Below are 229,647 nucleotides of genomic sequence, written 5' to 3' on the forward strand. Positions count from 1 at the left end.
CACGTCCACGACCAGCGGCACGGCGCCATCCGCCGCCGACGTGTCCACGACCGGTGCGTCCACGACCGACGCGTCCACGGCCAGCACGTCCACGACCGACACGTCCACGACCAGCGGCGCGGCGCCATCCGCCGCCGACGTGTCCACGACCGACGCGTCCACTGCCAGCACGTCCACGACCAGCGGCGCGGCGCCATCCGCCGCCGACGTGTCCACGACCGACGCGTCCACTGCCAGCAAGTCCGCGACCAGCGGCGCGGCGCCGTCCGCCGCTGGTGCGTCCGCGGCCGGTGCGTCCGCGGCCGGCGCGTCCGCGGCTGGTGGTGTGGCGCTTGCCCGGGCGGTGTGTTCCAGCAGGCGGGTCAGGGCGCTCGTGCGGAGACGCGGGTCGTCGATCAGGCGGCCGAGGGTCTCCGCGGATCGCAGGTCGCCGGCGGCGAGGACCGCGTCGACGAGCTCCAGCATGAGCTCGGCCCGCTCGACCGGTCCGTCGATCGTCCTGGCGGCGGCCGCTGCCTCGGCGGCGAGGGCGCCGGGGCCGCCGGGCGCCGGCGCGCCCCACTGCAGCAGGCCGGCCAGCGTGCGGGACCGGGCGGCCGGGTCGGTGATGGACCGGGCCAGCGACAGCGCCTCGGTGAAGAGTCGCTCCGCTCGCAGGCTCCGGCCGGCCGCGCGGACCGCGGCGGACAGCCGGGCCAGCGCCACCGACCGGCCGCTGCGGTCGCGGGCGGCGTGCGCCGCGGCCTCCGCCTCCGTCATGAGCCGCTCGACCTGGTCGGCGTCGCCCGCGCCGCCGAAGGCCCGCAGCAGCTGGCTCATCGCCAGCGCCCGGTGGTCCGGGTCGATGATCGACCGGGCCAGCGACATCGCGAGCGGCAGGTCGCCGTCGTCGAGGACGGCGCCGACCAGACCCAGCATGCTGCGCGTCCACCGGTCCTGGTCGATGGCGCTGCGGGCGAAGCGCGCCGCGCGGCGGTGGTCGCCGATGCTGACCGCCGTCTCGACCAGGTCGGCGAGCGACCGTTCGTGCCGCTTGGCGTCGACGATGCTCCACGCGACCGTCTGGGCGAACCGCTCGTCGACGGTCCCGGCGACCGCGGCCGCCAGCTGGGCGAGGGCCATGTTCTGCGCCACGGGATCGGCCATGCCCTGCGCGAGCGCGTCGCCCCGCGCGGGCTCCCCCAGGACGACCCATAGCGCCGGCAGGCCGGCCGGGATGTTGGCGTTGCGGGCGGTGAGCTCGTCCAGGCGCAGCGCGAGACGGACCATGGCGCGCAGGTCCGGCTCGGGCCGGCCGATGATCAGGTCCTGGGCGGCCCGGACCTCGGCCATGCCCGCACCGTCGCCGCCGGTGACGGCGAGCAGCCGGTCGTGCCGGTCGTGGTCCACGGCGAGCGCGATCAGCCGCCCCGGATCGGGCAGCGACCGCAGCATGCGCGGGTAGCCGTGCAGCAGGTACTGCGGCGTGCCCACCGGCCAGCGCTTCGCCCGGTAGCCGTCCGCCCAGGCGTGGATCCGCTCCCGGTGCCGGCCGATCGCGGCGCCGAGCCCGCCCACCGCCTGCTCGCGCAGCTCGTCGTGGGTGAACAGCAGCACCGGCTCCGGCGCGGACGCGTGCACCGGCCGGACGGCGACCGACCGGCCGAAGACCCCACCGATGAGCCGCTCCAGGCGGAACCGGTCGAGCCCGGTCAGCTCCTCCAGCTCGGCCACCGTCAACCCGTCCGCGCACGCCGTCAGCAGGCCGATGACGTCCACGTGCGTCGAGTCGCCGAGCAGCAGCGCCCGCAGCTCCTGCCGCGCCTGGGCGGCGATGCTGCTGGCGTGCGGAAACGCCGTCAGCCAGCGGACCCGGCAGTGCCGCAGCGGATGGTCGCCGGGCACGTCGTCCGGCAGCGGCGGGTCGGGGCGGCTCGACACCACGATCCGCAGGTTCGGGACGGCGTGCCGCGGCAGCAGCGACGCCACGCTCGCCAGCCCCGACCCGGTCTCCGCGCCCTTGTCCTCGTCGAGGCCGTCGACGACGAGGAGCAGCCGGCGGCCGGCCAGCTCCGCGTGCCGGGCCGCGGTGCGTAACAGCGGAAGCCACCGCGACACCTGCGCCGCGGGCGCCGACGCGTCCAGCCGCAGCTCCAGCAGGCCCGTCAGCTGTTCCACCAGCGCCCCGGCGAACGCGTTGCTGTCCGACTGGGTCGCGAGGCGGGCCGTGACGAAGAACGCCAGGACGTCGACGCCGGGCTGCGGATGGCGCACGAACGTCGCCAGCAGCGCCGACTTGCCGGCCCAGGGCTCCGCCTGGATCCAGAGGTACGGCTCGTCGCCGGCACAGAACGCGGCGAGCTCCGCCAGCTCGGCCTCGCGGTCCCTGAGCCCACCGACGGGCACCAGGTCGTCGACGTGCGCCGCGTAATCCGGCCGCCACCACGGCAGTACAGGACCGGCCACACCCGCCTCGTCCGGCTCGCCGGCACCGTCCTGGTCGCCGGACACGGTCTCGCCGGCACCGTCCGGCTCGCCCGCGCCGGTCACGGCGGCAGCGCCGGTCACGGCTCCGTGGCGGGCGACCTGCGCGGCCGCGTCGGCGTAGATCCTGGCCCTGACCTGGTCGTCGGCGGAGCCGCCGAGCGCCCGGGCCAGCGCCACCGCCAGGTCACCGCTGGGTGTCTTCCGCCCGCGGAAGATCTCGCTGAGATGCCCGATGGACGGCCTGCCGCCGTCGCGGGCCGAGGTCAGCCGGGCAGCGATCTGCCGCAGGGTCGGCCGGCCGGCGTGGACCTTCAACCTGGCCAGCAGGTCGACGAGGGCACGACGACCGGCGCTCACCGGATCGGCCCGCCCGTCCACGCACCCAGATTATCGATCCTCGATACCGGCACCGCGCCGACGCCCCGGTGCGGATGTCGTGTCGCCCGCCTTGGTCACCGCCGGGGAGGCGTTCTGTTCGCGGGATCGCGGCGCAAGGCAGAATCGACCGGGTGCTGAGCGCGACAACGATCATGGACCAGGACGACGAGCGGATCGGTGACTACCGGGCGCTGACCGACGTCGAGCTGCGCACCCGGTGGGAGCCGCCCAACGGGCTGTTCATCGCCGAGGGCGAGCTGGTGCTGCGCCGGGCGCTACGGGCCGGCTACCGGCTGCGGTCCGTGCTGATCGACAGCAAGCGCGTCGGCCAGCTCGACGACCTCCCGCTCGGCGACGTCCCCGTGTACGCCGGCGACCAGGCGACGCTCGAGGCGATCACCGGGTTTCACGTGCACCGGGGGGTGCTGGCGAGCTTCCACCGCAAACCGGACCTTGCCGCGGCCGACATCCTCACGACCGCGCGGCGGGTCGCGGTCCTGGAGGACGTCAACAACCACACGAACGTCGGGGCGATCTTCAGGGGTGCCGCGGCGCTCGGGATGGACGCGGTGCTGCTGTCGCCGTCGTGCGCGGATCCGCTGTACCGGCGGAGCGTGCGGGTCAGCATGGGCGAGGTGTTCGCGATCCCGTACGCCAGGATCGAACCGTGGCCGGACGGGCTCCACGCGGTCCGGGAGGCGGGGCTGACGCTCCTTGCGATGACGCCGGCCGCCGATGCGGTGCCGATCCAGACGCTGAGCGCGGCGCAGCGGGAGCGGACGGCGCTGCTGCTCGGCGCGGAGGGCCCCGGACTGTCGGCCAAGGCCCTCGACGCCAGCGACGTACGCGTCGTAATCCCCATGCGGAACGGGGTCGACTCGCTCAACGTGGCGGCCGCGGCGGCGGTCGCCTTCTGGGAGCTCTGCCGTTAACGCTCGAGCTCGTGGGACGGCTGCTGGAACTCGGCGGTGAGCTCGGCGGCGGTCACCTGCGTGCCGGACACCTGGGCGGCGGCCGCGGCGGCCTCGGCGTTGGCGGCGGCGGCCGCGTCCTCGGCGGAGCGGCGGGCCTCGATGACGTCCTCGGACTCCTCCTCCTCGGCGACGTTGCGCTTGACCAGGTCGGTGCGGGCGGCGTCGGACAGCTGCGCCATGCCGCCCAGCGCGCCGCCGATGCCCTCCAGGGCCTTCGTCAGCTCGACCGGCAGGATCCACAGCTTGTTGGACTGGCCGGCGGCGATCTGCGGCAGCGACTGGAGGTACTGGTACGCCATGACCTTCGAGTCCGGGTTGGCCACGTGGATCGAGTCGACCACCGTCCGGATCGCCTTCGCCTGACCCTCGGCGGTGAGGATGCGGGACTGGCGCTCACCCTCGGCACGCAGGACCGCGGCTTGCTTCTCGCCCTCGGCGGTGAGGATCTGGGACTGCTTGAGACCCTCGGCGTGCAGGATCGCGGCGCGGCGGTCACGCTCGGCGCGCATCTGCTTCTCCATCGAGTCGCGGATGCTCGGCGGCGGCTCGATCGCCTTCAGCTCCACGCGGGTGACCTTGATGCCCCAGCGGCCGGTGGTCTCGTCGAGGACGCCGGACAGGTGGCGGTTGATCTCGTCGCGGCTGGTGAGCGCCTTCTCCAGGTCGAGGGAGCCGATCACGTTGCGCAGGGTCGTCACGGTGAGCTGCTCTATGCCCTGCAGGTAGCTGAAGATCTCGTACGTGGCGCGGACCGAGTCGACGACCTTGAAGTACAGGACGGTGTCGATCGACACGACCAGGTTGTCGGAGGTGATGACGGGCTGCGGCGGGAAGCTGACGACCACCTCGCGCTTGTCGACCTTGTTGCGCACCGAGTCGATGAACGGCACCAGGATGTTGAGGCCGGGCGTCAGCGTGCGGCTGTACTTGCCGAGCCGCTCCACCACGTACTCGACCTGCTGCGGCACGACCTTGACCATCTTGGTGACCGTGACGATCGCCAGGAGGGCGGCGGCGATGACGACGACCGCCAGGAACACACTCGGATCCACGTAACTCAGTCCTTCCACACCATCGCGGTAGCACCCTTGATCTCGATCACCCGGACCCGCTCCCCGATCGCGAACGTCTGCGTCGCGTCGTAGGGCCGGGCCCGCCACAACTCACCGTCGATCTTGATCTGGCCGCTGTCGTGGTCGACCGCCTCGATGACGAGCGCCGTCGAGCCTTCCAGGGCCTCGACGCCCATCTGCATGTCGCGCACGTCGCGGCGCATGTATCGCTTGAGCGTCGGCCGCACCGCCAGGAACGACAGGGCCGACCCGGCCGCGAACACCGCCGCCTGCACCGGCACCCCGGCACCGAGGGCGGCGGCGCCCGCCGCGGCGAACGCGCCGATCGCGAACATCAGCAGAATGAACGTGGTCGTGAAGATCTCCGCCGCGAGGAGCGCGGCGCCGACGACGATCCAGACGATCAGCCACAGGTCCACGCTTCGATCGTGTCACGCCGATGCACGCGGCGCTCGCGTCTGATCACTCGTCTTGCCGAATCCTTGTCGATACGCGGTGCGGCCCGGCCCGGTGCACAGTTGGGGAATCAGTCGCCCGCTTCGTCCCCGCTTCGCCTTTTGGAGGCCTTCCGTGCCGTTGCTGCCCGAGACCGTCTCGTGCGTCGACGACCTCGTCGCCCGCGCCCACGCCGGTGGGCGGGTGCCCGTCCTCGTCGCGGGCGTCGTCCGCGACGGCGCCCTGCAGCACGTCGCGACGGCCGGGCTCGACCAGCCGGTCGCCGGGCTGCAGTTCCGGATCGGGTCGATCACGAAGACGATGACGGCGGCGCTGGTCATGGCCCTGCGCGACGAGGGGAAGCTGGCCCTCGACGACCTGCTCTACCGCCACCTTCCCGGCACGCCCGTCGGCACCGTCACCCTGCGGCAGCTGCTCGGCCACGCGGGCGGCGTGCAGCGCGAGCCGGACGGCGACTGGTGGGAGCGCGCCGCCGGGGTGGACGTCGACACGTTCCTGTCCACGCTCACCGCCGACAAGGTCGCCTACCCGCCGCTGCGCGGATACCACTACTCGAACCTCGCCTACGGGCTGCTCGGCGCGATGGTCGCCCGCCTCGGCGGCGAGGACTGGCAGTCGATGCTCGCGAAGCGGTTCCTCGGCCCGCTCCATCTCGACCGTACGACCTACGCCGAGGCCGAACCGTTCGCCCGCGGCTACGTCGTGCACCCGTGGCTGGACGAACTGCGCGAGGAGCCGCGGCACGACGCGGCCGCGATGGCACCCGCCGGCCAGCTGTGGTCGACGGTGGAGGACCTCGGGCGCTGGGCGGCGTTCCTGGCCGAGCCCGACCCGGCGGTGCTCGCGCCGGCGACCCTCGACGAGATGTGCGCGCCGGTCGTGCTCAGCGACCTCGACGGCTGGACCGCGGGGCACGGCCTCGGCCTGCAGCTGTGGCGGCGCGGGGAGCGGGTGTTCGTCGGCCACACCGGCTCGATGCCCGGCTACCTGGCGGTACTGGCCGTACACCGGCCGTCACGCACCGGAGTGGTCGCGTTCGCCAACGCGTACACCATGCGCTATCGCGACTCGGGCGGCCTCAGCGGCTTCGCTCTGGACCTTCTCGGCGCGGTGCTGGACCGTGAGCCCGTGCGGGTGGCGTCGTGGCGGCCGCGCGAGGAGCCGCCGGCGGAGATCGTGCCGCTGACCGGCCGGTGGTGGTGGATGGGCCGCGAGCATGAGGTCGGCTGGGCAGGCGGCGAGCTGGTCGTCACGCCGCTGACCGCCGGGGGCACGCCGTGGCGTTTCGTGCCGGACGGGCCCGCGCCGGACGTGTGGCGCGGGCTGTCCGGGGACTGCGACGGGGAGCTGCTGCGGGTGGTGCGTGACGGGGACGGCGCGGTGGTCGCGCTCGACGTCGCGACGTTCCTCTTCAGCCGGGATCCGTGGCCTGTGCTCTAGGCGTCCCCGTTTTTCTGGCCTCCGCCTCAGGCGTCCTCGTCGTCGTCCAGGTCTTCGTCGGGTTCGGTCACGAAGTCGATGAGGCGCTCCATGGCGTTGATCAGCGGGGTCTCGACATCCTTGTAGCTGGACACCGACGCGAGGATGCGGCGCCACATGTCGGCCGGCTCGCTCACGCCGAGCTGGTCGCAGACGCCTTCCTTCCAGTTCTGCCCCGGCGGGACGACCGGCCACTCGCGGATGCCGACGGCCTGGGGTTTGACCGCCTGCCACACGTCGATGTACGGATGGCCTGTGACGAGGACGTAAGGCGACCGGATATTTCCGACAATTCGGCTTTCTTTGGAGTTTGGTACGAGATGGTCGACGAGGACGCCGAGCCTGGCGACGGGCCCGGGGTGGAACTCGGCGACGGCCGCGGCCAGCTCGTCGATGCCGTCCAGAGGCTCGACGACGACACCCTCGACACGCAGGTCGTGCCCCCAGATCCGCTCGACGAGCGCGGCGTCGTGGATGCCCTCGACCCAGATCCGGCTCCGCCTCGCCACGCGCGCCGTGAGCCCGGCCACCGCGATCGACCCCGAGCTGGTGATGGTGCTCTTCTGCCGCTGTACCGCCAGCTTCGGCTTGACGAGCGTCACCGGCTCGCCGTCCAGCAGGAACGCGGCCGGCTCCAGCGGGAAGTTGCGCCGCTTGCCGTGCCGGTCCTCCAGCACCACCGCGCCGAACTGGTAGCCGACCACGGCACCGCAGAACCCCGAGTCCACATCCTCCACGACGAGGTCCAGCTCGGCGTCCACCGTCGGGACCGTGCGCCGGCGCCGCCAGTCGTTGTTCGCCAGGACGTCCATGGACGGCAAGCGTATCGGCTGACGCCCCCAGCGCCTGCGAGACATACCGGCACGTCAGCACGTACCCTTGCTCCCATGTCCCCCGCAGCACGCGCGGCGACCCTGCAGGCGCGCCGCTCGGCGCGTTTCGTGGCATGGGTCCGGGCGTGGCGCGCCGGCCTCGTGCCGTGCGACGACGCCGCCGCCGAGATCTCCGGCGACGAGGAGCACATGGTCTCCGACGTCCCCGGCACGTGGACCGACGTATCCCTCGTGGATGCGATCACCGCGCTGTCCAAGCTCCACCCGGACGAGGTCCGCCTGGTGCTCCCCGCACCCGGCGACCCCCGCGGCCTGCCGGGCCCCGGCCCCTTCAGCAGCGCCGCCCTCCTCGCCGGCGAGGGCGTCATCGCGGGCGGCCTCGGCTTCGTGCCGGAGGTCCGCCTGCACACCTCGGGCTCGGGGGACGAGTTCGAGACCGTCCGCTGGCAGGTTTTCGTCTTACCCGCGGCCGTCCCGGCGCCGCTGGACGGCCCCTCGACCGCCGAGGCCGAGGCCGAGCTGTCCGCCGAGCTGGCGACCGCCACCCGCACCCTCGCGAAGCTCGACATCGCCCAGTGGCGCCCCGAGCTCGCCGGCGCGATCGAGGCCCTCCGCAAACCCGACGGCGCCACCGACCTGCCACCCGGCTACGACCCGCGCGCCCGCCGCCTGTACGCCCGCGCGGCCATCCTGGACCGCGTGCTCGCCCTCGCCGAACACGCCGCACCCGGCGGCGCCATCAACGGCTACGAGGTCCAGCAACGCGACGCCGCCCTCCGCCCCCTCACCACCGCCTGCCGCCGCGCCCTGGTAGCCGCCTGCAACGCCCCCCTGATCTGAGGCTGTAATTCCCCCCGCTGCAATTCCCCCCACCGCTGCCGCGGCGGGGCCCGGCGGGGATTCTCACCCGCACCCCAATGCACCGCTGCGCGGCGCACAGCCCGCGCTTGCGCGTGGCTGGGATTGCGCGTGCGCGCCGCATCCGGTGGTCGCCCCCTGCGCCACATCCGACGGCCACCGTTCGGCCCGTCATGATCCGGTAAACCTTGAGCACCCGCCACCCGGCACCACCCGGATGAGCCACCTCAGGAACGCCCAGCACGTCCCGGCTCACCGAGCACACGGCCGACACACCCTCCGCGTCATGATCCGGTAGACCTTGGGTAGCCAGGGCTACACGAAGTCTTCCCGATCACCGAAACCCCGCGCCCAGCCACACCAGCGACGCACCCAGAAACCCCCGCCCACGACCACCGCCCCGCCCGGGACCAGTGACGCGCCCGGAACCAGTGACGCACCCGGGACCAGTGACGCGCCCGGAATCAGCACCCCGCCCAGAACCACCGCGTGGCCCAGAACCAGCGACGCGCCCAGGACCAGCACCCGTCCGGGACCAGCGACGCGCCTACGGCAGGCCACTCACGACCCAAGCAAGCCCAGAACACGCTTAGAACACGCCCCACCCGCGACCACAAGCCCAGAACAACAGGCTCCACCCACGACCAGCAGCGCACCCAAGGCCCAACGCGCCAGAACCAGCGACGCGTCCGGGACACGCCCCGCCCGCGGTGCGCCCGGGTCGCGCCGGCGCCGCGACGGCCGGTTCGTGCCCGTGGGCCTCACCGCCTCGGCGCGGCGCGCCAATGGCGGCTCTCCCGCTCCGTCGCGATCTGGGGACTCTGAGCACTCAGAAGTGCACAGAGTTCTCAGGTTCAGCGAGGACGCCGACGACGAGCCCCGTGATCATGGGTCGCAGGTCCATGATCACGACAGCACGCCAGCCCAGGCCCGATGCGTCGCGCGGCACGTCGCGCGGGGGCGTCGGGTCGGATGGCGGGCCGGGTTCTGGGCACCGCTCGCCTAGACGGTCTATTCCAAGGGTTCAGTGGTCGTAAGCGATCAGGGATCGCATGACGGGTTGGCCGGTGTGCCAGTTGTGCCAGATCGCGGCGGTCATGGCCAGGAGGCGTTGCAGGATGCGGACGGCTGCGCCTGTGGGGGTGCGGCCGCCGTGCCGTTCGAGATCGAGTTGGCTTTTGAGGGTCTGGTTGACGGACTCGATGTTCTGGCGGACGGCGCGCAGCATGGGCCGGCCGGGGCGTGGTGTCTCGTTGCGGTATGCGGGTCGTATGACGTCGATATCCGTTTCGTTGAGCCAGGTCTCGGTGAGGCGGTCGCGGTAGCCCTTGTCGACGATCAGGATCAGTCCGTCCGGGTGATGGAACATGGCCGGCTGCAATGAGACCAGGTCGATCAGTACGTCGCGCTCGTCGGTCTTCGGGTTGGTCAGGGCGAACGCGACGGGTAGCCCGTGGATGGTGGTGACCAGGTGCAGGCGCAGGCCCCAGAACCGGCGGGAGTGCGAGGCGCAGTAGCCGTAGCCGGCCCAGCCGGCCAGGTCGGAGCGTTTGACGGTCTCTCGGGAGGTGCCGCACTGCACGGGGGTCGAGTCGGCGATGCGGACCGGGTGCCGCCACAGGTCGGTGTCCGCGGCGAGGACGGCGATGAGGTGCGCGATCTGGGTGATCAGGGCACGGAGGCGTTTGTTGTAGCCGGGCTGTTTGGGTAGGTACGGGAACAGATGTCCGATGGCCTTGCGGGCGCCGCGCAGCCACCGGATCTCGTCGTGGTGGCCGAGCAGCGCCTGCAGGACCGCGACGGTGATCAGTTCCGCGTCGGTGATCTTCGGGGCGATGCCGACCTTCGGCCGGTACGGGTTGAGCTGCGGTGAGGCCTTCAGTTCGTCGTCGATCTTCACGTAGAGTGCAGTGGCGAGGGTGTCCAGATCGACGTGCACGTGGCCTCCATGGTCTCGTTGCTCAGCAACGTCGATCATGGAGACCCTCGTCTACTTTCACCGCCCCGGTATCCCTTGGAATAGACCGTCTAGGCGTGGCAGCGGTCACGGAGGGGTCCCGGTGGGGTCCCGGTGGCGCGCCGGCCGTTTCACTAGCACCGTACCAAGGCTTACCTAATCGATCTTCAGGGTCGCAACTACGCCGTCGCAGCGCGTAGTTTCCGCAGTGAAGGGGTGGGTCAGACCTCGTCGATCAGGTGGGCCACGGAGGGGATGATGCGGGACGGGCGGTACGGGTAGCGTTCCACGTCCGAGACCGTCGAGATGCCGCTCAGGACCAGGATCGTCTCCAGGCCCGCCTCGAGGCCGCACAGGACGTCGGTGTCCATGCGGTCGCCGATCATGGCGGTGGTCTCGGAGTGGGCGTCGATGCTGTTGAGGGCCGAGCGCATCATCATCGGGTTGGGTTTGCCGATGAAGTACGGCTCGATGCCCGTCGCCTTCGAGATGAGGGCGGCCACCGCACCGCAGGCGGGGAGGGCGCCCTCGTTGGAGGGGCCGGTGGCGTCGGGGTTGGTGCAGATGAAGCGGGCGCCGTCGTTGATGAGGCGGATCGCCTGCGTTATGGCCTCGAAGCTGTACGTGCGGGTCTCCCCCAGCACGACGTAGTCGGGCTCGGTGTCGGTGAGGATGTAGCCGACCTCGTGCATCGCGGTGGTCAGGCCGGCCTCGCCGATGACGTAGGCGGTGCCGCCGGGGCGCTGCGTGTCGAGGAACTGGGCGGTGGCCAGGGCCGAGGTCCAGATCGCCGACTCGGGCACGTCGAAGCCGATGCGCCGCAGGCGGGCCTGGAGGTCGCGGGCGGTGTAGATGGAGTTGTTGGTCAGGATCAGGAACGGCTTGCCGGACGAGCGCAGCCGGTTGACGAACTCCGGTGCGCCGGGCACGGGCTCGCCCTCGTGCACGAGGACCCCGTCCATGTCGGTGAGCCAGGACTCGATGGGCTTGCGTTCTCTCACGCGTACATGCTCCCTCAGAAACGTTTCGTGCCTATACGCGTTTCGGTGACACGCAGCAGTCGGCCGGGCAGAAATCCCAGGTGGGGACGGTTCCGAGCGCGTGACGAACGTTACTGTGAGCAAGCACGCGCTCATCGACGAGCTGTCGGATCATCGTCACGAAGCGGGGGTCGACGCCGGGGGTGGCGGCGCGGGCGAAGGCGATACCGAGTCGCGCGGCGGTGGCCCGCGCCTCGTTGTCGAGGTCCCAGATCACTTCCAGGTGGTCGGAGATGAAGCCGATCGGGCTGACCACGACCTCCCGTACACCTGCCGCCGCCAGCGACTCGAGATGGTCGTTGACGTCGGGCTCCAGCCACGGCACCTGCGGCGGGCCGGAGCGGCTCTGCCAGACCAGGTCCCAGGGCAGCTCGGGGGCGGCCGCGGCGGCGACCAGGGCCGCCGTTTCCAGCAGTTGCGCCTGGTACCGGCCGACGCCGCCGGGCCCGGAGGCGGCGTTCATCGCGGTCGGGATGGAGTGCGCGGTGAAGACGAGTCGCGCGGCGAGCCGGGACGGCAGCTCGGCGAGGGCCGCCCTTACGGCCGCGGCGTGCGACTCGATGTAGAGCGGGTGGTCGTGGAAGTGCCGGATCTTGTCGATCGCCGGGGCGTCCTCGCCCACCGTGGATCGGGCTGCCGCGATGTCGTCCAGGTACTGGCGGCACGAGGAGTTGGAGCCGAACGGGCTGGTGACGAACGCGAGCGCGTGCCGGATGCCGTCGTCGCGCATCTGCGCGACCGCGTCGGGCAGGAACGGGTGCCAGTTGCGGTTGCCCCAGTAGATCGGCAGGTCGAGCTCGGATCGCAGCGCGTCGATCAGCGCGCGGTTCTGCGCGTTGATGGGCGACACGCCGCCGAAGTGCCGGTAGTGCTCCGCGACCGCCGAGAGGCGCGACGCGGGGATGCCGCGCCCCCGGGTCACGTTCTCCAGGAAGGGCAGGACGTCGTCCTGCCCTTCCGGACCGCCGAACGAGACGAGCAGGAACGCGTCATAAGCCACGCCCCATTGTTACAAGAGGGTCAGGACGAGCCGACCGCGTGGTACCCGCCGTCGACGTGCACGATCTCACCGGTCGTGGCGGGGAACCAGTCCGACAGCAGCGCGCAGCAGGCCTTCGCCGCCGCGACCTGGTCGTTGAGGTCCCACCCGAGCGGCGCGGTCTTCGCCCACGAGTCCTCGAACACCGCGAAGCCGGGGATGGATTTTGCCGCCATGGTACGGAGCGGGCCTGCCGCGACCAGGTTTACCCGGATCCCGCGCGGGCCGAGATCCCGGGCCAGGTAACGGTTCGCGGATTCGAGGCCGGCCTTGGCGACGCCCATCCAGTCGTACACGGGCCACGCCTTCGTGGCGTCGAAGTCCAGGCCGACGATCGAGCCGCCGGACTCCATCAGCGGCAGGCAGGCCACCGCGAGCGACTTGTACGAGAACGTCGACACGTGCAGCGCGGTCGCGACGTCCTCCCACGGCGCGTCCAGGAACCCGCCGCCGAGGCAGCTGGCCGGGGCGAAGCCGATCGAGTGCAGCACGCCGTCGAGCCCGTCGACGTGCTCCCGGACCTTGTCGGCGAGGCCGGCGAGGTGCTCGGGGTTGGTCACGTCGAGCTCGATGACCGGCGCCTCCCGCGGCAGCCGCTTCGCGATCCGCTCGACGAGCGACAGCCGGCCGAACCCGGTCAGCACGACGGTCGCGCCCTGCTCCTGGGCGAGCTTTGCTACGGAGAAGGCGATCGACTGGTCGGTGATGATCCCGGTGATCAGCAGCCGCTTGCCTTCGAGCAGTCCGCTCATGGTTCTCCTCTGTGTCCGGAAAGTCAGTGACCCATGCCGAGGCCGCCGTCGACGGGGATGACGGCGCCGGTGATGTACCCGGCGGCGTCGCTCGCGAGCCAGGTCACCGCGCCGGCGACCTCCTCGGGCTTCGCCATCCGGCCGAGCGGGATGGCCTTCTTGTACTCGGCCTGCGTCGCCTCGGGCAGCACGGCGGTCATGTCCGTCTCGATGAACCCGGGCGCCACCACGTTGGCGGTGATGTTGCGGCTGCCGAGCTCGCGGGTGATCGACCGGGCCATGCCGACCAGGCCGGCCTTGCTGGCGGCGTAGTTGACCTGGCCGGGTCCGCCGTACAGGCCGACGACGGAGGAGATGAAGATGATCCGGCCCCACTTCGCCCGCAGCATCTTGCTGGTGGCCCGCTTGGCGCAGCGGAACGAGCCGGTGAGGTTCGTGTCGAGCACGCGGGTGAACTGGTCCTCGCTCATCCGCAGCAGCAGTGTGTCGTCGGTGATGCCGGCGTTGGCGACGAGCACCTCGACGGGGCCGAGCTCGGCCTCCACCGTCGTGAACGCGGCGTCGACGGCGGCGCTGTCGGTGATGTCACACTGCACGCCGAACAGCCCGTCGGGGGCGCCGGAGCCCCGGTGGGTCACCGCGACCTTGTCACCCTGCGCCGCGAACGCCTGCGCGATTGCCAGCCCGATCCCACGGTTACCGCCGGTGACCAGCACGGTCCTCGCCACGTTGCCGCCTTTCTGCTTCTGTGATGCGCTGCGATCAGCTGTACGGAGATTAGGTGTTACTGACGGGTACCCGGCAACTCGCCGGTCGGCTGATGTGAGCCATGAGGCGTGGCGGTACCATGGCGGCGTCTGCTCGTGCTTTTCGCTGACCGCCCGGTGCGGCTGCTGCTCCCTGGAGGTGATCGCTGTGCGAAGTAGCGATCCTTCCAGTCGTGACCGGGTGTAGTCCTTCCCCTGTCACGGCTCCGCGTGTCTGTTCTCCGTTCCTGTTGAGACACACCGTTGGGAGCACGTCATGAGCCGCTTCATCGCGCCCATTGGATTCTTCCTGGCCGCAGTCTGGGTTGCCGCCCTTTTCTACCTCGTCGGCGCGCACTAACACTGTTTCCCGCCTTTGGCCTTCGGCCATGGGCTCGCCGCCCCACCGCTGGCGCGGCGGGTCCCGCCGGGGGATTCTCACCCCGGACCCCCAATGCGCCGCTGCGCGGCGCACTGCCAGCGCTGGCGCGCGGCAGCCTCACCCGCATGCGCGGCGCTTCCCGGTGGCTGGCCGCGGGTGGCACACAAGCCTTCCCGGATATGTCCGCTGGCGCGAACATATCCGAAATTTCGGTTATGTCGGGGAGCGAAGCGAGTCGACATAACCGACGATGACGCGCTGGCCGGATCCGCCGTGATCGGATCGCGGATCCGGTCGTCATGGCAGCCGGATCTGCTACTTGATCATCACGGCCGACGGGCACCGAAGCGGTTACGGGAGGCGGCTGCCCCACAGGAGGCTCAGGCCGCCGGCGAGCAGGGCGAGCAGGAAGCCGCCGCCGAGGTACCACTGGGTGATCTCGCGGGGCTTGGTCTTGAAGCCGATCGAGCTGCCCATGTCGGTGTACACCCGCTTGAGCTCGTCCTTGCTGGCGGCCTCGTAGAAGTAGCCCTTGGTGGTCTCGGCGACCTTCTGCAGCGACGCCCGGTCGACCGGGACCCGCTGCGGGGTGTTGCCGATGCGGACCACGCCCTCGTCGGTGCCGAACGCGATGGTGGAGACGGGCACGTTGGCGGCGGAGGCGGCGGCGGAGGCGTCTTCGAGGGAGCGTCCGGCGGTGCGGAAGCCGTCGGAGAGCAGGACGATACGGGCCGGTGGCGGGCCTGAGGCGCCGTCGGCGGGGACGGTGCGGATGGCGTCGAGGCTGGTGAAGACGGCCTCGCCGGTGGCGGTCGACTCCTGCAGGGTGAGGCCGTCGATCGCCTGGAGCACCGAGCCGCGTTCCTTCGTCGGGGAGACCAGGACGCTCGCGGTCTTCGCGAACGAGACCAGGCCGACGTTGAACGACGCCGGGAGCTGCTTGACGAAGTCGGTGGCGGCGGACTTGGCCGCCTCGATGCGGGTCGGCTGCACGTCGGTCGCCTGCATCGACAGGGAGACGTCGATGGCGAGCATGATGGTGGCCCGTTCGAGGGGTTCCTTGGTGTCGACCGACGGCCGGGCCATGCCGAAGCTGAGCACGAGCAGGCTCAGCAGGAACGCGGCGGCGCTGACGTGCCGGCGCACGCCGATGCCCTTGGGCACCAGGCTGCTGAGCAGGTCGACGTTGGTGAACTTCACGGCGAAGGCACGCCGGTGCAGCTGACGCCAGATGTACACGCCGATGACGGCGAAGACGGGCAGCAGCGACAGCAGCCACCACGGTGACAGCAAACGAATCATCGGGTCGTCCCCCTCGTCCGGGCGTGCCGCTGTGCCGCGACGAACCGGACGATGTCAAGCAGCCAGTCGGAGTCGGTGCGCAGTCTCAGATGCGCGGCGTTGGCGCCGCGCAGTGCCGAGGCTATCTCGGCGCGCTGGGCGGCCGCCGCGTGTGCGTAGCGGTGGCGCAGTTTCGGGTCGGCGGTCTGCACCTCGTGGGTGCGGCCGGTCTCGGGGTCGACGAGCGCGATCACGCCCACGTTGGGCAGCTCCAGCTCGCGCGGGTCGACGATCTCCACGGCGAGGAGGTCGTGGCGGACGCCGACCTTGCGCAGCGGCCGGGACCACTGACTGACCGGTGTCATGAAGTCGGAGATGACGACCGCCATGCCGCGCCGCCGGGGCGGCCGGTTGAGCATGTCGATGAGCGCGCCGAGGTCGGCGCGGCCCGTCTGCGCCCGCGTCATGGCGATCGCCCGGAGCAGGCCCTGCGCGTCCTTGCGGCCGGGGCGGGCCGGCATCCGGTGCATGTCGCCGGCGGTGCCGACGACGGCGCCGATGCGGTTGCCGCCGCGGACCGTCAGGTGGGAGACCGCGGCGGCCGCGGCGATGGCGAGGTCGCGCTTGAGGTACCGCGCGGTGCCGAAGTCGAGGCTCGCGGACAGGTCGACGGCGAGCCAGGTCTCCAGCTCCCGGTCGGCGACGGTCTGCCGGACGTGCGGCAGGGTCGTGCGGGCCGTGACGGGCCAGTCCATGCGCCGCACGTCGTCGCCCGGCCGGTACTCCCGCGACTCGCCGGCCTCGGTGCCTGGGCCGGGCAGCAGGCCCAGGTAGTCACCCTGGAGGAGGCCGTCGAGCTTGCGGGTGACGAGCAGTTGCATGCGGTTGAGCACAACCTCGGCGCGGGCGTCGTCGGTCGGCATGGATCACCGGCCTTTCAACGGCCGGGCCAGGTGGTGATCGTGGTGGGGACGGGTCCGCCGGGTCCGCCGGGTCCGCCGTGGCCTCCAGGGGCGCCCGGGCCGGCCTGCTGGCGCGGCGCGACGGTCGGCGGCGGCACGGCGGCGAGGACCCGCTTGACGATGTCGTCGGCGGGGATGTCGTCGGCGAGCGCGTCGTAGGACAGCACGAGCCGGTGGCGCAGGATGTCGGGCGCGATGTCCTGCACGTCCTGCGGCAGCGCGTAGTCGCGGCCGCGCAGCAGCGCGAGGGCCCGGGACGCGCGGACGATGCCGAGCGAGGCGCGGGGGCTCGCACCGTACTGGATGAACTGCGCGATATCGGCCAGCCCGTGCTCCGCCGGGGAGCGGGTCGCCACGACCAGCCGCACGGCGTAGTCGACGAGCGCGTTGTGCACGAACACGTCGTCGGCCTTGTCCTGCAGCGCCATGAGCTCGGTCGGGGTGAGCACGGCGACGGGCTCCGGGGTCTTCACGCTGACCCGGTAGACGATCTCGCGCTCTTCGCTGTCGGTGGGGTACCCCACCTGGATCTTCATCAGGAAGCGGTCGCGCTGCGCCTCGGGCAGCGGGTAGACGCCTTCCTGCTCGATCGGGTTCTGCGTGGCCATGACGAGGAACGGCCGCGGCACCTCGTACGTCTCGCCGCCGACCGACACCTGCTGCTCGGCCATGACCTCCAGCAGCGCGGACTGCACCTTCGCGGGCGCGCGGTTGATCTCGTCGGCGAGCAGGAAGTTGACGAACACCGGGCCGAGCTCGACGTCGAACTTCTCGCTGGACTGCCGGTAGATGCGCGTGCCGACGATGTCGGCCGGCACGAGGTCGGGCGTGAACTGGATGCGGGAGAACGTGCCGCCCACGACCCGCGCGAGGGTCTCCACGGCCAGGGTCTTCGCGACGCCGGGAACGCCTTCGAGCAGCACGTGACCGCGGGCGAGGAGCGAGACGAACATCCGCTCGATCATCCGGTCCTGGCCGACGATGACCCGTTTGACCTCGAACAGGGCGCGTTCCAGCACGGTCGCGTCCTGCGCGGGCGTCGAGACCTGCCCACCTGGCGGCGAGACGGGGTTGCTCGGCTGGGTCACCGGTCCTCCACTGCTTGCTGGCGTACAGACGACTCCAAGCCTCGCACGCCGCACCAACCGAACGCGATCCGACGTCACTGGGAAGCTTCTGGGAGTCCTACCCGCGACCGATTTTTACGTATTAATCGTAAAAGTGACCAGTGATTGGGCGGGATTTTCGGATCGGACACCTCGGGTGACTGGACATCACCCGTACCCGAGTGGGTACGATTCACCCCGTCGCCGGGCGGCTTCCCCCGTGGCCGCCCGGCGCTCATCCTCTGCTCCACCGCTGGCAGACTGGTCGCGTGGATCCCCTCATCTGCTCCGCCAAAGGCTGTCGCGCCGAGGCGAAGTGGCAGCTGCGCTGGAACAACCCGAAGCTGCACACGCCCGACCGCCGCAAGATCTGGCTCGCGTGTGACACCCACCGCACGACGCTGAGTGACTTCCTGACCGCACGCGGTTTCCTCCGCGACGTCATCCCCGTGGCAGCGGATACGCTCGACACGTGACCGCGCCGCCTCTGGAAGTTACCTGGCGATCAATCTCCCCTCGCTATTTCTGGCTGCGCCTCGCCGTCCTGAGCGCCTGGACCCTGGCCTTCGCGGTGGCGGGCGTGGTCGCGGCGCTGCTCGTCAGCCCCTGGTTCTTCCTGTTGTCGTTCGCGGCGTTGGTACTGGGTGGGCTCCGGGCGGTGTTCGTGCGCCGGTCGGTGCGCGCCTGGGGTTACGCGGAGCGGGCCGAGGACCTGCTCGTCAGGCACGGGCTGCTCGTGCGGCGGCTGTCGATCGTCCCGTACGCGAGGATGCAGTTCGTCGACGTCACCGCCGGCCCCTTGGAGCGCGCCGCCGGCCTGGCCACCGTCACCCTGCACACCGCCGCCGCGGCCAGCGACGCGACCGTCCCGGGCCTCGAGGCCGCGGAGGCGACCCGGCTGCGGGACCGGCTCGCCGCGCTCGGCGAGATCCGCGAAGAGGGCCTGTGAGACAGCGCCTCCACCCGCTGACGCCGCTGCTGAAGGGGGCGAAGCTGGTGGCGTTCGCCGCCGCCGCCGTCTCCTGGCGCGGCCTGTCGGACCTGGGCCTGGTGCACTGGCTGGCCGCGATGGGCGCGATCCTCGTCGCGGCGGTCGTCGTCTCCGCCGTCGTCTGGCTCGTCACCGGCTACGAGATCGTGGGCCGGGAGCTGCGGGTGCACGAGGGGCTGATCTCACGCCGTACCAGGACGATCCCCCTGGAGCGGGTGCAGGCGATCGACGTCGTCCGGCCCCTGCTCGCCCGCGTCTTCGGCCTGGCCGAGCTGCGCCTGGAGGTGATCGGCGCGAGCAAGACCGAGGCGCCCCTGGCCTACCTGACCGTCGCCGGCGCCGCCGGCCTGCGCGCGCGCCTCATCGGACTGTCCACCGGCGTCCCTCACACCCACGTCGCCACCACCGACACCGGCGCCGGCGAGTCGCGCGTCTTCGCCGTCGCCAACCGCCGGCTCCTGCTCGCGCAGCTGCTCACCCCGCAGGCCCTGGCCGTCCCCGCCGGCCTGGCGTTCGTCGCCTGGCAGGCGACCCTCGACCCGACCTGGACCCTGATCGGCGCGGCGAGCACGATCACCGCGTTCCTCGGCGTCTTCCAGGTCCCCGTCCGCCGCGTCCTCGACGAGTGGGATTTCACCATCGGCACCGACGCCGCGGCGCTCCGCCTGCGCCAGGGCCTGCTCAACAAGCGCAGCCAGACCGTCCCGCCGCACCGCGTCCAGGGGCTGAAGGTCACCTGGCCGCTCCTGTGGCGTCGCGCCGGCTGGGCCCGCGCCCGCCTCGACGTCGCCGGCTACGCGGGCCACGGCGAGGCACAGCTGCGCACCGGCACCCTCGTCCCGGTCGCGTCCACCGCCGACACGCTCGCGGTCGTCACCACCGTGCTCACCGCCGCCGTCCACGCCCGCCCCGCCAAGCCCCCGCCCATGCCGCCGCCGGCCGGCGCCGGCCACTGGCCGCCCGTCGACGCGGCCGCGGTCGCCGTCACCGGCCCACCCCGCCGGGCCCGGTGGCTCGCACCCCTGGCGTGGTCCCGGATCGGCATCGGCGTCACCGACACGGTCGTCGTCGTGCGGGAGGGCGTCCTGACCCGCGAGCTCGTGGTGGTCCCGCTGGCCCGGGTGCAGAGCGTCAGGGTGGTCCAGGGCCCGCTGCAACGCGCACTGGACCTCGCGACGGTCCACGTCGACACCGCGGGCGGCCTGCACGCCGTCGGCCGCCACCGGGCCACCGCCGACGCCTACGCCCTCGCCGACCTCCTCGCGGCCACCTCCCGCACCGCCCGCCGCGCCGCCGTCGCCGTCTCCCTCCAGAAGCCGCCCGCCCCACTACCGGACCAGGTCGCCGCACCGCCGCCGGACCCGCACGCCGCAACGCCCGGCCCGATCGCCGCTCCACCGAACCCGGTCGCTGCTCCGCCGCCGGACCCGGTCGCTGCACCGCCGGACCTGATTGCCACGCCGCCTCAAGGCCCGGCCGCCGCACCGCCCGGTCCAGTGGCCGCTGCTCCGCCACCGAACCCGGTCGCTGCACCGCCGGACTCGATTGCCACGCCGCCTCAAGGCCCGGCCGCCGCACCGCCCGGCCCAGTGGGCGCTCCACCGAACCTGGTCACCGCGCCACCGCCGGACTCAGCCGCCGCATTACCCAGTCCGGTGGCCGCTCCACCACACCTGGTCACCGCACCGTCGCCGAACCCGGTCACCGCACCGTCGCAGGACCCGATTGCCGCACCTCCTCAGGGCCCTGCCGCCGCACCGACCGGTCCGGTAGCCGATCCGCCGAACCCTTTCGCCACGCCGCCGGGCACTGTAGCCGCGCCCCATCCGCCGGTGTAACGGCGACGGTCCCGCGGCGGGTGCAGCAGCAGACCACCGCGTCGGCCAGTGGGCAACCAGGCGCGGCAGCACCTCGCCGACCGGTCACGGACGAGCACGTGCGAGCCCGACCACCGAACCGCCGCCGAACCCGATCGCCACGCCGCCGCCGAATCCGATCGCCACACCGCCGCCGAAGCCAACCGCCGCGCCGCCGCCGAAGCCAACCGCCGCGCCGCCGAACCCGGTCGCCGCACGGCCGGACCTTCCCGCCGCGCGGCCGGACCCGGCGACCGCTCCCCCGCTGGCTGCGCAGCCGCGGTCTGCCGCGGGTACGGCAGCCAACTGCCGCGCGGGGCAGTGGCGACGGGCGGGCAGCACCTCGCCGAACGCATCACGGACGAGTCGGCCGGGCGGCCGGCGGGCGAGTGAGGCAGCGCCTCGCCGGTCGGACCGCGAAGAAGGTCAGCCGGCGGCCAGGCGGGGCAGGACCTCGCCGATCGGGTCGCGGACGAGCAGGTGGGCGATGGGGTCGTACGGGGTTTCGGCCGCGTTGATGATGACGACCATGGAGCCGGACTTGTGGGCGACGTCGACGAGGCCGGCGGCCGGGTGGACGGTCAGTGACGTGCCGATGGCCAGGAGCACGTCGCAGCCCATGGCGGCCTCGGCGGCGGCCTCGAGGGTCGGCAGGTGCATCGACTGGCCGAACGAGATGGTCGCCGACTTCAGCAGGCCGCCGCAGCTGAGGCAGGCGGGGTCGGGGTCGCCGGCGGTGACGCGGGCCAGGGTGTCGGGCATCGGGCGGCGTTCGGCGCAGGTGAGGCACTCGGTCTGGGAGAGCGTGCCGTGCAGTTCGATGACGTTCGAGGCGCCGGCGCGCTGGTGCAGGCCGTCGATGTTCTGCGTGATGACGGCGGTGACCTTCCCCGCGCGTTCCAGGTCGGCGAGGGCGTGGTGGGCGGCGTTGGGCTCGGCGGTCCACGCGGGGTTGTGCAGCCGCTCCTGCCACGCCCGGCGGCGCACCTGCGGGTCGGCCACGTAGTGGTCGATCGAGGAGAGCTTCATCGCCTCGGGGTCGCGGGTCCAGACGCCGTCGGGGCCGCGGAAGTCGGGGATGCCGGAGTCGGTGGAGATGCCGGCGCCGGTGAGGGCGACGACGGAGCCCGCATCGATCCAGGCCGCCAGGTTGCGCATCGGCCCGACTGTAGCCGCGACTCACTAGGCTGAGCACATGGGTTTCTCAGTGGACGCGGCACCCTGGGTCGGCGCGGTCGCCCGGGTCGAGCTCATCGTCAGCGACGCCGACACGGCGCAGGCGCTGGGGTCGGGTGACGTGCCGGTGCTCGGCACGCCGAAGGTGCTGGCGCTCGCGGAGGCGGCGAGCGTCGGTGCTCTGGTCAGGCGACTACCGCCGGGCTGGACGACGGTCGGCACGCGGGTCGAGCTGGAGCACCGCGCGGCCACCCCGATCGGCGGCAAGGTCGTCGTGGAGGCCCGCCTCGCCAAGACCGACGGCCGGAAGCTGGTGTTCGAGGTCGTCGCCCGCGACGGCAGCCAGGTCGTGGCGGAGGGCCGGGTCGAGCGCATGCTCGTCGACCGCCACAGGTTCGTGGAAAAGGCCCTGGGCCAGTAGGGAGAAGGCCCTGGGCCAGTAGCGAAGGCCCTGGGCCAGTAGACCTGGGCCAGTGGACAGGGCCAGTGGACGAGGCGCGGCGGCGCTAGGCGGGGATCGAGGTCACGTCCCGGTCGTGGTTGCGGTGCATGGCCAGCGCCGCCAGCAGGCGGGACGCCGGTTCGTCGGCGACGATGAGCGACACGTCGGCGATGTCCGCGACGCTCGTGGAGGACTGGGCGGCGGAAGAGGCGCCCGCGGCCGCAGGAGCGGCGGAGCGGGGGCCGCGGGTGGCGCCGGCGGAAGGGCCCGTCGAACGGGCGGCGAAGACGGTGCCCGCAGGCTCGGCGGCGGCGGAAGGACCCGCGGAGCGAGGGCCGTTGAACGCGCCGGCGGACGGACCCGCGGAGCGGGCGGCGAAGGCGGCGCCCGCGGCGTCAGCGCCCGGGGAGCCAGCCGCGGGGATCTGGATGTGGGCGCGGAGCAGCACGTCCACGCCGGTGCCCGAGGCGGCGATCGGCTTGCCGTGCTTGTACGCCTCGGCGACGAAGTGGACCGCCGGGCCGTCCACGGGCAGCGCGAGCACCCCGTCGGGGACGGCGACCGCGTCGTACACCACGGAGGCCACGGTGCTCAGTGCGCGGGTGACCTCCATGGGCAGGCCGTCGTCGGTCATCACGGTGCCGTCGACCGGGCCGAGCAGGTCGACGACGACGCCCTCGGCGGTGAGGTCGTCGCGCAGGCGGGCGACCCAGCGGGCGGAGACGCCGTCGCCCATGAGGACCGCGACCTTCCGGGTGGCCACCGGTGCCGGTGCGGCGGCGGCCTGGCTGAGGGACGTGGACGAGCGGCCGTGGTTTGCGACGGACCTGACCGGCTCCTCGACGCCGATCCCGGATGCGACCGCCGCCGCCAGGTCGTGGTCGATGCGGTTGAGGTGCTCGACCATCCGGACCCGGATCGCCATCGAGGTGACCCGGCCGAGCTCGAAGCGGTACGCCTCGACGATGTGCGCGCGCTCCCACGGCGCCATGCTGTTCCAGAACAGGGTCGCCTGGCTGTAGTGGTCGGCGAAGGTCACGCTCCGCTTGCGTTCCTTCGGCCCGTCGACGGTCTCCGGGTACGAGACGAAACCGGCGGGCGCCTCGGCGGCGAGGGAGCTGGGCGAGTACGTGACCCGGCTGGTCGGCACCCGCTGCTGGTGGGAGCCGTCCTGCTGGTGGTTGTGCACGGGCACGTGCGGCCGGTTGACGGGCAGCTGCGCGAAGTTGGGGCCGCCGAGCCGGTTGAGCTGCGAGTCCAGGTAGGAGAACAGCCGCGCCTGCAGCAGCGGGTCGTCGGTGAAGTCGATGCCGGGCACGATGTTGCCGACGTTGAACGCGACCTGCTCGGTCTCGGCGAAGAAGTTGTCGGGGTTGCGGTTGAGCGTGAGCCGCCCGACCGGCGTGACGGGCACGATCTCCTCGGGGACGAGCTTGGTGGCGTCGAGCAGGTCGACGTCGTCGAGGGCGAACTCGGAGAACAGCTGCACGCCGAGCTCCCAGGACGGGAAGTTCCCGGACGCGATCGCGTCCCAGAGGTCGCGGCGGTTGAAGTCGGGGTCCTGGCCGGAGATGCGCTGCGCCTCGTCGAAGACCAGCGAGTGGGTGCCGAGCGACGGCCTCCAGTGGAACTTGACGAACGTGCCGCGCCCCTGGCTGTTCACGAGGCGGAAGGTGTGCACGCCGAAGCCCTGCATCATGCGGTACGAGCGAGGCAGCGCCCGATCGGACATGCGCCAGATCACGTGGTGCATCGTCTCGGGCTGCAGCGACACGAAGTCCCAGAACGTGTCGTGCGCCGACGACGCCTGCGGCATCTCGTGGTGCGGCTCCGGCTTGAGCGCGTGCACCAGGTCGGGGAACTTGATGCCGTCCTGGATGAAGAAGACCGGCATGTTGCTGCCGACGAGGTCGAAGTTGCCCTGCCGGGTGTAGAACTTCGTGGCGAAGCCGCGCGCGTCGCGGGGCGTGTCGGTGGAGCCGCGGGAGCCCTGCAGGGTGGAGAACCGGACGAAGACGGGGGTCTCGGCGTCCGGGTCGGTGAGGAAGTCCGCCGTCGTGTAGTCGTCCAGCGGCGTGTGCAGCTTGAACACGCCGTGCGCTCCGGCACCGCGGGCGTAGACGACCCGCTCCGGGATCCGTTCGTGGTCGAAGCGCATCAGCTTCTCCCGCAGGTGGAAGTCCTCCAGCAGGCTCGGCCCGCGGGCACCGGCGCGCAGCGAGTTGTCGGTGTCGGCGACCGGGATGCCCTGGTCTGTGGTCAGCGCAGCGGTCATACCTACGGGCTACCGCGGTTCGCGCCGTTTACACGCGTTCGGCGGCATCTTCACCGCCGCGGAGGTGCGCCGCCACCTCCAGCACCGCCGCCGCCAGCTGCGCGCCGTCCACCCCGCGGCCCGGCGCGACGAGGTGCTGCACGACCACGCCGGTGAGCAGCGCCTGATAGAACGCACCGGTGCCGGGGCTGCCGCCGAAGAGCGCGGCGAGCCCCTCCTGCGCGGCGGCGAGCGAGTGCTGCCAGCGCTCGTGCAGCTCCGGCAGGACGGCGAGCTGCGCGACCACCTCGAACTGGAGCTTCCACAGCGCCGGCTGCGCCTCGACGGAGGCGATGATCCGCGCCCAGACGGCCTCGAACCTGGCGGCGGGGTCGTCGTCGGGCCCGTCGGCGGCGCCGCGCAGGGCTTCCTCCAGGGTGGCGCCCCAGGCTTCGAGGGCCTGGTCGAGCGCGGCGTTGAGCAGCGCGTCGGTGGTGCCGAAGTGGTATCCGATCGCGGCGAGGCTGACCCCGGCCGCCGACGCGACGTCGCGTGCGGTGGTGCGTGCGTAGCCCTTGTCGAGCAGGCACGCCAGCGCGCCCTCGAGGAGCTTCTCCTTGTTGCCCATGCCCCGAAGCATAGCGCCGTCTGACACAAGCGTCTTGCACATCTCTCTTGCACGTTTGTGTGAGACGTGCGTACAGTTCTCGGCATGACGCTGATGCTGATCGCCCCCGCCGCCCTCACCGCCGCTGCCGCCCTCGCCACCGCCCCCCTCGCCGTCCGGGCGGTCCTCAAGCACCGCCGCGCCGCCGAGGCGCGCATCACCAGCCCCGCCGGCATCGTCGAGGGTCGCTACGTCACCATCGGCGGCGTCGAGCAGTGGCTGCAGATCCGCGGCGAGGACCGGGCCAACCCGGTGCTGCTCGTCGTGCACGGCGGCCCCGGCTCGCCCTACTCGGTGTTCACCGCCGCGCTCCGCGAGTGGGAGAAGCACTTCACGGTCGTGCACTGGGACCGCCGCGGTTGCGGCCGGACGCTGCGCCGCAGCGGCCCGGAGAGCGGTACCTTCGAGCAGCTGGTCGCCGACGGCATCGAGGTCGCCGAGCACGTCCGCGCCCACCTGGGCAAGGACAAGGTGATCCTGATGGCCGGCTCGATGGGCACCATCGTCGGCCTGCCGATGGCCCGGCAGCGGCCCGACCTGTTCAGCGCGTACGTCGGCACCGACTTCTACGTGAACATGCTGGACAACGAGCGCCAGGGCCGCGCCGACACCCTCCAGCGCCTCCGCGAGGCCGGCAACCAGCGCGGGGTGGCGGCACTCGAGCACTTGGACGCCGACCCGCGCACCTGGGACGTCAAGGCCTGGGGCCGGCGCATGCAGTGGTCGATGGGCACCGACCCGTCCAACCCCAACGGTGGCCTGAAGAAGCTCTTCTCGCTGCTGCTGACCAAGCCCGACTACTCACTGCTGGACGTCGTCGCCTGGCTGAAGGGCTTCGCGGCGGTCCGGGACGGCATGTTCGAGCAGTTCATGCGCTGGGACGCCCGGGCTGACGGCACCCGCCTGGAGATCCCGTTCCACCTGTTCCAGGGCGCGCAGGACGTGGTCACCCTGACCGGTCCCGCCGTGGACTACTTCGCCGAGGTCGACGCCCCGGCGAAGTCCCTGGTCCTCATCGACGGCGCGTCCCACTTCGCCGCGTTCACGCACCCGAAGGAGTTCCTGGCGGCACTTCGTACCGTCGACGCCAACGCCTAAGCGTCCGACATGGGTCCCACGGCCGTGACCCTGATCGCCGCGAACCCCGTGGCGTCGGACTCGGCGAGATCCACCTCGGCGGTGATGCCCCAGTCGCGGTCGCCGGCCGGGTCGTCGAAGATCTGGCGCACGAACCACCGGTCCGGCTTCTGCTCGATGACGAGCAGGGCCGGACCTCTGGCGTCCGGGCCGACGCCGAGCGAGTCGTACTCGTCGAAGTAGTCCTCGATCGCGTCCTGCCAGTCGTCGGCGGTGAACCCGTGCTCGCCGTCGAGCTCCCCCAGCTCGTCGAAGCGGCGCAGCGCGGCCAGCTCGACCCGCCGGAAGAGCGCGTTGCGGACCAGGACGCGAAACGCGCGCAGGTTGCGGGTGACGGCCGGCGGGCGGTCGTCGAGCACCAGCTTCTCGTCCTCGGCCCCCGGGTTGCGCAGCCGCTCCCACTCGTCGATGAGGCTGGAGTCGACCTGCCGGACGAGCTCGCCGAGCCACTCGATGATGTCGGTGAGCTCCTCGGTCCGGGCGTCCTCGGGGACCGTCTGGCGCAGCGCCTTGAACGCGTCCGCCAGGTACCGCAGCACGAGACCCTCGGAGCGGGACAGGCTGTAGAAGTTGACGTACTCGACGAACGTCATGGCCCGCTCGTACATGTCGCGGACCACCGACTTCGGGCTGACCTGGTAGTCGGCGACCCACGGGTGGCCCTGCTTGTACAGGTTGTACGCGCTGTCGAGCAGCTCGTCGAGGGGCTTCGGGTGGGTGACGGTGTCGAGCAGCTCCAGGCGCTGCTCGTACTCGATGCCCTCGGCCTTCATCGCGGCGACGGCCTCGCCGCGGGCCTTGAACTGCTGCGCGGACAGGATCTGCCGCGGGTCGTCGAGCGTCGACTCGATCACCGACAGCACGTCCAGCGCGTACGCGGGCGCGTCCCGGTCGAGCAGCTCGATCGCGGCGAGGGCGAACGGCGACAGCGGCTGGTTGAGCGCGAAGTCCATCTGCAGGTCGACGGTGAGCCGGACCCGCCGACCCTCCTCGTCGGGCTCGGCGAGCTGCTCGACCACGCCGCCGGCGAGCAGCGCCCGGTAGATCGCGATCGCCCGGCGGATCAGGCGGCGCTGCGAGTGGACGTCCTCGTGGTTCTGCGTCAGCAGGTGCCGCATCGCGGCGAACGCGTCGCCGGGGCGGCTGATCACGTTGAGCAGCATCGCGTGCGACACGTGGAAGCTGGAGCGCAGCGGCTCGGGTTCGGCGTCGACGAGCCGGTCGAACGTGGGCTTGCCCCAGCCGATCGAGCCCTCCGGCGGCTTCTTCCGTACGACCTTGCGCCGCTTCTTCGGGTCGTCGCCGGCCTTCGCCAGGGCCCGCTCGTTGTCGATGACGTGGTCGGGCGCCTGCACGACGACCGTGCCGATCGTGTCGAACCCGGCGCGGCCGGCCCGGCCGGCGATCTGGTGGAACTCCCGCGCGTACAGCAGCCGCGTCTTCTGCCCGTCGTACTTGGACAGCGCGGTGAACAGCACCGTGCGGATCGGCACGTTGATGCCGACGCCCAGGGTGTCGGTGCCGCAGATGACCTTCAGCAGCCCGGCCTGGGCGAGGGTCTCGACGAGGCGGCGGTACTTGGGGAGCATCCCGGCGTGATGGACACCGATCCCGTGCCGGACGAGCCGCGACAGGGTCTTGCCGAAGCCCGCCGTGAACCGGAACCGGCCGATCGCCTCGGCGATCATGTCCTTCTCCGCGCGGGTCGACACGTTGATGCTCATCAGCGCCTGCGCCCGCTCCAGGGCGGCGGCCTGGGTGAAGTGCACGATGTAGACCGGTGCCTGCTTCGTGCTGAGCAGCTCCTCGATCGTCTCGTGCAGCGGGTCCATCGAGTAGCTGAACATGAGCGGCACGGGCCGTTCGGCGTTCTTCACCACGGCGGTCGGCCGGCTGGTGCGCGCCGTCAGGTCGTCGACGAACCTGGTGACGTCGCCGAGCGTCGCCGACATCAGCACGAACTGCGCCTGCGGCAGCTCGATCAGCGGCACCTGCCACGCCCAGCCGCGGTCGGGCTCGGCGTAGAAGTGGAACTCGTCCATGACGACGACACCGACGTCGGCGGTCGCGCCGTCGCGCAGCGCGATGTTGGCGAGGATCTCCGCCGTGCAGCAGATGATGGGCGCGTCGGCGTTGACGGACGCGTCGCCGGTGAGCATGCCGACGTTCTCCGCGCCGAACATCGCGACGAGGGCGAAGAACTTCTCCGACACCAGCGCCTTGATCGGCGCGGTGTAGAAGGTGGTCCGGTCGGTGGCGAGGGCGGCGAAGTGCGCCCCGGCGGCGACGAGGCTCTTGCCGGAGCCGGTGGGCGTGGACAGGATCAGGTTCGCCCCGGAGACGATCTCCATCAGGGACTCTTCCTGGTGCGGGTACAGCTCCAGGCCCTGCTCCATGGCCCACTCCGCGAACGCGTCGAAGACCGTGTCCGGGTCGCCGCCCCTGGGGACCCTGGCGGCCAGTCCGGCGCTCATGACTTCACGAAGATCAGGTCGGCGGGCGCGCGGCCGGCGTCCAGGGCGCGCTGCTCGAACTTCGTGACCGGCCGGTGGGACGGCCGCGGCGCGTAGCCGTCGTGGCGGTTGGTCAGGTTCGCGGCGTTCGTCAAGGTCTCCAGCATCCACTCCGCGTAGCCGGCGTCGTCGGTGGCGCAGTGCAGCAGCCCGCCGGTGCGCAGCTTCGCGGCCAGGAGCCCGACGTTGGCGGGCTGGATCAGGCGGCGCTTGTGGTGCCTGGCCTTCGGCCACGGGTCGGGGAAGAACACGTGCACCGCGTCCAGGGACCCGTCGGCGATGTGCTCCCGGCACAGGTCGAGGGCGTCGACGCTGACCACGCTCAGGTTCGCCAGGCCGCGCTGCTCGATGTTGGCGAGGAGGTTCGCCACGCCCGGCGTGTGGATCTCGACCGCCAGGTAGCGCCGGCCGGGGTCCGCGGCGGCCATCTCGAGGGTCGCCTCGCCCATCCCGGACCCGATCTCCAGGACGTCGACCCGGTCCCCGGGGGTGAACCCGTACGCGGTGGTGAGGCGCTCGAGGGCGTCGAAGTGCCGACCACTGAGCCGCCCCCGGCGCGGGTGATATGTCCGGATGGGCTTGCGGACGCGCTCGATGGTCTTCACGGGGTCAACAGCCTACCTGGATTCGTCGAGGTCGCGCCGGGTGCGCCGTATTGTGATCGTATGTCCTATCCACCGCCGTACTACCTCGGGCCAACCGGCGAGCTGTCGGCCACCTACCGCCCAGCGGCGACGCCGCCCGAGTTCACCTACGCGAACGGCAACACGGTGCACTACCTGGCCACCGGCCAGACGACGCACGGGCAGTTCGGCCTGTACCGGTGGGAGATGGGCCCGCAGCCGAGCGGCCCGGACCCGCACTACCACCGCTCGATCTCCGAGTCCTTCTACATCCTGTCGGGCTCGGTCCGCATCTATGACGGCAAGGAGTGGATCACCACGCAGCCCGGCGACTGGGTGCACGTGCCGGAGGGCGGCATCCACGCGTTCCGCAACGAGTCCGGCGAACCCGCCTCGATGCTGCTGCACTTCTCCCCCGGCGCGCCGCGGGAGGCCTACTTCGAGGGCCTCCCGCACCTGTCGTCGCTGAGCGCGCTGGAGCGCGACGAGTTCATGCTCGCCCACGACACGTTCTGGCTGGACTAACCCGGCAGGCGGGGTCCTGCCTCGCGCTGGGCGGCGAGCCACGACTCGACGGCGTCCGGGGAGCGGGGCAGGGCCTCCGACATGACGACGGCGCCGGTCGGGGTGACCAGGACGTCGTCCTCGATGCGGACGCCGATGCCGTGCAGCTCGGCGGGGACGAGCTCGTCGTCGGGCTGGAAGTACAGGCCCGGCTCGACGGTCAGGACGTACCCCGCGTCGAGGACACCCTCGCGGTAGCGCTCCTTGCGGGCCTCGCCGCAGTCGTGGACGTCCAGGCCGAGCATGTGCCCGAAGCCGTGCAGCGTCCAGCGCCGGTAGAAGATGCACGCCGGGTCCATCGCCTCGTCGACGCTGACCGGCAGGATGCCCAGGTCGGCGAGGCCCTCGGCGAGGACCCGCATGCAGGCCTGGTGCACGTCGTCGAACCTGGTGCCGGCCCGGATCACGTCGATGCCGGCCTGCTGGGAGCGGAAGACCAGGTCGTAGATCTGGCGCTGCAACGGGGTGAACGTACCGTTCACCGGGACGGTGCGGGTGACGTCGGCGGTGTACAGGTTGCGGTTCTCCACGCCCATGTCCATGAGCAGCAGGTCGCCCGGGCGGGTCCGGCCGTCGTTGCGGGTCCAGTGCAGGATCGCGGCGTGGGCGCCGTTGCCGACGATGGAGCCGTAGCCGACGGCGTTGCCGTCGTGGCGGGCGCGCAGGTTGAAGACGCCGTCGATGAGCCGCTCGCTGACCGGGCGGTCGGCGGGCAGGATGCGCGCGACGTCCTCGAAGCCGCGGGTCGTCGCGTCGATCGCGTCCTGCAGCTGCTCGATCTCCCAGGCGTCCTTCACGAGGCGGAGCTCCGCCAGCACCGTGGCCAGCTCGGCGTCACGGGCCGGATTCGCCGACCGGACGGCCCCGTCGACCGTGGGGTCGAACCCCCGCAGCACCCGGGTGCGCCCGGGCGCGGCGTCGTCGAGCGCGGCGGCGAGCCTGTCCAGGTGCGCGGTCTGCAGCTGCAGCTCGGTCGCCTTCTCCGCGAGGGTGTGCCGGCGGCCGATCCACAGCTCGCCGTGGTTGCGGTCGCGGAAGAACTCGTCGGTGTCGCGGGGCGAGCGGGGGCGCACGTAGAGGATCGCGTCGTGCCCGCCGCCGGTGGGGTGCAGCACGAGGACCGCGTCGGGGTCGTGCTCGCCGGTCAGCCACGCGTGGTCGGTGCCGGGACGGAACGGGTGGTACGTGTCGTTGGAGCGCACCTTGTCGACGCCGGTCGGGATGACGATCGTCTCACCGGGGAAGGCCGCGGACAGCTCGGCGCGGCGCTTGGCGTGGTCCGGCGCCTCCGGCCGGGGCGACACGTCGAGGGTCGAGTCGCGCCAGCCGGTGCGCATGAACTCGATGAACCGGTCCGGGAAATCCGGATCGTGCGACTGGCCACCCGCGTTCTCGTCCATCTCCGCCTGTCCTATCGCTGCGAATTCGTGCTCCTCCTGCGACGGTACCGCGTGCGAGACTTTCTCCTGAACGAGCGGAGGGACGGGATGGCTGGGCTGCTCACCTTCGTCAGTGCCCGTGGGCGGGCGGCGGCGCACCGGGACGCGGTCGTCGACGCGCTGGAGCTGCTGCGCCACCGCGGACCTGACGACACCAACGTGGTCGTGACCGACGACGTGGTGTTCGGGGCCGACCGGCTCGCCGTGCGGGACCTCACCGGCGGGCGGCAGCCGATGTCGTTCCCGCCGATGGGCGTGACCCGCGGGCGGTACCTCATCGTCTTCGACGGCGCGGTCCACAACGCCGACGAGCTGCGCGCGGAGCTGGTCGAGGACCGGGGCGCCGACTTCGCCACCGAGTCGGAGGCCGAGGTCATCCTCGCCGCGTACCACCACTGGGGGCCGAGCGCGGTCAGCCGGCTGCGCGGCATGTTCGCGTTCGTCATCTGGGACGGTTCGGCGAGGCGCGCCTTCGGCGCGCGCGACCCGTATGGCATCCGCCCGCTGTACCAGCTGACGACCGACGACGGCGTCTACCTCGCGTCCGAACGCAAGGCCCTGCTGCCCTTCGTCGCCGAGGAGCGCCGGCGCCTGGTCGACCCGGCCAACCTGCAGCACTACCTGACGATGCAGTACGTGCCGGAGCCGTCCACCCTGCATCCCGACATCCGGCGGCTGGGTGCGGGCGAGTCGTTCGTCTACACGCCCGGCGGCCCCCTCGCGAACCGCCGCTACGGCCAGCTGGACCTGCGCCCCACCCCGACCGGCGACGAGGACGGCCTGGTCCGGCGGATCACCTCGGCGCTGCGCGACAGCGTCCAGGCGCACCTGCGGGCCGACGTGCCGGTGGGCGCCTTCCTGTCCAGCGGCATCGACTCGACGGCCCTGGTGGCGCTCGCCGCCGAGGTCGATCCGGCGATCCGGACATATACCGTCGGGTACGACATAGCGCAGTTCTCCGAGTTGGAGGTGGCGGCGCAGTCCGCCCGCGCGCTCGGGGTGCCCAACGTGCCGCTGGAGGTCGGCCCGGCGGACCTGATGCGGGCGCTGCCGCGGATCGTCTGGCACCTCGACGACCCGGTCGCCGACCCGGCGCTCGTCCCGCTGTTCCTGCTCGCGGAGCGCGCCGCCCGGGACGTCACCGTGGTCCTCGGCGGCGACGGCGCCGACGAGCTCTTCGGCGGCTACCCGATCTACCGGGAGCCGTTGTCCCTCGCCGGCGTCAGCCACCTGCCCGACACCATGCAGCGCGGGCTGCGGGCGGTGTCGCGGGTGATCCCGCAGGGCGTGAAGGGCAAGAGCTTCCTGGAGCGCGGCACCACACCGATCGAGGAGCGCTACTACGGCAACGCGCGGGTCTTCACCGAGGAGGAGAAGGCGGCGCTGCTGCGGCACTACACGGCGGACATCAGGCACACCGACGTCACCGCGCCGGTCTTCAAGGAGGCCAGCGCGCTCGACGACGTCACCACGATGCAGTACATCGACCTGTACACGTGGCTGCGCGGCGACATCCTGGTCAAGGCCGACCGCATGACGATGGCGCACGGGCTGCAGCTGCGCACGCCCTTCCTGGACCGGGCCGTGTTCGAGGTCGCCTCGACGCTGCCGAGCGACCTGAAGGTGCCACCACGCTCGCGCACCCAGTCGCCGGTGACGAAGGCGGCGCTGCGCCGGGCCCTGGCCGGGGTCGTGCCGGACCCGATCGTCAACCGCGCGAAGCTCGGCTTCCCGGTGCCGATCCGGCCGTGGCTGCGCACCGAGATGCACGACTGGGCGCACGGTTTGCTCGACTCGTCGGGCGCCGGCGACCTCATCGACCTCGACGTGGTGCGCGGCCTGCTGAAGGCGCACCGCAAGAAGGAGGCCGACCACTCCCGCAAGATCTGGACGGTGCTGGTCTTCTGCATGTGGCACGCCGTGTTCGTCACGGAGACCGTCAAGCCCGTGATCCCCACGGCGGTGTCGCACTCCGTCGCCGACGGCCTGGGGTTAGATCCCTGGTGATCTTTACGCGGCACACTGTTCGCCGTGCTGGCAGGCGCTTAGCGTCGGTACTTGATGCTGCTCAAGTTCAGGCTCCAGAACTCCCGCTCGGTCCGTGACATCCAAGAGCTGACACTGCTCTCGGGCCCCGACGGCGGCTTCGGCGTGCCGCTGCGCTCCGGCTGTTCTGGTGCTCCTGGCCCTTCGCACGCGTCCGTCGCTCAGGGTTCCGCCGGCTCCTCACGTACCGCCGGATCCTCGTCCTCGGACAACACCGCCGGGGCGCTCCGCGTGTCGCCGCTGTGCGGGGTGTTCGGCCCGACCGCCGCCGGCAAGTCGACCATTCTGCGCGCCCTGTCCACGATGCGGTCCCTCGCCGTGTCCGGCAGCGACGTCCACGACGCCACGCAACGCTTCGAGCCCTTCCAGCTCGACCCGGCCGCCCGGCTGCTGCCGACCCGGTTCGAGATCGAGTTCCTGCTCGACGGCGTCCGGTACGTCTACGGCTGCGCCTACAAGCGCGACGAGATCGCCGGCGAATGGCTGCACGCCACGGACCGCGACCGGCGGCGGGTCTGGTTCGAGCGGGACCGCACCGGCATCCGCTGCCTGCCCGAGGCCCGCCTCGACCACCTCGCCGCCGCCTGCCCGTCCGCCGTCACGCTGCTGTCACTCGGCGCCGACGTGGAGCATCCGTGGCTCGCCCCGATCGCCGCGTGGCTGTTCGGCATCCGGACCGTCCGCCTCGCCCCCGGCACCCGGCTCGCCGGCGGCCTGGCCCACCTCTCCGACCGGTGGAGCGAGCAGCTGACGCTCCTGGTCAGCCACGCGGACCTCGGCGTCGTCGGCGTCGAGCGCGACCTGCTCCGCCTCGTCCACGCCGGCCGCTCCGGCTCGGTCCCCCTCGGCGGCTGGGCCGAGTCCGACGGCACCATCGCCTGGCTCGACCTGCTCGCCGCCCTGTTGCCGATGCTGGAACGCGGCGGCGTCCTGCTCGTCGACGACCTGGACGCCGCCGTGCACCCCGACCTCGCCGCCGAGGCGCTCCGACTGCTCCGCGACCGCGACCTCAACCCGGCCAGGGCGCAGCTGGTCTTCACCGCACGCACCCCGTTCGGCCCCGGCAGCGACGGCCTGCCCGTCCTGGATCCGGAGCAGATCTGGTACGTCGCCAAGGACTCCGACGGCGCCACCGTCCTCAGCCGCGCCCCCTCCGCCACCCAGCTCGGCCCCGGTGACCTCGCCCGCGAACTCTGGCTGGCACGTCAGCCGAAATGATGTACTGGCGCGATGACGGGACATGCGGTGGTCATCGGTGAAGCCCTGGTCGACCTGCTGGAGTCCACCACCGACGACGGCCAGATCGTCTACCACCCCGCCATCGGCGGGGCCCCCCTCAACGTCGCCGTCGGCATCGCCCGCCTGGGCGCCGCCAGCGAGTTCGCGGGCTCCGTCGGCGACGACCCCTGGGCCACCCGAATCGTCGACTTCCTCACCGCCACCGGCGTCGGCACCCGCGGCGTGGCCACCGTCCCCGGCGTCGCCACCACCTTCGCCGTGACCACCTTCCGCGGCATCGAACCGACCTTCCGCTTCTACGGCGACCCGCCCTCCTACGCCCTCCTGTCCCCCGCCGACCTGTCGACCGCCCTCGTCGGCTCCGCCGGGCTGCTGTACTGCGGCTCGATGTGCCTGCTCAGCCCGCCCGTCCTGGCCGCCGCCCGATCGGCCTGGGCCACCCCCGGCCCGATCCGCGTCTTCGACCCCAACGTCCGCCCGGTCGTCGGCGTCGACCCCGACGTGGTGGCCGAGTTCGCCGCGACGGCCGACCTGGTCAAGCTCAGCTCCGCCGACGCCGCCGCCCTGTGGGGCGAGTCCCCCGAGCACGCCGCCGGCCGCCTGCTCGACCTGGGCGCCGGCGCGGTCGTGGTGACCAGCGGCGCGGAGGGCGCCCTCGTCGCCCACGCCGCCGCCACCGTCCGCGTCCCCGCCCCCACCGTCACCGCCGTCGACGCCACCGGCGCGGGCGACGCCACCATGGCAGCCCTGTCCTGGGGCATCCTCACCAAGGGCCTCCCCACCACCCTCGACGGCTGGGCGGACCTCACCCGGGTCGCGGTCCACGTCGCCGCCCTGGTCTGCGAATCCCGCGGCGGCGCGGTCTCGATGCCCACCGTGGCCGCCCTGCAGGCCCGCTTCCCCACCCTGCCCCTGTAACCCACCCGTTCAGCGTTCCCGCGAACTCGTGCCGCAGGCCGTCGCCCCATGGCCTTGTCGTTCCGCGCGGCCATCGCCGTTCCGCGGTCTTTGTGGCCCGCAGCACGGCGCTCCCCGGGCTTGCGGACCGCAGGACGGCGCTCCCCGGGCTTGCGGACCGCAGGACGGCGCTCCCCGGGCTTGCGGACCGCAGGACGGCGATGGAAGGTCCTGTCCGTGATGACGGCGCGGGGATGGCCGGCACCACGGGTTTCGCCGCCCACGGCAGCGGGCGCTGGACACGACCGTCGCCCCCTCGACAGCCCACGCCAAGGCCGCCCGCATCGCACGCAGGCGGCTTCCCGGACCCGCCACCCGCCCGACTTCGCGCCCGCCACGCCTGACTTCGCGCCCGCCACACGCGCCTGACTTCGCGCCCGCCGCCCGCCCAACTTCGCGCCCGCCACCCGCCCGATCCAGCCCGACCCGCGCCCGGCGCCCGCTCAGCCCACGCTCACCGTCGGCCCAACCCGACCCGCGCTCACCGCCGGCCCGATCCGCGCTCGCCACCCATCTGGCCCACACCCCCTGCCGCTGCGAGCCGCGTGACCCGCAAGCACGGCAGGATCGCCAGGCCCGACGCGGGCACGGGCGGGCGCCGTCAAGGGGCGGGCGCCGTCAAGGAGAGCGTGGTCGGAGATCTCGACGTGGCCGGGATGCTGCCCGCAGGGCTGGCTCACCTGCCGCAAGAGCGGCGACCAGGTGAGCCCGAGCACGTCGCGCCGGCGCAGGGTACGGGCCGTCAGGCCAGAGCGACGCGCGTGGCGCCGCCGCCTGGGTGACGCGCGCGGGTGGGTGCGGGCGTCTGCGCTGGGTCGGGGTGACGGCGGGGCGGCTGGGGCGAGGCGGTTGGTCGATGGGAACGGGTGAGTGGCGCCGGGCATTCCGCTGTACAGCACGCTACTTCATGCCACCAAATCGTGGTTTCGCAGCGCGATGACCGCGTCGCCCAATGTTACTCATGTCGGCCGATGCGGTTGTTCGTACACTGGCCGGTGTGACGTCGGAGCAGCTCGGCCGCTATGTGCGTGGGAGCAGGATCGCGGCTGGGGTAGTCGCGTTGGCGCTGGTGGGGCTGCGGGTCGGGTACGAGTTCGGGGTGACCGAGTCGCGCACGCCGACGTGGCTGGCGGTGACGTTGCTGCTGGCGCCGGTCGTGCTGCTCAGCGGGGCGTTCGTGGGGTTCGGGATCATGCTGCGGCCGGTGATGCAGCCGCCGCCCGCGGCGTTGCGGGTGCGTGGGGACGCGTTCGTCGTGCCGGGGTCTCCGGTCTGGTCCGGGCGGGCGGCGATGGCGTGGGCGTTGCTCGGCACGTTGTTCCTGGAGAGCGACCCGAGCGCACCGGTCGAGCTGCGGGTCACGTTGAACACGGTCGCCGTGCTGCTCATCGGGCTGGCCGCGGTGCCGTTGCTGCGGGGGCCGCGGATCGTCTTCAGCCCCGACGGCCTCACGATCCGCGCGGGTGGCAGCCGGCGGGTCCGCTGGGACGACCTCGTACAGGTGCCGCAGCGACCACTGCCGCTCACCGTGCGCAGCCCGAAGCTGGCGCTCAGCATCCGGCGGCCGGGGCGGCATGAGCCGGGCTGGTTGCTGGTGCCGCTGGAGCTGCTGGCGGTCGAGCCGGTGTTCCTCGGATCGGTGGTCGAGCATTACGTGGAGCATCCGGACCGGCGGGCGGCGATCGGGACCGAGGCTGAGTACGCGAGGCTGACCGGCGTCACTTGAGCCCGCTGGTCGTTGGGTAAGAGGATCTGGTTAGGAGCCATCCCAGCACTAGGAGAGTGCGCATGACCGACCGACCCCGTCCCCCGTCGCCGTACGACTTCCTGCCCGCGGTGCCGGCGTTCGCGTTGACCAGCGAGGACCTCACCGACGGCGGCACGCTGCCCGACGCGCAGGTCTACGAGCGTGGCAACACCTCGCCCCACCTGAGCTGGTCGGGGTTCCCGGCCGGGACGAAGAGCTTCGCGCTGACCTGCTACGACCCGGACGCGCCGACAGGCGGCGGGTTCTGGCACTGGATCGTGTACAACCTGCCGGCGGACGCGACCGAGCTGCCGACGGGTGCCGGCACGGGTGACAAGGACGGCCTGCCGGACGAGGCGATCCACGCCCGCAACGACTACGGCACCCGGGACTTCGGCGGTGCGGCGCCGCCGCCGAAGGACGCGCCGCACCGGTACTTCTTCGCGGTGCACGCCCTGGACGTGGACGCCCTGGAGATCGGCGCCGACGCGGCGGCGAACGTCGTCGGGTTCAACGTGGTCGCGCACACGATCGCCCGGGCCGTGCTGGTGTCCGAGTTCGGGTTCTGACGCAAGGTGACACCGCCCGCGTGCCCACAAGCACGCGGGCGGTACACGAGGACGCCCACGCCACGTGGCAAAGCGAAGGCAAGGGTCCTGCAAGACCGATCCCACACAGTGGTCGGGTGGATCCCCTACTCCTTGTCCGGCGTGTGCCGGCGCACCGCCTCGCCGTGACCCGGCGCATCACCGCCCACTGGGGCACGCCGGCCACGTCCGGGGTGCAGTGGTGGGAGCTGGTCGATCCGATCTGCGACGACGAGCAGCCCGCCGCCGCGCTCGCCGCCGTCCGCCCCGACGGGGCCACGGTCAAGCTGATCCGTCTCGCCGCGCCGCCGGGGCGGCGCGACCTCGCGGTGCAGGTCCTGCAGGGGCTCGTCGACGCACTGCGCGCGGGTGAGGCGGAGCGGCTCGCCGCCGAGTTCCCCCCGAACGGGCACGACCTGCTGCGCCAGGCCGGCTTCCGGCAGCACGCCGGCGCATGGACCGTCGACCTCTGAAACAGAGATCTCTGAACGAGAAGGTCGAAGAAACGATCTACAAGGCGACAACCGGCTGCAAGAACTCCAACCGGTTGCCGTGCGGGTCGAAGGTGTGGAACCGCCGGTACCCGGGCAGCTCGTCGCTCCACGTCACCTGGTGGCCGGCCGCGGACAGCCGCGCGGCGAGCGCCGGCAGGTCGGGCCAGAGCAGCCCGGGGTGGGCCTTGCGCGCCGGCGTGAACGGCGTCTCCACCCCCAGGTGCAGCTCGATGCCGTGCCCGCGGAACCAGCAGCCACCCCTTCCGGCGAGCGCCGCCGGTTTCGGCACCACGGCGAGGCCGAGCAGGTCACCGTAGAAGGCGATCGACACCGCCTCGGAGCCCGCCGGGCAGGCGAGTTGGGCGTGGTGAATCATGTTTCACAGCTTGGTACACGCTTGCGGGTTTAACAAGACGGACGTACGGTTTTCTTGCTGGACGACGGTTGACGACGACTGGGCGTCCCACTTGCGGAAGACTTGCCGTGAGACACCCGCCTGATGACTTAAGGGAGCAACGCCGTGGCGAGCCTCGACACGTTCGGAGCCAAGAGCCAGCTGAGCGTCGGTGACGCCAGCTACGAGATCTTCAAGGTCGACAAGGTCGAGGGCGCCGAGCGCCTGCCCTACAGCCTGAAGATCCTCCTTGAGAACCTGCTGCGCACCGAGGACGGCGCCAACATCACCGCCGAGCACATCCGTGCGCTCGGTGGCTGGGACGCCACCGCCGAGCCCAGTGTGGAGATCCAGTTCACCCCCGCCCGGGTACTGATGCAGGACTTCACCGGCGTCCCGTGCGTCGTCGACCTGGCCACCATGCGCGAGGCCGTCGTCGAGCTCGGCGGCGACCCGACCCGCGTGAACCCGCTCGCCCCCGCCGAGCTGGTCATCGACCACTCGGTCATCGCCGACCTGTTCGGCCGGCCGGACGCCTTCGAGCGCAACGTCGAGCTGGAGTACGGGCGCAACAAGGAGCGCTACCAGTTCCTGCGCTGGGGCCAGACCGCGTTCAACGAGTTCAAGGTCGTGCCCCCGGGCACCGGCATCGTGCACCAGGTCAACATCGAGTACCTGGCGCCGGTCGTCATGCCCCGCAAGGGCCAGGCCTACCCGGACACGGTCGTCGGCACCGACTCGCACACCACGATGGTCAACGGCCTGGGCGTCGTCGGCTGGGGCGTCGGCGGCATCGAGGCGGAGGCCGCGATGCTCGGCCAGCCCGTGTCGATGCTGATCCCGCGGGTCGTGGGCTTCAAGCTCAGCGGCGAGCTCCCCGAGGGCTGCACCGCCACCGACCTGGTGCTCGTCATCACCGAGAAGCTGCGCAAGCACGGCGTCGTCGGCAAGTTCGTCGAGTTCTACGGCCCCGGCGTCAGCGCCGTCCCGCTCGCCAACCGCGCCACGATCGGCAACATGAGCCCGGAGTACGGCTCGACCGTCGCGATCTTCCCGATCGACGACGAGACGATCAAGTACCTCCGCCTCACCGGCCGCGACGAGGCCCAGGTCGCGCTCGTCGAGGCGTACGCCAAGGAGCAGGGCCTCTGGCACGACCCGGCCGCCGAGCCGGACTACTCCGAGCGTCTCGAGCTGGACCTGTCCACCATCGAGCCCTCCCTCGCGGGCCCGAAGCGGCCCCAGGACCGGGTGCCGCTGAAGAGCGCCAAGCCGTTGTTCCGAGGTGTACTGGGTGACTACGTCGCCGACGGTGGCATCGAGGGCCCGGCCGACGAGGCGAGCGCCGAGTCCTTCCCGGCCAGCGACCCGCCCGCCAACCACCTGCAGGCCAACGGCGACAAGCCGCACGACCTCGTCTCGGCCGCCCGCGGCGCCAACGGGCGCCAGTCGAAGCCGGTGAAGGTCGGCGACTTCGAGCTCGACCACGGCGCCGTCGTCATCGCCGCGATCACCTCCTGCACCAACACGTCCAACCCGCAGGTCATGATCGGCGCCGGCCTCCTGGCCCGCAACGCCGTCGAGCGGGGCCTCACCGTCAAGCCGTGGGTGAAGACCACCCTGGCGCCCGGCTCGAAGGTCGTCACCGACTACTACGAGCGGGCGGGGCTCACCGCGTACCTCGACAAGCTCGGCTTCAACCTCGTCGGGTACGGCTGCACGACCTGCATCGGCAACTCCGGCCCGCTGCCCGAGGCGGTGAGCGCCGCCGTCAACGAGCACGACCTCAGCGTCGTGTCGGTGCTGTCCGGCAACCGCAACTTCGAGGGCCGCATCAACCCCGACGTGAAGATGAACTACCTCGCGTCGCCGCCGCTCGTCGTCGCGTACGCCCTCGCCGGCACCATGGACCTGGACCTCACCAGCGAGCCGCTCGGCACCGGCTCCGACGGCCAGCCGGTGTACCTCCGCGACATCTGGCCCACGCCGAAGGAGGTCGAGGACACCATCGCCGCGGCGATCGGCAGCGACCTGTACAACTCCCGCTACGCCGACGTGTTCGCCGGCGACGAGCAGTGGCAGTCGCTGCCCACGCCGACCGGCTCCACGTTCGAGTGGGACGCCGAGTCGACGTACGTGCGGAAGCCCCCGTACTTCGAGGGCATGGCCACCTCGCCGGCCCCGGTCTCCGACATCAGCGGCGCCCGGGTCCTGGCGAAGCTCGGCGACTCGGTCACCACCGACCACATCTCCCCCGCCGGCTCGATCAAGGCCGACTCCCCCGCCGGCAAGTATCTCGCCGCGCACGATGTGGACCGCAAGGACTTCAACTCGTACGGCTCCCGGCGCGGCAACCACGAGGTGATGATCCGCGGCACGTTCGCGAACATCCGCCTGCGCAACCAGCTCGCCCCCGGCACCGAGGGCGGCGTCACCGTCAACCACCTCACCGGTGAGCAGACGACCATCTACGACGCCTCCGTCGCGTACGCCTCGTCGGGCACGCCGCTGGTGATCCTCGCCGGCAAGGAGTACGGCTCCGGCTCGTCCCGCGACTGGGCCGCGAAGGGCACCGCCCTGCTGGGCGTCCGCACCGTCATCGCCGAGAGCTACGAGCGCATCCACCGCTCCAACCTCATCGGCATGGGCGTCCTGCCGCTGCAGTACCCGCAGGGCCAGAACGCCGAGTCCCTGGGCCTCACCGGCACCGAGACCTTCACGGTCACCGGCGTCGAACAGCTCAACGACGGCACCACCCCCCGCACCGTCAAGGTCACCACCGACACCGGCACCGAGTTCGACGCCGTCGTCCGCATCGACACCCCCGGCGAGGCGGACTACTACCGCCACGGCGGCATCCTCCAGTACGTCCTCCGCAAGATGATCGAGGCGTAACCAGAGGCTCCAACGCGACGGGCCGGCCACCACCACGGTGACCGGCCCGTCCTCTTGCCCTCGCTGCGATCGCACCCGGGGCGTCGCCTCGATCGTCAGTACACGTGGCGGCAGTTCGCGTCCCGCCCGTTGAACCACAGCATCCGATACGACGTATCGATCCCGAACACGCCGTCGACGGCGGCGCCTTCGAGCTTCTGGATTCGGCGCAGCGCGTCCTCCGTGATCGGCCCGAAGTCCCCGTCGGATTTGACCTCCTGAGGGAATCCGATCGACCTGAGCCACGCGCCGTAGCAGACGCGGATCGCCTCCTGCAGGATAATGACTCCGTCGGTCCGGTGACCACGCTGCATCCAGCACCGGTAGTCACCCGTCGAGGAGGAGGGCCGGTAGATCGAGGTCCGGACGTAGCTCGTGCACACCGGCACCGCCGCAGCCGCCGGCTCCGCGAGCAGCACCACGCTCCCGGCGGCCCCGATGACCAGCGCCGCGGCCAGCGACGCAACTCGTTGGCGAACGTTGATATTCACATCCGGCATTGTCGCTGCCTGGATCGGCCACTACCGCCCGCGCAGACAAACCGGCCGATTCCGGCTGTCACCACGCTTCGGCCGAGGACAGGCCCGGTGCCCGAGTGCCCGCGAAGCCACTGGTTCCGCCGGTGTCCGCCGTGCCCGCTCCCGGCTTCCCCGCGAGCGGGCACGCACTGCGAACGCCTCGGGGTCAGCTGGGGATGGTGTAGCGCTGGACGACGCGGGTGTCGGGGTTGAGGGCGACGACCGTGTTGTCCGACATCGAGACCTCCTGGAGGATGTCGTCCTTGGCGAGGTCGGCGGTGCCGACGATCTTGTTGTCGGCGACGTTGACGATCGCGACCTGGACGGCGGAGGCCGCGTTGCGGAAGCTGACGATGGCGACCCGGCCGGCGGCGCAGGCGGCGACGTCATGGGCGTCGAGGCTCTGGCCGAGGTAGAACTGGTTGTTGCCGTTGGCCGGGTCGATGACCGCGCCCTCGCCGATCTCGCCGGACGAGCCGAAGCCGCCGATCAGCTTGCCGCCGACCACGGCCCACTCGCCGTCGCTGGTGATGAGGCTCTTGCCGTCGGCGGGCGGGGTCTTGGTCCACTTGGCCGTGCCGGTGGCGGTGTCGACGGCGACGATGGCGTCCTTCGACGACGACAGCTCGGCCTGCACGCAGACGAGCTTCTCGCCGCAGGGGCGGATGTCGCCGATCTTGGTGCCGGCGGTGCCCCGGTACTGCCACTTCTGCTTCATGTCGGACAGGCCATAGGCGATGATCGAATCGTCGTCGGGCTTGACGATCGCCAGGTCGTTGTAGACGGTCCAGGCCTCGTCGCCCTTGGAGATAGCGCCGGTCGCCTTCACCTTGCCCGAGTTGAGGTCGATCGTGCTCGCCTTGCCATCCGCCTGCAGCTGCACGGCCACGGCGGTGTCGGCCGTGAGGGACTGCTTGTAGGGCACCCGCTTGGCGAAGGTCAGCGAATAGGTGGGAACGATCACGTCGGCGGGCGATTCGGCGGTGGCCCATCGGGCCGACGCGCGCACTGCCCGATGGCCGAGCGAGTAGACGGCCTTGGCACCAGGGTGCGACCAGCGGGCCTTGCCGTCGAGCAGGTTGATGCGCTCGATCGCGGTGTTGTTGAAGCCGCGAAACTCGGTGATCGCGTCGGTGCCGATGTAGAGGGCGTCGATGCGGTCGATGAACGGGGCGGTCCACTTCACGGTGCCGGTCGCGATGTCGACCACGCTCCGGCTGTTCTCCTTCTCGGCCTGCTTCAGGTCCTCCTCGCCGTCGACGATCAGCAGGTTGCCCACGACGGTGAGGTGCACCTCCTTCGGCTCCATCGGGAGCTGGACCCGGAACTTCTGGCCGCCGGTGGCCTCATAGCCGACGACGTCGGTCGAGCCGACGCTGACCGCCGCCGTGAACACCATGCCGTTGCCGGCCACCGCGGCGACGGCGCCCTCGCTCGGCAGGGTGATCGGCGTCCCCGACCTGAGCCCCTGGATCTTCGGGTCCTTGACGGTGCCGTTGTCGTTGGCGGTGGTGTTGTCCGGCAGGCCGTCCTTCACGGACTCGAACTGGTCGCCGATCCAGGTGAAGACCTTGGAGCCGCCCCAGAGGCAGCCGCCGATGAGGGACAGGACGATGACGAGGGCGATCCAGGGGGCGGCGCTGCGGCGGGGGCGGACGATGACCGGCGGGGGTGGGGTGAACGCGGGCTGGCCGCCCGGCGGGAACGTCGTGGCGCCGAAGCCGCCCTGGCCGGGCGGGCCACCCGGAGCGCCGAAGCCGGGACCGCCGGGGCCGCCCGGAGCGCTGAAACCGGGACCGCCCTGGCCGGGTGGGCCGCCGGGAGTGCTGAAGCCGCCGGGGGCGCCGATGCCGGCGGGGACGTCGGGGCGGGCCAGGCCGGGAGCGCCCGCGGGGACGCCGGGGGCGGGCCGGACGCCGGGCGGAGCGGTCGCGCCGAACGCCGCCGGGCCGCCGAAACCGGGCCCGCCGGGACGGCCGCTCTGGTTGGGGACGAAGGCGGCCGGGGACGACGGAGAGGCGGCGTTGAAGGTCTGCGACAAGTTCGCCGGGGAGCCATAGGCACCCGGAGAGGTCGGGGACGACGAACCGCCGATCCCCGCGATCGGGACCGAGAGCGGGTGGGAGGAGGTGCCGCTCGGGGAGACCGGGGTGCCGGAGACCGGGCGGGGGGCCGGGGACTGGCCGCCGTCGAAGAGCTGCTGGGGTGAGGTGGCGATGGCGAGCATGCCGCCATAGGCGACGGGCAGCTCGGGCTGCTCGGGCACGACCGGGGCGACGCCGAAGCGGGCGTGCAGGCGGCTCGCGACGAGCGGGATGCGGGAGGAGCCGCCGACGAGGAAGATGCCGGCGAGCTGGCGGACGTCGACGCCGGCGCGCTCCAGGACGCGGCGGGTCTCGTCGACGGCGCGGTCGATGAGAGGGCCGGCGACGCGCTCCAGCTCCTCGCGGGTGATGTGCAGGGCCTCTTCGGTGCCGGGGACGTGGATCGGGGCGGAGGCGGCGCGGGACAGCATCTCCTTCGCGGCGCGGACCTCGGTCCACAGGGCGCGGCGGTCGCGGTGCGCGGCGATGCTGTCAGGGTTGGCGAGGCGCTGCCAGATGTCGGGGTTGCGCAGGCTGATGAGCTGGCCGAGGTGGCCGACGAGGGCCGCGTCGATGTCGACGCCGCCGAGGTCGTCGAGGCCACCGACGCCGAGGACGCGCAGACCGCCCGGGCCGCCCGCGGCGGCGGGCTCGCGGCGCACCACGGAGACGTCGAGCGTGCCGCCGCCGAAGTCGAACACGGCGAGCGACTGCAGCGGCGCGACCTGCTGGCCGAGGACGCGCAGGCAGTAGGTGGCGGCGGCGATCGGCTCGTCGACGAGGACGACCGGGCCGAGGTTGGCGGCGCGGGCCGCCTCCAGCAACACGTTGCGCCGCTGGCCGCCCCAGTCGGCGGGGCAGGTGAGGACGGTGGAGCCGACCGGGTTGACCCCGGCCTGCAGGGACTCGTCGGCGACCCGCTTGAGCAGCGCGGAGAGCATCTCGACGACGGTGACCTCGGTGTCGCCGAGCAGGACCGCGCCCTCGTCGACGCTGCGCTTCGGGTAGGGCTCGAAGCGGGACGGGGCCAGCTGGGAGAGCCGCTCCGCGTCGCGGCCGACGGAGAGCTTGCCGCTCTCGTCGGCGTAGATGCCGGACGCCATGACCGGCGAGCCGTCGAAGAGCAGCGCGCGCGGGGCGTCGTCACCACGGCGGACGACCGCCACGGTGTGGCAGGTGCCCAGATCGATCGCGAGACGATGGGTCGGCCCCACGCCCTCACCTCCAAAGACCCCGGGATCGTACGGCAGCGGTACGACATTTCCGATCGGCGGTTTGGGGTAGACAGGAAGCCGACACAGAAACGGGAGGGTCGATGCGCGCAGTCGTGTTCGAGCAGTACGGCGACCGGGAGGTCCTGCGGGCGAAGGACGCCCCGGACCCGCAGCCGGGGCCGGGCGAGGTCCTGGTGCTCGTGGAAGCCAGCGGGGTGAATTTCATCGACGTGTACCAGCGCAGCGGCACCTACCAGGTGCCGCTGCCGTTCGTGCTGGGCAGCGAGGGCGGCGGCACGGTGCTCAGCTTCGGTGACGGGGTGGAGGGCCTTGCCCCCGGCGACCGGGTGGCGTGGACGGGCGTCCCCGGCAGCCACGCGGAGCAGGCCGTCGTCCCGGCGGACCGGCTGGTGCCCGTGCCGGACGGGATCAGCACCGAGCAGGCGGCCGCGGCGATGCTGCAGGGCCTCACCGCGCACTACCTGACCCACGACTCCTACCCGGTGCGCGCCGGGGACACCGTCCTGGTGCACGCCGCCGCGGGTGGGGTCGGGCGCCTGCTGACGCGGATCATCACGCACCTCGGCGGCCGGGTGGTGGCGACCGCCGGCACGCCCGCGAAGCGGGAGATCGCCCTCGCCGACGGTGCGGTGCGGGCCGTCCCGTACGACGAGGCCCTGCAAGCCGTCCGCGAGGTCAGCGACGGCGCGGCGGCCGTGTACGACGGCGTGGGCAAGGACACGTTCGACACCAGTCTCGAAGCGCTCCGCCCACGCGGCACCCTCGTGCTGTTCGGCGCGGCGAGCGGGAAGGTGCCGCCGGTCGACCCGCTGCGCCTCATGGCGGGGTCCTACATGCTGACCCGCCCCACCCTGGGGCACTTCATCGCGAAGCGGCACGAACTGCTCGAACGCGCCGAAACGCTGTTCGGCTGGATCGCGGACGGCGTCGTCGAGGTGGCCGTCACCGGGAAGTACCCGCTGGACGCCGTACAGGACGCGTATGCCGCACTGGAGGGCCGGCACTCGACCGGGAAGCTGCTCATTATTCCGTGATCGTGATCTCAGGCGACGGACCTGCGCGAAGCCGGGAAAAGTCCCCCGACTAGACCATTCAATGGTCCAGAGGAGGGGAGCGCGATGAGCCACGTGGCAACGACCCAGCACGGCAGGCACGAGCTGCACACGCACCCGAGCCGCTGGTTCGCGCTGGTGATCATCGCGGTGGCGCAGCTGATGGTGGTGCTGGACGCCACGGTCGTCAACGTCGCGCTCCCGCACGCCAAGGCCGACCTCGGCATCAGCGACGCCAACCAGCAGTGGGTGGTGACGGCGTACACGCTGACCTTCGGCGGGCTGCTGCTGCTCGGCGGCAGGATCGCGGACTACTGGGGGCGGCCGGCATGATCCTGCTGACCCGGATCGGGGTCGACACCGCGTACGCCACCCACGTCATGCCGTCCATGCTGATCCTCGGCTTCGGGCTGGGCTGCACGTTCGTGCCGCTGGGCAACATCGCCCTGGTCGGCGTCGACGAGCACGACGCCGGCGCCGCGAGCGCGGTGGTCAACGCCAGCCAGCAGGTCGGCGGGTCACTCGGCACGGCACTGCTCAACACGGTCGCCATCACGGCCGCCACGTCGTACTTCACGGACCACGCGACGGCCGGCGACCCGCAGGGCACGCAGCTGGAGGCGATGGTGCACGGCTACGTGACGGCGTTCTGGTGGGGCTCGGCCCTGCTGGTCGCCGCGGCCGTGATCGTCGTCGTCTTCATCAAGGCGAGCAAGGACGACGTGCCCGAAGAAGGTGCCGTCCACATGGGCTGAGCGAGGTTCGACACCTCGCGCAGACGGAAGCGGCGGACATACCCTCCCCGCCGCTTTCACCCGCGGCCCGCCCGGCCACAAGACCGGGCGGGCCGCGCTTTTGAACCAGACGCTCAGACCCGCATGCCGGCGTCGTGCAGCAGCTCCACGATCAGCGGCTCCGGGTCGACGGGGAAGCCCTTGCCCGTGAACCACCTCGCCATGTTGGCGACGTCGCGGGCCAGGAAGTCCGCCCCCTTCGGGTTGATCACCACGTCGACGATCTGCGGCAGGTCGATGATGACCAGCCGCCCGTCGTGGACGAGGGTGTTGTACGGCGACAGGTCGCCGTGGGCGACGCCGGCGCGGGCGAGGACCCGCAGCGCGTCGACCAGCTGCCACCACAGGTCCGCCAGCAGGTCCAGGTCCGGGCGGGTCTGCGCGAGCCGCGGCGCGGCCGTGCCGTCGTCGTCCCCGATGAACTGCAGCATGAGCTCCGTGCCGAGCAGCTGCACCGGGTACGGGACGCAGACCCCCAGCTCCCACAGCTGCGCGAGCGCGGCGAACTCGGCGTTCGCCCACTGGCCGGCGATCGCCTCCCGGCCGAACGCCGTCCGACCCGCCATCGCCCGGGTGACCCGGGACTCGCGGACCCGGCGGCCCTCCAGGTAACCGGAGTCGCGGTGGAAGAGGCGGTGCTCGGCGGCCCGGTACCGCTTCGCGGCGAGCAGGACCCGCCGGTCGGTGCCGGGGACGCCGCGCTCCACCAGATGGACGTCGGCTTCCTTACCGGTCTTGAGCACGCCCCGGTCGGTGTCCTTGGCGGCGTGCTCGGTGATCACCCAGTCGGGGAACGGTGCCGGGCCGTGCTGCACGCCGGGCGCGCTCCACGAGGACCAGCCGGTCTCCTCCTCCACGACGTCCCAGGCGGCCTCGCTGGACGGGGAGGAGCGTTTTACGAAGGTCGGATCGTCGTCGTCGAACTTGCGGCGGCGGCGAGCGGACGTGCCAAAAGAGTCGTTGTCGCGCAACGCGAGGTCTCCAGAGTCAAGAGGAAAGCGGAAGTCGGCATGCAAAAACGCGCCGTGACGGCAGCCATGCGAACCAGCCCCCTCTCAACTCGAGACACGAAAACACGAAGACCCTGAGGTCAGGTGCACCATCCCGTACACCCGCGGAAAACGCAACCGAATTACCGCGACGCCATGACCTCGGCGATCGCGGCGATCACCCCGTCGGCCGTGCGGGTCGGCGCATAGCGGGGCTCCACCCAGCGGCGGCCCCGGTGCAGCCAGACGCTGCGCATCCCGACGTCCGCGGCACCGCCGATGTCGGCCTCGGGGCTGTCGCCGATGATCCAGGCGCCGCCGAGCCGCATCCGCGCCCGCTCCGCCGCGATCGCGAAGATCCGCGGGTTGGGCTTGCGGACGCCGACGTCCTCGGAGATGACCCAGTCCGCCAGGTACCGGTCGAGCCCGGTCTTGCGCAGCTTCTCCTCCTGCTGCCGGGTCTCGCCGTTGGTGACGACGACCGGCACCCAGCCGGCGTCCTCGGCGATCGCGAGGGCGCAGGCGGTCAGCGGGTTGAGCCGGACCCGGGCCATCAGCTCGCCGCGGATCTCCTCGACGATGTCGATCGCGGCCTCACGGAGCCCGTACCGCTCCCGGATCCCCTCGGCGACGTCCCACGTCGAACCCATCCCGTCGGCGTCCACGGACAGCAGCCAGTCCAGGTCGTATTCGGGCGCGCCGATGCCACGCAGGAAGTCGCCGGCCCATGCGCGGAACGCCCCGGCCCTGTCCAGCAGGGTGTCGTCCAGGGAGAGCAACAACAGGGGCACGCGGGCAGGGTACGTGACCAGAATGACATAAAACAGTGCTCACATTTTCGATGGCCGAGGATCCCCACAGAACGGGGTGAAACGCACCGTTTTCCCTGGGCAGTGTGCCAAACCGTATGTACGGCTTGCATAATCGTCCCGTGCCCAGGGTGAGCCAGGACCAGCTCGACGCACGCCGGAAGGAGATCCTCACCGGCGCGCGGACCTGTTTCGCCCGGCACGGCTACGAAGGGGCGACGGTCCGGCGGCTGGAAGAGGAGATCGGCCTGTCCCGCGGCGCGATCTTCCACCACTTCCGGGACAAGGACTCGCTCTTCCTCGCCGTCGCCGAGGACGACGCCGCGACCATGGTAGCCACGGTCGCCGAGCACGGCCTCGTCCAGGTCATGCGGGACCTCCTCGCCCGGGCGGCCACCGAGGACGTCGCCGGGTGGCTCGGCAGCCAGCTGGAGGTGTCTCGGCGGCTGCGCACCGACCCGGAGTTCGCGAAGCGGTGGGCGGCCCGCTCGGAGGCGGTCGCCGAGGCGACCCGCGAGCGGTTGCAGCGCCAGCGGGAGGCCGGCGTGCTGCGCGCCGACGTCCCGATCGCGATCCTCGCCCAGTTCCTCGAGCTGGCCTACGACGGCCTGGTCCTCCACCTCGCGACCGGCCGCCCCGTGCAGGACCTGGAGGCCGTCCTCAACCTGGTCGAGGCCGCCGTCCGAAAGTCGTGACGACGCCGGCCGGCGGCCGCGAGGCCGCCGGCCGAAGATCGGGATGACATCGGTCACAAGGTTTCCTCAAGTGTCCTTCCGGTGACAGGCGCTTCTCGACGTCCGCACCCACACTGACCCCATGAGGACATCGATCGTCGCTGGCCCGGGTGACACCTGGGGCATCGCGGGCCCGGACTTCCTGTGGCTGTACGCCGGGCTCGCCGCACTCGCGATCATCACCGCGTTCATCTGGCGCCGTGCCGCCATGCGCGGTCCTTCGCTGCGCCGCGCCCGGGACCTGACCCCGACCCAGGCCGCGCTCCTCAACGGCGACCGGAAGCTGGCCGTCTACAGCTCCCTCGCCGCCCTGCGCGCCGCCGGCGCCATCGACACCAGCACCCGGGGCATCCTCCGGCAGACCGGCCCCCTGCCGGCCGGCGCCGGCGAGCTCGACCAGGCCGTGCACGAGACCGCGCGCCGTGGGCTCGCCGCCCGCAACGTGCAGACCGACTCCGGCGTCGTCGCCGTGCTCAAGCGCACCGAGGAGCAGCTGACCCTGGCCGGCTGGCTGCTCGACCCCGACCGCCGCCGCAACGTGCGGCGGGCGTGGCTGATCGTCCTCGCCGTCGTCGCGCTCGGCGTCGCCCGGATCGGCGCCGGCATCTTCAACGACCGGCCCATCGGCTTCCTGGTGATGCTGGTGGTCCCGGTCTTCCTCATCGCGCTGCTGTTCCGGTCCGTCCCGCGGGTCACCACGAACGGCAGGGCCCTGCTGCTTCGGATGCGGATGCGGGCCCAGCACCTGTCGCCGCGCCAGTCGCCGTCGTGGTCCACCTACGGCCCGGAGGCCGCGGCGCTCAGCATCGGGCTCTTCGGCGCCGGCGCGTTCTTCCTCGCCGACCCCGCGTTCGCCGAGGCCGCCGAGCTGCAGCGGCACGTCGCCGCCAGCGGTGGCGGCGGCTCCTTCGACAGCGGTTCGAGCGGCAGCTCCGACTCCGGCTCGTCCAGCTCCTGCGGCGGGTCGAGCTCGAGCTGCGGCGGCGGGTCGAGCTGCGGTGGCGGCGGCGGAGGGTGCGGGGGATGACCACGGTCGGCATCGGCTGGCGGCCCGAGATCGCCGGCTACGTCGCCGGTCTCCCGGGGCTGCGGTTCACGGAGGTCGTCGCGGAGTCCGTACACCTGACGCACCCGCCGGCGATGCTCATGGACCTGGTCGACCGGGGCGTGCGGGTCGTGCCGCACGGGGTGCGGCTGTCGCTCGGCGGCGCCGAACCCGTCGACGACACCCGCGCGGCGCACCTGGCGCGCTGCGCCGAGCTGCTGCGGTCGCCGCTGGTCAGCGAGCACATCGCGTTCGTGCGGGCCGGCGGCGTCGAGGCGGGGCACCTGCTGCCGGTGCCCCGCACCCGGGAGGCGGTCGACGCGGTCGTCGCCAACGTCCGGCGCACCCAGGCGGCGCTCGGCGGCGTCACCCTCGCCCTGGAGCCGATCGCCGCGCTGTTCGACTGGCCCGACCCGGAGCTGACCGAGGCGCAGTTCCTCACCGAGATCCTCGACCGGACCGGCTGCGCGCTCCTGCTCGACGTCGCCAACGTCCACGCCAACGCCCGCAACCGCGGCACCCCCGGTGACCTGCTCGACGGGCTGCCGCTGGAGCGGATCGCGTACGTGCACGTCGCCGGCGGGGCCGAGCACGACGGCTTCTACCACGACACCCACACCGACCCGACCCCGCCGGAGGTCCTCGACCTGGTCAAGGAGCTGTGCGCGCGGACCAGCCCGCCGGCGCTGATGCTCGAACGCGACGGCCACTACCCGCCCGCCGCCGAGCTGACCCGCGAGCTCGACGCCCTCTGCGCCGCCGCGGGCCTCCCCCGGATCACGGCATGACCCTGGCCGACCGGCAGCGGGCCCTCGTCGACGCGCTCGTCGCCGGCGGTGCCGTCCCCCCTGGTTTCGATGCGGCAGGTGTACGGGCAGCGGCCGTCGCCCTCCGCAGGAAACGCGCCGGCGAGGTGGCCCGCACATGGCCCTTCCTGGCCGCGTCGTACGGCGACCGCTGGCATCGCGCGTTCGCCGAGTGGGCGTCCGGGCGCCCGCCGCAGGGTTCGCTGCGCGACGGCTGGGACTTCGCCCGCTGCGCCGACCCCGCCACGCTGACGCCGCTCGCCCGGGACGAGCTCGCCGGGCGCGAGGCCGCCTTCCGCTACGACGGCGCCACCGCCCCGGTCCCCCGCGGGCGGCTCGCCGCCCGGCTGCGGCTGCTGCTGTCACGGCACGGATCCCGGTCCACGTGACCGGCGCGCTCTGAAATTTCTTGTATCAGGTGCCACGCGTGTGTCCTCTAGTCAGGTGAGACGGCGCCGACTTCGGATTCGAGGCGCCCTGCGGGGACGGAGAGCCACATGCAGTTACGCTGCCGGCGGATGACGGGGGACGCGCTGGCCGACCTCGGTGACGACAACGGCGCGCCACCGTCGACGCCCTGGCTGCCGTCGGCCGCCGTCCTGCGCCGCCACGGTGCCCGCGTGCTGGAGCCCGGCGACGGCGTGTCCGCGCCGACGGTGTACCGGGCGGGCGTCCTGCTGTCGACCGCGCCGGCCAGCGAGCCGCCGGACACCCTCGAGCGCTGCAACCAGACCCTCGCCGGGTCCGGCATGCGCCTCGCCGAGAGCCACGCCGTGCCCAGCGGGCCCGGCGGGCACGGTGCCGCGGCGCACGGCCCCGACGGGCCCGCCAGGGAGCGGGCCGTGCGGCGGCGCGTGCGGGCCGTCCAGCTCGTCGCGGCGCACGGCGCCGACCCCGAGTCCGTCGACGCGTGGGCCGCGCTGAAGGCGTTGCGCGCCGGCGGCCACGGGGCGCACCTGTCGCTCGACCACCTGCTCTTCGGCGCCTCCATCGGCGGGGTGCCGATGACCGAGGGCTCCCCCATGACGGAAGGCTCTCCGATGACGGAGGGCTCGCCGATGACCGAAGGCTCCCCCATGACGGAGGGGTCCCCGATGACGGAGGGCAGCGCCTGGCGGTTCGCCGGCGGTGCCGGCCGCCGGCCGGTCGACCTGGTCCTCCCGCCGCCCCGCCGGCGCACCGCCGCGGAGCTCGGCGACCGGCGGCCCGTCGTCGCGATCCTCGACACGGGCATCTCCCCGCACGAGTGGCTCGACGTCCCCACCCCCGCCGGCTCGGCGCTGCCCGCGGACGGGTTCACCACCGTCGACACCGAGCTGCAGGCCATGATCCTCGCCGCGCAGGACCAGCTCATCGCCGCCGGTCACTCCCTGCAACGCCTCCGCGACGCCTGGGAGCGGCAGATCAGCACCGGCTCCGTCGCCGGCGAGCTCGGCACCCACACGGGGCACGGCACGTTCATCGGCGGGCTCGTCCGGCAGGTCGCCCCCGACGCCACTGTCCTGCAGATCCGGGTCATGCACAGCGACGGCGTCGTCTACGAGAGCGACCTGCTCATCGCCCTCGACCGCCTCGCCGACGAGGTCGAAGCGGCCCAGGCGGGCACCGGCGGACGGATGGTCGACGTCGTCTGCCTGTCGCTGGGCTACTACCTCGAGAGCGCGGCCGACGGTTCGTACACCATCCGCCTCCAGGAACACGTCGACCGCCTGCTCGCGGCCGGGGTCGTCGTGGTCGCCGCCGCCGGGAACCACGCCACGTCCCGCGAGTTCTACCCCGCGGCGCTGCCGTGCGACGGGGAGCTGCCGGTGATGAGCGTCGGCGCCTTCCAGCCCAACGACGCCAAGGCCATGTTCAGCAACGACGGCCCCTGGGTCCGCTACTGGGCGCCCGGGTCGGCGCTGATCAGCACGTTCCCGAAGGTCCAGGGCAGCCGGGGCGCCGCCTTCGCCACCCCCGCCGGCAACGCCGGGGGCCGCCCCACCCGCCGCGAGACCCTCGACGACGACGACTACACGCGCGGCTTCGCCTCGTGGAGCGGCAGCTCGTTCGCCGCGGGTCTCGGCGCCGCCGAGGTCGCCGCGCTCCTGCTGGAGAACGCCGCCGCCGACCCGCAGCTGCGCCTCGACCAGGTGGACGCGAAGTCCACCACGCAACGGGCGCTGCGAGCCCTCGACGGGTTCCCGGGGTAGATCATGGCCGACTTCCAGCACTTCTCGGACGACGGGCTGCTCGCCGACCTGCGGCGCGTCGCCGGCCTGGTCGACCCCGTCCCCGCCGACCTGCTCTTCTCCCTCAGCGTCGCCGGGCTCGACATCGAGGTCTGTCGCCTCGTCCCGGCGCTGGACGGCGCGATGGCCGGGGTCCGCGGCGACGAGGAGACCACCCGCGCCACCTTCGAGTCGGCGAGCCTCACCATCATGGTCGAATGGACCGCCGGCGCCGCCGGCACCGTCCGCCTCGATGGCTGGCTCGCCCCACCCTCCCCCTGCCGCATCGAGCTGCGCACGGTCGACGGCCCGCAGACCATGGACACCGACGAGGGCGGCCGCTTCGCCGCCCAGCGGGTCACCCGCGGCGAGGTCCAGATCCGCGTCCACCCGACGAACGACCAAGAAGCCGATGGCGCCCGGACGGTGGTGACGCCATCGTTCGTGGTGTAGCCGCAACCTCACCGTCCCCGGCCGACCCGCGTGCCTCCACCGCCACGCGGGCTACACCCATGCCTATCCGCACCGCCCCTGCCCCCGCCGGCGGCCCGACGCGCGCCGCCCCCACCGCTGGCAGTCCGGCGGGCGCCGCGCGACCCGCCACCGCCGCGCGTCCCCCCGCCGACAGTCCGGTGAAGGCCGCTCGATCCACCACCGCACCTTCCCCCGCCGGCAGGTCGAAGGGCGCCGCGCGACCCACAACCACCGCACCTTTCCCCGCCGACAGTCCGGCAGGCGCCGTGCGAGCCGCCGCCACCGCGCCCGCCGCCGGCAGTCCGCCGGGCGCCACGCGACCCACCATCACCGTCCCTTCCCCCGCGGATGGCCCGGCGGGTGTTGCGGGACCTGGCACCTTCGCGGGAGCCGGGCCGTCCGTGGCTGCCGGTTCCTCGAGCGGCGCTTCCCCGGTCGCCAGTGCGGTGGCGGGTGTAGCGGCGCCTGCGGGGCGGACGGTGGCGGACGGTGGGGCGGATGCGGGCGAGCGGCGGGAAGTGGCGCGGGTGGTGCGGCTGCACCGGTCGGCGGTGCGGGCCGGGGCGGCCGGGAAGCCTGCCGCGGCGGCGAAGCGGGCGACCGAGGCGCTGCGGCTGCTGGGGTGGCCGGGGGCGGAGCCGTCCAGGCCGGCGCTGGCGGCGCGGCTGCTGCTGACGCTCGCGCACGCGGAGGCCGAGCAGGGGCGCACCGAGCTGGGGCTGGAGCTGCTCGACCGCGCCGAGACGCTCGCCGACCTGGCCGACGTCGGCACCGTGCTGCAGCAGCGGGGGCTGCTCCTGCTGCGGGTCGGGGAGATCGACGCGGCGTTGAAGCTGCTGGACGCGGCCGTGCCGGTGCTCCAGGAGCACGGGGAGCCGGCGGTCCTCGCGCGGACGCTGCTCAACCGGGGCGTCGTGCACCTCACCGCCGGGCGGGTCCGGCTGGCCCGGGCCGACCTGCGCCTGTGCCGCGAGCTCGCCGGTGCGCACGGGCTCGACCTGCTCGCGGCGAAGGTCGAGCACAACCTCGGCTACTGCGCGCTCGCGGGCGGGGACGTGCCGGCGGCGTTGCAGACGTTCGACACGGCGGCGGACTCGCTGCGGCGGCTGCGTGCGGACGGGTTCCTCGCCATCTCGATGCTCGACCGGGCGCGGGCCCTGCTCGGCGCGGGCCTCGACACCGCCGCCGCGGAGGACCTCGACCGGTCGATCGAACTGCTCAAACGCCACCGTCTCAGCCAGGACCTCGGCGAGGCCGAGCTCGCCCGCGCCCAGGCCGCCCTCGGCAGCGGCGACCTGGCCGCCGCCGCCGTGTGGAGCGCCAGGGCCCGCGCCCGTTTCACCCGCCGCCGCAACCGCGCCTGGGCCGCCCTCGCCGCGTCGCTCCAGGTCCGCGTCGACCTCGCCAGCGCCGCCCGCACCCAGGCCGCCAACCCCGTCCAGCCACTACCGGCCACTGGTCCCGTCCAGGCGCCACCGTCCACCGCCCCTGTCCAGGCCGCGGGACTCGTCCAGCCACGACCTGCCGCCGCCCGCACCCAGCCGCCAACGGTCTTCGGTCCCGTCCAGCCACCACCGGCCACCGGACCCGCCCGGCCGCGGCCTGCTTCCGGCGAACTCGCACCGCCCACCAACCCGGACCAGCCACCTGCCACCCGCCCCGCCATGCCGCAGCTTGCGCCCGGCAACCCGGACCAGCCCACTGCCACCGGTCCCACCCGGGCGCTGCTTGCCCCTGGCGAACCCGCGCCTGTCGCCAACCTGGACCAGCCACCGGCCATCCGTCCCGCCCAGCCACAGCATGGCCCCGGCGAACCCGCCGCCGACCCGGACCGGCCACCTGCCACCGGGCCCGGCCGGCGGTCGGTGGCAGCGGCTGCTTCCGTCCCGCCCGCCACGATCAGCAGCGACGTCCAGCCGGAAAGCAACGGCAGTCGTGTCGGGGTGGTTTCAGGGGTACATCAGCCGAAAAACCCAAATCGTCGGAAGTTGCTGGCCGTGGCCAGGCGGGCGACACGGCTGGCGGCGACGCTGCGGGGACTCGGGCTGCGGCACGACGCCGGCAGTGCGGAGCTGCTGGCGCTGCGGGCCAGGGTGGCGGCCGGTGACACCCCGTCGGCGGAGCAGCGGGCCCCGGCGCGCCGGGCTCTCGTCGCCGACGTGCCGCTCGACGTGCGGCTGCTGCACCGGCTCACCCGGGCCGAGCTGCACCGCGCCGACGGGCGGCCGCGGGCGGCGCTCGACGAGCTGCGCAAGGGGCTCGTGACGCTGCAGGAGCACCGGCGCCGGTTCGGCAGCCTCGAGTTGCAGAGCAGCGTCGCGGCGCTGGGGGCGGACCTCGGCGCGTACGGGCTGGACATCTCCTGGTCGCTCGGCCCGCCGAGCCTCGTCTTCAACTGGTCGGAGCGGTCCCGGGCACAGTCGTTCCGCATCCGGTCCGTCCTGCCGCCGCAGGACCCGCAGATCGCCGAGGCCCTCGCCGAGCTGCGGCAGCTGCGCCGGGCCGTGCGCCTCGGCGAGCTCGAAGGCCGGCCCGAGCCGCTGCTGCGCGCCCGCTGCGCCGACCTCGAGCAGAGCATCCGCCGGCACGGCTGGTGGGCCGGCGACACCGAGGAGAGCCACGGCGCCGCCACCCACACCGAGGTGGCCGCCGAGCTCGCCCGCGCCGGCCGCTGCATGGTCAGCTACCTCGTCCGCCGCGACCGCCTGCACGCGCTCGTCCTCGCCGGCGGGGCGATCACGTCGGTGGAGCTCGGCCCGTACGCTCCCGTGGCCGAGTCCGTCCGCCGCCTCCTCAGCGACCTCGACACCGCGGCCGACCGGCGCCTCCCGGCGAAGCTCGCCGCGGTGGTGCGGGCCAGCGCCGACCGGCAGGCCGCCACCCTCGATCAGGCGTTGATCGCTCCTGTACTGGCGGCGCTCGGCCCCCACGACGTGGTGGTCGTGCCGACCCGCCAGCTCGCGGTGCTGCCCTGGGGGCTCCTGCCCAGCCTGCGGGGGCGGCCCGTGGCGGTGGCGCCGTCCGCGTCGGTGTGGCTCGCCGCGCGTACCGCCGCCAACGCCGTCACAACAGGAGCGCCCCTGCTCGTCGCGGGCCCTGACCTCGTCCACGCCGACGCCGAGATCGACGCGATCGCGCGGCTGTACCCGCGGGGCCGGGTCCTGCGGGGCGCCGACGCGACCGCGACCAGCGTCCTGGCCGGCATGGACGCCGCGCCCGTCGTGCACGTCGCCGCGCACGGCCACCACGACACGCAGAACGTGCTCTTCTCGCGCCTGGAGCTCGGCGACGGCCCGCTGCTCGCGTATGAGCTGCAGCGCCTCGGCACCGCCCCCGGCCAGGTCGTCCTCTCCGCCTGCGACGTCGGCCGGGCGGTCGTGCGGGCCGGCGACGAGCTGGTCGGCTTCACCGCCGCCCTCCTGCACGCCGGCACCGCCAACGTCGTCGCCAGCGTCGCGCGCATCCCCGACGAGCTGGGCCCCGCCGTCATGGCCCACTACCATCGCGCCGTCGCGCTCGGCGTGTCACCGGCCCGTGCCCTGGCCGACCTGCCGGAGGCGACGCCGTTCGTCTGCTTCGGCGCGGGCTGACGGAGTTCGTGCAACCTCGGTGACGCGCTGTGGCGCCTTCACTGCAGAAGGTTCCACTGGTTTACGGGGGTACACCATGAAACTCGCGCTCTGCGTCGGCATCAACGACTACCCGGGCGTCTCCAACGACCTCTACGGCTGCCGCAACGACGCCGCCGACTGGACGGCGGCGCTGACCGCGCGCGGCTTCGACGTCCGCACCCTGCTCGACAGCGCCGCCTCGGGCCTCGCCATCCGCACCGGCATCGCCGACCTGCTCTCCCGCACCTCCGACGGCGACGCGGTCGTCATCACGTACTCCGGCCACGGCACCTGGGTCCCCGACCTCGACGGCGACGAACCCGACCAGCGCGACGAGGCGATCTGCCCGCACGACGTCGCCGCCAACGGCCCGCTGCTCGACGACGAGCTCTCCACGCTGTTCGCCACCGCCGCCCCCGGCGTCCGCGTCGTGCTGATCTCCGACTCCTGCCACTCGGGCACGCTGACACGGCTCAGCCGCCCGCTCGGCGACGGCCGCTGCCCGACCCGCTTCCTGGCCCCGTCGACGTTCCTGCCCCTCGGCACCCCTACCCACGAGGCTGTCGCTCCGCGTGGCGCCCGCCCCCGCTCGGCCGCGCTGCTGCTGTCGGCGTGCCGCGACACCGAGTACTCCTACGACGCCACCTTCTCGGGCCGCCCGAACGGCGCGTTCACGTACGTTGCCCTGACCACCCTCGCCGCCCTGCCACCGGACGCGACGTACCGCGACTGGCTCAGGGCGATCAGGGCCCAGCTGCCGAGCCAGAACTATCCGCAGACCCCCGCCCTGCAGGCCACCCCCACCCAACACACCTGGCCCGTCCTCGCCTGACCCCTCTCCCACCCCGGCCCGGGCCGTGACCTACACCACATTCCTCGCCATTCCCTCCCACCATTTCCACCCCCTCTTGCATTGACGACCATCAACCACCCACCACGCGGCGGCACGCTTTGCCGGACAACACGCGAATCGCCCGGACACGCCGCAACACTCCCCCCACGCACTCACATGATCCACTGAGGTCGATGACCCCCAGCCCCCCTTCTCCACCGCCGCTACTTTCCCAGCAGCAACAATGCGCCCCGCACCAGGACGCCCACCCCCATCCCCGGCGAAACAGCACACCTCAAGCCGGCCATCCAGACGAAGCGCTCAGCATCGACCGACACCGCAGCCCCGATCGCGCCACTCCCGGCAACCGAGGTCCTGCGGACCCCGTGGAAGCGCCCTGCCTCACCACCGACGCGGCGCACCCGTCCGGCAACCAGCGACGCTCACGCTCGACCCGCCAACCGCAGCCCGGGTCGGCCCGCTCGGCGCCCAGCCCCCAAGCCGGACACACAGCCGAACCAACACGGCCATGATTACGCCGGATGCGGGCCCGGGCAGTCTCAGCCGAACACGGAAGCCAGACCGACTCCCAAGGTCGAGCTCACTTAGGCACCCGGACGGACACACCCACGCGACACGCGGTCCGACAGTCCCAGGTGGACGCAGAACCAGACACACAGATCGGGTTCGTGCCGGGCTCACGCGCCCACGTCGTCGAGAGTGACGATGGCGGCGTAGGAGCCGGTCACACACACGACAGGCAGCTGGACGGACAACGGCCCGGACCGACGCAGCCTCCCACGAAGCCAGGCCGAAGGGCAGCGTCGAACTCACACGCCGACGTCGAGGGTCGCGATGGCGAAGGCCGGCCACACGCAACCGGCAGCCACCCGGACGAACACGGCCGCGCGGACACGCCCGGACGTGCGGGACAAGCAGTCACAACTGAACACGGGGCCAGACACACGGATCAGCGTCACGGGACGGATCTACTCGGCCAGGAGACGGAGGCGGGCAGAACGTTCGGACGGACACCTGGTCGCCAGGGGCATCCAGACACGGTCAGGCAGGTACGCCCGGCAGGCACAGCTGGACGGACCTAGCCGCGCAGACGCAGCCGGACTGACGCAGCCGACCCGACACTGCCAGATAGACAGCCCAGCTCACACAGCCCGCCGCCGCCACCACCCGCACCGGGCACCAGAACCGGCGGGAACCAGACCCGCGACGTGTCGGCTCACACAGCAACGCAGATCCCGCCGGACACGCAGTCGTGGCGCACGCCGCCGGGCAGGCACTCACGCACGGCAGGCCATGGGCGTTGTTGGGGGTGGGTGCGGCGAGTGCGGAGCGCCGGGTCGGGTTCGGCTACGGAGTGGGGGTGGGAACGGGGCTGGAAGGGGCGGTTTGGTGGGGAGGGTCGGGTTCATCGGAGGAGTGGATGTCTTCGGAGTGGGCTGAGGAGTGAACGCCAGCGTGGGGACTTCCCGCGGAAGCAAGGCCCTCGGGAACAGCACCACCGGAAGCAACGTCCGCAGAGGCAGCGGCCCCGGGAACAGCGCCCTCCGAAGCGACGCCCGTAGGAGCAACGCCCCCGGAAGCAGGGGTCGCGGAAGCGACGCCCGCAGGAGCAACGCCCCCGGAAGTCGAGGCAGCAGGAGAAGCGCTCGCGGGAGCAACGGTCGCGGTGGCAGTGCTTGCGGGGGCACGGTCTGCGGAGGCGGCGCCAGCTAACGCGGTGGCTGCGGGTGCAGGGTCTGTAGAGGGAGTGGCTGGCGAGGGGGTGCTGGAGGGGGTGTCGGAAGACGGCACGAGCAGCGGTACGGGTGGGGAGTCGACCAGGGCGAACTGGGTCTTGTAGAGCTCCGCATACAGGCCGCCCGCTGTGACGAGGGTGTCGTGGGTGCCGTGCTCGACGATGCGGCCGTTGTCGACGACGAGGATCTGGTCGGCGGCGCGGATGGTGGAGAGGCGGTGGGCGATGACGAGGGCGGTGCGGCCGGTGAGGGCCTCGGCGAGGGCGCGCTGGACGGCGGCCTCGGACTCGGAGTCGAGGTGGGCGGTGGCTTCGTCGAGGATGACGATGGAGGGGGCGCGGAGCAGGAGGCGGGCGATGGCGATGCGTTGCTTCTCGCCGCCGGAGAAGCGGTAGCCGCGCTCGCCGACGACGGTGGCGAGGCCGTCGGGGAGGGACTCGACGAGGTCGCCGACCTGGGCGCGGCGCAGGGCGGTCCAGAGCTCGTCGTCGGTGGCACCGGGCTTCGCGTAGCGCAGGTTCTCGGCGATGGTCTCGTGGAAGAGGTGCGAGTCCTGGGTGACGACGCCGATGGTGTCGCGCAGCGACTGCAGGGTCGCGTCGCGGACGTCGACGTCGCCGACGAGGACGGCGCCGGCGGTGACGTCGTAGACGCGCGGGACGAGCATGGCGGTGGTGGACTTGCCGGCGCCCGAGGGGCCGACGAGCGCGACCATCTGGCCCGGCTCGACGGTGAAGGAGACGCCCTTGAGCACCTCGTCGGTGACGGTGCGGTCCAGCGACGCGACGTCTTCCAGGGACGCGAGGGAGACCTCGGCGGCGCTCGGGTAGCGGAAGCGGACATCGCGGAGCTCGACCTTCGCCGCGCCGGGCGGCAGCGGGCGGGCGTCGGGGCGCTCGGCGATGCCGGGGGCGAGGTCGAGGACCTCGAAGACCCGCTCGAACGACACGAGCGCGCTCATCACGTCGACCCGGACGTTGGACAGCGCGGTCAGCGGGCCGTAGAGCCGGGTGAGCAGCAGCGCCAGGGTGACGACGGTGCCGGCGGTGATCTGGCCGTGCACGGCGAACCAGCCGCCGAGACCGTAGGTGAGCGCCTGGGCGAGGGAGGCGACGAGCAGCATGCTGACGAAGAACACGCGGCTGTACATCGCGGTCTGGATACCGATGTCGCGGACCCGGCCGGCCCGGTCGGCGAAGCGCTCCGCCTCGGTCTCCGGCCGGCCGAAGAGCTTGACCAGCAGGGCGCCGGCGACGCCGAAGCGCTCGGTCATCGTCGCGTTCATCGTGGCGTCGAGCTGGTAGGCCTCGCGGGTGATCGCGGCGAGCCGCTTGCCGACCCGGCGGGCCGGGAGGATGAAGACCGGCAGCATGACCAGCGACAGCAGCGTCACCTGCCACGACAGGGTGACCATGACCGCGGCGGTGAGGACGAGCTGGATGACGTTGCTGACCACGCCGGACAGGGTCGAGGTGAACGCGCGCTGCGCGCCCTGCACGTCGTTGTTGAGCCGGCTGACCAGCGCGCCGGTCTGCGTGCGGGTGAAGAACTGCAGCGGCATGAGCTGCACGTGCCCATAGACCTGGGTGCGCAGCGACAGGATGATGCCTTCGCCGATGCGGGCGGAATACCACCGCTGGACGAGGGAGAGCAGGGCGTCGGCGACGGCGAGGGCGCCGATGAGCAGCGCGACCCGGACGACCGCGGTGCCGGCGTGGGGGCCACCGGCATTGATCTTGTTGATGACGTCGCCGGCGAGGTAGGGCGTGGCGACGCCGATGCCCGCGCCGAACACGACGGTGACGAGGAAGACGCTGATGTCGCCGCGATAGGGCCGGGCGAAGGCGAGGATGCGCTTCGCCGTGCCGCGGGCCAGGCGCTTGCCGGCCAGCTCGTCGGCCTTGCGCAGGGAGCGCAGGGTCTCCCACCCGGCCATGCTGCTCGGCGACGTCATTCGAAACCCCCCGGTCGGAGAACTTGAAGCCCAAGCATGCCCGGGGGGTACGACAAATTATTCGCCGAGGCCCGCCAGATCCTGGATCCGGCGCACCTGCGCGGCCCGCTCGACGGCCTCCTGCTGGGCGAACGTGTGCCCGCCCGCGGCCGCGATCAGCGCCTTGATCTCCACGACCGCGTCGCGGGAACCCGCCAGGACGGCCGCGGTGAGATCACCGACGGCGTCCCCCAGATCAGCCGGGGGAACCACCACGTTGGCCAGGCCGATCTGCGACGCCTCGCCGGCGTGCACGCGCCGGCCGGTGACGCACAGCTCCAGAGCCCGCGCATAACCGACCAGCTCGACGAGCCGCTTGGTGCCACCGAGGTCCGGGACGAGCCCGAGGGACACCTCGGCCATGCAGAACTTCACGTCCTCGGCCACGACCCGGAAGTCACAGGCGAGGGCGAGCTGGAATCCGGCGCCGATGGCGTGGCCGTGGACCGCCGCGATCGAGATCAGCGACGGCTGCCGGAGCCAGGCGAACGCCTCCTGATACTGCGCGATCTGCGCGTCGGAGACGCCGCCGAGGATGGACGCGGCGACCGAGGTGTCGAGCCCGGCCGAGAAGGCCCGACCGGAGCCGCGCACGACGACCACCCGAACGTCGCCCGGCAGTGACCGGCCGAACGCCCGGAGGTCGGCCCACAACGCGGGGGTCTGCGCGTTGAGAACCTCGGGCCGGTCCAACGTCACCGTTGCGACCGGCCCTTCGACGTCGAAACGCGCCTCTCCCGACGTGGGAGCGGCGTTCACGCCTTCTTGCGGCGCCGGGCACCGCCACGCTGACGAAGCTGAACGCCAGATTCGGTCAGCACCCGGTGCACGAATCCATAGGATCGACCGGTGGAAGCGGCGAGCGCGCGGATACTCTCACCGTTGGTGTACCGCTTCACGAGGTCCTTCGCCAGCGTCTGCCTTTCGGCGCCGACGATCCGGCGACCCTTCTCGGTGCTGGTGGTGGCGGTGGCTGCCATGCTGATCCCTCACGTCCCAGACTGAGCGGTTGGTGCGGTCCCACCTATTAGACCGCCTCGAACGATCATGCGCTAGATATCGACGGCACGCCAACCGACACGCACAGCATTGTCGCCTACCCGATACCGTGATGCGCCGTGATGAGCGAACCCTCCACCGACCAACCATGGACAGCGCATCGTGAGCGTCGCGATGCGCTCCGTTGGGTTGCCTTCGGCCTGCTCGGGCTCGCTGTCGCCGCGCTCGCGGTGCAGCTCGACGCCCGTCTGGGCACCGCAAGCGCGCCCTTCCTCGGCAGGTACAAGATCAGGGTCGGGCCGGGCAGCGTACTGGCGCCGCTGGTGGCCGCGGCGGTACTGTGGTCTGCGTCACAGGGTGCCCTCGAGCGACGATCCTGGCGAAAAATTCAGCTTTTCGGGTACTGCGCCGGCCTGACGTGGGCAATCGCTTTGGCGCTTGTCGATGGCTGGTCGGGCCTTACGAAAGCCCTCGGTTCGCCGGAGGAATATCTGGGTGACGTTAGGCGGGTCGGCGACGATCCCCTCGCATACCTCAGACATTTCACCTCCGACGCGCCGGCCCACTCGGTCGCCTCCCGGGGCCATCCGCCGGGTCCCGTTCTGTTTTTGTGGCTGGCCGACCGAATCGGCGTCGACAACCACGTCGTCCTCGGATTCCTGATCACCGCATTGTCGGCGCTGACGATTCCGCTGGTGTTGTCGGCGGTGCGTGACTCCGTCGGCGAGGCGGCCGCGCGGCGGTACCTGCCGGTGCTCGTCCTCGCCCCGTACGCCATCTGGGTCGCCGTCAGCCTCGACGGCCTGGTGGCGACCCTGGGCGCGGCCGCGATCGTGTGCGGCCTCCGGGCAAGTCGCACAAAAGTCCGAAAAAAGGCGGTCTGGGCGCTGGCGGCCGGGCTGCTCGTGGGCGTCGCCGCGCTGTTCTCGTACTCGGCCCCCTGGCTCGGCCTGTCGATCGTCTGCGTCTACTTCGCGCGGCGGCGGGCGTTCCTCAACATCGTGACGGGCATCGGCGCCCTCGTGCCCGTCCTGGGGGCGCAACTGCTCGGCTTCGGCTGGGCGGACGGCCTGGTGGCCGCGGAGACCGACTACGCCAGCCGGGTCGCGCCGTACCGGTCGGTGCTGTGGTGGAGCGCGATCAGCGTCGTCGTCCTGCTGCTCGCCACGGGCCCGGCGATCGTCGCCAGCGCGCGGAAGCTGCGCAACACGGCCGCCTGGCCGTTCCTGGTGGGCGCGGGGGCGGCCGTGGTGTTCTCGATCGCGGCGGGCCTCGCCAGGGGCGGTGTGGAGCACGCCTGGCTGCCGTTCTTCCCGTGGCTCACGGTCGCCGTGGTGGCGCCGGAGAAGCCGGCCGGCGAGCTGCCCCCGACCCCGCTGCTGCTCACAGCGGTCGGGGCAGCCCTCGCGGTCGTCGTCGAAGCCGTGCTGATCACGCCCTGGTGAAACCTCAGGCGAGTTCCACGAGCTCCAGCAGGTCGTCGCTCCACGCGTCCTCCACGCCGTCGGGCAGGAGGATCGCGCGGTCCGGCTTCAGGGCCGTGACCGCGCCGGGGTCGTGCGTGACGAGGACGATCGCCCCCGGGTAGCGGGCGATCGCGTCGAGGACCTGCTCGCGGCTGATCGGGTCGAGGTTGTTGGTCGGCTCGTCGAGCAGCAGCACGTTGGCGCCGGAGCAGACCAGCGTGGCGAGCGCGAGCCGGGTCTTCTCGCCGCCGGACAGGACCCCGGCGGGCTTGTCGACGTCGTCGCCGGTGAACAGGAACGCGCCGAGGATCTTGCGCAGCTCGGTGTCGTTCTGGTCCGGGGCGGCGGAGCGCATCAGCTCCAGGATCGTGCGGTCGACGTCGAGCTGCTCGTGCTCCTGGGCGTAGTACCCGCGCTGCAGGCCGTGCCCGGCGTGGACCTCGCCGGTATCGGGCTCCAGCTCCCCGGCGAGCATCCGCAGCAGGGTGGTCTTGCCGGCGCCGTTGAGGCCGAGGATCGCTACCCGGGAGCCGCGGTCGACGGCGACGTCGACGTCCACGAAGATCTCCAGGGACCCGTACGTCTTCGACAGCCCGGACGCCGTCAGCGGGGTCTTGCCGCACGGCTTCGGGTTGGGGAAGCGGACCTTCGCGACCTTGTCGGAGACCCGGACCTCTTCCAGGTCACCCAGCATCCGCTCGGCGCGGCGGGCCATGTTCTGCGCGGCGACGGTCTTGGTGGCCTTGGCCCGCATCTTGTCGGCCTGCGCCATGAGGGCGCCGGCCTTCTTCTCGGCGTTGGCCCGCTCGCGCTTGCGGCGCTTCTCGTCGGTCTCGCGCTGCTGCTGGTACAGCTTCCAGTTGAGGTTGTAGAAGTCGATCGTCGCGCGGTTGGCGTCGAGGTACCACACCTTGTTGACGATCGCGTCGAGCATCTCCACGTCGTGGGAGATCACCACGAGGCCGCCCTTGTGGCTGGACAGGAAGTTGCGCAGCCAGGCGATGGAGTCGGAGTCGAGGTGGTTGGTCGGCTCGTCGAGCAGCAGGATGCCGCCGCCGGTCGCCGCCGCGTCGCGGAACAGGATGCGGGCCAGCTCGATCCGGCGGCGCTGACCGCCGGAGAGCGTGCCGATGGTCTGGGCGAGCACCCGGTCGGGCAGGCCGAGGTTGGCGCAGATGCGGGCGGCCTCGGCCTCGGCCGCGTAGCCGCCGAGCCCGGCGAACTGGTCCTCCAGCTGCCCATACCGCCGGATGAGCCGCTCGTCGTCGCCGAGCGTGGCCTCCAGGGCCTTCATCTCGGCGTAGATGGTGTCCAGGCCGCGGGCGGACAGCACCCGGTCGCGGGCGGTCACGTCGAGGTCGCCGGTGCGGGGGTCCTGCGGCAGGTAGCCGACGGGGCCGCGGCGCTCGACGGAGCCGGCGTGCGGGGTGCCCTCACCGGCGAGGACCTTGAGGGTGGTGGTCTTGCCGGCACCGTTGCGGCCGACGAGACCGATGCGGTCGCCGGGCTGGATGCGCAGGTTGATGTCGCTGAGGAGGATGCGCGCGCCCGCGCGCAGCTCAAGACCCGTGGTCGTGATCACAGGAAGGACTCGCTCTCGCAATATTCAGGGGGAAGACGGACAGACTCCTGGTGCAGGACCGGGGTCACTCCCTCTGCGTACGAAGCGTGCGAGTCACCGGCATATCCTACCGTGCGCACGGCACCGCACCGCCACACGATTACGTCACAAGATCATCGGGTACCGACGCAGCAGACGCCGATCGATCCCCCCGTCTGAAGAGGTGTGCCATGGAGTTCAACGACGATGCTGATCTCGACAGCAGCCAGGTCAACGACCTGCGCGGGTCGACCAGTGGCGGCGGTGGTGGCGGTGGCGGCCTCGGCGGCATCCCGATCCCCCTCCCGGGTGGCGGCGGCGGGAAGATGGGCCTCATCATCACCCTGGTCGTCCTGGCGCTGGTGATCTGCGGCGGCGGTGGCCTCTTCGGCAGCGGCATGCTCGGCGGCGGGGGCGGCGGCAACCAGCAGGCCGACAACTCCGACATCGAGAAGCGCTGCGACAAGTCCAACAAGGACCGGTTCAACGACGCCGACTGCCGCAACCTGCTGTACGTCAACTCCGTCCAGGCGTACTGGAAGGCGGAGATGCCGCAGGCGTTCGGCAAGCAGTACCAGCAGGCGAAGACGAACTACTTCAACGGCGCCGTGAACACCGGCTGCGGCCAGGCCGACTCCGGCGTCGGGCCCTTCTACTGCCCGGCCGACAGCCAGGTCTACATCGACCTCACCTTCTACAAGGAGCTGTCGAGCCGCTTCGGCGCCAAGGGCGAGTTCGCCGCCCCGTACGTCATCGCCCACGAGTACGGCCACCACATCCAGAACCTGCTCGGCACCAACGCCAAGGTCCAGCAGGGTGACACCGGCCCCACCTCGGGCTCGGTGCGCCTGGAGCTGCAGGCCGACTGCTACGCCGGCACCTGGGCCTTCCACGCCACGGAGACCAAGGACAAGGAGGGCGACGCCGTGCTGTTCACCTCCATCACGCAGGCGGACATCAACGAGGCGATCGAGGCGGCCGAGGCGATCGGCGACGACACGATCCAGAAGAAGTCCGGCGGCGGCGTCAACCCGGACGGCTTCACCCACGGCACGTCCGCGCAGCGCAAGAAGTGGTTCACGCAGGGCTTCAACACCGGCGACCCGCGCCAGTGCGACACCTTCTCCACCAGCAACCTGTGACTCTGGTCGAGCTGCGGCAGGTGTACCGGGGGCACGCCGCCCCCGGCACCGCCGCCGGGATGCGCGCCTACATGCGCGACCAGTTCGACTTCCTCGGCATCCCGTCGCCGGTACGACGGAAGCTGGACAAGCCGTTCCTGCGGACGGACGAGCCCCTGCGGCTGGCGCAGGAATGCTGGGCGCAGCCGGAGCGGGAGTTCCAGTACTTCGCCTGCGACCTGCTGACCAGGCACGCGAAGCACCTCACCGCGGCCGACCTGCCCGCCCTGCGCGCCCTCATCACGACCAGGCCCTGGTGGGACACGGTCGACCTGCTCGCCGCCAACGTCGTCGGGCCGGTCGTCCGCCACGACCAGACCCCGATGGACGCCTGGATCGAGGACGACGACCTGTGGGTGGTGCGGACCGCGATCCTGCACCAGTTGAAGTACCGCGAGGCGACCGACCCGCGACGGCTCTTCTCGTACAGCGGCCGATGGAAACACGAGCAGGACTTCTTCATCCGCAAGGCCATCGGCTGGGCACTGCGCGAGTATGCGAAGACCGACCCGGACGCGGTGCGCGCCTTCGTCGCGGCGAACCCGGACCTGTCCGGCCTGTCCAAGCGGGAAGCGCTGAAGAATATCGGTGGCGGCACCCCGGCACCGGCGCCATGATGCACGCCATGAGCCGACGCCTCCTGATCGCAGCCCCCGCCACCTCCGGCGAACGGGCGAAGCGACAGACCGGCGCCCTGACGGAGGCGAGCCGCAAGCAGCAATCGTGACCGCGGGCCTCGGGGAGGTCGTCCTCTCCGGGATGCTCGCCGGCTACGGGGTCGCGGTGCCGGTCGGCGCGATCGGCGCCCTGATCGCCGGGCTCGCCGCCCGCACCGGCTGGCGGACCGGCGCCGGCGCCGCGATGGGGGTGGCCACCGCCGACGGGATCTACGCGGTGATCGCCGTCCTCGGCGGCGCGGCCCTCGCGGGGCTCATCGCGCCGATCTCCGCTCCCCTGCGTTGGGTCGCCGCTGTGGTACTGGTGGCGCTCGCCGTCAAGACCGCCGCCGACGCCCTGCGGCACCGCCACGAGGCCGCGCGCGCCGGGGATAACGGCAGGGACACGGACGGCAGGATGACCCGGCCGACCGGCGCGTACTTCGCGCTGCTCGGCCTGACCATGCTCAACCCGGCGACGATCGTCTACTTCGGCGCGCTCGTCCTCGGCCGCCGCGCCGACGACGGCCTGTCCGCGGCCGGCGAGACCGTCTGGGTCCTGTCGGCGTTCGTGGCGTCGGCGAGCTGGCAGCTGCTCATCGCCGGCGGCGGCACCCTGCTCGGCAAGGTCCTCACCGGCCCGCGCGGCAGGCTGTGGACCGCGCTGACGTCCAGCGCCGTGATCGCCGTCCTCGCCGTCGTTCTGGTCGTGTGACCTTTTGCCGCGCCCGCGCGTGATGTCGGCATGAGGGATGCCGAAGGGTTCGCCGAGTGCTACGCGCTGCAGTTCCGGCAGATCGCCGCCCAGCTGAGCGTGTACCTCGGCGACCTCGACGAGGCGCGGGACCTGACCCAGGAGGCGTTCGTGCGCGCCTGGCAGCGCTGGGACCGCATCAGCCGCTACGAGGAGCCCGCGACGTGGATCCGCCGCGTCGCGTGGAACCTCGCCACGTCGCGCCTGCGCCGCCTGCGGGTCGCGCTGCGACATCAACGCGGCGCCAGGCTCGAGCTGGTGCCCGGCCCGGACGAGCACGGCGGGCACGGTGTGGCGATCCGCGACGCGCTCGCGGCGCTGCCCGACGGCCAGCGCCGCGCCGTGGTCCTGCACTACCTGGTGGGGCTGCCGGTCGCGGAGATCGCCGAGCTGTGCCGGGTCCGTGAGGGCACGGTGCGCACCTGGCTGTACCGGGCCCGGCAGTCCCTCGCGGCCATGTTGGACGACTTCCGAGAGGCACGCCGATGAACCAGCAGCTGCACGACGCGCTCCGCGCCGAGTACGAGCTCGCCCACGACACGATCCGCCCCGACGGCGTCGCAGCCGTGCACGCGGGCGCCGCCCGCAGGAGGCGCCGGCACATGGCCACCGGCGCCGCGATCCTGGCCCTGGCCGTCGCCGGAGCCGGGGCGGTCACGTGGCGCCTGCTGCCCGGCGACGGACCGGCGCAGATGGCCGCCGGGCCGGGCTGCGACCGGCCCGGCCACAACGTGGCGGTCTTCCTCAAGAGCGACGTCACCGAGGAGCAGACGCAGCAACTGGACCTGGCGCTGCGCAGCTCCCCCGAGGTCTACTGCCTGAGCTTCGAGACCAAGGAGCAGGCCTGGGAGCAGTTCAAGATCCATTTCAGCGACGCGCCGGACCTCGTCGCGGCGACCCGGGTCGACATGCTCCCCCAGGCGTTCCGCTTCCGGGTCGCCAAGGTGCGCGAGGCCGACGCGGTGGAGCAGCGGATCCACGGCCTCCAGGGCTACATGGACTACGTCTGCTCCTGCAGGACGGCCACGCCGACCAAGCCCCGCTGAACGCCCTTCGCTGAAACGGCTTCCCGCTGAACGGCTTCTCGCTGAACGCCTCGTCAGACGTTGAAGCCCAAAGCGCGCAGCTGGTCGCGGCCCTCGTCGCTGATCTTGTCCGGCCCCCACGGCGGCAGCCACACCCAGTTGATCCGGATGTCGCTGACCAGGCCGCCGCCCGGGCCGCTGCACAGCGCCTGGCGGGTCTGGTCCTCGATGACGTCGGTCAGCGGGCACGCCGCGGACGTCAGCGTCATGTCGAGGGTCGCGACGTTGTCCTCGTCGACGTGGATGCCGTACACCAGGCCGAGGTCAACGACGTTGATCCCGAGCTCCGGGTCGACGACGTCCTTCATCGCCTCTTCGATGTCGGCGAGCACCGCGGTCATGCCTTCTCCTCACTCGGGACGGCTCGGCTGAGCGCGTCCTTGTACGCCATCCACGCCAGCAGGGCACACTTCACCCGGGCCGGGTACTTCGCCACGCCGGCGAACGCCACCGCGTCCTCCAGCACCGCCTCGTCGGGCTCGACCTGACCGCGGCCGCCCATCAGCTCCGTGAACGCCTCGTGCCGCCGCAGCGACTCCTGCACGGTGCCGCCCTTGAGCAGCTCGTGCAGGATGCTCGCGGACGCCTGGCTGATCGAGCAGCCGACGCCCTCGTACGACACGTCCGCGACGGTGTCACCCTTGATCGACACGCGCAGGGTCACCTCGTCGCCGCAGGTCGGGTTGACGTGGTGGGCCTCGGCGTCGAACGGCTCGCGCAGGCCACGGCCGTGCGGCCGCTTGTAGTGATCCAGGATGATCTCCTGGTAGAGCTGGTCCAGCTTCATGCGAAGACCTTCCGCACCCGCTCCAGGCCGCGGACCAGCGCATCGATCTCGTTGGTCGTGGTGTACAGGTAGAACGACGCCCTCGTGGTCGCCGGCACCCCGAAGCGCACGCAGGTCGGGCGGGCGCAGTGATGCCCGACCCGGACCTGCACGCCCTCGTCGTCCAGGATCTGCCCGACGTCGTGCGGGTGGACGCCGTCGACGGTGAAGGAGATCGTCGCGCCGCGCCCTTCCGTAGTGGTCGGGCCGATGATCCGCACGTCCGGCGTCGCGGTCAGGGCGTCGAGGGCATACGCGGTGAGCTGCTTCTCGTACGCCTGGATCGCGTCCATGCCGACGGCGCTGAGATAGTCGACGGCCGCGCCCAGACCCACGGCCTCCGCGATCGGCGGCGTGCCGGCCTCGAAGCGGGCGGGTGGCGGCATGAACGTCGAGCCGGTCATCGCGACCGTCTCGATCATCGAACCGCCGCCCAGGAACGGCGGCATGGCGTCGAGCAGCTCGAACCGGCCCCACAGCCCGCCGATGCCGGTCGGCCCGAGCATCTTGTGGCCGGTGAACGCGACGAAGTCGGCGCCGAGCGCGGTCACGTCGACGGGGATGTGCGGCACCGACTGGGAGCCGTCGAGCAGCACCAGCGCGCCAACCTGCCGGGCCCGGGCGACGAGGACGTCGACGGGGTTGATCGTGCCGAGGATGTTGGAGTAGTGCACCACCGAGACGAGCTTCGTGCGCTCGTTGACGATCTCGTCGATCGCCGACAGGTCGAGCCTGCCGTCGTCGGTGAGCCCGAACCAGCGCAGCGTCGCGCCGGTGCGCTGCGCGAGCAGCTGCCACGGCACGATGTTGGAGTGGTGCTCCATCTCGGTGATGACGATCTCGTCGCCGGGCCCGATCCGCAGCCGCGGGTCGTCGGCGACCGCCGTGAAGGCGTGCGCGACGAGGTTGATCGCCTCGGTCGAGTTCTTCGTGAAGACGATCTCGGCGGCGGTGCCGGCGCCGACGAACGCGGCGACCTTCTCGCGGGCGCCCTCGAACGCCTCGGTGGCCTCGGTGCCGAGCGTGTGCACGGACCGGGCGACGTTGGCGTTGTGCAGCTCATAGTGCTCCCGGACCGCGTCGATCACCTGGCGAGGCTTCTGCGACGTGTTCCCGGAGTCGAGGTAGACGAGAGGCTTGCCGTTGACCTCCCGATCGAGGATCGGGAAGTCCTTCCGTACGGCGTCGACATCCAGCGCGTTCATGATTCCCCTAAGCGTGGTGCGTCGCCGGTCCCGCACCGGCCAGGTAGCGCTCGTAGCCTTCGGCCTCGAGCTGCTCGGCGAGCTCCGGCCCGCCCTCTTCGACGATCCGCCCGCCGACGAACACATGCACGAAGTCGGGCTTGATGTAGCGCAGGATCCGCGTGTAGTGCGTGATGAGCAGCAGCCCGGTGTCGCCGCTCTCGCGGACCCGGTTGACGCCCTCGCTGACGATGCGCAGGGCGTCGATGTCGAGGCCGGAGTCGGTCTCGTCGAGCACCGCGATCTTCGGCTTGAGCAGCTCCAGCTGCATGATCTCGTGCCGCTTCTTCTCACCGCCGGAGAAGCCCTCGTTGACGTTGCGCTGCGCGAACGCCGGGTCCATCTGCAGCTTCTCCATGGCGCCGCGCAGCTCGCCGGCCCAGGTGCGCAGCTTCGGAGCCTCACCGTCGATCGCGGTCTTCGCGGTCCGCAGGAAGTTGGCGACCGACACGCCGGGGACCTCGACCGGGTACTGCATCGCCAGGAACAGGCCGGCGCGGGCCCGCTCGTCGACGGTCATCGCCAGCACGTCCTGGCCGTCGAGGGTCACCGAACCGCCGGTGACCTGGTAGCGCGGGTGACCGGCGATCGAGTACGCCAGGGTCGACTTGCCCGAGCCGTTGGGGCCCATGATGGCGTGGGTCTCCCCCGCCCCGACGGTCAGATCGACCCCGGCGAGGATCGGCTTCAGCTCGCCGTCAGGCAGCTTCACCGACACCTGCAGGTTGCTGATCTCCAGCGTGCTCACTTCGTCACTCCGTTACTGGGATTCAAGTCGATGTAGACGTCGCCGTCGCGGATCTCGACGGGGTAGACCGGGACCGGCTCGGTCGCCGGAAGGCCGGTCGGCTCGCCGGTGCGCAGGTCGAAGCGCGAGCCGTGCAGCCAGCACTCGAGGGTGCAGCCCTCGACCTCGCCCTCCGACAGCGCGACCGCGGCGTGCGAGCACTCGTCGTAGACGGCGTAGAAGTTGTCGTCGTCGGCGTGGACGAGCGCGATCTCGGTCCCTTCGACCTCGACCTGCCGCACCGTCCCCTTGCCCACCTCGGCCGCCGCGCACACTCGGATCACGTGCCGGCCGCCTCGAGTCGTGCGTCGATGGCCTCGCCCAGCCGGTCGCGCAGCGACTCGACCGGGATCTTGTGCAGCAGCTCCGCGAAGAAGCCGCGGACCACGAGCTTGCGCGCCTGCTCGTCCGGGATGCCCCGGGACATCAGGTAGAACAGCTGCTCGTCGTCGAACCGGCCGGTGGCGCTGGCGTGGCCCGCGCCGGCGACCTCGCCGGTCTCGATCTCCAGGTTGGGCACCGAGTCGGCGCGCGCCCCGTCGGTCAGCACCAGGTTGCGGTTGATCTCGTACGTGTCGGTGCCGGTCGCCTCGGCCCGGATCAGCACGTCGCCGACCCACACCGTGTGTGCCTCCTGACCCTGCAGCGCGCCGCGGTACGCGACGTAGCTGCGGCAGTCAGGGACCGAGTGGTCGACGAGCAGCCGGTGCTCCATGTGCTGCCCGGCGTCGGCGAAGTAGAGACCGAACGCGTCGATCTCGCCGCCGCGACCGGTGTAGTCGACGCTGGTGTACTGCCGGACCAGGTCGCCGCCGAGCGTGACCTGGACGTGCGTGACCTTCGCGTCCCGGCCGAGCCGGAAACGGATGTGCTGCGCCTGGACGGCGTCGGCGTCCCAGTCGGTGACCGTGACCAGCGTGAGCCGGGCCGCGTCGCCGACGAGCACCTCGACGTTGTCGGCGAGCGTGACCGAGCCGACCTGCTCCAGCACGACGGTCGCCTCGGCGAGCCGGCCGACCTCGACGACGGTGTGGCCGAACGCGACCTCGGTGCTCGAGCCGACGAGCCGCACCACGGCTGCGGTCTCCGGCACGGCGTTCGCCGCCACCGACACCAGCAGCGCCTCGGTGGCGCCGCCGGCCGCGAGCGCGCTGATCCGGTCGAACGGGGTCAGCGCCGCTCCGACCCGCGGGTCGGAGCGGTCGACGGTCGCGACGGTCACGCCCTCGGGCAGGTCACCGATCTCGACCTTCGGCGCCGGTGCCTGTGTGGGCTCGCCGCCTTCGGCGGTCGCCAGGCCACGCAGGCGCTTGAGCGGGGTGAACCGCCACTCCTCCTCCCGCCCCGTGAGGGCGGGGAAGTCGGCGACGTCGAACGAGCGGACCTGCTGCGCGCGGGTCTTCGGCGGTACCAGTACGGGTGCGCTCATTCCGCCGCCTCCGCTGCGCTCCGGCGTCGGCCTGAGCCAAAACTGACACACGATGAGCGGCCCGAGCCGCTTCGCTGGCCGCTCATCCGACCGCGCCCTCCATCTGCAGCTCGATGAGCCGGTTGAGCTCCAACGCATACTCCATGGGCAGTTCCTTGGCGATCGGCTCGATGAAGCCACGCACGATCATCGCCATCGCCTCGTCCTCGGTGAGGCCGCGCGACATCAGGTAGAACAGCTGGTCGTCGCTGATCTTCGAGACCGTCGCCTCGTGCCCCATCGACACGTCGTCCTCGCGGATGTCGACGTACGGGTACGTGTCCGAACGGGAGACCGTGTCGACGAGCAGCGCGTCACACTTCACCGTCGACCGGGAGTGGTGCGAGCCCTCCAGGACCTGCACGAGACCGCGGTAGCTCGTCCGGCCGCCGCCACGGGCGATCGACTTCGACACGATGGTGCTCGACGTGTGCGGCGCGGCGTGCACCATCTTGGCGCCCGCGTCCTGGTGCTGCCCCTCGCCGGCCATCGCGACCGACAGGACCTCACCCTTGGCGTGCTCGCCCAGCATGTACACCGCCGGGTACTTCATCGTGACCTTCGAGCCGAGGTTGCCGTCGATCCACTCCATCGTCGCGCCCTCGTGGCACACGGCCCGCTTGGTGACCAGGTTGTAGACGTTGGTCGACCAGTTCTGGATCGTGGTGTACCGGCAGCGGGCGCCCTTCTTCACGACGATCTCCACCACCGCGGAGTGCAGCGAGTCCGACGAGTAGATCGGCGCGGTGCAGCCCTCGACGTAGTGGACGTACGCGTCCTCGTCGACGATGATCAGCGTCCGCTCGAACTGGCCCATGTTCTCGGTGTTGATCCGGAAGTACGCCTGCAGCGGGATCTCCACCTTCACGCCCTTGGGCACGTAGATGAAGCTGCCGCCGGACCATACCGACGTGTTGAGCGAGGCGAACTTGTTGTCGCCGACCGGGATCACGGTGCCGAAGTACTCCTTGAACACGTCCTCGTGCTCACGCAGCGCGGTGTCCGTGTCGAGGAAGATGACGCCCTGCTCCTCGAGATCCTCGCGGATCTTGTGGTAGACGACCTCCGACTCGTACTGCGCTGCGACACCGGCGACGAGGCGCTGCTTCTCCGCCTCGGGGATGCCGAGCTTGTCGTAGGTGCTCTTGATGTCGTCGGGAAGGTCTTCCCAGCTCGCCGCCTGCTTCTCGGTCGAGCGGACGAAATACTTGATGTTGTCGAAGTCGATGTGCGACAGGTCCGCGCCCCAGGCCGGCATCGGCTTGCGGTCGAACAGGCGCAGGCCCTTCAGGCGCAGGTCGAGCATCCACTGCGGCTCGCTCTTCTTCGCCGAGATGTCGCGCACGACGTCCTCGTTGAGGCCGCGGCGTGCCGCGGCACCGGCGCTGTCCGAGTCGGCCCAGCCGTACTCGTACCGGCCGAGACCGGCAAGCTGATCGGCGGTGGTCATCTCACGTTCCTTTGCCTATTTTGCCGAATTTGACGGGCATTATCGGATCTGGCACCGGGGACCGGCGCCGGGATGTGCGTGGTGCAGACACCATCACCGTTGGCGATGGTCGCGAGCCGCTGGACATGGGTCCCCACCAGGCGGGAGATGACCTGGGTCTCGGCCTCGCACAGCTGCGAGAACTCGGCGGCGACGTGCGCCACCGGGCAGTGATGCTGGCACAGCTGGCCACCCGTGGCGATGGTGGTCGCGCCGGCGGCGTAGCCCTCCGCGGTCAGCGCCTTGGCGAGCGCCTCGGCGCGGGCGAGCGGGTCGTCGCCGGCCTCGGCCATGGCGGCCTTGCAGCGCTCCTCGAGCCCTGCGACCTGCGCCATGGCGAACGCGGCGACCGCGGCCTCGCCGTGGTGCTCGGCAATCCATCGCAGCGCGGACGCGGCGAGGTCGTCATAGGTGTGCGGCAGCGCCTCACGCGCCGCCGCGGTCAGCGTGAACACCCGCGCCGGCCGCCCGCGCCCGCGACGCCCGCGGTCCGGCCGCTCCCGGCTCTCCACCAGGCCTTCGGCCAGCATCGCGTCGAGGTGCCGACGGATCCCGGCCGCGCTCAACCCGAGGGCGAGCCCCAGCTCGGTCGCCGTCGCCGACCCCTGCTGCAGCAGCAACTCCGTGACCCGGTCACGGGTGCGCACGTCGAGCGGCGGGCACGCGTCAGCGACGGCAGACCTCTGCTGCGCCACCTCCGCGTTTTTCACAACACCAACGTTACGTAATTCGCCTGACGCAGGCAAACCGCCCTACGGGTGATCCAACGCACGGAAGGTAAGGCTCCCCTTAGCTGAACTTCCGGCTATCGAGCAGGCCTTATAACGGTTCGTAGCGGAGCGACCATACTTATCGCTGTCCGATTAGGAGGGCGGGAGTACGGTTGCTTTGAAAGCGGAGCGGCCACCGACACCGGCCCGTGACGCCTTTCGTGAAGCGCGACCCCGACCCGGCGCCGCCACCACCAACTTCCTCGCCGTCGCCACCACCCGCACACCCGCGCGCGGTAGCAAGATCGCGCTCGGACACGGCACCGCTGGGCTGGGAAACCCTCCGACCCGGACCCGTTGAGCAGCCCGACCAGCGGGGACGGGCGGCAGCGGCGGACCGGGACTGGGAGTGGCGGCACGCGGGACGGCGGGACCAGCACGTGAACGGGGACGAGCACGCCAACGGCCCAGACCAGCACTCAGGCGACCGGACGAGCACGCGGGCGGAACCAGCACGTGTCCGGCGAGACGGCAGCATGAACGGGACCAGCACTTGGGCGGCGGGACGAGCGTGGACGGCCAGACAAGCACGCCGACAGCTGGGCCGGCTGCGGAGGGTCGCAGGCGGTGGCGGCAGGCTCGGTGGCGTCGGGACGGACGGCGACGGGGCGTCGGTGTCGGTGGTGGCGAGACGGTGACGGGGCGTCCTCGGTGGCGTCGGGACGGACGGTGACGGGCGTCGGCGGTGGCGGGACGGCGACCGGGGCGTCGGTGGTGGGGCGCCGCTGGCGGGGCGGAAGTGGCGGGCAGAGGTGTGGGCGGACCGCGGCGGGGGTGATATGTAGCCGCGCGTAGTATCGGCCGAGTGTTGGGGATGGTGTTGTCGCTGCTCGATCGGCCGGTGGTGCTGCGACGGGCGGCGCTCGCGTCGCTGGTGGCGAATATCGGGATCGTGTGCACGGGCGGGCTGGTCCGGCTGACCGGGTCGGGGCTCGGCTGCCCGACGTGGCCGCGGTGCACCGAGGAGTCGTACGTGACGACCCAGGCGATGGGGCATCACGGGATCATCGAGTTCGGCAACCGGACGCTGACGTTCGCGCTCGGGCTCATCGCCGTCGTCGCGCTCGCGGCGGCGTGGCGGCAGCGGCAGCGGGTGCCGGGGCTGCTCGCCGCGGGGGTGTGGATGATGGCGGGGATCGCGTTCCAGGGGGTGCTGGGCGGGATCACCGTGCGGATGGCGCTCAACCCGTGGACGGTGATGGCGCACTTCCTGGCGTCGATGCTGTTGATCGCGCTGGCGTACGTGTTCTGGCACCGCACGCGTGACGTGCCGCCGCGGTGGACCGCGCCGCGGGCGATCAGGAGCGCCGGGATCGTGATCACGGCGGTTTCGGCGGTGGTGCTGGTGCTCGGGACGGTCGTGACGGGCAGCGGGCCGCACTCCGGCGACACGAAGGCGGCGCGGACCGGGTTCGACCCCGCGACGGTGTCGCAATTGCACGGGGATGCGGTTTTTGTCCTGGTCGGGCTCACGATCGCGCTGTGGTTTGGCCTGCGCGCGCTGGGGGCGCCGCTGCGGGTCACCCGGGCCGCCGCCCTGCTGCTCGCCGTCGAGCTGGGGCAGGGAATTGTTGGGTTTGTCCAATATTTTACGGGATTGCCCTGGCCGGTCGTTTTGCTCCACATGCTGGGCGCCTGCCTGGTCTGGACGGCGACGCTGGGGTTGCTGCTGGCGGTGTCGCCCGGTCGCGCGCCGGCCGGCGGCGCGGCCACCGAGGATCAGCTGGTCCTCGACGCACAGCCCGACGCGAGCACCGCATAAACGCCTACGCCGCCCACCCGGCGGCCAGCACCGCGTAAGCGGCAGCACCGCCCACCCGGCGGCCAGCACCGTGTAAGCGGCAGCACCGCCCACCCGGCGGCCAGCACCGCGTAAGCGGCAGCACCATGTGAAGGGCGGCACCGCGTAAAGGGCAGCACCGTGTGAAGGGCTACGCCTGCCACTCGGCGGCGAGGACGGCGTACAGCAGGTCGTCGGTCCACTCGCCCTTCCAGTAGCTGGCCCGCACGAGCAGCCCCTCCCGGCGGAAACCGAGCCGCTCCAGCAACCGGGCCGACCGCTCGTTGCGGGCGTCCAGCACCGCATGCACGCGGTGCAGGCCCTCCTCGACGAGGAGGTGCCGGACGACCCGCCCGACCGCCTCGGTGGCGTAGCCCTGGCCCTGGAACGCGGGCGCGAACGTGAAGCCGATCTCCGCCTGCCGGCCGCCGTCGCCGCGGTTGACGCCCACGTCGCCGAGGAGCAGGCCGTTGTCGCGGCCCTCGACGGCGTACTGGAACCAGCCTTCCCGCTCGGGGTCCAGGCGTGCGGTCTCCGCGACGAAGGCGAGGGCGTCGCCGAGCGGATAGGGCGCGTCCCAGGACTGGTACCGGGCCACGTCCGGGTCCGAACGGTAGGCGGCGAGGGCGGCGGCGTCACCGCTGTGGAAGCGCCGCAGCAGCAACCGGTCTGTCTCCAGGAGCACGCACGAAGTGTAGTGCCAGACAGGCTGTGAGCAGAGCGATCACCGCCGATACGATCAGCCGGACGACGAAGACGTGCGGGCCGCCGTAGTGCAGGTTGCCGACGACGAACGCGCAGGCCGCGAACGTTTCGACGGCGCACGACCAGAACAGCCACGGCCGCCGCGCCACGACCGGTGCGGCCCCGTGCCATTCCCTGACCAGATGGCGGCGTTGGACGTACCAGATGAACAACGGCAGCAGGAGCAGCGCGGCGTAGTCGCTGACGTCGCGCACCAGGCGCCACGACGCGATGACCTCGGGCTGCGGGTGGGTGACCAGGTCCCACAGCAGGTGGCTGGCGTCGCCGAGCAGCGCCGAGGTCGCGGTGACCCACCACCGGTGCCTGACCCGCCCCAGCACGCCGAGCTCCGGCAGCGACCCGGGAAGGTGCGCCGCGACGACGGGGGCGCCGAGGCGGATCAGCCACGCGGTGAACACGGTGACGGGCAGCCCCCACCAGAAGGCGGCCGCGACCGTGTGGCTGCGGATGGTGACGGCGTCGCCGAGCGCGTACGCGATGTCGGGTGTGGTGGCGCCGACGGCGAGCGCGACGCCGTCGAACCAGCGCGGCCGCCACAGCTTCAGGGGCAGGACTGCCAAGGGGTGGGTCGGCAGGGTCGATGGCACACCGCCGACCCTGCCGCACCGGCGCCCGGATCCGGTGGGCCTGCACCGCAGTTCCACACGATCTTCACGACTGTGGACGGGTCATGCAGAACTCGTTGCCCGCCGGGTCCTGCAGGACCGCCCAGCCTGTGCCGTCGGGTTCGCGGCGGTCGTCGGCGAGGGTCGCGCCGAGCGCGAGCAGCCGGTCGATCTCGGCGTCGCGGTCCCGGTCGCCGGGCCGGAGGCACACGTGCACGCGGTTCTTCAGCGTTTTCGGCTCTGGTACCGCCTGGAAGTACCACCTCGGTCCGTCCTCCGGCTCGATGACGACCTCGGCGTCGCCCGGCGAACAGCCGGGGTGGACGGGGTGGCCGATGACGTCAGCCCAGAAGGTCGCGAGCGCGTACGGGTCGGCGCAGTCGAAAGCAACGTTGCGGAGAAATGACACCATCCGCAAGACCTTAGCCCCATCTATTGCCGGGCTGTAAATTCATCTGCACTTTCTTTGTACAGGGATCTCCCTGTGTAACGATTCTGCAATGGGGCAACCAGAACCGCTCATCATGCAGATCTACTGCCGCCTGGAAGTCGCGGTCAACGACCCCGACGTGATCGCCAAACTGGCCGGTCAGCAGCTTCGCGAGGCCGATATCGACTGGTCACGCAAGGAAGAGGACCTCGAAGAGGCGGTCCACCAACTCGAGTCGGACTTGCAAGAGGCATTGGCATGCGTCGTTGAGCAGCAGCGCATGACAGAGCATCTGCCCGGGGTGGAGCCGCGCGGCGGGCTGGTGTTCACGACGTTCGGCAAGCCCGACGACCGCTTCCGTCCAGGGTTCACCGACTTCCTTTAGAGCGTCCGCCCCCGGTCCGCGATCCGGGGGCCGGATGCGGGTGTGGCCGGCACGGAGGCCGGCGAAGCGTGCCGCGGCCCGGGTGGTGCGCCGGCGAGATCATGCCCGCCGCCACGACCCGGGCCCCGCACGGGCGCACCGGCCGCGTTGCGAAAGCTCACGATGTAGGTCTGCGCCCCCGGCCTGCTCGATAGAGTCCACCAAGGTGAGCATGAAACCGTCCTCCTCCGCCCTGTTCGACGGCGTCCTGGCCCGCGGCGAGGTCGCGACCGCCGTCGGCGACGACGCGTGGCTGACCGCGATGCTGCAGGTGGAGGCGACGCTCGCCCAGGTGCAGGCGTTCAGCGGGCTCATCCCCCAGGCCGACGCCGACGCGATCGCCGGCTGCGCCCGGCCCGAGCACTTCGACGCCGCCGACCTCGGTGCCCGCGCCGCCGCCAGCGGCAACCCCGTCGTGCCGCTGGTCGAGCGGTTGCGGGCGCTCGCCGGTCCCGCCGGGCCGTCCGTGCACCTCGGCGCCACCAGCCAGGACATCCTCGACACCGCCGGCATGCTCGTCGCCGCGCAGGCGCTGCGGCCGCTGCTCGCCGACCTCGCCGCCTGCGCCGACCAGGCCGCCCGCCTCGCCCGCGAGCACCGCGACACCCGCATGGTCGGCCGTACGCTGCTGCGCCAGGCCGTGCCGACCACGTTCGGCCTGAAGGCCGCCGGCTGGCTCACCGGCCTCGACGCCGCCCGCCGCCGGCTCGAACAGGTGCGGCGGGAGCGCCTCGCGGTGCAGTTCGGCGGCGCGGCCGGGACCCTCGCCCCGTTCGGCGACGACGGGCCGGACGTCGTCGAGTCCCTCGCCACGCTCCTCGGCCTCGCCGAGCCCGTCGTGCCCTGGCACACCGAACGCACCCGCGTCGCCGAGCTGGCCGGTGCTCTCGGCGGTGCCGCCGGGACCGTCGCGAAGATCGCCCGCGACCTGACGCTGATGGCGCAGGACGAGGTCGACGAGGCCTCCGTCGCCGCCGGCCCGTCGGCGGCGCCGCATGATCGCAAGCCGGTCGCCGCCGTCTGCGCCCTCGGCAGCGCCGCGTCCGCGCCGGGCCTCGTCGCCGACCTCCTCGCCGCGATGGCCCACGAGCACGAACGCGCCGCCGGCGCCTGGCACGCCGAGTGGCGCCCCCTGCGCGAGCTGCTCGTCTGCACCGGCTCGGCCGCGTCGTGGCTGCGCGTGGCCCTGGAGCGGCTCCTCGTGCACCCCGACGTCATGCGCGCCAACCTGGCCCGCGCCGCCACCGCGTCCGGGACGGCCGACGATGCCGCCGATGCCGCCGGTGTACTGGTGGACCGCGCCCTCCAGGCACACACGAAGTCCCCTTAGCGGCTTCCCGCCCGCCGCCCACACGACCCGCCACACCGCGCCGCGCCCCTCGGATAGACGGTGCGCGATCCACCCCCAATTCAGAGATCATCTTGTAGGTTGATCGCGCACCGTCGATGACGCAAAAGCCACATTCAGGGGCATTGACCAACGTCTGTCGCGGGAGCCGGAAGGCGCCCGGCGCACGGCTACGGAATGCGACGCGCAACTACGGGATGCAGCGCAGCTACGGACGCGGCCCGGCTACGGACGCGGCGCAGCTACGGACGCGGCGCAGCTACGGACGCGGCGCAGCTACGGACGCGGCGCAGCTACGGACACGGCGCAGCTACGGACGCGGCGCAGCTACGGACACGGCGCGCAGCCGCGATCATCCCAGCCGGCTCTGTCGCGGAGGGTCGGAAGGCGTCCGACGCGCGGCTACGGGACGCGGCGCGCAGCTACCCGGGATTCGACGCGTGGCTGCCGGGATGCAGCACGCGGCTACGGGATGCGGCTACGGGATGCAGCGCGGCTACCGGGATGCGGCGCGCAGGCGCGATCCCCGTCGGCGCGGTATGCGCGGCCGTGCGCCGCGGCGCGGTGGGGTGGGGTGGGGTGCAGCGGGGTGCGGGTGAGAAGGGCGCCGCCGCGAAGCGGTGCAGGGAACTACAGCGTGCCGAAGACGCGGGTGGCGGACTCGGCGGCGGTGATGGTGGAGAGGTGGGACGGGCCGGGGCAGAGGATGATCGAGGCGCCGATCGACAGCGGGGCGAGGAGCCACTTCACCGGGTGCTCGTGCTCGCTGGTGTCGACGACGACGCGGTCGCCGGGGCGGAGGTCCTGCCGGTCGGCGAGCTCGCGGGCGATGCTGCCCCACTGGCCGTACGTGGTGCCGTCGCCGCTCGCCGCGGCGCCCGGGCGGATCAGGGCCGGGGCCGGGGTGGACGCCGGGTACGCGGCGACGGCAGCGTCGAAGTCGCGGTAGCCGAGCACGTCGCGTGGGTCCCCACTGGCCGAGCCACCGACCGAGCCGGCCGCTGGGGTGCCGAAGACGAAGCGGTGCGGGGCGTCGGGGACGGACTCCAGCCAGGAGCCGAGCCGGTCGCGGGCGGCGAACACCACGTCGAACGGCACGCCCGCGTCGGGGCCCACGTCGGGCAGGCCGGCGGTCGCGGCCAGGTGGAAGGAGACCGTGACGCCGAGGGACCAGGCGCCCAGCAGGGCGGCCGCGGTGCGCCAGTGCGGCGGGAGCAGGGCGGCGGCGCGGCTGCCGGGGCCCAGCCCGCAGTCGTGCAGCAGGCCTGCGGTGCGGGCGGCCCAGCCGCCGAGCTGCGCCGCGGTGAGAGCGGTGCGCCGGCCGTCGGCCTCGTAGTGGACGAGCAGCGGCACGTCGGCGCCGGCAACGCCCGCCGGCGGGAGCAGCTCGGGAAGCACAGAGACACCATAGCCCCGTCCGAGCACAGTGCCGGCCTCGGAGCGGCGGCCACAGCGTCGGCGCGCTGGACGGGTTTACGCGGTCCACTCCTACCACAGGCGGCCGAGACCGCGATGTCGATGGCGCAGAAGCCGCTTGGCGGACGTCGACCAACGCCGCCTCGGGGGCAGCGGGAGCGTCCGGGTCCGGTGCGCGCCCGCACCTGCACCGCACTCCGATGAGCATCCCCGCGACTGGCCGCAGGGCTACCGAAGCCCTTCGGGGCCACGGGAGCGGTGGCCACCGGATGCGGCGCGCATGCGCCGCTTGCCCTGCCTCGCGCCTCGGCGCGAGGCAGTGCGCCGCGGAGCGGGCAGTGCGCCGCGGAGCGGCGCATTGGGGTGCGGTGAGAATCCCCGCCGGGACCCGCCGCGGCAGCGGTGGGTCGGAAGCACAGCGGTGGGGGGAATCACAGCATGGTGACGGCCTCGGATCGGGCCACCTCGGGAGCGGTCGGGGGGAGGGACTCGTACTTTTTCAGGACGGCGTGGACGACGAAGACGTACGGGGTCTGCGAGATCAGGCCCGTGACCGTGGTCGTGACCCGTGTGCAGCCTTTGCCGGGCGGGACGGTCTGCCAGGTCCAGCCGGGTTGCGGGCCGATGAGCAGCTCCTGGGACATGGCGGTCAGCTGGTAGGAGACGATGGACGGGTCGCCGATGTTCCACCAGCTGACGGTGGCGGACGCGGTCCCGGGGACCACCTCGACGCCGTTGATGACGCCGGGGCGCACGACGCCGGTGCAGTCGGTCGGGCTCATGCTCGGGGTCGGGTAGCTGCGGCTGACCCTGGGCAGTGGCGAGATCGACGCGAGGGGGCCGCGGACGGGGGCGCCGGTGGTCAGGCCGGCCGACGGGTTGACCGCGTCGCCCTTCGAGTAGACGGTCTTCTGCGGCAGGTCCAGCACCTTGCCGCCCTGCTTCTTGTTGGTGTTGCCGGCGCCGGTACCGCCGAGGCCGGGCAGCACGGAGCAGCCGGCCACTCCGGAGAGCAGTGCCGAGGCCAGGACAAGAGCCGCGCCGAGCCGCCGTTTCACAAGGTGTTCATCGGCGGCCCGGGCGGGAAGCTTAGGTCGCCTCGATCGTGCCGGTGCCGACGAGGACGAGCAGGAGGACGCCGAGCACGACGCGGTACACGATGAAGATGGTGTACGTGTGCCGCGCCACGAACTTCAGCAGCCATGCGACGGCCAGGTAGCCGACGGCGCCGCTGACGAGGGTCGCGGTGATCGTGGCGGGCCAGCCGACGCCGCTGGCGATGTTGTCGTGCTCGTCGGCGATCTGCAGGGCGCCGGCGGCGAGCAGCGCGGGGATGGACAGGAAGAACGACAGCCGGGTGACGGTGACCCGGTCGAAGTCGCGCAGCAGGCCCGCGGACATCGTCGCGCCGGAGCGGGAGACGCCGGGGATGAGGGCGAGGGCCTGCGCGGTGCCGATGATGAGCGTGTCCTTCCACGTGACGTCGGTCTCGTGGCGTTGCTGGGTGGCGGCGCGGTCGGCGAACCACATGACGCCGGAGAAGGCGATGAGCGCGCCGCCGACGAACCAGAGGCTGCGCAGGGTCGTCTCGACCTGGTCCTTGAAGAGCAGGCCGACGATCCCGACCGGGATGGAGCCGAGGATCACCGACCAGCCGAAGCGGTAGTCGAGGTTGTCGCGCCGGGTCTTGTCGAACAGGCCGCGGAAGAACGCGGGGACGATCCGGGCGATGTCGTGCCGCAGGTAGATGGCGGTCGCGAGGACGGCGCCGGTCTGGATGATCGCGGTGAACGCGGTGATGTCGGGGTCGTCGATCGAGTAGCCGAGGAGCTTCTCCAGGATCGTGAGGTGGCCGGTGCTGGAGATCGGCAGGAACTCGGTCAGTCCTTCGACGAAGCCGAGGAGGATCGCTTCGAAGATGTTCACGAGCGGCCGGTCAGACGCTCGGCGATGGCCCGGGCGAGCCGGTCGGGGGCGCCTTCGGCGGTGGTCAGGAACAGCGACGGCTCGGTGAGCTCGACCTCGATGACGACCGGGTCGCCGGACGGGGTCGGCAGCAGGTCGACGCGGGCGTAGAGCAGGCCGGTCCGGTCGAAGGGCAGCGCCGCGAGGACCCGTTCGGCGAGGTCGCGTTCCGCCGGTGACGGTGTCCTCGGGGTGATGGACTCCTCCTGGTACAGCGTCTCGACGCCCTCGTCGGGGCCGGTGAGGATGGGGCCCTTGCGGATCGCGTGGCTGTAGGCGCCGGCGATGAACAGCAGGGCGGTCTCCCCGGCGGTGTCGACGTCGGCGAGGTACGGCTGGATCATGACGAGCCGTCCGGCGTCGTGCAGGCGCCGCACGTGCGCGGCGGCGAGGTCGGCCTGCTCGGGCAGCCGGTAGCGGCCGGTGTCGACGCTGCCGACGCTGACGGCCGGCTTCACCACGATCTCGGCGGCGGCCGTTCCGGCGATGTCGTCGAGCTCGATCGGGTCGCCGGGGTCGAGCCACCGCGTCGGGACGATGGGGATGCCTTTGTCGTGGAGTTCGCGGAGGTACCGCTTGTCGGTGTTCCACGCGATGACGTCGGCCGGGTTGGCGAGGCGGGGCACGGACGCGGCCCACGCGGTGAACTCCGCCCGCCGGGCCGGGTAGTCCCAGGTGTTGCGCACGACGGCGAGGTCGTAGGACGGCCAGTCGACGGCCGGGTCGTCCCAGACGGTGGGGACGGCGGTGACGCCGGCGGCGGCGAGGGCCGGGACGAGGCTCTGGTCGTCCTCGTCGAGGTCGGGCAGTTTGGCGCAGGTAACGAGAGCGACCCGGGCACCGGCCCGGGTCGCGGAATATGACTGTTCGATGATCACGGAGCGAAGATACCGACCCTAGCGGGAAAGGACACGCCGCCCCATGGAGCGCCAGAGGTCGTTGCTGGGCCGCATCTGCTCGAGCAGCTCGCGCTCCCAGGCATTCTCGATCTTGACTCCGGCCTGCGCGCAGGCGGAGCGCGCGATGTCGGTGCCTTCCGCCATCTGGTCGCCCCAGACGCCGTCCTCCCCGACGAGCACGATGCGAGCACCGCGCCGGCCGACGTACTCGATGACTGCCTTGGCGCCGCCGTGGTCGTCCGCGAAGGACTTGATGCCGGAGATCAGGCTGCCCGGCACCGGGCGGCTCAGGGTCATCGTCGTATCGGAACCATCTGCCATGACGGCCACACTAAAGGGGTAACCCGCCGCTCGGGAGTGAACTGACGGTCTGATGTGATCGTAGTTACTGACAGGTTTAGTTCACCAGGCGTTCGTTTTGCCCCGACAGAACCAGCTAAAAGCGGATATTCAGGCGCCCAGATCCGGGGGCAAACGAGAGACATGCATCACGTCACGACCCCTGGGGCGCGTTGTGCCAAAAATTCGGGCGTTTCCGGGTCAAGACACGTTCAAGCTCGACATTTGGCGGCGCCTCCGGGGTCCCCCGGATGGTATCGATACGGCACCGGCGGCAACCAGATCACTGGATGAAGACGTCTACTCCGACCGCCACGCACAACAGCGTGAGATACGTGACCGACCAGTGGAACAGCCGCATCGGCTTCAGCGGCTCGCCGCGGCGGGCCCGGCCGTCGAGGCGGTGCGCCTCCAGCAGCAGCAGCGCGCCGACGACGACCGCGACGACGCCGTAGACGGGCGTCATCCCGAACGGCCACAGCGCCACCGAGGCGGCCACGGTCAGCCAGCTGTAGATGACCGTCTCCAGCCCGACGCGCCGCATGCTCGCCACGACGGGCAGCATCGGGATGCCGGCGCGGGCGTAGTCGTCCTTGAACTTGATGGCGAGCGCGTAGAAGTGCGGCGGCTGCCACAGGAAGACCACGGCGAACATGACCCAGGCCGGCCAGGCCAGGCCGCCGGTGACCGCGGCCCAGCCGATCAGCACCGGCGCCGCGCCGCACGCGCCGCCCCACACCGTGTTCTGCGGCGTGGTGCGCTTCAGCCACATCGTGTAGACGAGGTCGTAGTAGGCGATCGCGCCGACGGTCAGCAGCGTGGCGAGCAGGTTGGTGAACGTCGCCATCAGCACCGTGGACAGCGCGGCCAGGATCAGCCCGAAGATCAGCACGGCCCGCGGGGTGATGCTGTGCGTGGCGAGCGGGCGGCGTGACGTGCGCTTCATCAGCGGGTCGATGTCGCGGTCGATGTAGCAGTTCAGCGCGTTGGCCGCGCCGGCCGCCAGGGAACCGCCGACCAGCACCACGGCGATCAGCCACAGCGACGGCAGGCCGCGCTCCGCGAGGAGCATTGCCGGGACCGTCGTGATGAGCAGCAGCTCGACGATGCGCGGCTTCGTCAGTGATACGTATGCCTTGACCACGGCGCCGAAGCCGGCGCGGCGGCCGGCCGCCTGCTGCTGCTGTGCCCGGGCCAGTGCCGCTGCCGTCGTGGGGCGGACCGGCTCGGACGCGCTCTGGGAGACCGCACGGTCGACGAGCTGCGTCACGTCTGGATTGCCACCTTCCCGGCATCGGCCGCACCTGGGACCGCCTGCCTTGGGGCCGCGGCCGGATGACGGCGCGTGGCGGCAGGGCGAGACCGAGGGTCCCGCCGAGACCGGCGGGCACTCGCATCCTAGAACAGGATCAACGCAGGCCAGAGCGGGACCCCACCACATCGGCGGACGCCTCCGTCGCGGCGGCCGCCTGTACCGTCGCAGCAAAAGTTTCGCGCAGGGCTGAATCGATCCAGGTTTGGCGCCGGTTCCGCGCATCCGCGCAGTCGCGTGCCGGTGCAGGTCGCGGTGGGCATCGACTACCGTTGCCGCAGGCAGTGTCGCCGATGTCCGAAACATGGTCGACTGCGCGTGGGCCTACCCATTCGTGGGTAGGGTCGTTCTGAAAGAGCCCCCGCAACACGCTGACAAAACCCTCGTTCGACAGGAGCAGCACAGCCGTGAGCGCTGAAGAGGTCAAGGGTCCCGAGCTTTCCTGGTCCGACGTCGACCGTCGGGCGGTCGACACGGTGCGGGTCCTCGCCATGGACGCCGTCGAGAAGGCCGGCAACGGCCACCCCGGCACCGCGATGAGCCTGGCACCCGCGGCCTACATGCTGTTCCAGAAGGTCATGCGGCACGACCCGACCGACCCCAACTGGCTCGGCCGCGACCGCTTCGTGCTCTCCTGCGGGCATTCGAGCCTGACGCTGTACATCCAGCTGTACCTCGCCGGCTACGGTCTGAGCCTCGACGACCTCCGGTCGCTGCGGCAGTGGGGTTCGCTGACCCCGGGCCACCCCGAGCACGGGCACACCGCCGGTGTGGAGACCACCACCGGCCCGCTCGGCCAGGGCCTCGGCAACGCCGTCGGCATGGCGATGGCGGCCCGCCGCGAGCGCGGCCTCTTCGACCCCGAGCCGGCGACCGGCGACAGCCTGTTCGACCACCACGTCTACGTGCTGTGCTCCGACGGCGACATCGAAGAGGGCGTCACGCACGAGGCCAGCGCGCTCGCCGGCCACCAGAAGCTCGGCAACCTCGTCGTCATCTACGACGACAACGAGATCTCGATCGAGGACGACACCAAGGTCGCCAAGAGCGAGGACGTCGCCGCTCGGTACGAGGCGTATGGCTTCCACGTGCAGACCGTCGACTGGCGTGCCGGTCACGACGCCGGCGACGGTGTCTACGCCGAGGACGTGCAGGCGCTGTGGGACGCGATCCAGGCCGCGAAGGCCGAGACGGGCCGCCCGTCGTTCATCGCGCTGCGCACCATCATCGGCTGGCCCGCCCCGAAGAAGCAGAACACCGGCAAGATCCACGGCTCGGCGCTCGGCGCCGACGAGGTCGCGGCGACCAAGCAGGTCCTGGGCTTCGACCCGGCGCTGACGTTCGAGGTGGCCGACGACGTCCTCGCGCACGCCCGCGGCGCCATCGAGCGCGGCCGCGAGCTGCACTCCGAGTGGGACAAGGGCTTCGAGGCGTGGCGGGAGTCCGCCGGTGAGCGCGCCGAGCTGCTCGACCGCCTCTTCGCCGGCCAGCTGCCCGAGGGCTGGGAGAAGTCGCTGCCGGAGTTCCCGGCCAGCGAGAAGGGCATGGCGACCCGCAAGGCGTCCGGCGAGGTGCTCGGCGCGCTCGCCCCGGTGCTGCCCGAGCTGTGGGGCGGCTCCGCCGACCTCGCTGAGAGCAACAACACCACGATGGAGGGCGAGCCGTCCTTCGTGCCCGCCGAGTTCGCCACGAAGGCGTTCCCCGGCAACGAGTACGGCCGCACGCTGCACTTCGGCATCCGCGAGCACGGCATGGGCTCGATCCTCAACGGCATCAAGCTGCACGGCCCGACCCGGCCCTACGGCGGCACGTTCCTCGTCTTCTCCGACTACATGCGGCCCGCGGTGCGCCTCGCGGCCATCATGAAGCTCCCGGTCGTGTACGTGTGGACGCACGACTCGATCGGCCTCGGCGAGGACGGCCCGACGCACCAGCCGGTCGAGCACCTGACGGCGCTGCGCGCGATCCCCGGCCTGGCCGTGGTGCGCCCCGCCGACGCCAACGAGACCGCGTGGGCGTGGCGCCGGGCCCTTGAGGTCACCGACCACCCGGTCGCGCTGGCCCTCAGCCGGCAGAACCTGCCGACCCTGGACCGCGACGAGTACGCGCCGGCCGAGGGCACCGCCAAGGGCGGCTACATCCTCAAGGACGCCTCCGACGGCCAGCCGCAGGTGATCATCGTGGCCACCGGCTCCGAGGTGCAGCTCGCCGTCGCCGCGCAGCGCCGGCTCGAGGCGGAGGGCACCCCGACCCGCGTCGTGTCGATGCCCTGCCAGGAGTGGTTCATGGAGCAGGACCTGGCGTACCGCCAGCAGGTCCTGCCGAGCGGGGTCAAGGCGCGGGTCAGCGTCGAGGCCGGCATCGCCATGTCGTGGCAGCACATCATCGGCGACCACGGCGTGGCCGTGAGCATCGAGCACTACGGCGCGAGCGCCCCGCACACGGTGCTCTTCGAGCAGTTCGGCTTCACCACCGACAAGGTCGTCGCGGCCGCGCACGCCTCACTCGCCAAGGTCGGCGAGATCACCGGCACCACCACGGGCAACTGAGACATCGGCATCTGAGTTAGAGGAGCACTGCGATGAGTTCCGATCGGCTGGCCGAGCTCTCCGCCGCAGGTGTGGCGGTCTGGCTCGACGACCTCTCCCGCGCCAGACTGAGCGGCGGCGGCCTCGACAAGCTGCGCCGCGAGCAGCACGTCGTGGGAGTCACCACCAACCCCACCATCTTCGCGAAGGCGCTGACCTCCGCCGAGGACTACGCCGACCAGGTCAAGGACCTCGCCCTGCGCGACGCGCAGGTCAACGAGGCGATGCGCGCGCTCATGACGTATGACGTGCGCTGGGCCTGCGACGTCATGAAGCCCGCCGCCGACGCCAGCAAGGGCATCGACGGCCGGGTGTCGATCGAGGTCGACCCGGGCCTCGCCGCCGACACCGCCCGCACCGTCGCCGAGGCGAAGGCGCTGTGGTGGCTCGTCGACCGCGACAACCTGTTCATCAAGATCCCCGCGACCAAGGAAGGCCTGCCGGCGATCACCGCCGTGCTCGCCGAGGGCATCAGCGTCAACGTGACGCTGATCTTCTCCCTGGAGCGCTACGAGGCGGTCATGAACGCGTTCTTCGCCGGCCTCGAGCAGGCGAAGGCCAACGGTCACGACCTCGCGAAGATCGGCTCGGTCGCGTCGTTCTTCGTGTCGCGCGTCGACACGGAGTACGACAAGCGGCTCGACAAGATCGGCTCCGACGAGGCGAAGGCGCTCAAGGGCAAGGCCGCCATCGCCAACGCGAAGCTCGCCTACAAGAAGTACGAGGAGCTGTTCTCCTCCGAGCGCTGGCAGGCCCTCGCCGACGCGGGCGCACACCCGCAGCGGCCGCTGTGGGCGTCCACCTCGACGAAGAACCCCGAGTACCGCGACGTCATCTACGTCGAGGAGCTCGTCGCGCCCGGCACGGTCAACACCATGCCGGAGGCCGTCATCCACGCGTTCGCCGACCACGGCGAGGTCCGCCTCGACGCGATCACCGGCTCCTACGCGGACGCCCAGCAGGTCATGGACGACCTCGCCGCGATCGGCATCGACTACGACGACGTCGTGCAGGTCCTGGAGCGCGAGGGCGTCGAGAAGTTCTCCGTCTCCGGCAACGAGATGATCGAGACCGTCCGGACGGCCCTCGAAGCGGGCAAGTAGGGCACGCGATTTCAGTAGGCTGGCCATCTGGGCCGGCCGTCTCTTGGGGGGTGCGGGTGCCTGATCTTCTCGACGATGTCACCGCTGCGGCCGGACTCACGGTGTTCGGCGCCGCAGCCGTCGCCGGTGCGATCGACACCCGCGCCCTACCACGCTCCCCGCTCGACTGGTCCCCCGACTACGACGTGGTCCCCAGGGTCACCATGCTCCGCACGGAGCTGCGGGCCCTGAGCCTGGACCGCGTCGTCCTCGCCGGCGACGGGGCGCCGGCCCGCGCCGCCGACGCGATCGCCCGGACGCTCGGCGTGCCGCTGACCGTCCTGACCGGCACCGACCCGCACGGCATCGCCGCCGCCGTCGCCGGCCCGCTGCACCGCACCGTGGTCGTGCTCACCGCGGCGTCGCCGATCTCCGTCTCCCTGGCCGTCGACAGCCACCGCCGGGCGTTCCTGCAGGCGTTCGAGGACCAGGGGATCCACGACCTCGGGCGGCGGTTCGTGTTCGTCACCCGGCCCGGGTCGCCGCTCGCGACGACGGCGCTGGAGATGGGCGCGCAGCTGTTCCTCGCGCAGCCCGGCCCGCTGTCCGCGTACTCCCTGGTGCCGGCGGGTCTGGCCGGCGCCGACATCAACGAGCTCGTCGAGCAGGCGTTCGCCCTGGCCGAGCCGCCCCGCCGCACGTCGGCCGCCGGCTTCTCCCTGCCGTCGGCGGGGTTCTCTCCCCCGTCCGGGTTCACGGCGCCGTCCGGTGCGCCGGAAGCGTCGGCGTCCGCCGGGGACGCCGGGTTCGCGCATCCCGCGGTCGCGCTGGGGGCCGCGCTCGCGGCCGCCGTCGCCGCGGGGCGGGACAAGATCGCCCTGGCCGCCGACGGCAGTGGGCTCGTGGGGCTCGGCGAATGGGTGGCCGCGCTGCTCGACGGCGCCGGCGCCCGGGCCGTGCCGGTCGTCCTGGAGACACCGAGCAGCTGGGGGCACGAGGGACCCGACGTCCTCGGCGTGACCACGGGCGGGCCGCTCGTGCCCGGCGTCATGCCCGGCGGAGGGATCAACCCCGACCTGGCCGTCAACGGGCCGCTCGGGGTGCAGCTGCTCGTCTGGGAGCAGGCCCTCACGATCGCCGGGCTGATCGGCACCGGGCAGGCGGACGCCGAGCCGGGCCGCTCCTCCCCCGCCGGCTTCGGCGCGGCCGGTTCCACACCCGCCGGCGGTTTGGCGCCCGGCGGTGGCGGGCACGGTGGTGATGATCCGTCGTCACACGAAGGGGTGCTGCGGGTGCTCGACACCGGGGTGCCGCCGCAGGTGCCGGCGTTCGTCGAAGGCGCCGTGGAGGTCCACGGAGCCGTGACCGCGACGACGTTGATCGGGGCGATCGACGAGTTCGCACGGTCGGTCCCGCCCGGGGCGGCCCTCACCGTGCTGGCGCACCTCGACCGGACCGCCGACGCCGCCGCGCTGGGGGTGCGGACCGGACTCGCCGGCCGGGTCGACCGGGCCGTCCACCTCGCTTGGGGCGGCGCCGTCCGCTTCGCCCGGGACGACGAGTCCGTCCAGGCCGCGACGGGCGTCGGTGGATCCAGCCGTACATCAGCGACCAACGTCATCCAGATCACCGGCGCCGTCCCGAAGGACCTGCGGGTCCCCGGACGCCCCTACACGTTCGGCGAGCTGCAGGCCGCGGAGGCCGCCGACGACCGGCAGGTCCTGCTGGAGCGGGGCCGGCCGCTGCTGCGACTGCACCTGACCGACCGGAAATCCGGTATCGACCAACTGTTGGCCGCCCTCGGAGGGTGAGTGTGATGACCAATCCCTTGCGGGACCCGCAGGACCGGCGACTGCCTCGGATCCCCGAGCCGTGCGCGCTGGTCATCTTCGGCGTCACCGGTGACCTTGCCCGCAAGAAGCTCATCCCGGCTGTGTACGACCTGGCCAACCGAGGTCTGCTGCCGCCGAGCTTCGCGGTGCTCGGCTTCGCGCGGCGCGACTGGGGCGACGGCGACTTCGAGGACCTCGCCCGCAAGGCCGCGCAGAACGGCGCCCGCACCACGTGGCGGGAGGAGGTGTGGTCGCGCCTCGCCGGCAACATCAAGTTCGTGCCCGGCTCGTTCGAGGACGACGCGGCGTTCGACCACCTGGCGCAGACCCTCGACGACCTGCACGACGAGTCCGGCATCCCCGGCAACGCGGCGTTCTACCTGTCGATCCCGCCGTCGGCGTTCCCGGTCGTGCTCAAGCAGCTCGAGCGCACCGGCATGTCCGACAACGCGAAGTCCGGCGGCTGGCGCCGCGTCGTGGTGGAGAAGCCGTTCGGCTACGACCTGGTGTCGGCGCGGCAGCTCAACGACCTCGTCGACGACGCGTTCACCGCGCAGGACGTGTTCCGCATCGACCACTACCTGGGCAAGGAAACCGTCCAGAACATCCTGGCGCTGCGCTTCGCCAACAACCTGTTCGAGCCGGTGTGGAACTCCAACTACGTCGACTCGGTGCAGATCACGATGGCCGAGGACGTCGGCATCGGCACCCGCGCCGGGTTCTACGACACCGTCGGCACCGCCCGCGACGTCGTACAGAACCACCTGATGCAGCTGCTCGCGCTGGTCGCGATGGAGGAGCCGACGGCGTTCGACGCGACCGCGATCCGCACCGAGAAGCTCAAGGTGCTCAACGCGATCACCGTGCCGACCGACGTGTTCACCAACACGGTCCGCGGGCAGTACCTCACCGGCTGGGTCGCCGGCGAACGCGTCCCCGGCTACCTGGAGGAGAAGGACGTCCCCGCGGAGTCGAAGACGGAGACGTACGTGGCGATCCGCCTCGGCGTCCAGAACCGCCGCTGGGCCGGGGTCCCGTTCTACATCCGCGCCGGCAAGCGCATGCCGCGCCGCGTCACGGAGCTCGCGATCTCGTTCAAGAAGGCGCCCCACCTGCCGTTCCACCAGGCCGACGTGGAGATGCTCGGCCACAACCAGCTGGTCATCCGGGTGCAGCCCGACGAGGGCGTGATGCTGAAGTTCGGCTCGAAGGTGCCCGGCACGACCATGGAGGTCCGCGACATCGCGATGGACTTCCAGTACGGCGAGGCGTTCACCGACGCTTCGCCTGAAGCCTATGAGCGGCTCATCCTCGACGTCCTCGTCGGCGACAAGACCCTGTTCCCCGACTCGGCCGAGGTCGAGGCGAGCTGGAACGTCATCGACCCCCTGGAGGAGGCGTGGAAGGGCTCGACGCCTGAGCCGTACCGCGCCGGCGAGTGGGGGCCGCGAGCAGCCGACGAGATGCTGGCCCGCGAGGGCCGCGCCTGGCGCCGGGCCTAGGTTTCTTCGAAGGGGACTGGTCATGATCGGACTTTGGGACACCACCGGCATCGAGGTCGTGAAGGCCCTGGCGAACGAGCGGCGCAGCGCCGGCGGGCTCACCAGCGGCCTCGCCCTCACCCTCGTGGCCGTCGTCGACGAGCGGCAGGTCCGGGAGGCGGAGGCCGCCGCGACCATCGCCGCGTCCGCGCACCCGTGCCGGCTGCTCATCATCGTGCGCGCCGACGTCACCCAGCAGCGGTCCCGCCTCGACGCGGAGATCGTCGTCGGCGGGCGGCTCGGACCGTGCGAGGCCGTCGTCATGCGCATGCAGGGCCGCCTGGCGCTGCACGCCGAGTCGGTCGTCATGCCGCTGCTCGCCCCGGACGTGCCGGTGGTGACCTGGTGGCAGTGCACGCCGCCGGAGCGGATCGCGTACGACCCGCTGGGCGTCGTCGCGGACCGCCGCATCACCGACAGCGCCCAGGCACCCGACCCCGTGGACGCGCTGCGCATCCGCGCCGAGGACTACGTGCCCGGCGACACCGACCTGGCCTGGTCACGGATCACCCCGTGGCGCACGCTGCTCGCCGGCGCCTTCGACGCGACCCGGGTCGGCGTCAGGTCCGTCGAGATCATCGCCCCCGACCTCGACCCCACGGCGCCGCTGCTCGGCGGCTGGCTCGAGGCCCGCCTCGGCGTCCACCCGACCCGCAAGCCCGGCTCCGGCAAGATCATGGAGGCGGTGAACCTGGAACTCGCCGACGGCAGCAGCATGAACCTCATCCGCGACCTGAACGCGGGCATCGCCACCCTCCAGCGCACCGGCCAGCCCGACCGGATCCTGCCGCTGAGCCGGCGCCCGCTCGGCGAGGAGCTGGCCGAGGAGCTGCGCCGCCTCGACCCCGACCAGCCGTACGCGGCCGCGCTCGCCGCCGCCACCGGCAAGCAGCACCTCGACGAGCGCGGGGCGCCGCGGGTGCACATCTGGAAGGACCCGGCGCTCGCCGAGCGCCCGGAGGCCGCTACGCCCTCGTCCCCCTCGTCCCTGGAGTCCGTCGCTTCATGACCGTCGTCATTCACGATGACCCGAAACTGCTGGCCGAGGCGACCGCCGCCCGCCTGATCGTCCGGCTCACGGACGCGCAGGCGGAGCGGGGCGTCGCGTCCCTCGTCCTCACCGGCGGCCGGATCGCCGCGCAGATCTACGCCGCGGTCCTCGCCAACCCGGCCCGCGACGCCGTCGACTGGTCGCGGGTCGACTTCTGGTGGGGCGACGAGCGGTTCCTGCCGTCCGGCGACCCCGACCGCAACGAGACCCAGGCCAGGGCGGCGCTGCTGGACGGCCTGCCGGTCGACCCGGCCCGCGTCCACCCGATGCCCGCCTCCGACGGCCCGCTCGGCGACGACGCCCCCGCCGCGGCGGCGTCCTACGCCCGCGAACTCGCCGCCTCCGCCGGCGCTTCCGGTGGCGTTGTCGGCGGCGGTGCGGCGGGCCTCGGAGCGGCGGGCGCGGCCGCGGCTGCCGCGGGCGCACCCGGACTCGCGGCGGCCGGTATGGCCGCCGTTGACGCCGCCGCCGCCGTCGGGTCGATCGAGCCTGCCGGGTCCGCTGAGTCGGGTGGCACTGCCGGGCTGCCGCGGTTCGACGTGGTGCTGCTCGGCGTCGGCGAGGACGGCCACGTGGCGTCGGTGTTCCCCGGCCACCCGGTCATCGACGAGACCGGCACGACCGCCTCGGTGCACGACAGCCCGAAGCCGCCACCGGTACGCGTGACGCTGACCCTCCCGGCCATCAACACCGCCGCCGAGGTCTGGCTGATCGCCGCGGGCGACGGCAAGGCCGACGCGGTCCGCGAGGCCCACACGGCCACACCGGCCGCCCTCCCCGCCGCCCGCGTCCGCGGCGAACACCGGACCCTCTGGCTCCTGGACCGCGCCGCCGCCGCTTCCCTCCCCGCCTGACGCCCGCCTTCCTCATGATCCGGAAGGGTTCTTGCTGCCATAGGCGCAACAAGTCTTCCGGATCACGGCGTACACCGCCGGCACGACGGCAACACGGCTCAGCCCGTCGACTCTCGTGATCCGGAAGACTTTGCGTCGCTCCAACAGCACAAACTCTTCCGGATCACAGCGGACAGCACCGCGACTGGGGCGTCCTCCTCATGGTCCGGAAGAGTTCTTGTCGCCAAAGGCGCAACAAGTCTTCCGGATCACGGCGTACGCCACCGACACGACGGCAACGCGGCTCGGGCCGTCGACTCTCGTGATCCGGAAGACTTTGTGTCGCCCCAACAGCACAAACTCTTCCGGATCACAGCGGACAGCACCGCGACTGGGGCGTCCTGCTCATGATCCGGAAGAGTTCTTGTCGCCATAGGCTCCGGATCATGGCGTACGCCATCGGCACGACGGCAACGTGGCTCGGGCCGGGGTTTGTCAGGCGCGACGCTGGCGGAGGCGGGCCAGGGCCTCGGCCAGGATGGCCTCGCCGTCCTCGTCGGAGCGGCGCTCCTTCACGTAGGCCAGGTGGGTCTTGTACGGCTCGGCGCGCGGTCGCTCCGGCGGCGCCTGCTCGTCCTGGCCGGCGGGAAGCCCGCACCGGGGGCAGTCCCAGGTGGCCGGGGGCGTGATCTCAGCGGCGAAGGCGGGCTCGGTCATGTGACCGTTGGCGCACCAGTAGGTGACGCTGCGACGGGCCGCCTGCTCACCGCGCTCGGCCCAACGCATGGGGCCGGAACCAACTCGGGTCCCGCGGATGGCGTTACCAGCTGCCACGGCTGCTCGCTCCTGTTCGTCGGGGGGGTGCGACGTCGTGCGGAGGCAGGAGTGTGGGCGAAAAACACCTGCGCGCGGCCCGTCAAACGGACCGCGCGCATGAGTCTAGAACGCGGAGCGTGCTCAGGCACCACCGTTTTGAACAATTTTCAGCCAGAGGCCAAGACCAACGATGCAGGCGAACCAGATGATGCCGACCAGCAGCGTGTAGCGGTCGAGGTTCTTCTCGGCGACCGACGAGCCGGCGAGGCTGGACGAGACGCCGCCGCCGAACATGCTCGACAGGCCACCGCCCTTGCCGCGGTGCAGCAGCACGAGCATGGTGAGCAGCACGCTCGTGATGATGAGCAGCACGATCAGGGTGTAGGCGAACGCCGTCATGGCGCGGTCGTCCTCTCGGTGGGCGGAAAGCTACCGCCGAAGCTTACTGGATTACGCGAGGCCCAGGGCACACAGGTCGGGCTGGCCGAACTGCGGGTGGATGAAGCCGCCCCGGACCTTCGTGCCGGACATGCGCAGCGCCTTCATGTAGATGATCGGGATCGCGGCGGCCCTGCTCGCGATCTTCTCGTCGAGCTCGCCCCAGAGGAGGAACTGGCGCTCCGGCACCGACTCCTCCAGCGCCGCCGTGATGTCGTTGTTGATCTCGGCGTCGTTGAGCAGGGCGTAGTTCTGGTTGTTGGTCGCGTTCGCCTTGGTGGGGATGAGGCGGCCGTCGAACAGGGGCGGGATGACCGCGGAGCCGTTGGCCCAGTCGGGGATCCAGCCGGCCCAGAGCAGGTCGTTGGTGTTGGCCGGGTTGCCGATGACGTCGAAGTACGTCTCCGGGTCGATGCCGTTGACCTTGAGCTGGATGCCGATCTGCTGGTACGTCTCGACCATCGTCGTGGCCAGGCGGCGGATGTCCTTCTGCTCCGGGATCGCCAGGGTGAGCGTCGCGGCGCACGGCTTGCCCTTGTTCCGCTGGTCGTCCATCAGCTTCAACGCCACGTCCGGCTTGCCCTCGACGTTGGCGGTGCTGTCGTACAGGTCGAAGTCCTTGTGGGCCTTCAGCTGCGGGGCGATCATCGTGTTGGCGTAGTCGCCGAAGACGGAGCCGCCCATCGCCGCGCGAAACTTCCGCTTGTTGAAGGCGAAGACCAGCGCCCGCCGGCAGTCCAGCTCGGGGATGCGCTTGGTGTTGACCGACAGGTACCGGATGCCGCCGTAGCTGCCCTGCACGGCCCGTGCGGACAGGCCGGAGTCGTTGACGACCTGCTGCACGAAGTTCGGCGCGACGTTCTTGTCCAGGTCGATCGTCTCGGCCCAGTCGCCCTCGCTCTGGATCAGGTTCGACGTGACGGTCGGCAGGTCACCGTTCGCCTGGATGATGATCTTGTCCGGGTACGCCTTGCGGACGCTGTCGGTCTTGCGGTCCCAGTACTGGTTGCGGACGTACACGAGCTGCTGGTCGGTGTTCTCCTGCAGCTTGTACGGGCCGTTGGAGAACGGCTTCTTGTCGTACTCGCCCTTGGTGTCCTGCTTGGCCTGGACCGGCGCGAACACCGACATCGCCGCGGTGTAGCCGAAGTCGCCGACCGGCTGGGACAGCGTGAACTTGATGTTGCGGTTGTCGACGCACTGCACGGACTGCAGGCCCTTGCCGTTGTTGTTGCCGCCGACGAACGGGCCCGCGTAGCTCTCGGTGCCGGCGAGGTACGTCTTCGGGTACGGCTGGGCGACCGAGAACAGGCTCGAGAAGCTGCGCTCCACGCCGTACTTCACGTCGGCGCAGGTGATCGGGGTGCCGTCCTCCCAGCGGAGCTCGTCCCTGAGCTGGAAGTCCCACACACGGTTGCCCTCGCTGGGGCGGCCGGCGTCGGTGGCGAGGTCACCGACGATCTCGCTGGCGGCCTCGCCGGGCTCGGAGCGGAACGTGGTGAGCGTCCGGGTGGTGAGGCGGCTGATGTTGGCCTCGGTCGCGGTCGCGATGCGCTGTGGGTCCAGGTGGGCCGGCATGGCGCTGACGACGACGCGGAGGGTCCCGCCGGTCTTCGGCGGCTGCGGGCGGTTCTCGGCGCCGGCGTCGCTGCAGGCCGCCGTCGCGAGCAGCGACAGGCCGGCCAACGACGCGACGAAACGCTTAGCGAGCATGCTCGGTCCCCACTCGTCATGGTCGGCCCGTTCGTGGCGGGCGGCCCTGGCTGTTGCTCCCGCGTCCGGCGCGGGGCTGCCCGCGCTGTGCGCGAGCGTGTCCGGCAACCCGGTGTCGGGGCTGCGGACCAGGCCACTTTAGGCGGCGTTCATGCCGGGCGGAACCGGGGGTGGGATACAAAACAGCGTCGCGCGGCCCGGATCCGGACCGCGCGACGCTGTGTTCTGAACTGGTTACTTGCCGAGGCGGCAGATGCGGACAAAACCCTCCGCATCGATGCTGGCGCCACCGACGAGCGCGCCGTCGATGTCGGGCTGCTCGATGATCGACGCCACGTTGTCGTGCTTGACCGAGCCACCGTAGAGGATGCGCACCCGGTCGGCGGTGCCGCCGGTGTACTTCTCCGCGAGGCGGGTCCGGATCGCGGCGATGACCTCCTGCGCGTCCTGCGGCGTCGCGACCTTGCCGGTCCCGATCGCCCACACCGGCTCGTACGCCACGACGATCTTCTCGACCTCGTCGGTCTTGATCTTCTCGAGGCCGGCGTCGAGCTGGGCGAGCGTGTAACCGACGTGCTCGCCGGCCTCACGGACCGCCAGGCCCTCGCCGACGCACAGGATCGGGGCGATGCCGTTCGCGAGGGCGGCCTTCACCTTGGCGTTGACGAGCGCGTCGTCCTCGCCGTGGTACTGGCGGCGCTCCGAGTGCCCGACGACCACGTACTGGCAGCCGAGCTTCGCCAGCATCGCGCCGGAGATCTCGCCCGTGTACGCACCCGACGAGTGCTGCGACAGGTCCTGAGCGCCGTAGCCGATGAGCAGCTTGTCGCCGTCGACCAGCGTCTGCACGCTGCGGATGTCGACGAACGGCGGCAGCACGACCACCTCGACGTCGTTGAGCTGCTGCTCGTTGAGGCTGAACGCCAGCTTCTGCACCAGGGCGATGGCCTCGAGGTGGTTGAGGTTCATCTTCCAGTTGCCAGCCATGAGCGGCCTGCGGCCGGTTGCTTCTGCCATCGCTCAGGCCTCCAGTGCCGTGATGCCGGGCAGCGCCTTGCCCTCGAGGAACTCCAGGGACGCGCCACCACCGGTCGAGATGTGGCTGAACCCGTCTTCCGGGATGCCGAGCGCGCGCACGGCCGCGGCCGAGTCACCGCCGCCGACGACGCTGAAGCCGTCGATCTTGGTGATCGCCTCGGCGACGCCCCGCGTGCCGGCCGCGAACGGCGCCAGCTCGAAGACGCCCATCGGCCCGTTCCAGAACACGGTCTTCGCGGACTCGACGGCCTGCGCGAACAGCGTCACCGACTCCGGTCCGATGTCCAGGCCGAGTTCCTCGGCCGGGATCGCGTCCGCGGCGACGACCTGGGTCTTCGCGTCGGCCGCGAACTTGTCCGCCGTCACCACGTCGACCGGCAGCACGATCTTGCCGCCACCACGGGCGAGCAGGTCGGCGCAGGTGGCGACCATCTCGTCCTGCAGCAGGCTCTTGCCGACCTCGTGGCCCTGGGCCTTGAGGAAGGTGAAGCACATGCCGCCGCCGATGAGCAGCTTGTCGACCTTCGGCAGCAGCGCCTCGATCACGGCGAGCTTGTCGGAGACCTTCGAGCCGCCGAGGATGACCACATACGGCCGCTCGGGGTCGCCGGTGAGCTTCGACAGCACGTCCAGCTCGCGCTGCACGAGGCCGCCCGTGTACCGCGGAAGCAGCGCGGCCACGTCGAACACGCTCGCGTGCTTGCGGTGGACCGCACCGAAGGCGTCGTCGACGTACACGTCGGCGAACTCGGCGAGCTGCGCGGCGAAACCGCCCCGCTCCGCCTCGTCCTTGCTGGTCTCACCCTTGTTGAACCGCAGGTTCTCCAGCAGCGCCACGTCACCGTCGCCGAGCCCGGCGACCGCGGCCCGGGCCGACTCCCCCACCGTGTCGGTGGCGAACGCGACCGGCTTGCCCAGCAGCTCGCCGAGCCGGTTCGCGACCGGCTGCAGCGTGTACTTCGGGTCGGGCTCGCCCTTCGGACGGCCCAGGTGCGACACGACGGTGACCCGCGCGCCGGCCTCACGCAGCGCGTTGAGCGTCGGCAGGACCGCCCGGATGCGCCCGTCGTCGGTGATCTTGTCTCCGTCGAGCGGAACGTTCAGGTCGGCGCGCAGGAGCACGCGCCGACCCTTGACGCCCTCGCTCAGGAGGTCGTCGAGCGTCTTCACAGGCCGGTGCCCACCAGCGTGACGAGGTCGACGAGGCGGTTGCTGTAGCCCCACTCGTTGTCGTACCAGCCGACGACCTTGACCTGGTTGCCGATCACCTTGGTGAGGCCGGCGTCGAAGATGCACGAGGCCGGGTCGGTGACGATGTCGCTGGAGACGATCGGGTCCTCGGTGTAGGTCAGGATGCCCTTGAGCGGACCGTCGGCGGCGGCCTTCATGGCGGCGTTGACCTCGTCGACCGTGGTCTCGCGACCCACGGTGACGGTCAGGTCGGTGGCCGAGCCGGTCGGGATCGGCACACGCAGCGCGTAGCCGTCCAGCTTGCCCTTGAGCTCGGGCAGGACCAGCGAGACCGCCTTGGCGGCACCGGTCGAGGTCGGCACGATGTTCAGGGCGGCGGCGCGGGCGCGACGCAGGTCCTTGTGCGGGGCGTCCTGCAGGTTCTGGTCCTGCGTGTACGCGTGGATCGTGGTCATGAGGCCACGCTCGATGCCGAACGTGTCGTTGATGACCTTGGCCATCGGCGCGAGGCAGTTCGTGGTGCACGACGCGTTGGAGATGATGGTGTGGTTCGCGGCGTCGTACTTGTCCTCGTTGACGCCCAGGACGACCGTGACGTCCTCGCCCTTGGCCGGCGCCGAGATGATGACCTTCTTCGCGCCCGCGGCGACGTGGACCTTGGCCTTCTCGGCGTCGGTGAAGATGCCGGTCGACTCGATCACGACGTCGGCGCCCAGGTCGGCCCACGGCAGCTTCGACGGGTCGCGCTCGGCGAGCGCCTTGAACGTCTTACCGTTGACGGTGATCTCGTCGGAGGTCGCCTTCACCTCGTAGGGCAGGCGGCCCAGGATGCTGTCGTACTTGAGCAGGTGCGCCAGCGTCGCGTTGTCAGTGAGGTCATTGACGCCCACAATTTCGATGTCAGCGCCCTTGGCCAGCGCCGCACGGAAGAAGTTGCGGCCGATGCGGCCGAAGCCGTTGATGCCAACCCGGATGGTCACTTCGACACATCTCCTCGCCTCGTCGCGGCCGGCCGTTGCCGATACCGGTCGCCCGTGAGTGATCATGGCTCGCCCGGTCGTGGTCCTAATCGGTGAGGCCCATGAGCGGGGAGCGGCCGCGTAGAGCGGCATACGGACGGCTTCGTCGCCGAACAGGAAAACCCTATCGCCTGCACAGCACCGAACTCCCGCGGGGGTGTCTGAGCACACAGCCCGATCACGGTTTTCACCCTCCCTCGGCGGGGTGCGGGATCGTCCCGTGCCCCGTGCGTCGACGTTGGGGACATTGTCTCGCCGGGGTACGACAAAAATGGGCGCGATCAAGGCATCCCGCGGCGGGCGATCCGAAGACCTTGAGTAGCCCCGATGCACGACCTCTTCCGGATCACGGGAACCACCCGCCCCTCGCGATCCGGAAGAGCTCACGCGGCCCAGGCTGCGCAAAGTCTTCCGGATCATGAAACGCCCAGGCTCCCGCCAGACCGCACGCATGATCCGGAAGAGTTCGTGTGGCGCTGGGGCACACGGGACTCCGGACAATGTGCACAGCTCAGCCCGCGACACGTCCCACCCCGAGGCGGCCGCGCGGGCTTGTCGCGGCCTCGGCCGGACGAGGCGCGACGAGGCGCGACGAGGCGCGGCGAGGCGCGACGGGGCGCCCCGGCCGGCGCCGCGTTACACGCGGCCGTGCCCACGACGGACCGGAGTCCGCATGGATGAGCTAACTGACCAGCATCTCCGGCGTGACGGCGGACTCGGTGTCGGGGATTCCGAGGTCGCGGGCGCGCTTGTCGGCGAGGGCGAGCAGACGCCTTATGCGCCCGGCGATCGCGTCCTTCGTGAGCGGCGGGTCAGCGAGCGCGCCGAGCTCCTCCAGGGACGCCTGCCGGTGCTCGAGGCGCAGGGTGCCGGCGCTGAAGAGGTGCTCGGGGGCGTTGTCGGCGAGGATCTCCATCGCGCGCGCGACCCGGGCGGCGGCGGCCACGGCGGCGCGGGCGGAGCGGCGCAGGTTGGCGTCGTCGAAGTTGGCGAGGCGGTTGGCGGTGGCCCTGACCTCGCGGCGGACCCGGCGCTCCTCCCAGGTGAGGACGCTCTGGTGCGCGCCGATGCGGGTGAGCAGCGCGGCGATCGCGTCGCCGTCCTTGACCACGACACGGTCGACGCCGCGGACCTCGCGGGCCTTGGCGGTGATCCCGATGCGCCGGGCGGCGCCGACGAGCGCGAGCGCGGCCTCCGGGCCGGGGCAGGTGATCTCCAGGGCGCAGCTGCGGCCCGGCTCGGTCAGCGAGCCGTGCGCCAGGAACGCGCCCCGCCACGCCGCGACGGCGCAGCACATGTTGGCCGACACGACGTGCGGCGGCAGCCCCCGGACCGGCCGTCCACGGACGTCGAGCAGTCCCGTCTGCCGCGCGAGCGCCTCGCCGTCCTTGACCACGCGCACGATGAAGTGGCTGGCCTTCCGCAGGCCGCCGGACGCGAGGACGTGGATCTCGCTCTGGTACCCGTACACCTCCGAAACCTCCCGCCGGAGCCGGCGGGCGGCGGCGTTGGTGTCGAGCTCGGCCTCGACGACCACCCGGCCGGAGACGATGTGCAACCCGCCCGCGAAGCGGAGCAGCGCGGCCATCTCGGCGCGCCGGCAGCAGGGTTTCGCTACATCCACCCTGCTCAGCTCGTCCTTGACCGCAGCGGTCATCGCCATTCTGTCGTCACCTCGCGGGGCTCAATCGAACTGTCGGTGGTGCTGCTCAGCAGTGGTTTCAAGGCTGCGGCCAGCGCGTGCGGGTCGTGCAGCGGTGCTCCGTCAGCGACAGCCATCGGCGCGAGCACCAGACGTGCACCCAGCGATTCTGCCGCACGATGGACCGGTTCGGGGTCGCCTACGGCTTTCCCGTCGGCAAGAACTACATCGACATGTAGCCCAGGTAGGTAACGACGCAGGGCGGCAAGGTGTTCCGGCAAGGTCAGGCCGGCCGTCTCGCTGTCGGGCGCCAGATTGAGCGTGACCAGGCGCTTCGCGGGACTCATGGAGATCGCTGCGGCCAGTTCAGGCACCAGCAGATGCGGGATCACGCTGGTGAACCACGATCCTGGCCCGAACAGCAACCAGTCAGCGTTCTTCGTCGCATGTACGGCCTCCGAGCAGGCCTCCGGTGCGACCGGCACGAGCCGGACCCGGTCGATCCGCTTCGGAGTGACCGCGACGGCATGCTGACCGCGCACCGTCACCACTTCACCACACTCGGACAGGTCCGCCTCGATGTGCAGCGGCTGCCGCGACATGGGCAGCACCCGCCCGTCGCAGCGCAGCATCTGCGCCGCCTGGTCCAGCGCGACGACGGGGTCGCCGGCGAGCTCCATCAGGGCGCACAGGACGAGGTTGCCGACCGGGTGCCCGGCGAGGTCGTCGTTGCCGGTGAACCTGTGCTGGAACACCTCCGCCATCGCCTCCTCGTCGGCGAGCGCGGCGAGCGCCTGGCGCAGGTCCCCGGGCGGCAGGATGTCGCGGGTCGCGCGCAGCCGCCCGCTGGACCCCCCGTCGTCGGCGACCGTGACCACGGCGGTGATGTCCAGCGGCGTGTCCAGGTGGATGCGCCGCAGCGCCCGCAGGGACGCGGACAGCCCATGCCCACCACCGAACGCGACGACCCGAACACCGCTCACGCCATCACCTCCGCTGCGATCATTCGCGCCCCAGGTCGCGGTGCTGCGGTGCGGCGGCGAGGCGCATCTCGCGCAGCCGCCGGGCGAGCTCCTCGGCGATCGCGACGCTGCGGTGCTTGCCACCCGTGCACCCGACGGCGATCGTGAGGTAGCGCTTGCCTTCCCGCTCGAAGCCTGGAGCGGTCGCGTTGATCAGCCGGGCGTACGTCTCCACGAACGTGACCGCGCCGCGCTGCCCGAGCACGTACCGGCTCACGTCGGTCTCGCGTCCCGTGTGCTCGCGCAGCTCCGGCACCCAGTACGGGTTCGGCAGGAACCTCGCGTCGAGGACGAAGTCGGCGTCGGGCGGCAGGCCGTACTTGAAGCCGAACGACAGCACCGTGACCCTGATCTGGGTCGTGTCCTCCTCGCCGAACATCTCCTCGATGCGCCCGCGGAGCTGGTTGACGTTGAGGTGGCTGGTGTCGATCAGCACGTCCGCCTGCTCGCGGGCCTCCTGGAGCAGCTTCCGCTCAGCGGCGATGCCGTCCGACAGCCGCCCGCCGCCCTGCAACGGATGCGACCGGCGCACGCTCTCGAACCGCCGGATCAGCACCTCGTCGTCGGCGTCGACGAACACCATCCGCGGGTTGAACCCCCGCTCCCGCAACGACTTCACCGCGCCCGGCAGATCGGTGGAGAACGCGTGGCTGCGCACGTCGAGCACCATCGCCGTGCGCCGCGCCGCCCCCCGCGCCGCGAACGCCAGCTCCGCCATGTCGAGCAGCAGAGCCTGCGGCAGGTTGTCCACGACGTAATACCCGACGTTCTCCAGCGCCCGGGCGACCGTGCTCCGCCCTCCGCCGGACACCCCCGTCACGATGACCAGGTCGGTCGCCGTGCGGTCAGGCACCCCCGACGCTTCTTCGCTCACCACGCCGACGAGTTTATGCCGTGCCGCCCGCCCGTCCGGCGGCTCGGTCGGTTTGTACCTTTTCAGGGTCCCCCAGCCCAGCCGGGAAAGCCCGAATGACGCCCTCCACAGCGCCGAACCTGCACGGGAACGGAGCCGGGCCGATCAGCGCGACCACACCACTGAACGCACACCCACGCCCATGCGGGCAGGCCGCCTCCACCCCGCCGGCCTGCCCGGCCGCTCCCACAGCGACCGGCGAACCCGCAAGCAGATCCCTCAGCCGACAACCGGCCACCACGATGATCGAAGGACGCCCCTGACCGTCCAGACGACCACCACGCGACTTCGATCACTCCGTGTGAAAGCCAACGACGGCGCGGAATCACCGAATGACGCCCTCGACGGCGCTGGACCATGCGAGAACGGCGGCCGACCCGCACGCGGATCCCTCAACCAAACCCAGCCGCCACCATGATCGAAGGACGCCCCTGGCCGCCCGGACAACCACCACACGACATCGATCACGACACCCACCACCACAACCGCCCCGCCGGCCACCAAGACCGCCCGCGAGAGGGGGCAGCACTGGTTGTGACCACGACGGCGGGCGCGGCCTCAGCGCCCGGTGTGATGTGGATGGGTTGTGAAAGCCAACGACAGCGTGGAAGCGCCGAATGACACCCTCGACGGCGCTGAACCATGCGAGGACGGCAGCCGAGGAATCACCGCGACCACGGCACGGAGGGCGACCACGTCACCTGGCGCCCGCCCCAGCCGGGCGGAAAAGAACCCACCTCCGTGCTGGCCTGATCAGTAACCCACAGAGATCGGCGAACCCGCACGCGGACAGCAGCGCAACGTCAGCCGACCCGTAGGCGGATCCCTCAACCGAAACCAGCCACCGCCAGAATCGAAGGACGACGGCTATGACCGCGATCGATCCGCTGGGCGGAGACCGGGACCGTGGGCGACGTCTGCGGTCGGTTAGGAATCGGAGGGCGAAGAGGTCGGGTCGATCACCGGCGGTAAGGAGGCAGGAGCCGGCGCCAACGATGCGGCCGGTAAAGAGGGCGTGGCCGGCGTGGGCGAAGGTGGGCCGTTCAGAGCGACCAGAATCGCCTCCGCCGTCCGGCGGCCGATGCCCGGCACCTCGGCGATCTCCTCGATGCTGGCCGCCTTGAGACGCTTCAATGAGCCGAAATGGCGCAGCAGCGCTTTGCGGCGGATTTCGCCGAGGCCGGGGACGTTGTCGAGGGTCGATTCGGTCATGCGTTTGGAGCGCTTCTGGCGGTGGTAGGTGATGGCGAAGCGGTGGGCCTCGTCGCGGGCGCGCTGCAGGAGATAGAGGCCCTCGGAGGCGCGGGGCAGGATGACGGGGAACTCGTCGTCGGGGAGCCAGACCTCCTCCAGCCGCTTGGCCAGGCCGCAGATGGTGATGTCGTCGATGCCGAGGTCGAGCAGGACCTGGGCGGCGGCGTTGACCTGGGGCTGGCCGCCGTCCACGACGACGAGCTGGGGCGGGTAGGCGAACTTGCGGGGCCGGCCGGTCGTCGGGTCGATGCCGGGGCGGGACGGGTCGACGTCCTCCTCGGCCAACGAGTCGAGCTCGACCTTGGCGTCCAGGTAGCGGGCGAAGCGCCGCCGCAGGACCTCTGAGATGGCGGAGACGTCGTCGGTGGCGCCGTTGATGGCGAAGCGCCGGTATTCGCTCTTGCGGGACAGGCCGTCCTCGAAGACGACCATGCTGGCGACGACGTCGGTGCCCTGGATCTGGGAGATGTCGTAGCACTCGATGCGCAGCGGGGCGGTCTGCATGCCGAGCGCCTCGGCGATCTCCTCCAGGGCCTTGCTGCGGGTGCTCAGGTCGCCGGCGCGGCGAAGCTTGTGCTGCTGGAGGGCCTGCTCGGCGTTGCGCGCGACGGTCTCGGCGAGGGCCTTCTTGTCGCCGCGCTGCGGCACGCGGATCGCGACCCGGCTGCCGCGCAGCTTGCTCAGCCAGTCGGCGAGCGCGTCGACGTCGGCCGGCAGCTCGGGGACGAGCAGCTCCTTGGGCAGGTCGGCGGGGTCGGTGCCGGCCTCGGCGCCGTAGATCTGGCTGCAGAAGTGGTGGACGAGGTCGCCGGCGCTGAGGTCCTCGGTCTTCTCCACGACCCAGCCGCGCTGGCCGCGGACCCGGCCGCCGCGCACGTGGAACACCTGGACGGCCGCTTCCAGGGGGTCGTCGGCGAACGCGACCACGTCGGCGTCGGTGCCGTCGCCGAGCACGACCGCCTGCTTCTCCACCGCCCGGCGCAGCGCGCCCAGGTCGTCGCGGATGCGGGCGGCGCGCTCGAAGTCCAGCTCGTCGGAGGCGGCGAACATCTCCCGCTCGAGCCGCTTGACCATCGTGTCGGTCTTGCCGGCCATGAAGTCGCAGAAGTCGTCGACGATGCGGCGGTGCTCCTCCTCGCTGACCCGGTCGACGCACGGCGCGGAGCACTTGCCGATATAGCCCAGCAGGCAGGGGCGGCCGATCTGGCCGGCGCGCTTGAACACGCCGGACGAGCAGGTCCGCGCCGGGAAAACGCGCATCAGCAGGTCGAGGGTCTCGCGGATCGCCCAGGCGTGCGCGTAGGGGCCGAAGTAGCGCACACCCTTGCGCTTGGCGCCGCGCATCACCTGCAGGCGCGGATAGGCCTCGTCGAGCGTGACCGCCAGATACGGGTAGCTCTTGTCGTCCCGGTAGCGGACGTTGAACCTGGGGTCATACTCCTTGATCCAGTTGTATTCGAGCTGGAGCGCCTCGACCTCGGTGCCGACCGTGACCCAGTCGACCTTCGCCGCGGTGGTGACCATCTGCTGGGTGCGCGCGTGCAGGGTCCACACGTCGGCGAAGTAGGAGTTGAGCCGCTGCCGCAGGCTCTTGGCCTTGCCCACGTAGATGACGCGCCCCGACGGGTCGCGGAACCGGTAGACCCCTGGCGTGTCGGGAATGGTCCCGGGTGCGGGTCGATACGTGGACGGATCTGGCACTCTTCGAGACTATCCGGGGGGTACGACAAAACGCCGACCCCCCGGAAGCGCGCTCACGCCAGGGAGATGTTGTCCCCGTCGACCTTCAGGGTCTTCTCGGCCAGTCCCTTGGTGGCCGGGCCGTTCTTCACGGAGCCGTCGGCCGCGGAGAAGACGCTGCCGTGGCACCGGCAGTTGATCGCGCCGGCCGAGACGTCGGAGACGACGCACGACTGGTGGGTGCAGATCGAGCTGAACGCCTTGAACTGCCCGGCCTCCGGCTGGGTGACGACAACGCCGCCGCCGTCCTTGAAGATCTTGCCGCCGCCGACAGGGATGTCGGCCTTGGTCGCCAGGACGCCTGAGGCGGCACCGCCGGTGCTGCTGTCGCCGGTCTTGCCGCTGTCGTCACTGTCGTCTCCACAGGCGGCGAGTGCCGTCACGGCCGTGATTCCGGCCGCTCCGGCGAGCACCGCGCGGCGAGTCGTGTCACTCATAGGCTCCTCCAAGGTCGTTGGCCTGCTGGCTACGCCAGGAAATACGTAGATCATGGAGCGTACGGTTCAATGCTCAACAAACTCTGGGAATCCGTTACCCGCCCGTGACATTCGCAGCGATCACACAACGAGACGGACGCCTAGGCCTCGACCACGTACCCTGCCTGCACCTTTACCGGCACAGCGTTCAACCCACGCGTCGCCGGCCCCCGCGCGAGGCTGCCGTCCGCGATCTTGAACTGCGAGTTGTGCCCCGGGCACATGATCGTCGTCGCTCCGGGCGACGGAGGCTCCACGGTGACACCCTGGTGGGGGCAGCTCGCCTGGTACGCCTTGAACGTCCCCTGCTTCGCCTGCACCACGAGAATCGTGTCCTTGGCGATCACACCGCCACCGACGGGCACGTCCTTCACGGCGACCAGCGCACCCGCTGGCGGCGCCGCGTCGCTGGCACCCGTCGCGGGCGCGGTGTTGTCGAACGGGTTGGCCGCGGTCGTCGGCGCGGCGGAGGCAGGCGGCTGGCTGCCCGCGGCCGCCGGGGTCTCCTCGTCGCCGCCGCACCCCGCCAGCACCGTCACGCCGAGCGCGCCTGCGCCCAGCAGCAGTGCCCGGCGGGCCGAGCAGGGGTTGAACACGTCCTGAACCGGCACGTCTTGTCCTCCTGGGGTGAGGGCCTTGCCAGCGGCCACCGTAGCAGCGCCCGATCCGCACCGTCCCTCGGTCACCGCATCCGCCAGCAGGCGGCCCTCTCCCCCGTTCCGACGTTTCCGCTGGTACGACACCGGCAGAACGAAACAGCAGCCAGACGCCGGTCGATCAGCCCTTCGCGGCCGCCTTCTTCGCCGGGGCGCGCTTCGCGGGTGCCGCCTTGGTCGCCTTCGCGCGTGTGGCGGTCGCCTTGGCCGGCCGCGCGGCCGCGGTCCGGGCCGGCTCCGCCGCCGGGAGGTCGTCGGGCTCCACGGTCGAGACCGCCGCCCGGGTCCGCGGCGCCGCGGCCTTCCGGCCGGCCCGGACCGGTGCGGACACCGCGCCGTTGGCCTTGACCGCCCGGTCGCGGGCCGTGGTGTCGCCGCTGACGTCGCCCTTCAGGCCCAGCACCGGCCGCAGGAACTTGCCCGTGTGGCTGTCGGCGATCTCCGCGACCTCCTCCGGCGTGCCCACCGCGACCACCGTGCCGCCCTTGTGACCGCCCTCGGGGCCCATGTCGATGAGCCAGTCCGCCGACTTGATGACGTCGAGGTTGTGCTCGATGACGATGACGGTGTTGCCCTTGTCGACGAGGCTCTGCAGCACGATGAGCAGCTTGCGGATGTCCTCGAAGTGCAGGCCGGTCGTCGGCTCGTCCAGCACGTACACGGTGCGGCCGGTGGACCGCTTCTGCAGCTCCGACGCGAGCTTGACCCGCTGCGCCTCGCCGCCGGAGAGCGTCGGCGCGGGCTGGCCGAGGCGCACGTAGCCCAGGCCCACGTCGTTGAGCGTCTTCAGGTGCCGGTGGATGGCGGGGATGGCCTCGAAGAAGCCCGCGGCCTCCTCGATCGGCATGTCGAGGATCTCCGCGATCGTGCGGCCCTTGTAGTGCACCTCGAGGGTCTCGCGGTTGTACCGCGCACCCTTGCAGACCTCGCACGGCACGTACACGTCGGGCAGGAAGTTCATCTCGATCTTGATCGTGCCGTCGCCGGCGCACGCCTCGCAGCGCCCGCCCTTCACGTTGAACGAGAAGCGTCCCGGACCGTAACCACGCACCTTGGCCTCGGTGGTCTCGGCGAAGAGCTTCCGGACGTTGTCGAACACGCCCGTGTAGGTGGCCGGGTTGGACCTGGGGGTGCGGCCGATCGGTGACTGGTCGACGCCGACAACCTTGTCGACCTGCTCGAGCCCCGAGATGCGGGTGTGCCGGCCGGGCACCAGCCGGGCGCCGTTGACGACGTTGGCGAGGACCGCGTGGAGGATGTCGTTGACCAGGGTCGACTTGCCGGACCCGGACACGCCGGTCACCGCCACGAACTGCCCGAGCGGAAACGGGACGGTCAGGTTCTGCAGGTTGTGCTCGCGGGCGCCGACGACGACCAGCTCGCGGCCGGGCGTGCGGGGCCGGCGGATCTCCGGCGTCGGGATGCTGCGCCGGCCCGCCAGATACGCACCGGTCACCGACTCCTCGGCGGTGATCAGCTCCTCATACGGCCCGCTGTGCACGACCCGGCCGCCGTGCTCGCCGGCGCCGGGGCCGATGTCGACGATCCAGTCGGCGGTGCGGATCGTGTCCTCGTCATGCTCGACCACGATCAGCGTGTTGCCGAGCCGCTTGAGCCGCGTCAGGGTCTCGATGAGCCGGTGGTTGTCCCGCTGGTGCAGGCCGATGCTGGGCTCGTCCAGCACGTACAGGACGCCGACGAGACCGGAGCCGATCTGGGTCGCGAGCCGGATGCGCTGCGCCTCGCCGCCGGACAGGGTGCCGGAGGCCCGGTCCAGGGACAGGTAGTCGAGGCCGACGTCGACGAGGAACCGCAGCCGGGCGTTGATCTCCTTCAGGACCCGCTCGGCGATGAGCTTCTGCCGGTCGGTGAGGGTCATCGCGCCGAGCAGCTCCGCGCAGTCACCGACGGACAGGTTGCAGATGTCGGCGATGCTGTGCCCGGCGATGGTGACCGCGAGGATCTCGGGCTTGAGCCGGGACCCGCCGCAGGTGCCGCAGGGCACGTCGCGCATGTATCCCTCGTACTTGTCGCGGGACCAGTCGCTCTCGGTGTCGGAGTGCCGGCGCTCGATCCACTGCACCACGCCCTCGAAGCCGGTGTAGTAGGAGCGCTCGCGGCCGTACTTGTTGCGGTACCGGACGTGGACCTGGTCCTCCGACCCGTACATGATCGCCTTCTGCGCCCGCGACGACAGCGCGCGCCAGGGCGTGTCCAGGGTGAAGCCGGCCTCCGCACCCAGGGCCTCCAGCAGGCGGAGGAAGTATTCGAGGGTGTGGCCGGTGGCCCAGGGCGCGATCGCGCCGCCGCGGAGCGTCTGCTCCGGGTCGGGCACGATCAGCTCCGGGTCGACCTCCTTCTTGGTGCCGATGCCGGTGCAGTCGGGGCAGGCGCCGTAGGGCGCGTTGAACGAGAACGAGCGGGGCTCGAGGTCCTCGATCGACAGCGGGTGCTCGTTGGGGCAGGCGAGGTGCTCGGAGAAGAGCCGCTCGCGGTGCTCGTCGTCCTCGGGCACGTCGACGAACTCGAGGATGACGATGCCGGCGGCGAGCTTCAGCGCGGTCTCGACCGAGTCGGTGAGCCGCTGCTTGGACGACGCCTTCACCGAGAGCCGGTCGACGACGACCTCGATGGTGTGCTTCTCCTGCTTCTTGAGCTTCGGCGGCTCGGTCAGCGGGTGCACGACGCCGTCGATGCGGGCCCGCGCATACCCCTTCGACTGCAGCTCCTGGAAGAGGTCGAGGTATTCGCCCTTGCGGCCGCGCACGACCGGGGCGAGCACCTGGAAGCGGGTGCCCTCCTCCATCGCGAGGACCCGGTCGACGATCTGCTGCGGCGTCTGCCGCGTGATCAGCTCGCCGCAGACGGGGCAGTGCGGCTCGCCGATGCGCGCATACAGCAGTCGCAGGTAGTCATACACCTCGGTGATCGTGCCGACCGTCGAGCGCGGGTTGCGCGAGGTCGACTTCTGGTCGATGGAGACCGCCGGCGACAACCCCTCGATGAAGTCGACGTCGGGCTTGTCCATCTGGCCGAGGAACTGGCGTGCGTAGGACGACAGCGACTCCACATACCGCCGCTGCCCCTCGGCGAAGATCGTGTCGAACGCGAGGCTCGACTTGCCGGAGCCCGAGAGCCCGGTGAACACGATCATCGCGTCGCGCGGCAGGTCGAGACTGACGTCACGGAGGTTGTGCTCCCGAGCGCCACGGATGATCAGACGATCCGACATGCTTCCCCTTGGCAGTGAATATGTCCGCCAGCAGCGGCAAAGAGTCCGGCAGCGGTGATTTTGTCCGGTTCGGACACCGTCACGGTGCCAGCCGACAACTCTAGCCAGGGGGTATGACAATTTTCCGCGCCCGAACGAGGGAACCCCCGCTACGGGCGTGCCAGCCGTCGCCGGTCGCGGCTCTCGCGCTTGAGCCGCCGTACCGATGCCAGCTTCTGCTCTTTCTGCAGTTTCTGCCAACTCGCGAAGCGGCGGGGGCTGAGCTCGCCGTCCTCGACCGCGGCCCGGACCGCGCAGCCGGGCTCCTCACCGTGCCGGCAGTCGTCGAACCGGCACAGCGTCGCGAGCTGCGTCACGTCGGCGAACGCCCGGTCCAGGCCCGCCGCGGTGTCGAACATGCCGACGAGCCGCACCCCGGGCGTGTCGAGGACCGCACCGCCGCCAGGCATGGGAATTAGTGCCCGATATGTGGTGGTGTGCCGCCCGCGTCCGTCGCTACGCAACGCCTGCGTCTGCATCACCGGCGCCCCGGCGAGGGCGTTGACGAGACTCGACTTCCCGGCACCGGACTGCCCCAGGAGGCCGAGCGTCCGCCCGTACGCCACGAGCGGCCGCAACGCGTCGAGCCCCATCCCCGTGCGGGAGCTGACCGCATGGACCTCGACCCCGTCCGGCATCTGCCCGGCGAGCGCCTCCGGATCCGCGGCCAGGTCGCATTTCGTCAGGACCAGCACCGGCCGCGCCCCCGACTCCCACGCCAGGGCGAGCAGCCGCTCGATACGCCCGAGGTCCGGCGACGGGTCGACCGGCTCCACGACCGCCACCGCGTCCACGTTGGCGGCCAGGACCTGCCCGAACGACTCCTCACCGGCGACGGCCCTGATGATCGCGGTGCGCCTGGGCAGCACCGCCTCGGCCGTCAGCCGGCCGTCCGGCCACGTCCGGACGACGAGCCAGTCCCCCGCGCACGGCAGCGACCCGGGATCGGCCGCGGCACGCGCCAGCAGGCCCCCCGACAGGCTCGCGCGGAGCGGGCCGTCGGACGCGATCGCCGTACACACGCCGCGATCGACGCGGCTGACCCGCGCCGGCCGGAAACCGGGCAGGTCGAACCGGCCGGAGTACAGCGCGGCGTACGCGTCGTCCCAGCCCAGAGCTGACAGGTCAATAATCATGAACATCCTTTGCGAACCCGTGTTCGGAAATCCACGGTAGGTAGCGCGTCCACACCGCGAAACCGAATATCGGGGCTATCGTCGGGTGCGTGCTCCCCTCGCATGTGCTGGCCAGCGCCGTCGGACTGCGCCTGGACCGGGCCGATGTCCAGTGGCACGTCTCACCCGGCCAGGACGACTCGCTCATGCGCTTCTGGCTGACGTTCGCCGGCGTCTCGTACGGCTTCCATGTCGGCGCCGAGGACGAGATCCTCGACGTCATCGTGGAGGAGCGCGGCACCGACGCCGACATGGGCGTCTACGGCCGGCTCGAGGTCAGAGCCGCCGCCCCTCGCGACCCGGCCTCCGCCGCGGTCGGGCAGCGCCTCGTGGCCGTGCACGACCTGTACGCCGGCTACCTGGGCAAACCCATCGGCGCCCGGCTCAGTTTCGAGCACGTCGACCTCAGCGTCGCCGACTGGGAGGACGAGCTGCACTGGGCCGCCGGCGACCTGCCACCCGCCGTCGGCGTCCGCCAACGCTGATCTTTTCCGCGTTTGCAGGTGGTGTACGAACGAAGCCCCGTCACCGTCCGGCGGATCTTGTCGGTGGCCTTTTTTGTCGGCAAGTCTTGTCGGTGGGGGGCGGTAGGGTTGGGCGGTGACGGCTGATCCACTCGTGCTGAGCGCGGAGCTCGACCGCGCCACCGCCCGCCTCCTCGACACGGTCCGCACCCTCGACGGCAATGGTCTGGTCGCCCCTTCCCGCTGCGACGGCTGGACCCGCGGCCACGTCGTGACCCACCTCGCCCGCAACGCCGACGCCTACCGCAACCTGCTGCACTGGGCCCGCACCGGCGAGAAGACCCCCGCCTATGCCAGCCGCGAGGCCCGCGAGGCAGGCATCGCCGCCGGCGCCCCCCGCCCGCACGAAGAGCAGCTCGCCGACCTCACCACCGCCTGCGACCTGCTGCGCGAGTCGATGGAGACGATGCCCGCCGAGGGCTGGACCGCGCTCGTCGAGTGGGGCAGCACCGGCCCCACCCCCGCCGCCCGCGTCGTCTGGGCCCGCATCTGCGAGGTCGAGCTGCACCACGTCGACCTCGACGCCGGCTACGGCCCGGCCGACTGGCCCGCCTCGTTCGCCCTGCGCATCCTGCACGACCCCGCCACCCCACGCGTGGCGACCCTCGTCTCCGACGACGGCGCCAAGCTGCTGACCGTCGAGGACGCCCCCGTCGTCACCGGCCCGGCCCACCTCCTCGCCGCCTGGCTCACCGGCCGCGGCGACGGCACCGGCCTCACCGGCGACCTTCCTTCCCTGGAGGCCTGGAAATGAGCAGCCCGGAGCGCAGCGCAGGAGCTGCGAATCAGCATCGCAGGTTTGGCTCAGGCCGGCGCCGGAGCGCAGCGGAGGCGACGGCATGAGCGGATTGACCTTCACGAAGCTCTCCGTCGGCCCGATGGACAACAACGCCTACCTGCTCACCTGCACCGCCACCGGCGACAGCCTGCTCATCGACGCCGCCAACGACGCCGAACGCCTGCTCCAGCTGATCGCCACCGCCCCGTCCGGCATCTCCACCGTGGTGACCACCCACCGCCACCAGGACCACTGGTTCGCACTCGAAGACGTCATCGAGGCCACCGGCGCCGCCTCCCTGGCCCACCCCGCCGACGCCCCCGAGATCCCGACCGCCACCGGCACCCTCAACGACGGCGACACCATCCCCCTCGGCGACTGCAACCTGACCGTCATCCACCTCGTCGGCCACACCCCCGGCTCGATCGCCCTGTACCACGACGGCCACCTCTGGACCGGCGACTCCCTCTTCCCCGGCGGCGTCGGCAACACCCGCGGCAACAAGGCAAACTTCGAGTCGCTGATCAACGACGTCACCACGAAGTTGTTCGACCGCTTTCCCGACGAGACCGAGTTCCACCCGGGGCACGGCAAGGACTCCACGCTGGGCGCGGAGCGGCCGTCGCTGGCCGAATGGCGCGCCCGCGGCTGGTGACGGAAGCAGTCGGCGGCTTCTCCGGCCAAATGACCACCAACTCAGCGGCCAGATGACCACGGATCTACCGGCCAAGTGACCACCGAGCTTGCGTCTGCGGCATACTGTGGCTCGTGGTTGATCTCGTTCAACGCCATGCGCAGGAGCTCGTGTCAGAAGCGCTTGCCGACACGCGGGTGGTGCTGGTGAACGGCGCCCGGCAGGCGGGGAAGAGCACGCTGACACGCTTGGCCACCGCCGGCCTGCCAGGCACGGTCATTCGCCTGCTGGACGACCCGGCGACGCTGCGCGCGGCGCAGGACGACCCGACCGGTTTCGTGGACCACGACGGGCTCATGGTGATCGACGAGATCCAGCTCACCCCGGAGTTGTTGCGACCCATCAAAGTTGTCGTCGATCTCGATCCGACACCTGGACGGTTCCTCCTCACCGGTTCGTCGCGCATCCTTGCGCTCCGGACGCTTCCCGATGCGCTGCCCGGCCGGATGGAGATCATCGAGCTGTGGCCGTTCTCCCAGGGCGAGATGAGCGGCGACCCCGACCAGTTCGTCGACGCCGCTTTCCGGCACGGCACGCGCATCGATCACACATCGGAGTGGCGGCGGAAGGACTACCTGGAGCGGGTCGTGGTCGGTGGCTTCCCCGAGGCGGTCCGCCGGACACCACGACGTCGAGCCGCCTTCTTCGACTCGTACCTCACGACACTGATCGAGCGTGATGTGCTCGAAATCGCGAACATCGAACGCCGCGGGGAACTGCTGAAGCTGCTGAGCCTGCTGGCCGGGCGCGCCGGTCAGCTGCTGGTGCCGGGCACCCTGGCCAGTCAGTCGGGCATCCCGCGCACCACCCTGGTCCGCTATCTCGAACTCCTCGGCTCGGTATTTCTGGTCAAGAGCGTCCCTGCCTGGTCGTCCAACCTGACCCAGCGCGCGGTCGGCACACCGAAGCTGGCGTTCGTCGACACGGGCGTGGCGTGCCATCTGATCGGGCAGGACGCGGCGCGGCTCGGCGAACCCGGCGGCGCCGCAGGCCCGATGATGGAGAACTTCGTCCTCATGGAGTTGGCTCGCCAGCTCACCTGGTCCACGGAGCGGGGAACGCTCCACCACTACCGGACCAAGGACGGCGTCGAGGTGGACGCGGTGATCGAGACCCCGGACGGTCGGGTGATCGGTATCGAGGTCAAGGCCGGCGCGACCGTTCGAACCGAGGATCTGACGGGCCTGCGGAGCCTCGCTAACGCACTCGGCGAACGGTTCGTCGCCGGTTACGTCCTGTACACCGGTCAACAGACGCTGCCGTTCGGCGACAAGATCCGAGCAGTACCACTGGACGCTCTGTGGCGTCTCGCGCCGAAATAACGTCGAGGACGACCGTCTGACCATGTTGGCTGCCAGGCGCCGCCACTCTTCCCCGGCGGCGTCGGCAACACCCGCGGCGACAAGGCCAACTTCGAGTCCCTGATCAACGACGTGACCACGAAGCTGTTCGACCGCTACCCCGACGACACCGTCTTCCACCCCGGCCACGGCAAGGACTCGACGCTGGGTGCTGAGCGGCCGTCACTGCCGGAGTGGCGCGCGAGAGGCTGGTGAGAACCTATCTCTCCGCCACGGCCGGGGTGCACGTGTGGCAGAACGACGATCCTCGTCATGCGTGCAGGGCATCGCACCGCGTAATCACAGCGGCTCCAGGTGGCCCGGTGACGGAGACTGGTTGACCGGCGTGTCAGCTCGCTGCGGACTCACCCTTGATCCGGGTGAGGTTCTCGAACGCCGCAGTTCCGGAGTAGCCAATACCAGCCGACCGCTACGGCTCGCACGCAGGGCGTTCATGCAGAACCTCAGGCATGCTCATACCCAGCGTTCCATGTCGCGGGGCGTGATCTGCTCGCGTAGTGCGCCTGGATCGTATCTAAGATGGCATACGCGAAGTTCGTCACCCGCCTGAAAGTAAATCGTGATGGTCGCTAAGAAGTCCGTCTTCACAGTTCGGACGCGACTTCGCCGGCGGTCCTCGTTTTCCGAAATCCATTCTTCGAGCCCTGAGGGCAGCGCAAACGAAAGCCGATATTCGGCGTTCTGACTGGCGGGCCGGGCGGTCCACTCCGCGTAGGATTCCCCATCTCCGGTACGACTGATCCACACCGCGTGCGAAGGATGACGGATCGCATATGCGATGAAAGCAGCACGATCCGAAACAACCAGTGGAAGGATGAAGGGCGCCGGAGGAAAGCCCACAAGCAGATCGACCTCACCGTGTCGAAGCAGACGATCGGCGAACGCCTCCAGCGATCCAGCAAACGCCCGCTCAGCCCTCGCCGTCAGTGTCGACGCCGACGCGATCGGCGTGGTGCCGAGCAGCCCGCGCAGTCGCGCCCGTGCATCCCGGACTGGGAAGGTGGCAATATTATGACGGTCCGCGTCCGCATGAAGTTCGTCGGCGCATCTGGCTACAGCACCCAGGAGCCATGCGAACGAGGGCACGGAGAGGTCGACCAGCGATATCTGATGCGCTATGGCAAACGCTTCCGCTTCAGGGCTGAAGCCCGAGGCGGAAAACAAGGCATAGCAGTACTGGAAACGACGGCGGGGTCGACTGCCCACTCGGGCGACGTAATTCTGATTGACGTCGGCAAGAGTTCCGTGAGCGTTTCGAACAATGTCGAGCCCACATCTCTTCGCCCCATAGTGCTTGGCCTCGAGGAACAGGCGGACCGGCAGCGAGAAGGCGGGCGTAAACGCGAACTCGCCCAGCACATCGACCTGATGGCTAGTTCCACGTCCAAGCACCCGTAACTCTGACCCATGCATGATCAGTTCGTCTCGGTCCTGGCTCGCGTCAACGAGTAGGTCGTAGCCACTGTGCCGCATGAGCCAGGCAAGCGCTTCTTCGAGCAGATAGCCGCGTAGTTGACTAACCGATAAGGCCACGCATGGACACTATCGCATGCCTCAATGACAACTTCCGGATCGAACCGTCAACATACCCGCACGACGGGCACCGAGTGAGCCAACACGGCGACCATCTGGTCTACCCTACGGTAGACTGTTAGGTATGAGCACCACGACTATCAAGGTCGACTCCAAGGTCCGGGACCGGCTCGCCGTCTTGGCCCACGAACGTGGGACCACCATGGGCGCCCTGTTGGCCGAGGCGACCGAAGCGCTTGAGCGGCAGGCATTCTTCTCGCGTGCCCAGGAACAACTGGCGAGACTCCGCGACGAAGACCCGGACACGTGGGCCGCGGACCGGGCCGAGTCACGGTCCTGGCAGGCGGGCACTGACCGGGACACGCTGAGCAACGACGACCCGGCCGGATGGTGGGAGTGACCACCGTTCGCACTGGGGAGATCTGGCTTGCCGAACTTGATCCGACCTTAGGTCACGAGCAAGGCGGCAGACGCCCGGTAGTTGTGGTGTCGTCGAACGGGCTTCACGCGCTGCCGATCAACATGATCGTGGTGGTGCCGTTGACCAGCCACGACCGAGGGCTGGTGACGCAACCGCGAATCTCCGGCGCGCAGTCGGGGCTTCGCCAGGCCAGCTTCGCCCGACCCGAAGATATGCGTGCCGTGGACGCAGGCCGCCTCCAGCGCCGCCTTGGCCACGTGAGCGACAAAGACCTCGCCGAGATCCGCAAGGTGATGCGTTACTTCCTGGACCTCTGACAATTGTTGCCCGTCAAGCGCCGCCGCTCTTCCCCGGCGGCGTCGGCAACACCCACGGCGACAAGGCCGACTTCGAGTCCCTCATCGACGACGTGACCACGAAGCTCTTCGACCGCTACCCCGACGACACCGAGTTCCACCCCGGCCACGGGAAGGACTCCACCCTCGGCGCCGAGCGGCCCTCGCTCCCCGAATGGCGCGCCCGCGGCTGGTAGACCTACGTCCAGAGGGCGTCGATGGGCACGACGTGCGTGCCGTCGTCGTTGGTATAGGCGAGGGCACCGGTGTACAGCACGAGCCCCGGAGTCAGGCGGGTGCCGAGCCGCGCGCGAAGCGCTCGCATTCCACGCAGGTCCTCGCCATGGACCCGCGTTCCGGACTTGATCTCGAACGCGATGACGTCTCCGTCGTCCCGCTCGAGCACGAGATCCACTTCGTCGGCGGGAGCCGGAGGTAGTTCTCGGCACTGCTCTTCTCCATGCCGACCGCCTGTGCCGTCGCCGCGATGTTGAGCACCTGTCCCGATCTCGCCGCGAGCTGATGCAGCAGGCGAGGAAGCATCTCCCGCTGCCGCACCCCGGCTCAGCTCGATCACGTCACGCTCGATCACCAGGTCCAGATAGTTGCTGAACCAGCGCGAATACTGCCCATCTTTCCGCATCTGAGCAACATTTCTTCCGCATCTGCACCGTCTGAGTTCCGCATCTGTACCGCAAACATCCGTGACTTCCCTGAGCACTGAAACTCTGTCTGACGTGATCTCACCGAGATCCGCAAGGTGATGCGCTACTTCCCCGACCTCTGACGGCGCTGGCTGAGTTGACGGCTGCGGTCCCGCTGGTAGAGGGCGCCGAGGTCCTCGAAGGTCGCCGCGAGCGCGGCCACCTCCTCGTTGTCGCCTCGCGCGAGGGCGCCGGCGCGGCGGACGAGTGCCGCGGCCACGGGGTTGCCGCGGGTGGCGACGGTGGCCGACGCCAGGTGCCGCTCCAGATTCGGGGTCGCGGCGAGTGCTGCCGCTTCCGCCCATGCGGCGGCGTACCACGGTCGCCACACGAGGAAGGTGGGGCTCGAGCTCCAGGTCGCGTCGTGCAGGTCGGCGGACAGGTGTGCCAGTGCCTCGTGTGGTTGGTCGCGATGCAGCAGCAGCCAGGCGTCGAAGGTCGGCGCCCATCCGATGGCTGGGCCGTCCGCTGACGTCACCGGACGGTCGAGGAGGTGTTCGGTGACGTTCTGCCAGACCTCACGCCGGTGGTCGTCGCCCAGGAGCCCGTGGATCAGGGCGAGCGCGTAGGCACCGACGGCGAGGGTCGAGGCACGATGGCTGCCTGCCCGCTCCCAGGAGACCAGGAAGCGCTCGCCTCGTTCGGCCGCTCCGGTCAGGTCGCCCGTGAGCGCATCGACCTGGAGTCGGCGGGCCAGTGCGGGGTGGACGTACTCGAGGTAGCACGGGAGCACGGCCAGGCGCTCGGCGTAGTCCTTCGCGCCGCGGAGATCGCCGGCAGCCAGTGAGACCTCGCAGCCCATCAGCAGGTAGTCGTTGAAGGCATAGGCGGTGGCGGCGCTCAACGCCTGCGGATCCATGAGGACGCCGCGGGCCCGCACCGCGGCGAGCGCGCCGGCGTAGTCGCCACGGTGCAGCCGGCTGGCGCAGACGCGGTCGAGGGCGGCGGAGGCGACGACGGGCAGCCCGGCCGCGATCGCCTGGTCGGCGGCGAGGCGGCCCGCTGCCGCCGACCCGGGATGGTCGTGGGGCAGGCACGTGGCGCTCGCCGCGGCGACGGTCGCCTCGGCGGCCGACCCCGTCGGCGCCAGGCGCCGCGCCTCGGCGAGACGACGCTCGATGTCGATCCGCCCGGGCGGGTCGGCCATGATCCCCGGGTGGAACGCCGCGTAGATCACGGACCAACCGAGCGCGTCGGCGGCCGCACCCGGATCCGCTGCCACCGTGGCGGCTTCAGCGGCCTCGTCGAGGAGCCGGAGCGCGTCGTCTCCCACCAGCCGGGCCGCCGCTGCGGCGGCACCCTGGCGGAGCAGGTGGATCCGGTCGTGGGCGTCCGTGGCCTCGGTGGCCGCGAGGGTTTCGAAGCGGTGCTGCGCCTCCTCCAGCCGGCCGCGCTGCACGAGCTCCTCGGCGAAGCACTCGCCCAGCTCCCTGCCGTCGACCGGACGGGCGAGCGCCGCGCGCACCTCGACCGCGAGCAGGTCGAACCTGGCGCACCAGGTGTCGTCGTGCTCGGAGGATGCCAGCGACGTCAGCTCGGCGGCCGTCCACCGTGCGTGGCGCCGTTGCACCTCACCGGCGGCGTCGGCCAGGAGTTCCGCGGCGAACTGGCGCACAACTTCCTGGAAGTGGTACGTCGTCGGGTCGCCGATCTCGACGTACAGCAGGTGCTGGTCGGCCAGCGTCGCGAGAACGTGCGCCGCGGCGGCGGCCGAGTGCTGCGGGCCGGCGACCGCGTGCGCGGCGGCGACCGTGAACGGCGCGGCGAAGACGCACAGGGCGGCGAACATCGCGCGGGCCTGGTCGTCGAGCAGGTCGACACTCCAGCCGATGGTGGCTCGCAGCGAACGCTGGCGTGCCCCCTCCGATGAGCCCAGCAGCCGCAGCGGGTCGCCGAGCGCCGCCGCCAGACCGTCCAGCCCGAGCAGTGGGTACCGGGCCGCCGCCAGCTCGATCGCCAGAGCCATCCCTCCGAGCCGGTGGCACAGCTCGGCCACCCGGGGGTCGTCGGGCACGACGCCGCCCGCGGCCTCGGCGCGGCTGCGGAAGAGCCGGACCGCGTCGTCCGCCGAAAGGCCAGGCAGCTCGTAGACCCACTCGTACGGTGCGCGAAGCGGCGCGCGACTGGTCGCGACGATGGTGAGCCGGGGGCAGCCGCCGACGAGCCGCGCCACGCTGGTCTCCAGCTCGGGCAGGAGATGCTCGCAGTTGTCGAGCACCAGGACGCCGTCGGCCCGGCTCAACGCCTCCGACAGCGTGTCGTCGAGGAACTGCCCGGGCTGCTCGGCCACCCCCACGGCCGTGGCGATGGCAGGCACTGCTGCCTGCGGGGTCGTCACCTGGCTCAGATCGACGAACCAGGCGCCGTCGGGACGATCCCGCGCGACCTGTCGCACCGCATGGGTCGTCAACCGGGTCTTGCCGACCCCGCCAGGCCCGGTGACCGTCACCAGACGGTGGTCCTTCAGGCGGATGTGCAACGCGGCGGTCTCGCGGTCACGACCCACGAACGGGTCGGCCGGGCTGGGCCATGCGTGGCGGCGCTTCGGACGCAGCAGGTCGAGCTCATCAGCCCGCCGGGCCAGGCCGCGTCGGTCGGACACCCCGAGCTTGCGGATGAGGGAGGAGACATGGGACTCGACGGTGCGCACCGACAACGAGAGCCGCTCAGCGATCTCGAGGTTCGTCAGGTGCCCGGCGACCAGGCCGAGGACGTCGCGTTCCCGCTCGGTCACGGCCGATCCCGGCGCCCTCGAGGTCGTCACCCGTCACAGTGTCGCGTGCCCGTCCGCCCTTGGCCAGCACGGTGCCACACCACCGGGACCGGATCCGTGGTGGACACGGATGTGGTGGGCGGTGCCCGGGACCACACTGACGTCACAGCAGCTCAGCGCTGCCGACCTGAGGAGGAACCATGACGTTCGACGCGGTTGCGTACAAGGCGACGACGAGGCAGCAGTGGCAGGACGCCGCGGAAGCCTGGCATCGCTGGGGGCCGACCCTGGAAGAGTGGCTCGGCGCGGCGACGGAGGTGATGCTCGACGCTGCCGGCGTCGGTCGCGGGTCGCGGGTGCTCGACGTGGCGGGTGGTGCCGGTGGGCAGTCGATGGTCGCGGCGCGGCGGACCGGGGCGGACGGCAGTGTGGTGGTCACCGACGTGTCGCCGGCGATCCTGGCGTACGCGCAGCGGGCCGCGGACGAGAACGGTCTGCGGCAGGTCTCCACGCTCGAGGTTGACGGGGAGGAGATCGGCGGCCGGTGGTCCGGGGAGTTCGACGCGGCGATCTCGCGGCTGGGGGTCATCTACTTCCCCGACCGGGGCAAGGCGCTGCGCGGGATCCGGTCCACACTGCGCGAGGGCGGCCGATTCGCGGCCGTCGTCTACTCGACCGCTGAACGCAACCGGTTCTTCTCGGTGCCGGCGGCGTTGATCCGCAGCCGGGCCGGGCTTCCCGCGCCGTTACCCGGTCAGCCTGGGCCGTTCAGTCTGGCCGACCCGGCGTCAGCGCGGGACGCGTTGGCCGACGCCGGGTTCCGTGACGTGCAGGTCGAGACCATGGACGCGCCGCTGCTGCTGCCGTCGGCCGGTGACTGTCTGCGGTTCGAACGCGAGTCGTTCGGGGCGCTGCATCAGATGTTGTCGGGGGTCGAGGAGGATGAACGCGAGCGGGTCTGGGCCGACATCGAGGCGGCGCTGCGGGAGTACGAGACCGAGGATGGGTTCGTCGGCCCCTGCGAGCTGCACGTCATCTCGGGGTCACGATGAACGGCTCCTTCACCGTGGCCGCCGTCCAGGCCGCCTACGTGCTGCTCGACCGGGACGCGACCCTGGCGCGCGTCGCCGAGCTGGTTGCCGAAGCCGCGGAGCTGGGCGCCGAGCTGGTGGTGCTTCCGGAGGCCTTCATCCCCGGAACTCCGCTGTGGATCGACGGCCGACCGATCTGGGACGGCGATGGCCCGTGGTACGCGAGACTCGTCGAGCAAGCCGTCATCGTGCCCGGCCCGGTGACCGCGACGCTCGGCACGATCGCGCGACGCCACCGGGTCCACCTGGTCATCGGCGTACAGGAGCGCGAGCCGTACGGCGCCACCATCTACAACACCGTTCTCTACTTCGGCGCTGACGGCCGGCTGCTGCGCAAGCACCGCAAGCTCATGCCCACCGGATCCGAACGCACCGTATGGGGCCAGGGGGACGGCTCGACGCTGGACGTCGTGCCGACGCCGCTCGGCCGGCTGGGCGGACTCATCTGCTGGGAGAACTACATGCCCCTGGCCCGGTTCCACCAGTACGCGCAGGGCGTGGACGTCTGGCTGGCCCCGACACTCGCCCGCGGCGACGGCTGGGTGGCAACCATGCGGCACATCGCCCGCGAGGGCCGGGTATGGGTCGTCGGCGTGAACCCCTGCCTGCGAGTCGACCAGATCCCGCCCGGTCTGCCCGACCGGGAGCGGATCGCACCCGCCCCCGAGCCTGGCGACGGCGACTGGATCGAGCCCGGCAACAGCGTGATCTGCGACCCCAACGGGCAGGTGGTCGCCGGGCCGCTACGCCACCAGGAGGGGATCCTCACCGCGACGATCGACCTGTCACAGGTGACCGAGTCCCGCCGGCTCTTCGACCCGACCGGCCACTACCACCGACCCGACATCTTCAGCCTCACCGTCGACACCCGGCCGAAGCCAGCAGTCAACACGGTCAGCTGAACCCGATCGAGGTCTGGTGACACACCCCGGGTCTCCGGCGGACCCCGACGACCCGGACGGGTTCGTCGGCCCCTGCGAGCTGCACGTCATCTCGGGAGCGCGTTAGCGTCAGCCGACTCCGACGCCGCCTTCCTTGTGCGTGGCCAGGGCCTTGCCGTTCGCGTCGAAGGCGGTCAGGTCGCGGACCTGGGCCTGCTGGTAGGGCGCACCCGGGACCTCGGGCGCCCGGACCCACCAGACGTGGACGGTGGGGTTGCCGGTCCAGGCGGCGGTCCTCGCCTCGCGGGGTGTCCCGTCGACCGTGAGGGTGACCTTGGCGGCGTCGCCGACGACGTAGCCGGTGAGGAACCGGTCCTGTCCGTTGCCGAACTCCCAACCGGCGTGGAACCCGGGGTCGCCCGGGCCGGCGCCGGTCACGTCGGGGTCGTTGGTGACGCCGTACAGGCTGAGCTTCCCGTCCGTCGTGCGCCGCCCGACCGCCTGGAGGAACCGGTTCTGGCGCACCGCGAACCAGAACGTCAGCGTGCCGTCGTCGAAGGCCTCGCCGGTGTCGATCGTCGCCGTCGGCTGGATCGCCGGGTCGCCTGCCTCGTCGCCCTGGACCGGCTCGGCGGACGGGGAAGCCGTGGGCGGGGCGCCGACCGTGGTCATGCCGTCGTCGCCGGCGCTGCCTGTACCGACGCCGGAAATGCCGATAAGAGCGCCCGCGGCGACGACGAGGATGACCGTCGCCGACGTGACCGCGATCCGGGTCCGCTGCCGCCGCGCGCCCCGGCGGCGCAGCTCATCGACGCTGACCCCCAGCTGGTCCGGTGCGGCCGCGGCGGCGTCGGTGAGCCGCTCGCCGAGCTCCAACTCTGTGTTCATGCGTGCTCTCCCTGAGCCGTTCGGACGAGGGGGTGTTCCCCGCGCAGCGCCGGGCTGGTGCGCAGCTTGGCGAGGGCGCGCGAGCAGACCGACTTGACCGTGCCGACGCTGACGCCGAGGGTCTGCGCCGTCTGCTGCTCCGACAGGTCGACGTAGTAGCGGAGCACGATCGCGGCCCGCTCCCGCCGGGTCAGCGACTGCAGCGCCGCGACGAGCGCGGCCCGGTCCTCGACGGCGCCGTGCCCGCCGTCGTGCGCGCCGGTGTCGGGCACCTCGGCGCGCGCCTGCTCCCGCCACGGCCGCCGGCGCAGCCAGTCCGTGTGCAGGTTGACCATGACCCGCCGCGCGTAGCTGAGCGCGTCGTCGTGCCTGACCCGGTGCCAGGCGCCGTAGGTGCGGATCAGCGTCTGCTGGGCGAGGTCCTGCGCCTGTTCGGCGTCGCCGGTCAGCAGCCAGCCGAGCCGGAGCAGCGGCTGGGTCGCCGCCGTGGCGAAGTCGTCGAAGTCGCGCATACCCCTTAGTACGAGCCCTGGGCGTCGAAGGTTGAGAGCTTCGCGGGATTGGCGACCCGGAACAGGTCGTGGATCTTGCCGTCGACGACGCAGAGGCACATGGTGTACCGGTAGTTGGCCTCGACCAGCAGCGCGGCGCCGCCGTTGACCCCGGTCCTCGTGGTGCTCGGGTCGTGCCTGCGCATCACGGCGGTGAAGAAGCGCACCACCTTGGCCCGGCCGCGGATCGGGTTGGGTCCGGTGCGGACCTTGCCGCCGCCGTCGTTCCACGCCACGACGTCTTCGTGGAGGAGCGCTTCGAGGCGTTCGACGTCGCCGGTACGGGCGGCGGCCACGAACCCTTCGAGGAGCCTCGCGTGCTCGGCCGGGTCGGTGCTGAACCTGGCCCGCCCGGCGAGCGCGGCGGCGGCCCGGCGGTGCAGCTGGCGGCAGTCGTCCTCGGTGCGGTCGAGGATGCCGGCGATCTCGGCGTACGGCAGCTCGAACGCGTTGCGCAGCACGTAGACGGCCCGCTGCGGCGGGGTCAGGCGCTCCATCAGGTGCAGCATCGCCATCGACAGGTCCTCGGTGTCGATCAGGCTCTGCTGGTGGTCCCCGGTCCTGAGCGGCTCCGGCAGCCAGGTGCCGATGTAGTCCTCCCGGCGCGCCTGCCTGGCCCGGAGCGCGTCGACGGCGAGCCGCGCCACCACCCTGGTCAGGTAGCGGCGCGGCTCGGCGACCTCGGACCTGTCCGCGCGCGTCCAGCGCAGGTACGCCTCCTGGAGGACGTCCTCGGCGTCGTACAGCGTCCCGAGCAGCCGGTAGGCCATCCCGAGCAGCATCCGCCGGTGCGCGAGGAACTCCTCGCTCACGTCGTCGGCGGCTGGGTCCTGGTCGACACGGCGAGTCGGTTCCACACGTTGATCGTCGCAATGACCATGAGGAGGTCGGCAACCCCCTGGGTGCCGTAGTGCTCCACGGCCGTGTCCCACACCTCGTCCGGGACGCCGTGCTCACCCAGCCGGGTGACGTGGTCGGTGAGGTCGAGCGCGGCCCGCTCCTTCTCGTCGAAGAACGGGCCCTCCCGCCACGCCGAGACGGCGAACAGCTTCCGGCTGTCCTCGCCCTCGGCGAGCGCCTCCGTGGAGTGCATGTCCACGCAGAAGGAGCAGCCGTTCAGGATCGACGCACGGAGCTTGAGCAGGTGGAGCAGTGCCGGGTCGACGTGTGCCCTGATGTACTTCTCGAGTCCGAGGACGGCCTGGTACGCGTCGGGGTTGATCTCGCTGAGCGACATTCGTTGCTTCATGGTGAGATGACGGCTCCGCCCGGGCGTTCGTGACAGCCGCGCCTGTGTCCTGCGCCACTGCCACCTCCACGACCGGCGGCCGATCGTGCAGGCACTAGGGTCGGACGGTGTGGACACCACCCGCACCCCGTCAGGCTGGCGACACCTGCCGCCGCCGGCCCGGGCCATCGCGACCGCCGCCACCGCCGCCGTCGAGGCCGCCCAGGCGCGTGACAAGGAGGCGTTCGACGCGGCGGTCGAGCAGCTCGCCGGCCTCGATCCGGAGCAGTCCGGGCTCGTCCTCGGCGTCGTCGTCCGCGCGCTGCTGGAGGACCTGCACCCCGACGGGCTCGACGGCGACGACGTGCGCGCCGCGCTGGAGCGGGCGGTGCGGTCCGCGGCCGAGTGGCAGGAGGTCGACCCGCAGGTGATGGTGGTGCTGCTCGTCGGCGCGCTCGGCGTCCAGGACGACAACGACGGCGAGGGCCGCCCGTCACCGCAGGCCCTGGCGCGGCACGCCCCGCTGCTGCTCGCCGACCTGCTCCAGCGGCGGTCGTTTCCGCGGTACCTGCAGGCCGCGTTCACCGAGATCGAGCGGTCCCAGACCCACGATCTGTAGGTTTCGCTGTGCGGCGATCGGAGCCGGCGAACGCCGGCCCCGATCGGGGGCTTGCCTACTTCGAGGGTTCGGGCAGGTCGCAGTTGATCTTGGGGTTGACGCCGAGGTAGTTCAGCGGGCCGGCGACGATCGTCACGAGGATCGTGCCGGTCTTCGCGCAGTTCGTGTCCTCGCTGTCGAAGTAGCCGCGCTGACCGGCCGCGATGACACCGATGATCAGCCAGATGACGAGGATGACCCCGCCGATTCCGGATCCTCTGCCCACGGGAGTGCCTCCATCTATCCGACGTACTCGTCTACTTCGAATCGACGGTTGGATACCCCGTGCCCCCTGTGACGCAAACCCGTCCCAGGTGATCCTCACTGCTGTCCGGTTGGCAGCAATAGGGGAGTCAAGGGCCCCGGCCTGCTCGTACGGTTCCTCTCGTTGCACTGATCGTTTGAACTGATCGTTTGAGCTGATCCACCCGAACAGCATTTGAAGGAGCCACCAGATATGAGCGACGACTACACCCCGTTCAGCGCCGACCTCGACGGCGACGGCGTCGAGGACCAGGCCGTCATCTACACGACCGAGGACGGCGCCAACGTCATCGTCGGCGACCTCGACGGCGACGGGCAGGCCGACTTCGCCGCCCTCGACGAGGACGGCAACGGCGTCTACGAGAAGTCCTACAACGCCCTGACCGACGAGTACACCGACCTGACCGCCGGCGACGTGGCCGACACCGCCGACTACGACGGCGAAGGCGGCAACCTGGACGGCGACATCGCCCAGTACGACAACGCCGACTACGACGGCTCGGGCGGCAACCTCGACGGCGACGTCAGCGGCGGCATGAACACCGCCGAGGGCACCGTCTCCGGCAGCGCGGACGACACCGACGACACCGCCGCCGACACCGGTTCGAGCACCGGCGGCTACTACGACGCCGCGGCCGTCTCCGACATGATGGCCATGCAGCACGAGACCAGCATGGCGATCATCAACAACATCTGAACCCGCTGTGCCGTATACAGGACGGGCGCGGTGCTGACCGGCACCCGCGCCCGTTCTTGTTTGCCTGTACCGCTGGAGCACAACCGTGTCGGAGCTCAGTCCGCTGCTCGTCGTCGACCTCGTCGGCATCGCCGTGTTCGCCGCCTCGGGCGCGACCGCCGGCGTGGCGAAACGGCTGGACCTGTTCGGCGTCGTGTTCGTCGGCTTCGTGGCGGCCCTCGGCGGCGGCATCATGCGCGACGTGTTCATCAACGTGCAGCCGTTCGCCTTCGTCGACTGGCGCTACGCGGCCGTCGCCGCCGTCACCTCCGCGGCCACGTTCTGGCTCCACCCGGCCGTCAGCCGCCTGCACTGGACCGTCCTCGTCCTCGACGCCGCCGGCCTGGGCCTCTTCACCGTCACCGGCACCCTCAAGGCCCTCGACGCCGGCATCCCACCCCTCGGCGCCTGCATCATCGGCATGATCACCGGCATCGGCGGCGGCCTCATCCGCGACCTGCTCACCGGCGAGATCCCCACCGTCCTGCGCCGCGAGATCTACGCCGTCGCCGGCCTGCTCGGCTGCGTCTCGGTCGCCGCCCTGGACGCCCTGCACGCACAGCGCCCGGTGAGCATCGCCCTCGCCGCGGTCCTCGTCTTCGTCCTGCGCATGGTCTCCCTCCGCCGCAACTGGTCCGCCCCGACCGCCTCCTGACGCGGCCTGGCGATAGATTGCCGGCCATGAACGCATCGGCGAAGCCTGTGTACCTGCTGGACTTCATGCCCGACGACTGGCGCGAGGCGGTCACGCCGTACGTCGACCCCACCGCCGTCGCGGCACTGTCGTCGTTCGTCGTCGAGGAGTACAAGACTGGCCCGGTGTACCCCCGCAAGCAGGACATCTACGCCGCGTACCGGCTGAGCCCGCTCGCGTCGACCCGGGTGCTCATCCTCGGCCAGGACCCGTACATCAAGCCGGGCCAGGCGCACGGCCTGAGCTTCAGCGTGCCGCAGGGCGTCCGGGTCCCGCCGTCGCTGGAGAACGTGTACCGCGAAATGCGCGATGACCTGGGCGTCACCCCACCCCCTTCCGGCGACCTCACCCCCTGGTGCCGCCAGGGCGTCATGCTCCTCAACGCCGTCCTGACCGTCCGCGCCGGCACGTCCAACTCCCACAAGGGCCGCGGCTGGGAGAACGTCACCGACGCCACGATCCAGGCCCTGAACGCCAAGACCGACCGCGTCGTCTTCGTCCTCTGGGGCGCGGCGGCCAAGGCCAAGGCCCACCTGGTGACGAACGACCGCCACGTCGTCCTGCGGGCAGGCCACCCCAGCCCGATGAACCCGACCGGCTTCCTGGGCAGCCGCCCGTTCAGCCGGATCAACGCCGCACTCACCGCGACCGGCACCCAACCCATCCGCTGGTCCCCGTCAATGCCCCGCCCTTCATGACCCAGGTCCTCAGGTCCATACGCAGCGTGATCAGCGGATTAGCGGAAAGTAAGATTCTTCGATAGAGTCCCGCGGCATGCCGACGCATCTTCACGAGACCCTCATCGAGATGTTCCGGGTCAGACCTGTGCTGGCCGCCGAAATCCTCGACGGCCAGCTGCACGTCCCGGTGCCCGAATTCACCGAGGCACGACTCTCCCCGAGTGATCTCACCGACGTGATCCCGACCGAATACCGGGCGGATGCGGTGGTGACCCTCAACGACGAGCACAAGACGGTGCTCGCCGTCGTGATCGAGGTTCAGCTCCGCAAGGACAACCGAAAACTGCACAGCTGGCCGGCATATGTCGCGACGCTGTATGCGCGGCTGCACTGCCCGGTCGCATTGCTGGTGCTGTGTCCCGATCAAGCCGTCGCCGACTGGTCGGTGGCGCCGATCGCGATAGGCCCACCGGGGTCCGTGGTGACACCGGTTTCACTCGGCCCCGCCCAGGTGCCCGTCGTCACCGACACCGATTCCGCCCGGCGCCACCCCGAGCTGACGATCCTGTCGGCTCTCGCTCACGGCACCCGGCCAGACCCGCAACCCATCTTCGGCGCCATGCTCCATGCCTTCGATAAAATCGATCTTGACCACGCCAGGCTGTACTATGAGCTGGTACTTTCTGGGCTGCCGCCGGCAGCCCAGCGCCTCCTGGAGGATTTCATGACCACCACGGGCCATCAGTACAGAAGTGACTTTGCCAAAGGTTTCTTCAACTCAGGCAGAGTGGAAGGAAGGGCCGAGGGATTGATTGAAGGACGGGCCCAAGGAAAGACCGAAGGAAAGGCCGAAGGAATTATTGAAGGATTGTATGAGGGAATGTTCAGAGGAAAGGCCGAGGCGCTGCTGATGGTGCTGCGCACCCGAGGCGTGGCGGTCAGCGATGAGCACCGCGCGCTCATCGCCGGCTGTGATGAGGACGCGCAACTGGACACATGGCTTCAGCGCGCCGTCGGTGCCGAAAAGATCCAAGAGCTGGGCGACGAGTTCGCCGGCTGAGTTCGTCATAGTGGCGCCGGCACCTCCAGGTCGGCGGCGGCTCGCAACCAAAGCTGGAGGATCCGTTGGTGTTGACGGAATGTGCAGGGATTGCGACCTCACGGTGACGGTGGCGGACGGGGTCGGGATGCGCCACTAAGCTGGTGGGTATGCGGATCCTGATCGTCGGGGGCACCAGGTTCGTGGGGCGGCACATCACCGAAGCCGCGCTCGCGGCGGGTCATGACGTCACGCTCGTGCACCGGGGACAGACCGGCGCCGACCTCTTCCCGGCGGCCACCCATCTGCACGCCGACCGTAACGCGCTGCCCGACGGGCTCTTCGCGGGGCACGAGGGCTGGGACGCGACGATCGACGTCAGTGCCTATCTGCCGCGGCAGGTGCACGGGCTCGCCGACGCGATCGGGGAGCGCGGCGGGCGCTATGTGTACATCTCCAGCGTGTCGGTCTACGACGTGCCCGCGGGGCCCGGGTTCGCCGAGGACTCGCCGCTGCTCAAGCTCGACGACCCGACCGTCGAGGAGATCACCAACGAGACCTACGGGCCGCTGAAGGCCGCGTGCGAACGCGTCGCCGAGGAGCGGTTCGGGACCTCGACGGTGATCATCCGGCCGACGTACGTGGTGGGCCCGCACGACCACCTGTCGCGGTTCACGTGGTGGGTCGAGCGGGTCGCCCGCGGCGGCGAGGTCCTCGCGCCCGGCCCGCGGGACGCGGCGATCCAGGTCATCGACGCCCGCGACATGGCCGACTGGACGATCCGCCTGCTGGACCGCCCCGGCGGCGGCGTGTTCCATGCGGTGAGTCCCGCCCCGCCGTTCTCGTTCGAGCGGCTGCTGGAGGCGATGCTCGCCGAGGTCGGGCCGCCCGGGACGACGCTGACCTGGGTCGACGCCGACTTCCTCCGTACGCGCGGCATCGACGAGGAGCGCCTGCCGTTGTGGCACCCGTTCGACGCCGAGGCGGCCCTGGACGCCGCGGACCCGTCGGCGGCGTTCGCGGCGGGCCTGTCCCCCCGCCCGCTGCGCCAGACGATCCGCGAGACCTACGAGTCGGCCCTGCTCGACCCGCTCCCACCCCCGTCCGAGCGCCTCACCGCCGACCAGGAGACCACCCTCCTCACCGAATGGCGCTTACACACGTCCTGACCAGCCCTCGGTCTGGCGTCGGCGGCGTCGGTACGGGAGCCGCCGTGCCACGACCTGCGCAGAGCGACCGTCCGCTGGTCCGACGGTCGCCGCCATCAGCGCCGGGCGAAGGCGTCGGCGTTGACGGGTTCGTCTGCCGTGTTGATGAAGGCTTCTGTCAGACGGTGGTGCCGTAGAGCGTGGGGGGTGACGCGGTGGCTGTCCGCGCGCCGGGGCCGGTGAAGCTGCCGTGGGCGGGGGTTTCAGGTAGTGGTGCCGCGGATGGCCAGAGCGCGGGCCAGTAGGGGGATCGAACCGTCGGCGGTGTGCGGGAGGCGGACGCGGAGCAGATCGCGCAGGGCGTCGCGGTGGTCGGTGGGGAGGGAGGCGACGTAGCTGGGCGCCGGACCGGTGCCGCCGAGGAACGGGGTCCAGTAGTCGTCGAAGTCGGCGAAGACCGCGGTGGTGTCGATCGGGCGGGTCGTGACGGCGGTCAGGCCGGCGGCGGACCACAGGGTGCTGAGGGCGGCCGGGGAGCAGATGGACATGCGGCGGCCCTCGTCGAGCTCGGCGGCGGCCGGGTCGAGGGTCGCGGCGGCTTCCCAGAAGTAGCGCATCATGGCCATGCCGTCGGCGTAGTCCCAGACGTACGCCGCGACGGTCCCGCCAGGCGCTGTCACCCTGGCGAACTCGGCGACGGCCGCCGCGGGCGACGGCACGAAGTTGAGGGCGAGGCCGCTGACGACGACGTCGACGGCCGCGTCCGCCAGCGGCAGCGCTTGAGCGTCCCCCGCGACGAACCGCGCACCTGGGGCGACGCCCGCGCCGACGCCCGGGACAGCCCCCGAACCCGACCCCGCGCCGGGATGACCAAAGGCCGCCTCCGGACCCGCGCCGGCGCTTGAGGCAACGCCCGGTCGCGCCCCCGCGCCGGCAAGGCCCAGGGCAGTGTTCGAACCCCCACCGGGCCCTGAGCCAGCAGAATTCAAGGCAGCGCCCGAAACCGTGCCCGTGCCCAAATCGACGTCCGGACCCGCCCCCGAGGCGGTGCTCGAACCGGCAAGGCCCAGGTCCGCGCCGGCGACCGAACCGGACCGCGGCGCGGCCGGGTCTGGACTTGTCGTCCTGGTGGCGGGCGGGGGTGTGAGGCGGGACGAGGCTGTTGTGAGGAAGGCGGTCGACGGGTCGAGGCCGGTGAGCTGTGCGGGGCTGGCGGTGGTGAGGATGGTGCCGGTGAGGGCGCCGGTGCCGCAGCCGGCGTCGAGCCAGCGGCGGCCGGGTGGGACGGCCAGCCAGGTCAGGAAGCGGGCGGCGATGGGGCGGCTCCAGCGGCCCACGTACGCCTCGTAGGCGTCGCCCTTCGCCCACAGCTCGTGCGCCATGAGCGTCACGGTAGGCGGCGACGGCAACAGTGTGCGAGCGGGCGGCGGAAGGCTGCCATAATCCAGCGATGAGTAGCCGGCCGAGCCTCGCACAGGTGGCGGCGTTGTCGGGTGTGTCGGTCAAGACGGCGTCGCGGGCGTTGAGCGGCGAGGGGTATGTCGCGGTCGAGACCAAGGCGCGGGTGCAGAACGCGGCGGACGAGCTGGGGTACCGGCTGAACCGCACCGCCCGGGAGCTGCGGCGCGGCGGCAACACCTCGACGCTGGTGGGGCTGCTGAGCGGGGACCTGGCGAACCCGTTCTACTCGCGGCTCGCCAGCGGGCTGGAGCGGGAGCTGCGCATGCACGGGCTGCAGCTGATCACCGCCAGCACCGACGAGAACCCGGAGTGGGAGCGGCGGCTGACGGACTCGCTGCTGGAGCGCAGGGTCAGGGGGCTCGTCGTCGTCTCGACGATGGCGGAGCACGGGCATCTGGCGGCTGAGCGGCGGCACGGGAGCCCGTTCGTGTTCGTGGACCGGCCACCGGTGGACCTGACTGCGGACGCGGTGCTGCTCGACAACCGGGGCGGGGCGAAGAGCGCCGCCGAGCACCTCCTGGAGCGCGGGCACCGGCGGATCGGCATCGTCGGGGATCTGTCGCGGCTCACCACGCACCAGGACCGGGTCGAGGGGTTCGCGGAGGCGATGGAGGCCGCCGGGATCACCGGCTGGCGCGACTACCTCCTGGAGGACGCGCACGACGTCGACAAGGCCGAGCGCGCCGTGCACTCGCTGCTCGCCCGCGACCCGGCGCCGACGGCCGTGTTCACCACCAACAACCGGATCACGACGGGTGCGCTGCGGGCGTTGCGCGCGAGCGGCAACCGGGACAAGGCGCTGATCGGGTTCGACGAGCTGGACCTCGGTGACGTGCTCGGGGTGACGGTGGTCGCGCACGACCCGGAGGAGATGGGCCGGCACGCGGCGCGCCTGCTGCTCGCCCGCCTGGAGGGCGACGACGGCCCCGCCCGGCGCGTGATCCTCCCGACCCGCCTGATCGAACGGTCCACGACGGCCGTCCACTGAACGGCGGCTATGAAGCTGAACGGCGGCTATAAAGCCGCCTGATAGCGGGCGGCGAGGTCGCGGAGCAGGTCGCGCAGCTCCGGCGGGTCGAGCACGGTGAAGGGGAAGCCGATCGTGCCCAGGAACCCGGCCAGGTCCATGAGCTTGTCGGCGCCGGTCTCCAGCTCGCAGGTGGCCTCGCCGGTCGGGGTCAGCACCCCGGCCGTCGACGCCAGGCGCGCCGTCACCGCCGCGATCGGCGCGTGCACCCGCACCCGGGCCGGCACCCGCCACGCCGCCGACGACACCCCTCGCATCACGTGGGCGACGGCGTCGCCGCCGGGCGGGTCGCGGGGCTCGAACCGGACGCCCGTCGGCGGGTGCAGCGCCACGAGGTCCGCCCGGAACGTGCGCCAGTCCGCGCGGTCGAGGTCCCACGCGAGCAGGTACCAGCGCCGGCCGGTGTAGACGAGCCGGTGCGGCTCCGCGCGGCGGCGCCGGTCCTTGTAGTCGAAGCTGATCCGCTCGTGGTCCCGGGTCGCCGCGGCGAGCGCGGTGAGCAGCGACGCGTCGACCGTCGGCCCGCCGCCGGCCGCGGAGACCGTCGCGGACCGCAGCGCGTCGACCCGGCGGCGCAGCCGCGGCGGCAGCGTCTGCTCGAGCTTGATCAGCGCCCGCAGCGCCGGGTCCTCCAGCCCGGTGACGGACCCGGCGGCCGCCGCGCGCAGCCCGACCGCGACCGCGACGGCCTCCTCGTCGTCGAGCAGCAGCGGCGGCGTCGCGGCACCCGCCCCGAGCCGGTAGCCGCCGGTGATCCCGGTGCTGGAGTCGATGTGGTACCCGAGGCTGCGCAGCCGCTCGATGTCGTTGCGCACGGTGCGGGTGGTGACGGCGAGCCGCTCGGCGAGGGCCGCGCCCGACCAGTCCCGCCGGCTCTGCAGCAGCGACAGCAGCCGCAGCAGCCGCGCCGAGGTCTCCAGCATCGGCCAAGTCTGTCAGACATTGCGGAACGTACCTTTCCGCAATGCCCGATAGCGTGCTTCACATGACGACATTCCGGGGTTTCGCGACGCTGAACGTGTTCGCCGAGGACCATGACGCGGCCAAGCGGTGGTACGCGGAGCTGTTCGGCGTCGAGCCGTACTTCGAGCGGCCCGGCTACGCCGAGTTCCGCGTCGGCGACCGGCAGGCCGAGTTCGGCATCGTCGACAGCCGGTACGCGCCGCACGACACCGGCACGCCCGCGGGTGCGTTCATGTACTGGCACGTCGACGACCTCGACGGAACCCTGCAACGGCTGCTCGCGCTGGGGGCGGCGCCGCTGCAGCCGGTCACCGAGCGCGGGCCGGGCTTCGTCACCGCCGCGGTCACCGACCCGTTCGGCAACATCGTCGCGATCATGCACAACCGGCACTACCTGGAGATGGCCTGATGGAACCGGTCCTGTTCGCCGACACGGCGGCGTTCGAGCGGTGGCTCGAGTCGTACCACGGCCAAGATGGCGAGATCTGGATCCTCGTCGGCAAGAAGGGCAGCGGGATCACCAGCATCTCCGTGCAGGAGGCCCTGGACGTCGCGCTGTGCTTCGGGTGGATCGACGGGCAGCGCAAGAGCTTCGATGATCGGCATTTCCTGCAGCGGTACGTGCCGCGCCGCCCCCGCAGCACCTGGTCACAGGTCAACGTGGCGAAGGTCGAGGCGTTGACGGCGGCCGGCAGGATGCGGCCCGCCGGGCTGACCGAGGTCGAGAGGGCGCGGGCCGACGGGCGGTGGGCCGCGGCGTACCCGTCGCAGCGCAACGCCACCGTGCCGCCCGACCTCGCCGAGGCGCTGGGCGGCGACGAGCGGGCGAAGGAGCGGTTCGACGCGTTGCCGGCGACCGAGCGGTACGGGCTGATCCTCAACCTGGTGAAGCTGCGCACCGCCGCCGGTCGGGCCGCCAGGGTGCGGGCGATCCTGGCAGCATTGTCCGCATGACGACGCTGGGTGCCGTGTTCGTGCCGCAGCTTCCGCCGGAGCGGCTGCGGTCCGTGGTCCGTGCCGCCGACGAGAGCGGCCTGGAAGAGCTGTGGTTGTGGGAGGACTGTTTCCTGGAGAGCGGGGTCGCGACCGCCGCGGCGGCGCTCGCCTGGTCGGAGCGGGTGCGGATCGCGGTGGGGCTGCTGCCCGTGCCGTTCCGCAACGTGGCGGTGACCGCGATGGAGCTGGCGACGCTGTACCGGCTGTTCCCGGGCCGGGCCATCATCGGCGTCGGGCACGGCGTGCAGGACTGGATGGCGCAGGTCGGCGCGCGGGCCGAGTCGCCGATCACGCTGCTGCGCGAGTACGTGACGGCGCTGCGCGGTCTGCTCGCCGGTGAGCGGATCACCGTCGACGGCCGGTACGTCCACCTCGACGGCGTCGCGCTCGACTGGCCGCCTTCCGGTGCGCCCGTCTACGTGGGCGCCACCGGGCAGCGCACGCTGCGGCTCGCCGGGGAGCTCGCCGACGGCACGATCCTCACCGGCGGCACCGGCGTCGAAGCGGTCCGGGCGGCGCGGCAGCACATCGACGAGGGGCGGCAGGCGGCGGGCCGCACGGATCCGCACCCCGTCGTCGTCTACCTGCACGCCGCGACCGGCGACGACGCCGAGGCGCGGATGGCTGCGGAGCGGGTGCGCTGGGGCTACCACGACGGGCAGGACGTGACCGTCGCCGGGGACGCGCACGCCGTCGCCGACGCCGTCGCGCGGTGGGCGGACGCCGGTGCCGACACCGTGGTCCTCCAGCCGACGCCCGACGACCCGGATCCGGAGGGGTTCATGCGGTTCGTGGCGGAGCGGGTGCGGCCGCTGGTGGCGTAGCTCCGGCGGTACCGTGGCGAGCATGGCCGAGAATCCAGCCGTCGCGGCGGCAGAGGCGAGTGGGATCGCGTTCCGGATCGTCGAGCACGGTCCGGTGCGCAGCCTCGCCGAGGCCGCGGCGGCGCGCGGGGTCGAGGTGCCGGACGTCGTGAAGACGATCGTGGTGCGGGTCGGCGACGGGGACTACCGGTTCGTGCTGGTGCCCGGCGACCGGGTCATCTCGTGGCCGAAGCTGCGCGCCCTCCTCGGCGTCAACCGGCTGTCGATGCCGGACGCCGCGACCGCCCGCGACGCGACCGGTTACGAGCGCGGGACGATCACGCCGTTCGGCTCGTCGACGGCCTGGCCGGTGGTCGCCGACGAGCGGATCCTCGGGCGGGAGATCACGCTCGGCGCCGGCCGGCACGGCGTGGCGCTGGCCGTCGACGCCGGTGCCGCGATCGAGGCGCTGGGGGCGGCGGTCGCCGACGTCTCCGAGCCGGAAGCCTGATCGATTCGCGCTATTTCCCGTCGGTACGAGCGGAAAGCGCGCGCCAATAGCAATTTGCGCAAAATGCCAGACTTCTTCGTGATCTGTGGGAATGTGGCACTGGCAACCATCATTGCCCGGGTTTCCGGCACACGCGTCCTGGCGGTTCCGACCGCTGGGAGGCACCGCCCGACCGTGACGACTCCGTGACGGCAGGGCAGCCGGAGAGCGCAGGAGAGCCCCGGGCCGAGCGGGGAGTCGCACTGTCCACACATCCGTTACGCCGTCCCCGCAGGACGGCACGCACATTGCGCATCAACCTCGGCACCGCGCTCTGCGTGGTGCTGTGCGGGGTGGCCGGGAGCGCGCCGGCCCACGGCGCCCCAGCCGACACGTCGCCGGCCGCACGGATCAGCACGACGATGCCACCGGTCGGTGTCAGGTCCGTCTGGTACTACGAGGGCGGCACGACCGATGCCCGCGCCGAGCTCCGCGAGGTGCGTGCCGCGAGCCGGGACGCCCAGCGGGCGCGGCTCGCCCAGCAGGCCGCCGCGGCGCAGGCCGCCGCTGACGCCGCCGCGGGGTCTTCCGCGACGGCGCGGGCCGAGGCGGTGACCGTCGCGGGGGCGGTCACCCGGCAGCGGCCGGCCAGCCGGAGCCGGCCGGCACCGCGGACCCGGGCTTCGACCGCGCCGCGCACCGGACCGGGCCGGCAGCGCCCGCCGGTGACCCGTCGCCCCCCGAGGGCCACTGACGCCTCCACGTGGGCGCCCCCCAGCTGGGCGCCGGCAGCCGGCGGCGGGGTGGTCGGGTTCGCGCTCGCCCAGGTCGGCAAGGGCTACGGGTTCGGGTCGGCCGGCCCCGACCGGTTCGACTGCTCGGGCCTCGTCGCCGCCGCGTTCCAGCGGATCGGCATCTCGCTGCCGCACCAGACCGGAGGGCTCGCCAGGGTCGGCCGGCCGGTCGGGCGCGGCGAGCTGCGCCCCGGCGACCTGGTGTTCCCGGCCTCCGGGCACGTCGGCATCTACGTCGGCGGCGGCCGGATGGTGCACGCCTCCACCGAACGCGGCGGCGTGAAGCTCTCGCCGGTCTACGCGTTCAGCTTCGCCCGCCGGGTCGCCTGACGCCGGGACGGTCCACATCGGACACCATCACAGTCCGATGTGGACCGTCAGGCCTTGTCGTGCAGGCGGAAGTCGGCGAAGTCGAAGCCCGGGGCGACGACACAGCTGACCAGGACCGGCTCGGTGCCGGTCGGGGCGGCGGCCTGCCAGACGCCGGCGGGGATCAGCACCTGCGGGCGCTGCCCCGCCGCGACATCACCGCCCAGGAGCGTGGTCGGGCCCTCGCCGGGCGCTTCGCCGGAGCCGCCCAGCCGCAGCGCGAGGGGGCCGCCCGAGTGCCAGAACCACAGCTCGTCGGAGCGGACCACGTGCCACGCCGACTCCTCGCCCGGGTGCAGCAGGAAGTAGATCGCGGTCGCCGCGTTGCGCGGCCCGTCGTACCCCTCCGGCGAGAACGCCACCGGCGAGCGCCAGGTCTCCCGGAACCAGCCGCCCTCCGGGTGCGGCGCCATGTCCAGCAGCTCCGCCAGTCGTGGTCGCGTCGTCATTTCGCCACCGTAGCGGGCCTGCGGTCCGCCCGAACGTCCGGTGCGCCGGCGCGCCCCGCTTTGCGATGCTGATCGCATGCTGCTGGAAGGACCCGGCGGTGTCTCCGTCGCGCTCAGCGTGGCGGACCGCACCGGCGAGCTGCTCGTCGTCGAGGGGGTCGTCGACGCCGGCGACGGGCGGGCGTGGACCTTCCGCGACGCCTGCCTGACCGGGGCGGAGGCGGCGGGGCTCGGCCAGTGGCTCCTGCGGGCCGCGAAGGGGCGGCTGGAGCTGCCGGACCGGCTGGCGTTCGCGTCGCCGGGCCTGACCTTCACGCTCGAGGAGCACGACCATCTCCAGCCGCGGGTCACGGTCGGGTTCTCCCTGGCCGCGGCGCCGCCCTGGCTCGGCGAGGAGCGGATGCGCACGTACGACTACCCGATCACGCTCGACCTCGACCCGCAGGCCCTGGAGGCCGCCGCCGTGGACTGGGAGCGCGGTCTCGGCTGAGTAGGATCGCCGGATGCGACGACGCGCCCTGGCAGCGGCACTGACGACGGTCGTTCTCGCCCTCGCCGGGTGCGGCGGGTCGCCCCGCAATGTCGCCGCTCCCGCTTCGCCCACGCCTTCTTCCCCGGTCGCGGCGGCGTCGTCGGTACCGGCGACGTCAAGCGCACCCAGCAGCACCTCCGCCGCGCCGCCGCCCCCGCAGGCGAACGGCAACCCGAACGGCCGGGCCACGGTCCCGGCGGAGGCCCGCGCCGCCGACACGTCGAAACCCACCCGCGTCATCGGCAACGGCACCCCCGCGAGCTGCACGTCCGAGGCGGTCGTGTCGGCGGTCGGCGCCGGCGGGGTCATCACGTTCAACTGCGGCCCGCAGCCCGTCACGATCACGATGAAGGCCACCGCGAAGATCAAGAACGTGCAGGGCGCGAAGATCGTGCTCGACGGCGGCGGCAAGGTCACCCTCAGCGGCGAGGGCAAGCGGCGCATCCTCTACATGAACACGTGCGACAAGAACCAGGGCTGGACCACCTCGCACTGCCAGGACCAGGACCACCCGTCGCTGACCGTGCAGAACCTGACCTTCGCCGACGGCAACTCCACCGGCGACACCACGGAGGGCGGCGGAGGCGGCGCGATCTTCGTCCGCGGCGGCCGGTTCAAGGTCGTCAACGCCCGCTTCGTCCGCAACCGCTGCGACCAGACCGGCCCGGACCTCGGCGGCGCCGCGATCCGGGTGCTCAGCCAGTACCACAACCAGCCCGTCTACATCGTGAGCAGCACCTTCGGCGGCGCCGCCGGCCAGGGCGGCGTCTGCGCGAACGGCGGCGCCCTGAGCAGCATCGGCGTGTCCTGGGTGGTGCTCAACAGCGTCCTGTCCTACAACTCCGCCGCCGGCAAGGGCGCCAACCCCGCCCGCCCCGGCACCCCCGGCGGCGGCAGCGGCGGCGCCATCTACTGCGACGGCAACCAGTTCACCGTCCGCCTCGCCGGCACCCTCGTCGAGCAGAACAAGGCCAACGAGGGCGGCGGCGCCGTCTTCTTCGTCAGCAACGACCGCTCCGGCACCATGTCCATCGAGAGCTCCACGCTGCGCAAGAACCCGAGCGCCGGCTTCGAGACGCAGGGTTTCCCCGGCATCTACTTCCTCGGCGCCCGCCCCCCATCGGTCTCGTCCTCGACCCTGACCCGCTGACCGTCGCGCGCTACGACCGCAGGCAGGCGCAGAACGGGTGCCCCGCGGGGTCGATGAGCACCAGGTACCGCTCCGGCGCCGGCTGGAACTCGGCCCTGGTGGCCCCGAGCTTCACCGCCCGCTCCTCGGCATCCGCGAGATCGTCGACGTAGAAGTCCAGGTGGAACTGCTTCGGCACCGGCCCCTCGGGCCACGTCGGCTTCTCGTAGCTCCCGATCTGCCCGAACCCGATCGACGTCTTCCCGTCGCTGACCATCGCGTACTCCGCCTGCGTGTGCGTCACCTCCCACCCGAGCATCTCGCTGTAGAACTCCGCCAGCACCGGCGGCTCGGCACAATCGATGCTCACCATGATGAGCGTGGCAAATCCAGTCATGCCCCCATCCTGACCCCCATTCCTGCCACCCCATGTCAGGTTCCCCGATCGATTCTTCCGCCCCGGGCGATGCTTCAACGGCATGCGATCGACGCTGTTCCCTTGATTCGCGCTTCCGGGGGCTTCCGCGTGGGCGGACGCTCGGTGGGTCGACGTCGATCAACGCGCAGATGTGGATCCGTGGCTGTGCCGCCGACTACGACGGGTGGGGGGTCGACGGCTGGTCCTACGCCGAGGTGCTGCCGTACTTCCAGAAGGTGGAGCGGCGCGTCGGGGAGCGAGGCTCGCTCGGCGCGGACGGTCCACTGTGGATTCGGGAGCTGCGCAGCCCGAGCCGGATCACCGCCGCGTTCCTGGAGGCGTGCGTCGCCGAGGGGATCCCCGCGACGGCCGACCTCAACGGGCCCGACAACAGTGGCTGCTCCCCCACGCCCGTCACCCAGCACCGCGGCGCCCGGTTCAGCGCCGCCGACGCATACCTGCGGCCCGTCCTGAAGCGGCCCAACCTGACCGTGCGCACCGGTGCGACGGTCGACCGGCTGCGGCTGAGCGGGGCGGCGGCCAGGCAGCAACAGCAGCAGCAGCGCCGGGTCGTCGGCGTCGCGTACAAGGACGCGGCCGGGGCCGTCCGCGAGGTGACGGCCAAGAAGGAGGTGCTGCTCTGCGCGGGCGCGGTGAACACGCCGCAGATCCTGCAGCTGTCGGGCATCGGCGATCCAGACGCGCTGCGGGCCGCCGGGGTCGAGCCGGTGCACGAGCTGCCCGGCGTCGGCGCCAACCTGCAGGACCACCTGTCGGCGGGAGTGGTCGCGCACTGTCCCGAGCCGATCACGATGTTCGCCGCCGAGTCGCTCGGCAGCGTCGCCAGATACCTGCTCGGCCGCACCGGGATGCTGTCGTCGAACGTCGCGGAGGCGGTCGCGTTCGTCGCGCCCGACCCCGGGATCCCGCCGGAGATCGAGCTGATCTTCGCGCCGGTGCCGTTCGTCGAGCACGGGATGGTGCCGCCGCCGGCGCACGGGCTGACGATCGGGGTGGTGCTCCTGCAGCCGCGCAGCCGCGGCACCGTCGGGATCAGCGGGCCGACGGCCGCCGAGCCGCCGGTGATCGAGCCCGGCTACCTCAGCGAGGAGGCCGACCTGCGGCGGATGGTGTGGGGTGTACGGGTCGCCGAACGCCTCGCGAGGTCCGCGGCGCTCAAGCCGTACGTCGGCGAGCCGATGGAGCCGTACGCGGGCGTCCTGGACGACGACGGCGTCGCCGGCTCGATCCGCCGGCACTCCGAGACCCTGTACCACCCGGTCGGCACCTGCCGGATGGGCACCGGCGACGACGCGGTCGTCGACCCGTCGCTGCGGGTGCGCGGGCTGACCGGCCTGCGGGTGGTGGACGCCTCGGTGATGCCCGTCATCAACCGGGGCCACACCATGGCACCGGTCTACATGATCGCGGAGAAGGCCGCCGACCTGATCACACAGGCCCGCTGACCGTCACACGCCGGCGGCGGAGGAGGAGCACGGCCGCGAGCGGCCAGAGCGCCTGGGCGCCGGCGGCCAACCGTTCGGCGAGCCCTACCAGTACACCGGCGGCGAGGGCGATCGAGAACAGCACGACGAGCGTGACCAGCACCCCGGTGGCCACCCGCGCGAGCGGGACGCGGCTCAGGGCCGGCCAGATGGCCAGGCAGGCGAACGCGATGGTCGCCGCTGCCTGGTGCGCGCCCGACGAGCCGGCCCGCGGCAGCGGGAACGCGGCCACCAGGACCGTGGCGGCCCCGCCCGCGGCGAGCATGACCCGGGCCTGCGTGGCGACGGGGCGCAGGCCGTGGGCGGTGACGACGTGGCAGATCCCGACCCCGAGCAGCGCCACCGTCATCACCCACCGGTCGGTGGCGCCGAGGCCGGCCAGGGCGCTGATCGTGTCGCGGAGCGGGTCGAAGGAAGGCTGGAGCGCCGCGGCGACGCTCCACCCGCCGATGAGCAGGACCGGTGCGGTGGCCGAGGAGACCACCGCGGACCACCGCACCGAATCGCGCATCTTCGAAGTATGGCGGGTCAGGAGCCGAAGGCCTCCAGCTCCCACAGCGAGTAGCCCCACTGCGTGCCGCGCTGGGTGCCGTTGACCCGCAGGTAGCGGCCGGAGCCGTTGACGGTCACGTCGTCGATGCCGCCGTCGCCGGTCGTCGTGGTGTAGATGTTCGTCCAGGTGTTGCCGTCCGGCGAGGTCTGGATCTGGTACGCCTTGCCGTACGCCGTCTCCCAGTTGAGCCGCACCCGCGTGATCGTGCGGGTGGCGCCGAGGTCGAGGCGGATCCACTGCGGGTCGCTGTAGGCGCTGCCCCAGCGGGTCGCGGTGTTGCCGTCGACGGCGTTGGCGCCGGCGTGCGGGCTGCCGGACTCGACGGACGACACCGTCACCGGGCAGTTGCGGCACAGCGACTGCGGACCGGTGCCGGCCGGCGTGCCGTACACGCTGAGATCCCAGATCGAGTAGCCCCACTGCGTGCCGCGCTGGGTCTGGTTCACGCGGACGTAGCGGCCCGTGCCGGTGAGGGTGACGTCGTCCACGCCGCCGTCGCCGGTGGTCGTGGTGTAGACGTTGGTCCAGGTGTTCCCGTCCGGAGAGGTCTGGATCTGGTACGCCTTCGCGTAGGCGGCCTCCCAGTTGATCCGGACCCGGTTGAGGTTGTACGAGGCGCCGAGGTCGACCTGCAGCCACTGCGGGTCGGCGTGGACGCTGCCCCAGCGGGTCGCGCTGTTGCCGTCGACCGCGTTCGCCGCGACGAGCGTGCTGTTGGGCTCGACCGACGACGCGGTCGCGGTCTTGCCGCGGGCGATGTCGGTGGCCGGCTGACTGCCGTCGGTCTTGATGCGGATGTTGCGGTAGAAGATGTCGGCGCCGGCGCCGTCGTTCTGCACGCCGATGTAGCCGGACTGGATCGCCCGGGTGCTCGTGTAGTCGTTGATCTTCACGCCGTTGAGCCAGATCTCGACCCGCTGGCCGTGCACGCCGACCTCGTAGGTGTTCCACTGCCCGGGCGGGTTGAGGGCGGCGGCGCGCAGGGCGGCGTCGGGGGCCTTGAAGCTGTAGACGCTGCCGGTGGTGCGGGACGGGTCGGCGTCGGTCGCGTCGATCTGGATCTCGTGGCCGGCGTTGACCGGGCCCCACGGGTCACCGTTGGGGTCGGGGAAGCCGATGAAGACGCCGCCGTTGTCGTCGCCGGGCATCTGCCAGTCGACCTTCAGCGAGTAGTTGGAGAACTGGCTCACCGGGTACCAGAGCAGCCCCATGCCGCCGAACGAGGTGAGCGTGCCGTCGGCGAGCGTGAACCCGCCGGGGCCGGCCTGCCGCCACTGGTTGAGGCTCGCCTGACTGCCGTCGAACAGCGCCTGGTAGCCGGTCTCGGGGCGGCAGTCCGCCTGGACCTGCCCCGCGGCCCACTTGATGCCGCCGAGGAGGTGGGCGGTGAAGTTCGCCTCGGTGTAGGACGCCTCGGTGTGGCCGAGTCCGGTGTACCAGCTGCGGCCGCCGTCGAACTGCTTGCACCACGAGATGGGGTGGTCGCCGGCCATCGACCCGCCGCTGTAGCTGCCCTCGTCGAGGCTCATGAGGACCTTGGCGGTGCTGCGGGGGTTGGTCTGGTAGTTGTACCACTCGTCGGTGCGGGTCCAGGTCTGCGGCAGGTGCGCGGTGGCCGCGTGCGAGCGGTCCTCGACCCTGATCGTCGCCTGCTGCTGCGCCGGGTGCGAGGCGAACCAGGCGCCGACGAGGTTGCCGTACCAGGGCCAGGCGTACTCGGTGTCGGCCGCGGCGTGCACGCCGACGTAGCCGCCGCCGGCGCGGATGTAGGACTCGAACGCGGCCTGCTGGGTGGCGTCGAGCACGTCACCGGTGGTCGACAGCCACACGACCGCCTTGTACTGGGCCAGGTTCGCGGTCGTGAACGCGGCGGCGTCCTCGGTCGCGTCGACGGCGAAGTTGTTCGCGCTGCCGAGGGCCTGGACGGCGGCGATGCCGTTGGGGATCGAGCTGTGGCGGAAGCCTGCCGTCTTGGAGAAGACGAGGACCTTGTACGCCGGGGCGGCGGACGCGGGGGTGGCCGCACCACCCGCGGCGAGGAGGGCCGCGACGGCGGCGGCCGCGATCAGTTTCCGAACAGGTATACGCACAGGACGTGCTCCTTCCGGATGGATCGCGGGCCTGTGCGGGACCGTCGCGATCGCGGGGAGGGAGGAGCGCGCCGAACGCACCTTCCGTTGCTTCTGTCAGAACTTTGCCCCGGACAAACAAAAGTGTCAATGGGTCACTTAAGTCGTGCACGACTTAATCGCGTGCTACCGTTCTGGACGTGAGGGATGTTCTGGCACTCGACCAGCAGGTCTGCTTCGCGCTGTACACGGCCTCGCGGGCCGTCACCGCGCGATACCGGCCACTGCTCGACGAGCTGGGCATTACGTACCCGCAGTACCTGGTCCTACTCGTGCTCTGGGAGCAGGACCAGCGGACCGTCAAGGAGATCGGCGCCGCCCTGCGGCTCGACTCCAGCACCCTGTCGCCGCTGCTCAAGCGCCTGGAGGCGGCCGGCCTCGTCACGCGGGCGCGCCGCGCCGACGACGAGCGGTCCGTCACCATCCAGCTCACCGCGGCCGGCGCCGCGCTGCGCGAGCGGGCCCGGGACGTCCCGGGCAGGCTCGTCTGCGAGGGCGGGCTCGGCATCGACGAGCTCGACGAGCTCCGCGAAACCCTGGTGCGCCTCACCGGCGCGCTCACCGACCTGCAAGGAGGCCCTCCTGATGGCAGTCCTGTACACCGCTGAGGTCACCGCCACCGGCGACGGCCGCGACGGCCACGTCACCAGCACCGACGGCATCATCGACGTGGACGTCGCGGTGCCGAAGGAGATGGGCGGCGCCGGCGGCGCGACCAACCCCGAGCAGCTGTTCGCGGCCGGCTATGCGGCCTGCTTCCACAGCGCGCTGCGGGTCGTCGCCCGCCGCGCCAAGGCGTCCGTCGACGGCAGCGAGGTCAACGCCCGGGTCGGCATCGGACCCAACGGCAACGGCGGCTTCGGGCTCGACGTCACCCTGACCGTCACCCTGCCCGGCGTCGAGCGGGACGCCGCGTGGCAGCTGGTCGAGGCGGCGCACCAGGTCTGCCCGTATTCCAACGCGACCCGCGGCAACATCGACGTCAAGCTGGAGCTCGCATGACGACCAGCAGCAAGGTGTGGCAGCTCGCCGCCCGGCCGACCGGCTTCCCGACGCCCGAGGACTTCCGCCTCGTCACCGAGGAGCTGCCCGCGCCCGGTCCCGGCCAGGTGCTCGTGCGCAACGACGTCATGTCGGTCGACCCCGCGATGCGCGGCCGGATGAACGACGTGCCGTCCTACGTGGCACCGTTCCAGGTCGACGCGGCCCTCGACGGCGGCGCGGTCGGCACCGTCATCGCCTCGGAGAGCCCAGACGTCGCCGTCGGTGACAGCGTGCTGCACGGGCTCGGCTGGCGCGAGCACGCGCTGCTCGACGCGAAGCACACGCGGGTCGTGGACACCGCGATCGCGCCCGCCTCGGCGTACCTGGGCGTGCTCGGCATGCCGGGGCTCACGGCGTACGCCGGACTCCTCGACGTCGCGAGGATGCGGCCCGACGAGACGGTCTTCGTCTCCGGCGCCGCGGGAGCCGTCGGCACCCTGGTCGGGCAGATCGCGCGGCTGCGGGGGGCGCGGCTGGTGATCGGGTCCGCGGGGTCGGCGGAGAAGGTGCGCTACCTCGTCGACGACCTCGGCTTCGACGCCGCGTTCAACTACAAGGACGGCTCGATCCGCACCCAGCTGAAGCAGCTGACGCCCGACGGCATCGACGTCTTCTTCGACAACGTCGGCGGCGAGCAGCTGGAGGCGGCGCTCTTCCGGATGAACCTGCACGGCCGGGTCGCGATCTGCGGCGCGATCTCGCAGTACAACAACCCCGACGCCACCGGCATCCGCAACCTGACGCTGCTGATCAGCAAGCGGATCACCATGCAGGGGTTCCTGGTGCTGGACCACTGGGGGCGGCGGCAGGAGTTCGTCGACGAGATGTCCGGCTGGCTGCGCGAGGGCAAGGTGAAGGTCGCGGAGACGTTCGTCGACGGGATCGACCACGCCGTCGACGGGTTCCTCGGCATGCTCCGCGGCGAGAACCTGGGCAAGATGATCGTCCGGCTCACGTGAGTCGGTCCTCGGTCGCGGCGCGCAGGTCCGCGTACGCGCTCGCCGGGCTTCTTGCCGCGGCCGGGGTCACGCACCTGCTGAATCCGGAGCCCTACGACCGGATCGTGCCGCGGTCGCTGCCCGGGTCACCGCGGACCTACACGTTCGTGAGCGGGGTCGCGGAGCTCGCGCTCGCGGCGGGGCTCGCCCACCCGCGCACCCGCCGGGCGGCCGGGCTCGCCGCCGCCGGCTTCTTCGCGGCGGTGTTCCCGGCCAACGTGAAGATGGCGGTCGACTGGCGCAAGGCGCCGCCGGCCCGCCGCGCGATCGCCTACGGCCGGCTGCCGCTGCAGGTGCCGCTGGTCCTGTGGGGGTTGAAGGTGGCCCGGGAATCGCGTACTCAGTAGCAGGGTGATGACAACCGCACGGCTGGTGCTGCGCCGCTGGCACGACGAGGACCGGGTGCCGTTCGCGGCGCTCAACGCCGACCCTGAGGTCATGCGGTTCTTCCCGCGGCCGCTGACCCGGGCCGAGAGCGACGAGTTCGCCGACCGGATCGAGGCCGCGTTCGACGAGCACGGCTACGGGCTGTGGGCCGTCGACGCGGCCGAGGCCGGTGGCTTCGTCGGGTTCGTCGGGCTGGCGTGGCAGCGGTTTCCGGCGCACTTCACGCCGGCCCTGGAGATCGGGTGGCGGCTGGCCCGGCACGCGTGGGGGCGCGGCTACGCGACGGAGGCGGCGGTGGCGGCGCGGGACTTCGCGTTCCGCCCCGTCGCCGACCCGTCCGGCGGCGCAGGCATGGACGAGATCGTCTCCATCACCACGCGGACCAACGAGCCCTCGCAGGCGGTGATGCGGCGGATCGGGATGACCCGCGACCCGGCGGACGACTTCCTGCACCCGAGCCTGGCGCCGGACCACCCGCTGGCCCCGCACGTGCTGCACCGGCTGCGGCGGGCTTAGTCGTACAGGCTGCGGCAGGCTCAGCGGCACAGGCTGCGGCGGGCCTGGCGGCACAGGCTGCGGCGGGCTCAGCCGTACAGGCGCAGGTGCAGCTGGAAGGCGACCTCGGTGAACCGGATCGTCGGCGGGCGCAGCGCCAGCAGCTGGCGCTCCAGGACCACCTGCAGCTCGCGCGGCGGCGCCTCCGGCCGGGCCATGATCCGCACGCCGACCGGCCGCGACGGGCCCAGGCGGAACTCGACCATGAGCTCCTCGGTGCCGTGCCGGACCCCGGTGAACGCCCGGTCGACGATGCCCCTCGCACGGTCGATGAAGTCGCCGAGCTCCGCCGCCGTCGTCGCCTGCCGCAGCTGCTCCTCCGGCGTGAGCAGCACGATCTTGCCCCGGTCGACGTGCCGCAGCGTCCGGCCGTCGGCGGTGGCCGGAGCCGCCTCCTCGGCGCGCGGCGGGTGGTAGATGGTGAGCTCGCCGGTGCGGTACCGCTCACCGGCGTTGTGGTCGCCGCCGTTGCCGCCTCCGTCGCCTCCGTTGCCTCCGCCGCCTCCGTCGCCTCCGTTGCCTCCGCCGCCTCCGTCGCCTCCGTTGCCTCCGCCGCCTCCGTTGCCGGAGGGCCAGTGGCCGCCGGGGCCGGGGCGCACCTCCGCCACCTGACGCGTCGCGGGGCCGGGGCGGGGCTCCAGCCGCAGCGCGAGGGTGCTGACGGCGCCGGCGGGCAGGCCGATCTCGATCGAGCGGCCCGCCTCGACCGCCTGCCGCAGCCGGGCGTACATCGCGCCGGTCAGCAGCACCGCGAAGCCGTCCTCGACCTGGCGGGCGGTCGGCTCGGCGGTGCCGCGGACCAGGAGCAGGAAGTTGCAGCCGATGCGGGTCGAGCGCTCGCCGCCGGGCGCCACGATCGCGGCCGGGCCGCGCTGGCCGGGGGTCCACACGTAGGTCTGCGGGGCGTCGGCGAGGCCGGGCAGGAACGCGCACACGTCGTCGGCCTCGCGCAGCGCCTCCTCGAACGCCTCCAGCTCCTCGTCGGCGCCGCCGATGTATGAGGTCGGGTCGCCCGCGGTGATCGTCAGCTCGAGCCGGTCGCCGATGTGCACGACCCGCAGGAACGGCAGGTTGTAGGCGGGCGCCTTCGACAGCATCGTCGCGGCCCGGAACTCGGCGTCGTCGACGACCGGGGCGCGGCCTGGGCGGAACCACCAGGGGTGTGGGTAGTACCGCTCCTGCGCGCCGAGCAGCGACAGGACCCGTGCGTGGCCGAAGCGCTGCACGACCGCGGTCTCGCCGGCCAGCAGCGGCAGCGCGACCAGCGGCGGGCGCTCGAAGGTCACGGTCGACGGGATGTCCTCGGGGGCGGCGGCGTACACGAACCCGGTGACCCGGCCGTCGATGTCGATGCCGGGCTGGTTGAAGACGCTGACGTCGCCGGCCTCGACGAGCCTGCCCTCGGCGGCGAGCCGGTGGACGGTGCGCGCCATCGACAGCGGATAGCCGGGGGCGGGCGCCCCGGTGCGGACCACGGCGAACACCATCTCCCGCTGGCCGTGCCGCTCCAGCCCCTCCGTCGTGTACAGCAGTGCGGGCAGCATGCCGGAAGCCGTGCGGATGCCACCCTCGTCGATGGCGACCGACAGCTGCCGGGGGATGAGGACCTCCCGGCCGACGGGTAACGCGGAGCCCACGGGGCCGATCATCGCATCCGCACGCAACAGTTGACCTTGCTCGAACGGCGGGCGGCGCTCGGCGCCTCAGGAACGTCGCTGGTGGTGAGGGTGGCGCTCCGCGGTGTGGGCCCGCAGGGGCGGCGCTCCGCGGGCGCGGACGGGCAGGGCGGCGCTCCCCCGGCGTGGCCCGGCAGGGCGACGCTCCGCGGTGTAGGACGGCAGGGTGGCGCTCCGCGGTGTGGGACGGGAGGGGTGGCGCTCCGTGCTGTGGGCGGCGACGATGGTGTGATGCGGATGACGTCGGAGCCGCCGGTCGAGTACGTAGCGTTCGTGTCGCGGCACCTGGAGCCGCTGCGGCGTGACGCCGTGCGCGTCGTCGGCGCCGAGGCGGACGCGGATCACCTGTACGGCGACGTCCTCACCGACGTCGCGGCCCGGTGGAGCTGGCTGGAGCTGCAGCGCACCCGGCTCGGGCACGAGGGCGCCGCCGACGACTTCCTCGGCCGGGTCTTCGCCCGCCGGTCCGAGCGCTGGTTCCTCGGCGACGACGGGGCCGGCGACGACGACCACCAGATCCAGGTGACCGCCTGGCATCCGGACGAGCCCCCGCCGTCGCGCCGCGTGTACGTGAGCAACGCTGTCCGCCTCGCCCCGATGCTCGTGCCGCGGCGCAGGAGCACCGTGTTCGTCGCCGGGCCGGTGTGCGAGGCGGCGATCGCGTGGTGGCACGCCTACGAGACGGTCCGGCGGCGGCGCTTCGCGTACCTCGGATTCGTGGCGATCGCGCTGCTGATGGCGCTGGCGAGCGTCAGCGCACCGCCCCCGGCGTGAGGCACGGGGGTCGAACTGCGCGACGGCGGGCCGGGTGTGTTCGGCGTCACGGCATCCTGACCTTGCGGTGGGCGGCGCTCGCGGCTGCGTTGACGGATCCTGCTACTGTCCGCCGAGGGCCGGCTTGGGGGTGACATGAGCACGACGACACGCGTCGCGGGACGCTCGGTGCGGCACGACGCCGCGCATCGCCGGATCGCGGCGGTGGCGCTGGCCGCTGCCTTCGCCGGCGGCGTGCTCGGCACGCTCGCCGTCGCCCAGCCCGCCCACGCGGCACCCGCCGAGGCCGACATCGAGGCCAAGGCCGGCAACGGCGTCCAGGGCAAGGCCGGCGACAAGTCCCGCATCGGCTTCCAGGTCACCAACCACGGCAAGGTCAACGCCGCGGTGGTGGTCGTGGTCACCGTGCCGGAGAACGTGCAGATCGAGTCCGCCGGCTCCTGCCAGGTCTCGGGCAGGTCGGCCACCTGCACGACGACGATCCGGGGCGGCGCGTCCGCCAACGGCTCGGTCCAGCTCGTCCTGCGCACCGGCGGGGAGGGCGAGGGCAGGGTCGTCGCCAGGCTCGCGCCCAACCAGGAGGTCAGCGACCCGAAGCCGGGCAACAACACCGACACCTTCAAGATCCGGGTGGTCGGCAGCGCCAGCCCGAGCCCGTCGAAGTCCGTGAAGTCCTCGCGCAGCGCCTCCGCCGACCCGGCCGCCACCTCCACCGAGGAGATCGCCCCGCCGGAGGCCGGCAACGGCGCGATCCCGCGCGAAGAGCCGAAGACCGCCCCGGTCAAGGACGAGGGCGGCCTGTCGTTCGGCTTCTGGATCGGCGTGGTGGCCATCGTCGCGGCCCTCGGCCTGGTCGGCAGCCTCTTCTACTTCCGCCGCAGGGACCGCCTCGAGCCGGACACCGGCGTGTACCAGCTGCCGAACGCCGGCGGCGACAACCCGACCTCGGTGATCCCCCCGTATCAGGGCGGGTCGAACGTCTACGGCTCGCCCGCGGCTCCGCCGCCCGGTCCTCCCGGTCCTCCGTTCCCGCCGGGTCCTCCCGGTCCGCCGTTGGGTCCGCCGTCGGGTCCGCCGGTTCCGCCGCCGCCGGGGAACAACGACCAGACCATCCTCATGCGCCGGCCCAACGACCTCTGACCCGTGCCGCTCCCGCCCGGATCGGGCAGGATGGTGCGATGCGCAGCGAGCGGACCTCATCGATGCGATCGGCCGCGCTCGGCACGGCCCTCGTCTTCACGGCGAGCGGCACGCTGCTCGGCACGTGGGTGTCGCGGATCCCGGCGGTCGTCGCCAAGCTCGACGTCACCGCCGGCGAGCTCGGGCGGGCGCTGCTCGCGCTCGGCATCGGCTCGCTGCTGTCGATGCCACTGACCGGGCACGTCTGCCGGCGGCTGGGCAGCCGCACCTGGGTCGCGTGCATGTCGGTGGCGGCGGCGGTGGTCCTCAGCTGCGCGGGGCTGGCGCCCGACCTGGTGTGGCTGTCGGTGGCCCTGTTCGCGCTCGGCATGGTGTACGGCTCGTGGGACGTCGCCATGAACGTGCAGGGCAGCGCCGTCGACCAGCTGGCCGGGCGCGAGTGGATGCCGCGGTACCACGCGTGCTGGAGCCTCGGCTCGATCCTCGGCGCGGCGGCGGGCTCCCTCGCGGCCCGCGGCGGCACCGGGATCGCGCTGCATTTCACCGTGGCCGCCTGCTGCGCGACCGCCGTGACGTTCGCGGGGCTGGTGCGGTACGTGGACGAGCGCGTCTCCTCCGCGCCCTCGCCCTCGCTCGCGCCCTCGCTCGAGGAGTCCGTTGCGCGGCCGATCGGCCCGCCGGTCAGGAACCGGGCGCTGCTGCTCATCGGGGCGCTCACGCTGTGCGCGACCGTCATCGAGGGCGCCGCCGGCGACTGGCTGGCGCTGTACCTGCACGCGGGGCGCGGGCTGTCGGAGGCGTCGGCCGCGCTCGGCTACTCGGTCTTCGCCACCGCGATGACGGTCGTGCGGTTCGCCGGTACACCTGCCGCGGCGAGACTCGGAAGGGCCGGCGCGGTCCGGGCGGGCGGCCTCCTCGGCATCGCCGGCGTGCTCATCACCGTCCTGTCGCCGTGGGTGCCGCTGACCTACGCCGGCGCGCTGCTGTGGGGCGCCGGGGTGTGTCTGGTGTTCCCGGCCGCCGTGAGCGCCGCCGGCGAGACCGACCGGCCGGCCGAGTCGATCGCGCTCGTCACCACCATCGGCTACGGCTCGATCCTGATCGGCCCGCCGCTCATCGGCGCGCTCGCCGACGTGGTCGGCATGGGCCGGGCGCTGCTGACCCTGGCGGTGCTGGCCGCCGGCGTCGCCGTCCTCGCCCCAGCCGTCCGACCGTCACACGACCGCACACCAGTCACCCGATAGCCCCTCCCCGCGGGCCGGACAGCTCGGCACAGGGCCGGACAGCACGGCGCGGAGCCGGACACCGCGGCACGGGGCCGGACACCGCGGGGGTGGGGCCGGACACCGCGGGGGGTGGGCAGGGGCTGGACAGCGCGGGGGTGGGCAGGGGCTGGACAGCGCGGATATGTCCGCTACGCGGACATATCCGAAATTTCGGTTATGTTCGCGAAGGTGAGCGGGGCCGGCACCGCCAACGGGGCCGGCCGCGATCAGGCCGGCAGCGCGTCCATCGCCCGGTAGATGCGCACGTCGGAGACCGGGTAGGCGGTGCCGAGCGCCTGCGCGAACAGGCCCACCCGCAGCTCCTCGATCATCCAGCGGATCTCCCGCAGCTCGGGACTCATGGTCATGCTGGAGACCAGCTGGTCGTACTCCCGCTGGACCTCCTGCACGGTCAGCATCCGGTCGCGGTCGCGGGCGGTGTCGGTCGGCACCTTCTCCAGGCGCCGTTCGATGCCGCGCAGGTACCGTTCGAGGTCCGGCAGCCGCTGCCATCCGGTGTCGGTGACGAAACCGCGGTACACCAGCCGCCCCAGCTGCCCGCGCATGTCGGTGAGCGCGGGAAGCAGCAGCGGGTTCTTGGTGCGGGCGAGGCGCTGCTCGACGTCATAGGACGCGGCGAGGATCCGCTGCACGTTGCCGACGACGTCGAGGGTCAGGTCGACCAGGTCGGCGCGGACCTTGTCGCGCAGCTTCGCGAACGCCTCGCCGTCCCACACCGGCCCGCCGGCGTCGGTCATGAGCTGGTCGACAGCGCACGACGCGCAGTCGTCGAGCAGGTCGACGGCGTTGCGGTGCGGGTTGCGGCTCAGCGCGAGCTTCGCCTCGTTGGACAGGCGGCCCTGCACGAACTTCGCCGCCGGCGGCAGCGTGAGCAGCAGCAGGCGGCGGGTGCCGGCCCACATCTCGTGCCGCTGCCGGGCCGGCAGGTCGAACGCCTTGACCGCCACCGACGTGCCCTCGTCGACGATCGCCGGGTAAACGGTGAGGGTGTGCCCGGCGACGGTCCGCGACAGGCTGCGCGGCAGCGTGCCGAAGTCCCAGCTGGTACTGCCGCTACGGGTGACGTCCGTCGCGGCCTCGGCCACAGTCTCCTGCACCTTCGGCGCCAGCCGGTCCCGCAGTTGCGGGAGGCTCTTGCTCTCGGCGAGCACGGCGCCGCCGTCGTCGACGACCCGGAACGTCATCTTCAGATGCTCCGGCACCTTCGTCAGGTCCCAGGCGTCGCGTGGCACGGTCACGCCGGTCATCCGGCGCAGCTCCCGCTCCAGGGCCTCCAGGAGGTGCCCGTCGCGGACCGGCAACTCAAGAAGCGCGTCGCGGGCGGTGTCGGGCGCCGGGACGAAGTTGCGCCGCAGCGCCTTCGGCAGCGACTTGATGAGCGCCGTCACGAGGTCCTCGCGCAGGCCGGGCACCTGCCAGCTGAAGTCCGCGTCCCGGACCCGGCCGAGCAGCGGCAGTCCGATGTGGACGGTGACGCCGTCGGCGTCGGCGCCGGGCTCGAACTGGTACGTCAGCGCGAACCGCTGGCCGTCCTGCTCCCACGCGTCGGGGTACTGGTCCTTCGCGACGCCGCCGGCGGTGTCGTTGACGAGCATCGCCGGGTCGAACGTGAGCAGCTCCGGCTGGTCCCGGCGGGTCTGCTTCCACCAGCTGTCGAAGTGCCGGCCGGAGACGACGTCCGGGCCGATCCGCTGGTCGTAGAACTCGAACAGGGTCTCGTCGTCGACGAGGATGTCGCGGCGGCGGGCCCGGTGCTCGAGCTCCTCGACCTCTTCGAGCAGCCGCCGGTTCTCGGCGAAGAACGCGTGGTGGGTCTCCCAGTCGCCCTCGACGAGCGCGTGCCGGATGAACAGCTCGCGCGACAGCGCCGGGTCGATCCGGCCGTAGTTCACCTTCCGGGAGCTGACGATCGGGACGCCGTACAGCGTCACCTTCTCCATCGCCATCACCGCCGCGGGCTTCTTCTCCCAGTGCGGCTCGCTGTAGTTGCGTTTGACCAGGTGCTGGGCGAGCGGTTCGATCCACTCCGGCTCGATCCGGGCCGCGACCCGCGCCCACAGCCGGGTCGTCTCGACCAGCTCCGCCGCCATCACCCAGCGGGGCGTCTTGCGGAAGAGCGCCGAGCCGGGGAACACCGCGAACTTCGCGCCCCGTGCGCCGAGGTACTCGTTCTTCTCCGCGTCCTTCAGCCCGATGTGGGACAGCAGCCCGGCGAGCAGCGACACGTGGATGTTGTACGGGGCGGCCGGCTCCTCGTTCGGTACCACATCCATGCTGCGCAGCACGGACCGCAGCTGGCTGAAGATGTCCTGCCACTCCCGGACCCGCAGGTAGTTGAGGAACTCCGCCTTGCACAGCTTGCGGAACTGGTTGCTGGACAGCTCCTTCTGCTTCTCCTGCAGGTAGTTCCACAGGTTGACGTAGCCGATGAAGTCGGAGTCCTTGTCGGCGAACCTCGCGTGCTGCTGCTGCGCCTGCGCCTGCTTCTCCACGGGCCGTTCCCGCGGGTCCTGGATCGACAGCGCGGCGGTGATGACCATGACCTCGCGGACGCAGCCGTTGCGCTCGGCCTCGAGGACCATCCGGGCCAGTCGCGGGTCGACCGGCAGCTGCGACAGCCGGCGGCCGAGCGGGGTGAGCCGCTGGCCGCTCTCCAGCGCGCCGAGCTCCTCCAGCAGCTGCACGCCGGCGGTGACGTTACGGCGGTCCGGCGGGTCGATGAACGGGAACGCGGCCAGGTCGCCCAGGCCGAGCGAGATCATCTGCAGGATGACGGACGCGAGGTTGGTCCGCAGGATCTCCGGGTCGGTGAACTCCGGCCTTCCCTCGAAGTCCTCCTCGCTGTACAGCCGGATGCAGATGCCGTCGGAGGTGCGGCCGCAGCGGCCCTTGCGCTGGTTCGCCGACGCCTGCGACACCGGCTCGATCGGCAGCCGCTGCACCTTCAACCGGTGGCTGTAGCGGGAGATGCGGGCCGTGCCGGGGTCGATCACGTACTTGATGCCGGGGACCGTCAGCGACGTCTCGGCGACGTTGGTGGCGAGGACCACCCGGCGGCCGGCGTGCGACTGGAACACCCGGTGCTGCTCGGCGAACGACAGCCGGGCGAACAGCGGCAGGATCTCGGTGTTGCGCAGGTCGAGCTTGGCGAGGGCGTCGGCGGTGTCGCGGATCTCGCGCTCGCCGCTGAGGAACACCAGCACGTCGCCGGGGCCCTCGGCCTGCAGCTCCTCGACGGCGTCGCAGATCGCGTCGATCTGGTCGCGCTCGTCCTCGCCCTCGTCGGGGGCCTCGATCGGGCGGTACCGGACCTCGACGGGATACGTGCGGCCGGACACCTCGATGATCGGGGCGTCGCCGAAGTGCCGGGAGAACCGCTCCGGGTCGATCGTCGCCGAGGTGATGATCACCTTCAGGTCCGGGCGCTTCGGCAGCAGCTGCCTGAGGTAGCCGAGGATGAAGTCGATGTTGAGGCTGCGCTCGTGCGCCTCGTCGATGATCAGCGTGTCGTACTGGCGCAGAAGCCGATCCTGCTGCATCTCGGCGAGCAGGATGCCGTCGGTCATCACCTTGACCATCGTCTGGTCGCCGGACTGGTCGGAGAACCTGACCTTGAACCCGACCGTGGCGCCGAGCTCGCTGCCCAGCTCCTCCGCGACGCGCTCCGCGACCGTCCGCGCCGCGATCCGCCGCGGCTGCGTGTGCCCGATCTGCCCCGACACGCCCCGGCCGAGCTCGAGACAGATCTTCGGCAGCTGGGTCGTCTTGCCCGAGCCGGTCTCGCCGGCGACGATCACGACCTGGTGGTCGCGGATCGCGGCGAGGATGTCGTCCTTGCGCTGGCTGACCGGCAGCTGCTCCGGATACGTGATCTTCGGAACCCCGGCCCGGCGGACCTCGACCCGCTGCTCGGCGCGCTCCACGTCGGCGCGGATGGCCTCGGCGATCGCCTGGGCGTGCGGGGACTTCTTCGCCCCCTCGATGCGGCGCCGGAGCCGGTGCTGGTCCTGCGGCATCAGCGCGGACAGCCGCGTGCGGAGCTCACGCAGAAGCTCCTGACCCGCGGTGTTCTCAGGTGCTATTTCCGCGTTTGTACGACTTCCGGACCGTCTCCGGTTCTGCCTGCCGCCGCTCTTGTCGCCGCTCCTGGCGCTGCTTCTGTCGCCGCTCCTGGCGCTGCTCTGGACGCCGGTCTTGTCGCTTGTTTCGCCGCCGCCCTCGTTGCTGGGCTCGGTCACGCCGGTGGGCTGGGGCACGTCAGACATAACGTTCGCAAGGATAGGCGCGCGTCGCCGCGATTGCCGCGTGATTTTCCGCTCCGCGGGTTCCGCGATTCTCGGCGGATCGTCACTTCTGCCACTACCGTCACACGTATGCCCTCTCGTTTTGCGTTCACGGCGCCCGCCGCGCCCCGGCCGCCGAAGGCGCTGGAGCTGGCGACCGTCGACGAGGACGACCTCCACGACGAGGCCTCCTACCGCGGGGTCGGCTTCTACGACCTGGACCTGACCGCCCGCTCGGCCAAGGGCGCCGAGTTCGACCAGTGCCGCTTCAACCACGCCGACCTGAGCGAGTCCTCCCTGGTCAAGGTGTCTCTGACCGACTGCCTGGTCGAGAGCAGCGACTTCGCCAACGTGCACGGCGACCAGTCGACCCTGCTGCGGGTGGCGGTCAAGGACTCGCGGCTGACCGGCCTGCACTGGCTCGACGGCGTGCTGCGCGACGTCACGCTCAGCGACTGCCGGATCGACCTGTCGGTGTTCCGCGCCACCCGGTTCGCCACCGTCCTCTTCGAGGACTGCAACCTGACCGGCGCCGACTTCACCGGCGCCGACCTGACCGGTGCGGCCTTCGCCCGCTGCGACCTGACCGGCGCCCAGTTCTCCGGCGCGAGCATGGACGGCACCCGGCTGACCGACTGCGTCCTGTCCGGCGTGGGCGGCGTGACCAGCTTCGCGGGCGCCACGATCAGCACCGGCGACCTGGTCACGCTGTCACGCGCCCTGGCCGCGGCGCTGAACATCACCATCTCGGACTAGCTCTCTTTGCCCTCTTGCCGGTTTTGCCGGTTTTGCCGGTCGTCTTCGCGTGCTGGGCGCTTTCAGCTGGGCCAGCCGAGGTTGCCGCCCTTCCGGCGGCGGGCGGTCACCTCGATCTCGATCCGCATCCGGGGGTCGGACAGCCCGCACACCTGCATCGTCGCCGCTGGGCGCACGTCGCCGAGCCACTCGCGCAGCACCGGCCAGCAGGGCTCGAAGTCGGCGGCGTCCGGCAGCAGGTACCGCACCCGCACCACGTCCCCGACACCCGCCCCGGCCTCCCGCAGCGCCGCGTCGATGTTCACCCAGCACTGCCGCGCCTGCGCCACGACGTCGTCGGAGATCGTCATCGACGAGTAGTCGAACCCCGTCGTCCCCGACACGTGCACCCAGTCACCGTCCACGACCGCCCGGGAGTACCCGATCTCCCGCTCGAACGTCGACCCGCTGGAGATCAACCGCCGCTCACTCATGCCGCACACGCTAGCGTCAGATGACACCGAGCTGCCGCATCACGTCCACCTCGTCCGACATGACCCAGATCTCAGTGATCTTCCCGTCCTCCACGGTCAGGATGTCGGTCACCCGGATCTTCAACTGCCGCCCGGTCGCCTCCACCCGCCCGAGCGGCGTGTCGTACGGCCCCACATGCCGCACATGCATGAAGAACCCGATCACCAGCCGCCCGGCGGTCTCCACCCGATGCACCAGCTCGGTCCGCCGATCCGCGAACGCCGCCTGCAACACCCGCGCCCGTTCCGCGAGAGCCTCAGCGGTCACCGGGCTGCCGTTCACCGGCACCGGATCGGCATACCACTTCCTGAAGTCGTCGGCGGCGTCGGTACGACTCCCGACAGGCTGATCCCACAGCGCCAGCACCGCATCGAGGTCGACAGCTTTCGAAGAGTTCTCCACCCCGCCACTCTGCCCGGCCCGCACGCCCCCGCTGGCATCCTTGTCCGCATGGCGTCGACACTGAACCGGCCCGACCGGCCGAGCCGTGCAGACCTGGCCGCCGCGGCGGACAAGGTCCTCCCGGACGTCATCGCACCCGGCCTCGACGTCCTGCTCTGCGGCATCAACCCAGGCCTCTGGTCCGCCGCCACCGGCCACCACTTCGCCCGCCCCGGCAACCGCTTCTGGCCAGCCCTGCACCTCGGCGGCTTCACCCCTCGCCAGCTACGCCCCGACGAGCAGCACCTGCTCCCCGGCTACGGCCTGGGCATCACCAACCTGGCCGCCCGCGCCACCGCCCGCGCCGACGAACTGACCCGCGAGGAGCTCACCACCGGCGGCGCGATCCTCCGCGACAAGGTCGAACGCTTCGCCCCGAGGTGGCTCGCCGTCCTCGGCGTCACCGCCTTCCGTACCGCCTTCGGCGCCGCACGGGTCCAGGTCGGCCCCCAGGCCCAGCACTTCGCCGGCGCCCGCCTGTGGATCCTGCCCAACCCCAGCGGCCTGAACGCCCACTTCACCCTCGACAAGCTCACCACCGAGTTCGCCCGCCTCCACGACGTGGTGACCTCGGGCTGATCACGCGGCGGCGACGACTTCGATCTCCACCAGCCAGTTGGTGTCGAGGGTCTGCGCGACGATCGCCGTCGTCGGAACAACCCGGCCACCGAGCGCCGCGACCCGAGCAGCCGCGTTGGCCTCCGCGTACGCCGCATCACGGAGGTAGCTGGTCAGCCGCACGATGTTGTCGACGGTCATCTGAGCCGACGCCAGAATCGCGCGGATGTTGCCCCACACGAGGTCGAGCTGCTCAGCAAGCGTGGCGCCGGGCACTCCCGCGGCGTCCAGCCCCATCGTGCCCGCCACGAACAGCAGCCGCTCCGCCCCCCGCACCTCGATGGCGTGCACATAATCGCCGGTCGCCGGGTACACACCGTCTGCAGGACTACGGGCGATCATGTCCATCGAAGGATGGTAACTGCCCACGCTGGGTGCAGCTCTCCGCACTTCGAGCGGCCTGAACGCCCACTTCACCCTCGACAAGCTCGCCACCGAGTTCGCCACCCTGCACCGGTCCGTCACCGCCGGCCCGACCTCCTCCGACGCGCCCCCCGCCCCACCGCCCGCCCCGCCAAACCTGACGCCCCGCCCCGACCGCACCTGACACCAACCCACCCGCTGCCCTGTCGCCCCCACCCCTACTGCACCTGAACGCCAACCCGCCCGCTGCTTTACGGACCCGTCCCCACGCTCCGGCCCCCTCGGCCCTGACAACCCACCTCCCGCTCCCCCTGACCAACCCTCACTCGGCCACCCGCAGCGTCACTCGGCTGCCCGCAGCGTTCACTGACCAGAGCCGTCGCTCGCCCGCCACCCACACGTCTCACAAAGCCGACCCCACTTCCCCGACAGGCCCCTCAAACCTGGCAGCCCGCTCCCGCAGCAACTGTCCGAACAACCCACTCGGCTGCCCACAGTCCGCACAGACGAAGTTGTCGTCCAGCCGCGCCCCACCACAGTGATCACAGGCCCCCCGATCCCGCGGGTCCTGATACGAAACCAACGCCTCCACAAACGCCCGCGCCACCCCCGGCGAAAGCCGCACAACGGCATCGCCGACCTTCACCTCAACACCGCCCGCTCCACGCCCCGACACACCACCGCCACCCCCGCCATTACCGGCCCCCTCACCATGCCCACTCTTCCCGCCGTAGCCACCCTCCCCGCCGTAGCCACCCTCCCCGCGGTGCCTGCCGAAACCGCCGTCCTCCCTGTGCCCGCCACTGCCACCGTCCCCGCCGTAGCCACCATCCCCGCCATCGCCGCCACCGTCCCCACGGTGCCCCTCAAGGCCACGGTCGCTGCCACGATCCACGTGCCCGCTGTGACCACTGTCCTCGCCGTAGCCACCGTCCTCGCTGTGCCTGCCGTAGCCACCGTCCCCACGGTGCCCGTCATAGCCCCGGCCGCTGCCATGACCACCGTGGCCGCCGTCGGACGGCGCGTCGAACACCGCGATCCTGCGAGCAAACTCCTCCACCGCAGCCGCAACCTCACCGACCGTCGCACCCGACCACCGCACCGTCATCCAGCGACCCTAACCCGCACCCCGGTCCCACAGCACCAGGTCCACGCCACCCAGCACCACGGCATACCCACCCACCGCGCCGTTTCCGACCCTCCCGCGCTGCTCCGACCCACCCGCACTGCCGCCACCGCGACCCGCCGCACGTCCGCACCGCAGCGACGTCTTGTCTCCTTTCATCGCAGCAGGAGGTTGACGTCGCCGAACTCGTGCCAGAGGTAGCCGGCGCGGACCGCTTCGGCGTAGCAGCGGGCGAGCAGGTCGCGGTCGACGACCGCGGCGAGCAGGTCCAGGTGCGATGCCTTCGGCTCGTGCAGGCCGGTGAGCAGACCGTCGACCGCACGAACACCGCGGGCGGGCGTGACGATGAGGTCGGTCCAGCCCTCGCCGGCGGCGACCCGGCCGTCCTCGCCGGCGACCGTCTCCAGGGCGCGGACGGCCGTGGTGCCGACGGCGACGACCCTGCCGCCCGCGGCCCGTGTCTCGTTGACGAGCCGCGCCGTGCCTGGCGGCACGCGGAACCACTCCGGATACGGCCGCTCGTGCGCCTCAGGCGACGCCACCCCCGTGTGTAAGACCAGTGGCGCGATCTGCACGCCTGCCGAGACGAGCCTGGTCACCACCCGGTCGGTGAACGGCCGCGCCGCGCTCGGCATCTCGGCGCTGCCCGGCTGGGTCGCGAACACCGTCTGATACGCCTCGATCGGCCATTGGCGCCGCACGTAGGGGTAGCGGATCGGCTGCCCGTGCCGATGCAGGAAGGCGATGACGGAGGTGCGGGTCTTGACGGAGGCGAACCACAGCCTGCCCCGCGAGTAGGGCTCCTCCAGCGTGACGGTGCCACCGCCGGGCAGTCGCAGCGGGCCGGGCTGCCCCGGGCGCCGGCCGAGGTCGTCGGCGCCGCGGACCTCGACCAGCCAGCGCCCGTCGGCGAGCTCGGTCGAGAAGTGGACCCGCAACGGCGCACCCGCGACCGGCACCGACGCGGGCAGCGTGCCGGACGTGTTGACGACCAGCAGGTCGCCGGCACGCAGCAGGCCGGGCAGGTCGGTGAAGCGGTGGTGCGACACCGTGCTCCCCTGGCCGTGCAGCAGCCGCACACCGTCTCGAGGAGTGCCGCGCGCCTCGGGTGGCTCGTGCGCTTCGAGCTCGGGCGGCAGCTCGAAGTCCATGCCGGGTGCGGCGAGCTCGGCGGCCGTCACAGCCGGAACCTCCCCGACTCGGGGCGCGTGGTGACGAGGTCGACGAACGCCGGGGCCACCGTCTCTGGCAGCGGGCGGTCGCTGATGTCCTCGCCGGGGAACGCCTCGGCATGCATCTGGGTGCGCAGGTCTCCCGGGTCGACCCACCAGACGCGCAGGTTGGGCTCCTCGGTGGCGAGCACGTTGCTTGCCTGCTCGGCGGCGGCCTTGGCCGCTCCATAACCGCCCCACCCCGCATACGCCTCGACCGCGGCGTCGGACGTGATGGTGACGACCGCGCCGTCGGCCTTGCGCAGCGCGGGCAGCGCGAGCTGGGTCAGGGCGAGGGGCGCGACGACGTTGACCTCGAAGACTTCGCGCAGCGTCTCGAGTGGATAGTCGGCCAGCGGCGGCTGCGGGCTGGGGCCGAGAATGCCTGCGTTGTTGACGAGCAGGTCGACCCGGCCGGTGGCGAGCGCCGCCTCGACGAGTGCGGCCCGGTGCGCGGGGTCGGTGACGTCGCCGGGCACCCGGATCACCTCGGCGGGCAGCGCATCCGACGGTGTGTCCGCCAGGGTGCGGCCGTCGGCGACGACGGTCCAGCCGGCCTTGATCAGGGCGGAGCTGAGCGCTTGTCCGAGCCCCCGGGAGGCGCCGGTGATGATGGCAGTTGGCATGTCACCGACGCTATGCAGCGCCGCGGCCGGCGACATCGGGCATCGGACGGGCTCTGGTCCCGGTCTTTCGACCTAGGTCCATGAGCCGAGGCGGAGAGCGCGCCGACGTCGGTACTGTCGAAGCCATGAGCACCTACGACCGCGATGAGCTCCGCGAGGTGAGCGCTGCGGTTCTCGCCGTCACCGCGCACCTGTCGGTCCGCGAGGTGCTCCAGACGATCGTCTCGGCCGCCCGGCGGCTCCTGGACGCCGAGTATGCGGCGCTCGGCATCCCCGACGGCCAAGGCTCGTTCCGCGAGTTTCTCGCCGACGGACTGTCCGACGACCAGTGGCGGGCGATCGGGCCGATCCCCCGCCACCACGGGCTGCTCGGCGCGATGCTCCACGACCCGAACCCGGTCCGCTCGGCGGACATCCGCACGCATCCCCAGTTCGAGGGCTGGCCGGCCGCGCACCCGGTGATGTCCGACTTCCTCGGCATGCCGATCGTCGACGGCGACGAGATCCTCGGCGAGATCTTCCTGGCCAACAAGCGCTGCCTTCCACGGTTCGGTGGTTTCGACGCCCGCGACGAGGAGCTGCTGCGCCTGCTCGCCGCGCACGCGGCCATCGCGATCGTCAACGCGCGGCTGTATGAGCGCAGCCGTGAGCTGTCCATCGTGGAGGAGCGGCAACGGATCGCACGGGAGCTGCACGACGCGGTGACGCAGAAGCTGTTCAGCCTCCGGCTCACCACCGACGCGGCGGCCGCGCTGGTGGCCCGCGACCCGCAGCGGGCTCTCGCCGAGCTGGAAACCGTGCGCCGGCTCGCCGCGGACGCGACCGCCGAGCTCAAGGCCATCGTGGTCGGTCTGCGCCCCGCCGACCTCGACGGCGACGGGCTCGCAGCGGCGCTCCAGCGGCAGGCAGAGCTGCTCGACCGGGTCCACACCGCGAGGATCCGGTTCACCGGCGACCAGCTGCCGAAGCTGTCCGGGGAGCGTCAGGAGGCGGCGTACCGGGTCGCCCAGGAAGCCCTGCACAACGCACTGCGCCACGGCGACCCCCGCCACGTGGACATCCACCTGCGCCGCTCCGGCCGCGGCTTCGTCCTGCGCATCACGGACGACGGCGCAGGCTTCGACAGCGGCTCCGGCACAGGCAGATCGCCCGGCGCAAGCAGAGCAGCCGACACAGACAGAGCAGTCAGCGCGGGTGGATCAGTCAGCGCTGGCAGAGCGGTCGACGCGGGTGGATCAGTCAGCGCTGGCAGAGCGGTCGACGCGGGCAGAGCAGTCAGTGGGGGCAGAGCAGTCGGCGCTGGTGCTGATGCCGGCAAGGGGGCTGGCGTGGCCAGGTCTGGCAACGGCGGCGGCTCCGCCGCGGGCGCCGGCGCTCAGCGCCGGCTCGGGCTCGCGTCGATGCGGGAGCGGGCCCGCAGCGTGGGCGGCAGGTTGACGGTGTCGTCCGAGCCGGGGGCCGGCACGACGGTCACCATGGAGGTGCCCGGTGGCTGCTGATCCGATCAGGGTGCTTGTGGTCGACGACCATCCGGTGGTGCGGCAGGGGTTGCGGACGTTCCTCGATCTGCAGGACGACATCGTGGTGGTCGGTGAGGCGCAGGACAGCGCGTCGTGCGTCGCCGCGGCGGCTGAGACGTCGCCTGACGTGGTGCTGCTGGACCTGAAGATGCCCGGCGGTGACGGGGTCGAGGCGCTGCCTGGACTGCGTGGGGTGAAGGTGCTCGTCATCACCAGCTTCACCGACCCGTCGGCGGTGCTGCCGGCGATCCGGGCCGGGGCAGCGGGATACGTGTACAAGGACATCGACCCGCCGGCGCTCGCCTCGGCGATCCGGGCCGTCCACGCCGGGCACGTGCTGCTGCATCCAGAGGTCGCGCGGCTGCTGGCGGACAGCGGGCCGGCGCCGGAGCTGGCGCACCTGACCGCCCGGGAGCGGGAGGTGCTCGCCGAGATGGCCCGTGGCCGGTCCAACCGGGAGATCGCTCGCGTCCTCGGGCTGGCGGAGAAGACAGTGAAGACCCACGTGAGCGCCATCCTCACGAAGCTCGGCGTGCAGGACCGCACTCAGGCCGCCCTGTACGCCGTCCGCTCCGGCCTGGATGGTGCCTAATGCTGCGCGGTGTCGCCGATCGCCTGGTCCAGTATCTCCAGGCCCTGGTCGATCTCCTCGTCGGTGCTGGTCAGTGGCGGCGCGATCCGGAAGGTTCCGCCCATCCCGGGCAGCTGCACCACGTTGACGTGCAGGCCGAGCTCCAGGCAGCGCCGGGTCACGGCGGCGCCGATGCGGTCCGCGCCGGCGCCCTCGTCCTTCAGCTCGATGCCCTGCAGGAGTCCCCGCCCGCGGACGTCGGCGACGACCGGGTGGCGGCGCTGGATGTCCAGGAGCCCGTTGCGCAGGCGGGTGCCGAGGGTCGCGGCGCGGAGGTCGAGCTGGTCGCGTTCGAGGACGTCGAGGACGGTGTTGCCGACGGCGGCGACGAGCGGGTCGGAGACGTGGGTGGTGTAGAAGAGGTAGCCGCGGTCGTGGGCGCGTTCCTCGATCTCGGCGCTGGTGAGCACCGCCGCGAGGGGCAGCCCCGCGCCGAGCGTCTTGGACAGGGTGAGGATGTCGGGGACGACGCCGTCGCGTTGGAAGGCGTACCAGGCGCCGGTGCGGCACAGGCCGGTCTGCGCCTCGTCGAGGATCAGCAGCATCCCCCGCTCGCGGCATTTGCGGTGCAGCGCGGCGAAGTAGCCGAGCGGTGGTTCGATGACGCCGCCGGAGCTGAGGATCGGCTCGACGAGGCAGGCGGCGAGGCTGCCGACGGACTGGGCGTCGACGAGGTCGAAGGCGACGTCCAGCTGCCGGCGCCAGTCGTGGGAGCCGTCCGGCGTGGTGAAGTCCGGCCGGTACGCGTTCGGTGTCGGGATGGCGATGTTGCCGGGGGCGTTCGGTCCGTAGCCCTTGCGGCCGGCGCTGTAGGTCGCGGCGGCGGCGGCCTGCGTCATGCCGTGCCAGGACTTGGCGAAGGAGACGATCTCGTGGCCGCCGGTGACGAGCTTCGCCATGCGGACGGCGGCCTCGTTGGCCTCGGCGCCGGTGGTCAGGAGGAGCACCTTGTCCAGGGGTCCGCCGCTGACCGACGCGCCCGGCAGCCCCGACGCCCCGGCCGACGACCCGTCCAGCAGCACCGTGCCCCCGGCAGTCAAGCCGTCCGACAACGCCGAGACGCCAGCGGGCGAGCCGTCCAGCAGCGCTGAGGCGGCGGCTTTTTCGACGGAGGCGGCGAGGCGGCGGCTGAGTTCGACGACCGGGCGGGACAGCATGCCGCTGAAGAGGTGGTCGAGCGTGCCGACCTGGCGGCGCACGGTGGCGACGATGTCCGGGTGGGAGTGGCCCAGGATGGCGCTCATCTGGCCCGAGGTGAAGTCGAGGATCGGGCGACCGCTCTCGGTGTAGACGTAGCTGCCTTCGGCTCGGTCGATGATTTCCGGCGTGAACGTTCCGCCGTACCGGATGACATGCCGCCGCACGTCCTGCCAGAAGTCGTCGTCGCTCATGGGTCGACGGTAGGCGCGCGCATTGTCAGGCTCCAGCGCATCATTCCGCACATACTGTTCGGGACCACCGGACAACAGGAGGCCGGCGTGCTGGATCCGTGGCGGTTGCGGCTGCTCACGCTGCTGGAGAGCCTGGGCACGGTGCGGGCGGTGGCCGAGGCGGCGCGGTTGAGTCCGTCGAACGTGTCCCAGCAGCTGGCCGTGCTCGAGCGGGAGGCCGGCGCCGAGCTGTTCGAGCGCGCGGGGCGCCGGTTGCGGCTCACGCCGGCGGGGGCGGCGCTGGCCCGGCACGCGCGGGTGATCCTCGACCAGATGGGCGCCGCGCACGAGGAGCTGGCCGCGTTCGACGCCGTGGAGGGTGGGCTGGCCGGACGGGTCCGGCTGGGCGCGTTCACGAGTGCGCTCAACACGTTCGTCCTCGGCGCGGTGCGGGACCTCGGACGGGACCATCCCCGGCTGCGGGTCACGGTGTGGGAGCTGGACCCGGCCGAGAGCGTGGCGGCCCTGCAGCGCGGCGAGTGCGACGTCGTGGTCACGGCCGACCTCGGCTCCGGCGACGCCGCGATCGTGCCGGACGTCGTCCACACCGTCCTCGCCACCGACGAGATCATGCTGGTCACGGCGGGGCCGAGCCGCGGAACGGTGGACCTGGCCGACTTCGCGCGGCACCCGTGGAGCGTAGAGCTGCCGGGCACGTGGACGTTCGACCTCGTGACGACGGCCTGCCGGCGGGCGGGGTTCGAGCCCGAGATCGTGGGCTGCTTCGCCTCCTACGGTCCGCTGCTGGCGCACGTCGAGGCGGGCCTGTCGGTGACGCTGCTGCCTGAGCTCGCCGTCGATCCGCGGTACCGGGTGGCCGCGCGGCCGGTCCGCGACCCGATGCGGCGCCGGATCACCGCCGCCGTCCGGCGCAGCTCCGCGGCGCGGCCCTCGATCGCGACGGTCGTCGAGAGCCTCCGCCGAGCCGCCAACTGACAAAAGACCCCTACGGACGATCCTGTGAAGGTGAGGACGACGGGGAACCGGCACGCAGGTGGGCCAGGACGAGCGGGTCGATGGCGTCGTCGACGAGGCGCTCCTCCAGGTTCTCCACGCCGGCCCAGCCGGCCAGGTCGGCGAAGCCCAGCGCCGCCAGCCGCTCCGCCACCTCGGCGGCCAGCTCGCCCGTCAGCGGCAGCAGCGTCGCCGGGTCCGGCTTCTGGAAGTACAGCTCCCACAGGCCGATCAGGGTGCCCAGTCGCGTGACCGGGTCGGGGTCGTCGTCGACGCGCAGGTCGACCTCGACGTCGCTGAGGCCGCCGTACCCGGCACCGCGCCGGACGACGAACAATGCCGCGCTCTGCCGGCCGCGACTGTCGCCACCGGCCCGGTCCCCCGCGGCGAGCGCCGCATGCAGCCGCCGGGCGAGCGGGGCGGCCGGGTCGGCGAGCCAGGCGGCCTCCATGTCGCGGACGACGTCGGCGCCGGTGAGGATGTTGCCCTGGATCGCGTACCCGTCGCCGGCCACGCCACCGGCCCACGGGAAGCACTCGTCGCCGGTGAACGTGGCCCCGTCCCCGGACCGGCCGACCACCCCGAGCTGCCGGGACGCGCGGCCCGGGTCGGCGGCGGTGAGCCCGGCGACGGTGTCGGCGGCCGTCGTGCCGGTGCCGAGCAGCGCCAGGCCCTGGACGCGGTACGCCAGGTTCGCGAACGACTGTGTGGCCAGCGCCCCGACGTCGGCCCGGGCGGCTGGGACGGCCGCGCCGACGGCGAGGAACTTGCTGGCCACGGCGACACCGAGGGACTGCCCGTCAGCGGACCGGCCGACGATCGAGAACGTCATGGCGCACACCGTAACGGAACCGGCAAGACCCCGGCCCGATCGCACCTCGAACGGCGCCGTGAGCCGGACTGACAACCGGCCCGCCCGGCCACGAACCGCCGTACATGCGGAAAAACCGCAAGCGGAACGGCATGGCGGTCCGCAGCACACGCTCAGGTCGGCAGCGCGCCCGGCGGCTGGGAGAGGCAGACGAAGGGCCCCCGCACCCCGGCGCTGAAGCGCTCCGCCGCCCGCAGCGCCACCTCGACCCGCCGCTGCGGCGCCATCCGGGAGCCGGCGGTCGCGAAGAGCGCCCCGAGGGCGATCTCGTCGCCGACGCCCACCGCCGCATACCCGTCGGCGGCCTCGGCGACCTGGTAGTCGTCGTGGACGGTGAACAGCCGCCCCTTCACGCCGACGAGGAAGGTGCCGCCCTCCTCGCGCTCGCTGTCCCGGCGGGCCCATCCGCCGGCCTTCAGCGCCTCGCGGACGGAGTCGATGAAGCGCGTCGCCATGAACCGCTCGATGTCGCCGACCGGTTTCGGCGGCTTCAGCGCATACCGGATGAGCTGCCCCATCCGGAACGAGGTGGTGAACCCGAAGAGGTAGCCGTTGTTGTGGAACACCTTGCTGTCGGCGCGGACGGTGAGGCTCCACCCCGAAGCGCCCGCGCTGTCGCCGCCGATGTACACGGTGCCCGAGTGCACCAGCCCCACGATCGCCGTCATTTCCCGCCCCCGCCCACGAAACCCGAGACCCGAGACGACTCAACCACACGCCCGGTGGCGTGCCGCGCGAGGCCGTCCACCATGAGGTCGATCGCGAACGCGAACCGCTCGTCGCCGCTCCCCTCGGTCATCGTCGGCGCCATCGCGACCAGGTTGGGGAAGCGATCCACCGGCAGTGACGCGTAGTAGTCCCGGATCTGCGCGAGGTACGGCGCGGCGTCCGCCTCCGACTGCCGGCCGTGGCTGACGTGGATCGAGGTCTCGACGGCGTCGGCGACGATCACCAGCGACATCTGGTCCATGCCCCACGCGGCGACCCTGTCGGGGATGCCGGCGCCGCGGAGGACGGCGAGCATCGCCTCGGTGTAGCGCAACGAGTTGGGCCCCACGGGGATGTTGGCCCGGGCGACCTTGACGAGGTCGCGGTGGGCGAGGAACACCGCCCGGCTGTCCCAGCAGCTGCGCTTCACGACCGCCGCCCAGTCGCCGGACGCGTCGAGCACCGGCAGCGGGATCTCGCCGACGACCCGGTCGAGCAGCTGCTCCAGCAGCTCATCCTTGTTGGCGAAATACGCATACAGCGAGGCCGGTCCGGTCCCGAGATCCTGCGCCACCCGCCGCATGCTCAGCGCGTCGAGCCCGTCCCGGTCGACGAGCCGCAGCGCGGTCTCGATCACCGCCTCCGCGCTCAGCGGCTGCCGCGCCGCAGGCGCCTTCCGCCGGGTCCGCCAGGGCGGCGCCGGCACCGCCGATCCGTGCAGAGCGCTGGTCTCCACCACGGCGCTGGACGAGGGCACGGCACTGGAATCGGGGACGGATGGCACCCGTCAATCGTACTTGACACGAACAGTGTTCGCGAGTAGAACGGTGTTCGTGAACAACGAACAGCGTTCGAAAACGTACCGCTGGCGCTGGGCGGTCCTCGCCGTGGTCCTCGCCGCCGAGGTCATGGACCTTCTCGACGCCACGATCATCGCCATCGCCGGCCCGTCCATACGCGCCGATCTGGTGGGCCCCGAGGGCGGCACCGCCTTCCTGCAGTGGCTCGCCGCCGGCTACACCCTCGCGTTCGCCGTCGGCCTGGTCACCGGCGGCAGACTCGGCGACATCTTCGGCCGCCGCCGCATGTTCCTCGCCGGTGCCGCCGGATTCACCCTGATGTCGCTGCTGTGCGCCATCGCGCCCGGCCCGGCGTCGCTCGTGGTGTGCAGGATCCTGCAGGGCCTCGCCGGCGCCGTCCTCATCCCGCAGGGCCTGGGGCTGATCAAAGCGGCGTTCCCGCCGGAGCAGATCGGCGCGGCGTTCGGCGCGTTCGGCCCCGTGATGGGCCTGTCCGCGGTCTGCGGCCCGATCCTCGCCGGCGTCCTCGTCGACGCCGACCTGTTCGGCACCGGCTGGCGGATGATCTTCCTCATCAACCTGCCCGTCGGCGTCGCGGCGCTGATCGGCGCCTGGCTGGTGCTGCCACGGCCCACCCCCGGCGACGAGGCGAAGCTCCGGCTCGACCTGACCGGCACGGTCCTGCTCAGCGCGTCCTTACTGCTGCTCGTCTTCCCGCTGGTGCAGGGGCGCGAGCTCGGCTGGCCCTGGTGGGCCTGGGCGATGATGGCGCTGGCCGTTCCCATGTTCTGGGTGTTTCAGCGGTACCAGCAGCGCCTGCACCGCGAGGGACGCAGCCCGCTCATCGAGCCCAGCCTGCTGGCCAAGCAACGGTTCACGGCCGGCCTGCTCGTCGGCCTGATCTTCTTCGCCGGCCTGATGGGCCTCACCCTCATCCTCAGCATCTATCTGCAGCTGGGCCTCGGCTTCTCGCCGCTGCGCGCGGGTCTCACCCAGTCGCCGTGGGCGTTCGGCACGGCCGTCGGCGCGGTGGCGGGGCACGTGCTCAGCGCCAAGCTCGGCGGCCGGCGGCTCCTGGTCGGCGGCACCGCCGTGCTGGCCGCGGGGGTGGTCGCGCTGCTGGTCACCCTGACAGTCACCGACGGTCCGGTGTCGTCCGTGGCGCTGCTGCCTTCGCTGCTGGTGCTGGGCGTCGGCATGGGCTGCTCGATGGCGCCGTACTTCGACATCGTCCTGGCTGCCGTCGACGAGCACGAGGTCGGTTCGGCGTCCGGCACCCTGACCGCCGCCCAGCAGGTCGGCGGCGCGATCGGCGTGGCGGCGCTCGGCACGGCGTTCTTCGCCTGGGCGGGCGGCGACTTCGACTCGGGGCTGCGGCAGGTGCTGTGGCTGGAGCTCGGCCTGCTGGCGCTCGCCGCGGGCCTGTCGTTCCTCCTGCCCGCCCGCGCCCGGCCCGAGACCCCTGACCACATCGAGCCCGAGGCGCTCACCCAAGCCCGGCCGGATGCGCCGGCCCACACCTAGCCGGAGACGCCGGCTGACCCAGGCCATCGGCGGCGGGCAGGTCCCCACACTGAGCCGGAGGCGCCGGCCCTCACCCGGTCCGAGGCGGCCTGCCCACGCCCAGTCCGAGGCGCCTGCCCACGGCCGGCCCTCGTCCGGAGGGGGCAGCGCGGTGACCTCGGACAGGGTCTCCCCGCCCGTCCAGAGGCGGGCGGGGCGGTGGCGTGACGTGGGTTAACCCGGGCATTCACGGGAGAGTCGGAGCCGCGGCAGGTGCCGTGGCTGGAGCTCAGGCTGCTGGCACTCGCCGCGGGTCTGTCGATCCTCCTGGACGCCCGCGCCCGGCCCGAGGCGCCGGACCACACGCAGCCTGAGGGTTCCCCACACTTAGCCGGAGGCGCCGGCCCACGCCCGACCGGAGGCGCCGGCTGGCCCAGGCCATCGGCGGCGGGCAGGTCCCCCGCACTTAGCCGGAGGCGCCAGCCACGCCCGGCCCGAACGGCCTGCCCTCACCCGGCCCGAGTCTGGAGGCGGCGGGCGCGACGGCCTCGGGCCGGGGCTCCCCACCCGGTCCGGGAGGCGGGCACGGAGGTGGCGTGACGTGGTAACCCCGATATTCACGGGGACATCCGGGGGACTGCGGCGGGTGCTGTGGCTGGAGCTCGGGCTGCCGGCACTCGCCGCGGACCTGTCGTTCTTCCTGCCGGCCCACGCCTGGCCCGAGATGCCGGCTGGTCCAGGACATCGGCGGCGGGCAAGGCCCCGCACTTAGCCGGAGGCGCCGGACCACGCCCACATCCGGCCCGAGGCGCGGCGTACACCCGACCAGAGACGCGTGCTCTCACCCAGCCCGAGCGGCCTGCCTCACCCGGTCCGAGGCGTCCGCCCACGGCCGGCCCGAGACCCCTGACCATTCCCCGCCCGAGGCCCTCACCCACGCCCCGCCCGAGACGCCGGGCTTGCCCAGGCCATCGGCGGCGGGCAGATCCCCCGCACGTCGCCGGAGGCGCCGGACCACGCCCACATCCGGTCCGAGACGCCGGCCTACACCCGGCTGGAGGCGCATGCCTCACCCGCACCGAGCGGGCTGCCTCACCCGGTCCGAGGCACCCGCCCACGCCCTGCCTGAGCGGCCTGCTCATCGTCCGGAGGGGCGGCGCGGCGGCCTCGGACAGGGGCTCCCCGTCCGGTCCGGGAGGTGGCGTGACGTGGGTTAACCCGGGCGTTCGCGGGGAAACACGTACATGCGGGCGAGAGGAGAAGCCATGACGTACACCGTGAACGACCGGCCGGCCACCGCGCCGCGCGTGCAACCCCCGACCATCGCGGGGACTGCCACCTCGGCAACGGACCACCGCTCGACGGCGGACCTGGTCAAGCTTGCCGCCGAACAGGTCTCCACCCTGGTGCGGGACGAGCTGAAGCTGGCCCAGGTCGAGTTGGCGCAGAAGGGCAAGCGGGCCGGGATGGGTGTCGGCATGTTCGGTGGAGCAGGCCTCGTTGCGCTCTACGGCGTGGGTGCTGTCCTCGCCGCCGTCATCATCGCTCTCGCCGCGGTCATTCCGGCGTGGCTGTCGGCTCTGCTGGTCGGTGTGGTCCTGCTGGCCGTCGCCGGGGTCCTCGCGCTGCTCGGCAAGTCGCAGGTGAGCAAGGCCGGGTCGCCGGTGCCGCAGGACGCGGTCGCCAGCGTCAAGGCAGACATCGACACGATCACGCACTCCGTGAAGAACGGGGGGCACCGATGACCGCGACGCACTCGAAGAACAGTCACGACGGGCACGCCCCCACCGATCCCGAGGCGCTCCGGCAGGAGATCGCCCGGACCCGGGCGGGGCTGGGTGAGACCGTCGAGGCCCTCGCGGCCAAGGCCGACGTGAAGACCCGCGCGCAGGACGCCGTCTCCACCTCCGTGAACGCGGCGAAGCTGCGGATGCGGGAGGGTGTGGAGCAGGTCGCGGTCAACGCCGCGTACGCCAGTCGCGAGCTGCGGACCAACCCTCGCCTGACGCTGGAGCTCACGCTGCAGCGGATGGTCCAGTCGGTCCGGGATCGCCCCGCGCCGTGGGTGGTGGCGTCCGGGCTGCTCATCCTGGCCGCACTGGTCGGTTACCGGAAGGGGAACGAGTGAACAAGGTCCTGTACAAGCCGTTCAGCATCGCGTTCAGCGTGGCCGGCGGCGTCGCGGCGGGGATCGTGTTCAAGCAGATCTGGAAGCGGCTCTCCGGTGAGGACGAGGCACCGCAGGCGACCTCGCGGGACTACGGCTGGGGCGAGGTGCTCGCCGCGGCCGCGCTGCAGGGCGCGATCTTCGCCGTCGTGAAGGCCGCGATCGACCGCGGCGGCGCGGCGGGCGTACGGCGCCTCACCGGCGACTGGCCCGACTGAACCGGCGACCGGCCCGACCGAACCGGCGACTGGCCCGATTGAACAGGCATGCGTGAGAAGGGTCTCTCCCGAGCGGGGGAGGCCCTTCTTCGTGTCCACCGCCCGGAGGACACGAAGAGGCCGGCAACGCACGCGCTCCCGTCCTCGAACCGTCCCGCGCAACACGAGCGGCCCAGAGTCTGTCCTGCAAGCGTGATCCAGCGCCGGCACCGCACGAGGGAGCGGTGCCGGCGCGCGGGAGTCCGGTGCCGGGCCGTTCGGGCGGACGGTCCGGCACCGGAACCCCAGACCCGCGGCACCACCGGTCCGGCGGGTCGAGCAGGAAGACACAGGGCCGGCCAGACGCGCGGCTCGGGCCGGGACGCCCCAACAAACCGTCCCGGCCCGCCTCCCCATCGGGTGCCTCACCAAACACCCGCGGGCAGTACCGCTTACCGCAGCAGCGCCTGAGCCCGGTCCCGGACGTCGGCGTACACCTTCCGGGTCTCCGCCGACTGCGGCGCCGGTGCATCGGCCGAGGCCGCTCCCGGAACGCGCCACGCGGGCGGCTCCGCGCCCCCGTCCAGCACCCACGCCGCCTGCCGGGCGGCTCCCAGCGCGACGTACTCCCCCGGATCCGGCACGCCGACCGGCACCCCGAACAGCGCGGGAGCGACCTCCCGTACCGCCGCCGACGCCGCCGCACCTCCGATGAGCAGGACCCGCTCCACCGGCACGCCCAGGGCGCGCACCGCGTCGATGCCGTCGGCGAGCCCGCAGAGCATCCCCTCGACCGCGGCCCGGGCCAGGTTCGCCGGGGTCGCGTTGCCGCGGGTGATGCCGTTGAGCAGGCCACGGGCGTCGGGCAGGTTCGGGGTGCGTTCGCCGTCGAGGTAGGGCAGCAGCGTCAGCCCGCCCGCCCCCGGCGCCGCCGAGAGGGCCAGCCGGTCCAATGTGGACAGGTCGACCCCGAGCAGCGCGGCGGCGGTCGACAGGACCCGGGCCGCGTTGAGGGTCGCGACGAGCGGCAGGTGCCGGCCGGTCGCGTCGGCGAACCCGGCGACCGTCCCGCTGACGTCGGTGACCGGCCGCTCCGACACCCCGAAGACGGTGCCCGAGGTGCCCAGCGACACGACCACGTCGCCCGGGCGCAGTCCGAGCCCGAGCGCCGCGGCCATGTTGTCGCCGGTGCCCGGCGCAAGAAGAGCACCGGCGACCGTCTCACCCACCACCTCGGCCGGCCCGGCGACCCGCGGCACGGCCAGTTCCCTGCCGAACGCGAGTTGCAGGAGCCGCATCTGGTACGAGCCGTCCGCCGGCGACCAGTACCCCGTCCCGGACGCGTCACCGCGGTCGGTCGTCGGGCTACCCGCACCGCGGTCGGCGCGCAGCAGGTCGGTGATCCAGTCGTGCGGCAGCAGGACGCTCGCCGCGCGGGCGGCGTTGTCCGGCTCGTGCTCGGCGACCCACCGCAGCTTCGTGACGGTGAAGCTGGCGACCGGCACGAGCCCCGTCGCGGCGGCCCAGTCGGCGGCCCCGCCGGGCAGCTCGGCGATCAGGTCTGTGGCGGCCGCCGCGGACCTGGTGTCGTTCCACAGCAAGGCGTCGCGGACGACGTCGCCGGCCTCGTCGAGCAGCACCATGCCGTGCTGCTGCCCGCCGACGCCGATCGCCTTGACGTCGTCGAGGAGCCCGTCGCCGGTCGCCTCGCCGAACGCCCGCCACCAGTGGGCCGGGTCGACCTCGGTCGCGTCGGGGTGCCCGGCGCGACCTTCCCGCACGACCTCACCGGTGTCGGCGTCGCAGACGAGCACCTTCGTCGACTGCGTGGACGTGTCGACGCCCGCCACGAGACGTCGGGTCATGCCGTCATGACCTGACGCCCAGCAGGTGCTCCATCGCCAGCTGGTCAAGGTACTCGAACGCGCCGCCACGGGCGGCGAGCTTGTCGACGTCGAACTCCTCGGCCCGCAGCGACTCGATCGTCTCGCCCTCGCCGAGGGTCGGCTCGTAGAGCTCGTTGACCCGCGCCGCCTCGAGCGCCGCCGCGACCTCCGGGTCCGCCCGGAACGACCCGACCCGCTCCTTGAGGATCAGGTAGTTGCGCATGCAGGCCCGCGCGGTCTCCCACACGCCGTCGTAGTCCTCGGTGCGCGGCGGCTTGTAGTCGAAGTGGCGGTAGCCGGTGTAGCCGCCGGTCTCCAGCACGTCGACGGTCCAGAACGCGCCGCGCAGGTTGCCGGCGCCGAAGCGCAGGTCCTGGTCGAAGCGGGGACCGTGCTGGCCGTTGAGGTCGATGTGGAAGAGCTTGCCGTGCCAGAGCGCCTGGGCGATGCCGTGGGCGAAGTTGAGCCCGGCCATCTCCTCGTGCCCGACCTCGGGGTTGAGGCCCACCCGGTCCGGCTCGTCGAGCGTGGAGATCAGCGCGAGGGCGTGACCGATCGTCGGCAGCAGGATGTCGCCGCGGGGCTCGTTGGGCTTCGGCTCGAGAGCGAAGCGGATGTCGTAGCCCTGGTCGCGCACGTACGCGCAGAGGAGGTTGAGCCCTTCGCGGTACCGGTCGAGCGCCGCCGACACGTCCTTGGCCCCACCGGACTCGGCGCCCTCGCGGCCGCCCCACAGCACGTAGGTCTCGGCGCCGAGCTCGGCCGCGAGGTCGATGTTGCGCAGCACCTTCTTGATCGCGAACCGGCGGACCGCGCGGTCGTTGGACGTGAACCCGCCGTCCTTGAAGATCGGGTGGCTGAAGAGGTTCGTGGTGACCATCTCGACCCGGATGCCGGTCGCCTTGAGCGCGTCCTTGAACCGGTTGATCAGGTGGTCGCGGGTCGCGTCGTCGCTGCCGAACGGGAACAGGTCGTCGTCGTGGAACGTGACGGCCGCGGCGCCGAGGTCGGACAGGCGGTGCACGGCCTCGACCGAGTCGAGCGGCGCCCGGGTCGGCCCGCCGAAGACGTCCTGCGCCTGCCAGCCGACGGTCCACAGCCCGAACGAGAACTTGTCGTCACGGGTGGGCTGGTAATCGTTCATTCGCTACCTCTTAGCGGGGGTGTTTCGTTGGCGGACGCCTTGCACCCTACGCCGCCGGACGGGGTTAGTTCAATAACAGAACTAACCTGTTTCAGACGTCTCCCACTATCCCTTTTTTCGGGTTTTACCGCGTTTCAGGCCCGAAAGACGACTCTGTAGTACGTCTCCGAGTGCTGCAACGCGAGCAGCACCGCGCCCCGCACCTCGGCATCCGGGCCCAGCACCGAGGCGCGGATCTCGACGCCGCGCAGCGCCGGCGCCAGGGCGTGCCGGGCCACGGCGGCCCGCAGGGGGTCCAGCAGCAGGTCGCCGATCGGGGCGAGACCGCCGCCGACCACGACGACCGCCGGGTTGTACGCATTGATCAGCCACGACGCGGCCAGGCCCAGGTGCGCGCCGACCTCGGCGATCACCGACGCGGCCAGGGCGTCGCCCGCGCGGGCCGCCGCGGTCACGTCGCGCGCGTCGAACGTCTCCAGGTCCGCCAGGCTCGACGTCGCGCCGTCCTTCAGCGCCCGCCGCACGGCCCGGACGATCGCCGGGCCGGACGCGACCGTCTCCAGGCAGCCGACGTTGCCGCAGTTGCAGGGCTCCTCGTTGCCGGGGACGGCGTTGTGGCCGATCTCGCCGGCCGTGCCGCCGACGCCGTGAAACACCCGGCCGTCGGACAGGACGCCGGCGGAGAGGCCGGTCCCGGCGTACAGCAGCGCCAGATCGCCGACGCGGCCGCCGGCACCCTCCAGGTTCTCGGCGACGGCGGCGGCCTGGCCCGCGTTGTGCACGTAGACGGGGGCGCCGAGCTCGGCGGCGAGGATGTCGCGGACCGGCACGTCACGCCAGCCGAGGTTGGGCGCGAGCAGGCAGACGCCGGTGTGGAAGTCGGTGAGCCCGGGCAGCACCGCGCCGACCGCCGCCAGCCGGGCCGACGGCAGCGCCGTGCTCTCGATCGCGGCGCGCGCCTCGGCCGCCACCATCCGCAGCGCCTCCGCGGGCGCCACCCCGCCTCCTGTCGCGGTTGCGGCGTCGGTACCGGCCGCGAGCGCAGTCGGAGTAGGAAACTCCCGCCGGGCGATCTCCTCCCCCGCGGCGTCGCCGATCGCGACCGTGGTGCGCCGTGCGCCGATGTGGGCGCCGACCACCAACTGGGAGCGGGCGTTGAACTCCAGCAGGATCGGCGGGCGCCCGCCGCTCACCGCGGTCGACCCCGGCCCGATCTCGCGGACCAGCCCGTCGGCGATGAGCTCGTCGACGATCGCCGACACCGTCGGCTTCGCGAGGGTCGTCGACCTGGCGATGCTCGCGCGGGAGACCGGCCCGCCCTCCTTGACCAGTGCCAGCACCAGCGAACGGTTGACCTCGCGCATCACGTTGTGATCGGCACCGCGGCGGGGCTCGGGTGAGCGCTCACCCACACGTTCGTCTGGTCGCATAATCCGACAACGCTACCCCGGCGATCACCCGGAGGCGCGCACCCTACATTGGTATCGGACATTCCCCACCGGCTAGCTCCACAAAGCTGGCCCCGCGGCAGGCTCCGACGGCCCGTCGCGGGCACGGCGACACTCTCTGCGGGAAGGCAGTCTCAGTCATGCACATCTCGGCACGCGGCGACTACGCGGTGCGCGCCTCGCTCGGCCTGGCGGCCGCCTATCCCGCGGTCGTCTCGGCCGCCGGCCTCGCCGACGAGCAGGAGATGCCACGAAAGTTTCTCGAGGCCGTCCTCGGGGACCTGCGCCGGGCCGGCCTCGTCCGGGGCCAGCGCGGCGTCGACGGCGGGTACGTGCTGACCCGCCAGCCATCGGAGATCATGGTCGGTGACGTGCTCCGCGCCGTCGACGGCCCCCTGGCCGAGGTCCGTGGCGTGCGGCCCGAGGAGGCCATGTACTCGGGCACCGCCGAGCACCTGCAGCAGCTGTGGGTCGCGGTCCGCGCCGCCGTCCGCAACGTCCTCGACGAGGTCAGCCTCGCCGACGTCGTCCGCGGCCGGATGCCCGCCCACATCAGGCGGCTCACCACCCCGCCGCAGGCCTGGCAGCCGCGCTGAAACTCCTGAACAGCGGGTGAGCGGCGGGTTCCCGCCCTACGCTCAGGTCATGTCTAAGGCGCACGACCCCTACCTGCAGGCGGCCGAGGGCTTCCTGCACGCCATCCGCGACGAGCTGGACATGGCCGACGACCTGAAGATGGACCGGACGCTGCAGGTCACGCAGACCTACGCGCTGGTGAGCATCGCCCGCTCGCTGAACGTCCTCAGCGACCAGGCCGACACCGCCGACGACTCCCCGCTCGCCATGGCGGGCAACCTCATCAGCCGCTGACCCGCGCCTCCCGGCCGCGTCGTCTTCCGGCGCTCAGGCGGTCGTGTCGGCGGTGAACTCGTCGGCGATCCGGGTGACGTACTCGGCGGCGGCGGTGCCCGCGTTGGCCAGCTCCGACTCGACGACGGCCAGGCCGGGGGTCACCGGGACCGCGGCGAGCTCGCCGAGCAGCTCGCGCAGGTGCCGCTCGGTCGCGTCGGCCTGCGGGCGGACGCCGGCGGTCACGACGGTCACCGCGGCGACGTCCTTGAGCCCTTCGGCGGGCAGCTGGTCGAGCAGGACCTTCAGGACGCCCGTGTACGTGCCCTTGTACGTCGGCGTCGCCACCACCAGCACGCTCGCCCGCCGGAGCCTGCTGAGCGCGTCGGCGACCGCGCCGTCCCCGGTCTGCAGCAGCCGTGTGCCCAGGGCGGCCACGTCGATGGTGTGCGGCACCGGCTGCCCGAGCCGCTCCGCCAGCGCCGCCCCGACCTCCTCCGCCAGGTGCAACGTACGAGAGTGCGGCCGCGGATTCCCCGAAAGCACAACGATCATGCCGCCGATCCTATCTCCTACCGCACCGATCGGAAATAGCGTCTACCGTTTGTGGCCTCTTCCTCATGATCCGGAAGACTTGTTGCTGCCATGACGACACAAAGTCTTCCGGATCATGGAAAAGCGATCAGACCCAGGCTCTCGGGTCTGCCACGAGGTCGCGGACGCGCTCGGGGAGCTCGCCGGTGACGACGTCCTCGATGGTGACCGTTTCGAGGATGAGTCGCTCGTTGGCGCGCAGGGCGATCCACACGTCCTGCAGGGCGGAGGCGGCACCGTGGTAGCCGAGGTCCTCGGGGCGCTGCCCGCGGACGTTGGCGAGGGGGCCGTCGATCACGCGGATGATCTCGGCGAGGCTGATCTCGCCGGCGGGGCGGGCCAGCCGGTAGCCGCCCTCGGGGCCGCGCTGGGCGACGACGATGCCGCCGCGGCGCAGCTGCAGGAGGATGCTCTCGAGGAACTTGGGCGGGATCTGCTGGGCCGACGCGAGACGGTCGGCGGTCACCAGCTTGCCGTCACCGGCCGAGGACGCCAGCTCCGCCACCGCGCGGAGGGCATAGTCGACCCGGGCTGAAAGGCGCATGACTCATCCTCCCACGCGCCGCAACAGGCCTTCCTGCACGGCGGTCGCGATGTGGCGGCCGTCGCGGGTGAACATGCGGCCGGTGGCGAGGCCGCGGGCGTCGGAGGCCGACGGGCTGATCGAGTCGTAGAGGAACCACTCGTCGGCGCGGAAGCCGCGGTGGAACCACAGGGCGTGGTCGAGGCTGGCGCCGCCGTAGCCGCCGGGGCCCCATACGGCGCCGTGCACGGCGAGCACCGAGTCCAGCAGGGTGAGATCGGAGGCGAACGTGAGCGCGCACGCGTGCAGCAGCGGGTCGTCGGGGAGCTTGCCGTCCAGCCGCATCCAGACCCGCTGCGTCGGGGAGGCGGGGCGGTCGCCGGGGCGGACCCAGCCGGGCTCGCCGACATAGCGCACGTCGATCGGGCGCTGGATCATCGACCAGATGCCGGCGCGCTCCGGGTACTTGGCGAGGCGCTCCGCCATGGTCGGCACCTCTTCCGGCAGGGGCACGTCGGCGGGCGCGGCCTCCTGGTGGTCCAGGCCGTCCTCGGGGACGTGGAACGACGCCGACATGAAGAAGATGACCTTGCCGTGCTGCTGGGCGACGGAGCGGCGCACGGAGAAGGTGCGGCCGTCGCGGATGTTCTCCACCGCGTACGTGATGGGCTCCGCCGGGTCGCCGGGGCGGACGAAGTACCCGTGCAGCGAGTGCACCTGGCGCTCCGGGTCGACGGTGCGGCCGGCGGCGACGAGCGCCTGGCCGGCGACCTGCCCGCCGAACACACGCTGGGGGCCGACCGGCGGGCTCATGCCCAGGAACCGGTCGTCCCCCAGCGCTTCCAGGTCAAGGAGTCGGACGAGGGCGTCTACCGCCGCCTGTCCAGTCGCATGCTCGTCCACTCCTGCAATCTAGAGGTTCCTACTCGCTCTGGTCGTGTGACAGTGCTCCCAGCGTGTGGACCCGCAGCGTGTTGGTCGAGCCGGGGGTGCCGGGCGGGGAGCCCGCGACGATGACGACGTCGTCACCGGCGCTGAGCCAGGGCAGGCCGACCATGGCCATGTCGACCTGCTGGAACATCTCGTCGGTGTGCTGGACGAACGGCACGTCGAACGTCTGCACGCCCCACGACAGGGCCAGCTGGTTGCGCACCGTCGGCTCGGGCGTGAACGCGAGCAGCGGCAGCTCGCAGTGCAGCCGGGCGAGGCGGCGGACCGTGTCACCGGTCTGCGAGAAGGCGACGAGCGCCTTCGCGCCGATGTTGCGGGCGATGTTGGACGCGGCCGAGGTGAGCGCGCCGCCGCGGGTGCGGGGGTCGTGCTGCAGCCGCGGCACCGACAGCGAGCCGCCCTCGGTGGTCGCGATGATCCGGGCCATCGTGGAGACGGTCAGGATCGGGTAGCGCCCGACGCTGGTCTCGCCGGAGAGCATGACGGCATCGGCGCCGTCGAGCACGGCGTTGGCGACGTCGGACGCCTCGGCGCGGGTCGGGCGGGCATTCTCGATCATGGAGTCGAGCATCTGCGTGGCGACGATGACCGGCTTCGCCGACTCGCGGCACAGCTGGACGGCCCGCTTCTGCACGAGCGGCACCTGGTCGAGCGGCATCTCGACGCCGAGGTCGCCGCGGGCGACCATGACGCCGTCGAAGGCCGAGACGATCTGCTCGAGGGCGGCGACCGCCTCCGGCTTCTCGACCTTGGCGATGACCGGGCGGTGCACCCGCTCCTCGTCCATGATCTCGTGGACGAGCTTGATGTCGTCGGGTGAGCGCACGAACGACAGTGCGATCCAGTCGGCGCCGAGCTGGAGCGCGAACCGGAGGTCCTCGGCGTCCTTGTCGGACAGGGCGGGGACGCTCACCGCGACGTTGGGCAGCGAGACGCCCTTGTTGTTGGAGACCATGCCGCCCTCGGTGACGAGGACGGTGATGTCGTTGCCTTCGACGCTGGTGACCTCGACGGCGACCTTGCCGTCGTCGATCAGCAGCCGGTCGCCGGCCTTCACTTCCTGCGGCAGCTTGGTGTAGGTGCACGAGACCCGGTCGGCGGTGCCGATCACGTCGTCGCTGGTGATGACGGCCGTGTCTCCGGTGCGCCACTCGTGCGGTCCGTTGGCGAAGCGACCGAGCCGGATCTTGGGACCCTGGAGGTCGGCGAGAATGCCCACGGAACGGCCGGCGGCAGCGGCGGCCTCACGGACGAGGGTGAACACCGCGGCGTGGTCCTCATGGCTGCCGTGGCTGAAGTTGAGCCGCGCGACGTCCATCCCGGCGTCGACGAGGCCGCGAATCCGCTCGGGCGACGATGTGGCGGGTCCGAGCGTACAGACGATTTTTGCGCGTCGAGTCACACGTTGAGGCTAGCCCCTCCGCCCGGTGACGATTCGGCCGACCCACGGTGGCGCCATCAGTTGAGACACTGTCCACCTGCCGTTCCCGGAGATAATCGGACGATGTCATCCAGCTCCCAGTGGCACCGGCCGATGGGCATCCGCGACACCCACGAGCCGCACCGCGTCGCGACGCCGCTCGAGCTGCTGTTCGACCTGTGCTTCGTGGTCGCCATCGCGCTGGCGGGGCAATTGCTGCACCACTCGATCGCCGAGGGTGACGTGGCGCACGGGATCGTCGCCTATCTGACGGTGTTCTTCTCCATCTGGTGGGCCTGGATGAACTTCACCTGGTTCGCGTCCGCTTATGACACCGACGACGTCGCGTACCGGCTGACGACCCTCGTGCAGATCGCCGGGGTGCTCGTCCTGGCCGCCGGCGTCACCGACGCGTTCCACGGGCACTTCGGCACCGTCACCGTCGGGTACGTCATCATGCGCGCCGCCCTGGTCACGCAGTGGCTCAGGGCGTCCGCCCGGGACGAGACCCGGCGCACGGCCCGCCGGATGGCGTTCGGCGTGACCGCCTGCATGGTGGGCTGGGCGCTGATCCTGCTCACCCACGGCACCATGCACCTGGTGCTCTTCGTCGTCATGGTCGCCGCGGAGCTGGCCGTGCCCATGTGGGCGGAGCGCTACCACCCCACCCCGTGGCACCCGCACCACATCGCCGAGCGCTACGGACTGCTGTTCATCATCGTGCTCGGCGAGATCGTGCTGTCCACGACCGTGGCGGTCCAGGCGGGCTTCGTGCAGGACCGGCTGTGGTGGGTGGCCGCGAGCGGGCTGGTCATCGTGTTCGCGTTCTGGTGGCTGTACTTCGATCAGCCCGCCCACCGGATCCTCGTCGACAACCGGCACGCGTTCGTTTGGGGATACGGGCACTACGTGGTGTTCGCATCGGCGGCGGCGATCGGGGCGGGCATCGCGGTCATCGTCGACCGGCCCGACCTCTCCGGCGCGCCCGTCACCATCCCGGTGGCCACACTGCTGATGGCGCTGTGGTTCCTGCACATCCGCCCACGCACCTGGCTGGAGCCCACCGCCGCGGCGCTGATCCTGGCCGCCACCTTCGTGGGACCGTCGCTGGTCGTGACAGCGGTGGTGGCGTCGGTACTGGTGGCCGCCCGGCTGATCCTGCTGCGCTCGCGCGTCGCCCAGCGCTGTTAGTGTTCGCGCTCCCCGCCGGTGAACGCCTCCGCGCGGGCCCGGCCGTCGACGCTGTGACTGAAGACCCGCGCGTCGCCGTCGGCGGTGTGCGTCTGCCCCGTCAGCGTCGCGTGCAGCGGCAGCGCCGACGTCACCTCCGCCCGCGTCCGCGGCAGCGACGACGGGTGCGCGTCCCGGATCCACGTCACCATGTGCTCCCGGATGAAGCACCGCAGGTCCCACAGCTTCGGCGCGTCCGTCGCGCTCACCAGCGCCCGCAGCCGCATCGCGGTGCCGGTGGCCTCCACCACCTGCAGCACCGACACCCGCCCGTCCCACAGGTCGGTCGACTCCAGTGCCCGGCGGAGCTCCTCCCGCGCCTCCGGCACCGGCAGCCACCAGTCGACGTCGAGCATGACGTCCCCGAGCAGCGCCGCCTCCGTCCGCGTCCAGTTCTGGAACGGCTTCTCCGTGAAGTACGACGTCGGCAGGATCAGCCGCCGGTCGTCCCACACGTGGACCACGACGTACGAGAGCGTGATCTCCTGGATCCGCCCCCACTCCGACTCGACGATCACGACGTCCCCGAGCCGCACCGCGTCGCTGAACGCCAACAGCAGCCCCGCGAACAGGTTCCGCAGCACGCTCTGCGCCGCCAGACCCGCGATGATGCCGATGAACCCGGCACTCGCCAGCACGCTGGTCCCGAGGATCCGCGCCTGCGGGAACGTCATCAGCATCACCGCACCGGCGATCACGGCGATCGTCGCCACCGTCACCCGCCGGATCATCACCACCTGCGTGTGCACCCGCCGCGCCTGCCGGTTGTCCGGCACGTCCGTCCTGAACCGCGCCAGCGCCGCATCCTCCGCCACCACCAGCAACCCGGCGACCAGCCATGCCGCCGTACCGATGATGAGCAGCTGCTCCACGTGCAGGAACGTGGGCCGCCAGTCCGCCCCGTCCGCCGTCCAGCGAACCGAGAAGTAGATCACCGACAGCACCACCACCCACTGCGTCGGCCGGTGCGCCCTGTTCGCCAGCTCGGTCAGCAACCCCGACCGCCGCCCCACCCACAGCAGGACCAGATGCACCCCCTGCACCACCACCAACGCAACGAGCGCCGCCCCGAGCGCAATCCCCAGCGGCTTGAGCGTGTCGATGAGCGTGTCTCGCATTCGGCGCTAAGTACCCGGGCCCCCTGGCCGCCTAACGTGTCCTGCGTCGCACCCACCAGCCAACCACCCCGCCAACCGCCACCACCGCCACCACGACCCACCCGACACCTCCACCCCCACCCGTCGGCCCTCGTTCCCGACCCGCCTCTGGCACCCCCGTGACCTGAGCCCCACCCGCCGGCACCTCAGCCGTCAACGCCGCCACCGGATCAACAATCCCGAACCCAAACTCCTCATCCCGCCCCGGCTTCCCCCGATCCGTCGCGGTCGCCGTCAACCTGTGGACCACTTCGGCCGCAGACAACCCTGGAAACTTCGCCCGCACCAACGCCACCACCCCAGCCACAATCGCCGTCGAGTTGCTCGTCCCGTCCCCCGTCTCGTACTTCCCGAACGCCCCGGTGGAAACGATGTCCACCGCCGGAGCCGCCAGCACCACCTCGGGCCCGACAGCGGAGATCGCGGCATGGTTGCCGTCCCTGTCCGTCCCCGCCACCGCCACCACCCCGGGCAGCTTCGCCGGGAAGCCCACCTGCCTGTTCTTCGGCGTGTTCCCGACCCCCGCCACCACGACGACGTCGGCGTTGACTGCGGCGGCGATCGCGTCCCGCAGCTGGGGGTATTCGCTCGTCACGGCCGCGACGCAGATGACCTTCGCACCCTGCGAAGTCGCCCAGGCGATGCCATCCGCGAGGTTGACGGGAGACCCACCGAAACCTCCGTAGACCGTCTGCACCGGCAGGATCATCGCCTTCGGTGCGATACCGAGCACGCCGGCACCGTTGGGCAGCCCACGCCCGGCGATGAGACCGGCCATCGCTGTTCCGTGCCCGTCCGTGTCCGCCTTGCCGTCGCCCTTCGCCTGCTCACCGAACACCTTGCCCGGCACCACGGCACCCGCCAGCTCCCCATGACGGTCGTCAACACCTGTGTCCGGGACCGCCACCAGGACCCCTGCGCCCGTGCTGAGCTGCTGCGCCTGCGCAATTCGCAACACGGCCAGGTGCCACTGTCGGTCACGGATGCTGTCAGCCACCGCAGGAGCCGGCGCCGACATTCCGACGACCACGATGGCGAGGCAACCGACGACCACCGACCGGATCCCGCTCAACGGTCGATCCCGATGACTCCCAGTCCCGGATCGTGAGGCCAGGTCGCGGGCGGCTGAATGACCGGACTCACGCCATGAGGCACCGACCACGCCTCGCCGCCCTGATCGCCACGTCGACGGCTGACCGTCTCGGGGTCTCGGTGGCTCCCGGCCCGGCCGATCGGCGGCGCGACCGGCCCGCGAGCTCCGGTCGACCCACCGGCCGCGGCGGACCCTCCGCTGTTGCCACGGGGCGCGGCGAGTCCGGTGACCGGGTTCGCGCCCAGCACGCGGCCAGGTCCGAGCACGGCAGCACCTCCCACCCGGCTGCCCGACCCGCCCCCGCCAACCGCACCGCTCGGCACCGGCTGGCTACCGCCTCCGGCCAACCCAGCCCTTTCTCCGGCCAACCCAACGGTGTCGTCCTGCTCCGAGCCGACCGACGACCCAGGCGGATCGAACCGCGGAGCCGGAAACCCGGCGGCGATCAACCGGCCTCCTCCCCCGCCCGCCTGACCGCTCGACTTCGACTGGCCGGAAGCGACCGGCACATCGACGACCTCGGTCGCCAACCTGATCCGCTGGTAATCGGGAAGCACCACATCGAGCCCAGCCGCAGGCTCCGCAACAGCCGCGTCCGTGTTCATGAGAATGCGACGAGCGTGCTCATCGAGCAGTCCGCGAGCCTGCTGCCCGATCCGCTGATCCGGCACCTTGGCCGTCAGCCGGTACTCCTCAACAAGCGGCTCCAGCTCACCGCGTGCCTTCCCGATCGCCTCGACGATCAGGTTCAAGTTGACGCGAACCTCCGCCGCCCCACCCGCAACCAACGACATTGCATCGATCATGTTGTTGACGCGCTGAATGAACGTCATCGCCGCTTCGCTCTTCTCGGGTGGCCACCCTTCGGCGAGGTGGTCCCGCAGGATCCGCAGGCGGTCGCGCTGCGTCTCCAGAGCGGTCTGCTGACGACGCAGCGTCGCCAGGTGCACGTGAGCATCGGCCCCGTCGTCCGCCGCGACCATCTCCCACAACTGCGGCAGCCGCCACCGCTTGTACGTCTCACCCATCAGACCGGCCCCACCACACACCACCCAACCGGCACATGATCACTCACCGCGTCCTCCCCGCCACGATGCGCAATAGACAACGGTGACGGTACCGCACGCTCAGAACCTCACAACGCCCTCGATTCGCACCACCCGCACAGCGCGACACCCGCTACCGCCGCCGCCTGATTAGTAGCCCCACAAACACCAGCAGCACCCCACCACCGACAACCACCCACACAACCCCCGACCACCCCGCACGCCCCTCCGGCACCCCCACCCCAGACGAAGACACCGACGGCACCACGCTCGGCACCGAAGCCGTCAACGCCGCCACCGGATCGACAATCCCGAACCCGAACTCCTCATCCCGCCCCGGCTTCCCCCGATCCGTCGCGGTAGCCGTCAACCGCCGCACCACCTCCACAGCAGACAACCGCGGAAACTTCGCCCGCACCAACGCCACCACCCCAGCCACAATCGCCGTCGCGTTGCTGGTTCCGTCGGCTGTGCCGTACTTGCCGAAAACATCCAGCGAGATGATGTCGACCGCGGGTGCGGCGATCAGTACCTCCGGGCCTGTCGCCGAAATCGCCGCGTGGTTGCCGTCCCGGTCCGTTCCGCCCACCGCGAGCACGCCTGGAATCTTCGCCGGAAACCCCACGTGTCTCATGGCAGGAGCATTGCCCGTGCCGGCGACCACGACGACGTCGGCGCGAATCGCCGCCTCAATCGCACTCCTGACCTCGGGATACTCGCTGGTGACGGCTGCGATGCAGATGACTTTCGCGCCGTGCTGAACGGACCACTCGACACCTGCCGCGAGATTGGTCGGTGACCCGCCGAACTCGCTGTGAACGGTTTGAACGGGCAGGATCGTAGCCTTGGGTGCGATGCCCAGGATTCCGCTCTCGCCAGGAAGTCCTCGGCCCGCGATCAGACCGGCCATCGCAGTGCCGTGTCCGTCGGTGTCGGCCTTGCCATCCCCCGTCGCACCTTCGCCGAACTCTTTGCCCGCGATCACAGCTCCGGCAAGCTCGGGATGCCGATCATCGACTCCGGTATCCGCAACGGCGACTATGACGCCTTCACCCTGGCTCAATTGCTGCGCCTTGATGACGTCGAGCGCAGCGAGGTGCCACTGTCTGCTCCGCACGCTGTCGGCCCGGGCCGCATTCGGTGATGCCGTAACGATTGTGATCATGGTCGACAGCACGAGGGCAAGCGCCCGACGTCTGGTCAACGGTCGATTCCGAGGACTCCGGGGCCCGGATCGTGCGGCCGGTCCTTCGGCGCTTCAATCATCGGTGCCACACCTTCGGGCGCGACCCACTGCCCCTCAGGATCGGCATGCGACGCCTGCCTTCGTGTCGCGTACTCCTCGAATGAGCGATCACGGTATCCGCCGGCAGCGCTCGTACTAGATCTGACCGCCGGGCCGCCTGGCGCTCCGCGGCTCATTTGTGCTCCTCCAACACCGGTCCGCGGCATCACGGAAGCACCGGTCTGCGGCATGCCCACCATCGGTCCGCGAACACTCGGCGCTCGCAACTCCGACTGACCAGGAACGATGACAGGACCCCCGATGACGCCGTTCGAAATTGCCGACACGGCTCGTGGACCGAAGCCGCCGGATGGGCTGGAGTCCAGAGAACTGCCGCCGACCGCGGAGATTTGTGGTTCGACGCGCCGATCGACCGCCAGATCGAAGCCTTCGCCGATGTCGTCGTGGCGGACCGGAGCAGGTGGCTCGAACGCGGGAGACGCCGGCCGACCCGAAACACTAGAAGAAACAAGGCCACGGTCGCCGCCTCTTGGCGTACGCGGGTCGCTTCCGGGAACCTGTGCCGGAACAGCCGGCTCCAGTTGGACACGGTCGCGAATGACGCCGTAGGCGGGCAGGGTCACGGCCAATCTCGCTGTCGCCTCGGCCACCACCTTGTCCGTGCCCATGAAGACCTTACGCGCCTGTTCATCCAGCGACTTCTGTACCTGTCGCACGATTCTCGGGTCAGGGTGCGGAACAGCGGATTCGTACTTGGCGATCAGTGGCGCAAGATCGGTGCGAGCGTCGCCCAGCGCCGCGACGATGTGCGCCAGGTTCGTCCTGACCTCGGCGGCCCCAACCGCCGCCTGTGTCATCGCCTCGATCATGTCGTTGACGCGTTGCTGGAATGCCAACGCCGCCCCACTGCGCTCGGGCGGCCACCCTTCGGCGAGTTGGTCTCGCAGGAGCCGCAGGCGGTCGCGTTGGGTTTCCAGGGCGGTCTGCTGGCGGCGCAGGGTGGCCAGGTGCAGGTGGGCATGTTCGGGGTCGTCGGCGGTCAGCATCTCCCAGAGTTGGGGCAGGCGCCAGCGCTGGTACGACTCGGCCATCAGAGTGACCTGCCAGTCCTCGGGTCGTGCTGGGCGGCCCACAGCGCGTCGTCGACCTTGGCTGAGGCGACGGCCAGCGTGGTCTTGAACTGGTCGCCGCTCAGTGTGTCCGCGTGGGAGTACGCTGCCGCGACCTCCTCGGCTGCCTGCACGAACACCGCGCCGTTGTGGATGAAGGCGTCCATCAGGTCCAGGAGTTCGATGAGCTTCCGGTGGTACAGCGTCGCCGCCGCCTGCACGTCTGGGCTGGCTGTGCGGGTCCCGAACGTCGGGGTGTCGACGAACGTGCGCAGGATCTGGTCGTGCTCCGGCGACAGATGGCCGCTCAGGTCGGCCCGCAAGCCGGCTCCGAACGACCGGACGGCCTCCAGGTCGACGCTGAACCCCGCCGCATGATCACTCACCGCGTCCTCCCCGCCACGATGTGCAATAGACAGACGTGACGGTACCGCACGTTCAGAACCTCAAGACGCCCCGTTTCGCACCAACCGCAAAGCGTGACAACACCTACCGCCGCCGACGACGCGAAGCCACGAGACCGGCACACCCGAGCACCAGAACCGCGCCAACGACCACCCACACGACAGGCGACCGACCCGGCCGCCGAGACGACCCAGGCGAAGGCGAGGCCAAGGCGGAGGACAAGGCCGCCGGGATAGAAGCCGTCAACGCCCCGACCGGATTGACGATGCCGTACCCGAACTCATCGTCCCGTCCCGGCTTACCCCGGTCGACAGCGGTGGCCGTCAACCGTCGTACCACCTCCGCGGCCGGCAACTGCGGAAACTTCGACCGCACCAGCGCCACCACCCCAGCCACGATCGCCGTCGAGTTGCTCGTGCCCTGGCTCGTTACGTACTTGCCGAAGGTGCTCGTCGAGATGATGTCGACCGCTGGGGCGGCCAGGACCACCTCGGGGCCGGTCGCCGAGATCGCCGCATGGTTGCCTGAGCGATCTGTGCCGGCGACGGCCAGGACGCCGGGCAGGCGCGCGGGAAAGGCGACACCGGTGGACGAGGGGGTGTTGCCCGCCCCGGCCACCACCACGACATCCGCACGGATGGCATGTTCGACCGCCTGCCGCACCTCTGGATACTCGCTGGTCCCCGCGGCGACGCAGATGACCTGGGCACCCTTCGAGACAGCCCACTCAATCCCGGCGGCCAGTGCGGTCGGCGCACCGCCGAAGTCGCCGTGGATCGTCTGGACCGGCAGGATGCTCGCCTTCGGAGCGATGCCGAGCACTCCTGCTCCGTTTGCCAATCCGCGCCCGGCGATCAGGCCGGCCATGGCGGTGCCGTGGCCGTCGGTGTCGGCGCGTCCGTCGCCGGAGGCGCCTTCGCCGAACTCCTTTCCGGGGAGTACCGCTCCCGCCAGCTCGCCGTGCCGGTCGTCCACACCGGTATCGGCGACGGCGACCACCACGCCTTCGCCCTGGCTGTTCTGATGCGCGCGGGCGATGTCAAGGGCCGGCAGGTGCCACTGGCGGTCCCGGACGCTGTCCGCGGACGCCGGTGCCGCGGTCAGCAACCACATGGCGCCTAGGGCCACGACCGCGCCGAACAGGTAGAACCTGCGCTTGGTCAACGGTCGATCCCGAGAACTCCGGGGCCCGGGTCGTGGTCGTCGCTCCACGAGGCGGGCGCGGCGATCACCGGGGCGACGCCTTCCCTGACCGACCAGGTCTCCCCCTGACCTTCCCTTGGCTCACGTCGGTGGTGTACCGACGGCGTCGAGCCGGCGGCAGGTCGGACGCCCGGCCCGGTCGCGGGGGCGAAGCGACCGGCCGCCGCACCACCGGAGACCTGCGCTCCGGATGACGCGACTGTTCCGGCGGCACCCGGTTCGGCACCACCCGTGGTCGGCCCACGCAGGACGAGGCCGCCACCGACGTTGCCGCGCGTGGATGCAGCGACGGCACTTCCCGCTGCCGACCCCCAGGCATGGGTTTCGGGTGCGACGTGGCTCAGATCGTCGGCGGGCCGCACACCGGCGAGCCCGAAGGCGTCGGGCGCCGGCGGGTTGAACCGGGGCGGCGGCAAAGCCGTCCGCGCGAGCCGCCCGCCGGTTGTCGACCCGGTTGTCCACGATGCGGCCGGCTGGGCCGTCGACGGCGGCACCGTAGTCGGCTCCTCCTGACGGTCCGAGCTGAAACGGGCGTACGCCGGCAACGGCACGTCCAGATGCTCCAGCGCGGCCGCGACGGTGGAGTCCGCCTCGACGAGAACGCGTCGTGCCTGGTCGTCCAGGACGTCCTGGGCATGCCGGCGCACTCTTGGATCGGCGGTGGCGCTCGCTTTCGCGTACCGCGCGACCAACGGCTCCAGTTCGGCGCGGGTCTCACCGATCGCGGCGACGACGTGGGTGAGGGCGGCCCGCACCTCACCGGCGCCGCGGGCCGTCAGCGTCATGGCGTCGATCATGTCGTTGAGCTGCTGGATGAACGCTGTGGCGGCTTCGCTCTTGGACGGGGGCCAGGAGGCGGCGAGGTGGTCTCGTAGGGAGCGCAGGTGGTCGCGCTGCGTCTCCAGGGCGGTCTGCTGGCGGCGCAACGTGGCCAGGTGCAGGTGGGCGTCCGCGGCGTTGTCGGCGGCGACCATCTCCCACAGTTGGGGCAGGCGCCATCGGTGGTAGGTCTCGGCCATCAGACCGGCACCGGATGGTGATCACTCATCGCGTCCTCCCCGCCACGATGTGCAATTGACAGTCGTGACGGTACCGCAGGGTCAGCCGTGGTAGGAGGAGGGCATGTCGCAGGCTTCGAGGCTCTGCTCGTAGCCGTCGAAGAAGGCGCCGGTGCGTTGGGCGGCTGAGCCGTGGGCGCCTTCCTGAAACCAGGGTTCGTCGTCGGGGTCGGCGACGGAGAGGAGGCCGTTGCGCAGTTCGTCCAGGTCGCCGTCCTCGAGGGTGAAGTCGCCGACCTTGATGGAGTCGCCGATGTAGGCGCCGGCGAAGCAGTCGGCCTGGAGCTCCTGGTAGATGGTGAAGGCGTACTCGATGCCGAGGCGCTGCTGGATGGCGTGGCCGTATTCGTGGCCGAGGAGGTAGAAGACGAAGGCGTCGCCGAGGTCCTTGTAGACCTCCTCCGACCAGTTCACGTCGTACGCGATGAAGTCGCCGATGGGGCAGTAGGCGGCGTTCTGCGTCGGGATCGGCTGGGAGCCGCACATGACCTCGCCGTCGATGCGGTAGGGCACGATGCGGGAGACGGGCTTGAAGCCGACGATCCGGGAGCTCCAGTAGCGTTCGACGACCTTCACCGCGATGCGGACGTCGTTGGCGAACGTGGAGTCGGGCGCCGCGGCCCGCACGGGTGGCGGGGAGGAGTACGTGGGCGCCGTATAACCCGGATAACCCGGCGTGGACGAGGGACGCGGAGCGGGGAACGGCGGCGCGGACGGAATGGTCGGCGCCCAGAACGGTGTGGTGTCGGCGAAGGCGGCCTCGGAGGGGAGCACCGCGAGGCCCACGACGAGCAGCGAGAGGATGAGCGGGCGTTTCATGGCCGAGGGGTACCCGGGAGCGGCCCCGCGAACAGGACCGCTCCCGATTAGCAACCCGTCAGGCGGTCAGGGCGCCCGCGCTCGGCTCGACCGGTGCCGGCAGGGTGCCGTCGCCGCCGAGGTAGGCGTGGATCGACGCCGCCGCGGAGCGGCCCTCGGCGATGGCCCAGACGATGAGTGACGCGCCCCGGTGCATGTCGCCGGCGACGAAGACGCCCGGCGTGGCCGACTGCCAGTCGGCGTCGGTGTCGATGCCGCCGCGGCGGTTGCGGGTCAGGCCGAGGTTGGTCAGCAGCGGGCCGGGTTCGGTGCCCTCGAAGCCGATCGCGAGCAGGACCAGCTCCGCGGGGTAGAGCCGCTCGGTGCCGGCGATCTCGGTGACGACCCGCCGGCCGTCCACTCTGGACACCTGCACCTCGGCGATGCGCACGCCGGTGAGCTCGCCGTCGTCGTTGCCCTCGAAGGCGGTGACGGCGACCGCGAAGGCGCGCGCGCCGCCCTCCTCGTGCGCGGGGTAGTTGCGCAGGATCCAGGGCCACGTCGGCCACGGGTCACGCGCCTCGTCGCGGGTGGACGGCGGCACCGGGTACTGGTCGAGCTGCAGCACGGACTTCGCGCCCTGCCGGTGCGCGACGCCGAGGCAGTCGGCCGCCGTGTCGCCGCCGCCGATGATGATCACGTTCTTGTCGAAGGCGGAGATCGACGCGGACGGCACGCGCCCGGCGACGACCCGGTTGGCCTCGACGAGGTGCTCCATCGCGAGGTGTACCCCGGAAAGCCCGCGGCCCTCGATCTCGACGTCGCGGGCGGCCAGGGCGCCGCAGGCGAGCAGGAGCGCGTCGTGGCGGGCCCGCAGGTCGTCGACGGAGACGGTGACGCCCACGTTGACGCCGGTCTCGAAGCGGACACCCTCGGCGCGCAGCTGGTCCAGCCGCATGTCGATGTGCCCCTTCTCCAGCTTGAAGTCGGGGATGCCGTAGCGCAGGAGCCCGCCGAGGGCGTCGTCCCGCTCGTACACCACGACGTCGTGACCGGCGCGGGCCAGCTGCTGCGCGGCGGCGAGCCCCGCGGGGCCCGAGCCGACGACGCCGACGCTCTTGCCGGACCGCTCGGGCGCCGGACGGGGGGTGACCCGGCCGGCGGCGACCGCGCGGTTGATGATCTCGACCTCGACCTGCTTGATCGTGACGGGCTGGCCGCCGGCGATCGACAGGACGCACGCGGCCTCGCACGGCGCGGGGCACAGCCGGCCGGTGAACTCCGGGAAGTTGTTGGTCGCGTGCAGGGCCTCGATGGCGAAGTCCCAGTTGCCGGTGCGGACGAGGTCGTTCCAGTCGGGGATGCGGTTGCCGAGCGGGCAGCCGTCGTGACAGAACGGGATTCCGCAGTCCATGCAGCGGGTCGCCTGCTCGGCGATCAGCTCGTCGGACGCGGGCGGGTACACCTCGCGCCAGTCGCGCAGCCGGACCGGGACGGGGCGGCGGGCGGGCAGGCGCCGCTCGTACCGCAGGAAACCGTTCGGGTCAGGCACGCGCCACCTCCATGACCGCCTCGTCGACGTCGCGGCCGGCCGCCTCGGCGGACCGCCTGGCCTCCATGACGCGCTTGTAGTCGCGCGGCACGACCGCCGTAAAGGCTGCCACGGAAGTGTCCCAATTGTCCAGGATGCGCCCGGCCACCGCAGAACCGGTCTCGGCGAGGTGCGACTCGACCAGCGACCGCAGCAGGGCTGTGTCGGTGACCGGCTCCAGGTCCACCAGTTCGGCGTTGACCAGCGTCTGGTCGAGGTTCCAGATGTACGCGACGCCACCCGACATACCGGCGGCGAAGTTCCGCCCGGTGGGGCCGAGCACGACCACGGTGCCGCCGGTCATGTACTCGCAGCCGTGGTCGCCGACGCCCTCGACGACGGCGGTCGCGCCGGAGTTGCGCACGGCGAACCGCTCCCCCGCCTTGCCGCGCATGAACAGGGTGCCGCCGGTGGCGCCGTACAGGGCCGTGTTGCCGCCGATGATCTGGTCTTCGGCGACGAACGTGGCGGTCGGATCGGGGGTCACGACGAGCTTGCCGCCGGACAGGCCCTTGCCGACGTAGTCGTTGGCGTCGCCGAGGAGCCGGAGGGTGACGCCGTGCGGGACCCAGGCGCCGAAGGACTGCCCGGCGGTGCCGCGCAGCGTGACGTCCACGGTGCCGTCGGGCAGGCCCGCGCCGCCGACCCGGCGGACGATCTCGCCGCCGAGCATCGCGCCGACGGAGCGGTGCTCGTTGCGGACGGCGATCTCCAGCTTGATCGGCGTGCCCTCGTCGAGGGCGGGCGTGACCGCGGCGATGAGCTGGTTGTCCAGCGCCCGCTCCAGGCGGTGGTCCTGCTTGGTGGTCTGGCGCCGGGCGGCGTCGTCGGCGAGCGGAGGAACGTGCAGCAGCGGGGTCAGGTCGAGCCCGCCGGCCTTCCAGTGGTCGACGGCCGAGCGGACGTCGAGCAGCTCGGTGTGGCCGATCATCTCGTCGAGCGTGCGGAAGCCCAGCTCGGCCAGGTAGCCGCGGACCTCCTCGGCCATGAACCAGAAGAAGTTCTCGACGAACTCGGGCGAGCCGTTGAACTTCTTGCGCAGCGCCGGGTTCTGGGTGGCGATGCCGACCGGGCACGTGTCGAGGTGGCAGACGCGCATCATGATGCAGCCCGACACGATGAGCGGCGAGGTCGCGAAGCCGAACTCCTCGGCGCCGAGCAGCGCCGCGATGACGACGTCGCGGCCGGTCTTGAGCTGGCCGTCGACCTGGACGCTGACCCGGTCACGCAGCCCCGACAGCAGCAGCGTCTGCTGGGTCTCGGCGAGGCCGAGCTCCCACGGCGTGCCGGCGTGCTTGAGCGAGTTGAGCGGCGAGGCGCCGGTGCCGCCGTCGTGGCCGGAGATGAGGATGACGTCAGCCTTGGTCTTCGCCACGCCGGCGGCGACGGTGCCGACGCCGACCTCGGAGACCAGCTTCACGTGGACGCGGGCCGCCGGGTTGACGTTCTTCAGGTCGAAGACCAGCTGGGCGAGGTCCTCGATGGAGTAGATGTCGTGGTGCGGCGGCGGGGAGATCAGCCCGACGCCGGGGGTGGCGTGGCGGGTCTTGGCGATCCAGGGCCACACCTTGTTGCCGGGCAGCTGGCCGCCCTCGCCGGGCTTGGCGCCCTGGGCCATCTTGATCTGCAGGTCGTCGGCGTTGACCAGGTACTCGGTGGTCACGCCGAAGCGTCCACTGGCGATCTGCTTGATGGCGGAGCGGCGGCGCGGGTCGTGCAGCCGCTCGGCATCCTCGCCGCCCTCGCCGGTGTTGGACTTGCCACCGATGTTGTTCATCGCGATGGCGAGGGTCTCGTGCGCCTCCATGGAGATGGAGCCGTAGGACATGGCGCCGGTCGCGAAGCGCTTGACGATCTCGGTGGCCGGCTCGACCTCCTCGATCGGCACGGCGGGGCGGACCCCGGTGCGCAGCTCGAAGAGGCCGCGCAGGGATCCGGCCTGGCCCGCGAGCTCGTCGACCTTCGCGGTGTACCGCTGGAAGACGTCGAACTGCTTGGACCGGGTCGCGTGCTGGAGAAGGAACACCGTCTCCGGGTTGAACAGGTGCAGCTCACCCTCGCGGCGCCACTGGTACTCGCCGCCGACCTCGAGCCGGCGGTGCGCCCGCTCGGCGTCGTTGGCCGGGTAGGCGCGGGCGTGCCGCGCGGCGATCTCGGCGTGGATCTCGGCGAGGCCGATGCCGCCGATCTTGCTCGGGGTGCCGGTGAAGTACCGCTCGACGAGGCGCGGGTCGAGACCGACGGCCTCGAAGACCTGGGCGCCGCAGTACGAGCTGACGGTCGAGATGCCCATCTTCGACATGATCTTCAGGACGCCCTTGCCGAGCGCCTTGACGTAGTTGTAGATCGCCTTCTCGGGGTCGACGCCGGGCAGCGCGCCGGTGGCGATGAGGTCCTCGGCGCTCTCGAAGGCGAGGTACGGGTTGACCGCCGAGGCGCCGAACCCGGACAGCAGCGCGACGTGGTGCACCTCGCGGCAGTCGCCGGACTCGACGACCAGCGACACCTGGGTGCGGGTCTGCTCGCGCACCAGGTGCTGGTGGACGGCGGCGGTGAGCAGCAGCGACGGGATCGGCGCCAGGTCGACGGTCGAGTCGCGGTCGGACAGGACCAGGACCCGCACGCCGTCCTCGATCGCCTCGGACACGCCGCGCATGATCTCCACGAGGCGCCGCTTGAGACCGGTCGCGCCGTCGCGGATCGGGTACAGGCCGGACACCCGGACGGCCTTGAAGCCGGGCAGGTCACCGTCGTCGTCGATGTGCAGCAGCTTCGCGAGGTCGTCGTTGTCGATGACCGGGTACGGCAGGGCGATCTGCCGGCAGGACGCCGGGCCGGGCCTGAGCAGGTTGCCCTCGGGGCCGATGGTCGCGGCGACGCTGGTGACGATCTCCTCGCGGATCGCGTCCAGCGGCGGGTTCGTGACCTGGGCGAAGAGCTGCGTGAAGTAGTCGTACATCAGCCGCGGCCGCGTCGAGAGCACGGCGACGGGCGTGTCGGTGCCCATCGAGCCCAGCGGCTCGGCGCCGGCCCGCGCCATCGGCCCGATGAGGATCTTCAGCTCCTCCTCGGTGTAGCCGAAGGTCTGCTGGCGGCGCTGCACGGAGTCGTGCGTGTAGACGACGTGCTCCCGCTCGGGCAGCGTGTCGAGGTCCATGAGCCCGGCGTGCAGCCAGTCCTCGTAGGGCTCGGCCTGCGCCAGCTCGGACTTGATCTCGTCATCGGTCTTGATGCGGCCGGCGGCGGTGTCGACGAGCAGCATCTTGCCGGGCGCCGAGCGGCCCTTGGCCACGATCGTCGCCGGGTCGAGGTCGAGCACGCCCGCCTCGCTGGCGAGCACGATGAGGCCGTCGGCGGTCTGCCACCAGCGGCCGGGGCGCAGCCCGTTGCGGTCCAGGACCGCGCCGACGACCGTGCCGTCGGTGAAGGCGACGCTCGCCGGGCCGTCCCACGGCTCCATCAGGCAGGCGTGGAAGCGGTAGAACGCCTTGCGGAGCGGGTCCATCCGAGGGTCGTTCTCCCACGCCTCGGGGATCATCATGAGCACCGCGTGCGGCAGGCTCCTGCCCGCCAGGTGCAGCAGCTCGAGCACCTCGTCGAAGTTGGCGGAGTCGGATGCCTCGGGCGTGCAGATCGGGAAGAGCCGGCGGATGTTGCCGGGCAGGTTCTCGGTCGACAGGAGGGCCTCGCGGGCCGCCATCCAGTTCCGGTTGCCCCGGATGGTGTTGATCTCCCCGTTGTGGGCGATCAGCCGGTACGGGTGCGACAGCTCCCACGAGGGGAACGTGTTGGTCGAGAAGCGGGAGTGGACCAGCGCGATCGCCGAGGTGACGCGCTCGTCGGACAGGTCGGGGAAGAACGACACGACCTGGTCGGGGGTGAGCATGCCCTTGTAGGTGATGGTGCGCGAGGACAGCGACGGCAGGTAGAGCTGGATGCCGCGCTCGCGGGTCTCCCGCTCGGTCTGCTTGCGCACGCAGTAGACGACCCGGTCCAGGTCCAGGTCGGACAGCACGGCGCCGGGCGCGCCGAGCCTCTCCGCGCTGATGAAGACCTGCTTGATGCGCGGCATCGCGGCGAGCGCGGTCGCGCCGAGGTCGGAGGCGTCGGTCGGGACGTCGCGCCAGCCGAGCACGTGGGCACCCTCGACGAGGGCGTACTTCTCCAGGACGCGCATCGCGCGCTGGGCGGCCTCGTCGTCGACGGGCAGGAACGCCAGGCCGGTCGCGTAGGAGCCGGCGGGCGGCAGGTCGATCCCGGTCCCGGCGGTGACGTCCCTGAGGAACGCGTCCGGGATCTGGATCATGATGCCGGCACCGTCGCCGGTGTTCTGCTCGGCCCCGCGGGCACCTCGGTGGTCCATGCGCAGCAGCGCGGACAGCCCCTTGTGCACGACGTCATGGGACCGGCGGCCGTGGATATCGGCCACGAACGCGACCCCGCAGGCGTCGTGCTCAAAAGCAGGGTCGTACAGACCCTGCGGCTGCGGTCCCGGGTAACCCATCGGGCCTCCTGACGTCATCGATTGCGAGTCGGGACAACGTCGGCCCTAAAAACACCTTACGGAGCAGTCTTGCCAGTGTACGCGAAGATTGCGGCGCGATCCTCATGTGTTGTCCCGACCGGCCGCCACGCACGATGCCGACCAACGTACCGCCTGTACCGCCGGACGGCCTACAACGTGAGATCGTGACAAATCCCACGAGCCGCAGGTAGGGGCGCTGCGGATGGTCCGTTACCGAATCGGGACGCAACCTCCGGCAGTCTGGAACACGTCCAAGGAGCGGATGGCTCGGGCCGTCCGTTACTTCCTACGATGATGCACGGCAAGATCGCCCGCCACCAGTTCGGCGACGAGTTGAACCGGCTGGCACAAACCTGGGATACACCGGCGTAGTTCACCGGCGCATGCTCGACCTCAACAACGCTAGCCCAACGAAGGAGGTGTGGACATGGGAGTCTCCGCACGCGCACTGGCCACGATCACCGCCCTTGCCGGCCTGATCGCTCTCTCTGCTTGCAGCGCTGACGAAAAGCCCAAATGGAGCGACAACAGCAACAGTGCCGGCGGCCCCTCGGCTTCCGCGTCCGCCGCGCAGCCAACCGCGACCCTCACCGCGCCCGCCGACGGCGCGACCGGCGTCTCCACCGCCACCGAGCTCGCCCTGCAGGCGGCGCCCGGCGCGAATGCGTCGGTCACCCTGACGGACGCCTCCGGTGCGGCGGTCGACGGCGGCCTGCGCTCCGACGGCACGACCTGGATCCCGGCGAAGCAGCTCAAATACGGCACGCAGTACACGGCGACCGTGACCTCGGCCGGCGACACCGCCGGGAAGAAGGTCTCGTTCACGACCATGGCGAAGCCCGGCAAGACGGTCAACGTGTCGACCGCCCTGTCCGACAACAAGGTCTACGGGGTGGCCATCCCGATCGTCGTCCGCTTCGGCTCCAGCGTCCCTCAGGAGCTGCGGGCGAGCGTCGAGAAGCGGCTGCTCGTCACCAGCACGCCTCCGCAGGTCGGCACCTGGTACTGGTTCAACGGCGGCGAGGTGCACTTCCGCCCGAAGGAGTACTGGCAGACCGGCACGAAGGTCAGCGTCCGCCTGGCGACGGGTGGCCTGCAGCTGACCAAGACCGGCTGGGGCACCAAGGACGTCACGACCAACTTCACCATCGGTGACAAGATCGTCATGGTCACCGACGACAAGACCCACCAGATGACGGTGGAGAAGAACGGCGAGGTCATCAAGACCATCCCGGTGAGCCTCGGCAAGGCCAAGACGCCGAGCTCCAGCGGCGCCATGGTGATCATGGACAAGCAGCAGTCCGAGCTGTTCGTGTCGACCGACCCGTCCGACCCCTACCGCGAGACCGTGTACCTGACGCAGCGCATGACCAGCGGCGGCGAGTACATCCACGCGGCCCCGTGGTCCGAGGGCGACCAGGGCAAGCGCAACGTCTCGCACGGCTGCACGAACGTCTCGCAGAAGAACGCGAAGTTCCTGTTCGACCTGACGAAGATCGGCGACATCCACATCGTCAAGAACACCCCGCGCAAGCTCGCCTGGGGCAACGGCTGGACCGACTGGGACAAGACCTGGGACGAGTACGTCAAGGGCAGCGCCCTCCCGCCGCCGGCCGCGCCGGCCGCGGACCCGAGCGCCAGTCCTTCGGTGACCGTGTCGCCCTCCGCGTGACGCCTTTGAAGGGGCCGCTGTCCCGCCCACCGCGACGGTGGGCTGACAGCGGCCCCTTCGCTGTCTCATGATGGCTGCCGTGCTCGACTGGATCGACCCGACGTTCCACGCCACCGAGGTGATCCTCACGGTGCTGGTGATCGCCGTCCTGACCGTCACGGTCCTGCGGGCCTCACCGGACCGGATGCGGGCGCGGATCGCCGCCGGCGGCCTCGTCACGGCGTTCCGCCGGTCGGCGGCGACGAACACCCTGACCGCCCTCATCGCCCTCGAGACGGTCCTCGTCGGCCCCGGCCTGACCCTCACCGACCTCGGCCTGCGGCCCGTGACCCTCGGCGACGCCGCGATCGCGCTGGCCCTGTCCGCCGCGGCCGCCGGCACCGCCGCGGTGCTGACCGTCCGCGCCGGCCCCATCGACCCGGACGACGATCCGCTGGCGTTCCTGCGGCCCACGACGCCGCTGGAGCGACGCTGGGCGGCCGCCGGGGCCGTCGCGGCCGGGACCGGCGAGGAGATCGTGTTCCGTGGCCTGTTCATCGCCGCCGGCGTCGGCGTCCTCGGCCTCCCCGCGTGGGCGGCGGCCGTCCTCTCGGCGCTGCTGTTCGGGCTCGGCCACCGCTACCAGGGCCTGCGGGGCGTGGTCGCCACCACCGGGGCGGCGGTCGTGTTCACCGTCCTCTACGCGCTGACCGGCAACCTGCTCGTGCCGATCGCCCTGCACATCACGGTCGACCTGGTGTCACTGCTGCTCGTGCCGATGTTGCTCGCCCGGCGGGCGGCCGCATCATGAACGGCATGTTCGAATGGGTCACCCCCGGGTTCGATCCGGCCGCCACCGTCCTGGTGCTGCTCGTCGCGCTCGTGACCACCGCCGGCGGCATCCGCGCGGCGACGGCGAAGGCCCGCGCCGCCCGCGAACGCCTCGTCGCCACCCCGGGCGGCAGGATCCGCCTGTACCGCGGCGGCATCATCACCTCGATCACGCTGACGCTGGCCGCGTCCGCCGTCGCGGCGACGGACGGCGTCGGCCTCGCCGCCCTGGGTCTGCGCCCGATCGGGGCCGGCGACGTCGCGCTCGCGGCCGGCTTCTCGGCGTGGTTCACGCTGGTCGTGGTCGTCAACCACGCCCGCTTCGCGCGGGCCCGCCGCGACGGCGCCCGCATGCTCGGCCGGCGCGGCGGCGAGGAGACCCTGGCGCGGATCCGGTTCCTGCAGCCGGTCACGGCGGCCGAGCGCTGGCTGGCGGGCCTGCTCTCCGTGTCCGTGGGCATCGGCGAGGAGGTGGTGTACCGGGGGCTGTTCATCGCCGCCGGCGTCGGGATCCTCGGGTTGGACGCATGGGTGGCCGCGGGGTTGTCGCTGCTGCTGTTCGGCACCGCCCACCTGTACCAGGGCTGGCGCGGCGCCCTGGGCGCGACGGTGCTCGGGTCGCTGTTCACGCTGCTGTACGACCTCACCGGGGGGCTCTTCGCGCCGATCGTCGTGCACGCCGTGTTCGACGTGGCCGCCCTGGTCGCCGGGCCGCTGGTGGCGCGGTGGGTCGAACGCCGGCCTCCATCGCCTGCCGCCACGCCTGCCCCCGCACCGGCCGCCTCCCCGGCCGCCGCCTCGCCTGCCTCGCCTGCTGCCTCGCCGGCTGTCAACCCGGGGCCGCTGACGTTACGCAGCGCGACGCCGGAGTGAGCGCCGGGTCGATATCGGCAATCGGATATCGCATGCTGATCGATGCGGCGCTAGCGTCTCGGCCATGGCTCTCGTCCGTCGCACGAACGTGCTCGGTCCCCACTCCAGCCGCGTCGTCGCGGCCGCCTCGGTGACGCCCGCCGCCGAGGCTCCCGCCGTCGGCCGGGCCCACGTGCCCGCCCAGTCCGCCCCGTTCTCACCGGGCGCCTCCACCCAGTCCGCGAGCGCCGAGGCCGCCGCGCCGGGCGCCGGGGATGCCGTGCAGGGCGCCGGGGCCGCCGTGCAGGGCGACGAGGTGGGGATCGCGATCGCCGCGGCCGGCCCGCCCGAGCCCACGCCGGGCGGCGAGGCCGCCGCGGTCCCGCCGCAGCCCGCGTCGGTGCTCTCCCTGGTGTCGGCGTTCCTCCTGGTCGCCGCCGGCGGCCTCGGCTCCTGGGCGCTCTGGCATTACAAGATCAACGCCCAGGCGATCCACCTGCCCGACGCGACGACGTTCTTCGCGGTGCTGTTCGCGTTCGCCACCGCCGTCGAGCGGATCCTGGAGCCGTTCGCCAGGTTCCTGCCCGGCAAGCACGCCCGCGGCGAGCTGGAGGCCGCCGTGGCCAACCTCGCCAACAAGTACCACGACGCGACCCTCGACGACCTGATCCAGGTCGCCCACGCGAAGTCCATGGTGGAGAAGGGCCGGGCCAGCCGCGGCCTCGTCTCCTGGGGCATCGCCACCGCCGTGGCCACCGTCGCGTCCTCGGCCGGCGGCCTGTACCTGCTGCACTCCATCGCCGGCGAGTCCTGGGACGGCATCCCCGTCTGGATCGACGCCATCGTCACCGGCATCGTCGTCGGCAGCGGCACCAAGCCCCTCCACGACGTCATCAGCAAGGTCCAGAAGAACAAGGAGAAGTCCGAGGACTCCCCCTGACGCATCGCGGTCAGAGGACCAGGAGGCCGTCGGTCTGGGCGCTGTGGGTCATGGCGGACAGGGCCGCCGGGACGGTCAGAAACGGCAGGTAGGGCAGGTCGTAGGGGTGCATCCGCAGGACCTGGGTGGCGTGGTGGCCCGGCACGACGCCCGAAGGGTAGGCGCGGGCGCAGCGGCGGTCGACGAGGCCGTGGCGGGTGGCGAAGGCCGCGACGGCCTGCCACTCCTCCAGCCGCGCGACGGTCGGCAGCGGCATGCCCGGGGGTTCGGCGAAGACGTCGACGGAGGTGAAGGGTTCGCTGCCGGCCAGCCACCACGACAGGGAGCGGACCGCCGAGCGCAGGGGGTGCTCGCACCAGTACGGGACGAGGCCGGCGCGCAGGACGTGCCAGGGGTCCAGGAGCCGGCCGCATTCCACGACGAGGCGGGCGGCGGTGCGGGTGCCGGCGCGCAGCCAGCCCCGGTAGAGGTCGGCGACGGCGCCGCTGAGCACGTCGGGGTGGCGGTAGAGGACCTGGCGGATGGGGTGGCCGTGCGCTGAGCCGTACCGGCGAAGGTCCTCGACCAGGCCGCGGTCGACGGCGCGTTCGCCGTCGCTGTCGGCGCGCGGGGACCGGCCGCGCAGTGACCGGTCGTCGCGGTAGTCGCCGGGGCCGAGGCCGCTGGCGCGGCTGCCGAGCTGGAAGGAGTAGCCGTCGTCACCGGCGGACGTCTGCCAGCGGCTGACGTCCCGGACCACGACGATCGGGGCGTCGGGGTTCAGGCGTTCGGCGATGAGCCGGCGGTACGCCAGCGGCAGCCGGCGCCAGCGCACCACCGCATAGGCGGTCGCGGCACCGGACCAGCCGCGCCACACCGGGTCGTACACCTGCCGGATGCCGACATCGGGGTTGTCCGTGAGGATGTCCCGGGCGAGGCGCTCACCGTCCTGCGCGGGTCGTTCGCCGGCGGCGACCTCGGGGGTCGGCACCTCGAACGCGACCGGCAGCCACGGCACGCCGAGGGCCATCGCGAGGTGGACGGCGGCCCCGTGCGGGGAGCCGACGACGAGGCCGTTGTAGGAGCCTTCGGGGAGCTGGCCGACGAACCACGCGGCGACGTCCTCGGCGTCGAGCTCGCGGCGGGCGTGCCGGCCGGCGCCGTCGGACCGGCTGCCCGGCGGGGCGCCGATCCGGCCCGACCGATCCATTGTCCACTGTGGAGCGGCGACGACCGGGCGGGCGACGCCGCCACGGTACGCGAGCGCGCGGCCCGACGCGATGGCGAGCGTGGTGCCCAGCCCGTTCGGCCACAGCGCCTCGACGTCTTGCGTGGCTTCGACCCGCCGCCTCATACCGCTCCTCGACCTCCGGTCCGTCCACCGGTCACCCGATCACCCAACCGCGGTCTTCCCAGACGCGCCCCCGGTAAACCACGTCCGGCCAAGCCAGGTGGCCGGTCCCGGACGCCGGGAACGGCCAGGCCCGGGGGCGCCGGGAAATGGCGTCGGGGGCGCCAAACCCGTAGACTCGCTACACATGAAGGCGGACGCGCTGCGCGGGCATCTCGACGCACTCCTGCTCGCGGTGCTGGACGGCGAGCCCCGCCACGGCTATGCGATCATCGAGGCCCTCCAGGAGCGCAGCGGCGGCTCGCTGGCACTGCCGACGGGCACGGTCTATCCCGCGCTGCGCCGGCTGGAGCGCGCGGGGTATGTGGAGAGCGCCTGGTCCACGGTCGGCGGCCGCGAGCGCCGCACCTACAGGCTGACCAGCGCCGGCCGGAAGGTCCTGGCGGAGGAGCGGTCGGCGTGGCAGGAGTTCACGGCCACGATCGGCGCGGTCCTGCTCCCACCGCCCGCGACGGCCTGACCCTCAGGCCCTTGCCGCCGATGTACTGGTGGCCGACACGCACCGGATCGCCAGACACCCCGCATAGCCGAACGCGGCGGTGTTGACGGCCATGCCGATGAGCACCGGCGGCCAGGTCGCGGCGGCCGGCCACTGGTGGAGGCTCAACGCGAAGACGGTCAGGCCCAGCAGCGCGTGCATGCCGAGGAACACGACCGTCGCCTGGCCGACGAGGCGGGCATACCGCATGCCGTCGCGCAGGAACCGGCTGCCCCACCCGAACCCGACGATCGCGAGCCCGGCGGCCGCCGCGGCGAGGAACGACGTGTACTGGAAGTGGTCGACGAGCACCCAGTAGACGTGGCTGGCGCGCTCGTCGGAGCTCCACTTCGTGTTCCACCACATGAGCGGCTCGAGCAGCGTCATGACCGGCAGCACGAGCGCGATCCACGTCGCGGTGCGGCGGCCCTGCAGCGCGGCGAGCTCGGTCTGGTAGCCGGGCACGACCTGCGGGTGGGTGCCGAAGTCGGCGACGGCCAGGCGCTGCGCGTCGAGCGGGTCGTGGCCCTCGTCCGCGTAGGCCTCGGCGGCGTCGAACAGGCTGTCCCGCGCCTCGGTGATCATCTCCTGCCGGTGCCGGCGCGGCCCACGCAGCGCGGCGGCGAGGCCGTCGACATAGACGTCGATCGGGCCGGCTCCATGGGTCACCCCGTCCACCGCTCAAGGTTCCCACATGGTGGTTGTCCGGCGTCAACCGCCGTTCGTCCGGCCCTCTCCTGACCCGCACGTCCCACCCGCCGCTCGTCAGGCCTTCTGCTGACGCGCACGGTCCCGGCGGCGTCAGCCGCTGGTCGTCCGGCCTTCCTCCACGCGCACGACGCGGTCGAACCGGCCGAGCTCCGCCGCGCGGTGCGTCACGACGACCACGGTCCGCTCCCCCGCCGCCCGCAGCGCGCTGTCGAGGACGGCGTCGGCCGCGCCGGCGTCGAGGCCTTCGGTCGGCTCGTCCAGCAGCAGCACGGGCGGCGCCGCCACCAGCGCCCGCGCCAGGAGCAGCCGCTGCCGCTGGCCGCCGGAGAGCTTCCCGCCGTCCTCGCCGACGAGGTCGTCGAGCCGGTCGGCGTACTCGGGCAGCCCGGCGTCCACGAGCGCCTGCCGGAGCGCCGCGTCGTCGAACCCGTCGCGGCCGAGAAGCAGGTTGTCGCGGACCGTCGCGTGGAAGACGTGCGCGTCGGCGAACACGCCCCCGGCCACCCGCCACGCCGCTGCCCCGCCGGGCATGCCGTCGACGGTGCCGGACGCGAGGGGCACCCGGCCGGCGATCGCGGCGAGGAGCGTCGACTTGCCGGACCCGCTGGCCCCGACGACCGCGACCCGGCTCCCCGCCGGCAGCGCGAGGTCGACGTCGGCGAGGGCGGGCGGCAGGTCGTCGCCGTACCGGACGGTCACGCCCCGCAGCGCCAGGTCCACGGTGCCGGCCAGCGGCCCGTCGTGCTCGTCCGAAGGCAGGTCGTCGACGGTGGTGGCGAGCAGGGCACGGACCCGGTGCAGGCCGCCGCGCAGCTCGGTCTGCCGGACGGCGGCCGCGGCGAGCGGCACCACGACCTCCCCGACGGCGAGCGCGACCAGCGCGAGCACCGCCGCCGACGAACCGCCGGCGACCACGCCGACCCAGACCGCCACCGCGGCCGGGACGACCGCGGCGATCCCGCCGACGACCGCGGCCACGGTCGCGGACCGGGCCTCCAGCGCGGCGAGCCGGTGGCCCCGCGCCTCGGCGTCGGCGAGCGCCGCGGGCAGCGCCCCGAACGCGGACAGCTCCGCCACCCCGTGCATCACGTCGACGGTCGCGGCCGTCAGCTCGCCCCGGGCCGCGGCGATCGCCCCGCTCCGGGCGGCGGTGAGGCGGTGCCCGGCCCACGGCAGCACGACCCCGGCGACGACGAGCCCGGCCAGCAGCGCCAGCCCCGCGGCAGGGTCGGCGACGGCGAGCCCCGCGACCCCGCCGAGGCCGACGACGGCGGCGACCCCGGCCGGCAGCGCCCCGCGGAGGACGGCGTCCTGCACCCCGTCGACGTCGGAGACGACCCGGCTCAGCACGTCGCCGGACGACACCCGCCCGCGGGACGCGGTGAGCGCGGCGAACGCGCGGGCCCGCAGATCGGCCAGCACGCGGAGGACGGCGTCGTGGCCGGCGAGCCGCTCGGCGTACCGCAGACCGCCCTTGACCAGAGCGAAGCCACGCACCGCCGCGATCGCCACCGACAGCGCCGCCAGGGGTGGCTGCTCGGCCGCCCGGACGATCATCCAGGTGGCGGTGCCGACGAGGCCGATCCCGGCGACCTCCGTCAGCACGCCAAGGAGCCCGGCGAGGACCAGCCGGACGAGCGCGGACGCGGGGATGAGCTTCATGCGGCCACCACCGCGGACGCGACGCCGTCCTTGATCTCGACGACGCGGGTGGCGATCGACAGCAGCGCCGGCCGGTGCGCGACGAGCAGGGCGGTGCGGTCCGCCGCCAGCCGGGCGGCGGCGTCGATCACCGCCGCCTCGCTCGCCGCGTCGAGGCGGGCGGTCGGCTCGTCGAGCAGCAGCAGGTCCGCCGTGTCGCGCCGCAGGAACGCCCGGGCCATGGCGAGCCGCTGCCGCTGGCCGCTGGAGAGCCCGTGCCTGCCGAGGTCGGTGTCGTATCCCTGAGGCAGGGCCCGGATGAACGCGTCGGCGTCCGCGGCGACGGCGGCGTCGACGACATCCTGGTCAAGCCACGGCGAATGCTGATATTTCCGGTTTAGCGGGCGCGGAGCGCCTGATAAACCGGAAGCAGCGCCCGACGAATCCGGAGCAGCACCCGGCAGACCGGAAGCAGCACCCGGCAGACCGGAAGCAGAGCCTGGCAGACCGGAAAGAGCGCCTGACGAATCAGGAGAAGCCCCTGACGCGCCAGGAGGAGCGCCGAGGCGGATGTTGTCGGTGACGGTGCCGGCGAAGAGGTGCGGGCGCTGCGGCATCCATGCGAGCCGGGCCCGCCACGCGGTGAGGTCGAGGTCCGCGAGGTCGGCGCCGTCGACGAGCACCCGGCCCGACGCCGGCGTGACGAAGCCGAGCACCAACGACAGGAGCGTGGACTTGCCGCCGCCGCTCGGGCCGACGAGGGCGACCCTGTCGCCGTGCATCACCTCGAGGGTGAGGTCGCGCAGGGCCATGACATCGCCGTAGCGCACCTCCACGCGGTCGAACACGAGACCCGCGAAGCGCGCGTCCGGGAGGCGGGGCGCCGCCCGTACCGGCGGAACCGGCGCGGCGTCGAGGACCTTGAAGATCTCGGCGGAGGCCGCGAGCCCTTCCTGGCTGGCGTGGAACTTGGTGCCCAGCGCCCGCAGCGGCAGGTACGCCTCCGGGGCGAGCAGCAGCACGACCAGCGCTGCGGCGAGGGTCAGCTTCCCGTCGAGGAGCCGCAGGCCGACGGGCACCGCGACGAGCGCCACCGAGACGGTCGCGACGAGCTCCAGCACGAGCGCGGACAGGAACGCCAGGCGCAGCGTCCGCATCGTCGCGACCCGGTAGGCGTCGGCCATGGCCCGGACCCGGCGGACCTGTGACCGTTCGGCGCCGAACGTGCGCAGCGTCGGCAGGCCGATGACGGTGTCGAGGAAGTGGCCGCCGAGGCGCTGCAGCAGGTGCCACTGGTGCTTGGTGCGGGCGCCGGTCTGCTTGCCGACGAGCACGCCGAAGACCGGGATGAGCGGCAGCGTCACGCCGACCACGATCGCGGAGGTGAGGTCGGTGAACGCGAGCCAGCCGAGCGTGGCGAGCGGGACCGTGACGGCGAGGAACACCTGCGGCAGGTAGGAGGAGAGGTACCCGTCGAGCCCGTCGACGCCGCGACCGGCGAGGGTGGCGAGCTCGCCGGCGCGCTGCCCGCCGAGCCAGCCGGGGCCGCGGGCGGTGGCGGCGCCGAGCAGCTCCGCCCGCAGGTGCGCCTTGACGCGGGCGGTCGCGCGCCCGGCGACTGCGCCCGCGACGGCGCCGTGCGCGCCGCGCAGCACGACGAACGCGAGGCAGGTCAGGGCGGCGTTCGTGGTGAAGCCCGTCAGCAACGTGGCGAGGCTGACCGCCTGGCCGACGATCAGGATCGCGGCCAGGACGGCCGAGCCGGCCAGCACCGTCGCATAGTGCCTGACCGGCCCGAGCCGCAGCAGTCTTCTGTCCATGAACGTCCGCGCGCCCTACCAGTAGAGAGGGGTGGGCTGACTCTCCCGCCGCCTGAACAGCCACCAGCAGGAGATCTGCACGGCGACCAGCACGGGCAGCAGCGGCGCCGCGCCGATGGCGAGCAGCCGGAGGGTGTCCCCACCGGCGGCCGCGCTCTCGACGGTCACCGTCGCACCCGGGTCCATCGTGGACGCTAGCACGCCCGGGTACCTGGCCAGGGCCACCGCGATCACGGGTAGGGCGCACGCCACAAGCGTGGCCACGAACGCCCGCCCCGGACGTTTCGCGACGCCGGCGAAGACCAGCGCGGCCACGACGACCGCGGCCAGGACGGTGGCGAGCAGCGGGTTGCGGATGTCCGGCGGGCCCTGCAGATACCAGGCGCCGGCCGCGAGCGCCACGAGGGCCGCGGCGGCAGGCCCGGTCCTCGACGGTGCGCCGACGCCGCGCCAGTTGAGGTACGCCGCGCCGTTGGCCACGACGAGAGCGACGTTGGCGAGCGCGGTGAGCCACACGGCCGGGCTCGCGAGGGGCGCGAAGCCGTGCACGTGACCGCCGGCGTCCACCGGTACACCGTGCAACACGACACCGAGCAGCAGGCCCCAGCCGGCGGCGAGGACCAGACCGCCGCCGGTGATGAGCGCGTCGAACCCGCCGCGGCGCACCGCCCGGCCGCGCAGCTGCACGCCGGCGTTCAGGGCGATGAGGCCGAGCACCACGGCGACGATCACCGGGTACGCGGCGCCGAACAGCTCCCCCTCCAGCCGGGGGAACGCGGCGACGAGGACGCCGACGGCACCGACGATCCACACCTCGTTGCCGAGGAACATCGGCCCGATGGCGTTGAGCGCGCCCCGTTTGGCGTCGTCGCTCCTGTACAGCGGCAGCAGCAGCGCGACGCCCTGGTCGAGCCCGCCGAGTGCGAAGTACGTCGCGAACAGCAGCCCCAGAACTGCGAACCAGAACGTGCTCACACCAGCACCTCCTCGCGTGCGGGCAGGGTCTCGGGCAGGAACTCGTCGCCGGGGCCGCGTCTGGCCCTGCGGGCGAGCAGCCACCAGTCGGTGAGGGCGAGGCCGGCGACGAGCACCGTGAAGCCGATCGTCGACAGCGTCAGCGCCCGGTCGCTCATCGGCGAGACGGCGTCGGCGGTCTTGAGCAGCCCGTAGACGGCCCACGGCTGGCGGCCCTCCTCGCGCACGATCCAACCGGCGATCGCGGTCAGGAACGGCACCGGGATGAGGGCGGTGAGCACCCACAGCATCGGGCGGGCCCAGCGGCGCTTGATGATCGTGTCGCGGATGGTGAGCAGCTGCGCCACGAGCAGGATCAGGAACAGCAGGTTGGCCACCATGATCATGACGCCGAGGGACGCGCCGACGATGCTGCTGGGGATGTAGTCGCCGGGGCCGTGCTTCGCGACCATCGCCGCCTGCTGGGCGACAGCTTTGTCGCCGCCGGCGAGCTTCGTCGGCTGGTTGTCGGTGAGCGGGCCGAACTGGGCGTAGCCGAAGCCGATGGTGAAGAACACGCCGACCAGCGCGGAGCGCAGGCCGTTGCGCAGCGACCTGCGGAAGAAGCCGTCCTCGGTGTCGCGGCGGCGCAGGTGCCAGGCGCTGACGCCGGCGACGAAGATGCCGCCGGTCAGCATGGCGGCTGAGACCGTGTGGCCAAGCGCGAACCACAGGGCGCTGTTGGTGAGCAGCGCGCCGAAGTCGGTGAGCCGGACGGTGCCGGCCGCGTCCAGCGCGTAGCCGACGGGATGCTGCAGGAACGAGTTGGCGACCATGACCCAGAACGCGGACAGCAGCGCGGTCGCGGCGACGCCCCAGATCAGGGCCAGGTGCAGCTTCTTGTTCAGCTTGCCCCAGCCGAAGAGCCACATGCCGAGCAGCGTCGACTCGAGCACGAACGCGATCAGGGTCTCCATCGCCAGGGGCGCGCCGAACACGTCGCCGGTGAGCCGGTTGAGGCCGCTCCAGTTCAGCCCGATCTCGAACTCCATGACGAGTCCCGTGGCGATGCCGACCGCGTAGTTGATCGCGTACAGCACACCCCAGAAGCGGGCCATCCGCCCGTACACCTCCTCGCCGGTGCGCACGTAGCGGGTCTGCACCGACGCCACGAAGAACACCAGACCGAGCGTGAGCGCGACGAAGAGGAAGTGCAGCGAGGCCGTCACGGCGAACTGCCACCGCGCGGCATCCAGCGCATTCATAGGTTGCCCCCCGACATGTACCCGACCAACATATCGGCAGACTACATGTCAGGACACAAAAAAGCAGCGCCCGTCCTCCGCCAAGGACGAGCGCTGCTGAGGAACGTCTCAGGCTGCCGTGTTGCGCTTCCCCGCGACGCGGGCCAGGGCGACGAGCGCGTGCGCCCGGGCGTACTCGGCAGGGGTGAAGGCCGGCGCGGGGCGCCGGACGTACAGGGTGCCGCCGGCCGGGTCCTGCAGCTGCATGCCGGTCGACGTGTAGCCCTCGGCGCCCGTGGACGTGTCCGCCCGCCAGGAGATGTCGCAGTCGCCGAGCAGCGCCGCGATCGCCTCCTCCAGGGTCGCCGAGCCGTCCAGGACCTTCCCCGCCAGGGCGAGGACCCGGGTCGGCTCGTCGATGAGGCCCCGCACGTCGGCCTGGGCGACCCACGCGTCGCGGCCCCGGCCGCGCCGCACGGCCTCGGTGAGGTCGGCGACGGTCAGCTCGTCGGGCGCCTCCACGAGGAAGTCGTCGACGGCGCCGGACTCGGTGGTGTGCACCTGGACCGACAGGATGTTGACCTTGCGCAGCGCGAGGCTCGCGGTCAGCACGGACAGGAAACCGGGACGGTCGTCGACCGTCGCGCGGATGCGCCAGAGGGTCATCTCACGCCACCCTGGGGATGGTTGCGCCGGCGGGCGCGGGGGCTCCTGCAACGGAGCCTCCCGCCTTACCCAGCTCCGCCAAGCCAGGCCCCGCCAGCCGATCCCCGAGCACAGATGCGGTTGCACCGACCAGCTGCGCCAGCCGCTCCACCTCGGAACCGTGGAACGGTGGTGCTCCAGCGTCGCCGTCCGCCCCGCCGCGGGCGACGACAAGGACCAGACCTCCACGCTGAAAAGGCGCGACAGCAAGATGGATGCCGTCAGCAGCGCTGATCGCGCGAGGCCGGAGTGGTGCGATGTCCACCTGTGGGGGGACATCCGGAGTGCGCCAGCTGGCGCAGATCACCGAGGAGCCGGACCATGCCTGGGCTCGCGCGCCGCCGCCCGCCCAGTCCGATCCGATGAGGATCGCGACCGCCCAGTCCGCTCCGAACAGTGCCGGCGCCGCGTCCACGACCGTTGCCAGGCCGTGCTGCGGGTTCGCCGCCACCTGTCCGATGAGCGCGACCTCGCGGCCACTGCTCGGCTCCGACAGCTCCGTGCCGCGCCACACACCGTCCACGCGAACGCCTGGGATCGCCGCAAGACCGGTGAGGACACGATCGACGGAGGCCGAAGCCGGCCACACCACGGTGAGGTCGTCCACCGCGCGGCCACCGACCCGTTCCAGCACAACGACCGAAACGATGTCGGCGCCGACCACACCCAGCGTCCGGGCGACCTGCCCGAGTGAGCCGGGACGGTCAGGTAGCGCCACTCTCAGCCGCAACAGCATCGACGTCGACCTCCCTGTTCGTCCTTGGCTGACGTGTACGCCGCCGTTGGTGTACGTCACCTGTTGTTTCTCCGGTACTGCCGTTCTTTGGTGCTGAGAACAGCTTGCCGATGCCGGGTTTCCGCGCCGTTTCGCCGCCGTATCGATGCCGGAACGTCTCCGAGTCCTTCCGAAGCCCCAGGGAAACGGACATTTGGCGGTGAAATACCTGGCTCGACTCTTGACAGAGAACGCGTCTCACCCCTGGACTGGCCGGATGAGCACCCCGCCCGGTCTCGACCTCGCCCGCCTCGCGGCGTACCTCCAGGACAAGGCTCCTGGGCTCGTCACCGAACCCATCCAGGCCGAGCTCATCGCCGGCGGCCGGTCCAACCTGACCTACATCGTCAACGAGGTCTTCGTGCTGCGCCGCCCGCCCCTCGGGCACGTCCTCGCCACCGCGCACGACATGGCCAGGGAGCACCGGATCATCTCCGCGCTCGGCCCGACGACCGTGCCGGTCCCTGAGGCGCTGCTGCTGTGCGAGGACGACAGCGTCCTCGGCGCGCCGTTCTACCTGATGTCCCGGGTGCCCGGGGTGGTGCTGCGCAGCCGCGGGCAGACCGACGCGCTCGGCGAGGAGGCGCGGCGCGAGGTCGCGTTCGCGATGATGGACACCCTCGCCGACCTGCACCGCGTCGACCCCGCCGGGATCGGCCTGGGCGACTTCGGCCGGCCCGAGGGCTTCCTGGAGCGGCAGGTCCGCCGCTGGTCGAAGCAGCTGGCCCAGTCGACGAGCCGCGACCTGCCCGACGCCGCACAGCTGCGGGACCGGCTCGCCGCCACGATCCCCGTCTCCGCCACCACCGCGATCGTGCACGGCGACTACCGGCTCGACAACCTCATCGTCGACCCCGCCCGCCTGAAGGTCGCGGCCGTCCTCGACTGGGAGATGGCCACCATCGGCGACCCGCTCACCGACCTGGGGCTGCTGCTGGCGTACTGGACGGTGCTGGACCGCCTGAAGCTCGGCTTCAACCCGATCGCCGGCGGGCTGGGGGCCGACGCCGGGTTCCCGTCCGGCGACGAGCTGCTCCAGCGCTACGCCGTCTCCAGCGGCGCGGCGCTGGACGACCTGCACTGGTACGTCGCGATGGCCTGCTACAAGCTGGCCGTCATCCTCGAGGGCATCCACTTCCGCTACACCAGCGGCCAGACGGTCGGCGCCGGCTTCGACCAGATCGGCGCGCTGGTCCCGCCCCTGCTCGCGCAGGGTCTCGCAGCGATCAACGGAGAGAGCTGATGGACTTCCGCTTCGACACGCGCACCGCCGAGCTGCACGAGAAGCTCACCGACTTCATGCAGGAGGAGGTGTATCCGGCCGAGCCCCGCTTCGAGGCGGAGCTGGCCGCGCTCAGCGCGGGTTCAGGCGACCCGTGGGCACGCCCCGCGGTCATCGAGGAGCTGAAGGCGTCGGCCCGCGACCGCGGCCTGTGGAACCTGTTCCTGCCCGACGACCGCTTCGGCGCCGGCCTCACCAACCTGCAGTACGCGCCGCTCGCCGAGATCACCGGCCGCAGCCCGCACCTGGCGCCCGAGGCGCTCAACTGCGCCGCGCCCGACACCGGCAACATGGAGGTCCTCGCCGGGTTCGGCTCGCCGGGGCAGCAGGACCGCTGGCTCAAACCCCTGCTGGAAGGCCAGATCCGGTCCGCGTTCTGCATGACCGAGCCCGACGTCGCCTCGTCCGACGCGACCAACATCGCCACCCGGATCGAGCGCGACGGCGACTCGTACGTCATCAACGGCCGCAAATGGTGGTCCTCCGGCGCCATGAACCCCAACTGCGCCATCTTCATCGTGATGGGCAAGTCGGACCCCTCCGCCGAGCGGCACCGGCAGCAGAGCATGATCCTCGTCCCGCGGGACACCCCGGGCGTCACCGTCAAGCGCGGCATGCACGTGTTCGGCTACACCGACGCCGCCCACGGCGGTCACGCGGAGGTGGAGTTCGCCGATGTACGGGTCCCCGCCGACCACCTCATCGCCGAGGAGGGCTCGGGGTTCGCGATCGCGCAGGCCCGTCTCGGCCCGGGCCGCATCCACCACTGCATGCGGCTCATCGGCATGGCGGAGCGCGCCCTGCAGCTGATGTGCGAGCGGGTCAGCGAGCGGATCGCGTTCGGCCGCCCCCTGGCCGAGCAGGGCGTGGTGCGCGACTGGATCGCCGAGTCCCGCGTCCGCATCGAACAGGCCCGGCTCCTGGTCCTGAAGACCGCCTGGCTGATGGACACCGTCGGCAACAAGGGCGCCCACACCGAGATCCAGGCGATCAAGATCGCGGTGCCGCAGATGACCGAATGGGTCGTCGACAAGGCCATCCAGGCCCACGGCGCGGCCGGCGTCAGCCAGGACACCCCGCTCGCCGCCCTCTGGTCACAGGCCCGAACGCTGCGCCTGGCCGACGGCCCCGACGAGGTGCACCGCGCGTCCCTCGCCAAGCGTGAGCTGCGCAAGTACAGCTGAGCTCCTGAAGACGGGCCTGAAGAGGGCCTGAAGAGGGCCTGGAGACGGGCTTGAAAACGGGCCGCCCCCTGCCTCGGGGGACGGCCCGTTCGCTCATTCCGCGACGCGGTACGGGGCCGGTGCCTCGTACGTGGCGGACGGCAGGTCCTCCACGTCCTCGAAGCGCTCCTGCGCCGCCTGGATCGCCTTCGGTGCCGAAGCGGCGGCCGCCCAGCCGACCGCGATCCCACCGAGCACGGCGATCGCGATCCAGCCCCACGGCTTGCGCTGCTTCCGCCCCGACAACGCGTCGAACGCCAGGCTCGCCCGGTGCCACGCCTCGTCCGCCGCGGACCCGACCCGGTCCGACGCCGTGCCGTACCGGCTCGACGCCTCATCCGCGAGGTCATACGCCCGGTCCTTCACCGACCCGCCGACCGAACGCGCCGACTCGACCGCGGACACCAGATAGTCCCAGGCGTCCTCAGCCACGCTCTCCGCGCGCCGCTTACCCTTCTTCCACTGTGCGGTCATCTCAGCCACCTCTCCTCCATTGACCGCTTTCCCGATCCCCACCTCCCGCAAACTGCGCTGTGCTTCCGCCCCACCGCTGCGCGGCGGGTCCCGGCGGGGATTCTCACCCGCACCCCAATGCGCCGCTGCGCGGCGCACTGCCGGCGCTGACGCGCGGCAGCCTCACCCGCGTGCGCGCCGCATCCGGTGCCCACTCCCCCGCGCCACCGCCGGCCACCGACCCTCGCGCCGCTCCACGGTTGATCGAATTGCAGTTCTGGCCGCCATCACAGCCAGATTCGTCATTCGATCAAGCGGCGGCCAAGAAAGACCGGCAGCCGGGCGACACCACTCCACTGCCCCGGCCCACCGGCGCGCACCCTCATGATCCGGAAGACTTTGTGCTGCTCTGACGACACAAAGTCTTCCGGATCACGTGATGCGCGAAGACCACAACCGCTCGGGATCACGGCCGACGGCAGCCGTCCGGGGTGATCGCGGGCGGCGCGGTTTCCGTGATCCGGAAGACTTTGTGCTGCTCTGACGACACAAAGTCTTCCGGATCACGAGAAGCAGTGCGGCGCGGAGCGGCGCATTGGGGCCGCGGGTGAGAATCCCCGCCGGGCCCCGCCGCGGCAGCGGTGGGGGGAATTACAGCGTGCTGGCGCGTTCGACCAGGTGGGTTTCGACCATGACGGCGGTGGGGGCGGCGCCGGCGATGCGGGCGAGCAGCAGCCGGACCATCTCGCGGCCCATGGCCTCGACGGGCTGGTGGACGGTGGTCAGGGGCGGGTCGGTCTGGCGGGCGATGGCGACGTCGTCGAAGCCGACCAGGGAGACGTCCGACGGGACGCGCTTGCCGAGCTCGCGCAGGGCCCGCAGCGCGCCGACGGCCATCAGGTCGGAGGCGGCGAAGACGGCGTCGACCGAGGGGTCGCGGGCGAGCAGCTCACGGACGGCCACCTCGCCCGAGGCCTCGCTGAAGTCGCCGTAGGCGATGAGGGACTCGTCGGCGGGCAGGCCGGCGCGGTCGAGGGCCTCGCGGTAGCCGGCGAGGCGGGACACGCCGGCGGCCATGTCCTGCGGGCCGGCGATCGCGGCGATCCGGCGGCGGCCGCGGTCCAGGAGGTGACCGACGGCCAGGCGGGCGCCGCCCTCGTTGTCGGCGTCCACGAAGGCCACGTCGGAGGAGGCGCCGCCGGAGGACGACAGCATGCGGGCGGGGCGGCCGCCGAGGACGACGGGCAGGCCGCGCTGCTCCAGCAGCTGCGGCAGCGGGTCGGCGTCGTGCAGGGAGAGCAGCATGACGCCGTCGACGTGCTGGTTGGTGAGGTGGTGCTCGACGCGCTGGCGCTCCGCCGGGGACTGGGCCATGGCGAGCCACAGCTGCAGCTGGGTGTCGGCGAGGGCGGAGCTGACGCCGCGGACGATGCCGGCGAAGAACGGCTCGCCGAAGACCCGCTCCTCCGACTCCGACACGACGAGCGCGACGGAGTCGGTGCGCTGCGTGACGAGGGCTCGGGCGGCGCGGTTGGGGACGTAGCCGAGCTCGTCGATCGCCTTCTGCACGGCCGCCCGCGCTTCCGGGCTCACCTGCGGCGAGCCGTTGACGACCCGCGAGACCGTGCCCCGCCCCACGCCGGCGCGCGAGGCGACCTCATCGAGGGTGGGGCGGCCCGCGGAACGGGGGCGGCTGTTGGTGGAAGACACGCCCCATTGTGCGCACACGTTCGCGATCTTGCAGCCGCGGTGCCCCAGAATCGCGACACCGCGGCGGCAAAGCCAAAACAAAACCAAACGATCTACGACAAATGCGCCTCGACCTGCACCGAGCTGCCGGCCGGGGCGACCGGCAGGACGCCGCCGTCGACGGGCACGCCGTCGACGACGAGCGAGCACGAGGTCGCCGAGACGCCGGGCTCCTTTTGGACCGTGATGGTGTACGTCGCGCCGCGGAAGCGCCGTACCGCCGAGAAACCGGACCAGGACGAGGGGATGACCGGCGCGATCCGCAGGCCGGACAGCTCCGGCCGGATGCCCAGGATCCACTGCGTCACGGCCGCGTAGTTCCACGCGGCGGTCCCGGTCAGCCAGGAGTTCTTCGCCTCGCCGTGGGTGGGCGCGTCGCGGCCGGCGATCATCTGCGCGTAGACGTACGGCTCGCAGCGGTGCAGGTCGCCGATCTCCTCGCGGGCCGACGGGTTGATCCGCTTGTAGTAGTCGAACGCGCCGTCGCCGTTGCCGACCATCGCCTCGGCGATCATGAGCCACGGGTTCGTGTGGCAGAAGATCCCGGCGTTCTCCTTGTACCCCGGCGGGTAGGAAGAGATCTCGCCGAGCTCGATGCGGTACGACGAGAACGCCGGCTGCTGCAGCACGATGCCGTGCGGGGTGGCGAGCCGCTCGCGGACGCTGGCCAGGGCGCGCACGGCGGTGCCGTCGTCCAGGCCGACGCCGCCCATGATGCACATGCCCTGCGGCTCGATGAAGATCTGGCCCTCGTCGTTGGACGCGGAGCCGATGACGTTGCCGTGGAAGTCGTACGCGCGGCGGAACCACGCGCCGTCCCAGCCGTGCTCGGCGATCGAGCCGGTCATCTTCTCCGCGGCGGTCAGGTAGGCCGCCGGATCGTCGTCCTTGTGAACAGCCAGCTCGGCGAGCGAGCGGGCGGCGAGGACGAACTGGCCGGCGATGAACACCGACTCCGCCACGCCGCCGGTGGCGTTCTCCGTGGTCTGGAAGGGCTCGCCGGGCGTGTCGGAGAAGCAGTTGAGGTTGAGGCAGTCGTTCCAGTCGGCCCGGCCGATCAGCGGGAGTCCGTGCGGCCCGAGGCGTTCGGTGGTGTACCGGAGCGACAGCTTGAGGTGCTCGTACAGCGACTGCTCGCTGCCGGGCGCGTTGTCGAACGGCACGGGCTCGTCGAGGATGCTCCAGTCGCCGCTCTCCTTGATGTACGCGGAGACGCCGAGGATGAGCCACAGCGGGTCGTCGTTGAAGCCGGACCCGATGTCGTTGTTCCCGCGCTTCGTCAGCGGCTGGTACTGATGGTATGCGCCACCGGTCGGCAGCTGCGTGGCGGCGATGTCGAGGATCCGCTCGCGGGCCCGCTCCGGGATCATGTGGACGAAGCCGAGCAGGTCCTGGTTCGAGTCGCGGAAGCCCATCCCGCGGCCGATCCCCGACTCGTACAGCGACGTCGACCGGCTCATGTTGAACGTGACCATGTTCTGGTACGCGTTCCAGATGTTCACCATGCGGTCGGTGTCGGCGTCGGGGGTCTGCACGCGCAGCCCGCCGAGCAGCTCCTCCCAGCGCGCGGCGAGCGCGGCGAGGCCGGCGTCGACGGTCTCCTGGGCCAGCCAGGTGGCGACCTTCGCCTGCGCGCCGGCCTTGTTGATCGTCTGCGAGCCCGGCGGGTCGAACTTCGCGTCGCGGGGGTTCTCCCAGTACCCGAGGACGAAGCCGATCTCGCGGGTCTCCCCCGGCTCGAGGGTGAGCTTCACGTGGTGCGACCCGTGCGGCTGCCAGCCGTGGGCGATCGAGTCGCCGGACTCGCCGCGCTCGACGGCGAGGGGCCGGTCCCAGGAGCGGTAGGGGCCGAGGAACGCCTCCCGGGACGTGTCGAAGCCGGCGAGCGGCTCGCTGCACGCGAAGTAGGCGAAGTGGTCGCGGCGCTCCCGGTACTCCGTCTTGTGGTAGATGACGCCGTCGACGACCTCGACCTGGCCGGTGTTGAAGTTGCGCTGGTAGTTGGTGGCGTCGTCCTGCGCGTCCCACAGGCAGAACTCGATCGACGAGAACGCCGACAGCGACACGGCCGTGTCCCGCTCGTTCGTGACCTTGAGCCGCCACACCTCGAGGGTCTCGCCGAGCGGCACGAAGTAGAGCGTCTCGGCCTTGATCCCGCGGTACCGGGAGGCGACACGCGTGTAGGACAGCCCGTGCCGGCACTCGTAGTCGTCGAGCTCGGTCTGCGTCGGCTGCCAGGTGGGCGACCAGAACTCGGCCTCGTCGCGCAGGTAGATGTAGCGGCCGCCGAGGTCCATCGGCGCGTTGTTGTACCGGTAGCGGGTCAGCCGGCGCAGCCGGGCGTCGCGGTAGAACGAGTAGCCGCCGGCGGTGTTGGAGATGATGCCGAAGTACGCCTCGGTGCCGAGGTAGTTGATCCAGGGCAGCGGGGTGTCTGGTCGGTCGATGACGTACTCGCGGCGTTCGTCGTCGAAGTGGCCGAAGCGCACGGTGTGCCTCCTGCTGGGGGGATAGAGACTGCGCTGCTTCAGGCGGACTCGCGGACCACGAGGTGCGTGTCGAGCACAGTCGAGTGGGCCGGCCCGCCGGCGATGCGGGCCAGCAGGAGCCTGGCCATCTCGCGCCCCATGCCCTCCACCGACTGGTGCACGGTGGTGAGCGGCGGCTGGGTCTGCCGGGCCACGGCGGAGTCCTCGAACCCGACCACGGCCACGTCGGCGGGCACCCGCCGGCCCAGCTCACGCAGGGCGCGGATGGCGCCGGCGGCCATCAGGTCGGAGGCGGCGAAGACGGCGTCGAGTCCGGGGTTGAGATGGATGAGGCGGTGCATCGCGTCGGCCCCGCTCGCCTCGCTGAAGTCGCCGTACGCGATGAGTCGCTGATCGTGCGGGAGGGACGCCAGGCGCAGCGCCTCCCGGTAACCGCGAAGGCGGGCGATGCCCACCGCCATGTCCTGCGGGCCGGCGATCACCGCGATGCAGTGGCGACCGAGGCCGATCAGGTGCTCGACGGCGGTGCGAGCGCCGCCCTCGTTGTCGTTGTCCACGTAGGCGACCTCGTTGTCGCCCCCGCCCGCCTGCTCGATCTCGAGCATGTGCGCCGGCCGCCCGCCGAGGACGGTCGGCAGCCCCCGCTTGCCGAGCAGCGCCGGGAGCGGGTCGTCGTCGTGCAGGGAGAGCAGCAGCACCCCGTCCACGTGCTGGTCGGACAGGTGCCGCTCGACCATGAGCCGCTGCGACGGCGACTGCGCCATCGCGAGCCACAGCTGCAGGGACGTGTCGGCCAGCACGTTGCTGACGCCACGGACGATGCCGGCGAAGAACGGCTCGCCGAAGACCCGCTCCTCCGACTCGGACACCACGAGGGCGACCGAGTCGGTGCGGCGGGTGACGAGGGCGCGGGCGGCCCGGTTGGGCACGTACCCGAGCTCTTCGACGGCACGGGCGACGGCGGCGCGAGCCTCCGGGCTGACCTGCGGCGAGCCGTTGATCACCCGGGAGACTGTGCCGCGCCCGACGCCGGCGCGCGCGGCCACCTCGTCCAGCGTCGGGCGGCGCACGTTACTCGCCGAGGCCGTTGTGCTTGATGACCTCGCGGAACCGGTGGCCGCTGGCCTTGACCGTGCGCTGCTGCGTGTCGTAGTCGACCCGGATCATGCCGAACCGCTTGGTGTAGCCCCACGCCCATTCGAAGTTGTCCAGCAGCGACCAGGCGAAGTAGCCGCTCAGCGGTGCGCCGGCGGCGATCGCGTCGTGGCAGGCCCGGAAGTGCGCGTCGAAGTAGGCGACCCGGTCGGTGTCCTCCACCGTGCCCTCGTCGGTGACGGTGTCGATGTACGCGGCGCCGTTCTCCGTGATGTACAGCGGGACCGCCGGGTAGTCGCGGGCGACGCGGGTCAGCGTCTCGGTGAGGCCCGGGGCGTCGACCTCCCAGTTCATGTCGGTGACGGGGACGCCGGGCCGCTTGAGGAACCGGACGGTCTCGCTGCCGGGCCACGACGTCGGCGCCCGCCAGTAGGGCTCGGCGGGGACGTCGGGGTCCTCGCCGGCCACCACGTGGCGGCTGTAGTAGTTGATGCCCAGCAGGTCCAGCGGCTGCGCGATCTGCTTGTGGTCGCCGTCGCGGACGAAGCCGAAGTCGCTGATCCCCCGCAGGTCGGCCATCACGTCCGCCGGGTACGAGCCGAGCAGCACCGGGTCGAGGAAGATCCGGTTGGCGAGCCCGTCGATGCGCCGGGCCGCGTCGAGGTCCCCGGGCTTCGTCTCGTCGGCCGCGGAGATCGCGTACAGGTTGAGCGTGATGCCCAGCTGCGCGGTGGGATCTGCGGCGCGGATCGACTCGATCGCCTGGCCGTGGCCGAGGAGCAGGTGGTGCATGGCGGCCAGGGCGTCAGGCGCGTGCTGGCGGCCCGGCGCGTGGACGCCCGACGCGTAGCCGAGGAACGCCGAGCACCACGGCTCGTTGAACGTCGTCCAGTGGCGGACCCGGTCGCCGAGCGCGCCGTGCACCAGCGTGGCGTAGTCGGCGAACCGGGCCGCGGTGTCGCGGGCGGGCCAGCCGCCCGCGTCTTCCAGCTCCTGGGGCAGGTCCCAGTGGTACAGCGTCACCCAGGGGGTGATGTCGTGCGACAGCAGCTCGTCGACGAGCCGCCGGTAGAAGTCCAGGCCCTTGGCGTTGGCCGGCCCCGACCCGCCCGGCTGGACGCGCGGCCACGCGACGGAGAACCGGTAGGCGTTGATGCCCAGGTCCTTCATCAGCCCCACGTCCTCGCGGAAGCGGTGGTAATGATCGCAGGCCACGTCGCCGGTGTCCCCGCCCAGTGTCTTGCCCGGGGTGTGGCTGAACGTGTCCCAGATCGAGGGGGTGCGGCCGTCCTCCTGGGCGGCCCCCTCGATCTGGTACGACGCGGTCGCCGCACCCCACACGAAACCGGGTGGGAACGTCAGCGGGTCGATGCTGGTCACGCCTTGACCGAACCTTCCATGATGCCGCCGATGATCTGACGGCCGAATGCGATGAACACCAGGAGCAGCGGCACGATCGCAAGAGCTGTCCCGGTAAAGACTTGCACGTAGTCGGTCTTGTAATAACCGGTGGCGAGAATGTTCAGTGAAACTTGCACGGTCGGGGTGTCGCCATTGAGCACGACGTACGGCCAGAGGAAGTCGTTCCAGGTCTCCATGAACGTGAGCAGGCCCAGCACCGCCGCCGCCGGACGCAGCGCGGGCAGCACGACCGACCAGTACGTCCGCCAGGTGGAGGCGCCGTCGACGCGGGCGGCCTCGATGAGCTCGTCGCTGATCGCGGACTCCGCGTACTGCCGGATCATGAACACGCCGAAGCCCTTGACCAGGAACGGCACGATGACCGCCTGGAGGGTGTTCGTCCAGTCGAACTTCACCATGAGCAGGTACAGCGGAATGATGTTGACCTGGGTCGGGATCATCATCGTGAGGATGATGATCAGCAGCAGGGCGTTCTTCCCGCGGAACTTCAGCTTCGCGAAGGCGAAGCCTGCGAGCGTGGAGAAGAACACCACTGACAAGGTTACACACGACGACACGATGGCCGAGTTGATCAGGCCGTAGACGAAGTTGGCGTCGGTGTTGGCCAGCACCCGCGAGGCGTTGTCGAAGAAGTTCGGGCCGGGCGTGAGCGGCGGCGGGATGTCGGTGACGGCGCTGTTGTCCCGCGAGGCCACGATGAAGGACCACAGGATCGGGAAGACCGACAGCACGATCGTGATGATCAGCGCGAGGTACGTCAGCGGGCTGGCGTCCCAGAGCGCGGCCGAGGCGCTACGGACCCGACCCTTCTTCCCCGGTGGCGGCGTGCCCGGCACGCTCCGGGGCCTTGTCATGGTCGTGCTCATGCCGCCACCTCCGCTGCGCTCCGGCGTCGGCCTGAGCCAAACCTGTCACATGATGAGCGGCCCGAGCCGCTCCGCTGGCCGCTCATGAGGTCTGCCCCTTGACGGATCGGCGCACCAGAGCGAAGTTGATCAGTGCGAAGATCAGAATGATCACGAACAGCAGCCAGGAGATCGCGGCGCCGCGGCCCACGTTGTAGTTGTTCGTGAACGTGGTCTCGTAGATGTACATCGCGACGGTCTGGAACTCGTTGAGCGAGCCACCCTGGATGCGGCCGTAGTTGAACAGCAGCGGCTCGGTGAACAGCTGCATGCCGCCGATCGTCGAGATGATCACGGTGAAGAGGATCGTCGGCTGGATGAGCGGCACGGTGATCCGCCAGAACCGGCGGGCCGCGGACGCGCCGTCCAGCGACGCCGACTCGTACAGCTCCTTCGGGATCGCCTGCATCGCCGCCAGGTAGATGAGGGCGTTGTAGCCGGTCCAGCGCCAGTCGACCATGAACGCGATCGCGGTCCACGACGACCAGCGGTGGTTGCGCCACTCGACGGGGTTCAGGTGCAGGCTCTGCAGCAGCCAGTTCGCCAGGCCGTACCGGTCGGCGAAGATCAGGCCGAAGACGATGCCGACGGCGGCGACCGAGGTGATGTTGGGGATGAGGACACCCATGCGGATCGCGGTGCGGGCCCGCATCTTCTTGTTGAGCCAGCTCGCGATGAGCAGCGCGAAGATGAGCTGCGGCACGGTCGCGACGATGAACAGGCCGAACGTGTTGAAGATGACGATCCAGAAGTGCTCGTCCCAGAGGACCTTGCGGTAGTTCTCGAGCCCGACGAAGCCCGCGTCGCCACCCGTCAGGGTGTTCTTCCGGGTCGACAGGATGGCGGTGTAGACCAGCGGGTACGCGCCGAACACCGCGAACAGGACGAAGAACGGCGCGACGAACAGGTACGGCGACAGTCGCAGGTCGAGCCGCCCGACCCGCACGGAGCGCCGCGACGCTGGTTTCGGTGGCCCGGCGGGGGCGCGCCCGTGGCGAGGCCCGGTGACCTCGCCGACGTTGGTAGCCATGGGGGGTGGATCCCTTCCGATCAACGGGCTATGTGGAGGACGGAGGCGGCGTCAGGTTCGACGCCGCCTCCGCCGTCAACGCATCGGTCAGCCTTCGGCGAGTGCCTTGCTGTCCTTGATGGCCTTGTCCCAGCCCGCCTGGGCGCTCAGCTTGCCCTGCTCGGCGGCCTGCATGGCCGGCTCGAACCCGTTCTCCCACAGCGCCTGGTGCTTCGGGCCGAGGTAGATCGGCTTGAGGTCCTTGGCCGCACCGGCGTAGATCTTGCCGACCGGGGCGTTGTTGAAGTACTCGTTCTTCGCCTCGGTGATCTTCGGGTCGTCCAGCGCGGCGATCGACGAGGGCAGCGGGCCCGCCTCGGCGAACGCGTCCAGGCCACCCTGCTTGCCGGTGATGAACTTGATCAGCTCGAAGGCCTGCTTCTTGTGCTTGCTCTGCTCGGGCACCGCGAGGTAGGAGCCGCCCCAGTTGCCACCCTTACCGGGGATGGTCGCGATGTCCCACTTGTTCTTGCCGGCGTCGCCGGCGCGCTCCTTGATGACACCCGTGTACCACGGCGGGCACGGCACGGTCGCGAACGCGGCGTTCTTGAACGCGGCGTCCCAGTCCGCCTGCCAGCGGGCGAGCTTCGCGGTCAGGCCCTTGGCGGCCATGTCCATGCCCAGGTCGTAGGCGTCCTTGACGGCCTTGTTGGTGTCGCCGATGTACTTGTCGCTCTTGTCGTAGAACCAGCTGTCCGCGTTCTGCATGATGTACGGCTGCATGATGCTCGTCGCCGAGTCGGTCCAGGCGGCGCCGGTGTTCTTCGACTTGAAGATCTCGCCCTGCTTGACGTACTCCTGCCAGGTCGGCCACAGCTTGCTGACCGCGTCGCGGTCAACCGGCAGGCCGGCCTTCTGGAAGAGGTCGGTGCGGTAGCACATCGCCAGGGGGCCGACGTCGGTGCCGAGGCCGACGAGCTTCTTGCCGTCCGCGGTGAAGGCGTTCTTCCACTTGAAGGCCAGGTAGTCCTTCTCCAGCGACGCCGCACCCAGGTCCAGCAGGTTGGCGAAGCCCTTGTTGTCCTTCAGGTACTGCAGCAGCATGCCCTCTTCGAGCATGACCACGTCACTCGCGCCGCTGCCGGCGGAGATCCACTGGGCGAGCTTCGGAGCGAAGTCCTTGGTCTGGCCTTCGTTCTTCACGTCGACCTTGATGTTCGGGTTGGCGGCCTCGAAGTCCTTGACCGCCTGGTTGAAGCCGGGCGTGCCGAAGTAGGACAGCGAGATGGTGACCGGGCCCGTGCCGTCGGCGCTGGGCTCGTCGTCCTTCTTCGCACTGCACGCGGTGGTCATACCGAGGGTAAGACCCACGGCGAGCGTGGCCGCGGCGATCGAACGCAGACGGCGTGAGGTGACGCTCATCCTGACCCCTCTCTCAGGTCGTGATGGGTGTGTGGTGGGGGTGTGATGCATCGACGGCGGACCCGGGTGTGAAGTCCGTCGTTCGGGTGTCGCGGGGTATGGCGGGTCGAGCATTTGAGTGGCCCCGTGGCCGCGGGGTGTGTCACCGGCCACAGCCACGGGAGCGCTCCCATGAGACTGGCGCCTCGTCCGCCAGGTGTCAATGGGGCAGTGGGAGCGTTCCCATTTCGTTACCGCAAGATTTCGACGAGCGGTTTTGTCCGCCTTTACCGCGACATGGTCGCTTCCAGCGCGGCGATCTCAGCGACGGAAGTCAATCCGGGCACGCGGACGCGCGCCATCGACAGCTGTCGTCGCACGACAGTTCCATGAAAGCGTCATGGATCGATGTAATCGATCGACGTTCGTCGGGCTTACGTCATGCGGCGCAGGAGCGTGCTCACCCGGGCGGGATCGAAGGACGTCGGGTCGAAGGAGCGGCCGAGCCACTCGCGCATCGGGGCGTGGTCCGGGTGGTCCGGGTCGGCCA

At 71.6% G+C, this 229,647-nt stretch carries 208 protein-coding genes and 6 pseudogenes (1 of these 214 cut by a window edge); 95 read left to right on the plus strand and 119 right to left on the minus strand.

Going from position 1 to position 229,647, the window contains the following annotated elements; translation table 11 throughout:
* Positions 1–2,844, minus strand: a pseudogene (locus ABZ321_RS00170) (hypothetical protein); the annotation flags it as partial.
* A gap of 152 nt (positions 2,845–2,996) precedes the next feature.
* On the opposite strand from ABZ321_RS00170, the gene ABZ321_RS00175 reads away from it, so the two are divergent.
* Positions 2,997–3,776: an RNA methyltransferase gene (locus tag ABZ321_RS00175; RefSeq protein WP_344503241.1), complete on the plus strand. Its 780-nt coding sequence runs from the start codon at positions 2,997–2,999 to the stop codon at positions 3,774–3,776.
* Here ABZ321_RS00175 and ABZ321_RS00180 read toward each other — a convergent pair.
* Positions 3,773–4,798 carry an SPFH domain-containing protein gene (locus ABZ321_RS00180; RefSeq protein ID WP_344503242.1) on the minus strand — a complete coding sequence of 342 codons (1,026 nt, stop codon included), beginning with the start codon at positions 4,796–4,798 and terminating at the stop codon, positions 3,773–3,775. The two genes, ABZ321_RS00175 and ABZ321_RS00180, sit on opposite strands and share 4 nt — an antisense overlap.
* 77 nt (positions 4,799–4,875) lie before the next feature.
* On the minus strand, positions 4,876–5,304 hold the full coding sequence (locus ABZ321_RS00185; protein ID WP_344503243.1) for an NfeD family protein: 429 nt from the start codon (positions 5,302–5,304) through the stop codon (positions 4,876–4,878).
* A 157-nt stretch (positions 5,305–5,461) separates the two neighbouring features.
* On the opposite strand from ABZ321_RS00185, the gene ABZ321_RS00190 reads away from it, so the two are divergent.
* The gene (locus ABZ321_RS00190) at positions 5,462–6,787 is read left to right on the plus strand and encodes a serine hydrolase domain-containing protein (RefSeq protein WP_354888043.1); all 1,326 of its coding nucleotides are present in this window, start codon (positions 5,462–5,464) and stop codon (positions 6,785–6,787) included.
* A 26-nt stretch (positions 6,788–6,813) separates the two neighbouring features.
* Here ABZ321_RS00190 and ABZ321_RS00195 read toward each other — a convergent pair whose 3' ends face one another.
* Positions 6,814–7,638, minus strand: a complete 825-nt coding sequence (locus tag ABZ321_RS00195) for a DUF3097 domain-containing protein (RefSeq protein WP_354888046.1) — start codon at positions 7,636–7,638, stop codon at positions 6,814–6,816.
* Between the two features lie 75 nt (positions 7,639–7,713).
* On the opposite strand from ABZ321_RS00195, the gene ABZ321_RS00200 reads away from it, so the two are divergent.
* Positions 7,714–8,499, plus strand: coding sequence for a hypothetical protein (locus tag ABZ321_RS00200; protein ID WP_344502932.1), 786 nt, complete (start codon positions 7,714–7,716; stop codon positions 8,497–8,499).
* Positions 8,500–9,541: 1,042 nt separating this feature from the next.
* Here ABZ321_RS00200 and ABZ321_RS00205 read toward each other — a convergent pair.
* The 8 genes from ABZ321_RS00205 to ABZ321_RS00240 all read right to left on the minus strand — a co-directional run bounded on the left by ABZ321_RS00205 (position 9,542) and on the right by ABZ321_RS00240 (position 17,764).
* Entirely contained in the window at positions 9,542–10,456 is a 915-nt protein-coding gene (locus tag ABZ321_RS00205) for an IS982 family transposase (RefSeq protein ID WP_354888049.1), read from the minus strand.
* A gap of 239 nt (positions 10,457–10,695) precedes the next feature.
* Positions 10,696–11,475, minus strand: a complete 780-nt coding sequence (locus tag ABZ321_RS00210; RefSeq protein WP_344502933.1) for an HAD-IIA family hydrolase — start codon at positions 11,473–11,475, stop codon at positions 10,696–10,698.
* A gap of 31 nt (positions 11,476–11,506) precedes the next feature.
* Positions 11,507–12,514, minus strand: a complete 1,008-nt coding sequence (locus ABZ321_RS00215) for a ferrochelatase (RefSeq protein WP_344502934.1) — start codon at positions 12,512–12,514, stop codon at positions 11,507–11,509.
* A 20-nt stretch (positions 12,515–12,534) separates the two neighbouring features.
* Positions 12,535–13,305, minus strand: coding sequence for an enoyl-ACP reductase FabI (gene fabI / locus ABZ321_RS00220; RefSeq protein ID WP_344502935.1), 771 nt, complete (start codon positions 13,303–13,305; stop codon positions 12,535–12,537).
* A 23-nt stretch (positions 13,306–13,328) separates the two neighbouring features.
* On the minus strand, positions 13,329–14,033 hold the full coding sequence (fabG, locus tag ABZ321_RS00225; protein ID WP_344502936.1) for a 3-oxoacyl-[acyl-carrier-protein] reductase: 705 nt from the start codon (positions 14,031–14,033) through the stop codon (positions 13,329–13,331).
* A 751-nt stretch (positions 14,034–14,784) separates the two neighbouring features.
* Positions 14,785–15,735, minus strand: a complete 951-nt coding sequence (locus ABZ321_RS00230) for a VWA domain-containing protein (RefSeq protein WP_344502938.1) — start codon at positions 15,733–15,735, stop codon at positions 14,785–14,787.
* Complete coding sequence (locus ABZ321_RS00235; RefSeq protein ID WP_344502939.1) at positions 15,732–16,637, minus strand: DUF58 domain-containing protein; 906 nt, start codon at positions 16,635–16,637, stop codon at positions 15,732–15,734. Before ABZ321_RS00235 ends, ABZ321_RS00230 begins: the two co-directional genes overlap by 4 nt.
* Before the next feature lie 14 nt (positions 16,638–16,651).
* Positions 16,652–17,764, minus strand: a complete 1,113-nt coding sequence (locus ABZ321_RS00240) for a MoxR family ATPase (RefSeq protein ID WP_354888055.1) — start codon at positions 17,762–17,764, stop codon at positions 16,652–16,654.
* Between the two features lie 287 nt (positions 17,765–18,051).
* Between ABZ321_RS00240 and ABZ321_RS00245 the strand changes: the two genes are divergently transcribed.
* From ABZ321_RS00245 to ABZ321_RS00260, 4 genes are read left to right on the plus strand one after another with little or no spacing between them, the layout of a single operon-like run.
* Positions 18,052–18,258, plus strand: coding sequence for an acetone carboxylase (locus ABZ321_RS00245; RefSeq protein WP_354888058.1), 207 nt, complete (start codon positions 18,052–18,054; stop codon positions 18,256–18,258).
* Positions 18,255–18,731, plus strand: coding sequence for a PH domain-containing protein (locus ABZ321_RS00250; protein WP_344502942.1), 477 nt, complete (start codon positions 18,255–18,257; stop codon positions 18,729–18,731). Before ABZ321_RS00245 ends, ABZ321_RS00250 begins: the two co-directional genes overlap by 4 nt.
* Positions 18,728–20,611 (plus strand): PH domain-containing protein, encoded by a 1,884-nt coding sequence (locus tag ABZ321_RS00255; protein WP_354888062.1) that lies wholly within the window; start codon positions 18,728–18,730, stop codon positions 20,609–20,611. Before ABZ321_RS00250 ends, ABZ321_RS00255 begins: the two co-directional genes overlap by 4 nt.
* A 48-nt stretch (positions 20,612–20,659) precedes the next feature.
* Entirely contained in the window at positions 20,660–21,022 is a 363-nt protein-coding gene (locus ABZ321_RS00260) for a hypothetical protein (protein ID WP_354888065.1), read from the plus strand.
* A 33-nt stretch (positions 21,023–21,055) separates the two neighbouring features.
* Here the strand turns inward: ABZ321_RS00260 and ABZ321_RS00265 are convergent, their stop codons facing one another.
* On the minus strand, positions 21,056–21,787 hold the full coding sequence (locus ABZ321_RS00265; protein ID WP_354888067.1) for an NAD-dependent deacylase: 732 nt from the start codon (positions 21,785–21,787) through the stop codon (positions 21,056–21,058).
* Between the two features lie 37 nt (positions 21,788–21,824).
* Between ABZ321_RS00265 and ABZ321_RS00270 the strand changes: the two genes are divergently transcribed.
* On the plus strand, positions 21,825–22,226 hold the full coding sequence (locus ABZ321_RS00270) for a hotdog domain-containing protein (RefSeq protein ID WP_344502945.1): 402 nt from the start codon (positions 21,825–21,827) through the stop codon (positions 22,224–22,226).
* A gap of 85 nt (positions 22,227–22,311) precedes the next feature.
* Here ABZ321_RS00270 and ABZ321_RS00275 read toward each other — a convergent pair whose 3' ends face one another.
* Together ABZ321_RS00275 and ABZ321_RS00280 are read right to left on the minus strand one after the other, a co-directional pair.
* A complete protein-coding gene (locus tag ABZ321_RS00275; protein ID WP_354888070.1) occupies positions 22,312–24,522 on the minus strand; it encodes a catalase in 2,211 nt (736 codons plus the stop codon).
* Between the two features lie 28 nt (positions 24,523–24,550).
* Positions 24,551–25,129 carry a TetR/AcrR family transcriptional regulator gene (locus ABZ321_RS00280; protein ID WP_354888073.1) on the minus strand — a complete coding sequence of 193 codons (579 nt, stop codon included), beginning with the start codon at positions 25,127–25,129 and terminating at the stop codon, positions 24,551–24,553.
* Between the two features lie 84 nt (positions 25,130–25,213).
* On the opposite strand from ABZ321_RS00280, the gene ABZ321_RS00285 reads away from it, so the two are divergent.
* Positions 25,214–26,266: an alpha/beta hydrolase gene (locus ABZ321_RS00285; protein WP_354888075.1), complete on the plus strand. Its 1,053-nt coding sequence runs from the start codon at positions 25,214–25,216 to the stop codon at positions 26,264–26,266.
* On the opposite strand, the gene ABZ321_RS00290 is transcribed toward ABZ321_RS00285, so the two are convergent.
* Positions 26,263–28,779 (minus strand): DUF3516 domain-containing protein, encoded by a 2,517-nt coding sequence (locus tag ABZ321_RS00290; protein ID WP_354888078.1) that lies wholly within the window; start codon positions 28,777–28,779, stop codon positions 26,263–26,265. The two genes, ABZ321_RS00285 and ABZ321_RS00290, sit on opposite strands and share 4 nt — an antisense overlap.
* Positions 28,776–29,423: a tRNA (guanosine(46)-N7)-methyltransferase TrmB gene (trmB, locus tag ABZ321_RS00295; RefSeq protein ID WP_344502950.1), complete on the minus strand. Its 648-nt coding sequence runs from the start codon at positions 29,421–29,423 to the stop codon at positions 28,776–28,778. Before trmB ends, ABZ321_RS00290 begins: the two co-directional genes overlap by 4 nt.
* Positions 29,424–29,483: 60 nt before the next feature.
* Here trmB and ABZ321_RS00300 point away from each other — a divergent pair, with 60 nt between their 5' ends.
* Positions 29,484–29,966 carry a cupin domain-containing protein gene (locus tag ABZ321_RS00300; protein WP_354888081.1) on the plus strand — a complete coding sequence of 161 codons (483 nt, stop codon included), beginning with the start codon at positions 29,484–29,486 and terminating at the stop codon, positions 29,964–29,966.
* Here the strand turns inward: ABZ321_RS00300 and ABZ321_RS00305 are convergent.
* Positions 29,963–31,405, minus strand: coding sequence for an aminopeptidase P family protein (locus ABZ321_RS00305; RefSeq protein WP_344502952.1), 1,443 nt, complete (start codon positions 31,403–31,405; stop codon positions 29,963–29,965). The genes ABZ321_RS00300 and ABZ321_RS00305 overlap by 4 nt on opposite strands.
* 87 nt (positions 31,406–31,492) lie before the next feature.
* Between ABZ321_RS00305 and asnB the strand changes: the two genes are divergently transcribed.
* From asnB to ABZ321_RS00335, 6 genes are all read left to right on the plus strand, one after another.
* Entirely contained in the window at positions 31,493–33,451 is a 1,959-nt protein-coding gene (gene asnB / locus ABZ321_RS00310) for an asparagine synthase (glutamine-hydrolyzing) (protein ID WP_344502953.1), read from the plus strand.
* 54 nt (positions 33,452–33,505) lie between these two features.
* Positions 33,506–34,708 (plus strand): ATP-binding protein, encoded by a 1,203-nt coding sequence (locus tag ABZ321_RS00315; protein WP_344502954.1) that lies wholly within the window; start codon positions 33,506–33,508, stop codon positions 34,706–34,708.
* 12 nt (positions 34,709–34,720) lie between these two features.
* The gene (locus tag ABZ321_RS00320; RefSeq protein ID WP_344502955.1) at positions 34,721–35,647 is read left to right on the plus strand and encodes a PfkB family carbohydrate kinase; all 927 of its coding nucleotides are present in this window, start codon (positions 34,721–34,723) and stop codon (positions 35,645–35,647) included.
* Positions 35,648–36,683: 1,036 nt separating this feature from the next.
* Entirely contained in the window at positions 36,684–37,412 is a 729-nt protein-coding gene (locus ABZ321_RS00325; RefSeq protein WP_354888086.1) for a hypothetical protein, read from the plus strand.
* 62 nt (positions 37,413–37,474) lie between these two features.
* Positions 37,475–38,002, plus strand: coding sequence for a YbhB/YbcL family Raf kinase inhibitor-like protein (locus ABZ321_RS00330; RefSeq protein WP_344502957.1), 528 nt, complete (start codon positions 37,475–37,477; stop codon positions 38,000–38,002).
* Positions 38,003–38,118: 116 nt separating this feature from the next.
* The gene (locus ABZ321_RS00335) at positions 38,119–38,493 is read left to right on the plus strand and encodes a hypothetical protein (protein WP_344502959.1); all 375 of its coding nucleotides are present in this window, start codon (positions 38,119–38,121) and stop codon (positions 38,491–38,493) included.
* Between the two features lie 37 nt (positions 38,494–38,530).
* On the opposite strand, the gene ABZ321_RS00340 is transcribed toward ABZ321_RS00335, so the two are convergent.
* A complete protein-coding gene (locus ABZ321_RS00340; RefSeq protein WP_354888090.1) occupies positions 38,531–38,890 on the minus strand; it encodes a VOC family protein in 360 nt (119 codons plus the stop codon).
* A gap of 144 nt (positions 38,891–39,034) precedes the next feature.
* Between ABZ321_RS00340 and acnA the strand changes: the two genes are divergently transcribed.
* Entirely contained in the window at positions 39,035–41,803 is a 2,769-nt protein-coding gene (gene acnA / locus ABZ321_RS00345) for an aconitate hydratase AcnA (RefSeq protein WP_344502961.1), read from the plus strand.
* Between the two features lie 95 nt (positions 41,804–41,898).
* Here the strand turns inward: acnA and ABZ321_RS00350 are convergent, their stop codons facing one another.
* Together ABZ321_RS00350 and ABZ321_RS00355 are read right to left on the minus strand one after the other, a co-directional pair.
* A complete protein-coding gene (locus tag ABZ321_RS00350; protein ID WP_344502962.1) occupies positions 41,899–42,333 on the minus strand; it encodes a peptidoglycan-binding domain-containing protein in 435 nt (144 codons plus the stop codon).
* 193 nt (positions 42,334–42,526) lie between these two features.
* Positions 42,527–45,658 (minus strand): Hsp70 family protein, encoded by a 3,132-nt coding sequence (locus tag ABZ321_RS00355; protein WP_354888094.1) that lies wholly within the window; start codon positions 45,656–45,658, stop codon positions 42,527–42,529.
* 101 nt (positions 45,659–45,759) lie between these two features.
* Here ABZ321_RS00355 and ABZ321_RS00360 point away from each other — a divergent pair, with 101 nt between their 5' ends.
* The 3 genes from ABZ321_RS00360 (at position 45,760) to ABZ321_RS00370 (ending at position 47,486) form a co-directional block, all read left to right on the plus strand.
* Positions 45,760–46,713 carry a quinone oxidoreductase gene (locus tag ABZ321_RS00360; protein ID WP_344502964.1) on the plus strand — a complete coding sequence of 318 codons (954 nt, stop codon included), beginning with the start codon at positions 45,760–45,762 and terminating at the stop codon, positions 46,711–46,713.
* Positions 46,714–46,797: 84 nt separating this feature from the next.
* Positions 46,798–47,064 (plus strand): MFS transporter, encoded by a 267-nt coding sequence (locus ABZ321_RS00365; protein ID WP_344502965.1) that lies wholly within the window; start codon positions 46,798–46,800, stop codon positions 47,062–47,064.
* A complete protein-coding gene (locus ABZ321_RS00370; RefSeq protein ID WP_354888098.1) occupies positions 47,061–47,486 on the plus strand; it encodes a hypothetical protein in 426 nt (141 codons plus the stop codon). The genes ABZ321_RS00365 and ABZ321_RS00370 overlap by 4 nt, the downstream gene beginning before the upstream one ends.
* A gap of 113 nt (positions 47,487–47,599) precedes the next feature.
* Here the strand turns inward: ABZ321_RS00370 and ABZ321_RS00375 are convergent, their stop codons facing one another.
* Both ABZ321_RS00375 and ABZ321_RS00380 read right to left on the minus strand, forming a co-directional pair.
* Complete coding sequence (locus ABZ321_RS00375; protein ID WP_354888101.1) at positions 47,600–48,496, minus strand: RIO1 family regulatory kinase/ATPase; 897 nt, start codon at positions 48,494–48,496, stop codon at positions 47,600–47,602.
* A gap of 161 nt (positions 48,497–48,657) precedes the next feature.
* A complete protein-coding gene (locus tag ABZ321_RS00380) occupies positions 48,658–49,305 on the minus strand; it encodes an HAD family hydrolase (RefSeq protein WP_344502968.1) in 648 nt (215 codons plus the stop codon).
* 140 nt (positions 49,306–49,445) lie between these two features.
* Between ABZ321_RS00380 and ABZ321_RS00385 the strand changes: the two genes are divergently transcribed.
* The 8 genes from ABZ321_RS00385 (at position 49,446) to ABZ321_RS00420 (ending at position 59,035) form a co-directional block, all read left to right on the plus strand.
* Positions 49,446–50,018, plus strand: a complete 573-nt coding sequence (locus tag ABZ321_RS00385; RefSeq protein WP_344502969.1) for a helix-turn-helix domain-containing protein — start codon at positions 49,446–49,448, stop codon at positions 50,016–50,018.
* Positions 50,019–50,139: 121 nt separating this feature from the next.
* On the plus strand, positions 50,140–51,084 hold the full coding sequence (locus tag ABZ321_RS00390; protein WP_354888106.1) for a TIGR04222 domain-containing membrane protein: 945 nt from the start codon (positions 50,140–50,142) through the stop codon (positions 51,082–51,084).
* Positions 51,081–51,890 carry a DUF692 domain-containing protein gene (locus ABZ321_RS00395; RefSeq protein WP_344502971.1) on the plus strand — a complete coding sequence of 270 codons (810 nt, stop codon included), beginning with the start codon at positions 51,081–51,083 and terminating at the stop codon, positions 51,888–51,890. The genes ABZ321_RS00390 and ABZ321_RS00395 overlap by 4 nt, the downstream gene beginning before the upstream one ends.
* Complete coding sequence (locus ABZ321_RS00400) at positions 51,887–52,297, plus strand: hypothetical protein (protein ID WP_344502972.1); 411 nt, start codon at positions 51,887–51,889, stop codon at positions 52,295–52,297. The genes ABZ321_RS00395 and ABZ321_RS00400 overlap by 4 nt, the downstream gene beginning before the upstream one ends.
* 129 nt (positions 52,298–52,426) lie before the next feature.
* A complete protein-coding gene (locus ABZ321_RS00405; RefSeq protein WP_354888110.1) occupies positions 52,427–54,100 on the plus strand; it encodes a S8 family serine peptidase in 1,674 nt (557 codons plus the stop codon).
* A 3-nt stretch (positions 54,101–54,103) separates the two neighbouring features.
* Complete coding sequence (locus tag ABZ321_RS00410) at positions 54,104–54,571, plus strand: hypothetical protein (protein ID WP_344502974.1); 468 nt, start codon at positions 54,104–54,106, stop codon at positions 54,569–54,571.
* Between the two features lie 500 nt (positions 54,572–55,071).
* Positions 55,072–58,182 (plus strand): CHAT domain-containing protein, encoded by a 3,111-nt coding sequence (locus ABZ321_RS00415; protein WP_354888113.1) that lies wholly within the window; start codon positions 55,072–55,074, stop codon positions 58,180–58,182.
* Between the two features lie 76 nt (positions 58,183–58,258).
* Positions 58,259–59,035: a caspase family protein gene (locus tag ABZ321_RS00420; protein WP_354888116.1), complete on the plus strand. Its 777-nt coding sequence runs from the start codon at positions 58,259–58,261 to the stop codon at positions 59,033–59,035.
* Positions 59,036–60,862: 1,827 nt separating this feature from the next.
* Here ABZ321_RS00420 and ABZ321_RS00425 read toward each other — a convergent pair.
* From ABZ321_RS00425 to ABZ321_RS00435, 3 genes and pseudogenes are all read right to left on the minus strand, one after another.
* Positions 60,863–62,746 (minus strand): annotated as a pseudogene (locus ABZ321_RS00425) (ABC transporter ATP-binding protein); the annotation flags it as partial.
* 57 nt (positions 62,747–62,803) lie between these two features.
* Positions 62,804–63,544, minus strand: a complete 741-nt coding sequence (locus ABZ321_RS00430; RefSeq protein WP_354888119.1) for an enoyl-CoA hydratase/isomerase family protein — start codon at positions 63,542–63,544, stop codon at positions 62,804–62,806.
* Entirely contained in the window at positions 63,541–63,765 is a 225-nt protein-coding gene (locus ABZ321_RS00435; protein WP_033359767.1) for a helix-turn-helix domain-containing protein, read from the minus strand. The genes ABZ321_RS00430 and ABZ321_RS00435 overlap by 4 nt, the downstream gene beginning before the upstream one ends.
* Before the next feature lie 141 nt (positions 63,766–63,906).
* Here ABZ321_RS00435 and ABZ321_RS00440 point away from each other — a divergent pair, with 141 nt between their 5' ends.
* On the plus strand, positions 63,907–65,229 hold the full coding sequence (locus ABZ321_RS00440; RefSeq protein WP_354888948.1) for a hypothetical protein: 1,323 nt from the start codon (positions 63,907–63,909) through the stop codon (positions 65,227–65,229).
* Positions 65,230–65,233: 4 nt separating this feature from the next.
* Here ABZ321_RS00440 and ABZ321_RS00445 read toward each other — a convergent pair whose 3' ends face one another.
* Positions 65,234–66,832 (minus strand): ABC-F family ATP-binding cassette domain-containing protein, encoded by a 1,599-nt coding sequence (locus ABZ321_RS00445; RefSeq protein ID WP_354888122.1) that lies wholly within the window; start codon positions 66,830–66,832, stop codon positions 65,234–65,236.
* 209 nt (positions 66,833–67,041) lie between these two features.
* Between ABZ321_RS00445 and ABZ321_RS00450 the strand changes: the two genes are divergently transcribed.
* The 5 genes from ABZ321_RS00450 (at position 67,042) to ABZ321_RS00470 (ending at position 70,487) form a co-directional block, all read left to right on the plus strand.
* Positions 67,042–67,992, plus strand: coding sequence for a neutral zinc metallopeptidase (locus ABZ321_RS00450; RefSeq protein ID WP_344502979.1), 951 nt, complete (start codon positions 67,042–67,044; stop codon positions 67,990–67,992).
* Positions 67,989–68,648 (plus strand): DNA alkylation repair protein, encoded by a 660-nt coding sequence (locus ABZ321_RS00455; protein ID WP_354888130.1) that lies wholly within the window; start codon positions 67,989–67,991, stop codon positions 68,646–68,648. Before ABZ321_RS00450 ends, ABZ321_RS00455 begins: the two co-directional genes overlap by 4 nt.
* A gap of 142 nt (positions 68,649–68,790) precedes the next feature.
* Complete coding sequence (locus ABZ321_RS00460) at positions 68,791–69,402, plus strand: LysE family transporter (protein ID WP_344503245.1); 612 nt, start codon at positions 68,791–68,793, stop codon at positions 69,400–69,402.
* Between the two features lie 30 nt (positions 69,403–69,432).
* A complete protein-coding gene (locus ABZ321_RS00465; protein WP_344502981.1) occupies positions 69,433–69,930 on the plus strand; it encodes a sigma-70 family RNA polymerase sigma factor in 498 nt (165 codons plus the stop codon).
* Positions 69,927–70,487, plus strand: coding sequence for a permease-like cell division protein FtsX (locus ABZ321_RS00470; protein WP_354888133.1), 561 nt, complete (start codon positions 69,927–69,929; stop codon positions 70,485–70,487). Before ABZ321_RS00465 ends, ABZ321_RS00470 begins: the two co-directional genes overlap by 4 nt.
* A 53-nt stretch (positions 70,488–70,540) precedes the next feature.
* Here the strand turns inward: ABZ321_RS00470 and ABZ321_RS00475 are convergent, their stop codons facing one another.
* The 8 genes from ABZ321_RS00475 to ABZ321_RS00510 form a co-directional block, all read right to left on the minus strand.
* Positions 70,541–70,867: a metal-sulfur cluster assembly factor gene (locus tag ABZ321_RS00475; RefSeq protein WP_344502983.1), complete on the minus strand. Its 327-nt coding sequence runs from the start codon at positions 70,865–70,867 to the stop codon at positions 70,541–70,543.
* Positions 70,864–71,313: a Fe-S cluster assembly sulfur transfer protein SufU gene (sufU, locus tag ABZ321_RS00480; protein WP_344502984.1), complete on the minus strand. Its 450-nt coding sequence runs from the start codon at positions 71,311–71,313 to the stop codon at positions 70,864–70,866. The genes ABZ321_RS00475 and sufU overlap by 4 nt, the downstream gene beginning before the upstream one ends.
* Entirely contained in the window at positions 71,310–72,557 is a 1,248-nt protein-coding gene (locus ABZ321_RS00485) for a cysteine desulfurase (protein ID WP_354888137.1), read from the minus strand. Before ABZ321_RS00485 ends, sufU begins: the two co-directional genes overlap by 4 nt.
* A 7-nt stretch (positions 72,558–72,564) precedes the next feature.
* On the minus strand, positions 72,565–73,344 hold the full coding sequence (gene sufC, locus ABZ321_RS00490; protein WP_354888140.1) for a Fe-S cluster assembly ATPase SufC: 780 nt from the start codon (positions 73,342–73,344) through the stop codon (positions 72,565–72,567).
* Entirely contained in the window at positions 73,341–73,667 is a 327-nt protein-coding gene (locus ABZ321_RS00495) for a non-heme iron oxygenase ferredoxin subunit (protein WP_344502987.1), read from the minus strand. The genes sufC and ABZ321_RS00495 overlap by 4 nt, the downstream gene beginning before the upstream one ends.
* Positions 73,664–74,812, minus strand: coding sequence for a Fe-S cluster assembly protein SufD (gene sufD, locus ABZ321_RS00500; RefSeq protein ID WP_344502988.1), 1,149 nt, complete (start codon positions 74,810–74,812; stop codon positions 73,664–73,666). The genes ABZ321_RS00495 and sufD overlap by 4 nt, the downstream gene beginning before the upstream one ends.
* Before the next feature lie 82 nt (positions 74,813–74,894).
* Positions 74,895–76,301 (minus strand): Fe-S cluster assembly protein SufB, encoded by a 1,407-nt coding sequence (sufB, locus tag ABZ321_RS00505; protein ID WP_344502990.1) that lies wholly within the window; start codon positions 76,299–76,301, stop codon positions 74,895–74,897.
* On the minus strand, positions 76,298–77,050 hold the full coding sequence (locus ABZ321_RS00510) for an ArsR family transcriptional regulator (RefSeq protein WP_344502991.1): 753 nt from the start codon (positions 77,048–77,050) through the stop codon (positions 76,298–76,300). The genes sufB and ABZ321_RS00510 overlap by 4 nt, the downstream gene beginning before the upstream one ends.
* Before the next feature lie 874 nt (positions 77,051–77,924).
* Between ABZ321_RS00510 and ABZ321_RS00515 the strand changes: the two genes are divergently transcribed.
* A complete protein-coding gene (locus ABZ321_RS00515; RefSeq protein WP_354888951.1) occupies positions 77,925–78,872 on the plus strand; it encodes a COX15/CtaA family protein in 948 nt (315 codons plus the stop codon).
* Between the two features lie 169 nt (positions 78,873–79,041).
* On the opposite strand, the gene ABZ321_RS00520 is transcribed toward ABZ321_RS00515, so the two are convergent.
* The 3 genes from ABZ321_RS00520 to ABZ321_RS00530 form a co-directional block, all read right to left on the minus strand.
* A complete protein-coding gene (locus ABZ321_RS00520; protein WP_344502992.1) occupies positions 79,042–79,575 on the minus strand; it encodes a GNAT family protein in 534 nt (177 codons plus the stop codon).
* The gene (locus tag ABZ321_RS00525) at positions 79,526–80,242 is read right to left on the minus strand and encodes a DUF4184 family protein (protein WP_354888145.1); all 717 of its coding nucleotides are present in this window, start codon (positions 80,240–80,242) and stop codon (positions 79,526–79,528) included. The genes ABZ321_RS00520 and ABZ321_RS00525 overlap by 50 nt, the downstream gene beginning before the upstream one ends.
* A 64-nt stretch (positions 80,243–80,306) precedes the next feature.
* Positions 80,307–80,672: a VOC family protein gene (locus ABZ321_RS00530; RefSeq protein WP_344502994.1), complete on the minus strand. Its 366-nt coding sequence runs from the start codon at positions 80,670–80,672 to the stop codon at positions 80,307–80,309.
* 88 nt (positions 80,673–80,760) lie between these two features.
* Between ABZ321_RS00530 and ABZ321_RS00535 the strand changes: the two genes are divergently transcribed.
* Complete coding sequence (locus ABZ321_RS00535) at positions 80,761–81,075, plus strand: hypothetical protein (protein WP_344502995.1); 315 nt, start codon at positions 80,761–80,763, stop codon at positions 81,073–81,075.
* Positions 81,076–81,286: 211 nt separating this feature from the next.
* The gene (locus ABZ321_RS00540; protein WP_354888954.1) at positions 81,287–82,444 is read left to right on the plus strand and encodes a lyase family protein; all 1,158 of its coding nucleotides are present in this window, start codon (positions 81,287–81,289) and stop codon (positions 82,442–82,444) included.
* A 648-nt stretch (positions 82,445–83,092) separates the two neighbouring features.
* On the opposite strand, the gene ABZ321_RS00545 is transcribed toward ABZ321_RS00540, so the two are convergent.
* The 6 genes from ABZ321_RS00545 to ABZ321_RS00570 form a co-directional block, all read right to left on the minus strand.
* Positions 83,093–83,860 (minus strand): TIGR03089 family protein, encoded by a 768-nt coding sequence (locus tag ABZ321_RS00545; protein WP_354888148.1) that lies wholly within the window; start codon positions 83,858–83,860, stop codon positions 83,093–83,095.
* Positions 83,861–84,309: 449 nt separating this feature from the next.
* Positions 84,310–84,936: a fibronectin type III domain-containing protein gene (locus tag ABZ321_RS00550; RefSeq protein WP_354888151.1), complete on the minus strand. Its 627-nt coding sequence runs from the start codon at positions 84,934–84,936 to the stop codon at positions 84,310–84,312.
* 31 nt (positions 84,937–84,967) lie between these two features.
* On the minus strand, positions 84,968–85,804 hold the full coding sequence (locus ABZ321_RS00555; protein ID WP_354888154.1) for an undecaprenyl-diphosphate phosphatase: 837 nt from the start codon (positions 85,802–85,804) through the stop codon (positions 84,968–84,970).
* Positions 85,801–86,715, minus strand: a complete 915-nt coding sequence (locus ABZ321_RS00560) for a hypothetical protein (protein WP_354888957.1) — start codon at positions 86,713–86,715, stop codon at positions 85,801–85,803. Before ABZ321_RS00560 ends, ABZ321_RS00555 begins: the two co-directional genes overlap by 4 nt.
* Positions 86,716–86,739: 24 nt before the next feature.
* Positions 86,740–87,063, minus strand: coding sequence for a hypothetical protein (locus tag ABZ321_RS00565; protein WP_344502999.1), 324 nt, complete (start codon positions 87,061–87,063; stop codon positions 86,740–86,742).
* A 301-nt stretch (positions 87,064–87,364) separates the two neighbouring features.
* Complete coding sequence (locus ABZ321_RS00570; RefSeq protein ID WP_344503000.1) at positions 87,365–88,351, minus strand: heme o synthase; 987 nt, start codon at positions 88,349–88,351, stop codon at positions 87,365–87,367.
* 449 nt (positions 88,352–88,800) lie between these two features.
* On the opposite strand from ABZ321_RS00570, the gene tkt reads away from it, so the two are divergent.
* Genes tkt through ABZ321_RS00600 form a run of 6 tightly spaced genes read left to right on the plus strand, consistent with a single transcriptional unit; the run spans position 88,801 to position 97,341 of the window.
* Positions 88,801–90,942 carry a transketolase gene (gene tkt, locus ABZ321_RS00575; protein ID WP_344503001.1) on the plus strand — a complete coding sequence of 714 codons (2,142 nt, stop codon included), beginning with the start codon at positions 88,801–88,803 and terminating at the stop codon, positions 90,940–90,942.
* Between the two features lie 32 nt (positions 90,943–90,974).
* On the plus strand, positions 90,975–92,084 hold the full coding sequence (gene tal, locus ABZ321_RS00580) for a transaldolase (protein WP_354888157.1): 1,110 nt from the start codon (positions 90,975–90,977) through the stop codon (positions 92,082–92,084).
* A 56-nt stretch (positions 92,085–92,140) separates the two neighbouring features.
* Entirely contained in the window at positions 92,141–93,874 is a 1,734-nt protein-coding gene (locus ABZ321_RS00585) for a glucose-6-phosphate isomerase (protein WP_354888160.1), read from the plus strand.
* A gap of 5 nt (positions 93,875–93,879) precedes the next feature.
* On the plus strand, positions 93,880–95,397 hold the full coding sequence (zwf, locus tag ABZ321_RS00590) for a glucose-6-phosphate dehydrogenase (protein ID WP_344503004.1): 1,518 nt from the start codon (positions 93,880–93,882) through the stop codon (positions 95,395–95,397).
* Positions 95,398–95,419: 22 nt separating this feature from the next.
* Positions 95,420–96,445, plus strand: a complete 1,026-nt coding sequence (locus tag ABZ321_RS00595; protein ID WP_354888163.1) for a glucose-6-phosphate dehydrogenase assembly protein OpcA — start codon at positions 95,420–95,422, stop codon at positions 96,443–96,445.
* Positions 96,442–97,341, plus strand: coding sequence for a 6-phosphogluconolactonase (locus ABZ321_RS00600; RefSeq protein WP_354888166.1), 900 nt, complete (start codon positions 96,442–96,444; stop codon positions 97,339–97,341). Before ABZ321_RS00595 ends, ABZ321_RS00600 begins: the two co-directional genes overlap by 4 nt.
* 474 nt (positions 97,342–97,815) lie before the next feature.
* Here ABZ321_RS00600 and ABZ321_RS00605 read toward each other — a convergent pair whose 3' ends face one another.
* From ABZ321_RS00605 to rsgA, 14 genes and pseudogenes are all read right to left on the minus strand, one after another.
* The gene (locus ABZ321_RS00605; protein WP_344503007.1) at positions 97,816–98,154 is read right to left on the minus strand and encodes an RNA polymerase-binding protein RbpA; all 339 of its coding nucleotides are present in this window, start codon (positions 98,152–98,154) and stop codon (positions 97,816–97,818) included.
* Positions 98,155–98,277: 123 nt separating this feature from the next.
* Complete coding sequence (gene secG, locus ABZ321_RS00610; RefSeq protein ID WP_344503009.1) at positions 98,278–98,535, minus strand: preprotein translocase subunit SecG; 258 nt, start codon at positions 98,533–98,535, stop codon at positions 98,278–98,280.
* Between the two features lie 51 nt (positions 98,536–98,586).
* Positions 98,587–100,287 carry an ABC transporter substrate-binding protein gene (locus ABZ321_RS00615; RefSeq protein WP_344503010.1) on the minus strand — a complete coding sequence of 567 codons (1,701 nt, stop codon included), beginning with the start codon at positions 100,285–100,287 and terminating at the stop codon, positions 98,587–98,589.
* Positions 100,288–100,521: 234 nt separating this feature from the next.
* The gene (gene tpiA / locus ABZ321_RS00620) at positions 100,522–101,304 is read right to left on the minus strand and encodes a triose-phosphate isomerase (RefSeq protein WP_344503011.1); all 783 of its coding nucleotides are present in this window, start codon (positions 101,302–101,304) and stop codon (positions 100,522–100,524) included.
* 3 nt (positions 101,305–101,307) lie between these two features.
* Positions 101,308–102,495, minus strand: a complete 1,188-nt coding sequence (locus ABZ321_RS00625) for a phosphoglycerate kinase (RefSeq protein WP_344503012.1) — start codon at positions 102,493–102,495, stop codon at positions 101,308–101,310.
* The gene (gene gap / locus ABZ321_RS00630) at positions 102,492–103,496 is read right to left on the minus strand and encodes a type I glyceraldehyde-3-phosphate dehydrogenase (protein WP_344503013.1); all 1,005 of its coding nucleotides are present in this window, start codon (positions 103,494–103,496) and stop codon (positions 102,492–102,494) included. Before gap ends, ABZ321_RS00625 begins: the two co-directional genes overlap by 4 nt.
* Positions 103,497–104,217: 721 nt before the next feature.
* On the minus strand, positions 104,218–105,198 hold the full coding sequence (whiA, locus tag ABZ321_RS00635) for a DNA-binding protein WhiA (protein WP_033359740.1): 981 nt from the start codon (positions 105,196–105,198) through the stop codon (positions 104,218–104,220).
* Positions 105,189–106,160, minus strand: coding sequence for a uridine diphosphate-N-acetylglucosamine-binding protein YvcK (yvcK, locus tag ABZ321_RS00640; RefSeq protein WP_344503014.1), 972 nt, complete (start codon positions 106,158–106,160; stop codon positions 105,189–105,191). Before yvcK ends, whiA begins: the two co-directional genes overlap by 10 nt.
* 19 nt (positions 106,161–106,179) lie before the next feature.
* The gene (gene rapZ, locus ABZ321_RS00645) at positions 106,180–107,076 is read right to left on the minus strand and encodes an RNase adapter RapZ (protein ID WP_354888173.1); all 897 of its coding nucleotides are present in this window, start codon (positions 107,074–107,076) and stop codon (positions 106,180–106,182) included.
* Between the two features lie 963 nt (positions 107,077–108,039).
* On the minus strand, positions 108,040–110,067 hold the full coding sequence (uvrC, locus tag ABZ321_RS00650; protein WP_354888175.1) for an excinuclease ABC subunit UvrC: 2,028 nt from the start codon (positions 110,065–110,067) through the stop codon (positions 108,040–108,042).
* 53 nt (positions 110,068–110,120) lie between these two features.
* On the minus strand, positions 110,121–110,543 hold the full coding sequence (locus ABZ321_RS00655; protein ID WP_344503017.1) for a Rieske (2Fe-2S) protein: 423 nt from the start codon (positions 110,541–110,543) through the stop codon (positions 110,121–110,123).
* 140 nt (positions 110,544–110,683) lie between these two features.
* Positions 110,684–111,193, minus strand: coding sequence for a Rieske (2Fe-2S) protein (locus ABZ321_RS00660; RefSeq protein ID WP_344503018.1), 510 nt, complete (start codon positions 111,191–111,193; stop codon positions 110,684–110,686).
* Positions 111,194–111,620: 427 nt separating this feature from the next.
* A pseudogene (gene uvrA / locus ABZ321_RS00665) lies at positions 111,621–114,470 on the minus strand (excinuclease ABC subunit UvrA); the annotation flags it as partial.
* A gap of 149 nt (positions 114,471–114,619) precedes the next feature.
* Positions 114,620–115,645: a ribosome small subunit-dependent GTPase A gene (gene rsgA / locus ABZ321_RS00670; protein WP_354888179.1), complete on the minus strand. Its 1,026-nt coding sequence runs from the start codon at positions 115,643–115,645 to the stop codon at positions 114,620–114,622.
* 89 nt (positions 115,646–115,734) lie between these two features.
* Between rsgA and ABZ321_RS00675 the strand changes: the two genes are divergently transcribed.
* The 5 genes and pseudogenes from ABZ321_RS00675 to ABZ321_RS00695 all read left to right on the plus strand — a co-directional run.
* Positions 115,735–116,169, plus strand: a complete 435-nt coding sequence (locus ABZ321_RS00675) for a hypothetical protein (RefSeq protein WP_354888182.1) — start codon at positions 115,735–115,737, stop codon at positions 116,167–116,169.
* Between the two features lie 115 nt (positions 116,170–116,284).
* The gene (locus tag ABZ321_RS00680) at positions 116,285–116,962 is read left to right on the plus strand and encodes a maleylpyruvate isomerase family mycothiol-dependent enzyme (protein WP_344503021.1); all 678 of its coding nucleotides are present in this window, start codon (positions 116,285–116,287) and stop codon (positions 116,960–116,962) included.
* An 85-nt stretch (positions 116,963–117,047) separates the two neighbouring features.
* Positions 117,048–117,641 (plus strand): MBL fold metallo-hydrolase, encoded by a 594-nt coding sequence (locus ABZ321_RS00685; protein WP_344503022.1) that lies wholly within the window; start codon positions 117,048–117,050, stop codon positions 117,639–117,641.
* A gap of 113 nt (positions 117,642–117,754) precedes the next feature.
* On the plus strand, positions 117,755–119,002 hold the full coding sequence (locus tag ABZ321_RS00690; protein ID WP_354888186.1) for an ATP-binding protein: 1,248 nt from the start codon (positions 117,755–117,757) through the stop codon (positions 119,000–119,002).
* A gap of 45 nt (positions 119,003–119,047) precedes the next feature.
* Positions 119,048–119,236 (plus strand): annotated as a pseudogene (locus ABZ321_RS00695) (MBL fold metallo-hydrolase); the annotation flags it as partial.
* A 258-nt stretch (positions 119,237–119,494) separates the two neighbouring features.
* On the opposite strand, the gene ABZ321_RS00700 reads toward ABZ321_RS00695, so the two are convergent.
* Positions 119,495–120,574, minus strand: a complete 1,080-nt coding sequence (locus tag ABZ321_RS00700) for a hypothetical protein (RefSeq protein WP_354888189.1) — start codon at positions 120,572–120,574, stop codon at positions 119,495–119,497.
* A gap of 124 nt (positions 120,575–120,698) precedes the next feature.
* On the opposite strand from ABZ321_RS00700, the gene ABZ321_RS00705 reads away from it, so the two are divergent.
* The 3 genes and pseudogenes from ABZ321_RS00705 to ABZ321_RS00715 all read left to right on the plus strand — a co-directional run.
* Positions 120,699–120,974 carry a hypothetical protein gene (locus ABZ321_RS00705; protein WP_354888192.1) on the plus strand — a complete coding sequence of 92 codons (276 nt, stop codon included), beginning with the start codon at positions 120,699–120,701 and terminating at the stop codon, positions 120,972–120,974.
* A complete protein-coding gene (locus ABZ321_RS00710; protein ID WP_354888195.1) occupies positions 120,971–121,312 on the plus strand; it encodes a type II toxin-antitoxin system PemK/MazF family toxin in 342 nt (113 codons plus the stop codon). Before ABZ321_RS00705 ends, ABZ321_RS00710 begins: the two co-directional genes overlap by 4 nt.
* 26 nt (positions 121,313–121,338) lie before the next feature.
* Positions 121,339–121,527, plus strand: a pseudogene (locus ABZ321_RS00715) (MBL fold metallo-hydrolase); the annotation flags it as partial.
* Between the two features lie 2 nt (positions 121,528–121,529).
* On the opposite strand, the gene ABZ321_RS00720 reads toward ABZ321_RS00715, so the two are convergent.
* Both ABZ321_RS00720 and ABZ321_RS00725 read right to left on the minus strand, forming a co-directional pair.
* Positions 121,530–121,973, minus strand: coding sequence for a hypothetical protein (locus tag ABZ321_RS00720; protein WP_354888198.1), 444 nt, complete (start codon positions 121,971–121,973; stop codon positions 121,530–121,532).
* Between the two features lie 125 nt (positions 121,974–122,098).
* Positions 122,099–124,798: a LuxR C-terminal-related transcriptional regulator gene (locus tag ABZ321_RS00725; RefSeq protein ID WP_354888201.1), complete on the minus strand. Its 2,700-nt coding sequence runs from the start codon at positions 124,796–124,798 to the stop codon at positions 122,099–122,101.
* Positions 124,799–124,947: 149 nt separating this feature from the next.
* Between ABZ321_RS00725 and ABZ321_RS00730 the strand changes: the two genes are divergently transcribed.
* Together ABZ321_RS00730 and ABZ321_RS00735 are read left to right on the plus strand one after the other, a co-directional pair.
* On the plus strand, positions 124,948–125,799 hold the full coding sequence (locus ABZ321_RS00730; RefSeq protein WP_354888204.1) for a class I SAM-dependent methyltransferase: 852 nt from the start codon (positions 124,948–124,950) through the stop codon (positions 125,797–125,799).
* Complete coding sequence (locus tag ABZ321_RS00735) at positions 125,796–126,740, plus strand: carbon-nitrogen hydrolase family protein (protein ID WP_344503026.1); 945 nt, start codon at positions 125,796–125,798, stop codon at positions 126,738–126,740. Before ABZ321_RS00730 ends, ABZ321_RS00735 begins: the two co-directional genes overlap by 4 nt.
* A 108-nt stretch (positions 126,741–126,848) precedes the next feature.
* Here the strand turns inward: ABZ321_RS00735 and ABZ321_RS00740 are convergent, their stop codons facing one another.
* Genes ABZ321_RS00740 through ABZ321_RS00755 form a run of 4 tightly spaced genes read right to left on the minus strand, consistent with a single transcriptional unit; the run spans position 126,849 to position 129,407 of the window.
* Entirely contained in the window at positions 126,849–127,607 is a 759-nt protein-coding gene (locus ABZ321_RS00740) for a hypothetical protein (RefSeq protein WP_354888207.1), read from the minus strand.
* On the minus strand, positions 127,604–128,119 hold the full coding sequence (locus ABZ321_RS00745) for a SigE family RNA polymerase sigma factor (protein WP_354888210.1): 516 nt from the start codon (positions 128,117–128,119) through the stop codon (positions 127,604–127,606). The genes ABZ321_RS00740 and ABZ321_RS00745 overlap by 4 nt, the downstream gene beginning before the upstream one ends.
* 5 nt (positions 128,120–128,124) lie before the next feature.
* A complete protein-coding gene (gene sigJ, locus ABZ321_RS00750) occupies positions 128,125–129,015 on the minus strand; it encodes an RNA polymerase sigma factor SigJ (protein WP_344503029.1) in 891 nt (296 codons plus the stop codon).
* Positions 128,967–129,407, minus strand: a complete 441-nt coding sequence (locus ABZ321_RS00755) for a carboxymuconolactone decarboxylase family protein (protein ID WP_354888213.1) — start codon at positions 129,405–129,407, stop codon at positions 128,967–128,969. The genes sigJ and ABZ321_RS00755 overlap by 49 nt, the downstream gene beginning before the upstream one ends.
* A gap of 109 nt (positions 129,408–129,516) precedes the next feature.
* On the opposite strand from ABZ321_RS00755, the gene ABZ321_RS00760 reads away from it, so the two are divergent.
* On the plus strand, positions 129,517–130,005 hold the full coding sequence (locus ABZ321_RS00760) for a hypothetical protein (protein ID WP_344503031.1): 489 nt from the start codon (positions 129,517–129,519) through the stop codon (positions 130,003–130,005).
* A gap of 55 nt (positions 130,006–130,060) precedes the next feature.
* Here ABZ321_RS00760 and ABZ321_RS00765 read toward each other — a convergent pair whose 3' ends face one another.
* Positions 130,061–130,270, minus strand: coding sequence for a hypothetical protein (locus tag ABZ321_RS00765; protein ID WP_327005529.1), 210 nt, complete (start codon positions 130,268–130,270; stop codon positions 130,061–130,063).
* A gap of 231 nt (positions 130,271–130,501) precedes the next feature.
* Between ABZ321_RS00765 and ABZ321_RS00770 the strand changes: the two genes are divergently transcribed.
* The 5 genes from ABZ321_RS00770 to ABZ321_RS00790 all read left to right on the plus strand — a co-directional run bounded on the left by ABZ321_RS00770 (position 130,502) and on the right by ABZ321_RS00790 (position 134,626).
* The gene (locus tag ABZ321_RS00770; protein WP_354888218.1) at positions 130,502–131,005 is read left to right on the plus strand and encodes a hypothetical protein; all 504 of its coding nucleotides are present in this window, start codon (positions 130,502–130,504) and stop codon (positions 131,003–131,005) included.
* An 85-nt stretch (positions 131,006–131,090) separates the two neighbouring features.
* Entirely contained in the window at positions 131,091–131,699 is a 609-nt protein-coding gene (locus ABZ321_RS00775; RefSeq protein ID WP_354888221.1) for a trimeric intracellular cation channel family protein, read from the plus strand.
* Between the two features lie 26 nt (positions 131,700–131,725).
* Positions 131,726–132,436 (plus strand): uracil-DNA glycosylase, encoded by a 711-nt coding sequence (locus ABZ321_RS00780; RefSeq protein ID WP_344503034.1) that lies wholly within the window; start codon positions 131,726–131,728, stop codon positions 132,434–132,436.
* Positions 132,437–132,512: 76 nt separating this feature from the next.
* On the plus strand, positions 132,513–133,478 hold the full coding sequence (locus ABZ321_RS00785) for a hypothetical protein (protein ID WP_354888224.1): 966 nt from the start codon (positions 132,513–132,515) through the stop codon (positions 133,476–133,478).
* A 149-nt stretch (positions 133,479–133,627) separates the two neighbouring features.
* Positions 133,628–134,626 carry an NAD-dependent epimerase/dehydratase family protein gene (locus ABZ321_RS00790; protein WP_354888227.1) on the plus strand — a complete coding sequence of 333 codons (999 nt, stop codon included), beginning with the start codon at positions 133,628–133,630 and terminating at the stop codon, positions 134,624–134,626.
* 242 nt (positions 134,627–134,868) lie between these two features.
* Here the strand turns inward: ABZ321_RS00790 and ABZ321_RS00795 are convergent, their stop codons facing one another.
* Complete coding sequence (locus ABZ321_RS00795) at positions 134,869–135,987, minus strand: methyltransferase domain-containing protein (RefSeq protein ID WP_354888230.1); 1,119 nt, start codon at positions 135,985–135,987, stop codon at positions 134,869–134,871.
* Between the two features lie 68 nt (positions 135,988–136,055).
* Here ABZ321_RS00795 and ABZ321_RS00800 point away from each other — a divergent pair, with 68 nt between their 5' ends.
* Positions 136,056–137,054: a LacI family DNA-binding transcriptional regulator gene (locus tag ABZ321_RS00800; protein WP_354888233.1), complete on the plus strand. Its 999-nt coding sequence runs from the start codon at positions 136,056–136,058 to the stop codon at positions 137,052–137,054.
* Positions 137,055–137,080: 26 nt separating this feature from the next.
* Here the strand turns inward: ABZ321_RS00800 and ABZ321_RS00805 are convergent, their stop codons facing one another.
* Positions 137,081–138,016: a WYL domain-containing protein gene (locus ABZ321_RS00805; RefSeq protein WP_344503039.1), complete on the minus strand. Its 936-nt coding sequence runs from the start codon at positions 138,014–138,016 to the stop codon at positions 137,081–137,083.
* 62 nt (positions 138,017–138,078) lie between these two features.
* Between ABZ321_RS00805 and ABZ321_RS00810 the strand changes: the two genes are divergently transcribed.
* From ABZ321_RS00810 to ABZ321_RS00830, 5 genes are all read left to right on the plus strand, one after another.
* Entirely contained in the window at positions 138,079–138,465 is a 387-nt protein-coding gene (locus ABZ321_RS00810) for a VOC family protein (RefSeq protein ID WP_354888236.1), read from the plus strand.
* The gene (locus ABZ321_RS00815; protein WP_354888239.1) at positions 138,465–139,010 is read left to right on the plus strand and encodes a YdeI/OmpD-associated family protein; all 546 of its coding nucleotides are present in this window, start codon (positions 138,465–138,467) and stop codon (positions 139,008–139,010) included. Before ABZ321_RS00810 ends, ABZ321_RS00815 begins: the two co-directional genes overlap by 1 nt.
* On the plus strand, positions 139,007–139,876 hold the full coding sequence (locus ABZ321_RS00820; protein ID WP_354888242.1) for an LLM class flavin-dependent oxidoreductase: 870 nt from the start codon (positions 139,007–139,009) through the stop codon (positions 139,874–139,876). The genes ABZ321_RS00815 and ABZ321_RS00820 overlap by 4 nt, the downstream gene beginning before the upstream one ends.
* Positions 139,877–139,898: 22 nt before the next feature.
* Positions 139,899–140,366 (plus strand): YbaK/EbsC family protein, encoded by a 468-nt coding sequence (locus tag ABZ321_RS00825; RefSeq protein ID WP_344503044.1) that lies wholly within the window; start codon positions 139,899–139,901, stop codon positions 140,364–140,366.
* Positions 140,367–140,653: 287 nt separating this feature from the next.
* On the plus strand, positions 140,654–141,469 hold the full coding sequence (locus tag ABZ321_RS00830) for a C40 family peptidase (protein WP_354888245.1): 816 nt from the start codon (positions 140,654–140,656) through the stop codon (positions 141,467–141,469).
* Positions 141,470–141,516: 47 nt separating this feature from the next.
* Here ABZ321_RS00830 and ABZ321_RS00835 read toward each other — a convergent pair whose 3' ends face one another.
* Positions 141,517–141,957, minus strand: a complete 441-nt coding sequence (locus ABZ321_RS00835) for a cupin domain-containing protein (protein ID WP_344503046.1) — start codon at positions 141,955–141,957, stop codon at positions 141,517–141,519.
* Between the two features lie 76 nt (positions 141,958–142,033).
* Here ABZ321_RS00835 and ABZ321_RS00840 point away from each other — a divergent pair, with 76 nt between their 5' ends.
* Entirely contained in the window at positions 142,034–142,447 is a 414-nt protein-coding gene (locus ABZ321_RS00840) for a hypothetical protein (RefSeq protein WP_354888249.1), read from the plus strand.
* Between the two features lie 13 nt (positions 142,448–142,460).
* Positions 142,461–143,639, plus strand: coding sequence for a hypothetical protein (locus tag ABZ321_RS00845; protein ID WP_354888252.1), 1,179 nt, complete (start codon positions 142,461–142,463; stop codon positions 143,637–143,639).
* A gap of 10 nt (positions 143,640–143,649) precedes the next feature.
* Here ABZ321_RS00845 and ABZ321_RS00850 read toward each other — a convergent pair whose 3' ends face one another.
* Positions 143,650–144,015: a VOC family protein gene (locus ABZ321_RS00850; RefSeq protein ID WP_344503049.1), complete on the minus strand. Its 366-nt coding sequence runs from the start codon at positions 144,013–144,015 to the stop codon at positions 143,650–143,652.
* Positions 144,016–144,047: 32 nt separating this feature from the next.
* Between ABZ321_RS00850 and ABZ321_RS00855 the strand changes: the two genes are divergently transcribed.
* The gene (locus ABZ321_RS00855; RefSeq protein WP_354888256.1) at positions 144,048–145,502 is read left to right on the plus strand and encodes a GMC family oxidoreductase N-terminal domain-containing protein; all 1,455 of its coding nucleotides are present in this window, start codon (positions 144,048–144,050) and stop codon (positions 145,500–145,502) included.
* On the opposite strand, the gene ABZ321_RS00860 is transcribed toward ABZ321_RS00855, so the two are convergent.
* Complete coding sequence (locus tag ABZ321_RS00860; protein WP_344503051.1) at positions 145,486–146,052, minus strand: DUF998 domain-containing protein; 567 nt, start codon at positions 146,050–146,052, stop codon at positions 145,486–145,488. The genes ABZ321_RS00855 and ABZ321_RS00860 overlap by 17 nt on opposite strands.
* A gap of 17 nt (positions 146,053–146,069) precedes the next feature.
* Entirely contained in the window at positions 146,070–148,184 is a 2,115-nt protein-coding gene (locus ABZ321_RS00865; protein ID WP_354888259.1) for a ThuA domain-containing protein, read from the minus strand.
* 179 nt (positions 148,185–148,363) lie between these two features.
* On the opposite strand from ABZ321_RS00865, the gene ABZ321_RS00870 reads away from it, so the two are divergent.
* From ABZ321_RS00870 to ABZ321_RS00890, 5 genes are read left to right on the plus strand one after another with little or no spacing between them, the layout of a single operon-like run.
* Positions 148,364–148,831, plus strand: coding sequence for a MarR family transcriptional regulator (locus ABZ321_RS00870; RefSeq protein ID WP_344503054.1), 468 nt, complete (start codon positions 148,364–148,366; stop codon positions 148,829–148,831).
* Entirely contained in the window at positions 148,809–149,225 is a 417-nt protein-coding gene (locus tag ABZ321_RS00875) for an organic hydroperoxide resistance protein (RefSeq protein ID WP_344503056.1), read from the plus strand. Before ABZ321_RS00870 ends, ABZ321_RS00875 begins: the two co-directional genes overlap by 23 nt.
* Positions 149,222–150,226, plus strand: coding sequence for an NADP-dependent oxidoreductase (locus tag ABZ321_RS00880; protein ID WP_344503057.1), 1,005 nt, complete (start codon positions 149,222–149,224; stop codon positions 150,224–150,226). The genes ABZ321_RS00875 and ABZ321_RS00880 overlap by 4 nt, the downstream gene beginning before the upstream one ends.
* A complete protein-coding gene (locus ABZ321_RS00885) occupies positions 150,223–150,612 on the plus strand; it encodes a hypothetical protein (RefSeq protein ID WP_354888263.1) in 390 nt (129 codons plus the stop codon). Before ABZ321_RS00880 ends, ABZ321_RS00885 begins: the two co-directional genes overlap by 4 nt.
* A gap of 7 nt (positions 150,613–150,619) precedes the next feature.
* On the plus strand, positions 150,620–151,168 hold the full coding sequence (locus ABZ321_RS00890; RefSeq protein WP_344503059.1) for a GNAT family N-acetyltransferase: 549 nt from the start codon (positions 150,620–150,622) through the stop codon (positions 151,166–151,168).
* A gap of 68 nt (positions 151,169–151,236) precedes the next feature.
* Here the strand turns inward: ABZ321_RS00890 and ABZ321_RS00895 are convergent, their stop codons facing one another.
* The gene (locus ABZ321_RS00895; RefSeq protein WP_354888266.1) at positions 151,237–152,844 is read right to left on the minus strand and encodes a hypothetical protein; all 1,608 of its coding nucleotides are present in this window, start codon (positions 152,842–152,844) and stop codon (positions 151,237–151,239) included.
* 270 nt (positions 152,845–153,114) lie between these two features.
* On the opposite strand from ABZ321_RS00895, the gene ABZ321_RS00900 reads away from it, so the two are divergent.
* From ABZ321_RS00900 to ABZ321_RS00910, 3 genes are all read left to right on the plus strand, one after another.
* The gene (locus ABZ321_RS00900) at positions 153,115–153,657 is read left to right on the plus strand and encodes a hypothetical protein (protein ID WP_354888269.1); all 543 of its coding nucleotides are present in this window, start codon (positions 153,115–153,117) and stop codon (positions 153,655–153,657) included.
* Positions 153,658–153,792: 135 nt separating this feature from the next.
* Positions 153,793–154,797 carry a hypothetical protein gene (locus ABZ321_RS00905; RefSeq protein ID WP_354888272.1) on the plus strand — a complete coding sequence of 335 codons (1,005 nt, stop codon included), beginning with the start codon at positions 153,793–153,795 and terminating at the stop codon, positions 154,795–154,797.
* 38 nt (positions 154,798–154,835) lie between these two features.
* Positions 154,836–156,041: an MFS transporter gene (locus tag ABZ321_RS00910; protein ID WP_354888275.1), complete on the plus strand. Its 1,206-nt coding sequence runs from the start codon at positions 154,836–154,838 to the stop codon at positions 156,039–156,041.
* A gap of 248 nt (positions 156,042–156,289) precedes the next feature.
* On the opposite strand, the gene hrpA is transcribed toward ABZ321_RS00910, so the two are convergent.
* Complete coding sequence (hrpA, locus tag ABZ321_RS00915) at positions 156,290–160,348, minus strand: ATP-dependent RNA helicase HrpA (protein WP_354888278.1); 4,059 nt, start codon at positions 160,346–160,348, stop codon at positions 156,290–156,292.
* Between the two features lie 108 nt (positions 160,349–160,456).
* Here hrpA and ABZ321_RS00920 point away from each other — a divergent pair, with 108 nt between their 5' ends.
* Entirely contained in the window at positions 160,457–161,122 is a 666-nt protein-coding gene (locus tag ABZ321_RS00920) for a pentapeptide repeat-containing protein (RefSeq protein ID WP_344503066.1), read from the plus strand.
* A gap of 62 nt (positions 161,123–161,184) precedes the next feature.
* Here ABZ321_RS00920 and ABZ321_RS00925 read toward each other — a convergent pair whose 3' ends face one another.
* Both ABZ321_RS00925 and ABZ321_RS00930 read right to left on the minus strand, forming a co-directional pair.
* Positions 161,185–161,595: a RidA family protein gene (locus tag ABZ321_RS00925; RefSeq protein ID WP_344503067.1), complete on the minus strand. Its 411-nt coding sequence runs from the start codon at positions 161,593–161,595 to the stop codon at positions 161,185–161,187.
* A gap of 16 nt (positions 161,596–161,611) precedes the next feature.
* The gene (locus ABZ321_RS00930; RefSeq protein ID WP_354888282.1) at positions 161,612–162,037 is read right to left on the minus strand and encodes an ester cyclase; all 426 of its coding nucleotides are present in this window, start codon (positions 162,035–162,037) and stop codon (positions 161,612–161,614) included.
* Between the two features lie 48 nt (positions 162,038–162,085).
* Here ABZ321_RS00930 and mug point away from each other — a divergent pair, with 48 nt between their 5' ends.
* Positions 162,086–162,655 (plus strand): G/U mismatch-specific DNA glycosylase, encoded by a 570-nt coding sequence (gene mug, locus ABZ321_RS00935; RefSeq protein ID WP_354888285.1) that lies wholly within the window; start codon positions 162,086–162,088, stop codon positions 162,653–162,655.
* Here mug and ABZ321_RS00940 read toward each other — a convergent pair whose 3' ends face one another.
* The 4 genes and pseudogenes from ABZ321_RS00940 to ABZ321_RS00955 all read right to left on the minus strand — a co-directional run bounded on the left by ABZ321_RS00940 (position 162,656) and on the right by ABZ321_RS00955 (position 166,020).
* A complete protein-coding gene (locus tag ABZ321_RS00940; protein WP_354888287.1) occupies positions 162,656–163,042 on the minus strand; it encodes a RidA family protein in 387 nt (128 codons plus the stop codon). It lies immediately after the preceding gene.
* 418 nt (positions 163,043–163,460) lie between these two features.
* Positions 163,461–163,664: pseudogene (locus ABZ321_RS00945) on the minus strand (hypothetical protein); the annotation flags it as partial.
* A 674-nt stretch (positions 163,665–164,338) separates the two neighbouring features.
* The gene (locus tag ABZ321_RS00950; protein ID WP_354888290.1) at positions 164,339–165,364 is read right to left on the minus strand and encodes an S-adenosylmethionine:tRNA ribosyltransferase-isomerase; all 1,026 of its coding nucleotides are present in this window, start codon (positions 165,362–165,364) and stop codon (positions 164,339–164,341) included.
* Positions 165,361–166,020, minus strand: a complete 660-nt coding sequence (locus ABZ321_RS00955; RefSeq protein ID WP_354888293.1) for an SDR family oxidoreductase — start codon at positions 166,018–166,020, stop codon at positions 165,361–165,363. The genes ABZ321_RS00950 and ABZ321_RS00955 overlap by 4 nt, the downstream gene beginning before the upstream one ends.
* Positions 166,021–166,145: 125 nt before the next feature.
* On the opposite strand from ABZ321_RS00955, the gene ABZ321_RS00960 reads away from it, so the two are divergent.
* Together ABZ321_RS00960 and ABZ321_RS00965 are read left to right on the plus strand one after the other, a co-directional pair.
* Positions 166,146–167,519 (plus strand): GAF domain-containing sensor histidine kinase, encoded by a 1,374-nt coding sequence (locus ABZ321_RS00960; protein WP_354888296.1) that lies wholly within the window; start codon positions 166,146–166,148, stop codon positions 167,517–167,519.
* Positions 167,509–168,132: a response regulator transcription factor gene (locus ABZ321_RS00965; protein WP_344503074.1), complete on the plus strand. Its 624-nt coding sequence runs from the start codon at positions 167,509–167,511 to the stop codon at positions 168,130–168,132. The genes ABZ321_RS00960 and ABZ321_RS00965 overlap by 11 nt, the downstream gene beginning before the upstream one ends.
* On the opposite strand, the gene ABZ321_RS00970 is transcribed toward ABZ321_RS00965, so the two are convergent.
* The gene (locus ABZ321_RS00970) at positions 168,129–169,562 is read right to left on the minus strand and encodes an aspartate aminotransferase family protein (RefSeq protein WP_354888299.1); all 1,434 of its coding nucleotides are present in this window, start codon (positions 169,560–169,562) and stop codon (positions 168,129–168,131) included. The two genes, ABZ321_RS00965 and ABZ321_RS00970, sit on opposite strands and share 4 nt — an antisense overlap.
* 87 nt (positions 169,563–169,649) lie before the next feature.
* Here ABZ321_RS00970 and ABZ321_RS00975 point away from each other — a divergent pair, with 87 nt between their 5' ends.
* On the plus strand, positions 169,650–170,537 hold the full coding sequence (locus ABZ321_RS00975; protein ID WP_354888302.1) for a LysR family transcriptional regulator: 888 nt from the start codon (positions 169,650–169,652) through the stop codon (positions 170,535–170,537).
* Between the two features lie 10 nt (positions 170,538–170,547).
* On the opposite strand, the gene ABZ321_RS00980 is transcribed toward ABZ321_RS00975, so the two are convergent.
* From ABZ321_RS00980 to ABZ321_RS00990, 3 genes are all read right to left on the minus strand, one after another.
* Positions 170,548–171,387 carry a DUF1028 domain-containing protein gene (locus tag ABZ321_RS00980; RefSeq protein ID WP_354888305.1) on the minus strand — a complete coding sequence of 280 codons (840 nt, stop codon included), beginning with the start codon at positions 171,385–171,387 and terminating at the stop codon, positions 170,548–170,550.
* A gap of 152 nt (positions 171,388–171,539) precedes the next feature.
* The gene (locus ABZ321_RS00985; RefSeq protein ID WP_344503078.1) at positions 171,540–172,094 is read right to left on the minus strand and encodes a hypothetical protein; all 555 of its coding nucleotides are present in this window, start codon (positions 172,092–172,094) and stop codon (positions 171,540–171,542) included.
* On the minus strand, positions 172,091–172,918 hold the full coding sequence (locus tag ABZ321_RS00990) for a TetR/AcrR family transcriptional regulator (RefSeq protein ID WP_354888308.1): 828 nt from the start codon (positions 172,916–172,918) through the stop codon (positions 172,091–172,093). Before ABZ321_RS00990 ends, ABZ321_RS00985 begins: the two co-directional genes overlap by 4 nt.
* A gap of 49 nt (positions 172,919–172,967) precedes the next feature.
* Between ABZ321_RS00990 and ABZ321_RS00995 the strand changes: the two genes are divergently transcribed.
* The 4 genes from ABZ321_RS00995 (at position 172,968) to ABZ321_RS01010 (ending at position 176,822) form a co-directional block, all read left to right on the plus strand.
* A complete protein-coding gene (locus ABZ321_RS00995; RefSeq protein WP_344503081.1) occupies positions 172,968–174,458 on the plus strand; it encodes an MFS transporter in 1,491 nt (496 codons plus the stop codon).
* A 1,244-nt stretch (positions 174,459–175,702) separates the two neighbouring features.
* Positions 175,703–176,182, plus strand: coding sequence for a phage holin family protein (locus ABZ321_RS01000; RefSeq protein ID WP_344503082.1), 480 nt, complete (start codon positions 175,703–175,705; stop codon positions 176,180–176,182).
* Complete coding sequence (locus ABZ321_RS01005) at positions 176,179–176,565, plus strand: DUF3618 domain-containing protein (RefSeq protein ID WP_344503083.1); 387 nt, start codon at positions 176,179–176,181, stop codon at positions 176,563–176,565. Before ABZ321_RS01000 ends, ABZ321_RS01005 begins: the two co-directional genes overlap by 4 nt.
* Entirely contained in the window at positions 176,562–176,822 is a 261-nt protein-coding gene (locus ABZ321_RS01010; protein ID WP_344503084.1) for a DUF4235 domain-containing protein, read from the plus strand. Before ABZ321_RS01005 ends, ABZ321_RS01010 begins: the two co-directional genes overlap by 4 nt.
* A 431-nt stretch (positions 176,823–177,253) precedes the next feature.
* Here ABZ321_RS01010 and xylB read toward each other — a convergent pair whose 3' ends face one another.
* The 3 genes from xylB to ABZ321_RS01025 all read right to left on the minus strand — a co-directional run bounded on the left by xylB (position 177,254) and on the right by ABZ321_RS01025 (position 181,195).
* Positions 177,254–178,666 carry a xylulokinase gene (gene xylB / locus ABZ321_RS01015; protein ID WP_344503085.1) on the minus strand — a complete coding sequence of 471 codons (1,413 nt, stop codon included), beginning with the start codon at positions 178,664–178,666 and terminating at the stop codon, positions 177,254–177,256.
* A gap of 4 nt (positions 178,667–178,670) precedes the next feature.
* Positions 178,671–179,831, minus strand: coding sequence for a xylose isomerase (gene xylA / locus ABZ321_RS01020; RefSeq protein WP_344503086.1), 1,161 nt, complete (start codon positions 179,829–179,831; stop codon positions 178,671–178,673).
* A 134-nt stretch (positions 179,832–179,965) separates the two neighbouring features.
* Positions 179,966–181,195 carry an ROK family transcriptional regulator gene (locus tag ABZ321_RS01025; RefSeq protein WP_344503087.1) on the minus strand — a complete coding sequence of 410 codons (1,230 nt, stop codon included), beginning with the start codon at positions 181,193–181,195 and terminating at the stop codon, positions 179,966–179,968.
* Between the two features lie 224 nt (positions 181,196–181,419).
* Here ABZ321_RS01025 and ABZ321_RS01030 point away from each other — a divergent pair, with 224 nt between their 5' ends.
* Both ABZ321_RS01030 and ABZ321_RS01035 read left to right on the plus strand, forming a co-directional pair.
* Entirely contained in the window at positions 181,420–181,875 is a 456-nt protein-coding gene (locus ABZ321_RS01030; RefSeq protein WP_344503088.1) for an Rrf2 family transcriptional regulator, read from the plus strand.
* Positions 181,876–181,924: 49 nt separating this feature from the next.
* Complete coding sequence (locus tag ABZ321_RS01035; protein ID WP_344503089.1) at positions 181,925–182,149, plus strand: hypothetical protein; 225 nt, start codon at positions 181,925–181,927, stop codon at positions 182,147–182,149.
* Between the two features lie 33 nt (positions 182,150–182,182).
* Here the strand turns inward: ABZ321_RS01035 and ABZ321_RS01040 are convergent, their stop codons facing one another.
* From ABZ321_RS01040 to pyk, 4 genes are all read right to left on the minus strand, one after another.
* Positions 182,183–182,683 (minus strand): NAD(P)H-dependent oxidoreductase, encoded by a 501-nt coding sequence (locus ABZ321_RS01040; protein WP_344503090.1) that lies wholly within the window; start codon positions 182,681–182,683, stop codon positions 182,183–182,185.
* A gap of 127 nt (positions 182,684–182,810) precedes the next feature.
* Entirely contained in the window at positions 182,811–183,266 is a 456-nt protein-coding gene (locus ABZ321_RS01045; protein ID WP_344503091.1) for an Rrf2 family transcriptional regulator, read from the minus strand.
* Positions 183,267–183,269: 3 nt separating this feature from the next.
* Positions 183,270–184,148 carry an acyl-CoA thioesterase II gene (locus tag ABZ321_RS01050; RefSeq protein WP_354888317.1) on the minus strand — a complete coding sequence of 293 codons (879 nt, stop codon included), beginning with the start codon at positions 184,146–184,148 and terminating at the stop codon, positions 183,270–183,272.
* Between the two features lie 19 nt (positions 184,149–184,167).
* Entirely contained in the window at positions 184,168–185,598 is a 1,431-nt protein-coding gene (gene pyk, locus ABZ321_RS01055) for a pyruvate kinase (protein WP_344503094.1), read from the minus strand.
* A gap of 102 nt (positions 185,599–185,700) precedes the next feature.
* Here pyk and ABZ321_RS01060 point away from each other — a divergent pair, with 102 nt between their 5' ends.
* Positions 185,701–186,807, plus strand: a complete 1,107-nt coding sequence (locus ABZ321_RS01060; protein ID WP_344503095.1) for a low temperature requirement protein A — start codon at positions 185,701–185,703, stop codon at positions 186,805–186,807.
* Here ABZ321_RS01060 and ABZ321_RS01065 read toward each other — a convergent pair.
* The 11 genes from ABZ321_RS01065 to gltB form a co-directional block, all read right to left on the minus strand.
* Positions 186,804–187,964: a mechanosensitive ion channel family protein gene (locus ABZ321_RS01065; protein ID WP_344503096.1), complete on the minus strand. Its 1,161-nt coding sequence runs from the start codon at positions 187,962–187,964 to the stop codon at positions 186,804–186,806. The two genes, ABZ321_RS01060 and ABZ321_RS01065, sit on opposite strands and share 4 nt — an antisense overlap.
* 31 nt (positions 187,965–187,995) lie before the next feature.
* Positions 187,996–189,075, minus strand: coding sequence for a S8 family serine peptidase (locus ABZ321_RS01070; RefSeq protein WP_354888322.1), 1,080 nt, complete (start codon positions 189,073–189,075; stop codon positions 187,996–187,998).
* Positions 189,072–190,124 (minus strand): hypothetical protein, encoded by a 1,053-nt coding sequence (locus ABZ321_RS01075; RefSeq protein WP_354888325.1) that lies wholly within the window; start codon positions 190,122–190,124, stop codon positions 189,072–189,074. Before ABZ321_RS01075 ends, ABZ321_RS01070 begins: the two co-directional genes overlap by 4 nt.
* A 151-nt stretch (positions 190,125–190,275) precedes the next feature.
* Positions 190,276–191,319 (minus strand): S8 family serine peptidase, encoded by a 1,044-nt coding sequence (locus ABZ321_RS01080; protein ID WP_354888328.1) that lies wholly within the window; start codon positions 191,317–191,319, stop codon positions 190,276–190,278.
* 23 nt (positions 191,320–191,342) lie between these two features.
* Positions 191,343–192,479, minus strand: coding sequence for a hypothetical protein (locus ABZ321_RS01085; protein ID WP_354888331.1), 1,137 nt, complete (start codon positions 192,477–192,479; stop codon positions 191,343–191,345).
* The gene (locus tag ABZ321_RS01090; RefSeq protein WP_354888334.1) at positions 192,479–192,883 is read right to left on the minus strand and encodes a hypothetical protein; all 405 of its coding nucleotides are present in this window, start codon (positions 192,881–192,883) and stop codon (positions 192,479–192,481) included. Before ABZ321_RS01090 ends, ABZ321_RS01085 begins: the two co-directional genes overlap by 1 nt.
* A gap of 103 nt (positions 192,884–192,986) precedes the next feature.
* Positions 192,987–194,066, minus strand: a complete 1,080-nt coding sequence (locus tag ABZ321_RS01095; RefSeq protein WP_354888337.1) for a S8 family serine peptidase — start codon at positions 194,064–194,066, stop codon at positions 192,987–192,989.
* Positions 194,063–195,124 (minus strand): hypothetical protein, encoded by a 1,062-nt coding sequence (locus tag ABZ321_RS01100; protein WP_354888340.1) that lies wholly within the window; start codon positions 195,122–195,124, stop codon positions 194,063–194,065. Before ABZ321_RS01100 ends, ABZ321_RS01095 begins: the two co-directional genes overlap by 4 nt.
* An 81-nt stretch (positions 195,125–195,205) precedes the next feature.
* Positions 195,206–195,982, minus strand: a complete 777-nt coding sequence (locus ABZ321_RS01105) for a hypothetical protein (protein WP_344503102.1) — start codon at positions 195,980–195,982, stop codon at positions 195,206–195,208.
* Positions 195,983–196,040: 58 nt separating this feature from the next.
* On the minus strand, positions 196,041–197,513 hold the full coding sequence (locus tag ABZ321_RS01110) for a glutamate synthase subunit beta (RefSeq protein WP_344503104.1): 1,473 nt from the start codon (positions 197,511–197,513) through the stop codon (positions 196,041–196,043).
* Positions 197,506–202,074: a glutamate synthase large subunit gene (gene gltB, locus ABZ321_RS01115; RefSeq protein ID WP_344503105.1), complete on the minus strand. Its 4,569-nt coding sequence runs from the start codon at positions 202,072–202,074 to the stop codon at positions 197,506–197,508. Before gltB ends, ABZ321_RS01110 begins: the two co-directional genes overlap by 8 nt.
* 430 nt (positions 202,075–202,504) lie before the next feature.
* Between gltB and ABZ321_RS01120 the strand changes: the two genes are divergently transcribed.
* From ABZ321_RS01120 to ABZ321_RS01135, 4 genes are all read left to right on the plus strand, one after another.
* Positions 202,505–203,749, plus strand: a complete 1,245-nt coding sequence (locus ABZ321_RS01120; protein ID WP_344503106.1) for an Ig-like domain-containing protein — start codon at positions 202,505–202,507, stop codon at positions 203,747–203,749.
* Between the two features lie 79 nt (positions 203,750–203,828).
* Positions 203,829–204,539 (plus strand): CPBP family intramembrane glutamic endopeptidase, encoded by a 711-nt coding sequence (locus ABZ321_RS01125; RefSeq protein WP_354888345.1) that lies wholly within the window; start codon positions 203,829–203,831, stop codon positions 204,537–204,539.
* Positions 204,540–204,544: 5 nt separating this feature from the next.
* Complete coding sequence (locus ABZ321_RS01130) at positions 204,545–205,432, plus strand: CPBP family intramembrane glutamic endopeptidase (protein ID WP_354888348.1); 888 nt, start codon at positions 204,545–204,547, stop codon at positions 205,430–205,432.
* Between the two features lie 64 nt (positions 205,433–205,496).
* Positions 205,497–206,351, plus strand: a complete 855-nt coding sequence (locus tag ABZ321_RS01135; RefSeq protein WP_354888351.1) for a hypothetical protein — start codon at positions 205,497–205,499, stop codon at positions 206,349–206,351.
* Between the two features lie 10 nt (positions 206,352–206,361).
* Here the strand turns inward: ABZ321_RS01135 and ABZ321_RS01140 are convergent, their stop codons facing one another.
* A complete protein-coding gene (locus ABZ321_RS01140) occupies positions 206,362–207,684 on the minus strand; it encodes a hypothetical protein (protein ID WP_344503110.1) in 1,323 nt (440 codons plus the stop codon).
* A 184-nt stretch (positions 207,685–207,868) separates the two neighbouring features.
* On the opposite strand from ABZ321_RS01140, the gene ABZ321_RS01145 reads away from it, so the two are divergent.
* A complete protein-coding gene (locus ABZ321_RS01145) occupies positions 207,869–208,201 on the plus strand; it encodes a helix-turn-helix transcriptional regulator (RefSeq protein WP_344503111.1) in 333 nt (110 codons plus the stop codon).
* 3 nt (positions 208,202–208,204) lie between these two features.
* On the opposite strand, the gene ABZ321_RS01150 is transcribed toward ABZ321_RS01145, so the two are convergent.
* From ABZ321_RS01150 to ABZ321_RS01180, 7 genes are all read right to left on the minus strand, one after another.
* Positions 208,205–208,888 carry a permease prefix domain 1-containing protein gene (locus ABZ321_RS01150; RefSeq protein WP_344503112.1) on the minus strand — a complete coding sequence of 228 codons (684 nt, stop codon included), beginning with the start codon at positions 208,886–208,888 and terminating at the stop codon, positions 208,205–208,207.
* Positions 208,889–209,020: 132 nt separating this feature from the next.
* Positions 209,021–210,592: a thiol reductant ABC exporter subunit CydC gene (gene cydC, locus ABZ321_RS01155; protein ID WP_354888355.1), complete on the minus strand. Its 1,572-nt coding sequence runs from the start codon at positions 210,590–210,592 to the stop codon at positions 209,021–209,023.
* Positions 210,589–212,391, minus strand: a complete 1,803-nt coding sequence (gene cydD, locus ABZ321_RS01160; RefSeq protein ID WP_354888358.1) for a thiol reductant ABC exporter subunit CydD — start codon at positions 212,389–212,391, stop codon at positions 210,589–210,591. Before cydD ends, cydC begins: the two co-directional genes overlap by 4 nt.
* 15 nt (positions 212,392–212,406) lie before the next feature.
* Entirely contained in the window at positions 212,407–213,366 is a 960-nt protein-coding gene (locus ABZ321_RS01165) for a cytochrome d ubiquinol oxidase subunit II (RefSeq protein WP_344503115.1), read from the minus strand.
* A complete protein-coding gene (locus ABZ321_RS01170; RefSeq protein ID WP_354888361.1) occupies positions 213,363–214,610 on the minus strand; it encodes a cytochrome ubiquinol oxidase subunit I in 1,248 nt (415 codons plus the stop codon). Before ABZ321_RS01170 ends, ABZ321_RS01165 begins: the two co-directional genes overlap by 4 nt.
* A gap of 108 nt (positions 214,611–214,718) precedes the next feature.
* Positions 214,719–215,255: an ACT domain-containing protein gene (locus ABZ321_RS01175; protein WP_344503117.1), complete on the minus strand. Its 537-nt coding sequence runs from the start codon at positions 215,253–215,255 to the stop codon at positions 214,719–214,721.
* A 1-nt stretch (position 215,256) separates the two neighbouring features.
* Positions 215,257–216,030: an amino acid-binding protein gene (locus ABZ321_RS01180; RefSeq protein WP_344503118.1), complete on the minus strand. Its 774-nt coding sequence runs from the start codon at positions 216,028–216,030 to the stop codon at positions 215,257–215,259.
* Positions 216,031–216,286: 256 nt separating this feature from the next.
* On the opposite strand from ABZ321_RS01180, the gene ABZ321_RS01185 reads away from it, so the two are divergent.
* Both ABZ321_RS01185 and ABZ321_RS01190 read left to right on the plus strand, forming a co-directional pair.
* Positions 216,287–217,312, plus strand: coding sequence for a phosphotransferase family protein (locus ABZ321_RS01185; protein ID WP_354888365.1), 1,026 nt, complete (start codon positions 216,287–216,289; stop codon positions 217,310–217,312).
* Positions 217,312–218,535: an acyl-CoA dehydrogenase family protein gene (locus ABZ321_RS01190; protein WP_354888368.1), complete on the plus strand. Its 1,224-nt coding sequence runs from the start codon at positions 217,312–217,314 to the stop codon at positions 218,533–218,535. The genes ABZ321_RS01185 and ABZ321_RS01190 overlap by 1 nt, the downstream gene beginning before the upstream one ends.
* 93 nt (positions 218,536–218,628) lie before the next feature.
* Here the strand turns inward: ABZ321_RS01190 and ABZ321_RS01195 are convergent, their stop codons facing one another.
* The 9 genes from ABZ321_RS01195 to ABZ321_RS01235 all read right to left on the minus strand — a co-directional run.
* Positions 218,629–219,048 (minus strand): hypothetical protein, encoded by a 420-nt coding sequence (locus ABZ321_RS01195; RefSeq protein WP_344503121.1) that lies wholly within the window; start codon positions 219,046–219,048, stop codon positions 218,629–218,631.
* A 630-nt stretch (positions 219,049–219,678) separates the two neighbouring features.
* The gene (locus ABZ321_RS01200) at positions 219,679–220,737 is read right to left on the minus strand and encodes a LacI family DNA-binding transcriptional regulator (protein WP_344503122.1); all 1,059 of its coding nucleotides are present in this window, start codon (positions 220,735–220,737) and stop codon (positions 219,679–219,681) included.
* 92 nt (positions 220,738–220,829) lie between these two features.
* Positions 220,830–223,265 carry a glycosyl transferase gene (locus ABZ321_RS01205; protein ID WP_354888371.1) on the minus strand — a complete coding sequence of 812 codons (2,436 nt, stop codon included), beginning with the start codon at positions 223,263–223,265 and terminating at the stop codon, positions 220,830–220,832.
* Between the two features lie 38 nt (positions 223,266–223,303).
* Complete coding sequence (locus tag ABZ321_RS01210; RefSeq protein WP_344503124.1) at positions 223,304–224,335, minus strand: LacI family DNA-binding transcriptional regulator; 1,032 nt, start codon at positions 224,333–224,335, stop codon at positions 223,304–223,306.
* 1 nt (position 224,336) lies between these two features.
* Entirely contained in the window at positions 224,337–225,740 is a 1,404-nt protein-coding gene (locus ABZ321_RS01215; RefSeq protein WP_354888374.1) for a GH1 family beta-glucosidase, read from the minus strand.
* Positions 225,737–226,636, minus strand: a complete 900-nt coding sequence (locus ABZ321_RS01220) for a carbohydrate ABC transporter permease (protein ID WP_344503249.1) — start codon at positions 226,634–226,636, stop codon at positions 225,737–225,739. The genes ABZ321_RS01215 and ABZ321_RS01220 overlap by 4 nt, the downstream gene beginning before the upstream one ends.
* A 94-nt stretch (positions 226,637–226,730) precedes the next feature.
* Complete coding sequence (locus ABZ321_RS01225; RefSeq protein ID WP_344503126.1) at positions 226,731–227,717, minus strand: sugar ABC transporter permease; 987 nt, start codon at positions 227,715–227,717, stop codon at positions 226,731–226,733.
* Between the two features lie 87 nt (positions 227,718–227,804).
* Positions 227,805–229,118 (minus strand): extracellular solute-binding protein, encoded by a 1,314-nt coding sequence (locus tag ABZ321_RS01230; protein WP_344503127.1) that lies wholly within the window; start codon positions 229,116–229,118, stop codon positions 227,805–227,807.
* A gap of 413 nt (positions 229,119–229,531) precedes the next feature.
* Positions 229,532–229,647, minus strand: partial view of a plasmid pRiA4b ORF-3 family protein gene (locus ABZ321_RS01235; RefSeq protein WP_344503128.1) — the final stretch only. 430 nt of this gene lie beyond the right edge of the window; 116 of the gene's 546 nt are visible here — the last part of the coding sequence; its start codon lies off the right edge, out of view; its stop codon occupies positions 229,532–229,534.

The sequence above is a fragment of the Dactylosporangium sp. NPDC006015 genome, assembly GCF_040614215.1.
Taxonomy (GTDB): Bacteria; Actinomycetota; Actinomycetes; order Mycobacteriales; family Micromonosporaceae; genus Dactylosporangium; species Dactylosporangium maewongense.

Bases quoted from the DNA above. Each gene is read 5' to 3' on its own strand.
- ABZ321_RS01190 (WP_354888368.1), top strand. From the start codon at position 217,312: ATGGACTTCCGCTTCGACACGCGCACCGCCGAGCTGCACGAGAAGCTC.
- ABZ321_RS00200 (WP_344502932.1), top strand. From the start codon at position 7,714: ATGTCCCCCGCAGCACGCGCGGCGACCCTGCAGGCGCGCCGCTCGGCG.
- ABZ321_RS00910 (WP_354888275.1), top strand. From the start codon at position 154,836: ATGCGCAGCGAGCGGACCTCATCGATGCGATCGGCCGCGCTCGGCACG.
- ABZ321_RS01140 (WP_344503110.1), bottom strand. From the start codon at position 207,684: ATGAGGCGGCGGGTCGAAGCCACGCAAGACGTCGAGGCGCTGTGGCCG.
- ABZ321_RS00290 (WP_354888078.1), bottom strand. From the start codon at position 28,779: ATGAGCGCCGGACTGGCCGCCAGGGTCCCCAGGGGCGGCGACCCGGAC.
- ABZ321_RS00175 (WP_344503241.1), top strand. From the start codon at position 2,997: ATGGACCAGGACGACGAGCGGATCGGTGACTACCGGGCGCTGACCGAC.
- ABZ321_RS00790 (WP_354888227.1), top strand. From the start codon at position 133,628: ATGCGGATCCTGATCGTCGGGGGCACCAGGTTCGTGGGGCGGCACATC.
- ABZ321_RS00515 (WP_354888951.1), top strand. From the start codon at position 77,925: ATGGTGTTGTCGCTGCTCGATCGGCCGGTGGTGCTGCGACGGGCGGCG.
- ABZ321_RS00875 (WP_344503056.1), top strand. From the start codon at position 148,809: ATGGCAGTCCTGTACACCGCTGAGGTCACCGCCACCGGCGACGGCCGC.
- ABZ321_RS00280 (WP_354888073.1), bottom strand. From the start codon at position 25,129: ATGGGCAACAAGGAGAAGCTCCTCGAGGGCGCGCTGGCGTGCCTGCTC.
- ABZ321_RS00330 (WP_344502957.1), top strand. From the start codon at position 37,475: ATGACCGACCGACCCCGTCCCCCGTCGCCGTACGACTTCCTGCCCGCG.
- ABZ321_RS01135 (WP_354888351.1), top strand. From the start codon at position 205,497: ATGGCTCTCGTCCGTCGCACGAACGTGCTCGGTCCCCACTCCAGCCGC.
- ABZ321_RS00470 (WP_354888133.1), top strand. From the start codon at position 69,927: ATGAACCAGCAGCTGCACGACGCGCTCCGCGCCGAGTACGAGCTCGCC.
- ABZ321_RS00820 (WP_354888242.1), top strand. From the start codon at position 139,007: ATGACGACGCTGGGTGCCGTGTTCGTGCCGCAGCTTCCGCCGGAGCGG.
- ABZ321_RS00815 (WP_354888239.1), top strand. From the start codon at position 138,465: ATGGAACCGGTCCTGTTCGCCGACACGGCGGCGTTCGAGCGGTGGCTC.
- ABZ321_RS01045 (WP_344503091.1), bottom strand. From the start codon at position 183,266: ATGCGCCTTTCAGCCCGGGTCGACTATGCCCTCCGCGCGGTGGCGGAG.
- secG (WP_344503009.1), bottom strand. From the start codon at position 98,535: ATGACGGCGTTCGCCTACACCCTGATCGTGCTGCTCATCATCACGAGC.
- mug (WP_354888285.1), top strand. From the start codon at position 162,086: ATGGCGTCGACACTGAACCGGCCCGACCGGCCGAGCCGTGCAGACCTG.
- sufD (WP_344502988.1), bottom strand. From the start codon at position 74,812: ATGAGCGCACCCGTACTGGTACCGCCGAAGACCCGCGCGCAGCAGGTC.
- hrpA (WP_354888278.1), bottom strand. From the start codon at position 160,348: ATGTCTGACGTGCCCCAGCCCACCGGCGTGACCGAGCCCAGCAACGAG.
- ABZ321_RS00450 (WP_344502979.1), top strand. From the start codon at position 67,042: ATGGAGTTCAACGACGATGCTGATCTCGACAGCAGCCAGGTCAACGAC.
- xylB (WP_344503085.1), bottom strand. From the start codon at position 178,666: ATGACCCGACGTCTCGTGGCGGGCGTCGACACGTCCACGCAGTCGACG.
- ABZ321_RS00370 (WP_354888098.1), top strand. From the start codon at position 47,061: ATGATCCTGCTGACCCGGATCGGGGTCGACACCGCGTACGCCACCCAC.
- ABZ321_RS01105 (WP_344503102.1), bottom strand. From the start codon at position 195,982: ATGAAACGCCCGCTCATCCTCTCGCTGCTCGTCGTGGGCCTCGCGGTG.
- ABZ321_RS00655 (WP_344503017.1), bottom strand. From the start codon at position 110,543: ATGAGTGACACGACTCGCCGCGCGGTGCTCGCCGGAGCGGCCGGAATC.
- ABZ321_RS01030 (WP_344503088.1), top strand. From the start codon at position 181,420: ATGCACATCTCGGCACGCGGCGACTACGCGGTGCGCGCCTCGCTCGGC.
- ABZ321_RS00315 (WP_344502954.1), top strand. From the start codon at position 33,506: ATGCTGCTCAAGTTCAGGCTCCAGAACTCCCGCTCGGTCCGTGACATC.
- ABZ321_RS00920 (WP_344503066.1), top strand. From the start codon at position 160,457: ATGCCCTCTCGTTTTGCGTTCACGGCGCCCGCCGCGCCCCGGCCGCCG.
- ABZ321_RS00615 (WP_344503010.1), bottom strand. From the start codon at position 100,287: ATGCTCGCTAAGCGTTTCGTCGCGTCGTTGGCCGGCCTGTCGCTGCTC.
- ABZ321_RS00845 (WP_354888252.1), top strand. From the start codon at position 142,461: ATGCGACGACGCGCCCTGGCAGCGGCACTGACGACGGTCGTTCTCGCC.
- tpiA (WP_344503011.1), bottom strand. From the start codon at position 101,304: ATGGCAGAAGCAACCGGCCGCAGGCCGCTCATGGCTGGCAACTGGAAG.
- ABZ321_RS01065 (WP_344503096.1), bottom strand. From the start codon at position 187,964: ATGCGAGACACGCTCATCGACACGCTCAAGCCGCTGGGGATTGCGCTC.
- ABZ321_RS00880 (WP_344503057.1), top strand. From the start codon at position 149,222: ATGACGACCAGCAGCAAGGTGTGGCAGCTCGCCGCCCGGCCGACCGGC.
- ABZ321_RS00905 (WP_354888272.1), top strand. From the start codon at position 153,793: ATGAGCACGACGACACGCGTCGCGGGACGCTCGGTGCGGCACGACGCC.
- ABZ321_RS01085 (WP_354888331.1), bottom strand. From the start codon at position 192,479: ATGGCCGAGTCGTACCAGCGCTGGCGCCTGCCCCAACTCTGGGAGATG.
- ABZ321_RS00770 (WP_354888218.1), top strand. From the start codon at position 130,502: ATGAGCGACGACTACACCCCGTTCAGCGCCGACCTCGACGGCGACGGC.
- ABZ321_RS00595 (WP_354888163.1), top strand. From the start codon at position 95,420: ATGATCGGACTTTGGGACACCACCGGCATCGAGGTCGTGAAGGCCCTG.
- ABZ321_RS00860 (WP_344503051.1), bottom strand. From the start codon at position 146,052: ATGCGCGATTCGGTGCGGTGGTCCGCGGTGGTCTCCTCGGCCACCGCA.
- ABZ321_RS00810 (WP_354888236.1), top strand. From the start codon at position 138,079: ATGACGACATTCCGGGGTTTCGCGACGCTGAACGTGTTCGCCGAGGAC.
- sufU (WP_344502984.1), bottom strand. From the start codon at position 71,313: ATGAAGCTGGACCAGCTCTACCAGGAGATCATCCTGGATCACTACAAG.
- ABZ321_RS00320 (WP_344502955.1), top strand. From the start codon at position 34,721: ATGACGGGACATGCGGTGGTCATCGGTGAAGCCCTGGTCGACCTGCTG.
- ABZ321_RS00960 (WP_354888296.1), top strand. From the start codon at position 166,146: ATGAGCACCTACGACCGCGATGAGCTCCGCGAGGTGAGCGCTGCGGTT.
- ABZ321_RS00805 (WP_344503039.1), bottom strand. From the start codon at position 138,016: ATGCTGGAGACCTCGGCGCGGCTGCTGCGGCTGCTGTCGCTGCTGCAG.
- ABZ321_RS00890 (WP_344503059.1), top strand. From the start codon at position 150,620: ATGACAACCGCACGGCTGGTGCTGCGCCGCTGGCACGACGAGGACCGG.
- ABZ321_RS00730 (WP_354888204.1), top strand. From the start codon at position 124,948: ATGACGTTCGACGCGGTTGCGTACAAGGCGACGACGAGGCAGCAGTGG.
- ABZ321_RS00305 (WP_344502952.1), bottom strand. From the start codon at position 31,405: ATGGACGAGAACGCGGGTGGCCAGTCGCACGATCCGGATTTCCCGGAC.
- ABZ321_RS00735 (WP_344503026.1), top strand. From the start codon at position 125,796: ATGAACGGCTCCTTCACCGTGGCCGCCGTCCAGGCCGCCTACGTGCTG.
- ABZ321_RS01120 (WP_344503106.1), top strand. From the start codon at position 202,505: ATGGGAGTCTCCGCACGCGCACTGGCCACGATCACCGCCCTTGCCGGC.
- ABZ321_RS00420 (WP_354888116.1), top strand. From the start codon at position 58,259: ATGAAACTCGCGCTCTGCGTCGGCATCAACGACTACCCGGGCGTCTCC.
- ABZ321_RS01025 (WP_344503087.1), bottom strand. From the start codon at position 181,195: ATGCGCGAGGTCAACCGTTCGCTGGTGCTGGCACTGGTCAAGGAGGGC.
- tal (WP_354888157.1), top strand. From the start codon at position 90,975: ATGAGTTCCGATCGGCTGGCCGAGCTCTCCGCCGCAGGTGTGGCGGTC.
- ABZ321_RS00740 (WP_354888207.1), bottom strand. From the start codon at position 127,607: ATGAACACAGAGTTGGAGCTCGGCGAGCGGCTCACCGACGCCGCCGCG.
- sufB (WP_344502990.1), bottom strand. From the start codon at position 76,301: ATGACCACCGCCGATCAGCTTGCCGGTCTCGGCCGGTACGAGTACGGC.
- ABZ321_RS01175 (WP_344503117.1), bottom strand. From the start codon at position 215,255: ATGACCCTCTGGCGCATCCGCGCGACGGTCGACGACCGTCCCGGTTTC.
- ABZ321_RS00565 (WP_344502999.1), bottom strand. From the start codon at position 87,063: ATGGCAGATGGTTCCGATACGACGATGACCCTGAGCCGCCCGGTGCCG.
- ABZ321_RS00600 (WP_354888166.1), top strand. From the start codon at position 96,442: ATGACCGTCGTCATTCACGATGACCCGAAACTGCTGGCCGAGGCGACC.
- ABZ321_RS01005 (WP_344503083.1), top strand. From the start codon at position 176,179: ATGACCGCGACGCACTCGAAGAACAGTCACGACGGGCACGCCCCCACC.
- ABZ321_RS00780 (WP_344503034.1), top strand. From the start codon at position 131,726: ATGAACGCATCGGCGAAGCCTGTGTACCTGCTGGACTTCATGCCCGAC.
- ABZ321_RS00265 (WP_354888067.1), bottom strand. From the start codon at position 21,787: ATGCGCAACCTGGCGGCCTGGATCGATGCGGGCTCCGTCGTCGCCCTC.
- ABZ321_RS00360 (WP_344502964.1), top strand. From the start codon at position 45,760: ATGCGCGCAGTCGTGTTCGAGCAGTACGGCGACCGGGAGGTCCTGCGG.
- ABZ321_RS00390 (WP_354888106.1), top strand. From the start codon at position 50,140: ATGAGGACATCGATCGTCGCTGGCCCGGGTGACACCTGGGGCATCGCG.
- ABZ321_RS01000 (WP_344503082.1), top strand. From the start codon at position 175,703: ATGACGTACACCGTGAACGACCGGCCGGCCACCGCGCCGCGCGTGCAA.
- ABZ321_RS00685 (WP_344503022.1), top strand. From the start codon at position 117,048: ATGAGCGGATTGACCTTCACGAAGCTCTCCGTCGGCCCGATGGACAAC.
- ABZ321_RS00755 (WP_354888213.1), bottom strand. From the start codon at position 129,407: ATGAAGCAACGAATGTCGCTCAGCGAGATCAACCCCGACGCGTACCAG.
- ABZ321_RS00825 (WP_344503044.1), top strand. From the start codon at position 139,899: ATGGCCGAGAATCCAGCCGTCGCGGCGGCAGAGGCGAGTGGGATCGCG.
- ABZ321_RS00365 (WP_344502965.1), top strand. From the start codon at position 46,798: ATGAGCCACGTGGCAACGACCCAGCACGGCAGGCACGAGCTGCACACG.
- ABZ321_RS00940 (WP_354888287.1), bottom strand. From the start codon at position 163,042: ATGGACATGATCGCCCGTAGTCCTGCAGACGGTGTGTACCCGGCGACC.
- ABZ321_RS01100 (WP_354888340.1), bottom strand. From the start codon at position 195,124: ATGGCCGAGACCTACCACCGATGGCGCCTGCCCCAACTGTGGGAGATG.
- ABZ321_RS01230 (WP_344503127.1), bottom strand. From the start codon at position 229,118: ATGAGCGTCACCTCACGCCGTCTGCGTTCGATCGCCGCGGCCACGCTC.
- ABZ321_RS01130 (WP_354888348.1), top strand. From the start codon at position 204,545: ATGTTCGAATGGGTCACCCCCGGGTTCGATCCGGCCGCCACCGTCCTG.
- ABZ321_RS01145 (WP_344503111.1), top strand. From the start codon at position 207,869: ATGAAGGCGGACGCGCTGCGCGGGCATCTCGACGCACTCCTGCTCGCG.
- ABZ321_RS01195 (WP_344503121.1), bottom strand. From the start codon at position 219,048: ATGACCGCACAGTGGAAGAAGGGTAAGCGGCGCGCGGAGAGCGTGGCT.
- ABZ321_RS00485 (WP_354888137.1), bottom strand. From the start codon at position 72,557: ATGAACGCGCTGGATGTCGACGCCGTACGGAAGGACTTCCCGATCCTC.
- ABZ321_RS00720 (WP_354888198.1), bottom strand. From the start codon at position 121,973: ATGCGGAAAGATGGGCAGTATTCGCGCTGGTTCAGCAACTATCTGGAC.
- ABZ321_RS01225 (WP_344503126.1), bottom strand. From the start codon at position 227,717: ATGGCTACCAACGTCGGCGAGGTCACCGGGCCTCGCCACGGGCGCGCC.
- ABZ321_RS00705 (WP_354888192.1), top strand. From the start codon at position 120,699: ATGAGCACCACGACTATCAAGGTCGACTCCAAGGTCCGGGACCGGCTC.
- ABZ321_RS00180 (WP_344503242.1), bottom strand. From the start codon at position 4,798: ATGGTCAAGGTCGTGCCGCAGCAGGTCGAGTACGTGGTGGAGCGGCTC.
- ABZ321_RS00530 (WP_344502994.1), bottom strand. From the start codon at position 80,672: ATGGTGTCATTTCTCCGCAACGTTGCTTTCGACTGCGCCGACCCGTAC.
- ABZ321_RS00195 (WP_354888046.1), bottom strand. From the start codon at position 7,638: ATGGACGTCCTGGCGAACAACGACTGGCGGCGCCGGCGCACGGTCCCG.
- ABZ321_RS00465 (WP_344502981.1), top strand. From the start codon at position 69,433: ATGAGGGATGCCGAAGGGTTCGCCGAGTGCTACGCGCTGCAGTTCCGG.
- whiA (WP_033359740.1), bottom strand. From the start codon at position 105,198: ATGGCGATGACCGCTGCGGTCAAGGACGAGCTGAGCAGGGTGGATGTA.
- ABZ321_RS00850 (WP_344503049.1), bottom strand. From the start codon at position 144,015: ATGACTGGATTTGCCACGCTCATCATGGTGAGCATCGATTGTGCCGAG.
- ABZ321_RS01170 (WP_354888361.1), bottom strand. From the start codon at position 214,610: ATGAATGCGCTGGATGCCGCGCGGTGGCAGTTCGCCGTGACGGCCTCG.
- ABZ321_RS00460 (WP_344503245.1), top strand. From the start codon at position 68,791: ATGCTCGCCGGCTACGGGGTCGCGGTGCCGGTCGGCGCGATCGGCGCC.
- ABZ321_RS00900 (WP_354888269.1), top strand. From the start codon at position 153,115: ATGCGGATGACGTCGGAGCCGCCGGTCGAGTACGTAGCGTTCGTGTCG.
- ABZ321_RS00800 (WP_354888233.1), top strand. From the start codon at position 136,056: ATGAGTAGCCGGCCGAGCCTCGCACAGGTGGCGGCGTTGTCGGGTGTG.
- asnB (WP_344502953.1), top strand. From the start codon at position 31,493: ATGGCTGGGCTGCTCACCTTCGTCAGTGCCCGTGGGCGGGCGGCGGCG.
- ABZ321_RS00400 (WP_344502972.1), top strand. From the start codon at position 51,887: ATGACCCTGGCCGACCGGCAGCGGGCCCTCGTCGACGCGCTCGTCGCC.
- ABZ321_RS00980 (WP_354888305.1), bottom strand. From the start codon at position 171,387: ATGACGTTCTCGATCGTCGGCCGGTCCGCTGACGGGCAGTCCCTCGGT.
- ABZ321_RS00840 (WP_354888249.1), top strand. From the start codon at position 142,034: ATGCTGCTGGAAGGACCCGGCGGTGTCTCCGTCGCGCTCAGCGTGGCG.
- ABZ321_RS00235 (WP_344502939.1), bottom strand. From the start codon at position 16,637: ATGCCGACCGACGACGCCCGCGCCGAGGTTGTGCTCAACCGCATGCAA.
- xylA (WP_344503086.1), bottom strand. From the start codon at position 179,831: ATGAACGATTACCAGCCCACCCGTGACGACAAGTTCTCGTTCGGGCTG.
- ABZ321_RS00985 (WP_344503078.1), bottom strand. From the start codon at position 172,094: ATGACGGCGATCGTGGGGCTGGTGCACTCGGGCACCGTGTACATCGGC.
- cydD (WP_354888358.1), bottom strand. From the start codon at position 212,391: ATGGACAGAAGACTGCTGCGGCTCGGGCCGGTCAGGCACTATGCGACG.
- ABZ321_RS00275 (WP_354888070.1), bottom strand. From the start codon at position 24,522: ATGACCGCTGCGCTGACCACAGACCAGGGCATCCCGGTCGCCGACACC.
- ABZ321_RS01185 (WP_354888365.1), top strand. From the start codon at position 216,287: ATGAGCACCCCGCCCGGTCTCGACCTCGCCCGCCTCGCGGCGTACCTC.
- rsgA (WP_354888179.1), bottom strand. From the start codon at position 115,645: ATGATTATTGACCTGTCAGCTCTGGGCTGGGACGACGCGTACGCCGCG.
- cydC (WP_354888355.1), bottom strand. From the start codon at position 210,592: ATGAAGCTCATCCCCGCGTCCGCGCTCGTCCGGCTGGTCCTCGCCGGG.
- fabI (WP_344502935.1), bottom strand. From the start codon at position 13,305: ATGAGCGGACTGCTCGAAGGCAAGCGGCTGCTGATCACCGGGATCATC.
- ABZ321_RS00785 (WP_354888224.1), top strand. From the start codon at position 132,513: ATGCCGACGCATCTTCACGAGACCCTCATCGAGATGTTCCGGGTCAGA.
- zwf (WP_344503004.1), top strand. From the start codon at position 93,880: ATGACCAATCCCTTGCGGGACCCGCAGGACCGGCGACTGCCTCGGATC.
- gltB (WP_344503105.1), bottom strand. From the start codon at position 202,074: ATGACGTCAGGAGGCCCGATGGGTTACCCGGGACCGCAGCCGCAGGGT.
- ABZ321_RS00435 (WP_033359767.1), bottom strand. From the start codon at position 63,765: ATGGCAGCCACCGCCACCACCAGCACCGAGAAGGGTCGCCGGATCGTC.
- ABZ321_RS00855 (WP_354888256.1), top strand. From the start codon at position 144,048: ATGTCAGGTTCCCCGATCGATTCTTCCGCCCCGGGCGATGCTTCAACG.
- ABZ321_RS00745 (WP_354888210.1), bottom strand. From the start codon at position 128,119: ATGCGCGACTTCGACGACTTCGCCACGGCGGCGACCCAGCCGCTGCTC.
- ABZ321_RS01220 (WP_344503249.1), bottom strand. From the start codon at position 226,636: ATGACAAGGCCCCGGAGCGTGCCGGGCACGCCGCCACCGGGGAAGAAG.
- ABZ321_RS00405 (WP_354888110.1), top strand. From the start codon at position 52,427: ATGACGGGGGACGCGCTGGCCGACCTCGGTGACGACAACGGCGCGCCA.
- ABZ321_RS00795 (WP_354888230.1), bottom strand. From the start codon at position 135,987: ATGGCGCACGAGCTGTGGGCGAAGGGCGACGCCTACGAGGCGTACGTG.
- ABZ321_RS01075 (WP_354888325.1), bottom strand. From the start codon at position 190,124: ATGGGTGAGACGTACAAGCGGTGGCGGCTGCCGCAGTTGTGGGAGATG.
- ABZ321_RS00395 (WP_344502971.1), top strand. From the start codon at position 51,081: ATGACCACGGTCGGCATCGGCTGGCGGCCCGAGATCGCCGGCTACGTC.
- ABZ321_RS00285 (WP_354888075.1), top strand. From the start codon at position 25,214: ATGACGCTGATGCTGATCGCCCCCGCCGCCCTCACCGCCGCTGCCGCC.
- ABZ321_RS00925 (WP_344503067.1), bottom strand. From the start codon at position 161,595: ATGAGTGAGCGGCGGTTGATCTCCAGCGGGTCGACGTTCGAGCGGGAG.
- ABZ321_RS00540 (WP_354888954.1), top strand. From the start codon at position 81,287: ATGAAACCGTCCTCCTCCGCCCTGTTCGACGGCGTCCTGGCCCGCGGC.
- ABZ321_RS00970 (WP_354888299.1), bottom strand. From the start codon at position 169,562: ATGAGCGACGACGACTTCTGGCAGGACGTGCGGCGGCATGTCATCCGG.
- ABZ321_RS00230 (WP_344502938.1), bottom strand. From the start codon at position 15,735: ATGATTCGTTTGCTGTCACCGTGGTGGCTGCTGTCGCTGCTGCCCGTC.
- ABZ321_RS01035 (WP_344503089.1), top strand. From the start codon at position 181,925: ATGTCTAAGGCGCACGACCCCTACCTGCAGGCGGCCGAGGGCTTCCTG.
- ABZ321_RS01180 (WP_344503118.1), bottom strand. From the start codon at position 216,030: ATGCTGTTGCGGCTGAGAGTGGCGCTACCTGACCGTCCCGGCTCACTC.
- ABZ321_RS00835 (WP_344503046.1), bottom strand. From the start codon at position 141,957: ATGACGACGCGACCACGACTGGCGGAGCTGCTGGACATGGCGCCGCAC.
- ABZ321_RS00475 (WP_344502983.1), bottom strand. From the start codon at position 70,867: ATGACCGCGGTGCTCGCCGACATCGAAGAGGCGATGAAGGACGTCGTC.
- ABZ321_RS01040 (WP_344503090.1), bottom strand. From the start codon at position 182,683: ATGATCGTTGTGCTTTCGGGGAATCCGCGGCCGCACTCTCGTACGTTG.
- ABZ321_RS00535 (WP_344502995.1), top strand. From the start codon at position 80,761: ATGGGGCAACCAGAACCGCTCATCATGCAGATCTACTGCCGCCTGGAA.
- ABZ321_RS00340 (WP_354888090.1), bottom strand. From the start codon at position 38,890: ATGATTCACCACGCCCAACTCGCCTGCCCGGCGGGCTCCGAGGCGGTG.
- ABZ321_RS00300 (WP_354888081.1), top strand. From the start codon at position 29,484: ATGTCCTATCCACCGCCGTACTACCTCGGGCCAACCGGCGAGCTGTCG.
- ABZ321_RS00955 (WP_354888293.1), bottom strand. From the start codon at position 166,020: ATGCCAACTGCCATCATCACCGGCGCCTCCCGGGGGCTCGGACAAGCG.
- ABZ321_RS00440 (WP_354888948.1), top strand. From the start codon at position 63,907: ATGAGCGAACCCTCCACCGACCAACCATGGACAGCGCATCGTGAGCGT.
- ABZ321_RS00410 (WP_344502974.1), top strand. From the start codon at position 54,104: ATGGCCGACTTCCAGCACTTCTCGGACGACGGGCTGCTCGCCGACCTG.
- ABZ321_RS00270 (WP_344502945.1), top strand. From the start codon at position 21,825: ATGGGTTTCTCAGTGGACGCGGCACCCTGGGTCGGCGCGGTCGCCCGG.
- ABZ321_RS01060 (WP_344503095.1), top strand. From the start codon at position 185,701: ATGTCATCCAGCTCCCAGTGGCACCGGCCGATGGGCATCCGCGACACC.